The organism is Streptomyces sp. NPDC051322 (assembly GCF_040689485.1).
Lineage (GTDB): Bacteria > Actinomycetota > Actinomycetes > Streptomycetales > Streptomycetaceae > Streptomyces.
Window position 1 is genome coordinate 1 of the sequence record NZ_JBFBAK010000008.1, and the last position, 230,686, is coordinate 230,686.

Genomic DNA, 230,686 nt, shown 5'->3' on the forward strand with positions numbered 1-230,686 from the left:
CACGAGACGGCAGCCGCCTGATAGCCACACCCAGCACCCCTGGGTGACCCAACCCTACGAATGGCTCGATCAACCCGATCAAGACGGTAGAGCCGTCTGAGGCTGCGCCTCTTTTCTGTTGCCGCCCAACTCGTCCCGACCGCCCGCCGCCGACACCTGAGATTCGCACGCCACTGGCCCTGGGCCGACGTCATCACGGCCGCGATCGAGCGACTCGCCACCCTCCCGAACCCCGGCTGACCAGCATTCACCCGCCCTGACGAGCTTGCAACCCCCCGCCGGAGACGTGGAACCCGGCGCCCACCCGACGCGACAGCCGGGCCACCAGCGTGCCTACACGCCGTAACACCCGCCACAGCAAACGAAAGGGAGCCCGTCAGCTTGCTGACGGGCTCCAGCGAAAGATCGAGTTTAGAACCCAAGCTGTCCAGGGGCCTCGGTGTTCCCGGTTGTCCCGACAGCGACGCGCCGAGCGCCCATTGGTAGCTCGACCACCAAACGGCATCACCTGCGGCGATGCTCCAAGATCCCGTCCACACCTCGTCCACAGACCTCGACATACGGCCGCTTCGGGTGACATGCGGCTGCACATACGCGAAGACCCCGGCCTCAGCGTCTCCGCTGGTGACGGGGTCTTTGGGCACCTCATAAGGGTGCCCCCGGCAGGATTCGAACCTGCGCACACGGCTCCGGAGGCCGTTGCTCTATCCCCTGAGCTACGGGGGCGTTTCGGCGGGTGAGCGCCGATGGGTGAAACCCTACCAGCTCAGACGGGGTGGCCAGGAACAGGTATTTCCGGAGGGTGGGCGTCCGTTGTCGGGGTGTGGGGGCGGAAGTGGGCAAAACCGGGACGCGGTGGGGGCGGCGGTTCTACGCTCGTGGGTGTGCCGGGCGCGTTCGGTCGGGTGCTTGTTGTCGATGACAACAAGGTCATCCGGCAGCTGATCAGGGTCAATCTCGAGCTGGAGGGCTTCGAGGTCGTGACCGCCGCTGACGGTGCCGAGTGTCTGGACGTCGTGCACCAGGTGTCACCGGATGTGATCACTCTCGACGTGGTGATGCCCCGCCTGGACGGGCTGCGGACCGCGGCACGGCTGCGTTCCGATCCGCGGACTTGCCGGGTGCCGCTGGCGATCGTCAGCGCGTGTACGCAGCAGGAGGTGGAGAGTGGCCTGGCTTCCGGGGTCGACGACTTTCTCGCCAAGCCGTTCGAGCCGGCCGAGCTGGTGCTCCTGGTGCGGCGGCTGGTGCGGCTGAAGAGCTCGTCCGCGGCTGCGCGGGCCTGTCGGAACCCGGGCGAGTGCCGGTCCGCCGGGCGGGCGGAGAGTGCGCTCGGCTGACGGGGTTGCGCACCGGGTGGTGACCGTAGCGGCGGCCGGAGCGGTGCCCGTATGGCGAAACCGGTTCGCGGAGATGCCCCCCTTCTCCCATACGCTGGTCCCGTGACCCCCGCAGAGCTCTCCTGTACCGTCGCGCGCGCCGTGCGCCGCGCGGTGGATGAGGGTGCCCTCCGAGTGGCTGTTCCCGAGCGGGTCACGGTCGAGCGGCCCCGGCCGGGTGGGCACGGGGATTACGCCACCAATGCCGCCCTTCGGCTCGCCGGGCCTGCCGGGATGCCGCCCCGGGCGGTCGCCGAGGCGCTGCGGCAGCGGATCGCCGGTACGCGCGGGATCGAGCGGGTCGAGATCACCGGGCCGGGCTTTCTGAACTTCACGCTCGTTCCGGAGGGTGCCGGCGCCGTCGTGCGTGAGGTGCTCGAGCAGAGCGCGCGGTACGGGCGCGGTACCGGAACCGGCGGCGCGGCCCGGCCGGCGTACGTGCCCGCCCCCGCGCAGGTCGCGCGACTCGGTGCGGACGCCGCGCGTTGGGACGCGCTGCTCGGCGGCGGCGAGCGGTTGCTGGTGCGCCGGGAGGGCAACCCGCTCTTCCGGGTCCAGTACGCGTACGCCCGCAGTCGCGCATTGCTGCGCAACGCGGACGACCTCGGCTTCCGGGCGGCCTATGAGCACGGCGTCGAGCAGGAGGCGGCGGTGCCCGCGCTGGTCGCCGCGCTCGCCGACCACCCGGCGTTCGTCGAAGCCGTCGAAGCCGAAGCGGTCGAAGCCGCCCGGACCGATTCGGGAGCGGCCCGGCGCCTCGCCCGGCACCTGGTCGCGGTCGCTGACGCGTTCCTGGAGTTCCACGTCACCGTGCTGCCCGTCGGCGAGGAGAAACCCTCGGCCGCCCACCGTTCCCGGCTCGCTCTCGCCGAAGCCGCCGGGACGGTGCTCGCAGGCGGCCTGGCCCTCCTCGGCATCAGCGCACCCGAACACATCTGAGACGTCTGAGAGAGCGAAGAGATGAGCCGTTCCGCACACCCCGCCGGGCCCCGGCACGCCGATGTCTACACCGAGGGCCACTACGCCGCCCCGCCCGAGGACCTCAACTCCCTGGACGAGAAGGTCTGGGCCCGTACGGTCGGCCGTAACGAGGACGGGGTCGTCACCGTCGGCGGGATCGAAGTCACCCGGCTGGCCGAGGAGTTCGGCACCCCGGCGTTCTTCCTCGACGAGACCGACTTCCGTGCACGCTGCCGGGCCTGGGCCGACGCCTTCGGGCGGGACGCCGATGTGTTCTACGCCGGAAAGGCCTTCCTCTCGCGGGCCGTTGTGAAGTGGCTCCAGGAGGAGGGGCTCAACCTGGATGTCTGCTCCGGTGGCGAACTGTCCACCGCGCTGGACGCCGGCATGCCTCCCGAGCGGATCGCCTTTCACGGCAACAACAAGACCATCGAGGAGATCGAGCGGGCCGTCGAGGCGGGTGTCGGGCGGATCGTGCTCGACTCGTTCCAGGAGATCGTCCGGGTCGCCCACATCGCGCAGAGCCGGGGCAGGCGCCAGCGGGTGCAGATCCGCGTGACGGTCGGAGTCGAGGCGCACACCCACGAGTTCATCGCCACCGCGCACGAGGACCAGAAGTTCGGCATCCAGCTGGCCGATGGCCAGGCGGCCGAGGCCGTGCGCAGGGCGCTCAAGCTCGACGGGCTCGAACTCATCGGGATCCACTCGCACATCGGGTCGCAGATCTTCGACATGGCCGGCTTCGAGGTCTCCGCGCGGCGGGTGGTGCAACTGCTCGCCGAGATCCGCGACGAACACGGAGTCGAGCTCCCCGAGATCGACCTCGGCGGCGGTCTCGGCATCGCGTACACGTCGGATGACGACCCCCGGGAGCCGCACGAGATCGCCAAGGCGCTCGGCGAGATCGTCACCCGCGAGTGTGAGTCGGCCGGCCTGACCACCCCGCGCATCTCCGTCGAACCGGGGCGCGCCATCGTCGGACCCACCGCCTTCACGCTGTACGAGGTCGGCACCATCAAGCCGCTCGAGGGGCTGCGGACCTACGTCAGTGTCGACGGCGGGATGTCGGACAACATCCGTACCGCCCTCTACGACGCCGAGTACAGCGTGGCGCTGGTGTCGCGCATCTCGACCGCCGAGCCGATGCTGGTCCGGGTGGTGGGCAAGCACTGTGAGAGTGGCGACATCGTGGTGAAGGACGCGTTCCTGCCCACGGACCTCGCCCCGGGTGATCTGCTCGCCGTTCCGGCCACCGGCGCCTACTGCCGCGCCATGGCCAGCAACTACAACCACGCGCTGCGCCCGCCGGTTGTCGCCGTCAGGGACGGTGCGGCGCGGATGATCGTCCGGCGTGAGACGGAGGAAGATCTCCTGCGTCTCGATGTCGGTTAATGAAATAGTCGTCTCACGATCCGGACAGGGGATAGAAACTCCCGTCCGGTGAGTGAGACTGGTCCACACGATAGAAGTACGAGAAGTGAGGTCGGATGATGCGTACGCGTCCGCTGAAGGTGGCGCTGCTGGGCTGTGGAGTGGTCGGCTCCGAGGTGGCGCGCATCATGACGACGCACGCCGACGACCTCGCGGCCCGCATCGGGGCCCCCGTCGAGCTCGCCGGTGTGGCCGTCCGCCGCCCTTCCAAGGTCCGGGAGGGCATCGACCCCTCGCTCATCACCACCGACGCGATGGCCCTGGTCAAACGCGGCGACATCGACGTGGTGATCGAGGTCATCGGCGGGATCGAGCCCGCCAGGGCGCTGATCACCACCGCCTTCGAACACGGCGCCGGCGTGGTCTCCGCCAACAAGGCGCTGCTCGCCAAGGACGGCACGGCCCTGCACGGTGTGGCCGAGGAGCACGGCATGGACCTCTACTACGAGGCCGCCGTCGCCGGTGCGATCCCGCTGGTGCGCCCGCTGCGCGAGTCGCTCGCCGGCGACAAGGTGAACCGCATCCTGGGCATCGTCAACGGCACGACCAACTTCATCCTCGACAAGATGGACAGCACCGGCGCCGGATACTCCGAGGCGCTCGACGAGGCCACCGCACTCGGCTACGCGGAGGCCGACCCGACCGCCGACGTCGAAGGCTTCGACGCGGCCGCCAAGGCCGCGATCCTGGCCGGAATCGCCTTCCACACCCGGGTGCGACTCGACGACGTGCACCGCGAGGGCCTCACCGAGGTCACCGCGGCCGACATCGCCTCCGCGAAGCGCATGGGCTGCACCGTCAAGCTGCTGGCCATCTGCGAGCGCGCCGCCGACGGCAGGTCCGTCACCGCCCGCGTGCACCCCGCGATGATCCCGCTGAGCCATCCGCTGGCGTCCGTCCGCGAGGCGTACAACGCGGTCTTCGTCGAGGCCGAGGCCGCCGGACAGCTGATGTTCTACGGGCCCGGCGCCGGCGGTTCGCCGACCGCGTCCGCGGTCCTCGGTGACCTGGTCGCGGTCTGCCGCAACAAGCTGGGCGGGGCCACCGGCCCCGGCGAATCCGCGTACACCCGCCTGCCCGTCAGCCCGATGGGCGAGGTCATCACGCGGTACCACATCAGTCTCGACGTGGCCGACAAACCGGGTGTTCTCGCCCAGGTCGCTACGGTCTTCGCCGAGCAGGGCGTATCCATCGACACGGTGCGCCAGCAGAGCCGACAGGACGGAGACGGCGAGGCCTCCCTCGTCGTCGTCACCCACCGCGCGCCCGACGCCGCCCTTTCCGGGACCGTCGAGGCGCTGCGCAAGCTCGACACCGTGCGCGGTGTCGCCAGCATCATGCGTGTTGAAGGGGAGTAAGGACCCATGACCAGCCCCATGTCCAGCCAGGGCACCCACCAGTGGCGCGGCATCATCGAGGAGTACCGGCACCGCCTTCCGGTCACGGACGCCACGCCGGTCGTCACCCTCCGGGAGGGCGGTACGCCGCTCGTCCCCGCGCAGGTCCTTTCCGAGCGCACGGGCTGCGAGGTGCACCTCAAGGTCGAGGGCGCCAACCCCACCGGGTCGTTCAAGGACCGCGGCATGACCATGGCGATCAGCCATGCGAAGGAGGCGGGCGCACAGGCCGTCATCTGCGCCTCCACCGGAAACACCTCCGCTTCGGCCGCCGCCTACGCGGTGCGCGCCGGAATGGTCTGTGCCGTCCTGGTGCCGCAGGGCAAGATCGCCCTGGGCAAGATGGGCCAGGCGCTGGTGCACGGCGCCAAGATCCTCCAGGTCGACGGAAACTTCGACGACTGCCTGACGCTGGCCCGCTCGCTCTCGGACAACTACCCGGTGGCACTGGTCAATTCGGTCAATCCGTCCCGTATCGAGGGTCAGAAGACGGGAGCCTTCGAGATCGTCGACGCGCTCGGCGACGCTCCGGACATTCATGTGCTGCCGGTCGGCAACGCGGGCAACATCACCGCGTACTGGAAGGGTTACAAGGAGTACGCGGCGGACCACATGTCCACCCGTACGCCGCGGATGTGGGGCTTCCAGGCCTCCGGTTCGGCTCCGATCGTACGCGGTGAGATCGTCAAGGACCCGTCGACCATCGCGACGGCGATCCGGATCGGCAACCCGGCCTCCTGGCAGTACGCGCTGGCCGCCCGGGATGAATCGGATGGCTTCATCGACGAGGTGACCGACCGTCAGATCCTGCGCGCCTATCGCCTGTTGGCCTCGCAGGAGGGCGTCTTCGTGGAGCCGGCCTCGGCGGCTTCCGTCGCCGGTCTGCTGAAGGCCGCCGAAGAGGGCAAGGTCGACCCCGGCCAGAAGATCGTGTGCACGGTCACCGGCAACGGCCTCAAGGACCCGGACTGGGCCGTCGCGGGCGCCCCCCAGCCGGTCACCGTACCGGTGGACGCGGTCGCTGCGGCGGAACGCCTCGGGCTGGTCTAGCCCGATTTGGTTGAAAGAAGCACAGGTGGCGCGCGACACGCATCGTGCGCCTCCTGTGCGCCCTATGTCGCAGGAGAACCTTCCTTCGATAAGCTGTACTCAACCCACCCCGCCGAACTGGCTGCGGTGTTGTTGTCGTGACGACCCCCTAAGCTCGTAGGGTGGTCCGGCCCGGGCCCCGGGGGGCACACAGCCACGCCATCCGCAGTCACAGAATCCCGCAGCCACACATTTCCGCAGCCACACATTTCGCAGCCATAAATTTCGCAGTCGAAACAGGACTTGCAGTCTCACAAGGAGAGTCGTCAGAGCGATGGCCGGTCCCGCTTTCCGTGCCGCCGCCGTCCGGGTGCGCACGCCTGCCTCCAGCGCCAACCTCGGTCCGGGCTTCGATGCCTTCGGCCTGTCGCTGGGGCTGTACGACGACGTCGTCGTCCGGGTCGCCGACTCCGGTCTGCATGTCGACATCGCAGGTGAAGGCGGAGAGACGCTCCCGCGGGGCGAGAGCCATCTCCTCGTACGGTCCCTGCGCACCGCCTTCGACCTGCTCGGCGGGCAGCCGCGCGGCCTCGAGGTCGTCTGCGCCAACCGCATCCCGCACGGCCGCGGCCTCGGTTCCTCGTCCGCCGCGATCTGCGCCGGTATCGTCGCCGCTCGCGCGGTGACCATAGGCGGGGCCGACAAACTGGATGACGCGGCCCTTCTCGAACTTGCCACCGAGATCGAGGGGCACCCGGACAACGTCGCTGCCTGTCTGCTCGGGGGATTCACCCTCGCCTGGACCGACGGCGGAGCGGCCCGGGCCATCAGGATGGAACCCGCCGATTCCATCGTTCCGGTGGTTTTCGTCCCCAGCCGGCCGGTACTCACCGAGACCGCGCGGGGACTGCTGCCGCGGACCGTGCCGCATGTGGACGCCGCGGTCAACGCGGGCCGTGCGGCGCTGCTCGTCGAGGCCCTCACCAGGCGCCCCGAGCTGCTGTTCGCCGCCACCGAGGACCGAATCCACCAGGAGTACCGTGCACCGGCGATGCCGGAGAGCGTGACCCTGGTCAACCGACTGCGGGCGGACGGCGTGCCCGCGGTCATCTCCGGCGCGGGCCCCACGGTGCTCGCGCTGGTCGAGAACGGTGCGGCCGACAAGGTCGCACGGCTGGCCGGCGAAGGGTGGGCGGCCAACCGGCTGCCGCTCGACGCCTCGGGAGCGAGCGTTCTGCCACTGGGCACCTAGGGAGCGCCCGATTGCCGGTGAACGAGAGGGGGAATATTTGTTGGATCCGGTAGTGTTAACCTCAAGTCAGCACTCGACGTCCTTGCGACGCGGTGCTTCGTGTCCCCATCAGGGACCGCATTTTCTTCCGGGAGCCTCCCCGACTGCCTGAGCAGCCTGCCTGAGCAGTTTCGAGCACGCTCCGGAACCGGCCTCTGCCGGACCCCCAGCACGTTTTGCCTTCCGCCGTACCCGGCGGACCACCGCCCCGGACACGGTTCGAGATCCGAAGGACCACGAACCACAGCCGGACAGCACAACCGGTCGCCGCGCCAGACAGGCCGACGTCCGCTCCAGGGAAGGACCCTTCGTGAGCGACACCACCGATCTGATGGGCGTGACTGCCGACAACACTGTCGACGCCACGTCCGCCGCCGGTGCTGCCACCGGCAGTACCGCACGGCGCCGCCGCTCCGGCACCGGCCTCGACGGCATGGTCCTGGCCGAGCTGCAGCAGGTCGCGTCCGGCCTCGGCATCAGGGGCACCGCGCGTATGCGCAAGAGCCAGCTGATCGAGGTCATCAAGGAGGCGCAGGCCGGTTCTTCCGCGCCCAAGAGCGCCCCGGCCGCCGAGACCGCAGAGGCCAAGCCGAAGCGCCGCGCCACCTCCAAGGCCCGTACGGGCGATGCGCCCGCAGCTGCGGAGACCACCTCAGCGCAGCAGCAGATCGACATTCCCGGTCAGCCGGCGAGTGACGACCAGCCGGCCGGCGAGCGCCGTCGCCGTCGGGCCACCGCGCAGGCGGGCAGCCCCGAGACCGCACCCGCGGCTGAAGCCGCCAAGGCCGAGGCCAGGGCGGAGAGCCCCGCCGCCACCGCCACCGAGGTGAAGACCGAGGCCCCCGCCGAGGCCAAGGCCGAGACCGCCGCCGACACGGCCGAGGGCCGTCGCGGTGACCGCCAGGACCGCGGCCAGCGCCGTGACCGCGGAGACCGCCAGGACCGCGGAGACCGCCAGGACCGCGGCGACCGCCAGGAGCGCGGTGACCGCCAGGACCGCAGCGACCGCGGCGACCGCCAGGAGCGCGGCGAGCGCGGCAACCGTCGTGACCGCGGCGGCAAGGGCGGCGACGACCAGCAGGGCGGCGGCCAGCGCCAGCAGCGCCAGGGCAGCGGCCCGCGCGCCGACGAGAACGACGACGACTTCGACGGCGGTCGCCGCGGTCGCCGCGGCCGTTACCGCGACCGTCGTGGCCGTCGTGGCCGTGACGAGTTCGGCGAGGCGCCGCAGGTGGCGGACGACGATGTGCTGATCCCGGTCGCGGGCATCCTCGACATCCTGGACAACTACGCCTTCATCCGGACCTCCGGTTACCTGCCGGGCCCGAACGACGTCTACGTCTCGCTCGCCCAGGTCCGTAAGAACGGCCTGCGCAAGGGCGACCACGTCACCGGCGCCGTCCGGCAGCCCAAGGACGGCGAGCGCCGCGAGAAGTTCAACGCGCTGGTCCGCCTCGACTCGGCGAACGGTATGGCGGCCGAATCCGGCCGTGGCCGCCCCGAGTTCCAGAAGCTGACCCCGCTCTACCCGCAGGACCGGCTTCGCCTGGAGACCGACCCGGGCGTACTGACGACGCGGATCATCGATCTGGTCGCGCCGATCGGCAAGGGCCAGCGTGGTCTGATCGTGGCCCCGCCGAAGACCGGTAAGACCATGATCATGCAGGCCATCGCCAACGCGATCACGGTCAACAACCCCGAATGCCACCTGATGGTCGTCCTCGTGGACGAGCGTCCGGAGGAAGTCACCGACATGCAGCGGTCGGTGAAGGGCGAGGTCATCTCCTCGACCTTCGACCGCCCCGCCGAGGACCACACGACCGTCGCCGAGCTGGCCATCGAGCGCGCCAAGCGTCTCGTCGAGCTGGGTCACGACGTGGTCGTGCTGCTCGACTCGATCACCCGCCTGGGCCGTGCGTACAACCTGGCGGCCCCGGCCTCCGGGCGCATCCTCTCCGGTGGTGTCGACTCGACCGCCCTCTACCCGCCGAAGCGCTTCTTCGGTGCCGCGCGCAACATCGAGGACGGCGGCTCGCTGACCATCCTCGCCACCGCGCTGGTCGAGACCGGTTCGCGCATGGACGAGGTGATCTTCGAGGAGTTCAAGGGCACCGGCAACATGGAGCTCAAGCTCGACCGCAAGCTCGCCGACAAGCGCATCTTCCCCTCGGTGGACGTCGACCCGTCCGGTACCCGTAAGGAAGAGATCCTCCTCAACTCCGAGGAGCTGGCCATCGTTTGGAAGCTGCGCCGGGTGCTGCACGCGCTCGACTCGCAGCAGGCGATCGAGCTGCTGCTGGACAAGATGAAGAAGACCAAGTCGAACGCCGAGTTCCTGATGCAGATCGCGAAGACCACGCCTTCGCCGGGCAACGGCAACGACTGACCGTCCGCAGTAGAAACAGAAGCAGTAGCGGTAGCGGACCGGCCCGCCCCGTCACGGAAGTGAGGGGGCGGGCCGGTCTGCTGTGCGCGGGCACGTGCGGGGCAGACCGAGATCTTTGCCACACCCGTTTCTCCGGAACCGGTCGGTGCCGTCCCTGCGTCTCTGGATAAAACAGCAGGTCGGAGCCGCGTTCCGGCGAAGGCGACGGCGGTATCCGGCGACCCGGCTCCCGACCGGATCCACCTGACCCTGTGCAACGCTTTTCGGAATTGCGTCGTCACCCAAGTGACGGCCTGCATCACCGTGCCTCAACTTCACGGCAGGGGGCAGTCGGGACCACGAGAAGCTGGAGGACACATGGGCGAGCCGCAGAAGGGCAGCCGAATACGGGGCAGCGGCAAGCGCCGCCGAAAGGCCTCCGCACGCCGCAAGACGCTGGCCATCACCGCATGGGCGGCAGCAGGGGTCGTCGTCCTGGGTGGCGGCGGGCTCGGATTCCTCTACTTCAAGCTCGACGGCAACCTCAAGAGCGTCGACATCAACGCGCAGCTGGGCAAGGATCGCCCCCGCAACGTCGACAACGGCTCCATGGACATCCTGGTCCTCGGCTCCGACTCCCGGGCCGGCGCCAACTCCAAGTACGGCAAGGACGAGGGCGGTGCCCGCTCGGACACCGCGATGGTCGTCCACGTTTACCGGGGCCACAAGAAGGCCAGCGTCGTCTCCATACCGCGCGACACCCTGATCAACCGCCCCGACTGCACCGATTCCAAGGGCGGCACGGTCCCCGGTGCGCAGCAGGCCATGTTCAACACGGCGTACGAGAGTGGTGGTCCGGCCTGCGCGGTGAAGACCGTCGAGCAGATGTCCGGGATCCGCATGGACCACTACCTCGAGGTCGACTTCTCCGGGTTCCAGAAGCTCATCGACGATCTGGGCGGCGTACCGGTCACCACCAGCAAGGCGATCAACGACGACAAGAGCCACCTGAACCTCGCTGCCGGCAGCCATACGCTCAACGGCACGCAGGCGCTCGGACTCGTACGGACCAGGCACGGCGTCGGCGACGGCAGCGACCTCGGACGCATCCAGCTCCAGCAGGCCTTCATCAAGGCGCTGATCAACCGGGTCAAGCACGTGGGCGTTTTCACCAGTCCCAAGAAGCTGTACAACCTCGCCGACACCGCGACGAAGACGGTCACCACGGACTCCGGCATCAACTCGGTCAACAGCCTGATGAGCTTCGCGAACGGGCTGAAGGGCATCGGGGCGGGCTCCACCAAGATGGTGACGATGCCGGTGGAGTACGACCCGGCCGACCTCAACCGGGTGATCCCGCTGGAGGCGAAGGCCCGGCAGGTGTGGACCGCGCTCAAGCAGGACAAGCCGATCCCGGCCTCCGCGACCAAGGGTTCGGCGGGCGACCAGGGCGAAGCAGGCAAGGTGGTCACCAGTTCGTGACAGGACGTAGCCCGCTGTAGCCGGTGCGCGAAGCCCTCGGGGAAGCTCTCGGGAAGCCCTCGGGGAAGCCGCCGGTGAAGCAGGCAGGCCGGCCCGGAATAGACCGGGCCCGGTCACGGTTCTGGAGAGCGGCTGGAATTTTGAAGCACGGCCCGGTCCTGGCAGACTGGTCCGTCGGCCCCGGTTCACGTGTCGACAACTCCGTCCGCACGACCCGGCGCCCTCCCGAAACTAGGAGACACCTTGAAGCGCGAGATCCACCCCGAGTACTTCGAGACCCAGGTCAGCTGCACCTGCGGTGCCTCGTTCACCACGCACAGCACTCTCCCCGAAGGCGCCATCCGCGCCGAGGTCTGCTCCGAGTGCCACCCGTTCTACACCGGCAAGCAGAAGATCCTCGACACCGGTGGCCGGGTGGCCCGCTTCGAGGCCCGCTTCGGCAAGAAGGCTGCAGGCTCCGCCGCCAAGTAGCGAGCCACTGCGCCGGTCCTCGGTCGCTCCTTCCCGGAGCGACCGGACCGGCGCTTTGCCGTCCAGCAGCCCTTTGACGTACTTTCCCAAGCTCTCACTGAGCAGGGGAGACCCCACCCCAGGAGCCCCCGATGTTCGAGGCGGTCGAGGACCTGATCGGCGAGCACGCCGATCTCGAGAAGCAGCTCGCAGACCCGTCGGTGCACGCCGACCAGGCCAACGCGCGCAAGCTCAACAAGCGCTACGCCGAGCTCACCCCGATCGTCTCCACCTTCCGTTCCTGGAAGCAGACCGGCGACGACATCGAGACGGCCCGCGAACTCTCCGCCGACGATCCGGACTTCGCCGCCGAGGTGAAGGTGCTGGAGAAGCAGCGCGAGGAACTCACCGAGAAGCTGCGGCTGCTGCTCGTCCCGCGCGATCCCAGCGACGACAAGGACGTGCTGCTCGAGGTCAAGGCGGGCGCGGGCGGCGACGAATCGGCGCTGTTCGCCGGTGACCTGCTGCGGATGTACCTGCGGTATGCCGAGCGGGTCGGCTGGAAGACCGAGATCATCGATGCCACCGAGTCCGAACTGGGCGGCTACAAGGACGTCCAGGTCGCGGTGAAGACCAAGGGCGGCAACGGCGCCACCGAACCGGGCCAGGGCGTCTGGGCGCGGCTGAAGTACGAGGGCGGGGTGCACCGGGTGCAGCGGGTGCCGTCCACCGAGTCGCAGGGACGCATCCACACCTCGGCGGCCGGCGTGCTGGTGACGCCCGAGGCGGAGGAGGTCGACGTCGAGATCCATGCCAATGATCTCCGTATCGACGTCTACCGTTCGTCGGGCCCCGGCGGCCAGTCCGTCAACACCACTGACTCCGCGGTCCGCATCACGCACCTGCCGACCGGTGTGGTCGCCTCCTGCCAGAACGAGAAGAGCCAGCTCCAGAACAAGGAGCAGGCCATGCGGATCCTGCGCTCCCGGCTGCTCGCCGCCGCGCAGGAAGCGGCCGAGCAGGAAGCCTCCGACGTGCGCCGCAGCCAGGTCCGCACCGTCGACCGGTCCGAGAAGATCCGGACGTACAACTTCCCGGAAAACCGCATCTCGGACCACCGGGTCGGCTTCAAGGCGTACAACTTGGACCAGGTGCTCGACGGCGACCTGGACGCAGTGATCCAGGCGTGTGTGGACGCGGACTCCGCGGCCAAGCTCGCCGCCGCCCAGTAGTAGCCGGCCCGTACTGGAGATCCGCATGAACCTGCTGCTTGCCGAGGTGGCTCAGGCCACCCAGCGGCTGGCCGACGCCGGCGTGCCCTCGCCGCGCTTCGACGCGGAGGAGCTCGCCGCTTTCGTGCACGGCGTCAAGCGGGGCGAGCTGCACCACGTCAAGGACGCCGACTTCGACGCCCGTTACTGGGAGGCCATCGCCCGCCGGGAGGCCCGCGAGCCGCTCCAGCACATCACCGGGCGTGCCTTCTTCCGCTACCTGGAGCTCCAGGTCGGCCCCGGCGTCTTCGTGCCCCGCCCGGAGACCGAGTCGGTGGTCGGCTGGGCGATAGACGCGGTGCGTGCGATGGACGTGGTCGAGCCGCTGATCGTCGACCTCTGCACGGGCTCCGGCGCCATCGCGCTGGCCATGGCCCAGGAGGTGCCGCGCTCCCGGGTGCACGCGGTGGAGCTCTCCGACGACGCGCTGCGCTGGACCCGTAAGAACGCCGAGGGATCCAGGGTCACCGTCCACCAGGGCGACGCGCTCAGCGCCCTCCCCGAACTCGACGGCCAGGTGGACCTGGTCATCTCTAACCCGCCGTACATCCCGCTCACCGAGTGGGAGTACGTCGCCCCCGAGGCCCGTGACCACGACCCGGAGATGGCTCTCTTCTCCGGCGAGGACGGCCTCGACACGATCCGCGGCATCGAACGGACCGCGCACCGTCTGCTGGTGCCCGGTGGCGTCGTCGTCATCGAGCACGCGGACACCCAGGGCGGTCAGGTGCCATGGATCTTCACCGAGGAGCGTGGCTGGGCCGACGCGGCCGACCACCCCGATCTCAACAACCGGCCCCGTTTCGCGACCGCCCGCAAGGCGATGCCGTGACGGACGCAGTAGTGGTTCCACAGCAGGATTTTGTTCTCGAGGAGGCTCGCTAAATGGCACGGCGATACGACACCAACGACGCGACCGACCGCACCACCGGTCTGCGTGAAGCCGCCTCCGCTGTCCGCCGCGGCGAGCTTGTCGTGCTCCCGACGGACACTGTGTACGGCATCGGGGCCGACGCCTTCAGCACCGAAGGCGTCGTCGACCTGCTGGACGCCAAGGGGCGCGGCCGCAATATGCCCACCCCTGTCCTCATCGGCTCGCCGAACACCCTGCACGGCCTGGTCACCGACTTCTCCGAGCAGGCCTGGGAGCTCGTCGACGCCTTCTGGCCCGGCGCGCTCACCCTGGTCGCCAAGCACCAGCCGTCCCTGCAGTGGGACCTGGGGGACACCCGGGGCACGGTCGCCGTACGGATGCCGCTGCACCCGGTCGCCATCGAGCTGCTCACCGAGGTCGGACCGATGGCCGTCTCCAGCGCCAACCTGACGGGCCACCCGGCGCCGGAGGACTGCGACGCCGCCCAGGAAATGCTCGGGGACTCCGTCTCGGTGTATCTGGACGGCGGCCCGACCCCGGGCATCGTGCCGTCCTCGATCGTCGACGTCACCGGCACCGTCCCGGTCCTCCTGCGGGCGGGTGCGCTCTCGGCCGAGGAGCTGCGCAAGGTGGTACCCGACCTCGAGGTGGCCAATTGACAGCCCCTGAGGGGCGTGGCACACGTACGACCGCTTCCGGCGGCACGTTCAGGATCCTCCACGTCAGCACCGGCAACGTCTGCCGCTCGCCGATCACCGAGCGGCTGACCCGCCATGCCCTCGACGACCGCCTCGGCACCCGGTTGACCGGCGGCCTGATCGTGGAGAGCGCGGGAACCTGGGGACACGAGGGCGCGCCCATGGAGGCCAACGCGGCGACCGTGCTGGCGGACTACGGGGCGGATGCCGGCGGCTTCCTCGGCCGCGAGCTGCTCGACGACCACGTGATCCGGGCGGACCTGGTGCTGACCGCGACCCGGGACCACCGGGCCCAGGTCATCTCGATGGGGCACTCCGCGGGCCTGCGGACGTTCACGCTCAAGGAGTTCACCCGGCTGGTGCGCGCCATAGACCCCGCGACCCTGCCGGACCCGCTGGACGACGGCGTCGTGGAGCGGGCCCGGGCACTGGTGCGGGCTGCCGCGGCGCTGCGGGGGTGGTTGCTGGCGCCCACCGTCGAGGCGGACGAGGTGAACGATCCGTACGGGGCGCCGATCACCTTCTTCCGCTCGATCGGCGACGAGATCAATCAGGCGCTGGATCCGGTGGTGACGGCGCTCACGGGGGTGGCGGCAGGGAGGTGACTCGGGCTAGGGCTGATATGTGCCCGGCGGTGATGACCGAAGGGCCCGAAGGGGGCCAGTGGACAGCAGGCGGATTCCGCCCCCCGGTCATACATTGGTTCCGACGCCGAGGAGCCCATGATGCCGGTCACCACCACCTCACCCCACCCGCCCGGCCTCGATGACCTGCGCAGGCAGGATCCGGAGATGGCCGATGTCATCCTCGGTGAGGGGGAGCGGCAGGCGACCTCGCTGCAGCTGATCGCCGCCGAGAACTTCACCTCGCCGGCCGTGCTCGCGGCGCTCGGGTCGCCGCTGGCCAACAAGTACGCCGAGGGCTATCCGGGCGCCCGCTACCACGGCGGTTGCGAGCTGGTGGATGTCGCCGAGCGGATCGCCTGTGAGCGGGCCACAGGGCTCTTCGGAGCCGAGCACGCGAATGTGCAGGCCCACTCGGGATCTTCGGCCGTCCTGGCGGCGTACGCGGCCCTTCTGCGGCCGGGCGACGTGGTACTGGCGATGGATCTCGCGCACGGCGGGCATCTCACCCACGGTTCGCCGGCCAACTTCTCGGGGCGGTGGTTCGACTTCGTGGGGTACGGGGTGGACGCCGAGAGCGGGCTCATCGACTACGACCAGGTGCGGGCCCTCGCCCGCAAACACCGGCCCCGGGCGATCGTCTGCGGGTCGATCTCCTATCCGCGCCATCCGGACTACGCGCGGTTCCGGGCCATCGCCGACGAGACCGGCGCCTATCTGATCGCGGACGCCGCCCACCCCATGGGCCTGATCGCGGGAGGCGCCGCCCCCAGCCCGGTGCCGTACGCCGACGTCGTCTGCGCCACCACACACAAGGTGCTGCGCGGGCCGCGCGGCGGGCTGATCCTCTGCGGGGCGGAGCTCGCCGACCGTATCGACCGGGCAGTGTTCCCCTTCACCCAGGGCGGCGCCCAGATGCACACGGTCGCGGCGAAGGCCGTCGCCTTCGGTGAGGCGGCACGGCCGGACTTCGCGGCGTACGCCCATCAGGTGGTCGACAACGCCCGGGCGCTCGCCGGGGCGCTGGCCGATGAGGGGTTCGTCATCACCACCGGCGGCACCGACACCCATCTGATCGCCGCGGACCCGGCCGCGCTGGGCATCGACGGCCCGGCGGCCCGGGCCCGGCTGGCCGCCGCCGGAATCGTGCTGGACACCTGCCCGCTTCCGTACGGTGACGAGCGCGGCCTGCGGCTCGGTACGGCCGCTGTGACCACCCAGGGCATGGCAACGGCGCAGATGACCGAGATCGCCTCGCTGTGTACGGCGGCGCTGCGCGAGAAGCCGGGAACCCGTGAAGAAGTGCGGAATCTCGCCAGGAGATTCCCGCCGAATTCGGGTTAGACGGCTACCTGTGCAACCGTCCTGCCTACCCCTGTGTCCTTCACCGTATGCACTGCGACTCGGCTCCCCGTCTGCCGGACCGTCTAAGGTGTGGGGCTGAGATGGTCGGCTATATCTGTGGGGCAGCCCGTGCGTGAATACTTGCTGACGCTCTGCGTCACGGCCGCGGTGACGTATCTACTGACCGGGCCGGTGCGCAAGTTCGCCATCGTGGTCGGGGCGATGCCGGAGATCCGGGCACGCGACGTGCACCGGGAACCGACACCGCGGCTCGGTGGTATCGCCATGTTCGGCGGTCTGTGCGCGGGTCTGCTGGTCGCTGATCACCTGACGAACGTCGGCAGTGTCTTCACGATGTCCAACGAACCGCGCGCGCTGCTCTCCGGCGCCGGCCTGATCTGGGTCATCGGCGTGCTGGACGACAAGTTCGAGATCGACGCCCTGATCAAACTCGGCGGCCAGATGATCGCCGCGGGCGTGATGGTGATGCAGGGCCTGACGATTCTGTGGCTGCCCATCCCCGGCATCGGCACCGTCTCCCTGACCCCCTGGCAGGGCACGCTGCTGACCGTCGCCCTCGTGGTGATCACCATCAACGCGGTCAACTTCGTGGACGGTCTCGACGGTCTCGCGGCCGGCATGGTCTGCATCGCGGCCGCCGCGTTCTTCATGTACGCGTACCGGATCTGGTACGGCTACGGCATCGAGGCCGCCGCCCCGGCGACCCTGTTCGCGGCCGTGCTGATGGGCATGTGCCTGGGTTTCCTGCCGCACAACATGCATCCGGCCCGGATCTTCATGGGGGACTCCGGCTCGATGATGATCGGCCTGGTGCTCGCCGCCGGTGCGATCTCGGTGACCGGGCAGGTCGATCCCGACGCGATGAAGCTGAACTTCGGCGGTGTGCGTGATGCCACGCATGCGATGCTCCCCGTCTTCATCCCCCTGCTGATGCCGCTGACGATCATCGCGATCCCGTTCGCCGACCTGGTGCTCGCGATCGTCCGGCGCACCTGGCAGGGGCAGTCACCCTTCGCCGCCGACCGGGGGCACCTGCACCACCGGCTCCTGGAGATCGGCCACTCGCACAGCAGGGCGGTGCTGATCATGTACTTCTGGTCGGCCCTCTTCGCCTTCGGCACCCTCGCGTACTCGGTGCGTTCGGCGTCCACCTGGATCGTGCTGGCGGTCGTCGGGCTGAGTGCGGTGGGTCTGGCGCTGTTGCTGCTGCCGCGCTTCACCCCGCGTACTCCGCGCTGGGCGGAGGCTTTCGTACCGCCTCGCTACCGGCGGCTGCGGCACCGCGCTGCTGACGGGAACGAACCGGAAAAGCACACGGGTCGGCATAGCGATACCGAATCCGGCAATTCGGATAATTCCGACGAAGGCCATTCAAGTCGCGCAACTTCGTCATCTGTTACTTCTGCCACATCTGCCGACGAGGCAGGTAAAGCTCCCATTCCGGCTGGCGTCAACGGAGCGACCGCAATTGGCCGCCGTTCACATGCCCCGGAGCGACGCAAGGCCGGAACCACCCGGTGAGCATTTCGCTCAACGGCCGCCAATAGCAGGCAAACCGGCCCGGTTTCGTGCACAGACGCGCGCATTAACTCTCATGTGTGACGGGCGGCACACTTCCATGGTAAAGACCTCATCAAATAGTTTGTGATAGCGTTCACTACCACCGGTTGAAGCACCGAAAGACCTTGGTAGGACGGTCTTTCGGACCGAGGTGCAGATGTCTCCCGGCGCATCTCCCGGCGCTACTCTCTTGATCGACGTAAGACCATCGACGAGTCACCGTCAGTCACTACATGCATATCCACCCCCCAACTCCTGCTGGAGCTGTTCGCATGCCGTCCAACGACGCCCGGATTCTCCGGGGCTCGACGATCATCGCCGCCCCCATCGGCATCGTGGCCACCGTTGTCAGCGCACTCGTCGCCGGCGAGAAGGGCCTGATCGGCGGGCTGGTTGCGCTGGCCGTCGTCGGTGTCTTCTTCGTGGCCGGGTTCGCCGCCCTGATGCGTCTCACCCGGGACAAGCCCCAGGTGGCGATGACGGCCGGACTGCTGGTCTACGCCGTGCAGATCCTGCTCATCGGTGTCTTCGTCATCGTCTTCGGTCACACGACCCTGTTCAACGGCCGGGCCTTCGCCCTTACTTTGCTGGTCACCGCGCTCGCCTGGGTGGGAGGTCAGATTCGCCACAGCCTCACGAGCCGCATGCTCTATGTGGACCCTGAGCCCTCCGTCCCCGCCGAGGGAGCAGCGGGCCTGGCGAAGTCGGAGTCCTGATCATGTGGTGCCAGGGGGGACGGTGTAGGGGGCGCCTAAAGGGGGTTCGTCCCGATCTGCTATCGTCCGGAATCGCTTCCGGTGGGGGCCCCTCCCGCCCGACGGGTGGAGGAGGGCGCAGCCCTCACGACCGGCGGCGTACTCGGCCCGGCAGCTGTGCACACGGCGCGGAAACCGGGATGCCCGGTCCTCGGCGGATGCTTCCAGTGGACCGCGGCGGCACCGCCACACCACCACGTCCCCAGTGCCGACAAGCGGCCCCACCAGCCGCGCTGACACACAAGGTTGCCGTTACTTATGCGTCACGACGAAGGAGTCACGGGTGAGTGCCCAAACGCTGCTCGCTGAAAGCGGGTGCCACATCAATGCGGACTGTGGCTTCCCGGCGCCGGGCCTCCACTCGTTCGACTTCAAGCCGATCTTCAGTATCGGCAGCTTCGACTTCACCAAGCCGATGCTCCTCGCGATCATCTGCATGTTGCTCGTGGTCGGCTTCTTCTGGGCCGCGTTCAACAAGCCGAAGCTGGTCCCCGGGAAGCTTCAGCTCGTCGGCGAGATCGGCTACACCTTCGTGGCCCGCAGCATCGCGCGGGAAGTGATCGGCAAGAAGGGCGACAAGTACGTCCCCTTCCTCACGTCGATCTTCTTCTTCGTGTGGATCATGAACCTGATGTCCATCATCCCGGTGGCACAGTTCCCCTCCACGGCGCGGTTCGCCTACCCGGTGGTCCTGGCCCTCCTGGTGTGGGTCACCTACATGTTCCTGACGTTCAAGAAGCACGGCTTCGCCGGCGGCGTCAAGAACCTGGTGTGGCTCGACGGGATTCCCAAGCCCGTGGCGCCGCTCGTCGTGCTCCTGGAGTTCCTGCAGAACGTCATTCTGCGGCCGTTCACTCTCGCGGTCCGGCTGTGGGCCAACATGTTCGCGGGACACATGCTGATCGTCATGTTCAGCGTGGCCAGCTGGTACCTGCTGACCCCCTCGCTCATGTCCCTCGTCGCCGGCAGCTCGTTCGTGCTGGCGCTCCTCATGACTGCCCTGGAAGTACTGATCCAGTTCCTCCAGGCCTACATCTTCACGCTGCTTGCCTCCATCTACATCGGCGGAGCACTCGAAGAGGGTCACTGACCCGCCTGCCCGTCCCACTGCCCTTCCGCTGGGAATCCCCCCAACGGACCGCATCACATAGGAAGACCGGAAAATGTCTGCCGACCTTGTTAACCTCGCCGCTTCCACCGTCCCCGGCCGCATGGGCGCCATCGCCTATGGTCTCGCCGCGATCGGCCCCGGCATCGGCATCGGCGTCGTCTTCGGCCACTCCATCGAGGCCATGGCCCGCCAGCCCGAGGCCATGCCGATCATCCGCACCAACATGTTCCTGGGCTTCGCCCTCTGTGAGGTGCTGGCGCTGCTCGGTCTGGTCGTTCCCTTTGTCTTCAGCAAGTGATCTGAAGCCGACCGGTAGCCACATTCGACGAAAGGTTCAGACATGATGCTCTTCCTGGCGGAGGGGGGCTCCGAGAACCCGCTCATCCCCGAGACGGCGGAACTGATTGTCGGCCTGCTCTGCTTCTTCATCGTCTTCGGCTTCCTCGGAAAGAAGCTTCTGCCGAACATCCAGAAGACTCTGAACGAGCGGCAGGACGCGATCGAGGGCGGTCTGGAGCGGGCGGCCGAGGCTCAGGCCGAGGCGACCCAGACGCTCGAGCAGTACAAGGCCCAGCTCGCCGAGGCCAGGCACGAGGCCGCGCGCCTCCGCCAGGACGCGACCGAGCAGGGTGCCGCGATCATCGAGGAGATGCGCGCGGAAGGTCAGCGGCAGCGCGAGGAGATCGTCGCCGCCGGTCACGCCCAGATCGAGACGGACCGCAAGGCCACGGCCGCCGCGCTCCGTCAGGACGTGGGCAAGCTCGCCACCGAGCTGGCCGGAAAGCTCGTCGGCGAGTCCCTCGAGGACCACGCCCGGCAGAGCCGTACGGTCGACCGCTTCCTCGACGACCTCGAGGACAGCGCTTCGAAGGCCGAGGCCACGCGATGAACGGAGCGAGCCGCGAGGCGCTGGCCGCCGCACGCGGGCGTCTTGAGGCGCTGACCGACTCTCCGTCGGTCGACGCCACGCAGCTCGCGGACCAGCTGGCCGAGGTCACCGCGCTGCTCGACCGCGAGGTGACCCTGCGCCGGGTCCTCACCGAGCCGGCGCGCGAGGGCGAGGCCAAGGCCGAGCTGGTGGGACGGCTGCTGGCCGGACAGGTTGACGGCCCCGCCGTCGATCTGGTCGCCGGCATGGTCCGCTCCCGCTGGTCGAATTCGCGCGACCTGGTCGACTCGGTGGAGGAGCTCGCAGCCACCGCCGATCTGACCGCGGTACAGCAGGCCGGTGCACTCGACGACGTCGAGGACGAGCTCTTCCGGTTCGGCCGGATCGTCGAGTCCAGCACCGCGCTGCGCTCCGCGCTCACCGACCGTGCGGCCACCGTCACCGCCAAGCGGGAGCTGCTGCGCAGCCTGCTCGGCGGCCGGGCCAACGCGGTCACCGAGCGTCTGGTCGTGCGTCTTGTGACACACCCCAGGGGACGTAGCCTGGAAGCGGGTCTGCAGACCCTGTCCAGGCTCGCTGCCGCGCGCCGGGACCGTGTCGTCGCCGTAGTGACATCGGCGGTGCCGCTCACCGACGGGCAGAAGCAGCGCCTCGGCGCCGCGCTGGCCAAGCTGTACGGCCGCCAGATGCACCTGAACCTGGACGTGGACCCCGAGGTCCTCGGCGGGATCTCGGTGCGGGTCGGCGAAGAGGTCATCAACGGCACGATCGCCGAGCGTCTCGACGAGGCGTCCCGGCGACTGGCCGGCTGACGGCCGCACGCGGCACAAGCCGTACGCAGAACAAAGCAGAGAAGAACAGCGGCCCGGTTGGGCCGTGCAGAAATTGCAGAAGATTGCTGGGGGCCCGCGGCACAGCCGCTCAGGGAAACAGCCCCAGACCCCCAAAGACTTCGGGCCCAACAAGGAGAGCAGGGAACCCAGATGGCGGAGCTCACGATCCGGCCGGAGGAGATCCGGGACGCGCTGGAGAACTTTGTCCAGTCGTACAAGCCGGACGCGGCCTCGCGCGAGGAGGTCGGTACGGTCAGCGTGGCCGGCGACGGTATCGCCAAGATCGAGGGTCTTCCCTCGGCCATGGCGAACGAGCTGCTGAAGTTCGAGGACGGCACGCTCGGTCTTGCGCTGAACCTGGAAGAGCGCGAGATCGGTGCTGTTGTGCTCGGTGAGTTCAGCGGTATCGAGGAGGGCCAGCCGGTGCAGCGCACCGGTGAGGTGCTCTCGGTCGGTGTCGGCGAGGGCTACCTCGGCCGCGTTGTCGACCCGCTCGGCAACCCGATCGACGGCCTCGGCGAGATCGCAACGGACGGCCGCCGTGCGCTGGAGCTGCAGGCTCCGGGCGTCATGGTGCGTAAGTCGGTGCACGAGCCGATGCAGACCGGCTACAAGGCCGTCGACTCGATGGTGCCGATCGGCCGTGGCCAGCGTCAGCTGATCATCGGCGACCGCCAGACCGGCAAGACCGCCCTGGCCGTCGACACGATCATCAACCAGCGCGACAACTGGCGCTCGGGCGACGAGAAGAAGCAGGTCCGCTGCATCTACGTCGCCATCGGCCAGAAGGGCTCGACCATCGCGTCCGTACGCGGTGCGCTGGAAGAGGCGGGCGCCCTGGAGTACACGACGATCGTCGCCGCTCCGGCCTCCGACCCGGCCGGCTTCAAGTACCTGGCGCCGTACACCGGCTCGGCCATCGGTCAGCACTGGATGTACGCCGGCAAGCACGTCCTGATCATCTTCGACGACCTCTCGAAGCAGGCCGACGCCTACCGTGCCGTTTCCCTGCTGCTGCGCCGCCCGCCGGGCCGTGAGGCCTACCCGGGCGACGTCTTCTACCTGCACTCCCGTCTGCTGGAGCGCTGCGCGAAGCTCTCCGACGAGATGGGTGCCGGTTCGATGACCGGTCTGCCGATCGTCGAGACCAAGGCGAACGACGTGTCGGCGTTCATCCCGACCAACGTCATCTCCATCACCGACGGTCAGTGCTTCCTGGAGTCCGACCTGTTCAACGCCGGCCAGCGGCCCGCGCTGAACGTCGGTATCTCGGTCTCCCGTGTCGGTGGCTCCGCCCAGCACAAGGCCATGCGCCAGGTGTCCGGCCGGCTCCGCGTGGACCTCGCCCAGTACCGCGAGCTGGAGGCGTTCGCCGCCTTCGGTTCCGACCTGGACGCGGCCTCCAAGGCCTCGCTGGAGCGCGGTAAGCGCATGGTCGAGCTGCTGAAGCAGGGCCAGTACCAGCCGATGCCGGTCGAGGAGCAGGTCGTCTCCGTCTGGTCCGGCACCACCGGCAAGATGGACGACGTACCGGTCGAGGACATCCGCCGCTTCGAGGAAGAGCTGCTGGACCACCTGCGCCGCGAGCGCAAGGAGCTCCTCACCTCCATCCGCGAGGGCGCCAAGATGTCGGACGACACCGTGACCGCGATCGGTGACGCCGTCGCCGAGTTCAAGCGGCAGTTCGAGACCTCGGACGGCAAGCTCCTCGGCGAGGACGCGCCGGCCGTCAGCGTCTCCAAGTGACGACGGAAGGGACCTGACTCATGGGAGCCCAGCTCCGGGTCTACAAGCGTCGCATCCGATCCGTCACCGCGACCAAGAAGATCACCAAGGCGATGGAGATGATCGCCGCCTCGCGCATCGTCAAGGCGCAGCGCAAGGTGACGGCATCGATGCCGTACGCGACCGAGCTCACCCGTGCGGTGACCGCGGTGGCGACCGGCTCCAACGCCAAGCACGCGCTCACCACGGAGGCCGAGAACCCGGCCAGGGCCGCTGTTCTGCTCATCACGAGCGACCGCGGTCTGGCCGGCGGGTACTCCTCCAACGCCATCAAGGCGGCGGAGCGGCTCACCGAGCGGCTCCGCGGTGAGGGCAAGGAAGTCGACACCTACGTCGTCGGCCGCAAGGGCATCGCCTACTACGGCTTCCGCGAGCGCAAGGTCGTGGAGTCGTGGGGCGGTTTCACCGACAACCCGACGTACGCGGACGCCAAGAACGTCTCGGCGCCGCTGATCGAGGCGGTCCAGCTGGACACGGCCGAGGGCGGTCTGGACGAGCTCCACATCGTGTTCACCGAGTTCCAGTCGATGCTGACGCAGACGCCGGTCGAGAACCGACTGCTGCCGCTCAGCCTCGAGGAGTCCGCCGAGCCGTCGGAAGCGAAGGCCGAAGTGCTTCCGCTGTTCGAGTTCGAACCGTCGGCGGAGGGCGTTCTGGACGCACTGCTGCCGCGTTACGTCGAGAGTCGTGTCTACAACGCACTGCTGCAGTCGGCTGCTTCCGAGCACGCCGCCCGCCGCCGTGCGATGAAGTCGGCCACCGACAACGCCGGGGACCTCGTCAAGAGCCTCTCCCGGCTTGCCAATGCGGCCCGCCAGGCCGAAATCACCCAGGAAATCAGCGAGATCGTCGGTGGCTCAAGCGCCCTGGCCGACGCGACCGCGGGGAGTGACAAGTAATGACGACCACTGTTGAGACGGCCGCCGCCACGGGCCGCGTTGCCCGGGTCATCGGCCCGGTCGTCGACGTGGAGTTCCCCGTCGACGCGATGCCGGAGATCTACAACGCCCTGAAGGTCGAGGTCGCTGACCCGGCCGAGGACGGCAAGCTCAAGACGCTGACCCTCGAAGTCGCCCAGCACCTGGGTGACGGCGTGATCCGCGCGATCTCGATGCAGCCCACCGACGGCCTGGTCCGCCAGGCCCCGGTGACCGACACCGGAGCCGGCATCACGGTGCCGGTCGGCGACATCACCAAGGGCAAGGTGTTCAACACCCTCGGCGAGATCCTGAACCAGCCCGAGGCCGAGTCGCAGATCACCGAGCGCTGGCCGATCCACCGCAAGGCACCGGCCTTCGACCAGCTCGAGTCGAAGACCAAGATGTTCGAGACCGGCATCAAGGTCATCGACCTGCTCACCCCGTACGTCACCGGTGGAAAGATCGGTCTGTTCGGTGGTGCCGGCGTCGGCAAGACCGTGCTGATCCAGGAAATGATCTACCGCGTCGCCAACAACCACGACGGTGTGTCGGTGTTCGCGGGCGTCGGTGAGCGTACCCGTGAGGGCAACGACCTCATCGAGGAGATGGCCGAGTCCGGCGTCATCGACAAGACGGCGCTTGTCTTCGGTCAGATGGACGAGCCCCCGGGCACCCGTCTGCGCGTCGCCCTGGCCGGTCTGACCATGGCGGAGTACTTCCGCGATGTGCAGAAGCAGGACGTGCTCTTCTTCATCGACAACATCTTCCGTTACACCCAGGCCGGTTCCGAGGTGTCCACCCTGCTCGGCCGTATGCCGTCCGCGGTGGGTTACCAGCCGAACCTGGCTGACGAGATGGGTCTGCTGCAGGAGCGCATCACCTCGACCCGCGGTCACTCGATCACCTCGATGCAGGCGATCTACGTCCCCGCGGACGACCTGACCGACCCGGCGCCGGCGACCACCTTCGCCCACCTGGACGCGACGACCGTGCTGTCCCGTCCGATCTCGGAGAAGGGCATCTACCCGGCGGTCGACCCGCTGGACTCGACGTCCCGCATCCTGGACCCGCGCTACATCGCGAAGGACCACTACGACGCCGCGCTGCGCGTCAAGGGTGTTCTTCAGAAGTACAAGGACCTCCAGGACATCATCGCGATCCTCGGTATCGACGAGCTGGGCGAGGAGGACAAGCTCACCGTCCACCGTGCCCGTCGTGTCGAGCGCTTCCTGTCGCAGAACACCCACGTCGCCAAGCAGTTCACCGGCGTGGACGGTTCGGACGTACCGCTCGACGAGTCGATCACCGCGTTCAACGCGATCTGCGACGGCGACTACGACCACTTCCCCGAGCAGGCGTTCTTCATGTGCGGTGGCATCGAGGACCTCAAGGCCAACGCCAAGGAGCTCGGCGTCTCCTGACCCCGAGCAGCCTGTGTGAGTCATCAGACTCCCGGAGAGGGGCGGGTGTGTCCCGCCCCTCTCCGTACGCCCATTAGACTTTGAACCGACACCCGGCAGCAGTGCCGGGTGGTGACCCGAGGAGCCACCCTTGGCTGCTGAGCTGCACGTCGAGCTGGTCGCGGCGGACCGTAGTGTCTGGTCCGGCGAGGCGACCCTGGTTGTCGCGCGCACCACGTCCGGCGACATCGGCGTCATGGCCGGTCACCAGCCGCTGCTGGGTGTGCTGGAGTCGGGCCCGGTGACCATCCGGACGAGCGAGGGCGGGACCGTCGTTGCCGCGGTGCACGGCGGCTTCATCTCCTTCGCCGACAACAAGCTTTCGCTGCTCGCCGAGATTGCCGAGCTGGCGGACGAGATCGATGTCCAGCGCGCCGAGCGTGCGCTGGACCGTGCGAAATCGGACACGGACGCTGCCGCGGGGCGGCGTGCCGATGTGCGGCTTCGCGCAGTGGCGGGGCACTGACGCCTCCCACTGACAGGATGTGACCTCAGCCGCGGCCCGTCCGGAGCAATCCGGACCGGTCGCGGCTGAGGCGATGCAGAGCCAGTTCCGTCAACGGCATGAGGCGAGGAGGTCGGTGTAGATGATCCTCGCTCTGCTTGTGTGCGGTCTGGTCGTCGTACTGGTAGCGGTGGGGCTCTTCGTCTTCGGTCTGCGCCGGCGACTGATCCAGCGTTCCGGCGGCACTTTCGACTGCAGCGTGCGCTGGGACCTTCCGGAGAAACCGGACACCTCCGGCAAGGGCTGGGTCTACGGCGTCGCCCGCTACAGCGGGGACCGCGTCATGTGGTTCCGGGTCTTCTCCTACGCGCCGCGTCCGCGCCGCGTGCTGGAGCGCCAGGCGATCGAGGTCGTCTCCCGGCGCACACCGGAGGGCGAGGAGGAGCTGGCGCTGCTCTCCGACGCGATCGTGCTGGGCTGCTCGCACAAGGACGTCCGCCTCGAACTCGCGATGAGCGAGGACGCGCTGACCGGCTTCCTCGCCTGGCTCGAAGCAGCGCCCCCGGGCCAGAGGGTGAACGTCGCGTAGAGTCCGGCCGTGTTCAGCCCCTCCGGCGCTCGAGGAGCGGGGCCCGGGGCCGAGCCCCGGAAGGGCACCGCGCAGCGGCGGGCCCTACCGTTCGCCGCCGGGCACCCACAGCACGTCCCCCACTTCACGGTTCGCGCTGCGCGCCAGAATGAACAGCAGGTCGGAAAGCCGGTTCAGATACGTCGCGGTGAGCGCGTTCATGACCTCGCCGTGCACCTCGAGCGCTGCCCACGTCGACCGCTCGGCCCGCCGTACCACCGTGCACGCCTGGTGCAGCAGGGCGGCTCCGGGGGCCCCGCCGGGGAGGATGAAACTCCGCAGCTTCTCCAGGTCCTCGAGGAAGCGGTCGCAGTCCGCCTCGAGTTTGTCGATGTAGCCCTGCTCCACGCGCAGCGGCGGGTACTCCGGGTTCTCCACCACGGGGGTGCACAGGTCGGCACCGACGTCGAACAGGTCGTTCTGGATGCGGACCAGGACCTTCACCACCGGTTCGGGCAGCTGCCCGAGCGCGATCGCGGTGCCGATCGCCGCGTTGGCCTCGTTGGCGTCGGCATATGCGGAGATCCGCAGATCGGTCTTGGCGGTCCGGCTCATGTCGCCGAGCGCGGTGGTGCCCTTGTCGCCGGTACGGGTGTAGATGCGTGTCAGGTTGACCATGGGGTGAGCCTAAGGGCTGACCGGTCAGGCGCCTGCACGTCGGAAGACACGTGTGCCCACTGTCACGGACAGCAGCCCGAACGCGGCCGCCACCAGCACCCCGTACAGCATCGCGGTGCTCGCGTAGTCGCCCACGTAACCCGCCCGTACGGCGTCCACCAGATAGCGGAACGGGGTGAAATGCGAGAGCACGTTCAGCCATCCGGGCGCCAGCGCCATCGGCAGCATCAGCCCGGAGAGCAGCATCGAAGGCATGGTCACCGCGTTGATGACCGGGCCGAACTCGTGCGGCTTGGCGACCTTCATGGCCAGTGCGTACGAGAGTGAGGAGAGAGCGGCCGCCAGTACGCCTACGAAGGCGAAGCCGATCAGGACACCGCCGAGCGGCGCCCGCAGCCCCAGGATTAGAGCGGTCAGCACGAGCAGAACCGACTGGAAGACGAAGAGCGCGGCGTCCCGCAGCACCCGGCCGAGAAGCAGGGCGAGCCGGCTGACCGGGGTCGCCCGCATCCGCTCCACCACCCCCATCTGCTGCTCGATGATGATGGCGAAACCACTGAACGAGGCGCCGAACAACGCGAGCTGGAGCAGCAGTCCCGGAACGAGGATCTGCCAGGAGTCACCCTGCACGCCGAGCGGCAGGCCGGTGAGCAGCGGGCCGAAGAAGAGCAGGTAGAGCAGCGGCATCAGCACGCCGAAGAGGATCTGGAACTTGGAGCGCAGGGTCTGGCGGGCATAACGGCCGAAGACCAGCGCGGTGTCGGAGAGAAGGGCGTTGAAGGCGGACATCGAAGGCTCCTAGACGGCGATCGGGGTGGTGTCCACCGGCGTCGTGGTGCGGCCGGTGATGGCGAGGAACGCGTCCTGCAGGGGCGCGTCGATCGAGCCGGTGTGCTGGAGCTTGAGGGCGCTGGGTGTGCCGTCGGCCACCACCACTCCCTTGTCCACGACGACCAGCCGATCGGCGAGTGCGTCAGCCTCATCGAGGTAATGCGTGGTCAGGAAGACGGTGGTGCCGTACTCGTCGCGGAGCCCGCGTACCAGCTCCCAGAGATCGGCCCGGCTTCCCGGGTCGAGGCCGGTGGTCGGTTCGTCGAGGAACAGCACATCGGGACGGTGGGTGAGTCCCATCGCGACGTCCAGGCGCCGCCGCTGGCCGCCGGAGAGGGCGACGCATTTGCGGTCCAGCAGGCCGACCAGGCCCAGCTGCTGCGCCAACTCGTCGGCGCGCGCAGCGGCCTGCGCCTTTGTCAGGCGGTAGAGGCGGCCCTGGGTGACCAGCTCCTCGCGTACGGACATCTGGAGGTCGACGCCGCCCGACTGGGCGACGTAACCGATCCTGCGGCGCACGCCCGCCGGGTCGCGCACCAGGTCACAGCCCGCCACTGTGGCCTCGCCCGCAGTGGGCGGGAGGAGGGTGGTGAGCATCCGCAGGGTGGTGGTCTTGCCCGCACCGTTGGGGCCGAGGAAACCCAGGATCTCGCCCCTCCGCACGGTCAGATCGATGCCGCGCACCGCTTCCACCGGCCCTGCCTTCGCGGTGAAGGTCCGGGAGAGCCCGGCCGTGGTGATGATTGCCGCGTCTCGGTGTGTGACGTCTCGGGTTGCCATGACTCCAGAAAAACAGAGTCACTTAAATTTTGCAATCGACTTAAATTTTCACCCCCCTCCAAGGAACCGGCCTAGGATGGCGGCATGGCTGAGGGGCTCAGGGAGCGGAAGAAACGTCAGACCAGGCAGCGCATCTCCGACCTGGCCACCGGCCTGTTCCTGGACCGCGGCTTCGACGCGGTGACGGTCGCCGAGGTCGCCGAGGTCGCCGAGGTGTCGGTCAACACCGTGTACAACTACTTCCCCACCAAGGAAGACCTGTTCCTGGACCGCGGCAAAGGCGTGGTCGACCGGCTGTCGCGCTATGTACGCGCGCGGGACAAGGGGGAGTCGGCGGCCCGTGCGGTGCTGCGCGAGCTGCGCGACCAGGTCGAGGCCGTCTCGCCCACCGTCGGGCTGCTGGACGGCTACGACCGCTTCCTGAACGTCATCCACGGCGCGCACACGCTGCGCTCCCGCCTCTGGCACCTCCAGCAGGAGGCGCTCAGCAAGGTCGAGGAGACGCTGCGCGACGAGACCGGAGCGGCGGAGAGCGACACGCTGCCCACCCTGGTCGCCGGCCAGCTCTCCTGGATCCTGTCGACGCTGATGGCGTGGATCGGTGACGAGATGGTCGCGGGGGGCTCGAAGGAGGAGGTGTCCCGGAGAGCGCTGGATCTCCTCGACGACATCGAAGAGGTACTGGGCGGAAAAGTGCTCAACTACGCGGTGAAGGCCTGAGGATGACTCACCGGAGTGTGATGTCCGCCATGTGGGACGTGACGCGTATCTCTTAGCCGCCACAAGGGGCCCCGCGGCCGATAGCCTCCGCCCAGAGCCGTACTCAGGACGTTGTCGAAGGGGTGTCAATTGGCCAGGAAGCTCGCCGTCATCGGAGCCGGACTCATGGGTTCCGGAATCGCGCAGGTCTCGGCCCAGGCGGGCTGGGACGTCGTACTGCGGGATGTGACCGACGCGGCCGTGAGCCGGGGGACCGACGCGATCAAGGCCTCGTACGCCCGGTTCGTCGCCAAGGGCAAGCTGGCCGAGGCCGACGCGGACGCCGCACTGGCGCGGATCACCGCGACCACCGATCTGGACGCGGTGACCGACGCGGACATCGTGGTCGAAGCGGTTTTCGAGAAGCTCGAGGTCAAGCACGAGATCTTCCGTACGCTCGACAAGCTGGTACGGGAGGACACGGTTCTCGCCTCCAACACCTCTGCCATCCCGATCACCAAGATCGCGGCCGTGACGGAACACCCGGAGCGCGTCGTCGGTGCGCACTTCTTCTCGCCGGTGCCGATGATGCAACTCTGCGAGCTGGTCCGCGGCTACAAGACCAGCGACGAAACCCTGGCCACCACACGGGAGTTCGCCGAGTCGGTCGGCAAGACCTGCATCGTGGTCAACCGCGATGTGGCCGGCTTCGTCACCACCCGTCTCATCTCGGCGCTGGTGGTCGAGGCGGCCAAGCTGTACGAGTCTGGCGTGGCCACCGCCGAGGACATCGACATCGCCTGCAAGCTCGGCTTCGGCCATGCGATGGGACCGCTGGCGACCGCGGATCTGACGGGCGTCGACATCCTGCTGCACGCCACGAGCAATATCTACACGGAATCCCAGGACGAGAAGTTCGCACCCCCCGAGTTGATGCGCCGAATGGTCGACGCGGGTGACATTGGCCGTAAGAGCGGGCAGGGGTTCTACAAGCACTGAACCGAACAGGCTGCCCTGCGGTCACCCGGTGGTGTGAATTCGGTATCGGTTCGCTTACAGATGGCAACTTCTTTGCCTGCCGGGCAGTCAGTTGAGTGACATACGTGAAAGACGTGACAGAGGCCGAGCACTCTCGGGGAGCGCATATGCACATCAGGGGCGACCACGTCGAGCTGGTCGTCGGGGGCCGCCTCGACGTCCGCAGCGCGGCGGACGCCCGTACGGTCCTGCACTCGGCCGTCGACGACGGCGTCGGCGACCTGGTGCTCGACCTGACCGAGCTGGATTCGTGGGATGCCACGGGTCTCGGTGTGATCATGGGAGTGCACCGGCGGGCCGGCCGGTGCGGACGGCGTCTGGTGCTCCGGGGCGTGCCCCCGCAGATGCAGCGATTGCTCGTCGCCACCCGGCTGCACCGCATTCTGGCCATCGAGGGCGGAATTGCCGCGGAATCGCTGCCGCGAGTGTGACGAAATCGGGAGGATAGCGCGAACGGAACTCACCGTGCAATCCTCCCGAAGTGGTGACGTCCCGGGCACCCGGCTACCCCGTCTGGTCATCGATACCGACCAGGGTTTAAGGTTCGGTCGCCTGCTGCCTTGATTGACGAACCCATACGGTAGGCACCGGACCAGAAGCGACAGCGTGGTGTGCGAGGCCGGGAAGGCAAACCGCGCGCAATGCCATCTGGGGGACTTTCATCATGGACCCGATAAGCCGGGGACCGGAAGATTACGGCCATGCGGATGATCATTACGGTGAACGCGACGAAGGCCGGGGATCGGCACGGCCCCCGCGCGATCCGCTGACGCCCGACCTCGGGCAGCCGACAGCGCCGCGCGCCCGCACGGTGCGACTTGTCGCCGGTGACTTCGCGATCACCGTGAACCCGGTCGACGGCAGTGAGATAGAACACTGCCCGCCGGGTGAGCACCCCGCCGAGCCGCAGCGGCACAGCGCCGACGCCCGCGCGGACCTGCTGCGCGCCTCACGCCCGCCGGTGCCGCCGGGCCCCGCCGGTCCCGAGCTTCCCCTGCTGGAGCGGGACGAAGAGCGCGAGCGACTGGTACGTCTGCTGGCGCGCGGGCGATCCGTCCGGCTCACCGGGGCGCCGGGATCCGGGCGCACCGCGCTGCTCGACGCGGTGGCCCGTGACTGCGCGGACCTGGCACCCGACGGCGTCATCCGCCTGTCGGGCTACCACCGCACCGCCGCCGACCTGCTGCACAGCCTCTTCGCAGCGGTCTACGCGGCGCCGCTGCACCGGCCCGACAGGGAAGAGCTGCTCGGCCTCGTGCACCGGATCGGTGCAGTGGTGGTGCTGGACGACCTGGAGTTCGGCGGCGTAGCACTCGAGGAGCTGCTCGAAGCCACCCCCGAGTGCGCTTTCCTGATCGCGGTCGCCCCCGACGTCCCCGCGCCGCTCGCCGAGTCCCACCTCGACGAGGTCTTCCTGGCCGGCCTCGGCCGCAGCGCGTCGCTGGAACTCCTGGAGCGCGCCGCGGAACGGCCGCTCACGGAAGAGGAGGCGCACTGGGCCGGCGATCTGTGGTTCGAGTCGGAGGGGCTGCCGCTCCGCTTCGTCCAGGCGGCGGCGCTGCTGCGCGGACGTGATCTGCTGCGCGGCGACACAGACGTCCTCGGCGAGTCCGGTTACTTCGCGAAGCAGCCCGGCGACACCGCGTTCCCTGACTTCTCCGTGGAGACCCGTCCCGGCGAAGCCCTGTCGTCGGGAGCAGGACCGGCCGACGGAGCCCCGTCCGGTGAGGGGCCGTCCGCGGACCTGCCGGAGACGCCGCTGCCGACGCTCGGTGAGGGCGCAGCCCCTGCCGCCCTGCTCGCCGCCGGGCTGAGCGCATCGGCCCGGGCCACCCTGGCCTTCGCCGTCGCGCTCGGCGGAGAGGTGCCGCACCAGGCCCATCTTCCGGCCCTGGTGGGAGACACCCACGCGGACGCGGCATTGGGGGAGCTCGCCCAGTGCGGCCTGCTCTCACCGGCCGGTGCGCACTACCGGCTCGCCGCCGGTGTCGTACAGCAACTGCTCGCCGGTGGTTACGGCGAGGAGGCGATGACGCACGCGCAGACCGTCGCCCAGCACTACGCCTGGTGGGCCGGACATCCCTCGGTGGCAGCCGAACGGGCATCGGCGGAGGCCGACGCGGTACTCGCCGCGATGAGCGCGCTCATACCCGGCTCGGAGCCCGGCCACCCCAGCACAGCGGTCCTGCTGGCCCGCAGCGCGGCTCCGGCGTTCGCCGCGGGGCTGCAGTGGGGAGCATGGGAACGGGCTCTGCGGACCGGCCAGGAGGCGGCCAGGCTTTCCGGCGAAGTCGCCGAAGAGGCGTATTTCCACCACGAGCTGGGTGTTCTCGCGCTCTGCACCGGAAACACGGACCGGGCGCGTGCCGAACTCGAGGCGTCCATCGCGCTACGCGGGGCGCTGGCCGACAAGCACGGCACGGTCGCCGGGCGCAGGGCGCTCGCACTGATCGCGGACCGCTCGGGCAGCGCCTCCCTCGGCGGGATGGTGCCCGCCGTGGCCGGGGACCCCCCGGCCACCGGGCCTGACGACTCCACGCCGCCGAGCGGCGGCGCACTCGCGGCCGGTGCGGTCGTCTCGCTGCGGCCAACGCCGCACCGGGAGAACACCACGCTGGTCACCCAGCGCGTTCCGGCCGTCGGCTCCACCCTGCCGAACAAGCGCCGTACGGCGAGGTTCGGGGCCCGGCGCGATCTGGTCGCGGCCGGGGCGGGCGCCCTGCTCGCCGCGGTGCTCGGCACGGTCGTCACGCTCGGTGTCACGAGCAACAACGACCCGGGCGGAAACGGCAAGCAGGGCCAGTCCGTCAGCGAGGAGACCGGCGACGGCGGCCTCGACCCGCAAGAGCCGAGCGACACCTCATCGGGCGGTTCGGACCGTACGCCGGGCAACGGCGCCGCCGATCCTTCGAGCCCGGGCACCCCCGGGGCGAGCGACGGCGCGCAGCCGGGACAGAGCGGTGCAACCCCTTCGGCCAGCGCATCCAACTCGCCCGGTAGCGGCACGTCGTCGTCTCCCGGTGGGCATCAGTCCAGTCCGGGCAAGCCGTCGACGGGCCATACGCCGTCGTCCACGCCGTCGTCGCCCTCACCGTCCGACCCGTCGGATTCAGCTTCGCCTCCTCCGCCGCCGTCGAGCACTCCCACGGAGACCCCGTCGTCGTCCGCGACAGACTCGGGCTCCGGGGGGTCGCCGCCGGGTTCGCCGACCGCCTCCGACACGGCCGGCACACCGACGACCGGGCCCGCGAGCGAGCCCGCGAGCGAGTCCGCCACTGACCCGGCCGGCGAGCCCGCGAGCGAATCTGCCGGCGAGTCGGCCACCGACTCGCCGACGCAGAGCAGCAGCACGCCCGGTAGCGCCGATACACCGGACCCTGCTTCCCCCTCAGCACCCTGACCGCAGCCGACAGGCAGCGGCACCGCAGGGCAGCGAACACACCGCGGGCCCCGGCAGACCGAAGTCTGCCGGGGCCCGCCGTCGTGCACCCGCGCCGCGAACGCTCAGCGCTCAGAACAGCCGCAGCTTGTCGTCCTCGATACCGCGCATCGCGTCGTAGTCCAGCACCACGCAGTCGATCCCGCGGTCGGTCGCCAGCACCCGCGCCTGCGGTTTGATCTCCTGCGCCGCGAAGACGCCCTTGACCGGGGCGAGGTGGGGATCCCGGTTGAGCAGCTCCAGGTAGCGGGTGAGCTGTTCCACACCGTCGATGTCGCCACGCCTCTTCAGCTCCACGGCGACCGTACCGCTCGCCGCGTCGCGGCAGAGGATGTCCACCGGGCCGATCGCTGTCATGTATTCACGCCGAATAAGTGTGTAGCCGTCACCGAGGATTTCGATGCGGTCGGCGAGGAGTTCCTGCAGATGCGCCTCCACACCGTCCTTGATGAGGCCGGGATCCACGCCGAGCTCGTGCGCGGAGTCGTGCAGAACCTCCTCCATCGTGATGATGAGCTTCTCGCCCGCCTTGTTCACGACCGTCCACACGCCGGCGTCCTCGCCGTCGCCCTCCTTCAGAGTGCAGGGCGGCGACATCCAGTTGAGCGGCTTGTAGGCCCGGTCGTCCGCATGGATCGAGACGCTTCCGTCCGCCTTGACCAGGATCAGACGTGGCGCGGATGGCAGATGGGCGGTGAGGCGGCCCGCGTAGTCGACGGAGCAGCGGGCGATGACGAGACGCATGGTCGGCAACGCTACTCGACATCCCCTCGCGGACGCGATTCGCCCTCGAACGCACCTCGCGACCCGCCTCGAACGGCGCTCGGATCACCGATCGTTATTGGCCGGTTGTGTGCCCATTCTTCTGGTGCGGGCGGGGCAGCGCGCATACCGTGGAAGCAGGAGGTCGTCAGCCGCGTACTCTGCGTCGCCGTCCCCCTTCCCTGCCCGTAAGACCCCGCCCCGCGGGGTCGCGAGAGGAGAACTCATGTCGCTCGACGTCTCACCGGCCCTACTCGAACAGGCCGAGCGAGGCGAGGTTGACGAAGCGGACTTCGTCGACTGCGTCCGGACCTCCCTGCCCTATGCATGGGAGATGATCAGCTCTCTGGTGGCCCAGCTGAAGGTGGACGGCGGCGAGTTCGCCGACAACCAGACGCCTCCCCCCAATGAGCAGGCGCGCGGCCAGCTGCTGCGCGCACTTGCGAGTGACGCGATACGAGGAGCGCTGCAGCGGCATTTCGGGGTGCGTCTGGCATTCCAGAACTGCCACCGTGTGGCGGTCTTCCCGCTGGATTCCTCGGTGGATGAGCGGCTCGGCCGCTTCACCTCGATCAGGGGCCAGCTGTTGAATCAGTCTCCGGAGCTTCGGGACTGCTGACGCCCGCGCTGCCGCTCCGCACCGCGGGAGGTGTCATGGCTGCCGGAGCGGCAGTGCCCCGCTCATCTCACGAACCGCGCCAACGAGTTGAGCTGCCGAGTCGTGCCACCGAAACGGCCACCGCATCGGGCCGGCTACGACAGTTGCGGCAGTACCTCGGTCCCCAGCCGCCGTACGTTCTCCTCGGTGGCCGCCACATCGCCGGACCCTTCGACGAGCAGGGCGAACCGGGTGATGCCGGTGCGTTCCGCCGTCGCGGCGAGGCGGTCGGCGGCCAGGCGTGGCGGACCGACCGGGTGGATCGCACAGAGCGTCTCGGTGTACGCCACCGGGTCCCGCATGGTGCGGTGCTGCCCGTCGACGGTGACATGGGCGTCAAGTCCCTGTTTGAGCCATCCCGGCATCGCCTTGACCAGCGTCTCGGCCGCTCCGGCCCGGCGATCGGCGATCTGGGCCACGCCGGCTGCCACATGGCCGACCTCGTCGACGACCTCCGGCGGATGGCCGGCGGCGCGCGCGTGAGTCCGCCACAGGGCGGTCATCTCGGCCTTCTCCTCGTCGTCCGAGTGCATCCCGAGCAGCATCGGCAGCCCGCGCTCGGCGGCCAGCCGGACGCTCGCCGGCGAGGTGCACGCCACCACGACCTCCGGGCCCGGGAGTTCACCGCACCGCAACTCGTCGGGCCGCGGCACCACCGGCACTTCACGGAAGCTGAAGCGCTCGCCGGCCGCCGACACCCGCGGTTCGCTCAGCCAGCGCAGCAGCAGATCGAGTGCCTCGGGGAAGCCGCTTTCGTAGGCCGCCAGGCCCGCGCCGAAGACCTCCAGGTCCACCCAGGGGCCCCCGCGCCCCACTCCGAGGCTGAACCGCCCCTCGGAGATGATGTGCAGCAGCGCGGCCTGCTCGCCGAGCGTGACCGGGTGGGCCGTCGGCAGCACGCTCACCGCCGTACCGACGCGGATCCGCCGGGTGCGACCGAGCAGCAGCGCGGCCAGCGTCACCGCGGACGGGCAGACCCCGTACGGCACGAAATGGTGTTCGGCCAGCCAGACCGCATCGAGCCCGGACTCCTCCGCCACCTCCGCGGAACGCACCGCGCGGTGCAGTGCCTCCTCCTGTCCCTGTCCCGGGAACTGGGCTGCCAGTACAAATGCCCCAACGCGCATCGCCTTCTGCCTCCTTACGGCCGACGCGACTCTCCCCTTACCGGCAACAACGCCTGACACGTGCCAAGGGCACGGCGCTGAGCGAAGTTGTTGTGATTTTCCGGTTGGAGATCCACAAGGTTTCCAGCTCCGCGGGAAGCGCGGGACGAATTCCCCATTCGGCCCCCGTAGGCTGGGAGAAGCGAGAAACTGTCCGGTCAGCCCCGTGAGGTGTTACGTGTCCCCGCGCCGCAACCGCCCCCGCGGTGGTGAGAAGCCGAGCGAGCCCGCGAGCGGCGGTGCCGGAGCCGACCGCTTCGGTCTGCAGTCCACCGAGTTCTGGCAGGGCGAGGAATGGCTGGTCCGGATGGTCAACGGAGCGAGCGCGCGCGGCAAGCGCTACCGCTGCCCCGGGTGCGACCAGGAGATCCCGTCCGGGGTCCCGCATGTGGTGGCCTGGCCGGAGTACGGCGGCGTCGACGACCGCAGACACTGGCACAAGGCCTGCTGGAACGCGAAGGACCGCCGCACCTCCAAGGTGCAGCGGTCCCGCAACGCGCCCAGATACTGAGCTCCGACCGGCAAGTGGACGAGAGTCACACGTCCCGGTGGTTGAGGACCGCGAGCGCGCCCGCGTACACCGCCGCCGTCACACCGAGCAGGATCCACAGCGGGTCCCATCCGGTAGGTCCCGACGTGGAGACCGAGACGTCGTAGAACACGCTGAGCTGGCTGGGGATCGAGTACTCGAAGAGCTTCTGCTGCACGGTGTGCAGCGAGTCCGAGAACATGAACAGTGCCAGCACCAACGGCAGCAGTACCACCCCGAGCATCACGGTGATCGAGCCCGCGGAATGCCGGAGCAGTGAGCCGATGGCGAGCGAGAGCAGGCCCAGCAGCGCGACATAGAGGCTGACGCCGACAGTCGCGCGGAACCACTCGGCGGCGTCGGCCGCGTCGGCGTGCGCGTTCTTCAACAGGGCGTACTGGGCCACCGCGACCAGCACGGTCGTCACCAGCAGGATCACGAAGGAGAGCAGGAAGAAGACGATCGCCTTCGCGGTCAGTACCCGGCCCCGGCTGGGGCAGGCGGTCAGGGTGGTACGGATCATGCCCGTGCCGTACTCGGAGCTCACCGTCAGCACGCCCAGCGTGATCACGCACATCGAGCCGAGCAGCACACCGAAGAAGCCCATGCTGAGCACCGGGCTGCCGACCAGAGAGCTGTCGGACGACCTGAGTCCGATGGCGGTCAGCAGTCCGATCCCGACGACGAGCACGATCAGCACCCCGAGCGTCCACAGCGTGGAGCGGACCGTCCTGATCTTCGTCCACTCCGAGGCGATGGCATGCCCGAGGTGCGCGTCGGTGACCGGGATCGGCGAGACGTAGTACGAGGCCACCGCCGGCTGCTGGTGCGGCGGAGAGGCGGGCGCGGTCATCAGAGGTCCTTCTGTGCGGGAGCGGCGTACGGGTTCTGGCCGGGCGGCGGCGGGGCGAACCAGTTCTGCTGCGGGATCTCCGGAGGCATCGGCTGCCCCGTCGGGCCGGATGGCCGGCCCGGCTGCTCGAAACCGTGCAACCGGTCCGCCGTCGAGCGATAGTCGACCGCGCCCTGCGTCATCCGCATATAGGCCTCCTCGAGCGAGGCCTGGTGCGGGGAGAGCTCCCACAGCCGCACCCCCGACTCGTGTGCCAGATCACTGATCCGCGGCAGCGGCAGGCCGGTGATCCGCAGCGCGCCGTCGTGTTCGGGCATGACCTGGCCGCCGGCCTCGGTGAGCGCAGCGGTGAGTTTCTCGCGCTCCGGCGTCTCGGCGGTCCGGACGCGGGCGAAGTCCGCGGAGTTGTGCGAGATGAAGTCCTTGACGCTCATGTCCGAGAGCAGCTGGCCGCGGCCGATCACGATCAGATGGTCCGCGGTGAGGGCCATCTCGCTCATCAGATGGGAGGAGACGAACACGGTGCGGCCCTCGGACGCCAGCGTCTTCATCAGATTACGGACCCAGAGGATGCCCTCCGGATCGAGCCCGTTCACCGGCTCGTCGAAGAGCAGCACCTGGGGATCTCCGAGCAGCGCGGCGGCGATGCCCAGCCGCTGACCCATGCCGAGGGAGAATCCCTTGGAGCGTTTTCCGGCCACTTCCTGAAGGCCGACGACACCGAGCACCTCGTCGACCCGGCGGGCCGGAATACCGGACAACTGGGCCAGCGAGAGCAGATGACTGCGCGCGCTGCGGCCGCCGTGCACCGCCTTGGCGTCCAGCAGCGCGCCGACCTGACGGGGGGCGTTGGGCAGCTTGCGGAACGGGTGGCCGCCGATGGTGACCTGGCCGGAGGTCGGTTCGTCGAGCCCGAGGATCATCCGCATGGTGGTCGACTTCCCGGAGCCGTTGGGCCCCAGAAAGCCGGTCACGGTACCCGGGCGCACCTGGAAGGAAAGGTTGTACACGGCTGTCTTGGCGCCGTAGCGCTTCGTCAGGCCGATTGCCTCGATCATTCTCCAGCCCCATCGACGTCCACGTGTCGTCGGGGCACCGCCGTCGCACGGCCGATCGCCCCCGTATGTGTGAGGAGGATAACCAGCCCTTGACGGTTCCGTGGAATTCCGGCTGCGGCGGTTCGCACCGCCGCAGCCGCCCCGTACCCGCTAGGCGTCGCGCTTCTTGAGCAGGAAGTAACCGCCGATCAGCGCGGCCACCACCCACAACGCCATGATGCCGAGTCCGCCCCAGGGGCCGTAGGGGGCGTCGTCATTGGTGAACACCACCTGGGTGATCCGGCGGCCCGCCTGGTCGGGCAGATACTGGCCGACCTTCTTGGTGGCCGAGACGCTGCCCAGGATGTTGGAGACCAGAAAGAAGAACGGCATCAGAATGCCGAGCGACAGCATCGGACTGCGCAGCATCGAAGCGGCGCCCATCGAGAACGCCGCGATCAGCATCATGTAGAGCGCCGCACCGAACACCGCACGCAGCACACCGGGGTCCCCGATGTGCGAACGGTGGTCGCCGAGGAGCGCCTGACCGAGGAAGTACGTCAGAAAGCTCGTCACCAGACCGATCACGAAAGCCAGCAGGGTGGCCACGGCGATCTTGCTGAAATAGAAGGTGCCACGCTGTGGCACGGCCGCCAGCGATGTGCGGATCATTCCGGTGCTGTATTCGTTGGACACCACCAGGACGCCGAAGACGATCAATGCGAGCTCGCCGAGTCCCACCCCCGCGAAACTCACCGCGGTCGGGTCGAAGGTGAGCCGGTCGCCCCGGTCCAGATTGCCGAACTGGTTGTTGGACACCGCGCTGATCAGCGCGCCGAACGCCAACGTCACCACGAACGTGAGGGCCAGCGTCCACACCGTCGACTGCACCGAGCGGACCTTGGTCCACTCCGACCTCACCACCTGAGCTGTTGCCATGGTCAGGCCCCCTTCTGCGGGTTGACGCCCCAGGCCGGATGCTGTGGCCGGTCCGGGGTGACTCCGTCATGTGCGTGGTATTCCACCGATTCCGCGGTGAGCTGCATGAACGCCTCCTCCAGGGAGGCCTGCTGGGGACTCAGCTCGTGCAGGACGAGCCGGTGTTCGGCTGCCAGTTCACCGAGCTGAGCCGCTTCGGCGCCGTCCACTTCGAGCGAGCCGTCCCCCGCATCGACCGCGCGGAAACCGCCGCTCCGCAGCGCATCGAGCAGCTGCTCGCGCTGCGGGGAGCGCAGCCGCACGTACGACCGGGAGTTCTGCGCGATGAAGTCCGCCATCGAGGTGTCGGCCATCAGCCGTCCCTGGCCGATGACGACCAGATGGTCGGCGGTGAGCGCCATCTCGCTCATCAGGTGGGACGAGACGAAGATGGTGCGGCCCTGGGACGCCAGGGTCTTCATGAGGTTACGGATCCAGTGGATGCCCTCGGGGTCGAGGCCGTTCACCGGCTCGTCGAACATCAGGATCTCCGGGTCGCCGAGCAACGCGCCGGCGATACCCAGGCGTTGGCCCATGCCCAGCGAAAAACCCTTGGCGCGCTTCTTCGCCACCGCCGAGAGGCCCACGGTCTCCAGCACCTCGCCGACCCGGGACGTCGGGATGCCGTTGCTCTGCGCCAGGCAGAGCAGATGGTTGTACGCCGTGCGCCCGCCGTGCATGGCCTTGGCGTCGAGCAGAGCGCCGATGTACTTCAGCGGTTCCTTGAGATCGGCGTAGTGCTTGCCGTCGATCCGGACGTCGCCCCGCGTCGGGCTGTCCAGGCCGAGCACCATCCGCATGGTGGTGGACTTGCCGGCGCCGTTCGGCCCGAGAAAACCGGTCACGATGCCCGGCCGTACGGTGAAGGACAACTGGTCGACGGCGATTTTGTCGCCGTAGCGTTTGGTCAGCCCCGAAAGTTCGATCACTGCGTTCCGCCTCGTCGTATCGAATGTGTCGCCCCGGCCCCCTCGACCCCACCGGGTCGAGGCAGCATGAACATCACCCTAGGGCACGCCGAGCCCCCCGCCACTGCACATGACGGGGGGCTTGCGACGAACGGCGCCCGGGACCCGGACGCGGGCTCACGCAGCCTCGGGGGAGGGCAACGTGGGCTCAGCGGGTCTGCTGCGCGGGGACCCCGCGGGTAGCCGGCTCGTCGTCCGGGGTGCCGGCCGCGGCCACCGCGGCACCGGTCAGCGTGGCCAGCATCTCGCGGACGTTGGTCAGCTGGGCGTTGATCGAGTCGCGGCGGTTGGTGAGCGCCGCCAGCTCGCGCTCCGATTCGCTGCGGATCCGGTCGGCCTTGGCGTTCGCGTCCGCCACGATGTCCTCGGCCTGGCGCTGGGCGGTCTCCACCGTCTGGCGGGCCCGGCGCTCGGCGTCGGTGCGCAGCTTCTCCGCCTCCAGGCGGAGCTGCTCGGCGCGGTGCTCGATCTCGGCCAGTCGCTTCTCGGCCTTGGCCTGACGCGAAGCCAGATCGCGCTCCGACTGCTCGCGGCGCTTGGCCAGGTTCGTCTCGAAGTCCGCGGCGGCCTGAGCGGCCTTGGCGCGGGTCTCCTCGAAGAGGGCGTCCGCCTCCTCGCGCTTGGACTGCGCGTCCTTCTGGGCCTCGGAGCGCAGCGTGGACGCCTCGCCCTTGGCCTTCTCGACGATCCGGACGCCCTCGTCCTCCGCCTTGGACTTCCGCTCGGCCGCGAACGACTCGGCGTCGTTACGGACCTGCTGAGCGGCCGACTCGGCGAGCTCGCGGTGCTGCTCGGCCGCGCGGCGGGCCTCCTCACGGAGGTCCTTCGCCTCCTCCTCGGCGAGACGGAGGATCTTCTCGACGCGCGCGCCGAGACCGGCGTACGACGGCTCCGCGTCGTTGACCTGGGCCTGGGCGTTCTGAGTTTCGAGGTGGAGTTCCTCGATGCGCTTTTCCAGAGAGGTGATCCGTGCCAGGGCGCTGTCACGGTCGGCGACGAGCTTGGTAATGCGGTCATCCACCTGACCGCGGTCGTAACCACGCCGCACGAGCTCGAAGCCGAATGGGGAGGAAGTGTCGCTCATGGGGATCCTGTCGAATGAGACCGGTGAGGTGATAGGGGGAATCCTAGGTGCCGAAGCAGCGTGTCATCGAGCGGATGCCCGTTTGATCTGGAGAATGTCCAGCCTTTTGAGTGGCTAGCCCTCAGATGGCTTGCCACTCGAGCGAGTTCCCCCTGCCGCGGCACCCGCCTTGACGGCGCCCGCGCCGCCGGCCGCCGCCTTGCCGTTTCCGTTCGGCGCCTCAAAGGATTCCAACGCCTCAAGCACGTCCTGGACACGGGAGATCTCGGCCTGAATGTCCGCTCGACGGCGCATCAGCACGTCGTGTTCGTGGGTGGCTTCCTCGACGAGGTGGTCCGCCTCGCTCGCCGCCTCGCTCTTGAGCCGTTCCGCTTCCCGGACGAGTTCGGCCTTCTTCTGCTCGGCCTCCTTGAGCAGCGTCTCGGCGCGCTTGACCGCGGCGATACGGACCGATGCGGCCTCCGAAGCGGCGTCCGCCGCGATGTCCTTGGCCTGCTGCTCGGCCTCCGCCTTCTGTTCGGCCGCCGCCTTCAGCAGATTGTCCACCCGCTCGCCCGCCGACCTCAGCTGCTCGGCGCTCTCCCGGCGGGCCCGCTCGTGCAGCTCCTCGATCTCGGCGGTGACCCGCTCGCGCAGCTCCTCGGAACGCTCCCGGATCGCCGTGGCGTCCCGGCGCGCGCCGACCAGCAGCTCATCGGCGTCCGTACGCGACTTCTCGACCAGCGTGTTGCCCTCGACCGTGGCGTCGGCGGTGATCCGGTCGGCCTCCTTGCGTGCGGCCCCGACCATCCGGTCGGCCTGGGCCTCGGCCTCGGTGGCGGTGCGCAGCGCCTCCTCCTGGGCCTTCGCCATCAGCTGGTCCGCCTGTTCGGCGGCGTCGGCACGGCGCTTGGCCGCCACCTGACGGGCCTCGTCGAGCACCCGGTCGCACTCCGACTGGGCCTCGGCTCGCAGGTGTTCGGCGGCGGCCTCGGCATCCGTCCTGACGCGCTGGGCCTCCGCCCGGATCCGCTCGGCGGCCTGCTGGGCCGATCCCACGGTCTCGGCGGCCTCCGCACGCATCCGCTCCGACTCGCCGGTGGCCTCGGTGACCAGGCGGTCGGCCTGGCCCGCCGCCTCGGAACGGATGCGGTTGGCGTCCGTACGGGCCTCGGCGCGTGCCTTGGCCGCGTCCTGCTCCGCCGCGGCGACCGCGTCCGACGCCTCGGTCCGCATCTGCTGGGCGTACTCGGCGGCGGTGGCCCGCAGCTGCTCGGACTCGGTGATCGCCTCGGTGACCGTGCGCTCGGCGAGGGCCTTGGCGGCCTCGGCCTCCTCCTGGGCGACGCTCCTGATCCGGCTCGCGTCCTCGGAGGCCCGCTCCCGCTCGGCGTACGCATCGGAGCGGACCCGGTCCGCCTCCTCCTGCGCCTCCGTCTTCGTACGCTCCGCCACATGCTCGGCGGTCGAGCGCAGCCCGGCGATCTCCTGCTCGGCCTGGTCCTGCAGCCCGGCCACCGAATCCCGCACCTGCTGTGCGGTCTGCTCGGCCGCCGACACCAGTTCGCTCGCCCTGCGGTCCGCCTCCTCGACCAGCCGCGCCGCCTCGGCCTGCGCCTCCTCCACCCGCTTGCGGGCGGAGGCCAGCAGCTCCTCGCTCTGCTCGCGGGCCTGCGCGCGCTCCTGCTCGGCCTCGCCGCGGGCAGCGGTGAGCAGCTCCTCGGCCTCGCGGCGGCGCCGGTTGGCCTCCTCCTGGGCTGCCGCGAGCGCTTCCTGCGCCTCGTTGCCCAGCCGCTCGGCGGCCGTCGCCGCTTCCGCCCGGACCCGGTCGGCGCTGTCCTGCGCCTCGGACTTGAGGCGTTCGGCCTCCGCCGCCGCCTCACTGCGCAGCCGTACCGCGATGTTCTCGCCCTCGGCGCGGGCCTGCGACGCGTCGGCCGCCGCCTCGTCGCGCAGCCGCTCGGCCTCCTGCTCGGCCTGCGCCTGCAGAGCGCTGATCCGCTCGGCGGCCGCGGTCCGCAGCCGCTCGGTCTCCTCCGATGTCTCCCTGCGCAGCCGCTCGGCCTCACCGCGGGCCTCCGACAGCGCCGTATCGGCGCCGGCCAGCCGCTGCTCGGCTTCCGTGTGCAGCCGGTTCAGGTCCTCGGCGGCCTCGGCCCTGCGGCCCTCTATGCCGCGCTCGTTCTCCTCGCGGAGCTCGCGGGCGGCCTCCTCGGCCCTGGCGGTGGTCTGCTCGGCCTGCTCCTCCGCCTCGCCGCGCAGCCGCTCGGCTTCGGCGCGGGTGCGCTCCAGGGTCTCCTCGGCCTGTTTGCGCAGGGTGGTGGCGCGCTCGATCGCCTCGGCGCGTACCCGTTCGGACTCGGTGGTGGCGCCGGAGCGGACCTCGTCGGCGTCGGCCTTCGCCTTGGCCAGCAGCTCCTCGGCGGTCCGCGCCGCCTCCTCGATCTGCTGCAGCGCCTCCCGGCGGGCCTCGCCGCGGATCCGCTCGCCCTCGGCGACCGCGTCGGACCGCAGCTGCTCGGCCTCGCCGCGCAGCCTGCGCGCCTCCTCCTGCAGCTCGACCGTCTTGGCGCGGTACTCCTTGGTGTCGTCCTTCGCCGCGCCCTTGAGCTGCGCCGCGGATTCGGCGGCCTCATTGCTGAGCCGCTCCGCCTCCGCCTCCGCCTCGTGGCGGATCCGCTCGGCCTCGGCGGCGGCCGCCCCGGTGGTCGACTTGGCGTCCTCGGAAGCCTTGGTCAGTACCTCTTCGGCGGTCCTGGCCGCCTTGGCGAGCTGGGCCGCGGCGTCCTCGGCCGCGACCGTACGCGCCTTCTCGGCCGCCTCGGCGACCAGCCGGTCCGCCTTGGCCGTGGCGTCGGCGAGGGCCTGCTCGGCCTCCGCCTTCAGCACTTCGGCGTCCTTGGTGGCCTGGCCGACCAGGCGGGCGATCTCCGCCTTGGCCGTCCGGGTGCGCTGTTCATTGACCGAATCGGCGGATGCGAGCTGCTTGCTCGCGGAGTCCTTCGCCTCGGTGAGGACCTTCTCGGCTTCGGCGCGGGCCTCGCGCAGCGCGCGTTCCGCCTCCTGCACCCGCAGCTCGGCGGTGCGGCTGAGTTCGGCGGCCTGCTGACGCACCTGGTCGGACTCGGTGGTCGTGGCGGTGCGCAGCTCCTCCGCGTGGGAGGTGGCCTCCTGTGCCTGGGTGGCAGCGGCATTGAGCAGCCGTTCGGCCTCGGAGCGCGCCCGGCGCAGAATGGTGTCGGCCTCGGTACGGGCCGACTCCGCCTCCGAACCCAGCCGCTGGCGGGCCTCGTCGGCCAGCCGGACCGCCTCGGCGCGGGCGGCGGCCAGCGCCTGCTCGGCCTCCGCGCGGGTCTCGTCCATCAGCCTGCGGGCCTGGGCCTCGGTACGGGCCCGCAGCTGCTCGGCCCACGCCACGTTCTCGTTGACATGTGACTCGACGGTCTGCCGGCGCTCGGCGAGTTCCTGGTCGAGACGCTGACGACGGGTGACGGCCTCGCTGTGCAACTCGGCCTGGAGACGGGCCTGGTGCTCGGCGTGTTCCTGGAGGATGCGCTGCGTCTGCGCCCGGGCGTCGCGCAGTTCGCGCTCGGCGTCACTGCGCAGCTGGTCGGCCTGGATCTGCGCGTTCCGCAGCAACTGCTCGGCCTGGTAGCCGACATCGGCCGCGTCGTAGGCAGGACGGGACGCCAGATTGCGTCGCGCCTCGTGGAGCTTGGCGCGCAGCACCTCGACCTGGTAACCGAGGTCCTCGGCGTGCTGGACTGCCTTCTCCCGCTCGGTCTTCAGCCGGTCCATCTCGGCCTCGAACCGCGAGAGATGGTCGTCTTCAGCCCGGTGGCTCTCCTGGCGTTCGTAGCCCCGCACTGCGCGGTCCCATCCGTCCCCTGGTCGCAACACTCTTCCCGAACGAGCACCGCCTCGAAGACGGGCCCCCGGGGGAATGGTGTCAGATCATCGGCGAGGCATGGGTCACAGGCCCCGGATCCGGCCCCGGACCGGAGTTACCCACTCTACCGGCCCGGGTATCCAGAGGTCAGTGCTCCTTGGGAGCCGATGAATCCGGAGTGGACGCGGTGACCAGTTCCGTCAGGACGCCGTGGCAGTCCTTGGGATGCAGGAACGTGATGCGCGAGCCCATCGAACCGATGCGCGGCTGGTCGTACAGCACGCGTACCCCCTTGTCCCGGATGGATTCCGAGTCGGAGTCCACGTCCGCAGTGCCGAAGGCGATGTGATGCACGCCCTCGCCGTTCTTGGCCAGCCACTTGCCCACCGCGGAGTCCTCCCGGGTCGGCTCCAGCAACTGGAGATAGGAGGCACCGCCGTCGGACGTATCGTTGATCTTGAGCATGGCCTCCCGGACGCCCTGCTCCTCGTTGACTTCGGTGTGGGACACCTCGAAACCGTATGTCGCCCGGTAGAACTCGACAGTCGCGTCAAGGTCGAAGCAGGCAATCCCGATGTGGTCGATTCGCGTCAGCATGCCCCCAGTGCAGCGTGCCGACACACGGTTACGCAACGTGCGCGCGATCACATCGGCAGAGCGGTGACGAGCGGCGGACCGCTCAGTACATTCAGGTAAACCATCGTTCACTCCACCACCCACCCTCACTCGCACTCTCATCCAAGGGGCCGAGCCTCATGTCCGGAACGAACAACAGCAACACCTCCGTGATCGTCGCAGGAGCAAGGACCCCGATGGGCCGGCTCCTCGGCTCGCTGAAGTCCTTCTCCGGCGCCGACCTGGGCGCATTCGCCATCAAGGCGGCCCTGGACCGCGCCGGAATCGGCGGCGACCAGGTGCAGTACGTGATCATGGGCCAGGTGCTCCAGGCCGGGGCGGGGCAGCTCCCGGCACGCCAGGCCGCCGTCAAGGCGGGCATCCCCATGAACGTCCCGGCGCTCACCGTCAACAAGGTCTGTCTCTCCGGCCTGGACGCCATCGCGCTGGCCGACCAGCTGATCCGCGCGGGTGAGTTCGATGTGGTGGTGGCCGGCGGTCAGGAGTCCATGACCAACGCGCCGCACCTGCTGCCGAAGTCCCGCGAGGGCTACAAGTACGGCGCGATCGGGATGCTCGACTCGATGGCCCACGACGGGCTGACCGACTCCTTCGAGTCCATCCCGATGGGTGAGTCGACCGAGAAGCACAACACCCGCCTCGGCATCGACCGCGCCCCGCAGGACGAGTTCGCGGCCGCCTCGCACCAGCGGGCCGCCGCAGCGCAGAAGAACGGCCTCTTCGAGGCCGAGATCACGCCGGTGCAGATCCCGCAGCGCAAGGGTGAGCCGATCCTCTGCTCGCAGGACGAGGGCATCCGGGCGGAGACCACGGCCGAGTCCCTCGGCAAGCTGCGCCCGGCCTTCGCCAAGGACGGCACGATCACGGCCGGCACCTCCTCGCAGATCTCCGACGGTGCGGCGGCGGTCGTGGTGATGAGCAAGGCCAAGGCCGAGGAGCTGGGCCTGGACTGGATCGCCGAGATCGGCGCGCACGGCAATGTGGCGGGCCCCGACAACTCGCTGCAGTCCCAGCCCTCCAACGCCATCCGGCACGCGCTGGGCAAGGAGGGCCTGGACGTCGCCGAGCTGGACCTCATCGAGATCAACGAGGCTTTCGCTGCGGTCGCCGTGCAGTCAATGAAGGACCTCGGCGTTTCACCGGAAAAGGTGAATGTCAATGGCGGTGCCATCGCCCTCGGCCACCCCATCGGGATGTCCGGTGCCCGGATCGTCCTGCACCTCGCGCTCGAACTGAAGCGACGCGGCGGCGGTGTCGGTGCGGCCGCGCTGTGCGGTGGCGGCGGACAGGGCGACGCCCTGATCCTGCGCGTGCCCGGCAACTGATGACCGGCCGGCCTGCCGGCCGACCTGACCGAACACACCTGACTGACCGAACACACCTGACTGACCGAACACACCTGACTGACCGAACACACCTGACTGACCGAACGCACTGATCGGAGCCGTGAACGTGGACGTGGACGTCCCCACCCTGGTCGAGCAGGCCCGCGAGGGCCGGCCGCGAGCCGTCGCCCGGCTCATCTCGCTGGTGGAGGGGGCGTCTCCGCAGCTGCGCGAGGTGATGGCGCGGCTCGCTCCGCTGACCGGCGGTGCTTACGTCGTCGGTCTCACGGGTTCTCCCGGGGTCGGCAAGTCGACCTCGACATCGGCGCTGGTCTCCGCTTACCGGCGGGCCGGTAAGCGGGTCGGTGTGCTCGCCGTCGACCCGTCCTCCCCCTTTTCCGGGGGAGCGCTGCTCGGCGACCGGGTCCGGATGTCCGACCATGCGTCGGACCCCGGCGTCTACATCAGGTCGATGGCCACCCGAGGTCACCTCGGCGGCCTCGCCTGGGCCGCTCCGCAGGCCATCCGGGTCCTGGACGCGGCCGGCTGCGACATCGTGCTGGTCGAGACGGTCGGCGTCGGCCAGTCCGAGGTGGAGATCGCCTCGCAGGCCGACACTTCCGTCGTGCTGCTCGCCCCCGGCATGGGCGACGGTATCCAGGCCGCCAAGGCGGGGATCCTGGAGATCGGCGACGTCTACGTGGTCAATAAGGCCGACCGGGACGGCGCGGACGCGACCGCCCGGGAGCTCAACCACATGCTGGGCCTCGGGGAGTCCCGTACCCCGGGCGACTGGCGCCCGCCCATCGTCAAGACGGTCGCCGCCCGCGGCGAGGGCACCGACGAGGTCGTCGAGGCGCTGGAGAAGCACCGGGCGTGGATGGAGGAGCGCGGTGTGCTGTCCGAACGGCGTCGTGCGCGTGCGGCGCACGAGGTCGAGACGATCGCCGTCACCGCGCTCCGCGAGCGGATCGGTGATCTCCGGGGCGACCGGCGGCTCGGCGCGCTGGCCGAGCGGATCGTGGCCGGTGAGCTGGACCCGTACGCGGCGGCGGACGCCCTGGTGGAGGGTGTGACGGCGGGAGGCTGACCTCCTGGCCCTCCACCCGGGCGCACCGGGCCGGTTATCCCTGACGCCGCCCGCGCAGCTGTTCCGCGACCGGGGTCAGCGACTCGCGCAGAGCCGCCAGCGCCTCCGGCGAGAGCATGTCGATGAAGTGCTGGCGCACCGACGCCACATGGTGCGGTGCGGCCTTCTGCATGGTCTCGTCGCCGAGGTCGGTGAGGACGGCGAACAGCCCGCGGCGGTCGGACTCGCAGTTCTCCCTGCGGACCAGCTCGGCCTTCTCCATCCGGGTGATCTGGTGGGAGAGGCGGCTCTTGGACTGGAGGGTGGCGGCGGCGAGATCACTCATCCGCATGCGCTTCTCGTCCGCCTCCGACAGATTGACCAGAATCTCGTAGTCGTTCATGGTCAGGCCGAACGGTTGAAGATCCTTCTCCATCTGGTACGTGAGTAGCCTGTTGACGTCCAGGTAGGTGCGCCAGGCGCACTGCTCGGCGTCGCTCAGCCAGCGGGTGGCCGTCTCGGTCTGCATATGAGAATTCTACCTAAGAAGTTGAATATCGGACAAACCTGGGGGGTGAGCGCCGGCGGGTAGAGCCGGGGCTCAGGTGTTCGACGTTACACTCCGCAGGCTACCGCTCACAGGCCGAAGCGACGCTGAAGATCCGCAAGCTGGCCGGGAAGCCTCGGTGAGGCGCCGGATTGGCCGGAACCGGGCCCTTGACCACCGGGAACGCCGGGCTCCTGGGGCACCGCCGCCGACGGCTGCTCCGGCATCAGCACCTCCGTCGACTGCAGCAGCACCGTCCCGGCTCCCACGAACTCGAACTGGTGCTCCTCGCCGGACGTGCCTCCGAGTCCGGTGAGCGACCGGATGCCGCCCAGCACGCCCGTCAGGTACGCGTGGTCGTAGTGATGGCAGGGCGAAGGACAGTCCGCCCATCCCACCAGCGCCTGGGGATCCACCCTCATCGGCGGTTCCATGAAGACGACGGGCCCGTTGGAAGCAGCCACGAACTTGCCCGTCCCGATCAGCGTCAGGAAGCCCGGCACGATCGGCTGCTTCAGCGCCAGCGACGGCTCGAAGGCCAGCAGGTTCCCGGAGCGGATCGTGAGGTTGCCGTCCTCCAGGTCGTACGAGTTCACATCGAAGGCGCGGTCCGCGAGCAGCATCTTTCCCGAGCCCTCCGCCACCACCCAGTCCTGGACGTGCATCGGGGAGTGGAAACTGCTGCGCAGCAGATGATCGAACCGGCCGTGGCCGAAGCCGTCGTACTGGATCCGCCCGTAATAGGCGATCATCTTGCCCTTCTGCAGGAACCACTGGCCGCCGTTGAGCTCCACGCAGAAGGTGTACTTGTTGACGTTGTCGTTGGCCGGCAGCGTCATCGGGTCGAAGACCACGGGTCCGGTCACAGCTTCTCCTCCGAGGCCTGTACGTACACGGCGCCACTGCCCGACAGCTCCAGCTGGAACGCCTCGCCCGAGCCGCGCCCCACCATGTCGCGCCAGCCGAGCGCGGTGGAGAGCCTGTTGCGCACGTCCCCGTGGTGCGCGACGTATGCCTGCGGATCGACGTGCACGGGCCGCTGCGGGGTGATCGGCAGCTCCACCACCCCGCCGTGCGCCATCACCGCCACCGCGCCGTGGCCCTTCAGGGTGGTGGTGAAGAGTCCCTGGCCGGTGACCTGGCCGCGCACCATCCCCATGACCCCGCCCTGCGCGCCCATGAACATGGTGCCCTGCTGAAGGGTCCCGTCGAACGCCAGCAACCGGTCCGCCTCCACGTAGAGGGTGTCGCCGGCCAGCGAGATGACCTGGATGTGATGGCCGCCGTGCCCGAACATCACCGTGCCGTTGCCCTCAACCGTCATCAGCGGGGTCGCCTCGTTGGCCACCCGTCGTCCGATCATCGACATCATGCCGCCCTGACCGCCCTGGATGTTCGGCGTGAACGTGACCTCGCCCTTGTAGGCGAGCATCGCCCCGCGCTGACTGAACATCTTCTGCCCGGGCGCCACCACCGCCTCGACCATCTTCGAGTTGATCTCGTTGAACGGCATCAGACATCGCCCCCGACGGTGCTGCGTTCGCTGGGCTGGACGTACACGAGCCCGTCGCCCTCGAAGCGGATCTGGAAGGACTCGCCCGAGCCCTCGCCCATGAACGTCCGGAAACTGACGCCGGTCTGGAAGTGCTGCCGGAGGTTGCCGGTGTGCGCGATGTACGCACCGGGGTCGACCTGGAGCGGGTACCGGTCGCTCACCCGCAGCACCACCGCGGGCCCGTCCGACATGATCGCGGCCTGCCCCGATCCCTCGACCGTGGTGGTGAACAGTCCGTTGCCCTGGGAGGCGCCGCGCAGCCCGGTGAAGGTGGTGCCGGTGCGCAGCCCCGCGTCCGTGCACAGGAGATTGCTCGCTTCGACATGGAGCTTCTCGCCGTTCAGGGTGACGAGGTTTATCTCGGTCGCCCGGTCGGCGAAGTAACAGGTCCCTTCGCCCCGCACCTCCATCACGGTCATCTGCTCGCCGGTGAGCCGCCGGGTCACCATGCCGCGGAGACCCTCACCTCCGCCGGACATCTTCTTGAAGGTCATCCGGCCGTCATAAGCGATCATCGAGCCGTTCTTCGCTTTGACGGCGTCGCCTGTCAGGTCGACGGCGAGGACCTTGCTGCCTTGGAGTCGGAACTGAGCCACGGATCGAAGGTAACGGGCAGGAAGGGCTACGAACAGCGTGCCGGGGTCCGGTCTCCACCCTGAAGGACCCCTGAGAAGCGGGGCTGACACAATGGGGCAAGCTTGTGCGTACTTTCACAAGATCACGTACCCGCCGGACCACCCCCCGTCGCCCGCTGCCGAAGGTTTCCTCCGTGGACATCAAGACCGCATCCGCAATCCGCCGCCTCCGTCTGGTCTCCGCCCCCGAGGCGGTTTCGTTCCTGCTGCTGCTCGTCTGCTCCGTGCTCAAGCGGACGACGGACTTCAACGCGGTGCCGGTGATGGGCATGGTGCACGGCGTGCTCTTCGTGCTGTACGTGCTCTTCTGGGCGGACGCCTGGAACCGCACCAAGTGGTCCGCGAAGAGGGGCGTCCTCTACTTCGTGCTCTCGGTGCTGCCCACCGGCGGCTTCTTCGCCGAGCGCAAGCTGCGCCGCGAGGCCGAGGACGCGGTCATCGCCTCCCGCGCCCGCCGCGAGGGCGTGGTCACGTCGTGATCGTCGCCTTCTCGGTCTCCCCGCTCGGCGTCGGCGAGGACGTCGGCGAGTATGTCGCCGACGCGGTCCGCGTCGTACGGGAGTCGGGGCTCCCCAACCGCACGGACGCCATGTTCACCTCGATCGAGGGCGAGTGGGACGAGGTCATGGCGGTGGTCAAGCGCGCCGTCGCCGTGGTCGAGGAACGCTCGCCGCGTGTCTCGCTGGTACTCAAGGCGGACATCAGGCCGGGCGTCACGGACGGCCTGACGTCCAAGGTCGCGACCGTCGAGCGGCACCTCGCCGAATAGCCGGTCGGTCCGTCCCCGGAGACCGAGGGGCGAGACGGGGCTGACCGTCATATGACCGGCCGGTAGGGTCGACGCCGTGCCGAAGCCGCTCAGTCTTGCCTTCGATCCCATCGCGCGCGCCGACGAACTCTGGCAGCAGCGCTGGGGGCCCGTCCCCTCGATGGCCGCGATCACCTCCATCATGCGTGCGCACCAGATCCTGCTCGCGGAGGTGGACGCGATCGTCAAGCCGTACGGGCTGACCTTCGCCCGCTACGAGGCGCTGGTGCTGCTCACCTTCTCCAAGGCCGGCGAACTGCCGATGTCCAAGATCGGCGAGCGGCTGATGGTGCATCCCACCTCGGTGACGAACACCGTCGACCGGCTGGTGCGGTCCGGTCTGGTCGACAAGCGCCCCAATCCGAACGACGGGCGCGGCACGCTGGCCTCCATCACCGACAAGGGCCGTGAGGTGGTCGAGGCGGCCACCAAGGCCCTGATGGAGATGGACTTCGGGCTCGGCGCGTACGACGCTGAGGAGTGCGGCGAGATCTTCGCGATGCTCAGGCCGCTGCGGGTGGCCGCGGAGGATTTCGAGGAGCACTGACCACGGCTCCGGGTGGCGACCCGCCCGAAGATCGCCCCTTGCGTCCGGTTACGCTCGACTGCATGAAACGAAGCGTGCTGACCCGCTACCGGGTGATGGCCTACATCACCGGTGTGCTGCTGGTCCTGCTGACCCTCGGCGTCATCGCCAAGTACCTCCTGGACATCAACGGGGCGACCGGCTTCGTCAGCGTCGTCGGTATCGCGCACGGCTGGCTGTACGTGGTGTACCTGATCTTCGCCTTCGATCTGGGCTCCAAGGCCAAGTGGCCGGTGGCCAAGCAGATCTGGGTGCTGCTGGCCGGGACCATCCCGACGGCGGCCTTCTTCGTCGAGCGCAAGGTCTCCCGGGAGCTCGAGCCCCTGGTCGCGGACCCGGCCCCGGTCGCAGCCAAGGCGTAGTTCCGAGCCGCCCGCGCACCGCGTGGGCGGTCCCCCTTCGACAGATACTAGGACGTCCAAGTATCTTCGGTGGTATGGACGCTCACGCCATCGAAGAGGGCCGCCGACGCTGGCAGGCCAGGTACGACAAGGCCCGTAAGCGGGACGCCGATTTCTCCACGCTCTCCGGGGACCCGGTGGACCCGGTCTACGGGCCCCGGCCCGGCGACACGTACGAGGGATTCGAGCGGATCGGCTGGCCGGGTGAGTACCCGTACACCCGCGGTCTGTACCCCACCGGCTACCGAGGCCGCACGTGGACGATCCGGCAGTTCGCCGGCTTCGGGAACGCGCGGCAGACCAACGAGCGGTACAAGAAGATCCTGGCCAACGGGGGCGGCGGCCTGTCCGTCGCCTTCGACATGCCGACGCTGATGGGCCGCGACTCCGACGAGCCGAAGTCGCTGGGTGAGGTCGGTCACTGCGGGGTCGCCATCGACTCGGCCGCCGACATGGAGGTCCTCTTCCAGGACATCCCGCTCGGCGACGTCACCACGTCGATGACGATCAGCGGCCCGGCCGTGCCGGTCTTCTGCATGTACCTGGTGGCCGCCGAGCGCCAGGGCATCGACCCGGCCGTGCTCAACGGGACGCTCCAGACGGACATCTTCAAGGAGTACATCGCCCAGAAGGAGTGGCTCTTCCAGCCCGAGCCGCATCTGCGTCTCATCGGCGACCTGATGGAGCACTGCGCGGCCGCCATCCCCGCGTACAAGCCGCTCTCGGTCTCCGGTTACCACATCCGCGAAGCGGGCTCGACGGCCGCGCAGGAGCTCGCGTACACGCTGGCGGACGGCTTCGGTTACGTGGAGCTCGGCCTCTCCCGCGGCCTGGACGTGGACGTCTTCGCGCCGGGCCTGTCCTTCTTCTTCGACGCGCACGTCGACTTCTTCGAGGAGATCGCCAAGTTCCGCGCGGCCCGCCGGATCTGGGCCCGCTGGATGAAGGACGTGTACGGCGCGCGGAGCGACAAGGCGCAGTGGCTGCGCTTCCACACCCAGACGGCCGGTGTCTCGCTGACCGCGCAGCAGCCGTACAACAACGTGGTCCGTACGGCGGTCGAAGCGCTGGCCGCGGTGCTCGGCGGCACCAACTCCCTGCACACCAACGCGCTGGACGAGACCCTCGCCCTGCCGAGCGAGCAGGCGGCGGAGATCGCCCTGCGGACCCAGCAGGTGCTGATGGAGGAGACCGGCGTGGCCAACGTCGCGGACCCGCTGGGCGGTTCCTGGTACATCGAGCAGCTCACCGACCGCATCGAGGCCGACGCCGAGAAGATCTTCGACCAGATCAAGGAACGCGGCCTGCGGGCCCACCCGGACGGGCAGCACCCCATCGGACCGATGACCTCCGGCATCCTGCGGGGCATCGAGGACGGCTGGTTCACCGGAGAGATCGCCGAATCGGCTTTCCAGTACCAGCGTTCGGTCGAGAAGGGCGACAAGCGCGTCGTCGGCGTCAACTGCCACCACGGCTCGGTGACCGGCGATCTGGAGATCCTCCGGGTCAGCCACGAGGTGGAGCGCGACCAGGTACGCGACCTGACCACCCGCAGGGCCGCCCGCGACGAGACCCGCGTCCGCGCCACGCTCGACGTGATGCTGGCCGCCGCCCGGGGCGGCTCGAACATGATCGAGCCGATGCTGGACGCGGTAAGGGCGGAGGCCACGCTGGGCGAGATCTGCGGGGTGCTGCGCGAGGAGTGGGGCGTCTACACGGAGCCGCCCGGGTTCTGACGGGTCACCGGCCCGGGGGCGCCGGCCGCGATGCCGGCCGCCCCCGGCGGGATCGCCGGGTTCAGCCCCGTACACAGCAGCAAAGTGAAGTCCCGGGCCCAGGTGGCGTCGACCGGTTCGGCGCTGATCAGGGCGCGGTGCACCACCGCTCCGGCGACCACGTCGAAAATCAGGTCCGTCTGCCGGTCCGAGGCGTCCGGGTCGTCCTCGTAGGGGAGTTCGCCCCGGGCCTGGGCGCGTTCGCGGCCCAGGGTCACCAGTCGCTTCTGCCGGTCCACGATCGCCGAGCGGATCCGGCCCCGCAGCGCCTCGTCGCCGATCGACTCCGCGACCACCGCCATCAGCGCCGTCTTGGTCTCCGGCCGGGCGAGAAGCGCCGCGAACTGCAGCACCACGCCCTCGATGTCGTCCGTCAGGCTGCCCAGGTCCGGCAGGTCGAGTTCATCGAAGAGGACCGCGACCGCGTCCACCACGAGCTCGTTCTTGTTCGCCCAGCGCCGGTACAGAGTGGTCTTCGCCACCCCGGCGCGGGTCGCCACATCGCCCATGGTCAGCCTGGACCAGCCCAGCTCCACCAGCGCCGCCCGTGTCGCATCGAGGATCGCGGTATCGGCTTCCGCGCTGCGCGGGCGACCCGTCCGGGTGTGTTTGCTGAAGGACATGCCCGCGACCATACCCGTCGGTAATTCCGGCGCCGTGAGTCAGATCACGGAAACCGGGAAACGAAAACACGCGCGCCGATCGCGATCAACGAGTTACGCTACGAGTCGTAGCGTAAGGACCACGAACCACGCGACGACCACATGACGATCCACTGGCGCAGGGTGGGGACCCCGCGCCGCAACACGGTGAATCGGGCCGGCAGCTTTTCGGAACGAGCGGCGGAGGGGGGAGGATGTACGTATGCAGCCTAGGAACATGTCCATGAGCGGCGTCGTCGACCTCGCCGCAGTGAAGGCCGCCGGCGAGGCCCGGCAGAAGGCGGAGCAGGCGCGCGCCCAGGCCGCCGAGCAGGGCGGCCCCGCAGCCGTCTCCGCAGCGTCGCTGGTGATCGATGTAGAAGAAGCCGGCTTCGAGCGCGATGTCATCCAGCGCTCCGCCGAAGTCCCGGTCGTCATCGACTTCTGGGCGGAGTGGTGCGAGCCGTGCAAGCAGCTCAGCCCGCTGCTCGAGCGGCTCGCCGTCGACTACAACGGCCGCTTCGTTCTCGCCAAGATCGACGTCGATGCCAACCAGATGCTGATGCAGCAGTTCGGGATCCAGGGGATCCCCGCCGTGTTCGCCGTCGTCGCGGGCCAGGCGCTGCCGCTCTTCCAGGGCGCCGCGCCCGAGGCGCAGATCCGGCAGACCCTGGACCAGTTGATCCAGGTCGGCGAGGAGCGCTTCGGTCTCACCGGCATCGCCGTCGACCCGGACGCCGCGCCGCCGGCCGGCGACGAGGCACCCGCCGCGGCGCCGGCGGGCCCCTATGACGCCCTGCTCGAAGCGGCCGTACAGGCGCTGGATGCCAACGACTTCGGTGGTGCCATCCAGGCGTACAAGAATGTACTGGTCGACGATCCGGGCAATGAGGAGGCCAAACTCGGCCTGGCCCAGGCCGAGTTGCTGTCACGCGTGCAGAAGCTGGACCCGCAGCAGGTGCGCAAGGACGCGGCCGAGAAGCCGACGGATGTCCCGACCCAGCTCGCCGCGGCCGATCTCGACCTGGTCGGCGGCCATGTGGAGGATGCCTTCGGGCGTCTCGTCGAGACGGTGCAGCGCACTGCGAGTGACGATCGCGAGGCCGCCCGGGTGCATCTGCTGCACCTCTTCGAGGTGATCGGTTCGGAGGATCCGAGGGTCACCGCTGCGCGCTCCGCTCTCGCCCGAGTGCTGTTCTGAACACGCACGCTGCTCTGAACAGTGACTAAACGTGCGCCACTGATGAGTTGTGGCTGACGATTTGGCGACACAGCGACAACAGACAGCCGTACTTTGCCAAAACTTGGCAATTGCGGTTGTCTGTTACTCGCAGTAAGCGGAGCGAGGGATTCTGCCCGAATGTGGGCGGCTATCACCCCATGTGGCGACGGCGACGGCCGTACCCTGTGTGCCCGCTTGATATCCCCTGGTCGCGGTTCGGTTATCCGGCCGTTACTAGTCGGTAACGAGCCCCTTGTGTCGCAGCCGCGAATGCACGACGATCGGCCACGCTCGGTCCAATAACGCACCAGCGCGGCATCCGGTCGCGCGTGTAACTTCTTGGGTCCCCACCGAGCCGGTCGGCGGCAGCAATGCCGGCCGGGGACAGGGGGGTTCCTGCTACCCGGCGGGGCCTGTCCAGCGGTTACGCGAAGGCGTGGCCAGTGGTTGTCGCTCGGGGGTGATCGCCAGTGCATCGGTCGCGGTTCCCGCTTCTGATACGGGCGCTCTCCTTCCCGAGGACGTAGCACTTCTCCCATCCCAGGGCGGGCTCGACCCGATCCGGAGATGTACGTCCGAGAAGGAGGAAATTAGTGAGTTCCCAGATACGTGGCGGAACCAGATGGAAGCGGTTCGCGCTGGTCATGGTTCCGACCGTGGTCGCGACCGCAGCGGTGGGCGTGGGCCTGGCGCAGGGCGCGCTCGCCGCGTCGTTCAGCGTGTCCGGCCAGAGCTTCAAGGTCAGTGCGGACAAGCTGGTCGGTCAGGACTTCGTCCAGTACGGCAGCGTTGCCACCGGCAAGACCCTCGATGGCAAGGACGCCGCGCACGCGGTGGCGGTGTCGGGCTTCAGCAGCGCGACCATCAACAACATGTGCCAGTCGGTGGTCACTCCTGACCTGCCGTTCGGCCTTGGCAGCGTCACGCTGCAACTGCACGCCGGTACGGACGCCAAGAAGCCGGTCGAGGCGACCAACCTCTACCTCGATGTCGCCAGCCTCGACGCCGACGCGTCGTTCAAGAACATCGACATCGGTGTTGCGGCCGGCGACGCGGGCATCCAGAAGGGCACGGAGAAGAAGGTCAACCCCAACGGTTTCGCGCAGCGAGCCGAAGAGGCGACCCTGACTCACGTGAAGCAGACGGCGTGGGCGACCACCGCCGGTACCTTCAAGCTCAGCAATCTGAGCCTGAGGCTGCACTCGGGCGTCCAGGAGTGCTACTAAGCATGCCCGGGCAGCCGGGGGGAGCGCCACGGGCCCCCCGGCCGCCCGAACCTTTCTACCCCTCAGCAACACCGGTACCAGGGAGCTGTTTTCCATGAGCGCCGAGTCCACGGGTTCCCGCACCTTCACCTATTGGCGGCTTCGCTTCCACGACTGGCGGGGAAGCCGACCCTTCTGGGCGGGCCTGTTCACCCTGGCGGGCGGTGGACCGATCATTTACTTCCCGTACGCCAACATGCACCTCGGGAACATGACGATCGCCATGTCCACCACCGGGGGCGCCGGGTCGCTGATCATCGGCGCACTGCTCATCACGCTCGGTGTGACGATGTGGTTCCACAGCGTCGTCCGGGTGTTCGCGGGTATCGCGGCGATCCTGCTCGCGCTGATCTCCCTCCCGGTGTCCAACATCGGCGGTTTCATCCTCGGCTTCCTGCTCTCCGCGCTCGGTGGTGCACTCGCTCTCTCCTGGGCGCCTGCCAAGCCGGACAGGGCGCCGGCCGTGCCGACCGAGGGCGAACCCGAGGGCGTGTCCCCGCAGGGCGGGACGCCTGACGGGCCGGAGCGCGTGAGCGGCTTCGACGCGTTCCGGCCGGCGATCGTCCCCGGGCAGCAGCCGGCCGCGCACAACGACACGACAGTGGATGCCAACGGTGGGAGGCACCGTGCGGGGTGACGAATCGCAGCTGAGTACCACCGAAGGCGACGACCTCTCCGAGCGAAGAGGGGGGCGTCACGCGGCCCCCCGGAAGTCGTTGCTGACGAAGCTGCACATTCCCACCAGCAAGGCGATAGCCCTTGCTGCGATGCCCACCGCGGTGGTCGTCGGGATGGGGCTCACCCCTAAGCTGGCGATGGCCGACGACGGCGGAGACATTCCGTTCGCGGCCGGCCCCTGCGTCACGCGTTCCGACCAGCCGAGCGATTCGGCGAAGCCCTCGGAATCGCCGAGCCCGTCCGCCAGTGCGTCGAGTTCGTCGTCCGCCGACAAGGCGAAGACGGCCGACAAGTCGAAGGACGGGTCCGCGAGTACGTCGGACCAGCCGTCCCCGTCGGCGACCGGCAGCGCGGCCAAGAAGTCCACCGCCTCCTCGTCGGACCAGCCGTCCGCTTCGTCCACCCCGTCGCCGACCGCGACGAAGACGAAGAACCCGCTGGATCCGCTGGGTGTCGGCGACGCGCTCAGCAGCCTGCTCGGCGGCGGCTCGGACAAGGACACGGCCAGTCCGTCCCCGACTCCGTCGGCCTCCGCGTCGAGCGACGCGTCCAAGGCCTCCGACGACGCTTCCAAGACGGATGCGTCCAAGGCGGGCGACCAGACCGTCTCGAAGGTCACGGACAAGGTCAGCGCCGCTGCGAAGAAGACGGCGGACGAAACCGCCCAGAAGATTCGCGACGCCGCGGCCCAGGCCGGCAAGTCCGTCGAGGAACTGCCTGCGGACGCCAAGGGCCTGACTCCGAAGAAGGACACCGCGATACCGGACGGCGCCAAGCCGTCCTATCCGTGCCCGACCGCGGACCCCAAGGCGCTCGCCGCGGCCGACCTGGAGCAGGGCATCCCCGCTCTGCCGGACGAGGCATGGACGCTGAAGAGCTCGATGCTCACCCTCAGTGGTCTCGACTACAAGGGCATCGTCGAGGTCCGGACCGGCAGCGGAAAGATCAAGAAGGTTCTCAAGTTCACCTCGAAGTCGGTGGACATCAAGGACCTGCACCAGTTGACGGTCGGCCCGAACGGCTCGACCGGCAACGTCAAGGCGGCCACCGGCTCGACGTCCACGATCCGCAACGGCACGGTCACCATGTACACGGAGTCGCTGAAGGGCAACCTCTTCGGTCTCATCCCGATCACGTTCAGCCCCGAGACCCCGCCCCCCATCAACGTGCCGTTCGCCTTCTTCACGAACGTCACGGTGAAGCAGGCGGGCCAGTTCGGCGGCACCCTCACGGTCCCCGGACTCCAGAACTACTTCACCGGCGTCTGATCCGCCGTCCGAAGCACGTCCGGGAGCCGCGGAAACGACGGTGGCCCGCACCCCTCGACTCGGGGTGCGGGCCACCGTCATGACGGGCGGTCAGCCAGTCGGCGGGACTACGCGCTCTCGCCGCCCAGGTGGTGCACCCGGACCATGTTGGTGGTGCCGGGGACGCCGGGGGGCGAACCGGCGGTGATGACCATCTTGTCGCCGTCGCTGTAACGCTTGAGCTTCAGCAGTTCGGCGTCGACCAGATCGACCATCGCGTCGGTGTTGTCCACGTGCGGGACGACGTACGACTCGACGCCCCAGCTCAGCGCGAGCTGACAGCGGGTCGACTCGTCCGTGGTGAAGGCCAGGATCGGCTGGCAGGTGCGGTAGCGGGAGAGGCGTCGGGCGGTGTCACCGGACTGGGTGAAGGCGACCAGCGCCTTGGCGTTGAGGAAGTCCGCGATCTCACAGGCCGCGCGGGCCACCGAACCGCCCTGGGTGCGCGGCTTCTTGCCGGGGACCAGGGGCTGGAGGCCCTTGGAGAGCAGTTCCTCCTCGGCCGCCACGACGATCTTCGACATGGTTTTGACGGTCTCGACCGGGTAGGCCCCGACCGAGGACTCCGCGGAGAGCATGACCGCGTCGGCGCCGTCCAGGATGGCGTTGGCGACATCGGAGGCCTCGGCGCGCGTCGGGCGCGAGTTGGTGATCATCGACTCCATCATCTGGGTCGCGACGATCACCGGCTTGGCGTTGCGGCGGCAGAGCTCGATGAGGCGCTTCTGCACCATCGGGACCTTCTCGAGCGGGTACTCGACGGCCAGGTCGCCGCGGGCGACCATGACGCCGTCGAAGGCCGCGACGACGCCCTCCATGTTGGCGACGGCCTGCGGCTTCTCGACCTTGGCGATGACGGGGACCCGGCGGCCCTCCTCGTCCATGATCTTGTGGACGTCCCGCACGTCGCCGGCGTCGCGTACGAAGGAGAGCGCCACCAGGTCGCATCCCATCCGCAGCGCGAAGCGCAGGTCCTCGATGTCCTTCTCGGACAGGGCCGGGACGTTCACCGCAGCACCGGGCAGGTTGATGCCCTTGTGGTCGGAGATGACGCCGCCCTCGATGACGATGGTCCTGACCTGCGGACCCTCGACCGAGGTGACCTTGAGCTCGACGTTTCCGTCGTTGATCAGGATCGGGTCGCCCTTGGCCACATCCCCGGGCAGACCCTTGTAGGTGGTGCCGCAGATGGTCCGGTCACCGGCCACGTCGTCGGAGGTGATGGTGAACTCGTCACCGCGCACCAGCTCGACCGGGCCCTCGGCGAAGGTCTCGAGGCGGATCTTCGGGCCCTGCAGGTCGGCGAGCACACCCACCGCGTGACCGGAGGCCTCTGCGGCCTTCCGGACACGGTGGTACCGCTCCTCGTGCTCAGCGTGGGACCCATGGCTCATATTCAGACGGGCCACATTCATACCGGCCTCGATGAGCGTTTTCAGCTGCTCATAGGAGTCGACGGCTGGGCCCAGTGTGCAGACGATTTTGGAACGGCGCATGGGGCGGATCCTATCGGTTTGTTTCGCTGCGGAATATTCCGCCTGGTGGAAAGTACAAATGGGCGGGACGGCGCTCAGGTGTCAGCCGGAAACCAGTGCATGGACCTGTTGGGCGATTTCAAGTTCTTCGTCCGTCGGGACCACGGCGACCGCCACCCGGGAGCCGGCCGGGGAGATCAACCGGGCCTGGTCGGAACGTACGGCATTGAGCTCGGGATCCACTGCAGGACCAAGCTCCTCCAGTCCCGCGACGGCCGCTTCGCGCACCGGCGCCGAGTTCTCCCCGACGCCCGCGGTGAACGCCACGGCATCCACCCGGCCCAGCACGGCCGTATACGCGCCGATGTATTTCTTCAGCCGCTGGACGTATATGGCGAAAGCCAGCCGGGCCGACTCGTCGCCCTCGCCGATACGCCGCACGATCTCCCGCATGTCGTTGTCGCCGCACAGTCCGACCAGGCCGCTCTTCTTGTTGAGCAGCACGTCGATCTCGTCGATCGACATCCCGGCCACCCTGGCCAGATGGAAGATCACGGCCGGATCGGTGTCACCCGACCGCGTACCCATCACCAGACCTTCCAAGGGGGTGAGTCCCATCGAGGTGTCCACGCACACCCCGCCGGCCACCGCCGATGCCGAAGCCCCGTTGCCGAGGTGCAGCACGATGACGTTGACGTCCTGCGGGGCCTTGCCCAGCAGCGCCGCGGTCTTCCGGGAGACGTACGCGTGCGAGGTGCCGTGGAAGCCGTAACGGCGGATGCGGTGCGCGTCCGCGGTCTCCACGTCGATGGCGTAGCGGGCCGCGTACTCCGGCATCGTGGTGTGGAAGGCCGTGTCGAACACGGCGACCTGCGGCAGGTCGGGCCGCAGCTCCCGGGCCGTACGGATACCGATGATGTTGGCGGGGTTGTGCAGCGGGGCGACCGGCACCAGCCGTTCGATCTCCTTGAGCACCGCATCGTCCACCACGGTCGGGGCGGTGAACCGCAGCCCGCCGTGCACCACCCGGTGGCCGATCGCGGCCAGCTCGGGGGAGTCCAGACCGAGGCCGTCGGCGGCCAGCTCGGCGGCGACCGCCTTCAGGGCCGCCGTATGGTCGGCGATCGGCCCGTTCCGCTCACGCGCCTCGCCGCCGCTGAACAGCGGCGTGTGCTTGAACCGGGAGGTCTCCTCACCGATCCGCTCCACCAGGCCCACGGCGAGCCGGATGTTGTCCGCCATGTCGAGCAGCTGGTACTTCACCGAGGAGGACCCGGAGTTGAGTACCAGGATGCGGGTGGCGGTCATATGGAGCCCTCCTGGCCCTGGGCCTGGATCGCGGTGATCGCGACGGTGTTGACGATGTCCACGACGAGCGCGCCGCGCGAGAGGTCGTTGACCGGTTTGCGCAGCCCCTGCAGTACCGGACCGACGGCCACGGCACCGGCCGAACGCTGCACCGCCTTGTAGGTGTTGTTGCCGGTGTTGAGGTCGGGGAAGATCAGCACGCTGGCCTGACCGGCGACCTCGGAGTCCGGCATCTTGGTCGCCGCGACGGACGGCTCGACCGCCGCGTCGTACTGGATCGGCCCCTCGATCCGCAGATCCGGGCGGGCCGCCCGGACCAGCTCGGTGGCCTGGCGGACCTTGTCGACGTCCGCGCCGGAGCCCGAGGTCCCGGTGGAGTACGAGAGCATCGCGATCCGCGGCTGCACGCCGAACCGGGCCGCGGTGGCGGCCGCCTGGACGGCGATGTCCGCCAGCTGGTCCGCGTCGGGGTCCGGATTGACCGCGCAGTCGCCGTACACCAGCACCTTGTCGGCCAGGCACATGAAGAAGACGGACGACACGATCGAGGCTTCCGGCTTCGTCTTGATGATCTCGAAGGCGGGCCGGATGGTCGCCGCCGTGGAGTGCACCGCGCCGGACACCATGCCGTCGGCCAGCCCCTCCTGGACCATCAGTGTGCCGAAGTACGACACGTCGGCGACCACGTCGTAGGCCAACTCGACGGTGACGCCCTTGTGCTCCCGCAGTTTCGCGTACACCTCGGCGAACCGCTGCCGCAGCTCGGACGTCTCGGGGTCCACGATGTCGGCCTTCAACAGATCGACGCCCAGGTCGGCGGCCTTCTTGCGGATGGTGTCCACGTCGCCCAGCAGCGTCAGATCGCAGACGCCGCGGCGCAGCAGGACGTCCGCTGCCCGCAGCACCCGCTCCTCGGTGCCCTCGGGCAGCACCACGCGGCGGCGGTCGGCGCGCGCGGTCTCCAGGAGGTCGTGCGCGAACATCATCGGGGTGACCCGGCCGCTGCGTGCCACCGAGAGCCGGCTCAGCAGTTCCGCGGTGTCGACATGACGTTCGAAGAGGCCCAGCGCGGTCTCCGCCTTGCGTGGCGTGGCCGCGGTCATCCGGCCCTCCAGCGAGAAGAGTTCGCTCGCGGTGGGGAACGAACCCTCGGTCACCGCGACCACCGGAGTGCCCGGTGCCAGCCGGTCGGCGAGGGTGAGGATCTCCGGACCGGGACGCTCGTTCAGGGTCAGCAGCAGGCCGGCGATCGGCGGGGTCCCGGCACTGTGCGCGGCGAGCGAGCCCACCACCAGGTCGGCGCGGTCTCCCGGGGTCACCACCAGGCAGCCGGGCGTCAGCGCGTTGAGGAAGTTCGGCAGCATCGCGCCGCCGAAGACGAAGTCCAGGGCGTCCCTGGCCAGTCCCGAGTCGTCGCCGAGCAGCACCGTGCCGCCGAGCGCGCGGGTGATCTGGGCGACCGTCGGAGCTGCCAGGGCCGGCTCGTCGGGCAGTACCGAGCAGGCCACGGGGAGCTGCGTCCGCAGGCCTTCTGCGATGGCCGTGCGGTCCGCGGGGGCGACCCGGTTGGCGATCATGGTGATGACGTCGCAGCCGAGCACGTCGTAAGCGCGGTAGGCATTGCGCGTCTCGGCGCGTACGGACTCGGCGGTCTGGCCCTTGCCGCCGACCACCGGGATCACCGAAGCGCCGAATTCGTTGGCGAGCCGGGCGTTGAGCGCCAGCTCGTCGGGGAGCTGGGTGGCCGCGAAGTCGGTACCCAGGACGAGGACCACCTCGTACTCCCGCGCCACCTCGTGGAAGCAGCCGACCAGCCGGGAGACGAGTTCGTCGGTGCCCTGTTCGGCCTGCAGGGCCGCCGCCTCCCGGTAGTCCATCCCGTAGACCGACGCCGGGTCCTGGCTCAGCCGGTACCGCGATCTGAGCAGCTCGAACATCCGATCGGGCCCGTCGTGCACCAGGGGCCGGAACACGCCCACCCGGTCCACCTGGCGGGTCAGCAACTCCATGACCCCCAGCTCCACGACCTGGCGGCCGTCGCCGCGGTCGATCCCGGTCACGTACACGCTGCGCGTCACGCGTGCTCTCCGTCCCTACTCTTCCGGCCTTGCTCTTCCGGCCGCGCTCTTCCGGGGAATTCCGTGCGGGCGAGCCGGCCCCCACCAGCCCTTGAGGCCGGGCGCGCCTTCTTGACAGTACCCTCGGGCCTGGGTACGTCGCCTGTCCACGGAGTGGCGGGGAACGCGTCACTCCGACAGGCCGTGGAAGAATCGGAATGGCTCAGAGGTACCACTAGGAGCAGGAGACACAGCACGATGCGCATCGGAGTCCTCACCGCAGGCGGCGACTGCCCCGGCCTGAACGCAGTCATCCGTTCGGTCGTGCACCGTGCCGTGGCCGGCCACAACGACGAGATCATCGGTTTCGAGGACGGTTTCAAGGGCCTGCTCGACGGCCACTTCCGCCCCCTGGACCTCAACGAGGTCAGCGGCATCCTGGCCCGTGGCGGTACGATCCTCGGCTCCGCCCGCCTGGAACGCGACCGGCTGCGCGAGGCCGCCGAGAACTGCGCCGAACTCACCCGGCGCTACGGCATCGACGCGCTGATCCCCATCGGCGGCGAGGGCACGCTCACCGCCGCCCGGATGCTCTCCGACGCGGGCATGCCGGTGGTGGGCGTGCCGAAGACCATCGACAACGACATCTCGGGCACCGACCGCACCTTCGGCTTCGACACCGCGGTCGGCGTCGCGACCGAGGCGATCGACCGGCTGAAGACCACCGCCGAGTCGCACCAGCGGGTGATGGTCGTCGAGGTGATGGGCCGGCACGCCGGCTGGATCGCTCTGGAGTCCGGGATGGCCGGCGGCGCGCACGGGATCTGCCTGCCCGAGCGCCGATTCGAGGTCGACGACCTGGTCAAGATGGTCGAGGAACGCTTCGCCCGCCGCAAGCGCTTCGCGGTCATCTGCGTCGCTGAGGGCGCGCACCCCGCCGAGGGCTCGATGCCGTACGAGAAGGGCACCATCGACCAGTACGGCCACGAACGCTTCGCCGGCATCGGCACCCGGCTGGCCCTCGAACTGGAGAAGCGCCTGGGCAAGGAGGCCCGCCCGGTCATCCTCGGCCACGTCCAGCGCGGCGGCACCCCCACCGCGTACGACAGGGTGCTGGCGACCCGCTTCGGCTGGCACGCGGTGGAGGCGGTGCACCGCGGCGACTTCGGCAACATGACGGCGCTGCACGGCACGGACATCACGATGGTGCCGCTGGCTGACGCGGTGACGCATCTGAAGACGGTCGACGGCAGCCGGATGTTCGAGGCGGAGTCGGTCTTCTAGTGCTGTGACCGGCTGCACCGGACGGGTCCGCGACACTCCCGCGGAGCGGCCCGTCGTCGCTCCGGAAGAAGCGGTCTCGGCGCACCGTTTTTCCTTCGGAAAGCAAAAGTGCATCGAAATCAGCAAAAGTTCTTTCCTGTCCGGTGGTCCGATGTTACGGTCCCCGTGAAGTCGCGCTCCTGCCCTCCCGGGCCGTGGCGCGGACAGCTGCCGACGACGGCGGGAGGGGTGACGTGAGGCGTATGACAGCTCGTCCGGCCAACATGCACCAGGCGCGGTTGCTTCGTATTCTGCGAGACCTTGGACCGCAGTCCCGGGCCGCGCTCGGTGATCACGTCGACCTTTCGCGTTCGAAGCTGGCGGTGGAGACCGACCGTCTTCTGGAGACCGGACTCGTGGTTCAGGACGGTCTCGCCGCGTCGAGGGGCGGCCGGCGTTCACACAACATGCGCGTGGCACCCACGCTGCGTTTCCTCGGCGTGGACATCGGCGCCACCTCGGTGGACGTCGCGGTCACCAACGCCGAGCTGAAGGTCCTGGGCCACCTGACCCAGCCTCTGGACGTGCGTGAGGGCCCGGTCGCCGTCTTCGAGCAGGTGCTCGCCATGGCCGCCAAACTGCGTGACGCCGGCGCGGTCGAACATTACGACGGGGCCGGCATCGGTGTACCGGGCCCGGTGCGCTTCCCGGAAGGAGTGCCGGTCGCTCCACCGATCATGCCGGGCTGGGACGGTTTCCCCGTCCGGGAGGCGATGAGCCAGGAACTGGGCTGCCCGGTCCTGGTGGACAACGACGTGAATCTGATGGCGCTGGGCGAGCAGCACTCGGGGGTGGCCCGCAGCGCACGCGACTTCCTGTACGTCAAGATCGGTACGGGTATCGGTTGCGGGATCGTGGTGGGCGGCACCGTGCACCGTGGGGTCACCGGCAGTGCGGGCGACATCGGGCACATCCGGGTGGAGCCGGACGGCTTGCCCTGTGCCTGTGGCAACCGAGGCTGTCTGGAAGCGTACTTCGGGGGCAACGCCCTGGTGCGGGACGCCACAGCGGTCGCGGAGGAGGTCGGCCGTTCACCAGAACTGGCCGCCCGGTTGGCGGCGGCGGGCCGGCTCACGTCGGCCGATGTGGCCGCGGCAGCCGGGACCGGTGACGGTGCCGCGCTGGATCTGATCCGCCAGGGCGGTGCCCGCACCGGTCAGGTGATCGCCGGCCTGGTCAGTTTCTTCAATCCCGGGCTGGTGGTGATCGGAGGCGGACTCACCGGCCTGGGCCATACCCTGCTGGCGAGCATCCGCACCCAGGTCTACCAGCAGTCCCTACCGCTGGCGACCGGCAGCCTGCCGATCGTCCTCAGTGAACTCGGCTCCGCCGCCGGCGTGGTGGGCGCCACCCGAATGATCAGCGACCACGTCTTCTCACCTGCCTGACGCTTCATCAGGACGGTGCGGACGCGCGCCGTCGCACGGCACGATCCGAACGTTGGGGTCTCGCGCCCTTTGCGGGACTGCGCCTCGTACGACTCCGCACATCGGACTCGTACTTCTGACTCGCATTTCTGACGTGCACTTCTGACTCTGCACACCGCACGGCACCGTACGCCCGGAGTCCCTCTTCAGCGCCGACACGCGCGGCTGGTCCCTTCGGCATGCCCGCCGACGGACGAACTCCCGGGCACCACCGCATCGATGGCGGCGCAGCGAAGCACCGCCGCAGGACGAGGAGCCTCATGGACAGTCAGCACAGCGTAGCCCCGCTCGGGGTGGGCATGGTCGGGTACGCCTTCATGGGCGCCGCGCACTCTCAGGCATGGCGCACGGCAGGCCGGGTCTTCGACCTGCCGCTTCGTCCGGTCATGGCCGCCGTGTGCGGTCGGGATCCGGAGGGCGTCCGGCGGGCGGCGCAAGGCCACGGCTGGGCCGCAGCGGAGACCGACTGGCGGGCCCTGATCGCCCGGCCCGACGTGCAGTTGGTCGACATCTGCACCCCTGGCGCCAGCCACGCGGAGATCGCTGTCGCGGCTTTGGAGGCCGGCAAACACGTGCTCTGCGAGAAGCCGCTGGCCAACAACGTCGACGAGGCCGAGGCGATGGCGCAGGCGGCTGCCCGCGCCGCACAAGGCGGAATCCGCTCCATGGTCGGCTTCAACTACCGCCGTACGCCTGCCCTGGCGCTGGCCCGGCAACTGGTCGCCGAGGGGCGGCTCGGCGCACTGCGGCACGTACGCGCGCAGTACCTGCAGGACTGGATCGTCGATCCGGACTTTCCCCTGGTCTGGCGGCTGCAGCAGGAGCATGCCGGTTCGGGCGCGCTCGGCGATCTGGGGGCGCACATCGTGGACCTCGCCCAGTACCTGGCCGGAGAGCGGCTGACGGGGGTGACCGCACTCACCGAGACCTTCGTACGCTCCCGGCCGCTGCCCGTGACCGCCGGCGCCCTGGCAGGCAACTCGACAGCCGGCGTGCCACGTGGCGTGGTCACGGTGGACGACGCCGCGCTGTTCAACGGCCGCTTTGCGAGTGGCGCCGTGGCCTCCTTCGAAGCTACCCGGTTCGCGACGGGCCGCAAGAACGTCCTGCGGATCGAGCTCAACGGTGAACACGGCAGCCTCTCCTTCGACCTGGAACGACTGAATGAGTTGGAGTTCTACGACGCGAGCGAACCGGCTGAGGCCGCGGGCTTCCGCCGCATCCTGGTCACCGAGCCGAAACACCCGTACCTGGAGGCCTGGTGGCCGCCCGGGCACGTGCTCGGATACGAGCACACCTTCGTGCACCAGATCCGGGACCTGGTGCACGCGATCGCCGCGGGCCAGGACCCCCTGCCGTCCTTCGAGGACGGGCTGCAAGTGCAGCGCGTCATCGCCGCGGTCGAAAGCAGTGCCGCGACCGGCAGCGCCTGGACGTCCGTGCAACAGCCCGCTGTCGTCACGGAAGCGGCCCCGGCCTGACCCCCGGGCCGGGCTTCATCCCCGTCCCTACCGACCCGCGCAAGGAGCCGCCCCGTGCCCACCGACGCGCCGACCACCCATGACCTTCCCGCCATCCCCACCCTGCGGGCCTCCCTCGACGCCCGCGCTGCCCCGGTCGCCCGGGCCTGGCTGGACGCGGCCCTCACCGTCGTAAGACGTCCCGGCGGCGCGGCCGCCGGGACAAAATCGGAAACCCCTCCGTCCCTGGAACAGGCGCTGGCCGCCGCCGGGCGGGTGTGCGGCCGGGGTCCGCTGCCCGCTCCGTTGACCGAGTGGACCATTGACGACGCGACCCGTTGTCTGCTCCTCCACGAAGCGCGCGTCGATGCGGCCGGTGCCGAGCGCCTCTACCGGCGCGGGGATGCGGCCGAACGCCGTGCTGTGCTGCGGGCGCTGCCGTACCTTCCGGTGGGCGCGGACGCCGTGCCGCTGCTGGAGGACGCGCTGCGTACCAACGACACCCGCCTCATCGCCGCCGCCGTCGGTCCGTACGCCGCTCGCCACCTGGGCGGCCACGCCTGGCGGCACGCCGTCCTCAAATGCGTCTTCACCGGCGTTTCGGTGAGTGCGGTCGCCGGCCTTGCCGAGCGGGCCGATGCCGAACTCGGACGGATGCTCTGGGATTACGCGCGTGAGCGTACTGCCGCCGGGCGTGATGTTCCTGCGGACGTCGACCTGATTCTTGCCCTGCTGCCCGAGCGCTGATCGCCGCGGGTGCGCACAGCAATGAATTAGCGGCGCGGCACTTCGCGCACTCATCGGGGCCCGTGTTCCCTTATCCATGCCCCGGCCCAGGGAAATTTAACGCGCAGTCGAAAAACAGCGTCAATGGAAAGGCATACGCGGCTGCCGAAGAGGGTCGAAATAAGGAGGATCGGCGTAAGTGCGCTGGTCCGCTCTTTTCGACGCCCGAAATATGGTATCGGCCGCAATCCGCCCGCCGGACGGAGAGAAAACTACTGACGGGTCATCAATAAGCCTTCAGAAAAAGCTTTCTGACGGCATATTGACCCCACCGATGACCGTCACTAATTTGTTCGTCGGACTTACGAAAAAGAGTACGCCATGGCAAGTACCGCGTGGCGTGCTTATTTCCGAGGAGTCACCGTACCGAGACTGAGGGAAGCCGATGAGTGGCCCATTGCTGGAGATGCAAGGCGTCGTCAAGGAATTCCCGGGCGTCCGGGCCCTGGACGGCGTTGACCTCGATGTGGTCGCGGGGGAAGTGCACTGCCTGCTGGGTCAGAACGGCGCCGGCAAGTCGACGTTGATCAAAGTGCTGGCCGGTGCGCACCAGCCCGATGCCGGTCGCGTCGTCTGGCAGGGGGAGCCGATCACGCTGTCCGCGCCCACAGCGGCCACCCACCTCGGGATAGCAACCATTTACCAAGAACTCGACCTCGTCGACGGCCTGTCGGTGGCGGAGAACATCTACCTGGGTCACGAACAGGCCCGCCTCGGGTTCACCCAGCGGGGACAGATGCGCACGGCCGCCCGTGAGCTGCTCGGCCGCCTGGGGCACGCCGACATCCCGGTCACGTCCGAGGTGGGAAGTCTGTCCGCGGCCGGTAAGCAGGTCGTGAGCATGGCCCGCGCCCTCTCCCACGACGCCCGGCTGATCGTCATGGACGAACCGTCCGCCGTCCTGGCCCACAACGAGGTGGCGAACCTGTTCCGGGTCATCCGCGACCTGACCGCCGAGGGCGTCGCGGTGGTCTACATATCCCACCGGATGGAGGAGATCCGGGAGATCGGTGACCGGGTCACCGTGCTCAAGGAAGGCCGGACGGTCGCCGCCGGGCTGTCCGCCCGGACCACGCCGACCGCTGAGCTGGTAGCGCTCATGACGGGCCGCGACGTCGAGTACGCGTTTCCGCCGCGACCGGCTCGTGCGGACCCGGATGAGCGCCCGGTGCTGCTGGAGGTCGACGGGATCGGCCGGCCCGACGAGTTCCATGACGTGTCGTTCACCGTGCGCGCCGGTGAGATCGTCGGCCTGGCGGGCCTGGTGGGCTCCGGCCGTTCGGAAATCCTCGAGACGATCTACGGGGCGCGCAGGCCGGTCTCCGGCCACATACGGCTCGCGGGCTCGGCGTTGCGTCCCGGCAGCGTCAGCGCCGCGGTCCGGGCCGGAATCGGGCTCGCGCCGGAGGAACGCAAAAGCCAAGCGCTCTTCCTGTGGGACTCCATCGCCCGCAACGTGTCGATGTCCTCGCTGCGGCGGTTCGCTCGCGCCGGCTTCGTCGACGCCCGAGCCGAACTCACGGCGGCAACCGATGCCGTACGCCGACTGGACCTGAGGCCGACCGACGTCACTCGTGCCGTGCGCACGCTTTCCGGCGGCAACCAGCAGAAAGCCGTACTCGCACGGTGGCTGCTCACCGACTGCCGGCTCCTGCTGCTCGACGAGCCGACCCGTGGTGTGGACGTGGGAGCGCGGGCCGAGTTGTACGCACTCATCCGCGAGCTGGCCGACTCCGGTGTGGCGGTGCTCCTGGTGTCGAGCGAGGTCCCGGAAGTGCTCGGTATGGCAGATCGCGTCCTCGTCATACGCGAAGGGCGCGCGGTTCGCGAAGCCGACGCCCGGGACATCGACGAATCGCAAGTCCTCGACCTGGTGATGGAAGGAAGTTCGGTGTGAATGAGCAAACGCGGCCCCCCGCCGAGGCCGCCCCCACACAGGCGATCGCCGATCGATCGCCCGCCGAAGCGGTACAGCGGACGAACGATGCGCCCCGGAAGAGCACGCGCGGGGCGTCCGCGCTCGGCCGGGTGGGCCAGGTGCGCAACCTCGGCCTGTTCGCGGTGCTGATCATTCTGTGCGTCGTCGGCGCGGCGACGTCGAGCAACTTCGCGACGAGCCAGAACGTGGTGGTGATCCTCACCAGTGCCGCGGTCGTCGGCGTCATCACGGTCGGGCAGACGTTCGTCATCATCGGCGGCGGCATCGACCTGTCCGTCGGGGCCATCGTGGCGCTGGGGTCGGTGTGGTGCACCACGGTGGCCACCCAGTCCTTCGGACTCGGCGGCATGCTGTTGTGCGCCGTTCTCGTCGGCGGGGTGGTCGGGCTGGTCAACGGCCTGATCATCGCTTACGGGCGGGTAGTCGCCTTCATCACCACGATCGCGATGATGGCCAGCGCGCGCGGGCTGGCCGAACGCATCTCGGACCGGCAGTCGCAGTTGGTCACCGTCGAACCGTTCAACCGGATCGCGTCCATCAGATTCCTCGACGTACCGCTGCTGGTGTACATCCTGGCGGTGGTGGTGATCGCCGGCTGGGTGCTGCTCAACCGGACCACCTTCGGCCGCCGGACGTACGCGATCGGTGGCAACCCGGAGGCCGCGCGCCTCGCCGGCCTCGACGTGCGCCGTCACACCGCCCTGCTCTATGTGCTCTCGGGCGTCTGCTGCGGCATAGCCGCGGTCATGCTCACCGCGCGGACCACATCGGGCGCGAGCAACCTCGGCAATCTCTACGAACTCGACTCGATCGCGGCCGTCATCATCGGCGGCACGCTGCTCACCGGCGGTCGCGGCTCGCTGATCGGCTCGATTCTCGGCGTGCTGGTCTTCACGACGATCACCAACATCTTCGTGCTCAACAACCTGACGACCGACATCCAGCAGATCGCCAAGGGCGTGATCATCGTCGCCGCGGTGCTGATCCAGCGGCGCGGCCGGGCCGCGGCCACCTAGTACCGCTGCCGGCAAGCTCTGCCCCCCGCGCCACGCGGCGCACGTCATACGGCTCAATGGAAGGAACAGTGAGATGTCAGAGTCCGAACACACCACGGTGGGCCGCAGACGCTTCCTCGCCGGAGGCGCCGCGATCGGCAGCGGCGCGCTGCTGGCCGGCTGCACGAGCAACAAGGCCCCCGACACCGCCACCGCCGACGTCAAGTCCGCAGGTACGGCGGGCGCCGGCAACGACAAGCCGGGCAAGCAGGTGACCATCGGCTTCTCGGCCCCGGCAGCCGACCACGGCTGGATGTCGGCCATCACGAAGAACGCCAGAGCCCAGGCGGAGCAGTACACCGACGTGTCCATCGAAGCCGTGGAAGGCACCAACGACGTCAACGCGCAGATCAGTCAGGTGCAGACGCTCATCGGCAAGAAGGTTGACGTCCTGGTCATCCTGCCCTTCGACGGCAAGGCGTTGACGTCCGTCGGTCAGCAGGCGATGGATGCCGGCATCCCGGTGGTCAACGTCGACCGCGCCTTTGACACGCCGCTCGCCTACCGGACCTGGATCGGCGGCGACAACTACGGCATGGGTCTCAACGCCGGCCTGTACATCGGCAGGACGCTGAAGGCCAAGGGTGTCCACTCACCGGTGATCGGTGAGATCGCAGGTATCGACAACCTGGAACTCACCAAGCAGCGCAGTACGGGCTTCAAGACCGGCCTGGCCAAGTACGGCTTCTCCGTGGGGGTCCGGCAGGCGGCCGACTTCACCGCCGACTCCGGCCAGCAGGTCATGAGCAACGTACTCCAGGCGCGCTCGCACCTGGACGCGGTGTGGAATCACGACGACGACCAGGGGATCGGCGTGGAAGCCGCGATCAAGCAGGCCGGCCGCAGCGAGTTCTTCATGGTCGGCGGTGCCGGTTCCAAGCACGCGATGCAGGAGATCAAGACGGGCAGCTCGGTGCTCAAGGCCACGGTCGTCTACCCGTCGAACATGTCGGCCTCGGCGATCCGGATCGCGAGGCTGATCGCTCAGAAGAAGGCCATGGGCGACCTGGTCGGACAGGACTTGCCGTCCTCGATCACGTTGTTCTCCGCCATCGTCACCAAGGACAACGTCGACCAGTACCTGCCGGGTGCCTTCAGCTGACGTGACGTTCGAGCACGCCTTTCCTTTCCCCGGCCGCATGCCGGGACACCATCAAGGAGGCAGACCGCATGATCCGTACACGTATCGCAGCGCTCTTGTCGGTGGCCGCTCTGGCGCTGCCCCTGACAGCCGCCACCGCGCACGCCGGCACGCCGGCTTTCCGGGTGCTGGTCTTCACCAAGACCACGGGTTTCCGCCACGACTCGATACCGGACGGGGCAGCAGCGATCGAGAAGTTGGGCCAGGAGCACGGCTTCGCCGTCGATGTGACCGAGGATGCCACCCGGTTCAACGACGCCGACCTGGCCAAGTACCGGACGGTCGTGTTCCTGTCCACCACGGGTGATCCGCTGGACCAGCAGCCGGAGAAGGACGCCTTCCAGCGCTACATCGAGCACGGTGGTGGGTTCACCGGTATCCACGCTGCCGCCGACTCCGGCTACACGTGGGCGTGGTACAGGAACCTGGTCGGCGCGTACTTCCAGGATCACCCGGCGATTCAGCAGGCCACCGTGAACGTCATCGGTCAGGGCACCGCTGCGACCAGAGGACTGCCGAACCGCTGGAGCCGTACGGACGAGTGGTACAACTACCGCTCCAACCCCCGGCAGAACGTCCGGGTGCTGGCCACGGTGGATGAGAGCACCTACGACCCGATCGGCTACACCGGCGGATCGATGGGCGACGACCACCCCATTTCCTGGTGCCATCGCTACGACGGTGGGAAGGCCTTCTACACCGGCCTGGGGCACACATCGGAGAGCTACACCGAACCGGCCTTCCTGTCACACATTCTCGGCGGCATCGAGATGACCGCAGGTGTGGCGAAGTTCAACTGCGATCCCGCCGACACGGAGTGACCGGGTGGGGGAGGCCCCGGGCCGCCTCACCGCTCGCCCGCTCGGATTCCCACGGGGACAACATCGACGACAGGCACGCGAACAGCGGGGCACGGCGCGGACCAAGCCGAGCCGTGTCGTACGACGGAGGTGACGGACATGGATGAACACAGCAACCGTACGGGAGTCTGGCTGGTGGGCGGCCGCGGATCGGTGGCCACCACGGTGATCGCGGGCACCGCCGCGCTGCGGGCCGGCCTGGCCGGGCCGGTCGGGTGTGTCACCGAGCAGCCGGGATTCCCGGATGCGGGACTGCCACGGCCGGCCGATCTGGTCTTCGGCGGGCACGATCTCTCCTGCACGCCGTTGCCCAAACGGGCCGAGCAGCTGGTCGAGTCGGGGGTGCTGCCGCACGGACTGCCGGCTGCCGTCCACGACGACCTGGTCGCAGCCGACGCCGAGATACGCCCCGCCGTTCTGCCGGGGCGTGGTCACCGGCAGTCCGAGGCGGCCGAGGCAGTGGAGGCGGATATCGCCGCTTTCCGCGAACGGCACGGCCTCGCCCGGGTGGTCGTGGTCAACGTCTCCTCGACCGAACCTGTCGCCGAAGCGCACCCCGCCCACGCATCGGCCCGGGCGCTGCGCGCCGCGCTGGCCGACGGACAGGACGTACTGCCGTCCAGCTCGCTCTACGCCTACGCCGCGCTGTCCGCGGGATGTCCCTATGTCGACTTCACTCCTTCCACCGGCATGCGGATTCCGGCACTGGCCGAGTTGGCCGCTGCCGCGGGTCTGCCCTATGCGGGGAGCGACGGCAAGACCGGTGAGACGCTGCTGAAGGCCACGCTCGGGCCGATGTTCGCCTCGCGCGGCCTGGATGTGCGGGCCTGGTCCGGCACGAACCTGCTCGGTGGCGGCGACGGCGAGACCCTGGCCGATCCGGCGGCGATGGCCAGCAAGACCACGTCCAAGCAGCGCGTGCTGACCGAGACACTGGGGCACCCGGTCGAGGGCGACGTGCACATCGACAACGTGCCGTCGCTGGGCGACTGGAAGACGGCCTGGGATCATGTGGCCTTCGAGGGTTTCCTCGGCGTGCGGATGACCCTGCAGTTCACCTGGGCCGGCTGCGACTCGGCTCTGGCCGCCCCGTTGGTCCTCGACCTGGCCCGGCTGATGGCCCGGGCGCAGGAGCGAGGGGTCCGCGGACCCGTCGCCGAGCTGGCGTATTTCTTCAAGGACCCGGTCGGCGCCGAGGAACACGGTGTGATGCGCCAGTACGAGACGCTGCGCGCCTTCGCCGCCCGCCTCGGAGAGCACCGATGAGCGCCTCCGCGGCCGCGACGACCCGGGCGCTGCTGGAGCTGATACGCGCTCCGGCGGCACTCAGTGTGCCGGGGGACGTACTGGCCGGGGCGGCCGCCGCGCAGCGACCGCTCACCCGCTCCGTGGCCGGCCTCACCGCCTCCTCCGTCTGCCTGTACTGGGCCGGGATGGCCCTCAACGACTGGGCCGACCGTGAGCTCGACGCCGTCGAGCGACCGGAGCGGCCGATCCCGTCCGGCCGGGTGGGCCCGGCCGTCGCCCTGGGTGTCGCCGGCTCCCTGACCGCCGCATCGCTGGGTCTTGCCGTCGTCAGCGGGGGGCCCGGGGCGCTGGCGATCGCCGGGCCGCTGGCGGCCACCGTCTGGTATTACGACCTGCGCGCCAAGTCCGGCCCGGCGGGCCCGGCGGTGATGGCCGCGGCCCGTGGCCTCGACGTCCTGCTCGGTGCGGGAACCGGTCGGCTGCGCAGCGCGCTGCCGGCGGCGGCCACCGTGGCCGGGCACACGCTGGCCGTCACCGTGCTCAGCCGTACGGAGGTGACCGGCGCCGACTCCCGGCTGACCGGAACCATGGTGGCCGCCACCGGGGGAGTGGTGCTCGCAGCGGGGCGGGCCTCCGGAGCGGTCGGCCGGGGCGGGAACCGGTGGCATCGCTCGGCCGCCGCGAGTGCCCTCGCCGTGTACGGGACCACCGTCGGCCGCGCCCAACTGCGGGCGGTCGGCGACCCCACACCCCGGCAGGTGCGGCGCGCCGTCGGCGCGGGCATCCTCGGCCTGATCCCGCTGCAGGCCGCGCTCACCGCGGGTGCGGGCGCACTGCGGTCCGCGCTGCCGGTGGCCGCCGCCTTTCCGGTGGCCCGGGTGCTGTCCAGGCGGGTGTCACCGACATGAGAGACCCTTCCCCGGGCGCCACCGGCGGCGCGGGCCGTCCCAGTACCGCCGGCCCGAGCACGGCGAGCGTACCGGCGCTGCGCTACGGCTTCGGCACCAACGGCTTCGCCAACCACCGGCTCGGTGACGCGCTGGCAGTCATCGCCGACCTGGGCTACGACGGCGTGGCGCTCACCCTCGATCACCACCATCTCGATCCGTACGCCCCCGACCTGGCTGCCCGGGTGGCGAACCTGGGCCACCGGCTGGACGAACTCGGGCTGACCGTGATCGTGGAGACCGGCGCGCGCTATCTGCTCGACCCGTGGCACAAGCACGAACCCACCCTGCTCTCGACCGACGGCCGGCCGCGCCGGGTGGACTTCCTGCGCCGGGCGGTGGAGATCGGCGCAGGCCTCGGCGCGCAGGCGGTCTCGTTCTGGAGCGGTGTCAAACCGCCTGCGGTCCCCACCCGGACCGCCTGGGACCGGCTGGTCGACGGCTGCGCCGACGTGGTGGCGGCGGCGCAGGCGGCCGGCGTCGTCCTCGGTTTCGAACCCGAGCCGGGGATGCTGGTCGAGAATCTCGACGGCTACGAGCAACTCGCCGCCGCGCTCGGCCACCCGGACGCTTTCGGTCTGACCCTGGACATCGGCCACTGCCGCTGCCTGGAGCCGTACTCCGTGGCGGACTGCGTGCGCCGCAGCAAGGACCGACTGGTGAACGTGCAGATCGACGACATGCGCCGCGGCACGCACGAGCACCTGGAGTTCGGCAGCGGCGAAATCGACTTCCCGCCGGTCCTGGCCGCACTCGCCCAGGTCGGTTACACCGGGCTGGTCGCGGTGGAACTGCCCCGGCACAGCCACGACGCCCCGGGTGTGGCCCGCCGTTCACTGGACTTCCTGCGCTCGGCCGAGCACGGATCCCGCGGGGACACCGCGGACCCGGCGGCCGCACCCGGCGGCCCGTCCGCATCGGCCGACGACCATCCCAGCTCCGAGGAGGCTGCATGCGCATCTTCGACCCCCACATCCACATGACCTCGCGCACCACCGACGACTATCAGGCGATGTACGCCGCCGGGGTGCGCGCTCTGGTGGAGCCGGCGTTCTGGCTGGGGCAGCCGCGCACGTCGGTGGGCAGCTTTCTGGACTACTTCGACTCCCTCATCGGCTGGGAGCCGTTCCGCGCGGCCCAGTTCGGCATCAGCCACCACTGCACCATCGCGCTGAACCCGAAGGAGGCCAACGATCCGCGCTGCGCGGAGGTGCTGGAGCACCTGCCGCGGTACCTGGCCAAGGACGGTGTGGTCGCTGTCGGTGAGATCGGGTACGACTCGATGACGCCCGAGGAGGACGAGGCGTTCGCCGCCCAACTGCAGCTGGCGATCGCCCAAGGTCTGCCGGCACTCGTGCACACACCGCACCGGGACAAGGCGGCGGGAACCGGACGCACGCTGGACGTGGTGAGGGAATCCGGCATCGCCCCCGAACGGGTGGCCGTCGACCATCTCAACGAGCTGACCGCCGCCCAGGTGGCCGAGTCCGGCTGCTGGATGGGGTTTTCCATCTACCCCGACACGAAGATGGACGAGGAGCGCATGGTGCGCATCCTTCGGGAGTTCGGCACCGAGCGGGTCCTCGTCAACTCGGCTGCGGACTGGGGGCGCAGCGATCCGCTGAAGACCCGGAGAACCGCCGAGGCGATGCTCGCCGCCGGCTTCTCGTCCGACGATGTGGATCAGGTCCTGTGGCGCAACCCGGTCGCCTTCTACGCGCAGAGCGGCCGACTGGAACTCGACGCGCCCGCCCCGCTCGGCGCGGAGGCCGAACCCGTCCCGGCCGGCGCCACCTTCGCGGGCAACTCCGTGCTCCGCGGTATCCGTAAGGAGGCGTGACGTGCGGCTGCTTCATCCCGATGGCACCCCCGTCCATATCGCGTACTGCACCAACGTGCATCCGGCCGAGGACCTCGACGGTGTGCTGGCGCAGCTCGGCCGCTACGCCGAGCCGGTACGCGAGCGGCTCGGCGTGCCCGTCCTCGGCCTCGGACTGTGGCTCGCGCACGAAGCCGCCACCGCCCTCGCGGCAGACGCGTCCGCGGTGGGCAGGCTGCGTGCCGAACTGACGGCCCGGGGTTTGGAGGTGGTCACGCTCAACGGCTTCCCGTACCGAGGATTTCACGCTCCCGTCGTCAAACGCGCCGTCTACCGGCCCGACTGGAGTTCGCCCGACCGGGTGCGCTACACCCTCGACCTCGCCCGCATCCTGGCCGCCCTGCTGCCGGCCGACGTCGCGTACGGCAGCATCTCCACGGTGCCGCTGGGCTGGCGCACACCCTGGCCGTCAGGCCGCGCGGAGAGCGCCGCGCGCCGACTGGACGAACTCGCCGCGGGTCTGGCAGCCATCGCCGACGAGACGGGCCGTACGATCCGGGTCGCCCTGGAACCGGAACCGGGCTGTGTGGTGGAAACCACCGCACAAGCCGCCCACCACCTCTCCCACGTCGACACCGACCGCATCGGAGTCTGCCTGGACGCCTGCCACCTCGCGGTCGGTTTCGAGGAGCCGGCCGCCGCGCTCGCCCGCCTGGACGCGGCGGGCCTCGCGGTCGTGAAGACCCAGGCATCCTGCGCGCTGCAGGCCGACAATCCCTCGGACCCGGCGACGCGGGCGGCACTGACGGCGTTCACCGAGGAACGCTTCCTGCACCAGGTCCGCGAGCCCGGCGGTCCGGACGCGGCCGGGCCCCCGCAGGCGGTCGACGACCTGGACGAGGCGCTGGCCGGGCGGTTGCCCGGCCGGAACCCCTGGCGGGTCCACTTCCACGTGCCGCTGCACACCGACCCCGCTCCACCGCTGACCACCACCCGCCCGGTGCTCCGGGCCACGCTCGACGCACTCTTCGGCGGGCAGCGCGCCCGCACCGCGCATGTGGAGACCGAGACCTACACCTGGGGCGTCCTGCCGGCCGGCCGCCGGCCCCGGACCCCCGGCGCCCTCGCCGCCGGCATCGCCGCCGAACTGGCTTTCACCCGTGACCACCTGCTGGACCTCGGACTGAAGGAGACCACAGGATGAGTGCCGATCCCCTGCTCGTCATCGACGTGGTGGGACTGACCCCACGCCTGCTGGCCCACATGCCCCGACTGCGCGCGGTGGGCGACGCGGGCTTCACCTCCCGGCTCGACACCTCCTTTCCCGCAGTCACCTGCACGGTGCAGTCCACGCTGCTCACCGGGGAGCCGGCTACCGGGCACGGAATCGTCGGCAACGGCTGGTACTTCCGGGAGCTCGGCGAAGTCTTCCTGTGGCGCCAGCACAACGCACTGGTCGGCGGCGAAAAGCTCTGGGAGGCGGCCCGGCGGTCGCAGCCCGGGTACCGGGTCGCCAACATCTGCTGGTGGTACGCGATGGGAGCCGACGTCGACTTCACGGTCACTCCCCGCCCGGTCTACTACGCGGACGGCCGCAAGGAACCCGACTGCTACGCACATCCGCCGAGCCTGCACGCCGAACTCACCGGCAAACTCGGTACGTTTCCGCTGTTCACCTACTGGGGGCCGACGGCCTCGATCACCTCCTCCCGATGGATCGTCGACGCGACCCGCCACATGCTGGCCACCCATGCGCCCGACCTCACGCTCGCCTACGTCCCGCACCTCGACTACGACCTGCAGCGCTTCGGCCCGGACGACCCGCGCGCCTTCGCGGCGGCGGCCGAGGTGGACCGAGTCCTCGGCCCGCTCCTGGACGACGCCGCCGCCCGCGGAGTCACCGTCGTGGCGCTCTCGGAGTACGGCATCACCGGGGTTTCCCGGGCGGTGGACATCAACCGGGTACTGCGCCGCGCCGGGCTGCTGAACGTGTACACCCAGGACGGGATGGAATACCTGGACCCGTGGACCTCGGCCGCGTTCGCGGTCGCCGACCACCAGGTCGCGCACGTCTACGTCGCCGACCCCGCCGACACCGGCCGCGTCCGGGAACTGCTCTCCGGCACCGACGGCGTGGCGGAGGTTCTCGACGAGCACGGCAAGAAGGAGTACGGCATCGACCACGCCCGCGCCGGGGACCTGGTCGCGGTCGCCGACCCGGACGCCTGGTTCACCTACTACTACTGGCTCGACGACGCTCGGGCCCCGGACTTCGCCCAGCTCGTGGAGATCCACCGCAAGCCCGGCTACGACCCGGCCGAGTTGTTCATGGACCCCGAGGATCCGCGGGTCAAGCTGCGGGCCGCGGTGGCGCTGGCCCGCAAGAAACTCGGTATGCGCTACCGGATGAGTGTCGTCCCGCTGGACCCCGCGCCGGTGCGCGGCAGCCACGGCCGGCTGCCCGACCGCCCCGACGACGGACCGGTGTTGCTCTGCTCGCGTCCGGACGAGGCGCGCGAGCGCTACGACGCGACCGAGGTGAAGGACCTGCTGCTGCGTCTCGCCGGTCTGCCCGCGAGTACACCGGGTTCCCGCTGACCCACCCATCGCCATCGCCCTGTCATCGCACCACGTTTGGAGGACCTATGCCACGTCCGGTCACCCTGTTCACCGGCCAGTGGGCGGACCTGCCCTTCGAGGAGGTCTGCCGACTGGCGTCGAAGTGGGGGTACGACGGGTTGGAAATCGCCTGCTGGGGCGACCACTTCGAGGTCGACAAGGCTCTTGCGGACGACACCTACATACCGCGCAAGCAAGCCCTGCTGGAGAAGTACCGCCTGCGGTGCTGGACGCTCTCCTGCCACCTGACCGGCCAAGCTGTGTGCGACCACCCCATCGACGAGCGTCACCGGCGCATTCTGCCGGCCCGCCTCTGGGGTGACGGTCAGCCCGAAGGGGTACGCCGGCGCGCCGCTGAGGAGGTGAAGGACACGGCTCGCGCGGCTGCGGCCTTCGGAGTCAGGACAGTGGTGGGGTTCACCGGTTCCTCGATCTGGCACACGGTGGCGATGTTCCCGCCGGTGCCGCCGGAGATGATCGAACGCGGATACGCCGACTTCGCGGAGCGGTGGAACCCGATCCTCGACGTCTTCGACGAGGTCGGGGTGCGCTTCGCCCACGAAGTGCACCCCTCCGAGATCGCCTATGACTACTGGACGACGGTGCGCACGCTGGAGGCGATCGGGCACCGGGAGGCGTTCGGACTCAACTTCGATCCGTCCCACTTCGTCTGGCAGGATCTGGATCCGGTGGGCTTCCTGTGGGATTTCCGGGACCGGATCTACCACGTGGACTGCAAGGAGTCGGTCAAGCAGCTCAACGGGCGCAACGGACGGCTGGGTTCCCATCTGCCGTGGGCGGACCCGCGCCGCGGCTGGGACTTCGTCTCCACCGGCCATGGGGACGTCCCGTGGGAGGCCTGCTTCCGGATGCTCAACGCGATCGAGTACGACGGCCCGATCTCGGTCGAGTGGGAGGACGCGGGAATGGACCGCTTGGTGGGCGGTCCGGACGCGCTGGCCTTCGTCCGCGGGCTCACCGCCATCGAGCCGCCCCAGCAGGCGTTCGACGCCGCGTTCGGTACCGGCGACTGACACCCGCAGGACGCCGCGGCCATCGCCCGCCCGGCCGCTGAAACACCGTGACTCCCCAGGGTTCGCCACCCTGGGGAGTCTTTCCGTGTTCCCGGCGCCGGCCTCAGTCCATGGTGAGGGCGTCGAGGCTGAACAGGTCACCACTGCCACCGGTGAAGACCATGTACAGCTCGTGTGTCCCGCCCGGGTCCTTCACCGGTGCTGTCACCGTGGTGTAGGCGCCGGAGGTGGCGCCGACGGCGGCGGAGCCCAGCAGGGGACCGGTCGGTGAATCGGCGTGCACCTCGATGGTGCCCCCCGAGCCGGCAGAGGCAGCCCGGAAGTCGATGGCGCTCACGCCCTGAAGGTCGTACGGATCGAACTCGATCCAGTCACCGTTGTTGATGGAGGTGACCGCTTCCGCGCCCTGGGCATTGGCGTCCGCGCTGGTCTGGACGCCGGACTGGGAGCGGTAGAACTCAGCCTGCTTGGCCTTGGGCTGAAGAATGATCTGCGTCGTGCCGGTGAGGTCGGGCACCCCGGCGGTCGGCGAGGTGTCCGTGTAGGTGGCCGAGAAGATTCCGTAGAAGTTGTCGGCATCCGTGTGGCCCGCGGTGGTCATGTTGAACGTGCCGCTGCAGCCGGTCTCCTGCGAGAGGTTGTGGGAGTGCTCCTCGTGGCCCAAGGAGTAGTTCACCTGCACCTTGGAGCAGTCCACCGGGGTGCCGTCCGGGTCGGTCACATCGACCTTCCACGCGACCTGATCCCCGTCCTTGAAGGTCAGACCGTTCGGCGGGGAGGAGAACTTCAGGACCGGCGCCGTGTTCCCCACGGTGACGAGGACGGCCGCGACGCCTGTTCTGCCGCTCGGGTCGGTCACCGTGAGCTTGGCGTGGTACTGGCCGCCGGCGCTGTACGTGTAGGACGGTGTGGCACTCGTGGAGTCGACCGTGCCGTCGTTGTTGAAGTCCCACGCGTAGGTGAGCGCGTCCTTCTCCGGGTCGGTCGAGCCGGAGCCGTCGAACCCGACGGTCAGCGGGCTCTTGCCCGAGGTGACGTCCGTGGTGATGGCGGCGGTCGGTGCCTTGTTGCCGGGGGCGTACTCGATCTTGTAGAGGCCGGCGTCGAGCGAACCGCCGAACCAGGCGCTGCCGTAGTCGAGCACGTACAGGGAGCCGTCCGGGCCGAACTCGGTGTCGATCGGCTCGACGAGGTGGGCCCAGTCGCTACCGGTGGTCAGGGTGTCAATGGACTGGATGTCGCCCTTGCTGTCGGAGGTGATCGGCTTGATCCAGTGCTGGCTGAACTCGTAGGCGAAGAACTTGTCGTCGTAGCTCTGCGGGAACTTGACCTGCGAGTCCAGCTGCGCGTCGTAGTGGTACACCGGCCCGGCCATCGGCGCACCCTGGCCGCCCAGCTGGGGGAACTGCGGGTTACCGGCGTAGTGGTTCCAGATCCAGGCCGGCTGGGCCGGCGGCAGGTCGGTCAGGCCGGTGTTGTTGGGCGAGTTGTTCACCGGGTGCGCGCAGTCGAAGGGCTGCCCCGACTTGCCGGTGGCGAAGTCGTACTGGATGTAGGGCGTGTTGTCGCCGATGCAGTACGGCCAGCCGAAGTTGCCGGGCTTGGTGATCCGGTTGTACTCAACCGTGTTCTCCGGCCCGCGCAGTGGGTCGGGGCTGCCGGCGTCCGGCCCGTAGTCGGCCAGGTAGACCACGCCGGTCTTGTTGTCGATGGAGAACCGGAAGGGGTTGCGGAAGCCCATCGCGTAGATCTCGGGACGAGTCTTCGGGGTCCCCTTCGGGAACAGGTTCCCCTTCGGGACGCTGTAAGCGCCGTTGCCCTTGACCTTGATCCGCAGCAGCTTGCCGCGCAGGTCGTTGGTGTTCGCCGCCGCCCGCTGCTCGTCGTAGGTGGGGTTGCGACCCGAGCGCGAGTCGATGGGGCTGTAGCCGTCGGAGTCGAACGGGTTGGTGTCGCCGCCCGTGGCCAGCAGCAGATTGCCCTTGGCGTCGAAGTGCATGTCCCCGGCGACGTGGCAGCACTGACCGCGCTCCGTGGCCACCTGCATGATCTTCTGCTCGCTCGACAGGTCGAGCTTCCCGTTGCTGAACGTGAAGCGCGAAAGCTGGTTGTGCCCCTTGAAGGGAGCGAGCTCCGCCGCGGTGCCCCAGTCGGGGGCGTCGGTGGTGGGTGTGTCGAGCTTCGGCGCGTAGTACGCGTAAACCCAGTGGTTGCGCGTGAAGTTGGGGTCCAGCGCGATGGTCTGCAGACCGTCCTCGTCGTGCGTGTACACGTCGAGCTTCGCCGCGACGTTCGTGAGGCCGTCGAGCGTCGTGTCGTAGATGACGCCGTCGCGGGAGCTGTGCAGGACGCTGCCGTCGGGGAGCACGGCGAGCCCCATGGGCTCGCCGACCTGGTCGGGGCCCTTGGCGAGGGTTACCTGCTGGAAGTCTGCGGTGGCCGTGGCGGCTGCCGCCGCCGGTTCTGTGTGTGCCTGCGTCCGCGCGGACGCGGACGTCGGTCCCGCTATCGCCACCCCGACGCTGAGCATGGTGCCCAACGTGGCGGTGAGGAACCGGGTCAAAGGTATATGCACGTGCTGTCTGCCTCTCTGAAGGCCGTCCGGATCAGATGTCGGGGCGGCGGGTGGCGGACTATCGCTTGCGCTGTGCGGCGGACCGATGACTGCTCGAGCCCGGCGGCCGGCTGCTGGGCAGCAACCGGGGATCGCGCCGTGCGGGTGGCCGGGAGTGCGGCACCCGGGGAACGCGAGTGACTGCTCCGGCAGGTTCATGACGGAGCGTCGCAACTGTGGCGCGCTCCGAGGTCGCTGGCAAGGGCTACTGCTCAGTTCGAGCAACAATTACCTGGAAGTGGCCCTATCTTTTGGTCACTTGAGGATAAAGATGAGAAAACTCGGGCCGAACTATGGACAGCTCGGTCGGGCCCTTCTACTGTTTCGGCGCGACGAGGCTTACCTCGCGTGGAGAGGCGCCGCGTGCGGAGGCCGCACCGCCGACACCTCTGATCGTTGCTCCGGAGCGAAGGAGTGATCATGAGCAAGTTGCAACCGGACGGCTTTGCACGCTCGGCCCCGGTCGGCCCCGCTCAGCCCTGTGCGGCCGCCCAGAACCGCGGCACGATCCCCTCGAGGAACGCGCGCCCCTCGTCACCGGACCCCCCACCCGCCCCCCAGCTGAGCGTGGACACCATCTGCGCCTGGTAGTCGGAGTGCAGCTGCTCCAGGGCGCCCTCGATCTGCGGTCGGGGCAGCGGCACCAGCTTGGCCGTGGCGCGTACGTGGGCCTGCCAGCGGGTGGTCACCGCGCGGCGCAGGACGTCGGCCAGCTCGCCGTCGCGGCCGGTCGCCGTCAGAAATTCGGCCGGGGTCAGCGAGAGCGCTTCGGTGAGCGCCATCGACTGGCGCTCGTTGCCGCGCCAACGCCCCGACTCCTCCATCTTCAGGTAGGCGGGCACGTCCATGCCCACCTGCCGCGCCAGGTCCTCCGGCGCCAGACCGTGAGCGAGTCGGTGCTCACGCAGGGTCGTGGCGGCGACCAGGAGTTCGCCGGGGGAGCACCACAGCACACCGGCCAGTGCGGTCAGCTCACGGGCGGTCGGGGACTGCAGGCCGCGCTCCCAGGCGGCCACCAGGTCCGGTGTGGCCGGCAGGCCGTACTGGGCGCGGAGGCCGTAGGCGACATGGCCGGGAGCCATGCCGAGCGCTTCACGCAGACGGCGCGCGGCGGAGGCATCGAAGGGTGGGGTCTGGTGCACGGGCACAAGATAAGGGGGTTCGCCGTCCGGTGGATACCATTTGTTCACCCCGTCTCACGATGTGTCCACATCGTGAGGTCATCCCTTGACCGCCCCGCCCAGCGCGAAGCCGCCGCCGAGCCGGCGTGAGATCAGGACGTACAGCAGGACCACGGGCGTGGAGTAGATGATCGAGAAGGCGGCCAGTTCGCCGAACGCCACCTGTCCTCCCCGGTTGCCGAAGAAATTGTAGAGAGAGACCGATGCGGGCAGCTGGTCGGGGGTGAGCAGCAGCATGAAGGGGACGAAGAAGTTGCCCCACATCATGATGAAGCTGAAGATCGTCACGACCATCACGCCGGGCCCCATCAGCGGAAGCACGATCCGTCGCAGGGTCTGCAGACCGCTCGCGCCGTCCGTCCAGGCCGCTTCCTCCAGCACCATCGGGACGCCGTCCATGAAGTTCTTCATCAGCCAGATACCGAAGGGCAGTTGGGACGTGGCCAGGAACAGCGCGGTGCCGTACATCGTGTCGATGAGATCGGTCTGCACGAACAGGCCGTAGACCGGGACCATGATCGCGGTGATGGGCAGACAGGTGGTGAAGAGGACCGTCAGCAGGAACGGCCTGTTGAACCGCGACTTGTAGCGGGAGAGCGGGTACGCGGCGAGCGCTGCGGCGGCGACCGTCAGGGCGGTCGCGCCGCCGCACAGGATCAGGCTGTTGAGCATCGGCCGGAAGGTGATGTCCTCGGTGAGGATGTCCGAGTAGTTCGACAGGCCGGGGCTGTCCGGGATTCGCACCCGGAGCCCGGCGTGCGGGTCGACCGAGGAGAGGGCGAGCCACACCAGCGGCACCGCGAAAGCCGCGGCGACCACCAGCAGCGCGGCGTCGATGGCGAGGCGTTCGGTCGTTCGGCGGCGCATGGACACCTCACACCTCCGTCTTGAGCAGGCGCAGATAGACGACCGAGAAGAGCGAGCTGATCAGCAGCAGAAGCAGCGCGACGGCCGTTCCGTAGCCGATGAAGCTCTTGAGGAACGCCTGGTCGTACATGAACACCGGCAGGGTCTCGCTGCGATTGCCGGGGCCACCCCGGGTCATCGCCCAGATCAGCCCGAAGACCGACAGCGTCTGCAGGGTGTTGAGCATCAGGTTGGTGGCGATGGAGCGGCGGATCATGGGCAGGGTGATGTGCCAGAACCGCCGCAGACCTCCGGCGCCGTCGACTTCGGCCGACTCGGTGATGTCCTGGGGGATCTCATTGAGCGCGGCCGAGTAGATCAACATCGAGAAGGCCGTGCCGCGCCACACGTTGGCGAAGGAGACGGCGAGGATGGGCAGGGTGTAGAGCCAGTTCTGGGACGGCAGATGGAGCCAGTCCAGGATGACGTTCAGGGTGCCTTCGCGGCGGAAGAACGCGTACAGCAGGAAGGCGGCGACGATCTCCGGGAGCACCCACGCGGCGATCACGAAGACGCCGGTCGCGGTGCGCACGGGTTTGGAGGCGCGGCGCATCAGGGTGGCCAGGGCCAGACCCAGACTGTTCTGGCCGAGGATGGACGAGATCACGGTGAAGACGAGCGTGAGCCAGACGGCGTTACGGAACTCCGGATCGCTGAAGGCGCGCCGGAAGTTCGCGAGACCGACGAAGTCGGTCGACGACGAACCGGTCAACTGCATGTCGGTGAAGGCGATGTACACGCAGTAGCCGATGGGTCCGGCGAGGAAGATGAGCAGCAGGGCGACGGCGGGGGTGATCGGGAGCCAGCCCAGCGGGCCGCCCCGGCGCAGCGTGCTGGTCATTCCTTGTGGACGATCGCGTCGCCGACAGCGGTCTTCAACTGCTCGTCGTAGGTCTTCGCCGCCGCGTCCGGGTCGGCGTCACCGGTGGTGACGGCCTCCATCGCCTCGCCGATCGCGGACGAGACCTGCGGATAGGCGGGAAGCGCCGGCCGGTAGTGGGTGTACTTGACCAGGCTGGTGAAGAACTTCACCCCGGGACTGGATTTCTGGTAGTCCGGGTCTTTGGCGACATCGTCGCGGCACGCGATCTGGGCGCCCGCGATGGTGTACTTGACGGCGTTCTCCTTGGTCTGGAGCTGTTCGATCATCTTCCAGGCCAGGTCGGCGTTCTTCGACTTGGCCGGGATGGACCAGGTCCAGCCGCCGGACATGGAGACCTTGCCCGGTGCTTGGCCGTACTGGGTGGGCATCGCCGCCTGTCCCAGCGTCTTCGACCAGGCGGGCCAGGGGCTGCCTCCCGACGGCAGCCACTGCTGGCCGGCGAAGGAACCGTCGATGTCGATGGCCAGCTTGGACCGGGGCATCCAGTCGGTCTGCACGTTGGTCATGGCGTTCGGATCGAGCGCGTCGGACTTGTCGAGCCCGAGTTTCTCCGAGAAGACGGTGTCCACGAAGGCGAGCGAGTCCTTGAAGCCCTTGCTGCCCGCCACCCACTTGCGCTGCTTCGCGTCGTACAGCGGGTCGGAGCCCGTGCCGTACAGCAGCATTTCGAAGCCCTGCATGACCGCGGCCTCGCCGGGGCCCTTGCCGGTGTAGATGTTGAGCGGAACGGTGCCCGGGACCTTCTTCTTGATGGTGCGTGCGGCGTCGAGGATCTCGGCCCAGTTCTTCGGCTGCCAGTTCGCGGGCAGACCGGCCTTCTTGAAGATCTCCTTGTTGAACCAGATGCCACGGGTGTCGGTGCCGTCCGGGACGCCGTAGGTCTTCCCGTCCTGGGCTCTCGCGGCCGCCTTGGCGGTCGGTACGAAGTGCTGCCAAGTGGGCCAGGACTTCAGGTACTTGTCGATCGGCGCCAGATAGCCGCTCTTGATGTCGGAGTTGATCAGGAAGGTGTCCTCGTAGACCAGATCGGGAGCGGTCTTCGGGGAGCGCATCATCTGCTGGATCTTGGTGTAGTAGGCGTTCTCGTCCGCCTGGATGGGCAGGAGCTCGACCTTCTTGCCCGGGTTGGCCTTCTCGAATTCCTTCTTCACCGAGGCCAGGTAATTGTCCATGATGCGGACCTTGTTGCTGGTGGATCGTTCATAGGCGATCCGTACGGTGTCCGGGTCGCTGCCGGAACCACTGCCGCAGGCGGTGAGCGAACCCGCGGCGAGGACGGTGAATGCGGCGGCGAGGATCAGCGGGGCGGTGGGGCGCACGGGCACGACCTCCTCAGACGCGAACCGCGATCAGCGGCTGCCCGGCGAACGTAAGGCGGCCCCGATTCCAAGGTCAATCCCCGTGCATGACAACGTTGTAATCGGAGTGGTGGCTCGAATGGGTCGGGCGCGGTTCACCGGTGGCTCAGCCAGCGGTACTGCAGCTCCGGCCGCCCGATCTGCCCGTACTGCGGGCGGCGGACGGCCCGTCCGGTGGTGACCAGATGCTCCAGATAGCGCCGCGCGGTGATCCGCGAGATGCCGACCTCGGCGCCCGTCCCGGTCGCGGTGACTCCCTCGGTGGCCGCCCGCAGCGTACGGATCACCGCTTCCAGCGTCGGTGCGCTGAGCCCCTTGGGCAGTGCGGACGGCTCCGGCGAGCGCAGGGTGGCCAGCGCGCGGTCCACCTCGTCCTGTCCGCTCGCCTCGCCTGCCGCGGCACCGCGGAAATCGGCGTACCGGACGAGACGGTCGCGAAGGGTGGCGAAGGTGAAGGGCTTCAGTACGTACTGGACGACGCCGAGCGACACCCCTTCGCGGACCACCGCCAGATCACGGGCCGAGGTGACGGCGATGACATCGGCATGGTGTCCTGCGGTGCGCAGCGAGCGGACCAGCTGGAGGCCGTGGCCGTCCGGAAGGTGCAGATCGAGCAGCAGCAGATCGACCGGCGTGCGGTCCAGGACACGCACCGCCTCGGCCCGCGAGTACACCTTGGCGGCCACCGTGAATCCGGGGACCCGGCCCACATACAGCTCGTGGGCGTCCGCGGCGACCCTGTCGTCCTCGACGACCAGCACTCTGATCACGCCGTTGCCTCCTGCCGGATCGGGAGCCTGACGACGAACTCCGCGCCGGACACGGTGACCGTACCGCCACCGCGCTGTACGGCCTGTTTGACGAGGGCGAGTCCGAGACCGTGACCGGCGCTCTTCGTCGACCAGCCGAACCGGAAGACGTCCTCGGCCGCGTCGGCACCGACCCCGGGGCCGGTGTCCCGCACCTTGATGAGTAGTTCGCCGTCGGACGCCCGCACGGTGACGGTGACCCGGGCGCCGTCGCTGCCCTGCGCCGCGTCGACCGCGTTGTCGATGAGATTGCCCAGGATGGTGACGAGGTCGCGGGCGGGCAGCAGACCCTCGTCGATGACGCTGTCCTCGGCGAGCACCAGCTCGACGCCCCGCTCGTTCGCCTGCGCGGCCTTGCCGAGCAGCAGCGCGGCGAGCACCGGCTCGTCCACCGCGCCCACCACGTGGTCGGTGAGGGTCTGCGCGAGCTCCAGCTCGGCGGTGGCGAATTCCACGGCCTCCGACACCCGGTCCAGCTCGATCAGCGACACCACGGTGTGCAGCCGGTTGGCCGCCTCGTGGGCCTGGGCGCGCAGCGCCTGGGTGAAGCCGCGCTCGGAGTCCAGCTCCCCGGACAGCGCCTGGAGTTCCGTGTGGTCGCGCAGGGTGACCACGGTCCCGCGGTGCTCGCCGCTGGAGACCGGCCGGGTGTTGAGGACCACCACTCGCTCGGCGGTGAGGTGCACCTCGTCCACCCGCGGACCGTCGGCCAGCAGGGCGCCGGTGAGCGGGGCGGGCAGCCCGAGTTCGGCGGCGCTGCGGCCCACCGCGTTCTCGTCGAGGCCCAGGAGTTCCCGGCCGCCGTCGTTGAGCAGGACGACCCGGCGCCCGCTGTCCAGCATCAGCAGCCCCTCCCGCACGGCGTGCAGGGTGGCCTGGTGGTAGTCGTGCATCCGGCTCAGCTCTTCCGGGTTCATGCCGTGGGTGTGCCTGCGGAGCCTGGCATTGATGACGTAGGTGCCGAGGCCGCCGAGCGCGAGGGCCAGCGCGGCGAACCACAGCAACACGCTCACCTGCTGCTGGAGCTGGGCGTCGATCCGTTCGACGGTGATCCCCGCACTGACCAGACCGGTGATCCGGTGCTCGGCGTGGATGGGGGTCACGACCCGGGCGGACGGGCCGAGAGTGCCGGTGTAGGTCTCGCTGTACGTCGCACCCCGCAGCGCGGCCCCGATATGGCCAAGATAGTGCTCCCCGATCCGGGACGGGACCGGGTGGGTCCAGCGGATTCCGTGCGTGTCCATGATCGTCACGAAGGCCACCCCGCTGGACTGCTGCACCTTCACCGCGTAGGGCTGCAGCGTGGCCGTCGGGTCGGCGGCCAGGGTGGCCTGCTGCACGGAGGGCGAGAGTGCTACCGCCTGGGCGGTCGCCGTCGCCTGGCGCAGCGCCGCGGCCTGGGCCTGGCGCTGGTCCGAGACGTAGCTGAACACCGCGCATCCGGCCACCAGGACAGCCACCAGCACGACCTGCATCGCGAAGAGCTGGCCGGCGAGGCTGCGGGGCCGGGGTATCTGCATGGCTGAAAGTGTGCCCTGTGGTCATGGGGTGAACGAAATGAACTTAAGGGTGACCGGGGTCACAGGCTGTTGGATAGTCGCGGGGATCCACCGGTTTGTCAGGGACGTGGACCGGGGCGTGCAGCTGGAAGTGACGAGGAGGAAACGTGTCGGCAAAGAAGCGGGACCGTACGCATTACCTATATTTTGCCGTGATTGGTGCCGTCATACTCGGTATTGTGCTCGGTTTCGCGGCGCCGGGCGTGGCCGTTGAGTTCAAGCCGCTGGGTACCGGCTTCGTCAACCTGATCAAGATGATGATCTCGCCGATCATCTTCTGCTCGATCGTGCTGGGCGTCGGCTCGGTCCGTAAGGCGGCGAAGGTCGGTGCGGTCGGCGGACTGGCGCTCGGCTACTTCATGATCATGTCGACGGTGGCGCTCGCCATCGGCCTGGTGGTCGGAAACGTGCTGGAGCCGGGGTCCGGTCTGCACCTGACCGAGGCCGTACGGCACACGGGCGCGGCGCAGGCCGGCGGTGAGAGCGCGTCGACCGTGGACTTCCTGCTCGGCATCATCCCGACCACGATGGTCTCCGGCTTCACTTCCGGTCAGGTGCTCCAGACTCTGCTGATCGCGCTGCTCTGCGGATTCGCGCTGCAGGCGATCGGCCCGGTGGGCGCGCCGGTGCTGCGCGGCATCGAGCACATCCAGCGACTGGTGTTCCGTGTTCTCGCCATGATCATGTGGGCGGCCCCGATCGGTGCCTTCGGCGCGATGGCCGCGGTGGTCGGTGAGACGGGCGTGGACGCGCTCAAGTCGCTGGCCGTCATCATGATCGGCTTCTATGTGACCTGTGCTCTCTTCGTCTTCATCGTCCTCGGCACGCTGCTGCGACTGATCGCGAAGATGAACATCTTCAAGCTGTTCAAGTACCTCGGCCGCGAGTTCCTGCTGATCCTGTCCACCTCGTCGTCCGAGTCGGCGCTGGCCCGGCTGATCGCGAAGATGGAGCACCTGGGCGTGAGCCGCCCGGTGGCCGGCATCACGGTCCCGACGGGGTACTCGTTCAATCTCGACGGTACGGCGATCTACCTCACGATGGCGTCGCTCTTCGTCGCGAACGCGATGGACAAGCCGCTCAACATCGGTGCGCAGATCTCGCTGCTGCTGTTCATGATCGTCGCGTCGAAGGGTGCGGCGGGTGTGACCGGCGCCGGTCTGGCGACGTTGGCCGGTGGCCTGCAGTCGCACCGGCCGGAACTGGTCGACGGCGTCGGACTGATCGTCGGCATCGACCGCTTCATGAGCGAGGCGCGCGCGCTGACGAACTTCGCGGGCAACGCGGTCGCCACCGTGCTCGTCAGCACCTGGACCAAGGAGATCGACAAGCAACGGGCCACCGAGGTGCTGGCCGGGCGGATCCCCTTCGACGAGGCGACACTCATCGACGACGGTCACGGGTCCGCCGATGCCGTGCCGGAAGAGGTGCCGCCGCCGCGTACCGAGGAGAAGGAGCCGGTCGCTCAGGTCTGACACGTGAACACGCGGCTGCCGGGCCCGGGGGTACCTCAGAACTGAGGTACCCCCGGGCCCGGCACTCTTCGTGGTTCGTGGGGTCGGGGCGCCGGTCAGGCGGGGCTGCCGGGGCCGGTCCGGCAAGCGACGGCCGGTCCGGCGGTTGCCTTGACGCCGACGTCAAGGATTACCGTCGGGGCATGCGAATCGGCGAGCTGGCGGAGCGTGCGGGGACGACCACCCGCACCCTGCGGTATTACGAGTCCCGGGAGCTGCTGCCCGCCCGGCGGGCGGTGAACGGCTACCGGACCTACGACGAGGACGATCTGCGGCTGCTGCAGCAGATCAGGACCCTCCAGGACTTCGGGTTCGAACTGGAGGAGACCCGGCCCTTCGTGGAGTGTCTGCGGGCCGGGCATCCGGCGGGCGACGCGTGTCCGGCCTCGCTCGCCGTGTACCGCCGCAAGCTGTCCGAGCTCGATGCGCTGATCGGGCAGCTGCAGAGCGTCCGTTCCCAGGTGGGGGCGGAACTCGCGCGGGCCGAGGCGGAGTTGCCGGGTGGTCCGGAGCCGCGCTGCGAACTTTCCGAAGAATGGCCATGGGAGGACGACTCACGATGATTCACGCAGATGGCATCGACGCGGTGACGGATGCCGACTTCGCGCAAGAGGTGCTGGCGGCGGACCGCCCGGTCCTGGTCGAGTTCACCGCCGACTGGTGCGGTCCGTGCCGGCAGCTCGCGCCGGTGCTGAGCGCCGTCGCCGCCGAGGAGGCCGAGCGACTCAAGGTCGTGCAGCTGGATGTGGACAGCAACCCGGAGGTGATGATCCGGTACGGCGTCCTGTCGATGCCGACGCTGATGGTGTTCCGTGACGGGGAGCCGGTGAAGTCGATGGTCGGCGCCCGGCCGAAGCGGCGGCTGCTCCAGGAGCTCGAAGACGTGATCGGACGCTGAGCGGTCCGGTCGGTCGGCTGCGGGTCGGTACAAGAAATGCCCCGGACGAATTGACGTCCGGGGCATTTCCTCGCGTATATTGGGCACTTCATGTCTCTGCGCATGCGGAAACATGAAGAATCTTTATGAAGGCACTGTACCGCGTCAGGAGCTGAATTGTCAACAGAGGCCGAATTGGCAACCGAGGGGTTGCGCAATGAACAGCAATTCGTCTCACGGCTCTACGCGCGTCTGGACGAGCTCCGGGAGCGTGCGGAAGCCGCCGTACAAGGCTCGTATGCCCAAGTGGGCAATGGGCGCCAGGCCCGGGTGGAGCGCGATGTGCTCGTCGCCGAGCGGTCCGGGCTGCTCGACGCCCTGAATTCCGTGGAGTCCGGGCTGTGCTTCGGGCGTATCGATTTCACCGACGGAACCGAACACCACATCGGCCGTATCGGAATCCGTGAGGACAATGACGAACGCACCCCGCTGGTGATCGACTGGCGGGCCCGGATCGCCCGGCCCTTCTACCTCGCGACCGGCCATTCCCCGATGGGGCTGCGCCGTCGCAGGCACCTCACCACACACGGCCGCACCGTCACCGCGCTGCACGACGAGATCCTCGACCTCGCCGACACCGAGCGCACCGGCCACGAGGGCACGGACGCCGACGCCGTCCTGCTCGCCGCGCTGGACTCCGCGCGCACCGGGCGGATGCACGACATCGTGCAGACCATCCAGGCCGAACAGGACGAGATCATCCGGGCACCGCACCACGGCGTCCTGGTCGTCGAGGGCGGCCCGGGCACCGGTAAGACCGCGGTGGCGCTGCACCGTGCCGCGTACCTGCTCTATGCGTACCGCGAGCAGCTGGCCCGCCGTGCGGTGCTCATCGTCGGGCCGAACCCGGCCTTCCTGGGCTACATCGGCGAGGTGCTGCCCTCGCTCGGGGAGACCGGCGTACTGCTCGCCACGCCCGGTGAACTCTTCCCCGGCGTCGTGGCCGTCGGCACGGACACCCCCGAGGCCGCCGCCGTCAAGGGCCGGCCGGAGATGGCCGGGGCGCTGGCCGATTTCGTACGGGACCTCCAGCGGACGCCGGAGCTCGGCGCGGCCCTGGTGATCGCGCACGACGACGGGAACCTGCTGCTCGACTGGACCATCGCCGACGCGGCCCGCAGCGCTGCCCGGGCCACCGGGCTGCCGCACAACCTGGCACGCCCGCACTTCGCCTTCCACGTCATCGACGATCTGACCGCCCAACTGGCCGACCGGCTCGGCGCCGACCCCTACGGCGGACCCAACTTCCTGGGCCCCGACGACCTGGCCCAGCTGGGCAAGGCCATCGCTGCCAGCTCCGAAGTGCACGCGGCCATCGAGGAGTTGTGGCCGCAGCTCACCCCGCAGCAACTGGTGGCCGACTACCTGACCGACCCGGTCCACCTGCCCGAGGCCGACGCGGCGGCGATCCGGCGCAAGAGCGGCGACTGGACGACCGCGGATGTGCCGCTGCTCGACGAGGCGGCGGAACTGCTCGGCGACGACGATGCGGCGGCCCGCGCTGCCGCGGAAGCGGCCCGTCAGGAGCAGGTGGCGTTCGCGCAGGGCGTGCTGGACACCTCGCTCGGCTCGGAGTCGTACGAGTTCGAGGACGAGGAGTCCGAGGTACTGGCCGCGCACGACATCATCGACGCCGAGCGGATGGCCGAACGCCACGAGGAGACCGACCGGCGCAGCGCCGCCGAACGTGCCGCCGCCGACCGCACCTGGGCGTTCGGCCACATCATCGTGGACGAGGCGCAGGAACTGTCCCCCATGCTGTGGCGGCTGCTGATGCGCCGGTCCCCGACCCGCTCGATGACTCTGGTCGGCGACCCGGCCCAGACCGCCGAACCGGGCGGCTGCGGGGCCTGGGACGCGATCCTCGCGCCCTACGTCGGGGACCGGTACACGCATGTGCGGCTCGGGATCAACTACCGCACCCCGGTGGAGATCATGGACCGGGCGGCGGCGTTCCTCAAGGCCGGCGACCCGGCCTTCGAGCCGCCGAGTTCGGTCCGCTCCACCGGAGTGCAGCCCTGGACGCGCCGCACCGACGATCTGCCCGGCGCGGTCGCGGAAGCGGTCGCCGCCGCGGTGCAGGAGCAGGGCCGGCTCGCGGTCATCGCACCGCAGGAGCTCCATGCGGCGCTGCTGGCGCGCCTCCCGGATGCCGGGCACGGCCGTACCCCGGACCTGACCCGGCCGGTCGTACTGATCACCGCGCGCCAGGCGAAGGGCCTCGAGTTCGACACGGTGATCGTCGCGGAGCCGCAGCTGATCGTCGCCGGCTCGCCGCGGGGCACCAGCGATCTGTATGTGGCGCTGACCCGCGCCACCCAGCGGCTGGGCCTGGTGCACACCGGGGAACTGCCGGAAGGCCTGGCAGCGTAGCGAGGGGCCGGTTCAGCAGGGCAGCCAGGCCGGCCCGTCGAAATCGGCAGGCCCGTCGAAAACGTATGGGGGGATCACCGACCGGCGCCTGGCGGCGACCAGTTGGCGGCGGCCCGCCCGGGTGGGGCGGTGACCCAGACGGGAGAGCAGCCCCTGGGAGGTGAGACGGGTCCTTATCTCATTCACCTCGGGACTGCTCAGTACCGCGCTGCGCAGGGACGGCAGGGATCGGTTCCCGTCCGGGGGGCAGAGCGCGACGACGGCTCGTTCCAGCCGCTGGCGGGGCCGCACCGTCCCGGCGCGTACCCCGGTGCCGCTGATCTGGATGGCCTCGCGCTCACGCAGCGCGATGAGCGCGGCGTCCGCCACCCGCTGCGGACCGCCGGCCAGATAGGCGATGTCGTACATCCGTGTTTCCCCGTCCGTCCGGAGCGTCTCCCTGAGAGAAGTGCGCCTGAGAGAAGTGCGTCTGAGGGAAGTGTGGTCCGGCCGGGCGGGGGCCAACCCTTTCCGGCGGGTTTTCAGAGGGAGATTTGAGCCTTCCACCCGCCGGACGGCTGCTACACCGGCCGGAACCACACCGTCGCGAGCGGCGGCAGCGTCAGCTGGATACTCGCGGGACGGCCATGGGCCGGCACCGCTTCCGGTTTCAGCGGATCCGCGTTGCGGACGTCGCTGCCGCCGTAGAGCCCCATGTCCGTGTTGAGGACCTCGTGCCAGGCCGGGACGGACTCGGGCACTCCGAGGCGGCACTCGTGCCGGACCACCGGCGAGAAGTTGGAAACCACCAGCACCGGGGCGCCGTCGGCGTCGTAGCGCAGGAAGGAGAAGACGTTGTCCTCCGCCGCACCGCCGTCCACCCAGGAGAAGCCCCCCGGATCGGTGTCCCGCTGCCACAGCGCCGGGGTCGCGGCGTAGACCGTGTTGAGGTCACGCACCAGGTCGCGTACGCCCCGGTGGTCCTGGGCCGCCTCGTACGAAGGGTCGAGCAGCCACCAGTCCGGCCCGTGTGCCTCCGACCACTCGGCGCCCTGGGCGAACTCCTGCCCCATGAAAAGGAGTTGCTTGCCCGGGTGCGCCCACATGAAGCCCAGGTAGGCGCGGTGGGTGGCGCGCCGCTGCCACCAGTCGCCGGGGATCTTCGAGACCAGCGCCTGCTTGCCGTGCACCACCTCGTCGTGCGAAATCGGCAGCACGTAGTTCTCGCTGTACGCGTACACCATCGAGAAGGTCATCTCGTTGTGGTGGTACTTGCGGTGCACCGGCTCCTTGGTGATGTACTCCAGCGAGTCGTGCATCCACCCCATGTTCCACTTGAGTCCGAAACCCAGCCCGCCGAAGCCGCCCGCACCGACCTGGTCGGTGGCGCGGGTCACGCCCTCCCAGGCGGTCGATTCCTCGGCGATGGTCACCACACCGGGGTTGCGCCGGTACACCGTGGCGTTCATCTCCTGCAGGAAGCGCACGGCGTCCAGGTTCTCCCGGCCGCCGTACTCGTTCGGCGACCACTGGCCGTGCTCGCGGGAGTAGTCGAGGTAGAGCATCGAGGCGACCGCATCGACCCGCAGCCCGTCGATGTGGAACTCCTCGCACCAGTACGTGGCGTTGGCGACCAGGAAGTTGCGGACCTCGGTGCGCCCGTAGTCGAATTCCAGGGTGCCCCAGTCGGGGTGTTCGGCCCGGTTGGGGTCCGCGTGCTCGTACAGCGGGCGGCCGTCGAACTGCGCCAGCGCCCAGTCGTCCTTCGGGAAGTGGGCGGGGACCCAGTCCATCAGCACGCCGATGCCGGCCCGGTGCAGCGAGTCCACCAGATAACGGAAGTCGTCCGGGGTGCCCAGCCGCGCCGTCGGCGCGTAGAAACCGGTGACCTGATAACCCCAGGAGCCGCCGAAGGGGTGCTCGGAGACCGGCATCAGCTCCACATGCGTGAAGCCGAGGTCCTGCACATAGGCCGGCAGCTGGGTGGCGAGCTGGCGGTACGTCAGCCCCGGCCGCCAAGAGGCTAGGTGGACCTCGTACACGGAGAACGGCGCTCGGTGCACCGGCAGGTCGCCGCGGTGCGTCATCCACTGCTCGTCCCGCCAGGTGTGGTGGACGTCGGTCACGATGGACGCGGTGGCCGGCGGCACCTCGGTGCGCCGCGCCATCGGATCGGCGCGCAGGGTGTGGCTGCCGTCCGGGCGCATCAGGTCGAACTTGTAGAGCGCGCCCTCACCGATCCCCGGCACGAACAGCTCCCAGACGCCCGACGAGCCGAGCGACCGCATCGGATAGGCGGCGCCGTCCCAGTAGTTGAAGTCCCCGCTGACCCTGACGCCGCGTGCGTTCGGCGCCCACACGGTGAAGCGGGTGCCGGTCACACCCTGGGCCGTCATCGGCTGAGCGCCGAGCGCCTTCCACAGCTCCTCGTGGCGGCCTTCGCGGATCAGATGCAGATCGAGTTCGCCGAGGGTGGGCAGAAAACGGTACGGGTCCTGCACCTCGGTCGCTTCGCCTTCGTAGGCGACCAGCAGCGAGTAGTCGGGGATGGTGTCGATCGGCAGCAGCGCCGAGAAGAAGCCGTCGCCGTCGTCGTGGAGTTCGGTGCGCAGCCCGGCCGCGACCACGGCCACCGCCCGGGCGTACGGGCGGAGCACCCGCACCGCGACGCCGCCGGTCACCGGATGCGCGCCGAGGACCGCGTGCGGATCGTGATGACCACCGCTGAGCAGCCGCTCCCGGTCCTCGGCGGCCGCCTCCTGAACCGGCCGCATGCCGCCGCCGGGCTGGGACGGCAGTACGGCGGCGGGGGCCGGGACGGCGGACTCGGGCTGCGACGCCGACGCCGACCCGGGCTCGGGCTGTGACGCCGGCACGGGCTCGGGATCCGACACGGGCGCCGGCACGGCCTTGGTCCGGGCGGTGGACTGGGTACGGGAAGGGCGACGGGCGGTCACTGGGGCGGCCTCCTCGGCAGCTTCGGCGTGGCGGTGGGTGGGGCGGGGCTGGACCTGAAGGTGAAGGTGGTGGTGGAGGTGGCGGAGGGAGCCGATGGGGAGAAGGGCAGCGACAGCCGCTGGATCGCGGCCATCGGGACGGGCAGCCAGTCCGGCCTGTTCCTGGCCTCGTAGAGGACCTCGTACACCGCCTTGTCGGTCTCGTAGGCGCGCAGCAGTTCCGGCTCGTCGCGCGGGTCCGCGCCGGACACCGAGGCGTACCCCTCGCAGTACGCCTCCCGGCAGCGCGTCGCCCACTGGGGGGCCCAGGGACGGTGCGAGCGGGCTGCGTAGTCGAAAGAGCGCAGCATGCCCGCCACATCGCGGACCACCGGCTGCGGCCGGGTGCGCTCGGCGAGCGGACGGGCCGGCTCGCCCTCGAAGTCGATGACCGCCCACTCGCCGTCGCGGGCCCGCAGGCTCTGGCCGAGGTGGAGATCACCGTGGATGCGCTGCGCCGCCCAGGTGCGTCCGGCATGACCGAGCTCGGCGATCGCGTCGAAGGCGGTCCGCAACCCCGCTACGTAGGGGGTGAGTGCGGGTACCGCCTGGGCGGTCGCCTCGAGGCGCTCGGTCATCTCGGCCGCGAGGTGCTGTATCTGCTGCTTGCGCAGCACGGCGGTGGGCAGCGTGGCCGCCAGGGTGCCGTGCACCTCGGCGGTGGCGCGGCCCAGCGCGTGCGCCCCCGCGGTGAAGTCGTGCCCGTCGGCGAGGGCGTGCAGCGCCAGCTGCCAGCCGTCCTCGGACCCGTACAGAAAGGGCTGGAGCACACCCAGCGTGGCGGGTTCCGGCTCGGTCGTCTCGTACCAGGCGACCGGCGCGGGCACCCGGGCGCAGCCCGCCTGGGCGAGTGCGAGCGGCAGCTCCAGATCGGGATTGGAACCCGGGTGGACGCGGCGGAAGACCTTGAGGATGAACGTATCGCCATAGACCAGCGAGGTGTTGGACTGCTCGGCGCCGAGCGGGCGGGCGGCGAGGCCGGCCGGGATCTGCGCGGCGGGACTGCGGTCGAAGCGCAGCGGGCCCAGTTGTCCGGGCGTGCGCAGCCGTTCGAACAGCACCCCGGCCAGGTGCGGGTCGAGCAGCGCGTCGTACAGCACGAGTCCGGCCAGCGGGCCCTCCGGCGCGCGGCCGATCCGCGCGGCGGCCAGCCGGGGCGGCAGCGCGGCCCGTACCCCGATCAGCAGCTGGTAGCAGTCACCGGTGGGCCTGGCCCTGCCGGGAGAGTCCTGCTGGGCACGTACGAGCAGATGCAGCAGTCCGGGGGTCGCGCTCATCGGCAGCAGTTCGGTCGCCGCCATCAGCGTGAAGGCGGTGACGGCACGCCCCTTGCCGGCGAACCAGCGCTGCCGCGGCAGCCACTCGTGCAGCAGCGGAGCCAGTGAGTCGAGCAGGCCGGCCGGTCCGAGGGGCCCGGCAGCGAGGCGCGGGGTGTCCCGGGTGGATGCAGCCTTGGACATGGCATCGCGTCCTTTCCCGGGCACACCACACGATGCGCAGAGTGTCCCGGATTGCGTGGGTCGTCCCCCATGCTGAACGTATCGGGGGCGGGAATCCGGCTGTGCGGGACGGTGCGGGTGAGGATGGTCCAAATGGACGATGGTCCATTTGGACCTGGCTATGACTGATATGGGAGGAAGGGTGCCCAGCGTGGGGCGGCGGAAACCGCCCCACGGCCGATGGATCGTCAGCTGACGACCGTGTCCTTCCGCAGCCGGAACCAGTAGAAACCGTGACCCGCGAGTGTCAGCAGGTAGGGCAGTTCCCCGATGGCCGGGAAACGCACTCCGCCGATCAGCTCCACCGGATGACGCCCGGTGAAGTGCTTGAGTTCCAGCTCTGTCGGCTGCGCGAAACGCGAGAAGTTGTGCACGCACAGCACCAGGTCGTCGGCTTCGCCTCCCGATGAGGGCATCTCGCGGAGAAAGGCGAGCACCGCCGGGTTCGACGACGGCAGTTCGGTGTACGAGCCGAGGCCGAAGGCCGGATTCTGCTTGCGGATCTCGATCATCCGGCGGGTCCAGTGCAGCAGGGAGGCCGGCGAGGCCATCGAGGCCTCGACGTTGGTCACCTGATAGCCGTAGACCGGGTCCATGATCGTGGGCAGGTAGAGCCGCCCGGGATCGCAGGACGAGAAGCCGGCGTTGCGGTCCGGCGTCCACTGCATCGGGGTGCGGACGGCGTCCCGGTCGCCGAGCCAGATGTTGTCCCCCATGCCGATCTCGTCGCCGTAGTAGAGGATCGGCGAGCCGGGCAGCGAGAGCAGCAGCGCGGTGAACAGTTCGATCTGGTTGCGGTCGTTGTCGAGCAGCGGCGCCAGGCGCCGGCGGATGCCGATGTTGGCCCGCATCCGCGGGTCCTTGGCGTACTCCGCGTACATGTAGTCGCGCTCTTCGTCGGTGACCATTTCGAGCGTCAGCTCGTCATGGTTGCGCAGGAAGATGCCCCACTGGGCGTTCTTCGGGATGGCCGGTGTCTTGGCCAGGATTTCCGACACCGGATAGCGGGACTCTCTTCTGACCGCCATGAAGATGCGCGGCATCACCGGGAAGTGGAAGGCCATATGGCATTCGTCACCGCCCTTCTTGAAGTCGCCGAAGTAGTCGACGACATCCTCCGGCCACTGATTGGCCTCCGCGAGCAGCACGGTGTCCGGATAGCTCGCGTCGATCTCGGCCCGCACCCGTTTCATGAACGCGTGGGTCTGCGGAAGGTTCTCGCAGTTGGTGCCCTCGACCTGGTAGAGGTACGGCACCGCGTCCAGCCGGAAGCCGTCGATGCCCAGGTCGAGCCAGAAGCGCAGCGCCGAAATGATCTCCTCCTGCACCACCGGGTTCTCGTAGTTGAGATCCGGCTGGTGGGAGAAGAAACGATGCCAGAAGTACTGCTTGCGCACCGGGTCGAAGGTCCAGTTCGACGTCTCGGTGTCGACGAAGATGATCCGGGCGTCCGGGAACTGCTTGTCGTCGTCGGCCCAGATGTAGTAGTCGCCGTACGGCCCTTCCGGATCCTTCCTGGACTCCTGGAACCATTCGTGCTGATCGCTCGTGTGGTTCATGACGAAATCGATGATCACGCGCATGCCGCGCTGATGCGCGGCGTCCACGAACTCGACGAAGTCGGCGAGATCGCCGAACTCCGGCAGCACGGACGTGTAGTCCGCCACATCGTAACCACCGTCGCGCAACGGTGATTTGAAGAACGGCGGCAGCCAGAGGCAGTCGACGCCCAGCCACTGGAGGTAGTCCAGTTTGGCGGTGATGCCCTTGAGGTCGCCTACGCCGTCTCCATTGCTGTCCTGGAAGGAACGGACCAGGACCTCGTAGAACACCGCGCGTTTGAACCAGTCGGGATCGCGGTCCTTTACCGGGGTGTCTTCGAATTTGTCGTGGACGGGCTCATTGACGATCATGATGTGGGTGACCCTCCGATCGGCGGGGACGGTCGCAGGACCAGGAGGTGCGCGGGCGTACTGCCCGGCTCCAGACGCACATAGTTGGCCCTGCCCCAGTGGTAGGTCTCGCCGGTGAGCTCGTCGCGCACCGGGGCGGACTCATGCCATTCCAGGCCGAGTTCCGGCATGTTCAACGAGACCGTCGCCTCCTGGGTGTGGTGCGGATCGAGGTTCACGACCACCAGAACGGTGTTCGACCCCGTGGCGCCATCGACCGGCTCGGAACAGGACTTCGAGTACGCGATCACCGCATCGTTGTCGGTGTGGTGGAAGCGGATCGAACGGAGCTGACGCAGCGCGGGGTGGCGGCGGCGTGCCTCGTTGAGCGTGGTGATCAGCGGGGCGATGGTCCGGCCCTCGCGTTCGGCGGATTCCCAGTCCCGAGGCCGGAGTTGATATTTCTCCGAGTCCAGATAGTCCTCGCTGCCGGGCCGGGCTGCGGCGTTCTCGCACAGCTCGTAGCCGGCGTACATCCCCCAGGCCGGCGACATCGTCGCGGCGAGCACCGCGCGCACCTCGAAGGCCGGTCGGCCGCCGTCCTGAAGGTAACCGTGCAAGATGTCCGGGGTGTTCACGAAGAAGTTCGGCCGCATACAGGCGGCCGAGTCCTGGGCCAGCTCGGTGAGGTAATCGGTGAGCTCCTGCTTGGTGTTGCGCCAGGTGAAATACGTGTAGGACTGCTGGAAGCCGATCGCCCCGAGGGTGCGCATCATCGCGGGCCTGGTGAACGCCTCGGCCAGGAAGACGACGTCGGGGTCGGTGCGGTTGACGGTGGCGATGACCCGTTCCCAGAAGACCACCGGTTTGGTGTGCGGGTTGTCCACCCGGAAGATCCGTACGCCGTGGTCCATCCAGAAGCGCAGGATGCGCACGGTCTCGGCGACCAGCCCGTCCATGTCACGGTCGAAGGCGATCGGGTAGATGTCCTGGTACTTCTTGGGCGGGTTCTCCGCATAAGCGATGGAGCCGTCCGGCCGGTGGTGGAACCACTCGGGATGCTGCTCCACCCAGGGATGGTCGGGTGAGCACTGCAGCGCGAAGTCCAGGGCGATCTCCAGGCCGAGTTCACCGGCACGGCACACGAAGTCGTCGAAGTCCTCCAGGGTGCCGAGCTCGGGGTGGACCGCTTCGTGCCCGCCGTGGCGTGAGCCGATGGCCCAGGGCACTCCCACGTCGTCGGGCCCCGCGGTGAGCGCGTTGTTGGGGCCCTTGCGGTGGGTGGTGCCGATGGGGTGGATGGGCGGCAGATAGACCACGTCGAAGCCCATCGCGGCCACTGCGGACAACCGCTTCGCAGCCGTCCGGAAGGTCCCGCTGATGGGGGGCTTGCCCGCTTCGACGACGGCGCCCTCGGAGCGCGGGAAGAGTTCGTACCAGGCGCCGTAGAGCGCTCGTTCGCGCTCCACCTGCAACGGCAGGCGTTCCGATTCGCTCACCAGCTCGCGCAGTGGATAGCGGGCCAGTGCGGCGGTCACCTCCGGTGCCCGGGTGGCCGAGAGCCGTGCCTCGGCGGTGAGCCCGGCGTCCCGCAGCGCGGTGGCGGCCGCGAGGACGGCGGCGCGTCCTTTGCTCTTGGGTACGCCGTCCGCTGCCCGCTCGTACAGCTCGGCGCCCTCGGTGAGCACCGACTCGATGTCGAGGCCGGCCGGAATCTTGATCCCTGCGGCATGCTGCCAGCCGGCGATCGGGTCGGCCCAGGCCTCGACCGCATACGTCCAGCGGCCCTCGGCGTCCGGGGTGACGTCCGCGCCCCAGCGATCGGTGCCGGGGGCGAGTTCGCGCATCGGTGCCCAGGGGCCGGGCCTGCCGCGCGGATTGCGCAGCACCACATTGGCCGCGACGGCGGCGTGGCCCTCGCCGAAGACGGTCGCGGTGACCTGGAAGGTCTCACCTGGCACCGCTTTGGCGGGCCTGCGCCCGCCGTCGACGCGCGGCTGCACATCGAGTGCCGGAATGCGGCCGATCAGGTGATCGGTGGGCGGCCGCTTCGGTGGCCTCGGGGACTTGGGGAGTTGGGCCTTTTTCGGCTTGTCCGATGATGACTGGCGGGCTGCGGGCATGACCGCTCCTGTCCGCGTTCACTCAATTGGCGGGGGGCGCACTCAGACAAGTACCGGGGGAGCCTTCCCTCACACCTCGGGAGCGCAATCCGGCTCGTGAGTTAAGACCGAACTAAGTACTCGTACGTAATGTGCAAGGCAAGCATCGTCCGGGCCGTGCGCCGTGAACGACCCCCGGTCCGGCCGGGGCTGCGTCTGCGGGTTCACACCTTTGGCGGGATGACGGCTCTCCACTTGGCGTACCGGGCCCGGTGGCAGGACGCCCGCTCCGCCCCGGCCCGCACCGCTGGGACAGCTGATGTCTCCGTGTCGTACACGGGATTCCCCTCTCGGATGGGAGTTGCTTGTGGGCGCCACTGGGCAGCTTTGTCCGCCGGGCGAAGTACCACAAGGGTGCGTGAGGGGATGGAATTCGGCCATATCGCCCGGTGCAAAAGAGGGAGCGGGCGTCGCGGCTCTCCGCGCAGCCGGCGCCCACGAGACCCGGCCGGCCGGAGCAGCCCGGGGCAGGCGCCACCGGCGCACAGGCGGCGTCGCCGGGTGCGCGCTCGCGCCGTGGTTGCGGAGGACGCGGAAGGCTACCGTCGGGGGTGAAGCGCGGACGCACACCGCTGTGCGTCCCCTCGGATGTGCATCTCCCCTGCGAAGGTGGAACACGTGAAGGCCATTCGTCGATTCACCGTCCGCCCCGTCCTCCCCGAGCCGCTGCAGCCGCTGAGCGAGCTCGCCCGCAACCTCCGCTGGTCCTGGCACGCCGGAACCCGGGACCTCTTCAAGGCAGTCGACCCCGACGCCTGGCAGACCGCGGGCGGTGACCCCGTGCGGCTGCTCGGCGCGGTCCGCGCCGAGCGGCTGACCGAACTGGCGACCGACCAGTCCTTCCTGCACCGGATCGACGCCGCGGCCGGCGATCTGGACGCCTATCTGCACGGTGATCGGTGGTACCAGCAGCAGCCGGCCGGGCTGCCCGCCGCCATCGGCTACTTCTCACCCGAATTCGGCGTCACCGCCGCTCTCCCGCAGTACTCCGGCGGCCTGGGCATCCTGGCCGGCGACCACCTCAAGGCCGCGAGCGATCTGGGCGTACCGCTCATCGGCGTCGGACTGCTCTACCGGCACGGCTACTTCCGCCAGTCCCTGTCGCGGGACGGCTGGCAGCAGGAGCACTACCCGGTCCTCGACCCCGACGAACTGCCGCTGACCCTGTTACGCGAGCGGGACGGCTCACCGAGCCTGATCTCCCTCGCGCTGCCCGGCGGGCGCTCGCTCAGCGCGCACATCTGGCAGGCCCGGGTGGGCCGGGTGCCGCTGCTGATGCTCGACTCCGACGTGGAGGAGAACGAACCGCGCGAACGCGACGTCACCGACCGGCTGTACGGCGGCGGCAGCGAGCACCGGCTCCTCCAGGAGATGCTGCTCGGCATCGGCGGGGTGCGGGCGCTGCGCGCGTACTGCGGGCACACCGGGCACCCGGCCCCCGAGGTGTTCCACACCAACGAGGGACACGCCGGATTCCTCGGCCTCGAACGCATCCGTGAGCTGATGGACGACGGGCTGGACTTCGACTCGGGTCTCGAGGCGGTGCGGGCCGGCACGGTCTTCACCACCCACACCCCGGTCCCGGCCGGAATCGACCGTTTCGACCGGGAGCTGGTCGCCCATCATTTCGGGGACGACGGCGAGCTGCCGGGTGTCGACGCCCGAAGGGTGCTCCAGCTGGGCTCGGAGACCTATCCGGGAGGCGATTCCACTCTCTTCAACATGGCGGTGATGGGGCTGCGACTCGCCCAGCGCGCCAACGGGGTGTCCACCCTGCACGGCGCGGTCAGCCGCGCGATGTTCGCCGGACTGTGGCCGGGATTCGACGCCGAAGAGGTGCCGATCACCTCCATCACCAACGGTGTGCACGCCCCGACCTGGGTGGCGCCCGAGGTCTTCGCGCTCGGCGCCGGGCAGATCGGCGCCGAACGCACCGAGCACGCCCTGTCGGTGGGCGGCTCGGAGCGCTGGGACGGCGTCGCGGACATCCCCGACGCGGACATCTGGCAGCTTCGGCGCACCCTGCGCGAACAGTTGGTCACCGAGGTCCGAAGCCGTCTGCGGGCGTCCTGGCGCGAGCGCGGCGCCTCCGAAGCCGAGCTCGGCTGGATCGAGGGGGTCCTCGACCCGGACGTCCTGACCATCGGGTTCGCTCGTCGGGTGCCCTCGTACAAGCGCCTCACCCTGATGCTGCGGGATCGTGAGCGGCTGATGGAGCTGCTGCTCCATCCGACCCGGCCGATCCAGATCGTGGTCGCGGGCAAGGCACATCCGGCCGACGACGGTGGCAAGCGCCTGGTCCAGGAGCTCGTGCGGTTCGCCGATGATCCACGGGTGCGCCACCGCATCGTCTTCCTGCCGGACTACGGCATGCGGATGGCCGGGCGGCTCTACCCGGGCTGCGACGTCTGGCTCAACAACCCGCTGCGTCCGCTGGAGGCCTGCGGCACCTCCGGAATGAAGGCCGCGCTCAACGGCTGTCTCAACCTGTCGGTGCTGGACGGCTGGTGGGACGAGTGGTTCGAACCGGACTTCGGCTGGGCCATCCCGACCGCCGACGGCACCGGCCTGGACGAGGACCGGCGCGACGAACTCGAGTCCGCCGCGCTGTACGCACTCATCGAGGACCGGGTGGCACCGCGCTTCTACGACCGGAACGGTGGCGGACTGCCCGAGCGCTGGGTCGCCATGGTCCGCAGCACCCTGGTGAACCTGGGCCCGAAGGTGCTGGCCGGGCGGATGGTGCGCGAGTACGTGGAGCGGCTCTACGGGCCCGCGGCTCTCGCCCACCGGGGTCTGGGCTCCGAGACCGCGCGGGAGCTGGCCGCTTGGAAGGCGCGGGTGCGGGCCGCCTGGCCCGATGTGCACGTCGACCGGGTGGAGGCTCTCACGCCGACCGCGGCGGACGGCACCGCGGAGCTGGGTTCGACGCTGACGCTGCGGGTGCGGGTCGCGCTCGGTGATCTGCGGCCGGACGACGTGGAGGTGCAAGCGGTGTCCGGGCGGGTCGACGCGCAGGACCGGATCACCGACGCACAGACCTTCCCGCTGAAACCGGCCGGCGGCCCCGACCTGGATGCCAACTGGTCGTACGAGGGCCCACTGGCCCTCGACCGCACGGGTCCTTACGGCTACACGGTCCGCGTCCTGCCGACCCACCGGCTGCTCGCCACCGGCGCCGATCTGGGCCTGGTCACCCTGCCGACCGGGGCGACGGGGGAGGGCGCGGGGCTTCTGATGCGCTGACCGTACTGATGCGCCGACCTGCGGCGCTGACGCGAGGTCACCGGTGAGAAGCCGTCACAGACGCAGGCCCCGCCGGGCGCCGGGTTTTCGGCGCCGGACGGGGCCCGCCATGCGGGGAAGGTGTTGTTACTTGACGTTGATCCCGCTCCAGGCGGCGCCGACCGCCTTGTACTCGGTGCTGGTCGTGCCGTACAGGTCGCCGGCCGCCTTCAGGGTCGCCTGGCGGGCGGCCGCGTAGTTGGTCGTGGAGGTCATGTACGTCGACAGGGCCTTGTACCAGATCTGGACGGCCTTGTCCCGGCCGATGCCGGTGACCGTGGAGCCGTTCGAGGTGGGGGAGTCGTAGCTGACGCCGTTGATGGTCTTCTTGCCGCTGCCCTCGCTGAGCAGGTAGAAGAAGTGGTTGGCCGGGCCTGACGAGTAGTGCACGTCGAGGTTGCCCAGGCTCGACGACCAGTAGTCGGCGGAGCCGCCGTCCTTGCTGGGCTTGTCCATGTACCGCAGCGGCGTGCCGTCGCCGTTGATGTCGATCTTCTCGCCGATGAGGTAGTCGCCCGGGTCGGAGGCGTTGTTGGCGTAGAACTCGACGGCGGTGCCGAAGATGTCCGATGTCGCCTCGTTGAGACCGCCGGACTCGCCGGTGTAGTCGAGGTTGGCGGTGGCCGCAGTCAGGCCGTGCGACATCTCGTGGCCGGCCACGTCGATGGCGGTCAGCGGGTCGGCGTTGCCGGACCCGTCGCCGTAGGTCATGCAGAAGCAGCTGTCGTCCCAGAAGGCGTTGACGTAGCTGTTGCCGTAGTGGACGCGGCTGTACGAGGCCTTGCCGTCGCCGGCGATGCCGTTCCGCTTGAGGACGTTCTTGTAGAAGTCCCACGTCTCGGCCGCGCCGTAGTGCGCGTCCACGGCCGCGGTCTGGGCGTTCGACGCGGCGCCGTTGCCCCAGGTGTCGTCTGCGTCGGTGAACAGCGTGCCCTTGCCGGAGGTGCCGTGGTTCAGGTTGTACGTCTTGTGACCACCGCGGGCGGCGTCGTTCAGCTGGTACTGCGAACCGGACTTGGTGGTGCCGAGTGTGACCTTGCCGCTGTACTCGCTGTTGCCGGTGCCGGTCTTGACGGCCTGCCACTGGGAGAGCTTCTTGCCCGTTGCCGCGTCGGTGACGACATGCAGTTGGCTCGGGGTGCCGTCGTCCTGGAAGCCGCCGATGACGGTCTCGTAGGCGAGCGTCGGCTTGCCGGTGGCGGCCCAGATGACCTTGCGGGGAGCGTTGTCGGTGGCGGCCTTGTCGGCACCGGCCGACTTGGCCGCGGAGAGCGCCTTCTGCTGAGCGGCGGCCGGCTTCACGGCGGCGGTGGTGCTCGCGACCTTGATGGTGGCCTTCGTCGCCTTGGTGACGCCGCTGACCGAGCCGGACTTGGCGGTGTGCACGATCAGATCGCCACCGAGGACGGGGAGTCCGTCGTAGGTGCGCTCGTAGCGGGTGTGCGTGGTGCCGTTGGCGTCCTTGATGACGTCTCTGACGACCAGTTTCTCCTTGCTGCCCAGGCTGAGCTCACGCGCGGTGCCCGCGGTGTCGGCGGCTGCCGCCCGGAGCAGATCGGCGTGCTGGTTGCTGGAGAGCGCGAGGGCCTGCGCCCCGACGGTGGCGGTCGTGGGGGAAGCGCCGGCCGAGGTGGCGGAGAGAGTGCTGACGCCGGTGGCGAGCAGCGCTGCGACTGCTATGGAACCGGCTATGCGCTGGGACCGCGATATACGAGTCACTCGGGTTTCCCTTTCAGAGGTGGGGGGTTGGGGAGAAGCGGGTGACATGCTCTTGACATATGAAGTTGTTGACCGGTGCTGCTTGTTGGGTGTTCGCCCGGGACGGAGGTCGCCCCGGGCGGACACCTTCAAGGCGTGATCAGAACGTCAGCTTCCAGCTGTTGAGCTTTCCGCTGTCGTACCGGTAGACATCCTGGACCTTGAGCTTCCAGGTGCCGTTGGCCGTCTCGGTGGACGCGTTGACCGTGTACTGGGCCACCACGTTGTCTGCCGAGTCGGACGAACTGGAGTTCTTCAAGCGGTATGTTTTCCCACTCGGACCGACCAGGTCAATGACCAGATCGCCGCGGTATGTGTGGGTGATGTTCACATCCACCTTGAGGGTGGAGGGCGCCTTGCCCGTCACACCCGTGACCGAGAGGGGCGAGTTGACCGCCGCGCCGCCGTCCGGGATGGACAGCGGGGTGGTGGACTCGAACACCGTGCCCGAGCCCGGGTCGCCACCGCCGGACCGGGAACCGACGTTGATGGCCGCCCAGGCGTCCGCGACCGACTTGTACTCGGCGCTGCTCGCCCCGTACAGCTCACTGGCGACCGCCAGCGTTCCGGTACGGGCCGCCGCGTAGTTCGTCGTCGAGGTGAACTTCTCGGTGAGTGCCTTGTACCAGATCAACTGGGCCTTGTCCCGGCCAATGCCGGTGACGGGCAGTCCGTCCGAGGTGGGCGAGTCGTAGTCGACGCCGTTGATGGTCTTCTTGCCGCTGCCCTCGCTGAGCAGGTAGAAGAAGTGGTTGGCCGGGCCCGACGAGTAGTGCACGTCGAGGTTGCCGAGACCCGAGTACCAGGAGTCGGCGGAGCCACCGTCCTTGCTGGGTTTGTCCATGTACCGCAGCGGCGTGCCGTCGCCGTTGATGTCGATCTTCTCGCCGATGAGGTAGTCGCCCTTGTCGGTGGCGTTGTTGGCGTAGAACTCGACCGACGTGCCGAAGATGTCGGACGTCGCCTCGTTGAGGCCGCCGGACTCGCCGCTGTAGTCGAGGCCGGCGGTCGCGGCGGTGACCCCGTGCGACATCTCGTGGCCGGCCACGTCGAGCGCGGTGAGCGGGTCGGCGTTGCCGGAGCCGTCGCCGTAGGTCATGCAGAAGCAGCTGTCGTCCCAGAAGGCGTTGACGTAGCTGTTGCCGTAGTGGACCCGGGAGTACGCGGCCACGCCGTCGCCCGCGATGCCGGTGCGGCCGAAGACGTTCTTGTAGAAGTCCCAGGTCTCCGCCGCGCCGTAGTGGGCGTCCGCCGCGGCGGTCTCCGAGTTGGAGGCCAGACCGTTGCCCCACACGTCGTCGCTGCCCGAGTAGAGCGTGCCCTTGCCGGACGTGCCGTGGTTCAGGTTGTACGTCTTGTGGCCGCCGCGCGCCGAGTCGTTGAGCGTGTACGTCGACCCCGACTGGGTGGTACCGAGGGTGACCTGCCCGCTGTACTCGGTGTTGCCGACGCCGGTCTCGATGGCCTGCCGCTCGTACAGCTTCTTGCCGGTGGCGGCATCGGTGACGACGTGGAGTTCGCTCGGGGTGCCGTCGTCCTGGAAGCCGCCGACGACGGTCTCGTAGGCGAGCGTCGGCTTGCCCTGCGCCAGCCAGATCACCTTGCGGGGGGCCCGGTCCGCCGCCGTCTTCTTCGAACCCTGCACCGCGGCCGCCCTGAGGGCGGACTTCTCGGCGGTGGCCGGCGCCACCGATGCGGTGGTCCGCACATTCTTCAGTTGCGCCCGGGACGCCTTGGTGACGCCCTCGGTCCGCCCCGCCTTCGTCGCGTCGACGACCAGGTCGCCGCCGAGGACGGGAAGTCCGTCATAGGTGCGCTCGTACCGGGTGTGTGTGGTGCCGTCCTGGTCCTTGACGACGTCATGGACCTGGAGCTGCTCATGGGTGCTGAGGCCCAGTTCCTTCGCGGTGGCCGCCTTGGTGGCATTGGCCTCGCGTATCAACTCCGCACGCTGGGCGGGCGAGAGCTTTGCGGGTATCGCGCCGGTGTGCGTCCTGCCGACCGCCGGTGCGGCGGTGTTCTCGGGTGAGGCGGAGGCGGTGCCGGCCTGGACGCCTATGGCGAGCAGGGCCGCAGCGGCGATCAGGGCGCCGGTGGCGGTGGCACGACGATGCGTGGGTCTCACGCGAACTCCTTCTGCGAGTGGGGGACAGGGCGGCCTGGTGAGCCGTCCCGGCAGAGCAAGCACGTGCGAAGAACGGGGAGAGAGTGTCATCCGGGACGACCCACTGTCAGGAGCGCGTCAACAAGTTGACCGGAAATCGTCCGTTGGCCGGAAGGTCATGTTCGCTATGTGTGAAGTTTGCTGATGAGCACGGTGATCCCGTCCAGAATGCGCGACAGCCCGAACTGGAAGACGGTTTCGAGGTCGAACTCGAAGTCGTCGTGTTCGGTGAGCGAATTCAGCAACGGGTACGCGCCGGTAGCGGCCAGCGCCTCGAACTGTGTCTCGTTCCGAGCCATCCACTCGTCCACCGACATCCCGGTGTCCTGCCGCGCCTGCGCTTCCAGATCGCTCGCCATGGCCAGCCCCTGGATGTAACCGAACAGGCTGAGGTGAAGGTGCATCACCTGGTTCTTCGAGAGCCCGGTGCCCTCGCCCGCGCGCAGCATCCACTCCGTGTAGGCCATCGCGTTCGGCGCGGGCTCAGGACGGGTGATGGAGGCCATGGCGTGTGCCATCCACGGATGGCGGTTGTACGCGTCCCACATCCAGCGCGAACCGAGTTCGAACCGCTCGCGCCAGTCGGCCGGCTGCACCGAGGGCAAGGGCTGCTCGCCGCAGACCGCGTCCGACATCAGGCGTACGAGTTCCCCCTTGCCCTGCACGTGCCGGTACAACGCCATGGTGGAGAGCCCGAGTTCGGTGGCCACCCGCCGCATCGAGAGGACCGGCAGTCCCTCGGCATCGGCGAGCGCGACGGCGGTACGCACGATGCGCTCGCGGGTCAGCCCGGGCGCGGGTGAGCCGACCGGCGCGGGAGCGGCGACCACCGTCCCGACGCCGGGCACCGCCCGTACCAGGCCGTCCTGGCGCAGCGCCGCCAGCGCCTTGGTGGCGGTGGCCATGGCCACCCCCCACTCCCGCGTGATGGCGCGGGTGGAGGGCACCAGCTCGCCCGGCGAGAGCGTGCCGTCCGCGATCCGGCTGCGGAGTTCGGCGGCGATCCTGAGATAGGGCGGCTGGCTGCTCATCTGCGTCACTGTACTAGTGCACCTGCTGGCCTTGGGGCGCGAAAAGCCTTTCCTTGCGGGGCATATGCGAGCGCGCACTACGGTGCACTAGGTTGAAGTTTGCGGCGTACGCAGCCTGCTGCTTCGCTCCTGACATGACCTCAAACCCCGTCACAGCCGGCCGTCGGGAATGGACCGCCCTGGCGGTTCTGATACTGCCGCTGCTGCTCGTGTCGATGGACGTCTCCATCCTCTACTTCGCCCTTCCGTACATCAGCAGGGACCTCGAACCCAGCGCCACCCAGCAGTTGTGGATCCTCGACATGTACGGCTTCGTGCTCGCCGGACTGCTGATCACGATGGGCTCCTTGGGCGATCGCATCGGCCGGCGGAAGCTGGTGCTCGCTGGGGCCGGCGTGTTCGGTGCGGCGTCCGTCGCCGCCGCGTACGCGCACAGCGCCGACATGTTCATCGCGGTACGGGCGTTGCTCGGGGTCGGCGGTGCCGCGCTGATGCCGTCGACCCTCGCCCTGATCCGTAATCTCTTCCGCGACGAGAAGGAGCGCGGCAGGGCGGTCGCCCTGTGGACCGTGGTGATGACGGCCGGCATCTCATTGGGGCCGGTGGTCAGCGGGCTGCTCCTGGCGCACTTCTGGTGGGGATCGGTCTTCCTGATCAACCTGCCCGCGATGGCACTGCTGTTGATCCTCGGGCCACGGCTGCTCCCGGAGTTCCGGACGGCCGCCGAGGGCCGGTTCGACGTACTGAGCGCCCTTCTCTCGCTGGCCGCGCTGCTGCCCGTCATCCAGGGTGTCAAGGAACTCGCGGCCCACGGCTACGCACCGCTGCCCGCGCTCTCCATCACCATGGGCCTTGCCGTCGGTGTGGTCTTCGTCCGCCGGCAGCAGACCCTCGACCACCCGGTGATCGATCTCACGCTGCTGCGGCGCCGGGCCTTCGGTGGCTCGCTGCTCGCCAATCTGCTCGCCATGTTCGCGACCATCGGGTTCGCCGTCTTCTTCAGCCAGTACCTCCAGTCGGTGCTCGGGATGAGTGCGCTCCGGGCGGCTCTGTGGTCACTGGTCCCGATCGCCGGGGTGGCGGTGCTGGCTCCGACCGGTGCACTGCTCGCGGGGCGCTTCGACCGGGCGTACGTGATGGCAGGCGGCTTCGCCGTATCGGCGGCGGGATTCCTCTGGATCAGCCGGGTGCACCCCGGTTCCCAGCTGTGGGTCGCGCTGGTCGGCTCGGCGGTCTACGCCGGCGGCCTGGTCGCTGCCACCACGCTGGCCAACGAACTCGCCATCGGAGCGGCGCCACCCGAGCGCGCGGGCGCGGCGGCCGCCGTACTGGAGTCGGGGCAGGAGCTGGGAGGGGCGCTGGGTATGGCCATCCTGGGATCCATCGGCTCAGCGGTCTACCGCAGCGATATGGCGGGCGCCCCGGACGCGGCCCGCGAGACGCTGGGCGGCGCGACCGCGGTGGCTCGCGGCTCGCTGCTCACCCAGGCCCAGCACGCCTTCGTCCACGGCTTGGACTTCGCCGCGTTCGGAGCCGCAGTGGCGATGGCCGGTGCCGCCGTCCTCTCCGTCGTGCTGCTGCGCGGCGCCCGGACCACGGCTACTGAGGTCTCAGCCCACCACGCTCTCCCGCCAGGCCCGGTGCAGGCCGGCGAACTGTCCGGATCCGGAGATCAGCGTCTCGGGGGACCCGTCCTCGACGATCCGGCCGTCCGCCATGACCAGCACCCGGTCGGCGATCTCCACGGTGGAGAGCCGGTGCGCGATGACCACGGCGGTGCGTCCGCGCAGCACCGTGTCCATGGCACGCTGCACGGCCCGCTCGCCGGGGATGTCGAGTGAGCTGGTGGCCTCGTCGAGAATCAGCACGGCGGGGTCGGCGAGCAGGGCCCGGGCGAACGCCACCAACTGGCGCTGTCCGGCCGAGATCCGACCGCCCCGCTTGCGTACGTCGGTGTCGTAGCCCTCGGGCAGCGCGCTGATGAAGTCGTGCGCGCCGATCGCCTTCGCGGACTGCTCGATCTCCCCGCGGGTCGCTTCCGGGCGGCCGATGGCGATGTTCTCCGCGATCGTCCCGGAGAAGAGGAAGGCCTCCTGCGTCACCATCACCACCCCCCGCCGCAGTTCGGACACCTCCAGATCGCCCAGCGGCACACCGTCGAGGCGGACCGCGCCCTCGGTCGGATCGTAGAAACGGGCCAGCAACTTGGCGAGCGTCGACTTTCCCGCCCCGGTCGAGCCGACGACCGCCACGGTCTGGCCGGCCGGGATGGTGAGGTCGAAACGCGGCAGCACCTCGCCCCCGGTGCGGTAGGCGAAGCGCACACCGTCGAAGACCACTTCGCGGCCCGGGTGTTCGGACTCCAGCGGGGGCAGCGGCCGCGGGGTCTTCGGGGCGGGTACGGACGGCTGCTGCGCCAGCAGGCCCGCGATCTTCTCCAGCGAAGCGGCCGCCGACTGGTAGGAGTTGAGGAACATGCCGAGCCGGTCGATCGGGTCGTACAGGCGGCGCAGGTAGAGCACCGAGGCGGCCAGCACACCGAGCGCCAGATGGCCTTCGGCCACCCGGTAGGCGCCCCACAGGACGATGCAGGCGACCGAGGTGTTGGCCACGATGCGGGACCCGACGACATAACGGGCCATCTCCAGCATCCCGTCGCCGTTGACCCGCTCATGCCGGTGGTTGAGCCGCTCGAACTCCGTGTCGTTGGCGTCCTCCCGTCGGAACGCCCGGACCGGCCTGATGCCGTTCATCGTCTCCGCGAACTTCACGATGACGGCGGCGACCGCCGTGGAGCGCTGAGCGAAGACGACGGTGACGCGGCGGCGGTACCGGCGGATGAGCACATACAGCGGTACGAACGAGAACACCGCGACCGTGCCGAGGCCCAGGTCCAGATAGACCAGCATGGCGCAGATGTAGACGACCGAGAGCACCACGTTGATGAGCTCCTGCAGACCGTCGGAGAGCAGCTCGCGCAGTGACTCCACATCCGTGGTGGAGCGGGAGATGAGCCGGCCCGAGGTGTAGCGCTCGTGGAAGTCCACGCTCAGTGCCTGGGCATGGCGGAAGATCCGGCCGCGGAGGTCGAGCAGCGCGCCCTGGTTGACACGCGCCGAGACCTGCACGAAGGAGAACTGCAGCACCCCGGAGACCAGCGCGCAGCCGAGGTAGCCGGCCCCGATCGCGATCAGCGGCCCGTTGTCGTGGTGGCGGAAAGCGGGCACCCCGCGGTCGATGGCGTACGCGACGAGCAGCGGGCCGGCCTGGACCGCGGCCTGTTGGATCAGCATGAGGAGCGCGGAGACGATGACCAGAGTCCGGTGCGGTGCGAGGAGCGAGCGCAGCAGGGCGCCCCTCGCTCCGGGCGGGGCGGGCAGCTTGTCCTTGTCGAACGAGTCGTCACCGGACCCGTCGGACGGGGCTCCGGCAGGGAACCGGTCGGCGGTCGCCTCATCCCCGGGCGCGGCGCCGGGGCCGGCGCCGCCGGACTCCGGCTCGGGTTCGGGGACCGGTTGCCGGCCGTCGACGGTGGTGGTCATCGGGTCTCGTCCCCTTCGGCGCCGGACATCAGCCAGGCGTACTCGGCGTTGCTGCGCAGCAGTTCATGGTGGGTGCCGACGGCCGCGATCCGCCCTTCCGACAGCAGGGCGACACGGTCGGCGAGCAGCACGGTGGACGGCCGGTGCGCGATGACCAGTGCGGTGGTCTCCGCGAGCACCCGGCGCAGCGCCGCCTCGACCAGTGCCTCGGTGTGCACGTCGAGCGCGGACAGCGGATCGTCCAGCACCAGGAAACGGGGCCGGCCGACGACGGCACGGGCCAGCGCGAGTCGCTGACGCTGGCCGCCCGACAGGCTCAGCCCCTGCTCGCCGACCTGCGTCCCGGTGCCGAGCGGCAGATCGTGCACGAAGTCAGCCTGGGCGGTGGAGAGCGCCCGCAGCAGCGCATCCTCGTCGGCTTCCGCATCGCCCATCAGTACGTTCTCTCCGGCGCTCGCCGAGAAGAGGGTGGGCTCCTCGAAGGCCACCGACACCAGTTCGCGCAACTGTCGGCGCGGCATGGCGGTGATGTCCGCGCCGTCCAGGGTGATCCGGCCGCCGGTGCTCTCGTGCAGCCGCGGTACCAGCGAGGTGAGGGTGGTCTTGCCGGAACCGGTGGCTCCGACGAGGGCCAGCGTCTCGCCGGAACGGATGTGCAGATCGATCCCCGCGAGGACCGGCGGGGTGTCCGGGGCGGCGTCGGGGTACCGGAATTCGACGTCCTCGAAACGCAGCCCGCTGCCCTCGGCGGGGACCGCGGAGGGGCCCGGCTCGGCCGGCTCGGACTCCTCGGCCACGTCCAGCACCTCGAAGTAGCGCTGGGTGGCGGTAGCCGCATCCTGGCTGATGGCCAGCAGGAAGCCGATCGACTCCACCGGCCACCGCAGCGCCAGCGCCGTCGAGAGGAAGGCGACCAGGGTGCCCGCCGACAGATCCCCGTCGGCGACCTGGACGGTGCCCAGCACCAGCGCCGCGCCGATCGCCATTTCCGGAATCGTGGTGATCAGGGCCCAGATTCCCGCCAGCAGACGGGCCTTGACCAGCTCGGTGGCGCGCAGTTCCTCGGACAGTTCGCGGAACGCCAGGGCCTGGCTGCGGTGGCGGCCGAAGCCCTTGATGATGCGGATGCCGAGCACGCTCTCCTCGACGACCGTGGTGAGGTCACCGACCTGGTCCTGGGAGCGGCGGGCGACCCGGGAGTACTTCGTCTCGAAGATCTCGCACAGGATCACCAGGGGGACGACCGGAGCCAGCAGGACCAGACCGAGCGTCCACTGCTGGACCAGCAGAATGGCGAAGCCGACCACGATCGTCACCCCGTTGACCAGGAGGAACGTCAGCGGGAAGGCGAGGAACATGCGGAGCAGCATCAGGTCCGTGGTGCCGCGCGAGAGCAACTGCCCGGAGGGCCAGCGGTCGTGGAAAGCCACCGGGAGCCGCTGCAGGTGCCGGTAGAGATCGGCACGCATGGACGCTTCGACGCCGGCGAGCGGCCGGGCGACCAGCCAGCGCCGCAGACCGAAGAGCAGCGCTTCCGCGATACCGAGCCCGAACAGCATCAGCGCGCCGAGCTGGACCCCACCGGTGTCCCGGTCGGTGACCGGGCCGTCCACGATCCACTTCAGCACCAACGGGATGACCAGCCCGAGACAGGACGCCAGGATCGCGACGAACGCCGCGCCGGCCAGCCGTCTTCGGACCGGGAGCACGTACGGCCGCAGCCGCAGCAGGGAACGGACTCCGGACAGGTGCTTGGTCGCTGCAGGTGTTTCGGACATCGATGGCGAGCCTACGGTTCAGCACTGACAGTGCCCACTGACTTTTGCGGCAGCCCGGGCAACGGTCCTGATGGGGGAGGCGTGACACCCGCAGGTCGTAGCCGGGCATCAACCGATCGGCTGATGCCGGTTCGAGCGCGATGGCCGATGCCGTGCAGGGCCGCTTCCCGCGACTCTGTGAGCATGGCAATCATCGAAGTGGACGGACTGCGGAAGGCCTACGGCGGCAAACCCGCCGTGGACGGGGTGTCCTTCTCGGTCGAGGTGGGGGAGATCTTCGGGATTCTCGGGCCGAACGGCGCCGGGAAGACGACAACCGTCGAGTGCGTCGGCGGACTGCGGGTGCCCGACGACGGCACCGTGCGGGTGGCCGGATTCGATCCGGTCGCCGACCACGCACGGGTGGCGAAGATCCTCGGCGCGCAGCTCCAGGAGAGCGAGCTCCAGCCGAAGATCACCGTGCGCGAGGCTCTCGAGCTCTACTCATCCTTCTACCCGAACCCCGCCGACTGGCGGCAGCTCGTCGAGCGCCTCGGTCTGGCGGACCGGATCGGGGCGCGTTTCGCCAAGCTCTCCGGCGGCCAGAAGCAGCGGCTGTCCATCGCCCTGGCTCTGATCGGCAACCCGAAAGTGGTGGTGCTCGACGAGCTGACGACCGGGCTCGACCCGCGGGCCCGCCGGGACACCTGGCAGCTGATCGAGGAGGTGCGGGACGGCGGGGTGACGGTCCTGCTGGTCACCCACTTCATGGAGGAGGCGCAGCGCCTCTGCGACCGGCTCGCCGTGATCGACAAGGGCCGGGTCGCGGCCCTCGACACCCCGGCCGGCCTGGTCCGCCGGTCGTCGAGTTCGACGGTCATTTCCTTCACCCCCTCGCAGCCCTTGGCTGCCGGTGATCTCGAAGCGCTGCCCGGCGTCGTCTCCCGGCAGGAGCGGGACGGCGGGCTCGTCATCAACGGCACGGACGAGACCGTCAACGCGCTGCTCACCCTGCTGGCCAGGCATCACATCACGGCCCACCAACTCCGGGTGGCGGATGCCACGCTGGACGACGCGTTCCTCGATCTGACGGGAGCCACCGCATGACCACCATGACCGCCCCGGCCGGCGCACAGCGGAGGGCCGGCGCATCGGCCACCGTGCTGAGGACCGAGACCCGGCTCTTCCGCCGGGAGCCCGCCACCCTGTTCTGGGTGATGGTGTTCCCCACCGCGCTGCTGGTGATCCTCGGCTCCATCCCCTCCTTCCGGCAGCACGATCCCTCGCTCGGCGGCGAACGGCTGGTCGACGCCTACGTCCCGGTCGCCGTGCTGCTCACCATGATCATGGCCGGGCTGCAGGCGATGCCCCCGGTGATCACCGGTTACCGCGAGCGCGGCATCCTGCGCCGGATGTCCACCACCCCGGTCCGGCCGCACGCGCTGCTCGGCGCGCAGATGGGACTGCACGGCGCGGCCGCGCTGCTCTCCGCGCTGCTGTCGCTCGCCGTCGGACGCATCGTCTTCGCGGTACCGCTGCCGCGGCAGGCCTTCGGCTACGTACTCGCGTTGCTCCTGGCGATCCTGGCCGCGCTGGCCCTGGGGGCCCTGGTCTCCGCGGTGTCCCGCAACGCGAAGGTCGCCAACGCGATCGGCTCGGCGGTCTTCTTCCCGATGATGTTCTCGGCGGGCGTCTGGCTGCCGGTGCAGGCCATGCCCGATTCGCTCGCCCGCATCGTGGAGCTCACCCCGTTCGGCGCGGCGGCCAGGGCCCTCGACCAGGCCGCCGCCGGGAACTGGCCGGGCTGGGCCCACCTGGCGGTGCTCGCCGTGTGGGCCGTGCTCCTGTCGGCCGGCGCCAACCGCTGGTTCCGCTGGGAGTGAGGGCGGCTGTGCGCGGGTCCGGGCAGACTGGGTGCATGACATCGGACCCGCCCGGCGCCCGCTTCCCGGCGGCGGCCGGCCCCGTGCAGCAGTCGGGCCTGGAGAGGGCCGTCGGCGTGACGGAGGCCGCCGCTATGGGGATCGAGCAGCGCTGGGCGGCGTTCTTCCGATGGGGGCCGTACGCCCTTCTGCTGATCGCCACCCTGGTCGCCGTCTCGACCGTCCGTCTGATCGGCATGACGGTCGGCGAGATGTACGCGACCGGCGGCCTGGTCCTCGGAGCGATCGGCCTCCAGCTCTGGTGGGGCGCGGCGGGCACAACCCGCCCCGGCCCTTCCGTCGCCGGTACCGCCTACTACTTCCTGCGCTGGGCGGTCGCCTTCGCCCTGACCTGGCTGAATCCGTTCTTCGCCTTCTACGCGGCCGTCGGGTACTTCGGAGCCGAGCGGCTGCTGCCCCGCCGGCTGGTACGGATCGGCCTGCTGGCGAATGCGGTAACCATGGCGGGTTCCCAGTCGGGCGGGCTGCCGCCGCACGGGCCCGTCGGCTGGGTGGTTTTCGGAGCGGTGTTCGCGGTCAACGTCGCCCTGCTGACCGTGTTCAGTCATCTCGCCGCCCAGGAGGACGAGCGGGCCCGTGTGCAGGCCGCCACCATCATCGAACTGGGGCTCACCAACGACCGGCTGCAGGCCGCCCTCGACGAGAACGCCGCCCTGCACGCCCAGCTGCTCGTCCAGGCGCGGGAGGCGGGCGTCGCCGACGAGCGCCGGAGACTGGCCGCCGAGATCCACGACACCATCGCGCAGGGACTGACCGGCATCATCACCCAGCTCGAGGTGGTGTCGCTCGCCAACGGCCAGGACACCGCACGGGAGCATCTGGCCCGCGCGCAGGAGCTCGCCCGGCACAGCCTGGGCGAGGCCCGCCGCTCGGTGCAGAACCTCAGTCCCGTCGCCCTGGCCGACGACTCCCTCCCCGAAGCCGTGAAGAAGCTCGTCGACGAGTGGTCTGCGGCGGCGGGCGTGCCGGCGGAGCTCACCGTCACCGGCACCGTCGAACCGCTGCACGACGAGGTGGAGGCCACCCTGCTGCGCATCGCCCAGGAGGCGCTCGCCAACACCGCCCGGCACGCCGGGGCAGGCCGAGTCGGCGTCACCCTCTCCTTCATGGACGACGAAATGACCCTCGACGTCCGCGACGACGGCCGGGGCTTCGACCCGCACGCGGTGGCCCCGCGCAGTACCTCCGGCGGCTTCGGTCTGGGCGGGATGCGTGCGCGGGCCGAACGGATCGCGGGCACCGTGGTGGTCGAGTCGGAGCCGGGCTACGGCACAGCCGTGTCGGCTCGCGTACCTTTGGTGCGCCATCCCTTGGTGCGCCGTCCCTGAAGGAGGAGTCACGGGACCCGGATCCATCACGCTGCTGATCGTCGACGACCACCCGGTGGTCAGGGACGGTCTGCGCGGCATGTTCGCGGAGGCCCCCGGCTTCGAGGTGCTCGGCGAGGCTGCCGACGGTGTCCAGGGCGTCGAACTGGCCGAGCGGCTCGACCCCGACGTGGTCCTGATGGATCTGCGGATGCCCGGCGGCGGCGGTGTCGCGGCCATCGCGGAGCTCGCCCGCCGGGGCGCCCGTGCCAGGGTGCTGGTCCTGACGACGTACGACACGGACTCGGACACCCTGCCGGCCATCGAGGCCGGCGCCACCGGGTATCTGCTCAAGGACGCACCGCGGGACGAGCTCTTCACCGCGGTGCGGGCGGCCGCCGCCGGCCGCACGGTGCTCTCCCCGGCGGTCGCCTCCCGACTGGTCTCCCGGGTCCGAACCCCCGGGCCGGCCGGCCACGACGCGCTGAGCACCCGGGAGCGCGAGGTCCTCCTGCTGGTCTCCAAGGGCACATCCAACCGCGACATCGCCCGGGAGCTCTTCATCAGCGAGGCGACGGTCAAGACCCACCTCACCCACATCTACGGCAAGTTGGACGTCAAGGACCGCGCCGCCGCCGTCGCCGTTGCGTACGACCGCAAGATCCTCGGCTGAGCCCGTACCGCCCACGACCTGACACCGCCAACCGGCCTCGCGTCTGACTCAGCACCTGACCTTCAGCAACAGCACCGACCGCGCCGGCACGGTGAGCGGCGCGCCGCCGGGGTGCAGGGTGCCCGGCACCCGGCGCTGGTCCTCCAGGGAGGTGTCGACGAGGAGTTCGTAGGTGTCGGCCCAGGGCGCCCCCGGCAGGAGGAAACTCACCGGCCGCTCGCCCGCATGCAGAATCGTCAGAAAGCTGTCATCGGTCACCTTTTCGCCCCGGTCGTCCCGACCCGGGATGTCCCGTCCGGAGAGGTAGACGCCGAGGGTGGCCGTGGGCGTGTACCAGTCCCGCTCGGTCATCTCGCTGCCGTACGGGGTGAACCAGGCCAGGTCCCGCAGACCGTCCGTGGCCTGCGCCCGGCCGGAGAAGAAGGCGCGGCGGCGCAGCACCGGATGGGCGTGGCGCAGCGCGAGCAACCGGGAGGTGAGGTCGAGCAGCATCCGTGGCCCCGGCTCGTCGAGCAGCGACCAGTCGACCCAGCTGACCTCGTTGTCCTGGCAGTACGCGTTGTTGTTGCCGCCCTGGGTCCGCCCCATCTCGTCGCCGGCCACCAGCATCGGCACCCCCGTCGACATCAGCAGCGTGGTCAGCAGCGAGCGCAGTCGGCGCCGGCGCAGTGCGCCGATGTCCGGGTCGTCGGTCTCGCCTTCGGCGCCGGAGTTCCACGACCGGTTGTCGTCGGTGCCGTCCCGGTTGCCCTCGCCGTTGGCCTCGTTGTGCTTGTGGTCGTAGGAGACCAGGTCGCGCAGCGTGAAGCCGTCGTGTGCGGTGATGAAGTTGATGGAGGCCTGTGGACGGCGGCCGCCCCAGGCATAGAGATCGCTCGACCCGGAGAGCCGGTAGCCCAGATCGCGCACGTCGGGCAGTGCTCCCCGCCAGAAGTCGCGCACCGCGTCCCGGTAGCGGTCGTTCCACTCGGTCCACAGCGGCGGGAAGGACCCGACCTGGTATCCGCCGTTGCCCACGTCCCACGGCTCGGCGATCAGCTTCACCCGCCGCAGGACCGGGTCCTGCGCGATCACCGCCAGAAAGGGCGAGAGCATGTCGACGTCGTGGAAGGACCTGGCCAGGGCGGCCGCCAGATCGAAGCGGAAGCCGTCGACCCCCATCTCGGTGACCCAGTAGCGCAGCGAGTCGGTGATCAGCCGCAGCACCTGCGGCTGCACCACATGCAGGGTGTTGCCGCAGCCGGTGTAGTCCGCGTACCTGCGTGCGTCGTCCTGCAGCCGGTAGTAGCCGCGGTTGTCGACACCGCGCAGCGACAGTGTCGGGCCGAGCTCGCTCGCCTCCGCCGTGTGGTTGTAGACGACGTCCAGGATCACCTCGATACCGGCCGCGTGCAGGGACTGCACCATCCGCTTGAACTCGCCCACCTGTTGGCCGTTGGTGCCCGAAGCGGCGTAGCCGGCGTGCGGGGCGAAGTAGCCGACCGAGTTGTAGCCCCAGTAGTTCTTCAGCCCGCGCCGCAGCAGATGGTCCTCGTGCGCGAACTGGTGCACCGGCAGCAGTTCGACCGCGGTCACGCCGAGCCGTACGAGATGGCCGATCGCCGCCGGGTGCGCAAGACCGGCGTACGTACCCCGCAGCTCCTCCGGGATGCCCGGGTGCCGCTGGGTGAAGCCGCGCACATGGAGTTCGTAGATGACGGTGTCCGCCCAGGGCGTTTTGGGCCGGTGGTCGTCCTCCCAGGGATCGCCGGGCGCGTCGTCGTGCACCACCACTCCCTTGGGCACGTACGGGGCGGAATCCCGCTCGTCGCGTACGGTGTCCGCGACCTCCTGCTGCGGCCAGTCACGTACGTGCCCGTAGACGGCGGGAGGCAGTGAGAACTCGCCGTCCACGGCGCGTGCGTAGGGGTCGAGAAGCAGCTTGGCCGGGTTCCAGCGGGCCCCGGTCCACGGGTCCCAGCGTCCGCCGACCCGGTAGCCGTACCGTTGCCCCGGCTGCACGCCGGGCAGAAAGCCGTGCCAGATCTCGTGGGTCAGCTCGGTGAGTTCACAGCGGGTCTCCTGCCCGTCCTCGTCGAAGAGACAGAGCTCGACGGATTCCGCCCCGCCCGCCCACAGCGCGAAGTTGGTGCCCGCGACCCCGTCCGGCCCCACCCGGTAACGCGCCCCCAGCGGCGTCGGCGCGCCGGGCCACACGGGCCGGGGCGCCGGGGCGTCCACGCCGGTCGCCTGCTGCACCGCCGCCGGTATGGCGGGCCGTACGGAATCCTGCTCGGCTGCGCTCGACACCTGTCGGCCTCCTGCGGCTCATCGGGACCGGCGTCACGAGGGCGCACGGCCTCCGGGCCGCGGCTCCCCTCGTGCACCAGGCGTGAGGTCCTTCCCTCTGTTCTGCCCGCAACAGCCGTCGATCTCACGTTTCCCCGGAAGGGGGTGGTCGTTGAGCAGTATGTGAGGAAACTGGCAAAACGGACGGGTGCGTGCATCGCGGCCATGCTGGCATGGGCGGCTCTGGCGACCGGAGCGACCGGCTGCAGCTCCGGGACCGCGGGTGACAGCGCCAAGGCGGGATCGCCCGGACAGGTGATCCGGGTGGTCCCCGAGGACGGGACGAAGGACGTCGCCGCCGACCGGAACGTCGAGGTCGCCCTCCGCGCGGGCAGACTGGAGGGGGTCAGCGTCGTGGGAGTCACGAAAGGCCGCAAGCAGCGGCTCCCCGGGAGCATCTCGGACGACGGACTGCGCTGGAGATCGTCCGGTGGACGGCTGGTCGGCGGTGCCACCTACACCGTGGACGCCACGGCGACGGACGGCCACGGCCGGCGCGTGGCCCGGCGGACCGGCTTCACCACCCATGCCGTCAGGCCGAGCTTCATCGGCTACTTCACACCGGAGAACCGGTCCACGGTCGGCACCGGGATAATCGTGTCCTTCCGCTTCAACCGCCCCGTCGAGAGCCGCGAGCGCCGCGCGGCCGTGGAGCGCGCCATCAAGGTGACCGCCCGTCCGCCGGTGCCGGTCGTCGGCCACTGGTTCGGCGGGAGCCGGCTCGACTTCCGCCCGCGCGCCTACTGGAAACCCGGCACGGCGGTCACCGTCGCGATGCGGCTGCGCCATCTGAAGGTGGCACCGGGCGTGTACGGGACCCAGCAGAAGACCGTCGGGTTCACCGTGGGCCGCTCCCAGACGTCCCTGGTCGACGCGGAGGCACACACCCTGGTCGTGCACCGGGACGGGGTACTGCTGACCACGCTGCCGGTCACCGCGGGCGCCCCCGACCACACCACGTACAACGGGAAGATGGTGATCTCGGAGAAGTACCGGGTGACCCGGATGAACGGCAGCACGGTCGGTTTCGGTGGTGAGTACGACATCCCGGACGTCCCGCACGCGTTGCGGCTGACCCGTTCCGGCACGTTCCTGCACGGCAACTACTGGGCGCCGCCGGGCGTGTTCGGCGTCACGAACACCAGCCACGGCTGCGTCGGGCTGCGCGATGTGCGGGGCGGGAGTCCGCACTCCCCGGCCGGCTGGTTCTACGACCAGGCGCTGATCGGCGATGTGGTCGAGGTGGTCAATTCCCAGGACCGACAGGTCGCCCCCGACAACGGTCTCGGCGGCTGGAACCTCGACTGGGCCCGATGGCAGGCCGGTTCGGCGCTGGGCCACTGAGAAGTCGCTCAACCCGCCATGACCTGCGCGGGCGCCGTCGAGTTGGGACGGAACGGTGACATTTCAGGGGGACCCGTGGGCGCTTGTGGTGTGATTGTCTGGCGCAGGCGCGCGGAACTCGCGTGCGGGGGTACGTGCTTCGGCGGGGCCGGGCCGTGCGCGAGGGGAGACCACCATCTTGAACGGGCGACCGATACCGGGGACATCGGCCGGTGGGCGGCAGCGGAAGTACCGGCGGCGCGGCGGTTCCGGGCTGCTGGCGCTGCTCCTGGGGGCGATGCTGCTGCTGGTCAGCGCGTGCGGCGGTGGCAGCGGCGCGGAGAGCGGCAGTGGGGGCGAGGCGAAGCAGGGCTCGGGAAGGACGGCCGGGGATACCGCGGCCTCGGAGGCGGTGGTGACGGTCGCACCGAAGGACGGCGCGGAGTCGGTCGCCACCAGCGGGGCGCTGAAAGTGACCGCGGATCAGGGCAAGCTGACCGCGGTCACCGTCCAGGACGCCAAGGGCAACAAGGTCGACGGCCGCATCGCGCCGGGCGGACGCAGCTGGAAGCCGCTCCAGCACCTGCCCGCGGCGACGAGGTTCAAGGTGCACGCGGTCGCCAAGGACGCCAAGGGCCGTGAGTCGGCGAAGGACACGACCTTCACCACGCTGGTCCCGAAGAACACCTTCATCGGCCAGTACACGCCGGAGAACGGTTCCACCGTGGGGGTCGGCATGCCGGTCTCGATCCACTTCACCCGCGGCATCACGCACCCCGACGACGTCGAGAACGCGGTCAAGGTGACCGCCGACCCGCCGGTGCCGGTCGAGGGCCACTGGTTCGGCAACGACCGGCTGGACTTCCGGCCGGAGAAGTACTGGGCGGCCGGCACCAAGGTGACCGTGAAGCTGACGCTCGACGGGGTCGAGGGCCGGCCGGGGGTGTACGGCAAGCAGACCAAGACGGTGAAGTTCACGATCGGCCGGTCGATGGTCTCCACGGTGGACGCCGACGCGCACACCATGAAGGTCGTCAAGGACGGCAAGCGGATCAGGACCATCCCGATCAGTGCCGGCGCCCCGGCGACGACCACGTACAACGGCCAGATGGTCATCAGCGAGAAGTACGCGGTGACCCGGATGAACGGTGACACCGTCGGGTTCGGCGGCGAGTACGACATCAAGGACGTGCCGCACGCGATGCGCCTGTCCAACTCCGGGACGTTCGTGCACGGCAACTACTGGGCATCGACCGGCACCTTCGGCGCGGCCAACACCAGCCACGGCTGCATCGGCCTGCACGATGTGCGGGGCGGCTGGAGCAAGCAGACGCCGGCCGCCTGGTACTACAACCAGTCGATCATCGGCGATGTGCTGATCGTGAAGAACTCCCACGACAAGACCATCCAGCCGGACAACGGGCTCAACGGCTGGAACATGTCCTGGGCGGACTGGACCCGTTAACGGAAGTTAACCTGCTGTCATGACAGTCACTCTGGAAGTTTCCGAAGGCGTCGGCACCATCCGCCTGGACCGCCCCCCGTTGAACGCGCTGAACGTCGCCATCCAGGACCGGTTGCGGGAGCTGGCCGAAGAGGCGGCCCGCCGTGACGACGTGCGCGCCGTGGTGCTCTACGGCGGCGAGAAGGCGTTCGCGGCCGGTGCGGACATCAAGGAAATGCAGGCCATGGACCATGCGGCCATGGTCGTGCGCTCCCGGGGCCTGCAGGACTCCTTCACCGCGGTGGCCCGGATCCCCAAGCCGGTCGTCGCCGCGGTGACCGGATACGCGCTGGGCGGCGGCTGCGAACTGGCGCTCTGCGCGGACTTCCGGATCGCGGGCGAGAACGCCAAGCTCGGCCAGCCCGAGATCCTGCTGGGGCTGATCCCCGGAGCGGGTGGCACCCAGCGGCTCTCCCGGCTGGTCGGTCCGTCCCGGGCCAAGGACCTGATCTTCACCGGTCGTCAGGTCAAGGCGGCGGAGGCGCTGGCCATCGGTCTGGTCGACCGGGTCGTCCCGCCGGCCGAGGTGTACGAAGCGGCGCACGCCTGGGCCGCACGCCTCGCGCAGGGCCCGGCCATCGCGCTGCGCGCCGCCAAGGAATCCATCGACGGGGGACTGGAGACGGACCTCGACACCGGGCTCGCGATCGAACGCACCTGGTTCGCCGGTCTGTTCGCCACCGAGGACCGCGAAACGGGCATGCGCAGCTTCGTCGAGGAGGGCCCCGGCAAGGCCAAGTTCCGCTGAGCGATCACCGGTCGGGTGATTAGCTACGCCTTAAGACAGCCTTAAGGCGTAGCCGATCACCACGGTCGGTGATCACCTGCGGACAGGCCGTCGCTGCAGCTCAACCCGGGTGCGGTGGGGGCTGTACTGCCATAGGCATATGCCAACCCGCGGGAAATGCCCGCCGGATTCCCGGTCGTGGATTACCCGGGAATGGCCCCGGAAGGCGCCCCGGGCAGCCATGATGGAGGGCATGGCGGGTCTGGAGGGCGTGGAGCAACCGCGGCAGCGCGCTGACGCGAACACTTCGCGCTGGTTACCCATCGCCGAGGACGAACAAGGTCTGAAGGCGCTCGAGTTGTTCGGCAATCCGGCCGAGGGCGAGGTTCGTCTGCCGTCCCGCCCGGAGTCCGCGGCCACCGCGCGCCGGCTCGCTCAATGCGTTCTGCTCCGTCAGTGGGGGCTCTCCCCGCAGATCACCGAACATGCCGTACTGCTCGTCTCGGAACTCGTCGGCAACGCCGTCCGGCACACCGGCGCCCGCGTCTTCGGACTGCGCATGCTGCGCCGCCGTGGCTGGATCCGGATCGAGGTGCGCGATCCCTCCCGCGGGCTGCCGTGTCTGATGCCGGTTCGCCCGATGGACACCAGCGGCCGTGGCCTCTTCCTGGTGGACAAACTGGCCGACCGCTGGGGAGTGGACCTGCTGCCCCGCGGCAAGGACACCTGGTTCGAGATGCGCATCGCCGACCGCCAGCCTTCCTGAGAAGCTGTCGGCCGACCGGCAGCACGGCCACCGCACGGGCAAAAATGACCGGTCTGACACGTTCGTCATGTCAATCAGTATTTTTGTCGCTATTCGCCCCTTAAATGGTCGGGTGACTGAGATCGACCGCCGCAGCGCGCTGCGGGCAGGAGCGGGTGCGGCCATCGCCGGTGCTCTCGCCGCGGGCTGTTCGGGTGGCAGGCCCGCCGCCGCACCGCCGTCCGCCCCCGCGGCGCCCGACGTTCCGTCCGGAGCGGCGAAGTCCGCCGCCCCCCGGCCGGCACCCGCGCCCCGCGCGTTTGCCGGGCAGCCCGTGCAGATCGACCACGGCCCCCGCGACCGCCCCAGGGTGGCGCTCACCTTCCACGGTCAGGGCGACCCCGCCATCGCCACCTCCGTACTCACCGAGGCCGAGCGGGCCGGCGCCCGGGTGACCGTGCTCGCGGTCGGCACCTGGCTGGACGCATATCCGCGGATGGCCCGCCGGATCCTCGACGGCGGCCACGATCTCGGCAATCACACCCTGCACCACACCTCCATCTCGACGATGGGGGAACAACAGGCGTACGCCGAGATCACCGGCTGCGCCGACCGGCTGCGCAAGCTCACCGGCTCCATCGGCAGCTGGTTCCGCCCCTCCCGCACCCCGGACGCGACCCCGCTCGTCCGGCAACTCGCCGGCCGGGCCGGCTACCCGCACGTCCTCTCGTACGACGTCGACTCCCTCGACTACACCTCGCCCGGCGCCACTGCCGTCACCCGCAACGTCACCACCGCCGTGCGCAACGGATCCGTGGTCTCGCTGCACTTCGGCTACGCGGACACCGTTGCCGCGCTGCCTGCCCTGCTCGACGCCCTCGACCGCCGCGGGCTGCACGCGGTGACCACCACGGAGCTGCTGACCCCATGACCCCTCTCACCGCAATCACCGGGAAGCGCACCACGGTGCTGCTCGCCGCTGTCCTGCTCGCCGCTCTCTCCGCCTGCGGGTCGCCCGAGAAGAAGAGCGCCCCGCAGCACCCGACCACCGAGGCCGCCGCCCCGGCCGTCAAACAGAAGACGGCCCCCGCCGGACTGCCCGGCATGCCGCCGGTGCTCGACCCGAAGGACCTCTACACGGCCGACCGGCCGAACCAGCTCTCGCCGGTCGTCAAGGATTTCCCCTCCCTGGTCTACGTGCCGAACACCCAGTCCGACACGGTGACCGTGATCGATCCGAAGACCTACAAGGTCGTCCGCACCATCCCGGTCGGCGACCAGCCGCAGCACGTCGTCCCGTCATGGGACCTGAAGACGCTCTGGGTCAACGACGACAAGGGCAATTCGCTCACCCCCATCGACCCCGCCACCGGCAAGGCGGGCAAGCCCGTCGACGTCCACGACCCGTACAACCTCTACTTCACGCCCAACGGCAAGTACGCCATCGTCATGGCCTCGCTCGACCGCCAACTCGTCTTCCGCGACCCCCACACCATGAAGATCGCCAAGACGGTCCCGGTCAGCTGCTACGGCGTCAACCACGCTGACTTCTCCGCCGACGGCCGGTACTTCATCGTGTCCTGCGAGTTCTCCGGCGAGCTGCTCAAGGTCGACACCGAGAAGATGAAGGTCATCGGCCAGCAGAAGCTCCCGCTGGACGGTGCGATGCCGCAGGACGTGAAGATCTCGCCGGACGGCAAGACCTTCTACATCGCCGATATGAAGGCCAACGGCATGTGGGTGCTGAACGGGGACAAGTTCACCACCCCGAAGCTGCTGCCCACGGGCAAGGGCGCGCATGGTCTGTACATCAGCCGCGACTCCCGGGAGATGTACATCTCCAACCGGGAAGAGGGCACCATCTCGATCTTCGACTTCCCGAAGAACAAGCTCACCAAGAAATGGGTCCTGCCGCACGGCGGCAGCCCCGACATGGGCGGGGTCTCGGCCGACGGAAAGGTGCTCTGGCTCTCCGGCCGCTACGACTCCGAGGTGTACGCCATCGACACCGGCACCGGGAAGCAGATCGCCCGCATCCCGGTCGGCGACGGCCCGCACGGCCTCGCGGTGTACCCGCAGCCGGGGCGGTACTCGCTGGGCCACACCGGCATCTTCCGCTGACCGCCCGGCTCACCGCCATGACTCTCCACTAATCTGACCTCCGACTAATCTGACCTTCGTCAGACAAGCACCAAGAAGGGGTGGACCCAGTGGCGGACATCGAAGAGGCGCGTAAGGCGTTCGGACGTCTCGATGTGGACGGCGACGGCCGGATCACGGCGAGCGAGTACAAGAGCGTCATGGCGCAGCTCGGTGACTTCCATGTGACCGAGACGGTGGCCCAGTCCATCATCAAGTCCAAGGACGCTAACGGCGACGGCAAGCTCTCCTTCGACGAGTTCTGGGCCGCGCTCAACAAGTAGGCGTGCCGGTGGGCGCCGTACGAGCCGGATCGGCAGTACGGCGCCCAGCGAGCCGCAGGTTCGGTGTTGCCCGAACCGAGCCGCATCCGGAATACCTCGCCCGCCCCGGGGGTTGCCGCCGACGCGAGGACACGTCAGCACCCGGAGGGCAAGTCATGAAGATCGGCATCATCGGCGCCGGCCAGATCGGCGGCAATCTCACCCGGCGGCTCACCACCCTGGGACACCAGGTGTCGGTGGCCAACTCGCGCGGGCCGCAGACGCTGGGCGCACTTGCCGAGGAGACCGGCGCCACCCCGGTCACGGTCGCCGACGCGGCGCGCGGGGCGCAAGTCGTCGTGATCACCATTCCGCTGAAGGCCGTGCCCGAGCTCCCTTCCGGGCTGCTCGACGAGGCCGCCGACGGCGTCGCCGTGATCGACACCGGGAACTACTACCCGCAGCAGCGGGACGGCCGTATCGCCGCCATCGAGGACGGCCAGCCGGAGAGCGGCTGGACGGCCGAACAGATCGGCCGCCCGGTCATCAAGGCGTTCAACGGCATCTACGCCCACAACATCATCGACCAGCATCTCCCGCCCGGCGCCCCCGGCCGCTACGCCCTGCCGGTGGCCGGCGACGACGAGGCCGCCAAGCAGGTCGTACGGGACCTCATCGACGAGATCGGCTTCGACACGGTGGACGCCGGCGGCCTCGACGCGTCCTGGCGTCAGCAGCCCGGCACACCGGTGTACGGCCTTTCCGGCAGCGTGGACGACGTGCGCAAGGCCCTGGAAGCGGCCTCGCCGGAGCGAACGGCCGCCTGGCGGGCGTAACGAACCGGTGGCCGGCTCGGCCTACCCGACTTTGGCCCACTCGCGCAGCGCCGTCTTGCTGGCGAAGTCGGCCACGCTCTTGTCGAGCGGATGGTCGGTGTACTGGTGGAATCGCCACTTCGCCTTGATGCGGGGCTTTCCCGCAGTCACGTAGTCGGCGATCCAGAGCCCGTCACCCGCGTACGAGGTGGTGTCGACGTTCAGCCAGAAGTTGCGGTTCGCGTACAGCAGCACCCGGTGATGCGGTCGCAGCCGCTTGACCTCGCGGATGAAGCGGTCCTTCTCGGAGTTGCTCGCGTGAGTGCCCTCGCCGGTGCTCTCCCAGTCCACCGCGAGCAGGTCGGATCCCTGCTCCGGGGCTTTGCTGACGAAGTACTCGGCCTGGGTCGTGATGTTGCCCGGCCACAGAAAGTGGTAGAAGCCGACGACGCAACCGCCGTCCCGGGCATGCTTGGTCTGCGCGGTGAGCCGCGGATTGACGTAGGTGTGGCCCTCGGTGGCCTTGATGAAAACAAAGCTGACACCGTCGGTGTCGAACGACGACTGGTACGCACTCACATCGATGCCGTGCAGCATCGGCATCGCCTCCTCGCGGCTCGTGGGGGGACCTCGGTATCCCCTTACCCGTTCGGAAGGCAGAACCAGCACTCGAACGTGTTAACGGCCGACGTGCGGGGCTCGTTGCACCCCTCGGTGGTGACGACGAGCGACACGTCGTGCCTTCCGGAACCGAACGAGTTCGCCGGCGCGGCTTCCCACCGCCCGGTACGGGCCTCTCCCGTGACCACGTCCAACGCGGCCCGCTCGTCGACCCGTTGGACGTTGCGGTTCATCGGCGCCACCCCGTCCCACAACGCCAGGATCGCCGCCATCGCCCCCAAAGCCCCGGGGGCGCCCGGCAGATGACCCGTCATGGTCTTGGTGGCGGTGACCACAGACTCCGTACCGATGGTGGCGGTGATCGCTTCGGCCTCGGCCAGAGACGGCGCATGCCCCGGCCGCCCGGGGGCACACGCCTGTCGGAGATCACGGGTCGCGCAGGCTCGTGAGCAGACGTCCGATCTGGTGAATCGGGTCGGTCCTTGTCGGTCCGAGGGGCGAGTCCGCAATGCGACTGAGATCCAGTGATCCTCACAGACCGGGCTGGCGGCGGGTACGGCAGGGCCGGGGTTTCCGCTATCTCGACCGGCAGGGAGACCCGCTCCGCGACAGGGACCAGCTGGACCGCCTGCGGGCCCTCGCCATCCCGCCGGCCTGGACGGATGTCTGGATCTGCCCCTGGCCCAACGGTCACCTCCAGGCCGTCGGCACGGACGCCGCCGGACGACGGCAGTACCTCTACCACCCGGAGGCGCGGGCCCGCCAGGAGCAGGCCAAGCACGAGCGGGTCCGGGAGATCGCGGCCGCTCTGCCGGATCTCAGACTCCGGGTGGCCGTTCACCTGTCGGCGCGCGGACTCGGCAGGGACCGGGTACTGGCCTGCGCCGCCCGTCTGCTGGATCTGGGCTTCTTCCGGGTCGGCAACGAGAGCTACGCCCGCGACCACCACACCTACGGGTTGACGACGATGCGCCGGGATCACGCGCTCTGCCGACGGGGAGAGATCGAATTCTGCTACCCGGCCAAGGGCGGCAAGCAGCTGGTGCGCGCGGTGGTCGACGAGCAGGCGTACGAGACGGTGCGGGCGTTGCTGCGCCGGCGCGGTGGCGGCGATCAGCTCTTCGAGTACTGGGAGGGGCGCGCCTGGCACGAGGTGCGCAGCACCGAACTCAACGACTGTCTGCGCAGGCTCTCGGGCGTGGACATCACGGCCAAGGACTTCCGGACCTGGCACGCCACGGTGCTGGCGGCGGTGGGTCTGGCGGTGTCCGCCCCGGCGGCGGCGCGGTCCGGGACGGCCCGCCGCCGGGCCGTCGTCCGGGTGGTGCGGGAGGTGAGCGACTACCTGGGCAACACCCCGGCGGTCTGCCGCGCTTCGTACATCAACCCGCGTCTCTTCGAGCTCTTCGACGAGGGCCGCACCATCGCGGCGGACCTCGAACGCCTCGGCGAGGTGGCGAGGTACGGCAGCCCGGCGACCCAGGGCCCCGTCGAAGAGGCGGTACGGAGTCTGCTCGGGTGAGCCGCATCCGTACCGCCTTCTCGACGGGCCGCCGACCGGGAGTGCCCGGCTAGATCATTTCTCCCAGCTCATCTTCCTCGATCCGGGCTTCCCTGCGGGCCTCCGCGACATGCTCCTCCACCTCGGCCTGCGGTAGCTTCGACCGCAGAGCCAGCAGGTAGACGATCGCCGCGAGCGCCAGGTTGACCAGGAAGCCCCACCCGAGCCCGATGTAGCCCAGCCCGCCGTCGTAGTCGCCCACCCAGCTGATGATGGCCAGGCCGCCCAGCCACGGCACGACCCAGGTCGCGCCCGCTTTCCAGTCCATCTTCGGCGAGCGGCCCTTGTCGAGTGCCTCGAAGATCGCCAGGAAGACGAACCCGATGCAGATCGTCACGAACAGCTTCCAGTTGGTCTTCCAGCCGGCCCAGTAGACGATCAGATTCGCGGAGTACAGGGCGAGAAACGGAATGATGTCTCCGCCGGGCACTCGGAACGGTCGCTCCTGGTCCGGGATCTGGCGTCGCATGGCGGCCAGCACGAGCGGGCCCGCACCGAACGACAACACCGTCGCCGAGGTGATGAAACCGACCAGCTGCTGCCAGCTCGGGAAGGGCAGGAAGACGATCAGACCCAGCACGAACGTGACGAGCAGGCTCACCATCGGAGCCCCCCGCGATGTCGTCTTGGTGAGGCCCTCCGGCGCGTTCCGGTTCTGCCCCATCGCGTAGGAGATGCGCGCGGTGACCGTGGTGTAGATCAAGCCGGTGTCCGCGGGAGAGATCACCGCATCGACGTACAGGATGTAGGCCAGCCAGCCCAGCCCGATCGCGCTCGCGATCGCTGCCAGCGGGCCGAAGTCGTTCGCGAACGAGAGGCTGAGCCAGCCGCCCGAAGACTTCAGGTCATGACCCGGAACCGCACCGATGAAGGCGACCTCGAGAAGAATGTAGATCACCGCGGTGAGCAGCACCGAACCGATGATCGCGAACGGCACGTTCCGCTTCGGATTGCTCGTCTCGCCGGCCAGCTCCACGCCCTGCCGGAAGCCCAGGAAGGAGAACGTGATCCCCGCCGTGGAGATGGCGGTGAACACGCCCTTCGCCCCGCCCGGCGAGAACCCGCCGAAACTGGCGGTCGAGAAGTTGCTGCCGTGGAAGGCGGTGACGAAGAAGGCCGCGATCACCATGAGGATGACGCCCAGCTTCCACCACACCAGGACGTTGTTCACCCGGGCGAACCAGCGGATACCGAAGTAGTTCAGCGCCACGAAGCAGGCCATCGCGATGACCGCCACGAGGTATCCCAGCCCGGTGAGCGTGTGGGTACCGGTCGACGGATGGGAAACGGTGAAGTCCGCCCACTTGGTGGCGTACTGCAGAGCTCCCTCCACCTCGATGGGAGCCACGGTCGCCGCGGCGATCCAGGTGATCCAGCCCATGGTGTAGCTGGCGAACGATCCGAACGACAGGTGCGGGAACCGCACCACACCGCCGGACAGCGGGAACATCGTGCCCAGCTCCGCATAGCAGAGCCCGATGAGCAGAATCATCACCGCGGCGATCGCCCAGGAGAACACCGAGGCGGGCCCCGCCTCCCGGGCCGCGTTCAGCGCTCCGAACAGCCAGCCCGAGCCGATGATCGAGCCGACGCCCGCGAACAACAGGCTGATCCGGCCCATGTCCCGGCGCAGTCTGGGCTCTTCCGCAGGCTCTCCGGGAGGCCTGGAAATCGTTGTCATGAGACCAACCCCTGTCGTCTCTCTGCCCTAGCCTCCTGGGGGGCTTTCTTCTCTCGTGTTTTCACAGCCCACCCCTGCCCAGCAACGTGACTGTCATGTCAGGCGAAAGGTGAGGAGAAGCGCCGCCCGGCTGCTCGCGCGGCATGCTGGCTCCGGTCCTGCCCGGCTCCGGTCTGCCCGGCTCCGGTCCTGCGGAGCGTAGTACAAGCCGGAGTGGATCGGCAGGGGCGACGCGGACGCGGCTCAGTCCACTCGGACGGCTGCGCTGCAGGGGCCGGAGCTCGGGGAACGGACCCGAGCGGGCCAACTGCGGTTGCCGCGGCCGACGGGTGGCGGGAGCCTGACCCTTGGTTGAACGGGCGGCTCGCACCCGCGCTCCCGCAACCCCACGAACCACCCCAACGCCACCGCCCCCGGAGGGTGACCATGCCCAAGATGACCGAGTACAGCAATGGAACGCCGTGTTGGATCACTCTGTCGGCGCCCGATCTCAACGAAGCCAAGGATTTCTACGGGCAGGTGTTCGGCTGGGACTTCGACGACATGGGAGAGGAGTTCGGCCACTACCAGATCGCGAAGCGCCACGGGGAACCGGTCGCCGGGATCGGCCCGCACGTGTCCACATCTGGGGACCCCGCGTGGATGACGTTTCTGTCGACGGACGATCTGGACGCCATCGCGAAGAAGATCCCGGACGCGGGCGGTGCCGTGGTGACCGAGCCGATGGACGTCCCCGGCCAGGGCCGCATGGTGGTGGCCTCCGACGCCGCCGGCGCGCCCTTCGGGCTCTGGCAGGGCACCGGCATGCACGGCGCGGGGCTGGCCAACGAAACCGGCACGTTCGTCTGGAACGAGAACCTGTCCACCGACCCGGCCCGCGCCCGCGACTTCTATCAGCAGGTCTTCGGCTACGCCTACGAGAAGCCGGAGGGCATGGACACGTCCGAGATCGCCGAGTACCACATGGCCAAGGTTGACGGGCGGCCGGTCGGTGGCATCGGCTCGCAGCCCCGCATGCTCCCCCCGGGCACGCCGTCGTTCTGGAACACCTACTTCTGCGTCGACGACACCGACCAGTCGGTGGCCACGATCAGGCAGCAGGGCGGCGAGATCCTCGTGGAGCCGCAGGACGCGCCGTTCGGCCGGTTCGCTGTCGCCCGGGACAAGGGCGGAGCGAGCTTCGCCGTCGTGACCCCTCCGGCCGGCTGACGGGGCGGCCTTTCGGCGTTCAGGCCCGTACGTGGAGGGGCGCGGGCCGTTCATGCTCCGCGCTCCGCATGAGGAGGGGCCGCAGGGGACCGGTGCGGGTTGTCGTACTGTCCCAGTGCACAAGGGCTCCTTCTGCCACACCGGTTGGGGGCACATGAGTGCACGGGACAGACCGGGAGGCGGGCCAGGCGCATGGTGCGGAGCAACACGGGATCCGACGGTGAGCGGCAGGGGGAGCCTTCGCGCCGCCGGCTGTTCGCCCTGACCGGCAGCACCGCGCTGGCGGCGCTGGGGGCGGCGGGCTGCGGCTCGGGTGGGAGCAGCGCGAAGGGCGGCGGAAAGAGTTCCGCGTCCGGCTCATCTTCCGGATCCGACCCCGGCCCCGGTGCCGAGGGCCGGGTGATCGCGCCGCCCGCCACCGGTGTGCTGGCCGCCAACGTCAACCAGAACCTGGACCGGATCAACTTCGGTGAGTCGGCCGCCGTCTCAGGTACCTGGATCCGGGGCTTCTACGTCATGTCGGACGCCGGCCACGGGAACCCGGCGACTCAGCCCGGCCTCGCGAAGCTGCTCCGGGCCGCGGCGCGCGGCTACGGAACCGTCCTGGGTCTGAAGTTCCAGTACGCGAACGAGCCGATACCGGTGCCCGGCAGCCCGGCCATGCGGACCGCGCTCGCCCGGCTGGGCAGGGTACTGGCCGCGACCATGGGCAAGGTCGACATCCTGACCATCGGCAACGAGCCGTTCTTCGAGACGAGGGGGACGGACCGCAACACCTCTCGCATCAACACCTTCTACGAGACGCTCGCGCTGCACACCGCCCGGTACCGGCAGCAGCACTTCCCATCGGGCTGTCGGACGAAGATCTACATGGGTGCGCTCACCGGTCTGGACAAGCCCGCCGACCGGACAGCGCAGACACGGCGCTGGATGACCTTCACCGCCCGGACCCGCTCCATCGCCGGAGTGGACATCCACCCGCACGTGGCCGATCCCTCCGACGCGCAGAAGTACGTCGACTACGTGCTGCCTTGGCTCCGCCCCGACCAACGCTTCCTCGCCACGGAGTTCTCCCTGGTACTGCTCTGGAAGGCCCACCTGAGCGACTCGGTCGACCCGCACTTCGCGGCCGTCAACGGCCTCCGGCGCGGCACTCCTGTCTGGCAGGTCATCAGGGATGCCACCCGGCAGCCGTTCGGCGAGAAGAAGTGGAACGACTTCCTGCTCTCCTGCTCCTGGTACGCGGCCAACCGGAACTTCCTGACGGAGCAGATGCGGCGCTTCCGCAGTACCGGAAGGCTCGCCGTGGCCGGCTACGGCATCACCCAGGACGAGGCGGCAGCACGGGACTTCGGGCCGAACAGCCATCCCTGGGTGATCAACAGCCTGTTCTGCCCTTACACGTGTATGCCCGAGCCCAGCGGCCTGCCCGGGCGAAACACCACCTGGTGCGGCCAGTTCCGCTCCGCTCAGCACCGATGAAGACACCGGACCTGGCGCTGCCTACGGAGCCGTCCGACCTCACCATCTTCCGACCAGCCGGTCACCGACACCTGGAACGCCACCGCGCCGATCGGGGGTCACCCTGGACAGCACGACGGGTACGGTGACTGCGCGGTAAAACGACAACCGATCAGAATCGATCTGCCGCACGCTCTTGCAGCGGCGTTACGGCCGTGGCCAGGTGGCCGTATGTCAGGTGCTACTGGATGAGCGCACACGCAACTGGGGGAGGACGAAGAGCTGGTGCCTCGGGCCGTCGGGCCTGTCCAGCCTGCGCGACAGCAGCTCCACCGCGCACACGCCGACTTCGTGCTTGGCCGGCGCGACCGCGCTCAGCGGCGTGTCCGCGAGTGCTGCCACCTCGTCGTCGTAGGCCACGATCGCCACGTCGTCGGGGGCGGACAGTGAGCGTTCACGCAGGCGCCTGAGCAGCGTGAGTGCCTCGTTGTCAGGGTGGGCAACGACGGCATCGACCCGACGGTCAGCCGCAGCGTCGAGGAGCTGCTTGAACTGGCAGTCGTATTCGGGGCTTTCGGGGGGCCAGTTGCCGATGTCGAAGACGGAAGCCGGGCGGAGCACCTCGAGCCCCTCGGCCCGCACCGCCGCTTCGAACCCCTCGACGACCCGGGGCGCCGTCGGACTGGTCCCCCGTACCAGCAGCGCGATACGCTGCCGCCCAGCCTCGACCAGGTGCCGCACAGCCATGCGTGCGCCATGGACATGGTCGGAGACCACATGGTCGAGCGCCCCGGCCGTGCTGAAATCGGACCGCCGCTCCACCAGGACGGTGGGTACCGGCAGGCTTTCGTGCCAACCCTGCGGCTCGGACGGCACGATGAGGAGTCCTTCGACCCCGTCGGCGACCATCTGGTCGGCCTGCGTCCGCTCCACATCCGCACGGTAGTTGGAGATGTCCAGGATCAGCCGGATGTTGTGGGCCGCGGCGGCCTCGCGCGCACCCTTGATGACCTCGGGATAGTAGTAGGTCGCGGACGGGACGATCATGCCGACGGGGCGCTCTCGGCGCTCCCGGCTCCGTGCCTCGGGGCTCGGGCGGGCGTTGGCCGGTGCCGTCTCCGCCCAGCGCTCGGGAAATACGGCGCCACCGTGCACCCGGGCAACCAGCCCACGATCGGCCAGGCTCTCCACGTCGCGGCGGACGGTCACCGGGGAGACGCCGAGTTCAGCAGCGAAATCCGTGACCCTCAGGGCCCCGTCCTTTTGCAAGCGACGCAGAATCGCCTGATGCCTGTCCTCCGCGTGCACGCTGTACTCCCCTCGCAACGACACTCCTGTTCAGAGGCAGTCTAGCTGGGCGATAGATCGATTGTGTTCGTTTCCCTCTGTACGAACAAATTTTGGCTGTTCGTGCTCGAACCGTTGCCTGCTTTGCGACGTGCATGCTAGAAACCCAGCCCATCAGGCCAGCGTCGGCGGAACGGCGCGCTCCAGCCGAAAGGGCTGTCTCCCATGACCTCTGCCTTGCCACGCCGTGTGTTCCTTCAGCTGACGGGAGGCACCGCTCTGGCCGTCGGAATCGCGGCCGGCACCGCGCCGCCGGCCACAGCCACGGAGCCTGCCATCGGCTCATCCACCAACGACGCGGTCACCGGCGAGTTCGCCGCCCTGCGCACGAAGTGGCGCGATCTGATGCTTGGCACCGGGTTCAGCCCCACGGCCGAGCCCTTCAGGACACTGCTCGCCAACCTCGGTACGTCCGCACAGGAATTCCTGTCCACCATGGCCCCGGCGCAGGGCTCGCTGTGGCCGGATGCGGTCTGGGCGGACCCCGACCCGGACACGGACGCACAGTCGTACGGCTTCTCCGCGAACATGAATACCGGCTACACCCGGCTGAACACGATGGCCCAGGCGTGGGCGCAGCCCGGCACCGGGCTCACCGGAGACGCCACACTGCTCCAAGCAGTCCTGACCGGTCTCGACCACATCAACACCCAGGTGTTCAACGAGAACACCAAGCAATACGGCAACTGGTGGAACTTCCAGATCGGCGCGCCGCAGGCGCTGATGGACACCTGTGTGCTGCTCTACGACCACCTGACCGCCGACCGGATCGACCGCTACTGCCGGGCGGTCGACCACTTCATCCCGGATTCGGTGTTCGCCTCGTACACGGGCACCAGCACCGGCGCCAACCGTGTCGATCTGTGCCGGGGTGTCGTCGTGCGCGGCCTGGTGGGCGAGAATGCGGCGAAAGTCTCGCTGGCCGCGCAGTCCCTGGCCCCGGTCTTCCCCTATGTGACCTCCGGGGACGGTTTCTACGACGACGGCTCGTTCATCCAGCACACCTACGTGCCTTACATCGGTGGCTACGGAGCGGTCCTGCACGATGGCGTGGGCCGGCTGCTGGCGTTGCTGCGCGGATCGGCCTGGGAGCTGCACGACCCCAACACCCAGCTCTTCCTCGACACCGTCGACAAGGCCATCGCACCGTTCATTTACAACGGCCTGATGATGGACAACGTCTCCGCCCGTGGCATCAGCCGCGCAGGCACCTCCGACCACACCAGGGCGGTCGGGCTGCTCGCCTCCATCCTGTTGGTCGGCCAGGGCGCGAGTCCGGAGGAGAACACGCGGTGGCGCGCCATGGTCAAGGGGTGGATGCAGCGTGACTACTACGCCCCGCCGCTGAAGAGCCCCGGGCTGAGCCTGGTGCGGGCTTCCCTGCTGCAGTCTCTGCAGGACGACACATCCGTAAAGCCCGCCCCCGAGCCGGTCGCGCACCGCCTCTTCCACAACATGGACCGCGCCACCCACCGCCGTCGCGGCTGGGCCGCCTCCGTCTCCATGGCCTCCCGGCGCATCGCCTACTACGAGTTCGGCAACGGCGAGAACGCCCACGGCTACCACAGCGGCTCCGGCTGGCTGTCCTGGTGGGGCTCCGACCACGGCCTGGAACAGTACTCGGACGCCTTCTGGCCGACTGTCGACCCCTACCGCCTGCCCGGCATCACCGCATCACGCAAACCGCTCGCCGACGGTGAGGGCGGCAACTGGGGCGCCCGCCGTCCCGACGTCGCATGGGTGGGCGGCACCACTGACGGCGAATTCGGTGCCACCGGCCAGCACCTCAAAGGCCTGTCGTCCACCATGAGCGCCCGGAAGTCCTGGTTCTGGCTCGACGACTCGATCGTCTGCCTCGGCGCGGGCGTCACCGCCACCGACGGGTACGCCGTCGAAACCACCATCGACAACCGCGCCCTCGGCACCGCCGGCGCCCCCACGCTGACCGTGGACGGCCAGGTCCAGCCCACCCGGCAGGGTTGGAGCCGCACCTTCGACGACGCGAAGTGGGCGCATATCGCGGGCCACGCCGGTTACGTCTTCCTCGGCGGCGCTGCGGTCAGCGCGGTACGCGAGGAGCGCACGGGTACCTGGCACGACATCAACACCGGGGGGCCCACCACCCCGATCACCCGTCGCTACCTGACCCTCTACACCGACCACGGCATCGACCCCACCGACGCCGGATACGCCTACCTCATGCTGCCCGGCGCCAGCAAGAAGACCACGGCCCACCGCGTCGGCGAAATCCAGTCGCTGAAGATCATCGCCAACGGCAGCCGCCAGCAGGGCATTCGCGTTCCCAAGCTCGGCCTGACCGCAGTCAACTTCTGGGCCGCGGGTATGGTCGACACGGTCACAGCGAGTGCCCCCGCATCCGTCCTGATCCGCGAGAACCGGGACGGCACCGCGACCGTCGTCGTCTCCGACCCGTCCCGCCAGGCCACCAGCCTCGACATCACTTGGCACAAACAAGTCAGCGGAGTGATCTCCAAGCCCGCCACCGTCACTGCGGCGTCCACCGGATCCTCGCTGAAGCTCAGCTTCGGCGACCTCACCCGCACCGCCGGCGCCTGCCAAACGATCAAGGTCCGCCTCGGCTGACCCCCTGGACCGCGGGCGCGCCGGGACTGGGCGCGCCCGCTCACCCGGCAATCCCGGAGGAGACAATGCGACGAAGCATGGTTCCGTCAGCCCTGTGTGCCCTGCTTACAGTGCGGCGCGCGCTCCGCAAGACCGTCCTGGGCGCGGGGGCCACCGCGCTCGCCGTGATCCCGGCCCTGGCCTCACCCGCGTCCGCGGCCGGCTTCACGGTGTACACCAACGAACGAAACACCATCACGCCCGGACTGCGGCAGTACGGCGCCGTCAAGTCCACCGTCGTCTACGACGCCTTCAAGTTCACCTGCGACGCCCAGGGCTGCTACTCCAACGGCGGGGCCCTGCCCGCCAAAGCCACGTATGAGGCCACAGTCCAGGAGTACGTCAGCCAGTTCGGGGGCGACGCGTCCTCCCCGGTGGTGCTGGACTTCGAGAACATCGTGCTCACCGCCCTGTCCGGGCAGGCCGCCACCAACGCGTTCAATCTGTGGAAGCAGCTCATCACCTGGACCCACGAGGCGGTGCCCTCCGCCCCGGTCGGCATGTACGGCTACGACTGGTCCACCCAGAACAACAGTCTCATCAAGCAACTCCATCAGAACGGCCTGTTCGACTTCTTCGCACCCCGCGCATACTGGGACAGCGGCGAGACCCAGTCCAGCTGGTCCAGCCAGCTCGACCAGGCCATCGCCAATGACCACTCCCTCGCCCCCGGCCGGCCCGTCTACCCCTACATCAATCCCCAGCAGATCAACGGCGGCTACCTGTCCGGCAGCACCTGGTCCTACGTCATGAATCAGCTCAAGTCCAAGACCGAAGGCGCCGTGGTCTGGGAACCGTCGGCCTCCGACTCCTCCGCCTGCAACTGGGTCCTGCAGAACTCCTACGAGATGGGCGTCATCACCGGCACCTCCAGCAGCGGTCCGCTGACGGCCACCGCAACAGCCCCCAGCGGCAGCTGCGTTGTACCGCACGGGACGACCACCACGATCCCCGTCACGATCAAGAACACCTCCGGCTCCACCACGGCCGCCACCACCATGCAGAGCTTCACCGGAGCGCCCCAGGGCATCACGGGCACCTGGACGTACTGGAACGTCCCGTCGCTGGCACCGGGGGCGACCTGGACCACGGCCCTGATCCTGACGATCCCGTCGTCGGAGACCTGGAGCACCGCTCTGTTCCACCTTCGTACCGGGCTGAGCGACACCCGCTACGCCGTCATCGTCCAATGAGCCAACCAAGTCCAACGGACGAATGGACCGGCTGAGCGAGGAGATCCACCTGCAACGGGGAAACGTCCGGCACTTCGCCGTCGACGACTTCGCGCTGCGCCGCGGACATCACTACGCCGTCCCTGCGGGGAGGTCGTCCAGCCGGGCGGCCCGGCGAGAATCGACGGCTACCTGGCCGGATGTTTTATCGGCACCCGCACACTCCCGGGCTGCTGTTCCTCAGCACTCGATGATGTTCACCGCGAGCCCGCCCCGCGCGGTCTCCTTGTACTTGACCGACATGTCGGCGCCGGTCTCCTTCATGGTCTTGATGACCTTGTCCAGGGACACCTTGTGGCTGCCGTCGCCGCGCATCGCCATCCTGGCCGCGGTGACCGCCTTGACCGCGGCCATGCCGTTGCGCTCGATGCACGGGATCTGGACCAGGCCGCCGACCGGGTCACAGGTCAGGCCCAGGTTGTGTTCCATGCCGATCTCGGCGGCGTTCTCCACCTGCTCGGGGGAGCCGCCGAGTACCTCGGCCAGCGCGCCGGCCGCCATGGAGCAGGCGGAGCCGACTTCCCCCTGGCAGCCGACCTCGGCGCCCGAGATGGAGGCGTTCTCCTTGAAGAGCATGCCGATGGCGCCAGCGGAGAGCAGGAAACGGACCACGCCCTCCTCGTCGGCGCCGGGCACGAAGTTGATGTAGTAGTGCAGTACGGCGGGGATGATGCCGGCCGCGCCGTTGGTCGGGGCGGTGACGACGCGGCCGCCCGCGGCGTTCTCCTCGTTCACGGCCATCGCGTAGAGGGTGATCCACTCCATGGCCCGGGCCAGAGGTTCACCCTCGGCGCGCAGCTGGCGGGCCGAGTGGGCGGCGCGGCGGCGGACCTTGAGGCCACCGGGAAGTATGCCCTCACCGGACATGCCGCGCGAGACGCAGGACTGCATGACCGCCCAGATGTCGAGCAGCCCTTCGCGGATCTCGGCCTCGGTGCGCCAGGCCATTTCGTTCTCGAGCATCAGGGCGGAGATCGACAGGCCGGTCTCGCGGGTCAGCCGCAGCAGCTCGTCGCCGGTGCGGAAGGGGTGCTTCAGGACGGTGTCGTCGAGGACGATGCGGTCCTCGCCGACAGCGTCCTCGTCCACGACGAAGCCGCCGCCCACCGAGTAGTACGTCTTCTCCAGCAGCGGGGCGCCCTCGTGGTCGTGCGCGAAGACCGTCATGCCGTTGGCGTGGTACGGCAGCGCCTTGCGGCGGTGCAGGATCAGGTCAGCGTCGTAGTCGAAGGCGATGTCGTGCGCGCCCAGGAGATTGATGCGGCCGTCGCTGCGGATCGCGTCGATCCGCTGGTCGGCGTGTTCGACGTCCACCGTGCGGGGCGACTCGCCCTCCAGACCGAGGAGCACCGCCTTCGGGGTGCCGTGCCCGTGGCCGGTCGCGCCCAGCGAGCCGAAGAGTTCGGCGCGCACCGACGCGGTGTGGGCCAGCAGACCCTCGTTCTTCAGGCGGCGGGCGAACATCCGGGCGGCCCGCATGGGGCCGACCGTATGGGAGCTGGACGGGCCGATGCCGATCGAGAACAGGTCGAAGACCGAGATGGCCACGGGGAACTCCTAGCTGGTTGGTAGACGCCGTTGTCTGCCGGGGTGGTGCAGATGCGTGAGCGAAGTACACGGTGCGGGGCACCGCGCGCACGGTCCAGTGTGCGCGGTGCCCCGTGGTTCGAACAAAAACCGTACGAAAGCGTACGGAACTGCTATTTCAGGCCGGGGTACAGCGGGTGCTTCGCCGCCAGGGCGGTGACCCGGGCGGCCAGCGCTTCCCGGTCGTAGGACGGCTTGAGCGCGGCCGCGATGATGTCCGCGACCTCGGTGAAGTCCGCCGCCTGGAATCCGCGGGTGGCCAGGGCCGGCGTACCGATCCGCAGGCCCGATGTGACCATCGGCGGGCGGGGGTCGTTCGGGATGGCGTTGCGGTTGACCGTGATGCCGACCTCGTGGAGGCGGTCCTCGGCCTGCTGGCCGTCCAGCTCGGAGTTGCGCAGGTCGACGAGGACCAGGTGCACGTCCGTACCGCCGGAGAGCACCGAGACGCCGTGTTCGGTGACGTCGGCCTGCACCAGGCGCTCCGCCAGGATGCGGGCACCGTCCAGGGTGCGCTGCTGGCGGTCCTTGAAGTCGTCGGTCGCCGCGACCTTGAAGGAGACCGCCTTGGCCGCGATCACATGCTCCAGCGGGCCACCCTGCTGACCGGGGAAGACCGCGGAGTTGATCTTCTTGGCGAGCTCGGCGGTGGAGAGGATCACGCCACCGCGCGGGCCGCCGAGGGTCTTGTGCGTGGTGGTGGTGACGACGTGCGCGTGTGGGACCGGGGAGGGGTGCAGACCCGCGGCCACCAGGCCGGCGAAGTGCGCCATGTCGACCATCAGGTACGCGCCGACCTCGTCGGCGATCTTCCGGAACGCGGCGAAGTCCAGCTGCCGGGGGTAGGCGGACCAGCCGGCCACGATCAGTTTCGGCTGGGACTCCTTGGCGAGGCGGGCGACCTCGGCCATGTCGACCTCGCCGGTCTGCTCGTCGACGTGGTAGGCGACCACGTTGTAGAGCTTGCCGGAGAAGTTGATCTTCATGCCGTGGGTCAGGTGCCCGCCGTGTGCGAGGTTCAGGCCCATGATCGTGTCACCGGGCTTGAGCAGCGCGAACATGGCGGCGGCGTTGGCCTGGGCACCCGAGTGCGGCTGCACGTTCGCGTGCTCGGCGCCGAAGAGCGCCTTCACCCGGTCGATGGCGATCTGCTCGATGACATCGACGTGCTCGCAGCCGCCGTAGTAGCGGCGGCCGGGGTAGCCCTCGGCGTACTTGTTGGTGAGGACCGAGCCCTGGGCCTCCATGACGGCGACCGGAGCGAAGTTCTCCGAGGCGATCATTTCGAGGGTGGACTGCTGGCGGTCCAGCTCGGCGTCGACAGCGGCGGCGACGTCCGGGTCGAGCTCATGGAGGGAGGAGTTCAGAAGCGACATCAAAAGTCCCTAGTTGCCGGCGGAGAGAGCGTCGTACTCGTCGGCGGAGAGCAGATCGTCCGGCTCACCGGTGACGCGCACCTTGAACAGCCAACCGCCCTCGAAGGGGGCGGTGTTCACCAGCGACGGGTCGTCGATGACGTCCTGATTGACCTCGGTGATCTCACCGGAGACCGGTGCGTACAGGTCGCTGACCGACTTGGTCGACTCCAGCTCACCGCAGGTCTCGCCCGCGGTCACCGTGGAGCCGGCCTCAGGGAGCTGTGCGTAGACGACGTCGCCGAGCGCGTTGGCCGCGAACTCGGTGATGCCGACCGTCGAGACGCCGTCCTCGGCGCCCGACAGCCACTCGTGCTCCTTGCTGTAACGCAGCTGCTGGGGGTTGCTCATGACCTGATTCTCCCGGATGCGGTGGAGTGCTGATGAACGGATGTCTTGAGTGCTGAGATGAAGGCGGGACCCGGAGGGGTGTGCTGGGTCACTTCTGGCGCTTGTAGAAGGGGAGCGCCACGACCTCGTACGGCTCATGCGTACCGCGAATGTCCACGCCCACGCCGGAGGTGCCCGGCTCGGCGTGTGCCGCGTCGACGTAGGCCATGGCGATCGGCTTGCCGATGGTGGGCGAGGGGGCGCCCGATGTGACCTCGCCGATCACCCGGCCTTCGGCGACGACCGGATAGCCCGCCCGGGGGACCCGGCGGCCCTCGGCGATCAGGCCGACCAGCTTGCGCGGCGGGTTCGAGGACGCCCGCTCGGCGGCGGCCTCCAGGGCGGTGCGCCCGACGAAGTCGCCCTCCTTCTCGAACTTGACGACCCTGCCGAGACCGGCGTCGAAGGGCGTCAGCGCGGTGGTCAGCTCGTGCCCGTAGAGCGGCATGCCCGCCTCCAGGCGCAGCGTGTCGCGGCAGGAGAGACCACAGGGAACCAGACCCACCGGGGCGCCGGCCTCGGTCAGTGCCTGCCACACCTTCTCGGCGTCGGACGGGGCGACGAACAACTCGAAGCCGTCCTCGCCGGTGTAGCCGGTACGGGCGATCAGCGCGGGGACGCCGGCGACCGTGCCGGGCAGGCCGGCGTAGTACTTCAGTCCGTCCAGGTCGGCGTCGGTCACCGACTTCAGGATGCCGGGGGACTCCGGGCCCTGCACCGCGATCAGGGCATACGCGTCGCGGTCGTCCCGCACCTCGGCGTCGAAGCCCGACGAACGCTCCACCAGTGCGTCCAGCACGGTCTGCGCGTTGCCCGCATTGGCCACGACCAGGTATTCGCTTTCGGCCAGCCGGTAGACGATCAGGTCATCGAGGATCCCGCCGTCCTCCCGGCAGATCATCGTGTAGCGGGCCCGGCCCGCGCCGACGGTGCCGATGTTGCCGACCAGCGCGTGGTTCAGCAGATCCACGGCCTGCGCGCCGGTGATGGTGATCTCGCCCATGTGCGAGAGGTCGAAGAGTCCGGCGCGGGTCCGTACGGCGTTGTGCTCGTCGCGTTCACTGGCGTACCGCAGCGGCATGTCCCAGCCCGCGAAGTCGGTCATCGTGGCGCCCAGCGAACGGTGCAGGGCGTCGAGCGCTGTGTGGCGCGGGGTGGGGTCGGGGGTGGTGCTCATATGTGGGGCTCCCGGGGCATGACAGGCGAGGGTGATTCCTCCCCATCTGTCATCGGAACCTGAGAGGTTCGCCGGCGCCTGTTGAGAAGGCTCGGCTTGCACCTTGGGTGGGACCGCACGGCGGCGGCCCGCTTTTCAGATCTGCCTCGTCCGCGCGGTACGGGGCCTGAGAGATTACAAGGGAGGGACTTGCTCCTTCGGCGCCCCGGCAACTGACCGGGGACTCTCCCGCGCGGATTCGAACGGCCTGTATGGAGTTGGCGCGCACATCATCGCACGGCGGGTGCGACCGGCAAATCACTTGTCCCGCATTACCGTTTCTTTACACTTCTTGGGCAGGGGTTCACTGCGGGACGGGCGGCCTGACGGGGGACCCGACGGGCGTCCCTACGGGGGGAGCGGTCATGACGGGGCAGACACAGGGCGCGGTGACACCGTTGAGGAGTCCGGCTTTACCGGCCGGCGGGCCGGGCGCGTCGGCACGGGAGGCGATGGGCCGTCCGCCAGGGCCGGTGACAGCGCCCACCGTCCGCGATCTGCGGGACCGGGCCGGCCACAGCCCGTACGGCCTGCACTTCGCGCCGGGGGACGTGGTGGTTGTGTCCGGTCTGCCCGGCAGCGGCAAATCCACCCTGCTGAACCGGGCCGCCGCGGCCCACCGCATCGACTCGCAGGACGCACGGGAGCGCTGGGAGGTCCGGATGCCCCGCTTTCTGCCCTACTGGAGCTACCGACCGCTGGTGCGGATCGCGCATTACGCGGGGCTGTGGCGGGCGCTGCGCTCCGGCGAGAGCGTCGTCGTGCACGACTGCGGCACCCAGGCCTGGGTGCGCGGCCGGCTCGCCCGCGCGGCCCGGCGGCGCGGCTGCGCACTGCATCTGCTGCTGCTCGACGTGACGCCGGATGTGGCGCGGGCCGGACAGACCGAGCGGGGCCGGGGCGTCTCCGCGTACGCCTTCGCCAGGCACCGGCGGGCGATCGGCCGACTGGTGCGCGACGCGGAGAGCGAACGGCTGCCCGCCGGCTGCGGCTCGGCGGTGCTGCTCGACCGTGCGGCGGCGGGGGTGCTGAGCCGGATCGGTTTCGGAGACGGGCCCGGTGGCGCGGACGGGCCCGGTTACGCAGAAGGGCGGAACCACGACGGGGCGCCGGGTCGTTAGGGTCGTTCGGTACACGACAGGTAAGAAGGGGATATCTCGGTGGACATGGCATGGCCGGGCAATGAGCTCGAAGAGGTACTGACGGCCTCGGTCGGTAACCCCGCCGCGGGCGGCCGGCTGATCGAGGTGCTCGGGCGCAGCAGCCTCTGGGTGCCGCTGCCCAACGGCGGCAGCAACGACAGCCGTGCGCTCGACCTGCCCACCCTCGACCTGGACGGCGGCGCGTACGTGCCGGCCTTCAGTTCCGAGGCGGAGTTCCTGCGGTGCGTCGGCTCGCACCTCTCCTTCACCGTGGCGCCCGCCGTCGAGTTCGCCCGGGGTCTTCCACCGCAACTCGGCATAGCCGTGAACCCGGGCGGCGCGGTCGGTATGCCGCTTCCGCCGCCCGCCGTCGCCGAGCTCTGCCGGGCCGGGCGCACCTTGCTGGACGGGCCGGCGAGCGGCGGACGGGTGCGGCTCTTCGAACCGGACTGGCAGGAGGACCCGGTGGACTTCCTCTCGGTGGCCGCCGGCGAGTTCGAGCAGATCGGCGTGGTCCGTTCGGCCCGCAGGGCGCTCGCGTCGATCGAGGGCGGCGACCCGGTTCTCTTCGTGGGCGTCGAGTTCGCGACCTGGGACGGCGCGGGCCGGGACGCCCCGATGGACGCGCTCGGCCGGGCGCTCGGCCGGGTCGAGGTGCGCTGGCCGGTCAATCTCCTGCTGCTCGACGTGGCACAGGATCCGGTCGTCGACTGGATGCTGGAGAAGATACGGCCCTTCTACGTCAGGGACGCGCTGACGCCCTCCTAGTGGGTGCCCACGCCTCCGCCCGCCTAAGCTGGTGCAATGCACGGCACGACCGACCGGCGAGCGACTGGCCGACGGGGGAGCCTCCCAGCGACTGCTGGGGGAGGGCGGATCGACGAGGGGCGGGACAGCGAGTGAGTGCGTCGGGCACGGCGGAGGCCGGGCAGGTCGAGCACATGCTGCGACAGGTGACCCCCGGGCGCTACGACGCCTATGAGGCGTTGCTGCACGCGCTGGCCGACAGCCACCTCTGGATGCTGCTCTGGCACGGCCAGGCCGGGTCGGCCGACGCGCAGTACGGGAACATGGAAGTCGCCGGGCTCGGCTACGCCCCGTGTGTGACCTCCGCCCAGGAGCTGGCGGTCAGTGGCTGGAATCGTTCGCACGAGGTGATCACCGGGCGCGATCTGGCCCGCTCGCTCTACCCGGACCGCTGGGGCATCTGGTTGAACCCGCACGCACCCGGCGGTGGCGTCGGGATCCCGTGGACCGATCTGCGGCGGATCGCCACCGGACTCGACCGGATGCCGGCCGGTCCGCTGCGGCTGTCCGAACCCGCCATCGACATCCCGCAGTTCTACGCGCTGCTCGGCCAGAACGCCCACCGCACCCCCGCGGTCCGCTCGCTGCGCCGTGTCTGGGTACAGCCCGCCCTCGGCACCCCGTATCTGGCCATCGGCCTCGATCTTTACGACACCGGTCAGCAATCCGTCGACTCCGTACGGGCGATGATGCAGCAGTCGATCGCCGCGGTGCCCGACGGGCTCCCCGTGTCGACGGTCGCGATGTCCGACGAGTACGACCCGGTCGGAATGTGGCTGCGGGCCAACTCCCGCCCGTTTTACGACCGCGAGGCGCAGGTGGCCCCGTCGCCCGCCGCCGGCTACGGCTACCCGCCAGTAGGCTGACCACCGACCAAAGGGCCCATAGCGCCCGTTGGGGGTCATGTCCGGCCTGATTCGTTGAGCGGCGCACCAACCGCTCACGCGATCCGCCCGTCCGGATAACGGAGTGTCGCTGACCGCATCACGGTTGCGCAAACATTCACCGTGAGGTCTGGCGGGTGATCACAACGGCGATGAAGACTCCCCGCTAACGAGCATCGCCGTGCCTTCTGCACGACGCGTTCTACGAGCAACTTTCGAACTTCAGACGTCACATCAGCACAGTGGCATCACCCGATGCGCTTGATGCACTGCAGCCGCCACCGCGGCAGGTATGGGCCGGCCACCGCCGGCCGGGAGGGGTCAAAGGCACTGTGACCGCACCGATCGAGACCACCGGATCGACTGCCTCAGCGCAGCCGGAGGCAGTACTCACGGGGGCCGCGCAGAGCCAGATCGAGGGCCGCTCGCTCGGCCGGATCGCCTGGACGCGCTTCAAGCGGGACAAGGTCGCCATGGCCGGCGGGGTCGTCGTGATCCTGCTGATCCTGGTCGCCGCACTGTCCAAGCCGATCCAGGCGCTGTTCGGGCTCGACCCGGACGCCTTCCACCAGAGCCTCGTCGACCCGGCACTGCTGGCGCCCAAGGGCAGCTTCGGCGGTATCAGTTGGAGCCACCCGCTGGGCGTCGAACCGCAGACCGGCAGGGACATCCTGGCGCGCATCATCGAGGGCTCCTGGGTCTCGCTGGTGGTCGCCGCGGGTTCCACCCTTCTCTCCGTCGTCATCGGCGTCGTGATGGGTGTGGTGGCCGGCTTCTACGGCGGCTGGGTGGACAGCGGCATCAGCCGGCTGATGGACACCTTCCTGGCGTTCCCGTTGCTGCTCTTCGCGATCTCGATCTCGGCTTCCCTGCAGGGCCATGCGTTCGGCATGGACGGCCTCACGCTCCGGATCGCCGTACTGATCTTCGTCATCGGCTTCTTCAACTGGCCCTACATGGGCCGGATCGTCCGTGCGCAGACGCTGAGCCTGCGCGAGCGGGAGTTCGTGGAGGCATCCCGGTCACTGGGTGCGCGCGGTCCCTTCATTCTGTTCCGCGAGCTGCTTCCCAACCTGGTCGCGCCGATCCTCGTGTACTCGACGCTGCTGATTCCCACCAACATCCTCTTCGAGGCATCCCTGAGCTTCCTCGGCGTGGGCATCGCGCCGCCGCAGGCGTCCTGGGGCGGCATGCTGTCCGCCGCGGTCGACCTCTACCAGGTCGACGCGATGTTCATGGTCATTCCTGGCATGGCGATCTTCATCACCGTGCTGGCCTTCAATCTGCTGGGGGACGGACTGCGCGACGCACTCGACCCCCGTGGCAAGTAATCGCGGCCGTGCCGCACCGGACAACCGAGGGGGCTTTCCTCAGGATGAACAGCAGGAAGACGGCAGCGGCGATAGCCGCGACGGTAGCGTTGGGGCTCGCTGCCACCGCATGCGGCAGCAGCGACAGCGGCAGCGGCGGCAGCAGCAACGCCAAGGCCGACGCAGGCCTGACCAGCATCGTCAACAAGACCGACAAGAAGGGGGGGACGGTCACCTACGAGCACTCCAGTGGTCCCGACTCCCTCGACCCCGGTAACACGTACTACGGATGGGTGCAGGACTTCGCCCGCCTCTACGCGCGTTCTCTGGTCACGTTCAAGCCGGCCGCCGGCAAGGACGGCCTGACGATCGTGCCCGACCTGGCCACCGGTCTCGGCAAGGCCAGCCCGGACGCCAAGACCTGGACCTACAAGCTCCGCAAGGGCGTGAAGTTCGAGGACGGCACCGAGATCACCTCGAAGGACGTCAAGTACGCCATCGAGCGCAGCAACTTCGCGCCTGAGGCGCTGTCCAACGGGCCCACCTACTTCAAGGCGTACCTCGAGGGCGGCGACAAGTACAAGGGTCCCTACAAGGACAAGAACCCGGACGGGCTCAAGTCCATCGAGACCCCGGACGACTCGACGATCATCTTCCACCTGAACAAGCCGTTCGCGGACATGGACTACCTGGCGGCCTTCTCGCAGACGGCCCCCGTGCCGGCGAAGTCCGACAAGGGCGCCTCCTACGTCCAGCACATCGTGTCCTCGGGCCCGTACAAGTTCTCGGCCTACAGCGAGAGCCGCGGCGCGACGCTGGTCCGTAACCCGCAGTGGGACCCGAAGAGCGACCCGATCCGCAAGGCGCTGCCGGACAAGATCGTCCTGAAGTTCAACGTCAACGCCACCACGGTCGACGAGCACCTGCTCAACAACACGACCACGGCGGACATCGCGGGCACCGGTCTGCAGTCGAAGACACAGCCGAAGGTGCTGAGCAAGGCGTCGGAGAAGGCACACACCGACAACCCGTACGCCGGCGCCCTCCAGTACCTGGCGCTGAACGTCAACGTGAAGCCGTTCGACAACATCGAGTGCCGCAAGGCCGTGCAGTACGTCACGGACAAGGCCGGCATGGTCGACTCGATCGGCGGCAAGGTCAAGGGCGACCCGGCGACGACGGTGATCCCGCCGACCGTGGCCGGTTACAAGAAGTTCGACCTGTACCCGACCGCGGGCAACAAGGGCGACGTCGCGAAGGCCAAGGAGCACCTGGCCAAGTGCGGTCACCCGAAGGGCTTCAAGACCACGCTGACCGCGCGCTCCGACCGTCCCGACGAGGTCACCGCCGCCACCCAGCTGCAGCAGAGCCTGAAGAAGATCGGCATCACCGCCGACATCAAGACCTTCCCGGCGGACAAGTACTTCACCGACTTCGCCGGTGTCCCGGCCTGGGTCCACAAGAACAACGCCGGAATGATGATGATGGCGTGGGGTGCCGACTGGCCCACCGGCTACGGCTTCCTCGACCAGATCGTCGACGGCACGGCCATCAAGCCGTCCGGTGGCACGAACCTGATGGAGCTCAACGACAAGGCGATCAACGCCGAACTGATCAAGGGCATCGGGACCGTCGACACCAAGGCGCGCAACGCCATCTGGGGCGACGTCGACCAGAAGGTCATGGAGAACGCGTCCGTCGTGCCGCTCTACTACCGCAAGAACCTGCTCTACCGCCCGGACAACGCGGAGAACGTCACGGTCACCGACGCATACCTCGGTATGTACGACTACGTGCTGATGACCTCGTCCAACAAGTAACAACACCTGTTCAACGACAGCACCCCCTGAAAGGCAGGTGAAGGCGCCGGGTCGGACGGGCGTACCCCGTTCGACCGACCCGGCGCCGCACGGCTGTGGCTGCGTACATCATCCGACGCGTATTCGCCGCGGTGTTGCTGCTGCTGGTGGTCAGCGCAGTCACATTCGCGATCTTCTTCCTTGTTCCCCGTCTCGGCGGGCAGACGACCGACTCGATGGCCGCTCAGTACGTCGGTAAGAGTCCGGACCCGGATGTCATCGCCGCCGTCAAGCGGAACCTGGGGCTGGACCAGCCCCTGTATCTGCAGTACTGGCACTTCATCAAGGGCATCGTCGTCGGCGCCACCTACCACTTCGGGCCCGACCCGGCGGTGTGTCACGCGCCGTGCTTCGGCTACTCCTTTAAGACCCACTCGGCCATCTGGCCCGAGATCAAGCTGCGCATTCCGGTGACGCTGTCGCTGGCCGTCGGTGCGGCGGTCATCTGGGTCATCTCCGGTGTGGCCACCGGTGTCGTCTCGGCGCTCAAGCGCGGAACGGTCATCGACCGGCTGGCCATGGGCGTCGCCCTCGCCGGTGTCTCGCTGCCGATGTTCTTCACCGGCCTGGCCTCGCTCGCGCTGTTCAGCTTCCACTGGACCATCTGGGACAACCTGCAGTTCGTGAACTTCACCGACAACCCCGCCGAATGGGCCTGGAACCTGATCCTGCCCTGGTGCACGCTCGCGTTCCTGTACTCCGCCCTCTACGCCAGACTCACCCGAGCCGGGATGCTGGAGACCATGGGCGAGGACTACATCAGAACCGCCCGGGCCAAGGGTTTGCGGGAGCGCCAGGTGATCGTCAAGCACGGCCTGCGTGCCGCGCTGACCCCGCTGGTGACCATCTTCGGTATGGACTTCGCGCTGCTCATCGGTGGCGCCGTCATCACCGAGACGGTCTTCGGGTTCCAGGGCATGGGCGCCTACGCCATTCACGGCGTGACCACGGCCGACCTTCCCGTCGTGATGGGCGTGACCCTGGTCGCCGCCTTCTTCATCGTTCTCTGCAACCTGCTGGTGGACCTTGTGTACGCCGCGATCGACCCCCGGGTGAGGCTCTCATGAGCGACGTGCACAAGAAGGACCCGGCCGAGCCCGCGAGCACCGCTGCGGCCGCCGCGTCCGGCGACGAGAGGAGCTTCCTCTCGGTCCGGGACCTCCGCATCCACTTCGACACCGATGACGGTCTGGTCAAGTCGGTGGACGGCGTCAGCTTCGACCTGAAGGCCGGACAGACCCTCGGGATAGTCGGCGAGTCGGGCTCGGGCAAGTCGGTGACCTCCCTCGGCGTCATGGGCCTGCACACTTCCGACCGGGCCCGGATCTCCGGTGAGATCTGGCTCGACGGCGAGGAACTGATCGGCGCCGGCCCCGAGCGGGTGCGCAAGCTGCGCGGGCAGAAGATGGCGATGATCTTCCAGGATCCGCTGTCCGCCCTGCACCCGTACTACAGCATCGGCGCGCAGATCGTGGAGGCGTACCGGGTTCACAACCACGTGGACAAGAAGACCGCCCGAACCCGCGCCATCGACATGCTCGACCGGGTCGGCATCCCCGAACCCGCGCAGCGTTTCAACGACTACCCGCACCAGTTCTCCGGCGGTATGCGCCAGCGTGCGATGATCGCGATGGCCCTGGTCAACAACCCCGAGCTGCTCATCGCGGACGAGCCGACGACCGCGCTGGACGTGACCGTCCAGGCGCAGATCCTCGACCTCATCCGTGACCTGCAGAAGGAGTTCGGGTCGGCGGTCGTCATCATCACGCACGACCTCGGCGTGGTCGCCGAGATCGCGGACAACCTCCTGGTGATGTACGCGGGCCGGTGCATCGAACGAGGCAGCGCCGAGCAGGTCTTCTACCAGCCGCAGCACCCCTACACCTGGGGCCTGCTCGGTTCGATGCCACGTATCGACCGTGAACAGACCGAGCGTCTGGTGCCCGTCAAGGGCTCGCCGCCCAGCCTGATCAACGTCCCGTCCGGCTGCGCCTTCCATCCGCGCTGCCCGTACGCCGACGTCCCGAAGGACAACATCACCCGCACCGAGCGTCCGGAGCTGCGGCAGATCACGGACGGCCATGTCTCGGCGTGCCACATGACGCAGGCTCAGCGGGAAAAGATCTGGATTGAAGAGATTGCGCCGAAGCTGTGACTGATCAGAAGAAGCAGGATCCGCAGAAGGAAGCGCCGAAGGACCCGGCGGCCGAGCCGCTTCTCAAGGTCACCGACCTGGTCAAGCACTTCCCGATCACCAAGGGCGTGCTGAAGCGCAAGGTGGGTGCGGTCCAGGCGGTCGACGGACTGTCCTTCGACGTGTACCCGGGAGAGACGCTGGGCGTCGTCGGCGAGTCCGGCTGCGGCAAGTCGACGATGGGCCGGCTGATCACCCGGCTGCTGGAGCCGACCGGCGGCAAGGTCGAGTTCGAGGGCCGGGACATCACCCATCTCTCGGCGGGCAGGATGCGGCCGATGCGCCGTGACGTCCAGATGATCTTCCAGGACCCCTACGGCTCACTGAACCCCCGGCACACCGTCGGCGGCATCGTCGGCACCCCCTTCAGGCTGCAGGGCGTCGAGCCCGACGGCGGTGTCAAGAAGACCGTCCAGGGCCTCCTCGAGCTGGTCGGCCTCAACCCCGAGCACTACAACCGCTACCCGCACGAGTTCTCCGGCGGCCAGCGCCAGCGCATCGGCATCGCCCGCGCGCTTGCCCTGCGGCCCAAGCTCGTCGTCGCCGACGAGCCGGTGTCCGCACTGGACGTGTCGATCCAGGCGCAGGTGGTCAACCTGCTGGACGACCTGCAGAGCGAGCTCGGGCTGACCTATGTGATCATCGCGCACGACCTCTCGGTCATCCGCCACGTCTCGGACCGCATCGCGGTGATGTACCTCGGCAAGATCGTCGAGTTGGCCGACCGCAAGTCGCTCTACGAGTCGCCGATGCACCCGTACACCAAGGCGCTGCTCTCCGCGGTGCCGGTGCCCGATCCGCGGCGCAAGGGGGCCAAGAGCGACCGGATCCGGCTGGAGGGTGACGTCCCTTCGCCGATCTCGCCGCCGAGTGGTTGCCGCTTCCACACCCGCTGCTGGAAGGCCACGGAGGTCTGCGCGGTGCAGGAGCCGCCGCTGGTCGCGCTGGCGCCCGGGCACCAGGTGGCATGCCACCACCCGGAGAACGCGCCCGACCAGGTGCCCGGGCAGGAACGGCTGCCGAAGGCGAGGGAATCGGCCGAGGTCATCTCCACCGCCAAGGCGGACCCGGCGACGGACGCGGCACCGAAGGCGGCGAACGAGCCGGAGCCGGCCGAAGACGAGCCGGCCGAGCGGGAGACACCTGAGCAGGAGACACCTGAGCCGGGAATACCTGAGCCGGGGACACCTGGACAGGAGTCAACTGGGCAGTAGCCATGACAAGTTCGTAAAGTCATAGTGCACAGTCATGTACATGCCGCATCGGGAGAGTGCAGAGTCTGCGTGTCCGTACCCACGGCGCACGTATGAAGGGCAGACTCTTGTCACTCTCCCGTTCGGCACGTCTGGCCGCCCTCGCCACCGCGATGGCGTCCTTCTGTCTGATCGCAGCTGGTCCGGCGCCCTCACCGGGGTCTCCGGGGATCGGCGATCCGTACTTCCCCGAACTGGGCAATGGCGGTTTCGACGCCTTGCACTACGGCCTCGATGTCGCCTACAACCCGGACACCGACCGGCTCGACGGCCGTACCACCATCACGGCCCGCGCCACCCAGAACCTTTCGTCCTTCGACCTCGACCTGCAGAAGCTCACGGTCGCTTCGATCGAGGTGAACGGCCGGAACGCGAGCTTCACCCGCTCCGGTGACGAGATACGCATCACCCCCCGGGGATCCCTGGCCGAGGGCCGCACGTTCACCGTCACCGTGGTGTACGGCGGGGTGCCCCAGCCGCTCAACGGCCCCATCATCTTCGGCTCCGACTACGGCTGGATGAAGACGACGGACGGGGTGTTCGTCGCCTGCGAACCCAACGCCGCGTCCACCTGGTTCCCTTCCAGTGACCACCCCTCCGACAAGGCCGCCTTCGACATCACGATCACGGCGCCCAAGGGTCTGACCGGCGTCTCCAACGGCCGGTTGGTCTCCACCCGGACCCGGCACGGCTCGACCACCGCGCACTGGCGCGAGTCGAAGCAGATGGCCACCTACCTCGCCACCGCCTCCATCGGCAAGTTCGACGTGCAGACCGGCCGGACGCCCGGCGGGACCCCGATCTACGTGGCCATCGACCCGGTCCTCGCCGGCAGCAACGCCGTCGACGTGTACGCGGTGACGGCCGAGGCCACCGACTACTGGTCCAAGCTCTTCGGCCCTTACCCGTTCGAGGAGACGGGCGCGGTGGTCGACGACATGCCGGAGGCGGGCTTCTCGCTGGAGACCGAGTCCAAGCCCAGCTATTCGGCGGTGCGCAGCGAGTCGACGATCGTGCACGAACTCGCCCATCAGTGGTTCGGCGACTCGGTCTCCGTCGAGCAGTGGAAGAACATCTGGCTCAACGAGGGCTTCGCCACCTACGCGCAGTGGCTGTGGGACGAGCACCGGGGCACCCGCTCCGCGCACGACGCCTTCCTGGCCGGCTACAACGCCCGCCCCGGCACCTCCTCGTTCTGGCAGACGAAGGTCGCCGACCCGCAACGCGACACGATGTTCGCCTCGGCGGTCTACCAGCGCGGGGCGATGGCACTCCAGGCGCTCCGCGAGCGGATCGGCGACAAGGCGTTCTTCGAGCTGCTGCCGGCCTGGGCGAAAGCCCACCGCTACGGCAATGCCAACACCGAGGAGTTCACCGCGCTCGCCGAGAAGGTCTCCGGGCAGCAGCTGGGCGATCTCTTCGACACGTGGCTCTACACCACGGGCAAGCCAGCACTCTGACCGCTGGCGCCGTCGATGTCGGGAGCACCCGACAGGTAGAACTGTCGAGTGCTCCACGAACTCTTCAACGCATCGGTCCAGCACTCCCTGGACCTCGCCGGTATCTTCGTCTTCGCGATCTCCGGCGCGCTGCTCGCCGTACGGAAGAACTTCGACGTCTTCGGCATCGTGGTGTTCGCGGAGGTCACCTCGCTGGGCGGCGGCCTGTTCCGGGACATCGTCATCGGCGCGGTGCCGCCCGCCGCCTTCACCGACCTCGGCTACTTCATCACCCCGCTGTTCGCTGCGGCGCTGGTCTTCTTCCTGCATCCCGAGGTGGAGCGGATCCAGGTGGCGGTGAACGTCTTCGACGCGGCGGGTCTCGGGCTCTTCTGCGTGACGGGCACCACCAAGGCGTACGACTACGGTCTCGGGCTCACGGCGTCCGCCGTGCTGGGCCTCGCGACCGCCGTCGGCGGCGGGGTGCTGCGGGACGTGCTCGCCAACGAGACGCCTTCACTGGTGCGCTGGGACCGTGACCTCTATGCGGTGCCCGCCATGGTGGGCGCGGCCATGGTCGCTCTGTTCATCCGCTTCGACATGCTGAACGGCGCCACCATCGGCCTGGCCGCGCTGACCTGTATCGCTGTGCGGCTTCTGGCGATGCGCTTCCACTGGAGGGCGCCGCGGGCCTGGAACCGGCGTTCCTCGACCCTCTCTACCGACGAGTAACTTCTCGGTGTACGGTGCTTTCATGGCACAGGCAACCATCGGGGACAGCGAGTTCGACCGCGACACCGCAATCACCCGGCGTGCAGAAGGCGTCTACGAAGCGGAACTCTCCGCGGGCTGGACCATCTTCGGGGCGGTCAACGGCGGCTATCTGCTGGCCGTGGTCGGCCGCGCGCTCGGCGACGCGTTGCCGCACGGCGACCCGTTCTCGGTCTCGGCGCACTATCTGTCGGCGTCCGGCCCGGGCCCCGCGGTGATCCGCACCGAGACCGTGCGCAGCGGGCGCACCCTGGCCACCGGCCAGGCCTCGCTGGTGCAGACCGCCGACGACGGCACCGAGGTCGAACGGATCCGGGTGCTCGCGACCTACGGTGACCTGGACGCCCTCTCCGACGATGTGCGCACCACGGCGAAGCCGCCGGCCATCCCGCCGATCGAGCACTGCCTGGGTGCTGAGGACAGTCCGGTGCCGCCGGTGGCCGGCACCGCGGCCATCACCGAACGGCTACGGCTGAAGCTCGACCCGGCCACCTGCGGCTGGGCCGTCGGAGCGCCCTCCGGGAAGGGCGAGATGCGGGCCTGGTTCGAGCTCGCTGACCACCGCGACGCGGATCCGCTGTCGCTGCTCCTGGCGGTGGACGCGCTGCCGCCGACCGCCTTCGAGCTCGGCATCAAGGGCTGGGTGCCGACGGTGGAGCTGACCGTCCACGTCCGGTGCCGGCCGGCGCCGGGACCGCTCCGGGTGTCCATCACCACGCGGAATCTTGCCGGGGGGTTCCTGGAGGAGGACGCGGAGGTCTGGGACAGCGCGGACCGGCTGGTCGCCCAGTCCCGCCAACTGGCCCTGGCTCCTCGGGGGTAGCTGCCCCGGCGGCGGGCCCTTGCGGTCGTCCGGTGCCCGGGCCTGCTCAGTCCAGCCAGTGCCGTCGCCCCAGGCTGACCAGTCGCATCTGACGGCGGGCCGTGTCGCGGGCGCGTTCCGCCCGGCCGGGACCGGCCTCCTCCGCTTCGAGCAGCACGGACGCGGTCGTCACCATCTGATCCACATACAGGCTCGCCAGCATCAGCAGGTCGTCCTCACTCCAGCCCTCGGACTGCGGTTCGCGGGCGAACGCTGCCGCCACCTCCTCGGCGAACAGCCGCAGTTGGGTGCCTATGGCGTCCCGGACCGGCTGCACGCCGCCGTGTCGCTCGCGGGCGATGAAGCGGATATGAGCGGGGCGCGTCCGCACCAGGTCGGCGATGAGGTCGACGGTGGTGTCGATCCGGGTCGCGCTGTCGCCGTTGTCCGCGAGGGTCGACGCGATCAGGCCGTGCAGCGAGTCCAGGGCCTCCTCGACCAGTGCGACGCCGAGGTCGGCGGTGTCCCTGAAGTGCCGGTAGAAGGCCGTCGGGGCCACCCCGACGGCACGGGTCACCTCGCGCAGCCCCAGGCTGGAGAGACTCTGCTCCTCCAGTAGTCCGAGGGCCGAGTCCAGCAGGGCCCGGCGGGTCTTCTGTTTCTGGGCCTGGCGTATGCCGACGGTGTGACTCATGCCATTCAGTAAACAACCGTTCTCCGTCTGAGGGAAGCGTAGACTCGAAGTCAGTGAACAGTCGTACTCACAACTGTTCACTGAACCAGACGGAGCAACCGACCTTGAAAGGTAGGACAGTGATGATCGCTCTCGCCGCGCTTCTCCTTCTGTTCGGAGTCGTGCTGGGTGCCGTAGCCCACTTCCCCCTCTCCGTATCCCTCGTTGCCGCTGCCGTCATCGGCGGCTGGCTCGTCGCGTTCGCCGTCCGCGAGCGTCTCAGCAAGCTCAGCAAGTAAGGGAGCCGACCGCCATGGAAATCACCGCAACCGCAACCGCCCCGACGCGCACCGGTACTCGGGACGCCGACGGCATGTCCGTCGCCGCGTTCGTGCTCGGACTGCTCGGCCTGCTCGTGATGAACATCGTGCTCGGCCCGACCGCTATCGTGCTCGCCGCCGTTGCCCTCTGGCGCGGTACCGCCCGCCGGGGCCGCGCGCTGCTCGGCATGGCACTCGGCGTGGCCGACCTGGTGGTGCTGGCCGTGCTGCTCACCGCCGGTGGCGGCGTGATCTGGAACTTCGGCTGACGAACGGCCCGCGGGACCGCGCGGCGAAGAGGCCGCTCGCGGGCTCGTAGAATCGTGGTCACCATGGCTTATCTCGACCACGCTGCGACCACTCCGATGCTCCCGGAGGCGGTCGAGGCGATGACCGCCCAGCTCGCCGTCACCGGCAACGCCTCCTCGCTGCACGCCGCCGGACGACGGGCTCGGCGTACCGTCGAGGAAGCCCGGGAGGCCCTCGCCGAATCACTCGGCGCGCGCCCCAGCGAAATCGTCTTCACCGGCGGCGGCACCGAAGCGGACAACCTTGCGGTCAAGGGCCTCTACTGGGCCCGCCGAGCCGCCGACGCCCGCCGGATCCGGGTACTGGTCAGCCCCGTCGAGCACCATGCCGTGCTGGACGCCGTCGACTGGCTGGCCGAACACGAGGGTGCCGCGGTCGAATACCTGCCGGTCGACAGCTACGGCCGGGTGCGCCCCGACTCCCTGCGTGCAGCGATCGAGCGGGACCCGACCGATGTCGCCCTGGTCACCGTGATGTGGGCCAACAACGAGATCGGCACCATCCTGCCGGTCCGTGAACTCGCCGACGTGGCCGCGGAGTTCGACATCCCCCTGCATGCCGACGCGGTGCAGGCCTACGGCCAGGTCCCGGTGGACTTCGCCGCATCGGGTCTGGCCGCGATGACCGTCTCCGGCCACAAGATCGGCGGGCCGTACGGGGTGGGCGCCCTGCTGCTCGGCCGCCAGTACACCCCCGTACCCGTACTGCACGGTGGCGGCCAGGAACGCCATGTGCGCTCGGGAACGCTCGATGTGCCCGCCATCGCCTCGTTCGCCGTCGCGGGAGCACTGGCCGCCGAACGACGGGAGGAGTTCGCCCGAGACATCGGCGGTTTGCGCGACGAGCTGATCGCCGCCGTGCGCGCCGCGGTCCCCGAGGCGATCCTCGGCGGGGACCCGGTCGACCGGCTCCCCGCCAACGCCCACTTCACCTTCCCCGGCTGCGAGGGCGACTCGCTGCTGCTGCTTCTGGACGCCCAGGGGATCGAATGTTCTACGGGGTCCGCCTGTACGGCAGGGGTGGCCCAGCCCAGCCACGTACTCCTTGCCACCGGCACGGACCCGGACCTGGCGCGGGGCACGCTGCGGTTCTCACTGGGGCACACCTCGACCAAGGCCGATGTGGACGCGGTCGCCGAGGCGATCGGCCCGGCGGTCGCCCGAGCCCGCTCGGCGGGTCTCAGCTGACGCCCGGACCCGCACGGTCCCGGGCGGTCGCCCTGCGACACGGATCACCGCCGCGACGGCGGTGCTCACGCTGGCGAAGCCGCCCGCACCAGCCGCAGATAGTGCCCCCAGTCCCAGTACCGGCCCGGGTCGGTGTGGTCCGCCCCCGGTACTTCCGCATGCCCGATGATGTGCTTCCGGTCCACCGGAATCCCGTACCGCGCGCAGATCCCGGCCGTCAGCCGCGCCGATGACCGGTACATGGCGTCGGTGAACGAAGCGGGCACGTCCACCCACCCCTCGTGTTCGATGCCGATGCTGCGCTCGTTGTAGTCACGATTGCCCGCGTGGAACGCCACATCCAGCTCCCGGACGGTCTGCGCCACCTCTCCCTGCTTGCCGACCACATAGTGCGCGGACGCTCCGTGCGCCGGATCCCGGAACACCTTCAGTGCCACCGCGTAGCTGCCCTGGACGACGTGGACCACCACCCGGTCGATGGGATAGTCGTCCGGCCGGTCGGCCCGCCGGTAGTTGGCGGGTGATGCCGCTGCCCACCGCGCGCCGGCGAAGTCGACGGCGCCCTCCTCGCGGGGTTTCTCGTTCCCGGGCAGCCGCCACCAGACGTGTGCCAGCTCGCTCCTGGCCAGAGCGGCCGCACCGGCCGCCGCCCCCAGCCCGCCGACCAGCAGCGCCCGCCGGCCGACCCGCCGGTCCGTTTCCCTGCCCGTGCTCCCCATGTGATCGTCAACGCATACTCACGAGCTTCCGGTTCCCTCATGCCCTTACCCTGGTAGGGCTATGACTCAGACACCCCAGCGCCCCCTCCGCGTCCTCGCTGCCATGTCCGGGGGCGTGGACTCCGCAGTCGCCGCCGCCCGCGCCGCCGAAGCCGGGCACGATGTGACCGGTGTGCACCTGGCACTCTCCGCCAACCCGCAGTCCTTCCGCACCGGTGCACGCGGCTGTTGCACGATCGAGGACTCGCGGGACGCCCGCAGGGCCGCTGACGTCATCGGTATCCCCTTCTACATCTGGGACCTGGCCGAGCGTTTCCGCGAGGACGTGGTGGACGACTTCGTCGCGGAGTACGAGGCGGGGCGCACCCCCAACCCGTGTCTGCGCTGCAACGAGAAGATCAAGTTCGCGGCGCTGCTGGACAAGGCACTGGCGCTCGGGTTCGACGCGGTCTGCACCGGTCACTACGCCACCGTCCTGGTGAACGAGGAGGGCACGCGGGAGATGCACCGTGCCTCCGACATGGCCAAGGACCAGTCGTACGTCCTCGGCGTCCTCGACGAGCGCCAGCTCGCACACGCCATGTTCCCGCTCGGCGACACCCTCACCACCAAGGACGAGATCCGCGCCGAGGCCGAGCGCCGTGGCCTGGCCGTCGCCAAGAAGCCCGACAGCCATGACATCTGCTTCATCGCGGACGGCGACACCCAGGGGTTCCTCGCCTCCCGTCTCGGCGGCAAGGCGGAGGGCGACATCGTCGACCAGTCCGGTACGAAGGTGGGCAGCCACGACGGCGCCTTCGGCTTCACCATCGGCCAGCGCAAGGGCCTGCGCATCGGCCACCCGGCCCCGGACGGGAAGCCGCGCTACGTCCTCGACATCTCACCGGTGAACAACACGGTCACCGTCGGCCCCGTCGAGGCCCTGGACGTCACGTCGCTCACCGCGATCAAGCCCCGCTGGTGCGGCGACGCCCCGGCGGGCCCGGGAACGTACACCGCCCAGCTCCGCGCGCACGGCGGCGAGACGCCGGTCGCCGCAGAGCTGGTGGACGGCGAGCTGCATGTGAGCTTCGACGAGCCGGTCCGGGGCGTCGCCCCCGGTCAGGCGATCGTGCTCTACGACGGCACCCGTGTCGTCGGCTCTGCGACCATCGCGACCACCGAGCGGGTGGCCGCGACGGGGCCGCTTCAGACCACTTCGGTGTCGTAGAAGCAGAAGTGGTCCTTGATCTCGGCGACCTCCGGCTTCGGCTCGGGGTACGCCCAGACCAGGTCGGCCGCACCCGGCAGCGACCAGTACGAGGCGTCGCCCTTGAACGGGCAGTGGGTGTGGGTCTCGGAGGGGGTCAGCAGCTCGGTGCGTACGTCCGCCGGTGGGAGGTAGTACCGCACCGGCAGGCCGGTTTCGTGCAGCAGCAGGGGGCGCCGGCTCTCCGCCAGGGTTTGGCCCTCGCGGACAACCCGTACATGGTCGGTGCCCTGCTCGATGGTGATGCGGTGTCCAGTCGTCATGAGTGATTCAGCACCTGCGGTCCGGAACTTCTTCCCGCTGCGCTGGCCTCTACCGTGTACGCATGAACATCTGTGTCTTTCTCTCCGCTGCCGACCTCGACGAGCGCTACACCCGTCCCGCCCGCGATTTCGCCGAACTGCTCGGCAAGGGCGGCCACACCCTCGTCTGGGGCGGGTCCGAGAGCGGGCTGATGAAGGTCGTCGCGGACGGGGTGCAGATGGCGGGCGGGCGGCTCGTCGGGGTCTCGGTGGACTTTCTGGCCGCCAAGGCGCGTGCCGACGCCGATGAGATGGTGATCGCCGCCGATCTGGCCGAGCGCAAGGCGCTCCTGCTGGCCAAGGCCGATGCCGTGGTGATCATGGTCGGTGGCACCGGGACCCTCGACGAGGCCACCGACATCCTGGAGCTGAAGAAGCACGGAAGGACCACCAAGCCGGTGGTGCTGCTCAACACGGCGGGCTTCTACGACGGGCTCAAGCAGCAGTTCCAGCGGATGGAGGACGAGGGCTTCCTGCCGGTGCCCCTCACTGACCTGGTCTTCTTCGCCGAGGACGGGGTGGCGGCGCTGGCCTACCTGGAGGAGTCGCAGGGCGTGCAGTAATGCGACGATGGGGCCCATGGCTACTCATGTGATCACCGGTGCGGGTTCCGGCATCGGCGCGGCCGTCGCGCGCCGTCTCCACGAGCGCGGGGACGACCTCGTCATCGTGGCGCGCGATGCGGGACGCGCCAAGGAACTCGCCGGCCGGTACCCGGGGGCGGGCACGCTCGTCGCCGACCTGGCGAACCCGGACAGGATCTCCTGGGCCCTCGGCAAACAGTCGCTGCCCGAGCAGGTCGACTCGCTGCTGCACATCGCGGGCGTCGTCGACCTCTCGCCGGTCGCCGAACTCCGGCCCCCGACCTGGCACGCGCAGCTCAACACCAACCTGATCGCGCCCGCCGAACTGACCCGGCTGTTGCTGCCGCAGCTCCGGATGGACCGCGGCCAGGTGATCTTCGTGAACTCCGGCTCCGGGCTGAACGCGCACGCCGAGTGGGCCGCCTACGCCGCGTCCAAGCACGGCCTGAAGGCACTGGCCGACGCGCTTCGCCACGAGGAGCACGGAAACGGTGTGCGGGTGACCTCGGTGTATCCGGGGCGTACGGCCAGCCCGATGCAGGCCAAGGTCCACTCGCAGGAGGGCAAGGAGTACCGCCCGGAGGGCCTGATCGACCCGGAGTCGGTCGCCACCACGATCCTGATGGCGCTGGACCTGCCGCGCGACGCGGAGGTCAACGACCTGACCGTGCGGCCGGGGCGCTGAGGAACCTGCTTATTTTTCGGGGCGACTAATCGCTCAGTATGACCTGGTTGGCGAAATTGTTGATGAAGCCGATCCAAGCGACCATGACGATCCCGTCCCGCGCTTCGACGACCGCCATCTGGTCCGAGGCCAGGTCCTCCGCCTGGGCGTAGAGCGATGCGGGGAGCGGGGCCCGGTGCAGTTCGCGGCCGGTGCGCGCGTCCAGTACCAGGAGATACGCACCGGCGTGTGATCCATCCTTCCGGATGCCCATGGGGGTGCGGTACTCCGGTACGTACACCCGGCCGTCGGCGGTTCGCGGAACGCCGAACTCGAGCCCCTTGGCCGCCTTCCTGGTCCAGAGCGCTCTGCTGCTGTTGTCGCTCACCTGCCGCGCGGTGAGCGATCGGTACTCGTCGGAGCCGAGCAGCAGCGTGCCGTTGCCGGCGCTGCGCAGGCTCATGTCGTGGGAGAGCGGCGTCTCATGGGTCCGGAGCTCGGCACCCGAGACGTCGGTAGTGGCGAGCGTCCCGCCCACCATCAGCGTGGCCATCGTGTGGTCCCCGACGCGCCGGTAGCCTGCCGCATCCTCCTCGACGTGCCACCGGGAACGGCCGGTGGCACGGTCCACCCCGAACAGCACCTCCGGAGCCTGGGAGCAGTCGTTGGCGTCGACCGCTTCCACACCCTTCAGACTGACAAGGGCCCGTGGATCCCACGTCTTGCACCCCTGGGGCGGAGCGACCGACCAGAGCTTCTTCCCGGAGTCGGCCGACAGAGCGGTCAGGAAGTCGTCCTGACTTACGAACACGGTGCCGCCGCCCAGCCAGATGCGGTTGCCGCCGTTTCTCCTGCCCTCCGGGATCCTGGCGTGCCAGCTCGGCTTCCCGCTGCGCAGACTCACCGCGACGGCGAGTCCGTCGTCGTACCAGAGGAAGGCAGTGTCGGTGGAGATCCACTCCGATATCAGGGCGATGTCCTCCCGCCCGTAGTGCCAGAACGTCTTGCCCGTGTGAACGTTGTCCGCCGTGATGCCGTCGTCCTGCTCCTTGAAGAGCAGGCCACCGACGATTGCCACCGCGGACGTGTCCAGCCGGGCCGGCACACGGCCGGGCTGCTTGGGTGCTGTACTGCCGAGCGCCGCCGGGAAGTCGCCGTGCGCCCCGCTCATCTGCTCGTGGTAGCGGGTGAGGTAGGTGTACGTCTGCCAGCCGCCGACGGCGAGCGCGAGCACGACAAGGACGGTGGTCAGCTTGATCCACTTGGCCCGGAACCAGGCCGCCGTGGCGCGCGCCGACTCGGCAGGGGTGCGCCGGGGGACGACCCATTGCCGCTCCGACCGCGGCGGGACCTCGGCCTCCGCCTCGGTGTCGGCGGACTTCCATGTCCAGCCGTCCAGTTTGTCGTTCATGGTCTCCCCCGAGATGGTGATGTTCTACGAGATGCTAGACCCGGTCACTGACAGTGCCCGGGGCGGCCCTCGTCCGCCGGGGCCGGTACCTCGTACCCTTCGTGGGTGAGCGAGAAGAGCAAGTTCAGCTGGGGTCCGGCCACCGGAATCGGTTCGATGCCGGGCGGCGACGCGCGGGAGGCCGCCAAGACGGTGGTCGGGTCCTTCGAGGACTTTCCGTATCTGGCCGAGCTGCCCGCGCGCGGCCCGGGCGCCGACATGCTGGGGCGGACCATCGGGCTGCTCGTCGAGATGTACGCGCATGTGGAGCCCAGTGGCTGGCGCGTCAGCGACCGGCCGGGCCGCGACACCCGGCGGGGCCGCTCCTGGCTCGGCGAGGACCTGGACGCGCTGGAGGAGTTCACCCAGGGGTACGAGGGGCCGCTGAAGGTACAGGCGGTAGGACCATGGACGCTGGCCGCGGGGCTCGAACTGCGGGGCGGCGAGGCCGCGCTCGGGGATACCGGGGCGCGCCGGGACCTCGCGGAATCGCTTGCCGACGGGCTCCGCGGGCATCTCGCCGAGGTGCGCCGCCGGGTACCGGGCGCGCAGGTGGTGCTGCAACTGGACGAGCCGTCACTCGTGGCGGTGCTGCGCGGCCGGATCAGGACGGCGAGCGGCTACCGGACCCACCGGGCCGTCGACCGGCAGATCGTCGAGGACACTCTGCGGGATCTGGTCGCGGTCAGCGAGGGTCCGGTGATCGTGCACAGCTGCGCGCCCGACGTGCCGTTCGCACTGCTGCGGCGGACCGGAGCGGCCGGTGTCTCGTTCGATTTCGGACTTCTCACCGAGCGTGATGAGGAGGGCGTCGGTGAGGCGGTGGAGGGTGGCACCCAGCTCTTCGCCGGAATCGTGCCCGGCACTGACACCGCATTGTCAGACCCGGCCGGTAGCGTCATGGGTGTCAGGACGCTGTGGCGCAGGCTGGGGCTGAAACCGGAGACTCTTGCGGAGTCCCTGGTCCTCACCCCCTCGTGCGGGCTGGCGGGCGCTTCACCCGCCTACGCCCGGGCGGCGCTCGCCCACTGCGCCCGCGCGGCAAGATCGCTCGCGGACAACCCTGAGTGACGGGCCGGCCTGACTGACGGGGCTGAGTTGTATCAACGGGAGGACGAGACGGTGGCTGTCGAACAGCAAGGTGCTGCGCCCACGGAGGCACGGGAGAATCACGCCCAGCTGGCCGAGCAGATCGAGGAGCACCGCTTCCGGTACTACGTGAAGGACCAGCCGGTCGTCAGCGACGCCGAGTTCGACACTCTGCTGCGCTCGCTGCAGGCCCTGGAGGAGGAGTATCCCGAGCTGCGGACCCCGGACTCGCCGACCCAGAAGGTGGCCGGTGCCTACGAGACGGAGTTCACGTCGGTCCAGCACCGGGACAGGATGCTGTCGCTGGACAATGCCTTCGACGAAGAGGAGCTGTCCACCTGGGCCGAACGGCTCGCCCGTGACGTCGGTTCCGCCCCGTACCACTTCCTCTGCGAGCTCAAGGTGGACGGTCTCGCCGTCAACCTCACCTATGAGAACGGCCGGCTGACCCGTGCGGCCACCCGCGGCGACGGCCGCACCGGCGAGGACATCACCCCCAACGTGCTGACGATCGCGGGCATCCCGCACCGGCTGAAGGGCGAGAGGACCCCCGCACTCGTCGAGATCCGCGGCGAGGTGTACTTCCCGATGGAAGCCTTCGAGGGTCTCAACGCCCGGCTGGTGGAGGCCGGTGACAAACCCTTCGCCAACCCGCGCAACGCGGCGGCGGGTTCACTGCGGCAGAAGGACCCCAAGGTCACCGCCACCCGCCCGCTGCACATGGTGGTGCACGGCATCGGCGCCCGCGAGGGCTTCGACATCGACTGCCTGTCGCACGCCTATGAACTGCTGCACGAATGGGGCCTGCCGACCGCCAAGCACAACAAGGTCGTCGACGACCTGGCCGGCGCCCGGGAATTCATCGCCTACTTCGGCGAGAACCGGCACTCCGTGGAGCACGAGATCGACGGCGTCGTCATCAAGCTCGACGAGATCCCGCTCCAGGGGCGGCTCGGCTCCACCTCGCGGGCCCCGCGCTGGGCCATCGCCTGGAAGTACGCCCCCGAGGAGGTCAACACCAAGCTGGTGAACATCCGCGTCGGCGTGGGCCGTACCGGCAGAGTCACGCCGTACGCCCAGGTCGAACCGGTCACCGTGGCCGGCTCCGAGGTGGAATTCGCCACCCTGCACAACCAGGCCGTGGTGAAGGCCAAGGGTGTCCTGATCGGTGACACGGTGGTGCTGCGCAAGGCCGGAGATGTCATTCCGGAGATCCTCGGCCCGGTCGCCGATCTGCGGGACGGCAGCGAGCGGGAGTTCGTGATGCCGGCCGAATGCCCCGAATGCGGGACACCGCTGCGCCCGATGAAGGAGGGCGACATCGACCTGCGCTGTCCCAACTCCCGGTCGTGCCCCGCGCAGTTGCGCGAGCGGCTGTTCTATCTGGCGGGCCGCAAGTCGCTGGACATCGAGAACTTCGGCTATGTGGCCGCCGCCGCGCTCACCCAGCCGCTGGAGCCCGCCGAGCCACCGCTGCGGGACGAGAGCGATCTCTTCGACCTCACCATCGAGCAACTGCTTCCGATCAAGGCCTACGTGCTCGACCAGGACAGCGGGCTGCCCAAGCGGGACCCGAAGACCGGCGAGGAGAAGATCGCCACCGTCTTCGCCAACCAGCAGGGCGAACCGAGGAAGAACGCCCTCGCGATGCTGGACAACATCGCGGCGGCCAAGGAGCGGCCGCTCGCCCGGTTCATCACGGGCCTCTCGATCCGTCATGTGGGGCCGGTCGCGGCCGAGGCACTGGCTCGAGAATTCCGTTCGATCGAGCGGATCGAGCAGGCGACCGAGGAGGAACTGGCCGCCGTCGAGGGGGTCGGACCGACCATCGCCGCCTCGCTCACGCAGTGGTTCGAGGAGGAGTGGCACCGCGAGATCCTGCGCAAGTGGCGCGCCGCGGGGGTCCGGATGGAGGAGGAGGGCGGCGGCGAGGACCAAGGGCCGAGGCCGCTCGACGGGCTGACCGTGGTGGTCACCGGGACGCTGGAGCACCACACCAGGGATGGCGCGAAAGAAGCGCTGCAGAGCCTCGGAGCGAAGGTCACCGGTTCCGTTTCCAAGAAGACCGCCTTCGTCGTGGTGGGTGACAGCCCCGGTTCCAAGTACGACAAGGCGATGCAGCTGAAGGTCCCCGTGCTCAACGAAGAGGGCTTTGCCGTGCTGCTCGAGCAGGGACCGGACGCGGCTCGCGAAGTCGCGGTGCCACCGGCGGGGTAACCGGCCGGGCAACGGTCAAGTTCACCCGTACGGCGCATAGCAGATGGTTAGGGATGCCGGGGTCGCATTCGGGCAAGACCAGCAGAGCGCTGCCCGTGGGAGCTGTCCGCGGCCTACTGTTGAGGGGTGCGCCTGTCGTGCACGGCTGCGTGGTCTTTTCCAGTCGTGGTGGCATGACAAAGGCCATCGCGTGGCATGGGCACCGCCGGCTGTGAGAGGGACGGGCATGAAACCGACCGAGAGGGCTGCTGCGGGCTCAGGGATGCGCGGTTTCGCGCAGCTCGCCGCACAGTTGCCTGTCTTTCCCCTGGTGGTGGGCGCGGCCGCCGTCGTCCTGACGGGCGGGATGTACCACGCCCTGCAGGCGGGTAGCGCACTGTTTCCGAACGGCGGGACGGGCTGGGCCCTGGCCGTGCTCACCGGCATCATCGTGGGCCATCTGGTCGCGCTCGGCCGCGACCGCTGGTGGGGCGGCACCGGATCCGGCGCAGCTCTCACCCTCGCGGTACTGCTGCTCTACGGCTGGCTGCCCGCCGCTCTGGTCAGCCTGGCCGTGGTGGTACTGGTCGCAGGCGCCCGCAGCCATCGCTGGCGTCAGGGACTGCTGCACGGATCGTCCGACATCCTGGGCATCGGCGCCGCCGCGCTCGTGCTCGCCGCCTTCGGCGAGACGCCGAGTGTGCGCGACCCCTGGCAGCCACTCGACTGGGGGATCGGCGCAGCATGCGTCATCGTGCTGGCCGCCGCCGTCTATCTCGCGGTGTCCAGGCTGCTGCTCCACACCGCGCTCGCGCCGCATGGCGCCGGACTGCCGACGGTCTCCCGCCCTGCCCTGGCCAGACAGGGGCTGGTCGGCGTCGCCCTGCTCGGTATCGCCCCGCTGATCTGTGCGGTGGCGATGACGCTGCCGGTGCTGCTGCCGCTCTTCGCGGTACCCCTGATCGCGCTGGACTCCACCCTGTGGATCGCCAGGGCGCGGGCGGAGGAGCAGTTGCGCGATCCCCTCACCGGCCTGCCCAATCGCCAGTGGCTGCTGGAACGCACCTGGTCAGCCCTGGAGGACGCGGAGCAGGGCGGATTAAGATCCGCGCTGGTCCTGATCGACCTGGACCGGTTCCGCTCGGTCAATGACACGCTGGGCCATCTCGCGGGCGACCGGCTGCTGTTGCAGATTGCGGACCGGCTGCGGCTGGCGCTGCCGCGCGGAGCGGAGGCCGCGCGGCTGGGTGGTGACGAGTTCGCGGTGCTGCTGCCGGTGGCCGATTCGGCGACCAGTGTGATGCGGATCGCCCGCCACCTGGTGGCCGAGCTGGGCTCCCCGCTCGACCTCGACGGACTGACGCTGGTGCTCGAGGCGAGCGCCGGCGTCGCCGTCTTCCCCGACCATGCGCTGGACGCGGAGGGCCTGCTGCGCAGAGCCGACGTGGCGATGTACCAGGCCAAGCGCGACCGCACCGGCGTGGAGGTGTACGAGTACAAGCGCGACTCCAACACCCCCGACCGGCTCGGCCTGCTGGGCGACCTCAGGCGGGCACTCGACGCGGGCGACGTGGAGCTCCATTACCAGCCGAAGGTCAGGTTCGACGGTCAGGTCGCGGGGCTCGAGGCGCTCGTGCGCTGGGTTCATCCGGAGCGCGGCAGCGTCCCCCCGGACGAGTTCATCGCCATCGCCGAGTCGTCCGGGCTGATGCCCCACCTGACGGAGTACGTACTGGAGACGGCGCTCGCCCAGGTCGCGCTCTGGCGTGAGCAGGGACTCAAGGTTCCGGTCGCCGTCAACGTCTCGCCGCGTGATGTCCACACGCCGGGCTTCGCAGGCGCGGTGGCCGCGCGGCTCGCCCGGCACGGGGTACCCCCGGGAGCGCTGCAACTGGAGATAACCGAGCACGTCCTCCTCGAGGACCCGCAGCGAGCCGCCGACACACTGGCCGGCCTCACCGCACACGGGGTGAAGATGTCGCTGGACGACTTCGGCACCGGTTACTCCTCCCTGGTCCACCTGCGCCGGCTGCCGGTAAGCGAACTGAAGATCGATCGGTCGTTCGTGGCCCGGCTCGCCGTCGACAACGAGGACGCCGAGATCGTCCGGTGCACGATCGACCTGGCGCACTCCCTGGGACTGGTCGTGGTGGCCGAGGGTGTGGAGGACGACGAGACCTGGGAGTGCCTGCGCGACCTGCGCTGCGATGCGGTACAGGGCTGGCTGGTGGCCGCCGCGATGCCCCCGCAGGAGGCCACGGCATGGCTGTTGGCGCGCGGCTCGCAGGGGTGGCAGCGGCCTGCGCGCCGCAAGGAGCTCGGGCCGGGTCCGGCACCCGGGCAGGTCGTGCTGCACAGCCGGTCGGAGCCGCTCTCGTAACGCATGCCCCCGAAGCGGGAAGGGGCGGCTAGGGGAACGGGCTCGAGCCCCATAGGATTGGGGGCAAAATCCGCACACTCACCCCTGAGGATCGCTGCATGCCTGGCATTACGCGCGAGGAGGTCGCCCACCTCGCACGGCTGGCACGTCTGGAGCTGAAGGACGAAGAGCTCGACCACTTCGCCGGACAGCTCGACGACATTCTCGGCGCGGTCGCCCGCGTCTCCGAGGTCGCCGACCAAGACGTTCCGCCGACCTCCCACCCGCTGCCGCTGACGAATGTCATGCGCGCGGACGAGGTCCGTCCGTCGCTCACCCCGGAGCAGGCCCTCTCCGGCGCCCCCGCTCAGGAGCAGCAGCGTTTCAAGGTGCCGCAGATCCTGGGGGAGGACTAACCCATGTCGGACAGCAACATCATCAAGCTCACCGCTGCCGAGACCGCCGCCCGGATCGCATCCGGTGAGCTGACGGCCGTCGAGGTCGTCGAGGCCCATCTGGCCCGGATCGAAGCCGTCGACGAGAAGGTCCATGCCTTTCTGCACGTCGACCGCGAGGGAGCGCTCGCGCAGGCGCGCGCCGTCGACGCGAAGCGGGCGAAGGGCGAAAAGCTGGGGCCGCTGGCCGGAGTCCCGCTCGCCCTCAAGGACATCTTCACCACCGAGGGCGTCCCGACGACCGTCGGCTCGAAGATCCTCGAAGGCTGGCTCCCGCCGTACGACGCGACGCTCACCAAGCGCCTCAAGGCCGCCGACGTGGTGATCCTCGGCAAGACCAACATGGACGAGTTCGCCATGGGGTCGTCGACCGAGAACAGCGCCTACGGCCCCACCGGAAACCCGTGGGACCTCACCCGCATCCCCGGCGGCTCCGGTGGCGGATCGAGCGCCGCGCTCGCCTCGTACCAGGCGCCCCTGGCCATCGGTACGGACACCGGCGGCTCGATCCGGCAGCCCGCCGCCGTCACCGGCACCGTCGGCGTCAAGCCCACCTACGGCGCGGTCTCCCGCTACGGCATGGTGGCCTTCTCCTCCTCCCTCGACCAGGGCGGCCCCTGCGCCCGTACGGTCCTCGACACGGCCCTGCTGCACGAGGTCATCGCCGGGCACGACCCGCTCGACTCGACCTCCATCGACGCGCCGGTCCCGCCGGTCGTCGAAGCAGCCCGCAACGGTTCGGTCACCGGACTGCGCGTCGGCGTCGTCAAGCAGTTCCGCGGCGAGGGCTACCAGGCCGGCGTTCTCCAGCGCTTCGACGAGTCGGTCGAGCTGCTGAGGGGCCTCGGCGCCGAGATCGTGGAGCTCGACTGCCCGTCCTTCGACCTGGCGCTCTCCGCGTACTACCTGATCGCGCCGTCCGAGTGCAGTTCCAACCTGGCCCGCTTCGACGCCATGCGGTACGGGCTGCGGGTCGGCGACGACGGTACGAAGTCCGCCGAGGACGTCACCGCGCTCTCCCGCGAGGCGGGCTTCGGCAACGAGGTCAAGCGCCGCATCATCCTCGGTACCTACGCGCTCAGCTCCGGCTACTACGACGCGTACTACGGCAGTGCCCAGAAGGTCCGCACCCTCATCACCCAGGACTTCGAGAAGGCCTTCGAGCAGGTCGACGTGATCGTGTCGCCGACCACGCCCACCACCGCGTTCCCGATCGGCGAGCGTGCCGACGACCCGCTCGCGATGTACCTTGCGGACCTGTGCACCATTCCGACCAACCTGGCCGGCAACGCGGCCATGTCGCTGCCCTGCGGTCTGGCCCCGGAGGACGGTCTCCCGGTCGGTCTGCAGATCATCGCCCCCGCCCTGAAGGACGACCGGCTGTACAAGGTCGGAGCAGCCGTAGAGGCCGCCTTCGTGGAAAAGTGGGGACACCCGCTGCTTGAGGAGGCTCCGTCGTTGTGAGTGCGATGACCAAGAAGGCCAAGAACTTCAAGAAGTCCAAGTCCGGCATCTACCTGTCTCTCGGTACCACCGCCTTCGGCGCCCTCAGCGTCGCCAAGCAGGCGAAGCTCGCGCGCCAGGAGAACGACACGCTCCGGCTGATGGACGCCGCGGTATCGGCGGCGGCGATCGTCACCGGACTTGCGATCCTCTACCGCGAACTGAAGCGCCTGGGCGACGACGACGTCCTGCTGGGCTGAGAGGGAAAGTTTCAACGTGACCGTCACTGAACTTGCGTCGTACGAGGAAGCCCTCACGACGTACGACCCCGTCATGGGCCTCGAAGTCCATGTCGAGCTCGGCACCAGGACCAAGATGTTCTGCGGCTGCTCCACCGAGCTGGGTGCCGAGCCCAACTCGCAGACCTGCCCGACCTGCCTCGGCCTGCCGGGCTCGCTCCCCGTCGTCAACGCGATCGGTGTCGAGTCCGCCGTCAAGATCGGCCTCGCGCTGAACTGCGAGATCGCCGAGTGGTGCCGCTTCGCCCGGAAGAACTACTTCTATCCGGACATGCCGAAGAACTTCCAGACCTCCCAGTACGACGAACCGATCGCCTTCAACGGCTATCTGGACGTCCAGCTGGAGGACGGCGAGGTCTTCCGGGTGCACATCGAGCGCGCCCACATGGAGGAGGACACCGGTAAGTCGCTGCACGTCGGCGGCGCCACCGGCCGTATCCACGGTGCTTCGCACTCGCTGCTCGACTACAACCGTGCCGGTATCCCGCTCATCGAGATCGTCACCAAGCCGATCGAGGGTGCGGGCGAGCGAGCCCCCGAGGTCGCCAAGGCGTACGTCGCCGAGCTGCGGGAGCTCATCAAGGCACTCGGTGTCTCCGAGGCCCGGATGGAACAGGGCCAGATGCGCTGCGACGTGAACCTGTCGCTGCGTCTGCACGGTGTCGAGAAGCTCGGCACCCGCTCCGAGACGAAGAACGTCAACTCGCTGCGGTCGGTGGAGCGCGCCGCCCGCTTCGAGATCCAGCGCCATGCCGCGGTGCTGAACTCCGGCGGAACGATCGTGCAGGAGACCCGGCACTTCCACGAGGAGGACGGCTCCACCACGGCCGGCCGAATCAAGGACAACGCCGAGGACTACCGGTACTTCCCGGAGCCCGACCTGGTCCCCGTCGCGCCCGCGCGCGACTGGGTCGAGGAGCTGCGCGCCGGACTCCCCGAGATGCCGCGCGCGCGCCGCAACAGGCTGCGCGAGGAGTGGGGCGTCTCCGAGTTCGACATGCAGTCGATCCTCAACGCCGGTGCGATCGAACCGATCGTCGCCACGATCAAGGCCGGTGCCCCCGCCGACCAGGCCCGCAAGTGGTGGATGGGCGAACTGGCCCGCAACGCCAACGAGTCGGGCCGCGAGCTCGCCGCGCTGCCGATCACACCCGAGCAGGTCGCCCGGGTGTCCGCGCTCGTCGCGTCCGGGGACCTCAACGACAAGCTGGCCCGTCAGGTCATCGACGGCGTGCTCGCCGGTGAGGGCGGTCCTGACGAGGTCGTCGAGAAGCGCGGCCTGAAGGTCGTCTCCGACGACAGTGCGCTCGGCGCCGCCGTGGACGAGGCGATCGCCTCCAACGCGGCGATCGCCGACAAGATCCGCAGCGGGAAGGTGGCTGCGGCCGGGGCGCTGGTCGGAGCCGTCATGAAGGCCACCCGCGGTCAGGCGGACGCGGCGCGCGTCCGGGAGCTGATCCTGCAGAAGCTCAGCGCTGAGGGCTGACGTGAGGGGTTCACTGCGCGGGGCTCCGTCCCGGACCCCGCTCCTCGGACGCCGGAGTGGCTCGGTTTTTCAGCCGCTCCGGCGTCCGGGCCCCCGGCTGGAAGCTCGGAGCCACGGGAGAAGGTCCGCCGCAGCCGCGCCGCCCCTACCGGCCCGCCCCACCCCGGAGCACCCCCTGAACACCGCCCCCGCCGAGGTTCTCTCCGCAGCCCTGCTCCTCGGGGTCATCGCCTTCGCAGTCGCCCGCCCACGGGGCCGACCGGAAGCCGCTGCGGCAATCCCCGCAGCCGCGCTCGTGGTCGCGCTCGGTGCCCTCCCGCCCTCCGAGGCGTGGCAGCAGACCCGCACCCTGTTGCCGGTCGTCGGGTTCCTGGCGGCCGTGCTCATGCTCTCCCAGCTCTGCGCCGACGACGGACTGTTCGCCGCGGCGGGCGACTTCGTCGCGCGGTTCTGCGGCGGGCGGCCGGTCCGGCTGCTCGGTGGGGTGTTCGGTGTGGCCGCGGTCGTCACCGCCGTGCTCAGCCTGGACGCCACGGTGGTGCTGCTCACCCCGGTGATCTTCGCGACGGCCGCGCGGGTCGGCGCCCGCCCACGACCGCACGTGTACGCCTGCGCCCATCTCGCGAACTCCGCCTCGTTGTTGCTGCCGGTCTCCAACCTCACCAACCTGCTGGCGTTCGCCGCGAGCGGGCTGAGCTTCACCCGGTTCGCCGGGCTGATGGCGCTGCCCTGGCTGGCTGCCATCGCGGTCGAGTACGCGGTGTTCCGCCGTTTCTTCGCCGCCGATCTGGCCGCGGGCGCACACCCACCCGTGGAGGGGAGGCGGACCGCGCTGCCGAAGTTCACCGTGGGGGTGGTGGGGGTCACGCTGGCCGGTTTCGTCCTCACCTCGTTCGCGGGCGTCGAACCGGTCTGGGCCGCGCTCGCCGGGACACTGGTGCTGGGCGGCCGTGCGCTCCTGCGCAAACGGACCACGGTGACGGCCCTGGTGCGCGATGCCAACCCGTTGTTCTGCCTCTTCGTGCTGGCACTCGGCGTGGTGGTCAAGGCAGTCGTCGACAACGGGCTCGGGAACGGCATCGGGCAGCTGCTGCCGGGCGGTGGCTCGCTGCCGGCGCTTCTCGCGGTGGCCGCGGTGGCCGCCGTACTGGCCAACGCGATCAACAATCTGCCGGCGATCCTGGCGCTGCTGCCCGTCGTCGGGCCCGCTGGTCCGGGGCCGGTGCTCGCCGCGCTGATCGGCGTGAATCTGGGCCCCAACCTGACCTATGTCGGGTCGCTCGCCACCCTGCTGTGGCGCCGGATCATGAACGAGCACGGCAACGAGCCGGAGCTCGCCACGTTCTCCCGGATCGGCCTGCTGACCGTACCGGTGACGCTGGCCGTCTCCACGGTGGCGCTGTGGGGAGCCCTGTACGCCGGGTGAACCGGCGCCGGTCGGCGGGCCGTTCAGCGCGCCCGGAGGTCGGCGCGCAGTTGCTCCATCTCGCGTCGGTCCCGCTTGGTGGGCCGTCCCGCTCCCCGGTCGCGGACCGGGATGTCGACAGTGGCCTCGCGCGGCGGGGGCGGCGGGCTGTGGTCGGCGTAGCACTCCGCGGCGACCGGCGGGCCGACCCTCTTGCGTACCAGCCGGGACACCTCGACGATCCTTTCCCGGCCCGCGTGGAACAGCCGGACCTCGTCGCCCGTCTGCACCGCGTGAGCCGGCTTCACCCGCTCGCCGTTGAGCCGGGCGTGTCCCGCACGGCACGCCGCAGCGGCCTGCGAACGGGTCTTGGTGAGCCGCACCGACCAGATCCAGGTGTCGAGCCGTACGGTCCCCTCTTCTGCAGCCATGCCTCGACCCTACGGCCGCTCGTGCCGCTGTGACGAGGACCGCGGTGACGATGTGCCGCTGTGAGACGTACCGCTGTGACCAACCCCATGAAAGGGTCTATTGATCTCCAATTGATGTCATAGTGATGCGTCGCAGGCCATGTGCTCTTTACGGGCTATCCCCGGTAAAGGTCCACGAACCACCAGGGAGCAGTCCGTTGGCAGCCATCGCTCGCTGGTGTGTCAAGCACCGCCTCCTTGCCGTTCTCCTCTGGCTTGTCTCCCTGGCCGGCACCGCGACCGCTGCCGGCATCGCCGGATCCGCGTACACGAACAACTACGACGTGCCCGGGACCGAAGCGGGCCGGGCCGCCGACCTGCTCCACGAAGGCTTCCACGGCAAGGGCGGCGACACCGACACCATCGTCTGGCACACCGACCGCGGCAGCGTCCGCGCACCGGACGTCGAGCAGCGGATGACGCAGACCCTCAACCGGATCGACGACCTCCCGGGGATCGCCTCCGTCGGCGCGTCGCACATCAGCGAGAACGGGCACACTGCCTACGCCGCGATCACCTTCCGCGCGGAGACCGACGACATCCCGGTGGCCCAGGTCAAGGCCGTCGTCGACACCGCGAAGTCGGCGCAGGCTCGCGGGCTGCAGGTCGAACTCGGCGGCAGCGCGATCGCCCTGACCCAGACCACCAGCGCGCACACCAGCGAGATCGTCGGGGTGGCGGTGGCCGCCGCTGTGCTCTTCGTGGCGTTCGGCACCCTGGCCGCCAGCCTGCTGCCCATTGCCACCGCCCTGGTCAGCGTCGGTACGGCCTACGCGGGGATCGAGCTCCTCGGACACGCCATGACGGTCGCCGACTTCGCCCCGATGCTCGGCATGCTGATCGGGCTCGGCGTCGGGATCGACTACGCGCTGTTCATCGTGACCCGACACCGCAAGGGACTGCGCAGCGGGCTCTCGGTCACCGAAGCGGCCACGGAGGCGGTCCGCACCACCGGACGGGCGGTGGTGTTCGCCGGCGCGACCGTCTGCATCGCGCTCCTCGGCATGCTGATACTGCGACTGAGTTTCCTCAACGGTGTTGCCATCGCCGCGTCGCTGACAGTGATGCTGACGGTGGCCGCCTCGGTCACCATGCTGCCCGCTCTGCTGTCGTTCATCGGTACCCGGGCGCTGAGCCGCCGGGAGCGCCGGTCGCTCGCCGAACGCGGCCCGCAGCCGGAGCTGCCCACCGGTCCGGCCGCCCGCTGGTCGGCTTTCGTGGAACGGCACCCGAAGCTGCTCGGTTCGGTGGCCGCGACCATGATGCTGCTGCTCGCTCTGCCCACCTTCGGCCTCCACCTGGGCACGTCCGACCAGGGCAACGATGCGGCAGGCTCGACCACACGGCAGGCCTACGAGCTGCTTGCCAAGGGATTCGGGCCCGGCGCCAACGGTCCGCTCACCGTGGTGGCTCGGCTCGACGGTGCCGGCGATCGGCTCGCCCTCGACGCGCTCCCGGCGCAGTTGCGGGCCACCGCGGATGTGTCGTCGGTCAGTGCGATCACGTACAACGGCAGTGGCGACACGGCCGTCATCACCGTCGTACCCGACTCCGCACCGCAGTCGCAGAAGACCAGCGACCTCGTCGACCGGCTGCGCAGTGAAGTCCTGCCGCAGGCCGAGGACCGCACCACGCTCGACATTCACGTCGGCGGAGTCACTGCGGGCTACGACGACTTCGCCCGGGTCATCGTCGGGAAGCTGCCGCTCTTTATCGGCGTGGTCATCGGTTTCGGCTGCCTGCTCCTGCTGGTGGCCTTCCGGTCCGTCGGTATCCCGCTCAAGGCGGCAGGGATGAATGTGGCGGCCGTGGCCGCCGCCTTCGGAGTCGTGGTCGCCGTCTTCCAGTGGGGGTGGGGGAGCGAACTGCTCGGACTCGGCAGCGCCGGCCCGATCGAGCCCTTCCTCCCCGTCATCATGGTGTCGGTGCTCTTCGGGCTCTCCATGGACTATCAGGTGTTCCTGGTCAGCCGGATGTACGAGGAATGGCTCGAGACCGGGGACAACCGGCGGGCCGTACGTGTCGGCCTCGCCGAAACCAGCCGGGTGATCAACTCGGCGGCCGTCATCATGATCTCCGTCTTCCTCGCCTTCGTCCTCAGCGGCGACCGGGTCATCGCCATGTTCGGCATCGCACTCGCCGCAGCGGTCGGTCTCGACGCCTTCGTGCTGCGTACCCTGCTGGTCCCCGCCCTGATGCATCTGCTGGGCGGCGCCAACTGGTGGCTGCCCGGCTGGCTCGACCGCCGTCTGCCGCGCATCAGCATCGAGCCTCCGGTGCCCGCCGCCCATGCGAAGATCCCTGCACAGAATGCCGCCGTGCCGGAGGAGACGTATGTACGCGATATCGCTGGGTGACGGCGCGGAGCTGCGTCCGCTGGAGCCCTGGCAGGCTGAGGAGTACCTGGCACACATCGACCGCGGACGGGAGTACATCGGCCGGTACATCGCGATGGCCGACTTCTGCACCGACCTCGATTCGGCCCGCGCCTTCCTCCAGTCGTACGCGGAGAAGCAGGCCGCCGACACGGGCCGGATCTACGGCATCCGGCTGGACGACACCCTCGTCGGCGGGGTGCTCTTTCCGCGCTTCGACGCGGCCACCGGCGCCTGCGAGGTCGGCTGCTGGCTCGAGCCCGCGGGTACCGGCCGCGGCCTGGTCACCCGCGCCGTACGGGTGCTGATCGACTGGGCGGTGGACGCGCGGGGCATGCACCGCGTGGAGTGGCGGGCGGCCGCCGCGAACACCGGAAGCATCAGCGTCGCCCGCCGGCTCGGCATGACCCACGAGGGAACGCTGCGGGAGAGCTACCCGTACCGGGGGATACGGCACGACATGCAGGTCTGGGCGGTCCTGGCGCCCGAGTGGAAGGCGCACAGAAAGCATTAAGGGCGCTCTCAGAAAGCCCCCCTAGCGTGCGCCGTATGAACGCCACCACCAAGTCCGACACGACCGACGACTCCACCACCGACGCGGACACCGACATGAACGCGGACGCCGACATGAACGCGGACGAAGCGGCTGCCGAGGCAGCAGCCGAAGACGCGGAAGCGGAGGCGGACATCCACGGCGGCGACCGATCCGGGATCGGGGCGGGCGCGGCTGCCGTGGTCGCGGCAGCGCTCGGTTTCGTAGCCCTCAGCGGCAGCTGGATGGGCAAGGTGCTCTCCGAGCGCGAAACCCTGACCGGCCAGCTGAAACTGCCCCAGGGGGCTTCCACCTCCCAGCAGATCCACGAGGTCTACGGCGACTCCTGGCACACCACCGCCCTGATCAACGGCGGCTTCGCCCTGCTGGCCCTGATCGTCGGCCTGGTCGTGCTGGCGGTGCCGTACTTCGGCACGCCCGGCAGGACTCAGGCGGTCTGGGTACGCGCCGTCGCGTTGGGCGCCGTTGCCATCGCCGTCATCGGCCTGCTGATCTCCCTCGGCATGTACTTCGACCTGTTCGCTTCCCTGCCCAGCGCACCCGCCGCCGCGTCGACGGCGACGCAGTAGGGCCGACCGGGGGGGCCCTGGGCCGTACTCTTACGTCACCTCCAGCTGGAGGATCCGGTCGTCACCTGGGCCCGGGGTCCCGCGGGAATCCGTCTCGCTGGTGACCAGCCACAGCCTGTTTCCGCCTGCGGGGACCACTGTGCGAAGCCGTCCGTACTTGCCCTGCAGGAACGCCTGCGGCTTCGCGGACGGCTTGGCACCGTTCAGCGGGATCCGCCACAGGCGCTCACCACGGAGCGCAGCCATCCAGATCGAGCCCTCGGCATAGGCGATGCCGCTGGGAGAGGCCTCCGAGGTGCTCCACTGCTCCACCGGATCGACGAAGCCCGCCTTGCCCTGCTTGCCTTCCACGATGGGCCAGCCGTAGTTCTTGCCGGGCTTGATGAGATTCAGCTCGTCCCAGGTGTCCTGGCCGAATTCGTCGGCCCACAGACGGCCGTCCTTGTCCCAGGCCAGGCCCTGCACATTGCGATGCCCGTAGCTGTAGACGACGGAACCCGCCCACGGGTTGCCGTGGGCCGGCCGGCCGTCCGGCGTCATCCGGAGAATCTTTCCGCCCAGCGACTTCTTGTTCTGGGCCATGCCGCGCTCGCCGGTCTCACCCGTCCCCACGTAAAGCATCTTGTCGGGGCCGAAAGCGATCCGCCCGCCGTTGTGGATCGTGCCCTTGGGAATGCTCTTGAAAATGGTGTCGGGCGCCCCCAGCTGCCGCCCGGCGGGCTGCTTCTCGTCATAGAGCATCCGTGCTATCCGGTTGTCGGACGCGGTGGTGAAGTACGCATAGACCAGATGGTCCGTGCCGTACGACGGGGAGAGCGCGATCCCGAGCAGCCCGCCCTCACCGCCCGGAGCCACCCCGGCCACCTTCCCCAGCAGGGTCTTCCTGCCGTTCTTCGCGTCGATCCGGGTGATCGTCCCGGTGTCCCGGGAGGAGACCAGCAGATCGCCCTCGGGGAGCACCGCGACCCCCCAGGGGGAGGTGAGCCCGGTGGTCAGGGTAGAGACGACCTTCACCGAACCCTTGGCCGGCGGCACGTCGGGCGTCGGCGCTGCGGCTGCGGCCGAGGAGGAGCGCGCGCCCGGACTACGGGCGGCGGCAGACTGCCCCCCGCCGTCTCCTGAGGAGCACCCGGCCACCGATACCAGCACGGCTACGGCCAACACCGCTGTCACAGACGGACGTTTCACGGCCTTGTTCCCTTCGACGACGGCACAGCTACTTCTCTTACACCGCGGCTCCGCCGAAGGTTCCCACCCGGCTGTCCGGCCGGATCGTCACTGTCCGCACCGGGTCACTCCCACGAGCCCCGGGCGGGCGGCAGTTCAGCGATCTCCTTAAGATCCTGGGCCGTCATCACCAGATCCGCAGCGCGGGCGTTCTCCGTCGCCCATTTTTCCTGCTTCGCACCCGCCACCGGCACCACCTGAGGACCCCTGCTCAGCACCCAGGCCAGAGCCACCTGGGCGGGTGTCGCCCCGTGCCGCTCGGCGATCCGCCGGAGTCCCGCCACCACCGGTTGGTTGGCCGCCATCATCTCGGCCGTGAACCGGGGGTGTCTGGCTCGCATGTCATCGGGCTCGAAGCCCTGCCCCGGCGTGAGCGTGCCGGTGAGGAAGCCGTTGCCCAAGGGCATCGCGGCCAGGAATCCGATCCCGCGCGCCCGGCACCACGGCAGCAGTGTGTCCAGCGCCTCCGGCGACCATACGGACAGCTCGGCCTCCACCGCACTCACCGGGAACACCTGCTGGACCCGCTCCAGCTGCCGCACGGTCGCGTCGTGCAGCCGCGCGCCGGAGCGTCGTGACGCGCGCGCCCCCACCGCACAGAATCCCAGTGCCCGCACCTTGCCGGCGGACACCAGATCGGCCATCGCACCCCAGGTCTCCTCCACCGGTACCTCCGGGTCCGCGCGGTGCAACTGGTAGAGGTCGATCACATCCGTCTGCAGCCGTCGCAGTGATGCGTCACACGCCCTCCGTATGTAACCGGGCCGGCCGTTGGCGACGATGTGCTGCTCGCCCGCGAGCAGACCGCACTTGGTGGACAGGAAGGCTTCTGCCCGCCGTTCCTTCAGGACCCGCCCGAGCAGCAGCTCGTTCGTGAAGGGGCCGTACATGTCGGCCGTGTCGAGCAGGGTCGAGCCGGCGTCGAGGGCGGCGTGCACGGTACGCAGCGAACGTTCCCCCCGCTGCTGCGAGCCGGTGTACGCCCAGCTCATCGGCATGCAGCCGAGCCCGATCGCGCCCACTTCGAGCGCTGCCGCCCCGATTGTCCTGCGCTCCACCTGGCCGGATCCTCCCTCTTCGCGTCCCTCAAACTAACCTCCTGCTCATGACTGCTGATGTGTGGCTCCCCATCCCGCCCGACGAGATCGCCGGGCTCCCCGAAGGACCGCGTTACCTGTTCTGGGACGGCGGCGACGAGTACCCCGCCGACCCCGCGGACTGCGACTACTACGTGGTGCCCTACATGAAGGGCATGAAGGTCGCGTTGCGCCCACTCGCGGCGATGACGTCGCTGCGTGTCGTGCAGACCCTCTCCGCCGGAACCGACCACGTGCAGCCCGGACTTGACGACCTGCACCCGGGCGTGCAGCTCTGCAACGCCCGCGGAGTCCATGAGGCGTCGACCGCCGAACTGGCGCTGGCCCTGATTCTCGCCTCGCTGCGCGGCATCCCCGATTTCGTGGCGGGCCAGCAACAGGAGGAGTGGCGCTCCGGGTTCCGCCCCGCGCTCGCCGACCGGAACGTACTGATCGTCGGATACGGCTCGATCGGCTCCGCCATCGAGGACCGGCTCGTTCCGTTCGAGTGCGCGCGGGTGACACGCGTCGCGCGCTCGGCGCGCACAGCGGAGCGCGGGCCAGTGCACGCATTCACCGATCTGCCCGCACTGCTTTCGGACGCCGATGTGGTCGTCATCTCCACGCCGCTCACCGAGGATACGAAGGGCCTGGTGAGCACCGGATTCCTGGCCGGGATGAAGGATGGCGCGCTGTTGGTGAACGTCGCGCGCGGTGCCGTCGTCGACACCAAGGCGCTTCTCGTCGAACTCGAGTCCGGGCGGCTATGTGCGGCACTCGATGTCACCGACCCCGAACCGCTCCCGGCGGGGCACCCGTTGTGGCACGCTCCCGGCTGCCTCATCAGCCCTCATGTCGGTGGACCGACGTCCGCGTTCCTGCCGCGAGCCAAGCGACTGCTGTCCGCGCAACTCACCCGATTCGCCGCCGGAGAACCACTGGAGAACGTCGTCCTGACCACCGAATAGCCTGCACATCAGGGGCCTTTGCCCGCTTCTGGAGAACCGAACGTCGACCATCCACTGCCGTCACGCAGCGTAGAGAGGGTATGTCCCTGAGTGACGATACTGGTGTATCGTCCGGTTGGGGGCTGCGCCGCGCACGGTGACGGCGCGGGGATCATACAGATCTGGAGGGGGCGACGGACGATGTACGGCCAATGGACCGACCGACCGACGTGGCGGGGCCACCGACGACGACCTCGCCCCATGCCGGCCCATCACCTCGGCTCTCGCTGGGCGATGCTCCGGACGGCGACGCCTGGGAAGGACCGGTGAGTGCGCCGGGAGCGCTCCTCGCGCGGCAGTCGGTCTCCGGCAGCTCCTCGGGCCTGCTCTCCCAGCTGCTCCTCGCCGCAGTGTGCGGCGGCTATGCCGGCGCAGCGGCATTCGGCTGGGGGTCCGAGGAACTCGCCCTCATCATGGGCGACTTCGGCCTCAGCTTTGCCGCAGCGCTCGCCGCGGTCTCCTGCTTCTTCTACGCACGCACCCAGGAGAGCCTGTTCCGGACCGCCTGGCTGCTCTTCTCCCTGTCATCCGCAATGGCCGCCTGCGGAAACGCGGTCTGGGGTTGGTATGAGGTGGTGCTCCGGATCCCCGTCCCGAGCATCTCGCTCGCCGACATGTTCTTCCTCTGCTTCGCACCGCCCGCCATCATCGGGCTGCTCGTTCTCGCCAAGCGCCCGGTCACCCGGGCCGGCTGGATCTGTCTGGCGCTGGACTCCTGGCTCATCGGCGGGTCACTGCTCACGCTGGCCTGGAGCCTCGCTCTCGCGCACACCGCCCGACTGGAGGGCGGTGGCGAGAGTGTCGCCCGCGCCGCGCTCCCGCTCGCCTACCCGCTGCTGGACATCGTGCTGGTGTCCATGGTGCTCGCGCTGCACTTCCGCCGCTCGAGGACGAACCGCTCGGCCATCAACACCGCCATCGCCGGGCTCGCGCTGACCGTGCTTTCCGACGCCCTCTTCACCTCGCCCCTGCTGCGCGCCCACTACGAATCCGGCCGGCTGCTGGACGCCGGTTGGTTCGCGGGCTCGCTGCTCCTCGCCTACGCCCCGTGGGGTGCCCGGCTGGGAGCGGCCGGACCCGCCGCCGGTGCCACCGGTGTGGACGCCGAGCCCGCGGCAGGCGGCAGCAAGACGCCGAGCCGCCCGATCACCGGTTCACTGGCCGCGCTCACGCCGTATCTCGCCGCGGCCGTCTGCACCCTCGGCATCCTGCACAACGTGGTCTCCGGCCGCCGGGTGGACCGGGTGGTCGTCTTCACCGGATGCACGGTCGCCCTGGCGCTGGTGGTCCGCCAGGGCATCATGCTCCTCGACAACATCGCCCTCACCCACGAACTGGCGCAGAAGGAGAACCACTTCCGTTCCCTGGTCCAGGGGTCCAGCGATGTCATCATGATCGCCGCACCGACCGGAACGCTGCGCTACGTGAGCCCCGCCGCCGCGGGGGTCTACGGCCGGGACGCCGATGACCTCATCGGCTCCCAGCTCGCCTCGCTGATCCATCCGGACGACCTGGGACGCGTGGTTCACGAGGTGCGGCGTTTTCTGGCCGCATCGCCGGCTGCCGAGCCCACGACCCGGATCGAGTGCCGCTTCCGGTCGGGTGCCGGAGAGTGGCTCAATGTCGAGTCCACCGTCAAACGGCACCAGGGCGGCCTGATCTTCAACAGCCGGGATGTGACCGAGCGGGTCCGTCTCCAGGCGCAGCTGCAGCACAACGCCGAACACGACCCGCTCACTGATCTGCCCAACCGCGCGCTCTTCACCAGCCGGGTCCGCCAGGCGCTGGGCGGCCGCAGGGCCACCGATCAGGACACGGCCGTACTCTTCATCGACCTCGACGGTTTCAAGGCGGTGAACGACTCCATCGGCCACCAGGCAGGCGATGAGCTGCTGGTCCAGGCGGCCCGGCGGCTGAGGGAATCGGTCAGAGCCGGAGACACCGCGGCCCGGCTCGGCGGTGACGAGTTCGCGGCTCTCATCGTCGGCAGCGGCCGGCAGCACAAGCGGATCCGTGAGGATCAGGTGCACGAGATCGCCGACCGGCTGCGACTCCAGCTCTCCCAGCCCTACCGGATCGACGGCAGCGAGGTGCGCGTCGCGGCATCCATCGGGGTGGCGTTCGCCGAGGCGGGCATCTCCCCGAACGACCTCATGCGCAACGCGGACCTTGCCATGTACCGGGCGAAGGCCGCCGGAAAGAACCGCGTGGAGCTGTACGCCCCGCAGATGCGGGCCGAGGTGACCCGCCGGTCCGCGCTGACCGTCCGGCTGCGCGCCGCCCTGCACGACGGCGAATTCGCGCTGCTGCACCAGCCGGTGGTGCATCTGGCGACCGGTCGGATCGCCGCTGTCGCCGCCCATGCCCGCTGGCGCTCCTCGCAGGGAATCCTCTTTACGCCTGCCGAGTTCCTGCGGGTCCAGGAGGCGGGCAGCGCCGAGGAGAACGCCCGCACCACCGAGCTGGGCCGCTGGCTCTTGGAGGAGGCCGTGGAACAGGCCGCGGAGCGGCACAGAGCCGGACATCAGGTGCCGGTGGCGGTGCGGCTCTCGGCCCGCAGACTGCTCGACAAGTCGATGCCGCTCGGATCCGTCGAAGAGATCCTCACCCAGCACGCGCTGCCCTCCGGTGCTCTGATCATCGAGCTGGCCGACAGCGATCCATGGATCGCCTTCGAAGAGCTGGAACACCGGCTGATGGCCCTGCGCAGGCTCGGTGTACGGATCGTGCTGGACGGCTTCGGACGCGGCCACGCCGCGATAAGCAGCCTGCGCCGTCTCCCCGCCGACGTGCTCAGACTGGACCGCGGTCTGGTGGAGGGAGTGGTCGAATCGGCGCGGCTGCACAAAATCACCAGCGGGCTGCTGCGGATCGCCTGCGACCTCGGTATGCAGTCGGTCGCGGACGGGGTGGACGTACCCGAACAAGTGCTGGCTCTGCGCGCCATGGGATGTACCTACGGGCAGGGCATGGCTTTCTCCGGACCACTGGACGAGTACCGGCTGCGGCGTTCCCTGCACCGCTCGCAGCTCCCCCTTCCGGGGGGTGCCGCACGGCCGGCGCTGCTGGGCACCAGGTCATTCGCCGGCTCACATAATGAGACGCCAGTCCCACCCACTTGACAGTCACTACACGCTGGGGAGAGGGTCAATGCCATGCACACCCGAATTCTCGTACTTGGAAAGCGCGTCGGCTGAAGCAGAGCTCCTCACCAGCTCCGCTCCATCGCACCGACGCGCTCCCCTCGCTTGCCTCACGGCACGGGGGGTTTTTTGTTGCACCGGCACCACCCGAACACCGCTCAATTCCACGCAAAAACCCTCAGCTTCGAGAAGAGAATGCCGATGACCGAGCAGGCCACCGGGGCCCACCACCCGCAGCCGCGAGCCCGTAACGGCGGACCCTCGTCCGCAACCGTCGAGCACGTCACGGGCGCGCAGTCCCTCATCCGTTCTCTCGAGGAAGTCGGCGCCGACACGGTATTCGGTATTCCCGGTGGTGCGATTCTCCCGGCGTACGACCCGATGATGGATTCGAGCCGGGTGCGTCACATCCTGGTCCGGCACGAGCAGGGCGCGGGGCACGCGGCCACCGGTTATGCGCAGGCGACCGGGAAGGTCGGAGTGTGCATGGCGACGTCCGGTCCGGGTGCGACGAATCTGGTCACCCCGATCGCGGATGCGCACATGGACTCGGTGCCGCTGGTCGCGATCACCGGGCAGGTGGCCGCGGCTTCGATCGGTACGGACGCCTTCCAGGAGGCGGACATCTGCGGCATCACGATGCCGGTGACCAAGCACAACTGGCTGGTGACCGACGCGGACGATATTCCGCGGGTCATCTGCGAGGCGTTCCACGTCGCGTCGACGGGGCGTCCCGGTCCGGTGCTGGTGGACATCGCGAAGGACGCGCTGCAGGCGAAGACGACGTTCTCCTGGCCGCCGCAGATGGAGCTGCCGGGCTACCGGCCGGTGACCAAGCCGCACGCCAAGCAGATCCGGGAGGCCGCTCGGCTCATCACCCAGGCCAAGCGCCCGGTGCTGTACGTCGGCGGCGGGGTCATCAAGGCCGGCGCGACCACCGAGCTGAAGGTCCTGGCGGAGCTGACGGGGGCGCCGGTGACCACGACGCTGATGGCGCTGGGCGCCTTCCCCGACAGCCACCGTCAGCATGTGGGCATGCCCGGTATGCACGGCGCCGTCACCGCGGTGACGGCCTTGCAGAAGGCGGATCTGCTGATCGCGCTGGGTACCCGCTTCGACGACCGGGTGACCGGCAAGCTGGACAGCTTCGCGCCGCACGCCCGGGTCATCCACGCCGATGTCGACCCGGCGGAGATCGGCAAGAACCGTCAGGTGGATGTCCCGATCGTCGGCGACGCCCGGGAGGTCATCGCCGACCTGGTCCAGGCGGTTCAGGCCGAGCACACCGCGGGCACCGTGGGCGCCGCTGCCAAGGACCGTTATGCGGCCTGGTGGAAGGATCTCGACCGCTGGCGCGACACCTACCCGCTGGGGTACGACCTGCCCGAGGACGGCAGCCTCTCTCCGCAGCAGGTCATCGAGCGTATCGGGCAGGCCGCCGACGCCGACACGATCTTCGCAGCGGGGGTCGGGCAGCACCAGATGTGGGCCTCGCACTTCGTCCAGTACGAGCAGCCCGCGACCTGGCTGAACTCCGGCGGTGCCGGAACGATGGGCTACGCGGTGCCCGCCGCGATGGGCGCCAAGGCAGGCATGCCGGACCGGATGGTCTGGGCCATCGACGGCGACGGCTGTTTCCAGATGACCAACCAGGAACTGACCACCTGCGCGCTGAACAACATCCCGATCAAGGTCGCGATCATCAACAACGGTGCGCTCGGGATGGTCCGCCAGTGGCAGACCCTCTTCTACAACCAGCGCTACTCCAACACCGTGCTGCACTCGGGCCCCGGGGCCGACGGCATCGCGGTGGGCGGTAAGGGCAGCGGTGGGACCCGCATCCCGGACTTCGTGAAACTGTCCGAGGCGATGGGCTGTGTCGCCCTGCGGTGCGAGCGTCCGGAGGACCTCGACAAGGTCATCGCCGAGGCGAACGCGATCAACGACCGGCCCGTCGTCGTCGACTTCATCGTGCACGAGGACGCCATGGTCTGGCCGATGGTGGCCGCCGGCACGTCCAACGACGAGGTCATGGCCGCCCGCGGGATCCGCCCCGACTTCGGCGACAACGAAGAGAACTGAGAGCAGAGAGAGACCGACGACATGTCCACCAAGCACACGCTCTCCGTCCTGGTCGAGAACACGCCGGGCATTCTCGCCCGGATCGCCGCCCTGTTCTCCCGCCGCGGCTTCAACATCGACTCCCTTGCCGTGGGTGTCACCGAACATCCCGACATCTCCCGCATCACCATTGTGGTGAGTGTCGAGGACCTGCCCCTGGAGCAGGTGACGAAGCAGCTCAACAAGCTGGTCAACGTCCTGAAGATCGTCGAACTCGAGCCCGGCGCTGCGATCCAGCGCGAGCTCGTGCTGGTGAAGGTCCGCGCCGACAACGAGACCCGTTCCCAGATCGTCGAGATCGTCCAGCTGTTCCGCGCCAAGACCGTGGACGTGTCCCCGGAAGCCGTGACCATCGAGGCCACCGGGGGCGCCGACAAGCTGGAGGCGATGCTCAAGATGCTCGAGCAGTACGGCATCAAGGAGCTCGTTCAGTCCGGCTCGATCGCCATAGGCCGAGGCGCCCGGTCGATCACGGACCGCAGCCTGCGGGCGCTCGACCGCAGCGCCTGAGCGGCACCGGCACACCCCCTGCCGTTGCTCGCGTGGCGCTGCGACACCTGCTCGCATGTCGAGACCGAGAAACCTTCCCCTCCCCACCCGCCGTACGGTGGGCCGTAACACCTGCACACCAAGGAGATATCCCAGTGGCCGAGCTTTTCTACGACGACGATGCCGACCTGTCGATCATCCAGGGCCGCAAGGTCGCCGTCATCGGATACGGCAGCCAGGGCCACGCCCACGCGCTGTCGCTGCGTGACTCGGGTGTGGACGTCCGCGTCGGTCTCCACGAGGGCTCCAGGTCCAAGGCGAAGGCCGAGGAGCAGGGCCTGCGTGTGGTGACCCCGGCCCAGGCCTCCGCCGAGGCCGACGTGATCATGATCCTCGTCCCGGACCCGATCCAGGCCCAGGTCTACGAGGAGTCCATCAAGGACAACCTCAAGGACGGCGACGCGCTGTTCTTCGGCCATGGCCTGAACATCCGTTTCGACTTCATCAAGCCGCCGGCCAACGTCGACGTCTGCATGGTCGCCCCCAAGGGTCCGGGCCACCTGGTGCGCCGTCAGTACGAGGAGGGCCGCGGCGTTCCGTGCATCGTGGCCGTCGAGCAGGACCCCTCGGGCAACGGTCTGGCGCTGGCCCTTTCGTATGCGAAGGGCATCGGCGGCACCCGCGCCGGCGTCATCAAGACGACGTTCACCGAGGAGACCGAGACCGACCTCTTCGGTGAGCAGGCGGTGCTCTGTGGTGGTACGGCCGCGCTGGTGAAGGCGGGCTTCGAGACGCTGACCGAGGCCGGTTACCAGCCGGAGATCGCGTACTTCGAGTGCCTGCACGAGCTGAAGCTGATCGTCGACCTCATGTACGAGGGCGGCCTGGAGAAGATGCGCTGGTCGATCTCGGAGACCGCCGAGTGGGGCGACTACGTCAGCGGCCCGCGGATCATCACCGACCAGACCAAGGCCGAGATGAAGAAGATCCTCGGCGAGATCCAGGACGGCACGTTCGCCAAGAACTGGATGGACGAGTACCACGGCGGTCTGAAGAAGTACAACGAGTACAAGAAGGCCGACGAGGACCACCTGCTGGAGACCACCGGCAAGGAGCTCCGCAAGCTCATGAGCTGGGTCGCCAACGACGACGCGTAACGGCTGCGGACCCAGGGGGCTGCTCGAACGGAGCAGCCCCCTGGCGCCCGCTTGCCCCGCGTTGTCCGCCTCGTCCACCCACGGACGGGTGATCCTGCCGCTTCGGCGGATGGAGCACGGCGCAACGCCACTACACTGCTCAGAACATACGCGTCAGGCCCACAGCGTCGTGCGTCTTCCACGCGCCCAGACCCTCCGCCTGCGGCCGTCGGGACGGCCGTCCTCGCCCACTGCCCGAACGGCGTGGGAGGGGCTCCCATCGGACTTGTGAGGACTCACGTGAGCTCGAAACCTGTCGTACTCATCGCTGAAGAGCTTTCGCCCGCCACCGTCGACGCGCTGGGCCCGGACTTCGAGGTCCGGCACTGCAACGGCGCGGACCGCGCCGAGCTGCTGCCCGCCATCGCCGACGTGGACGCGATCCTGGTGCGCTCGGCGACCAAGGTCGACGCCGAGGCGATCGCCGCGGCCAGGAAGCTGAAGATCGTCGCCCGTGCCGGTGTCGGCCTGGACAACGTCGACGTCTCCGCCGCCACGAAGGCCGGCGTGATGGTGGTGAACGCCCCCACCTCCAACATCGTGACCGCCGCCGAGCTGGCCTGTGGTCTGCTGATCGGAACGGCGCGGAACATCCCGCAGGCCAACAGCGCCCTGAAGAACGGCGAGTGGAAGCGTTCCAAGTACACCGGCGTCGAGCTGAGCGAGAAGACGCTCGGTGTCGTCGGTCTCGGCCGTATCGGTGTCCTGGTCGCCCAGCGCATGTCGGCCTTCGGCATGAAGATCGTCGCGTACGACCCCTATGTACAGCCCGCCCGTGCCGCCCAGATGGGTGTCAAGCTGCTGACTCTCGACGAGCTGCTCGAGGTCGCCGACTTCATCACCGTCCACCTTCCCAAGACCCCCGAGACGATCGGCCTGATCGGCGACGAGGCGCTCCACAAGGTCCAGCCGCACGTCCGGATCGTCAACGCCGCGCGCGGCGGCATCGTCGACGAGGAGGCGCTGGCTTCCGCGCTCAAGGAGGGCCGGGTCGCCGGCGCGGGTCTGGACGTGTACTCGAAGGAGCCGTGCACCGACTCCCCGCTCTTCCAGTTCGACCAGGTCGTCTGCACCCCGCACCTCGGCGCTTCCACGGACGAGGCCCAGGAGAAGGCCGGCATCGCGGTCGCGAAGTCGGTACGCCTGGCGCTCGCCGGCGAGCTCGTGCCGGACGCGGTCAACGTCCAGGGCGGGGTCATCGCCGAGGACGTGCGCCCCGGGCTGCCGCTCGCCGAGAAGCTCGGCCGGATCTTCACCGCTCTCGCCGGTGAGGTTGCGGTACGGCTCGATGTCGAGGTGTACGGGGAGATCACCCAGCATGACGTCAAGGTGCTGGAACTCTCCGCGCTCAAGGGCGTCTTCGAGGATGTCGTCGACGAGACCGTGTCGTATGTCAACGCCCCGCTGTTCGCGCAGGAGCGCGGTGTCGAGGTCCGGCTGACGACCAGCTCGGAGTCCCCGGACCACCGCAATGTCGTCACGGTCCGCGGCACCCTCGCGGATGGCGAGGAGGTTTCGGTGTCCGGCACCCTGGCCGGGCCCAAGCACCTCCGGAAGATCGTCGCGGTCGGTGAGTACGACGTCGACGTCGCCCTCTCCGATCACATGGTCGTGCTCCGCTACACGGACCGCCCCGGTGTGGTCGGCGCGGTCGGCAAGATCCTCGGGGAGGCCGGTCTCAACATCGCCGGCATGCAGGTGTCCCGCGCCGATGTGGGCGGCGAGGCGCTGGTCGTTCTCACCGTCGACGACACCGTGCCCCCGGCTGTCCTGGCGGAGATCTCCGAGGAGATCGGCGCCGTGTCGGCCCGTTCGGTGGACCTGACCGACTGATCACGCCGAAACCGTACGTCAGCCGCGTACCCGGTGCGTAGACGATCGTCTTACACGAACGTCTGCATGCCGGGTACGCTGCTGTGATGGGACATCGTGAGGATCTGCTCGAAGGCGCCAAGCGCTGCCTCCTGGACAAGGGCTACGCCCGGACGACCGCCCGCGACATCGTCGCCGCTTCCGGCACCAACCTGGCCTCCATCGGCTATCACTACGGCTCCAAGGAAGCGCTGCTCAACCAGGCGTTCCTCGCGGTGACCGAGGAGTGGGGCGACGCGATCGGCGAGTCGTCCGGCGTCGAACCCTCCGCCTACGCCGACGCCTTCGAGCGCTTCGAAGCGGTCTGGGGTCAGGTCATCGGCACGTACGAGACCAGCCGCTCGCTCTGGAAGCTGCAACTCGAGGTCATCTCCCGCATCGACGAGGACCCGGAGCTGCGCAAGGCGATCGCCGGACCGCAGCAGGAGGGCCGCAAGGGACTCGCGGAGAACTTCCAGAGGCTCGACCCGGAGACCGATCCGGAGAAGGCTCGCACGGCCGGACTGGTCTACCAGGCGCTGCTCGCGGGCGTGATGATGCAGTGGCTGGTCGACCCGGAGACGGCTCCCTCCGCGCGGGACCTGACGGACGGCCTGCGGGTGATCCTGGAGAACGGCTCGCCCCGAGAGGACGGTTGAGCCCTGAGACGGCCGACGCTGCGGGGTCCGGTCTACAGCCGCGTCCCCTTCAGCGCCATGTGCAGCAGCAGCCGGTCCTCGCCCTCGTCGAGGTCGAGGCCGGTCAGCGCTTCGATGCGGGAGAGCCGGTAGTAGAGCGTCTGACGGTGGATGCCCAGGGCGGCCGCGGTGCGGCCCGCCTGACCGGCGCAGTCGAGGAACACCTCTGCGGTGCGCGCCAGTTCGGTGTGGGTGGCGGTCAGCAGATCCCGTACCACCGCATCGTGCGCCACCGACCGGGGGAGTGCGGTCAGCATCCGGTAAGGGCCGATGGACGCCCATTCGGCGATCGGGCCCAGCCCGGGCTGGGCCGCCGCCGCGCGGGCCGCCGCCGATGCCTCGAGCCAGGAGTCGGTCAGTCCGCTCAGGCCGCGGCGGGCGGTCGCGATACCCGCGGTGGCTCCGCCGCCCGCCATGTCGCGGAGCCTGGTGGCAGCGGTCAGCGCCGGGTCCAGGGCGTGCGCCGAGCGCAGCCGGATCAACGCGGCCACGGTGGGCACGGCGCCCACCCCGGAGCCGGAGCCGCTGACGGCGCCCGCGCCCGGGTCCGCATCGGAACCGGTGTCGCGGTCCGGCGCTCCCTCGGGGGTCCCGAGCGGCACCGTGCACAGGGCCGCGGTGGCCGCCACCGGCCGGGCCGGCGGATCCTCGTCCGGCCAGCGGGTCACACACACCAGCGCGTGCAGGCCGTCCGCGCTGGGGCCCAGAGCCGTACGCAGGGCGGCGATGGTCATATCGCGTTGCCAGCCCCGTTCGGCGGTGAGCACAGCACGGAATTCCCGGGACAGGTCCGCGCCCGCCTGTGCCTCGTCCGACAGCAGGTCGCCGATGCGGGCGGCCACTTCCATGGCTGCCGTCAGCTGACGGTCCGTGGGGCCGGGGTCGGTGTCGAGCAGCCAGACATAGCCGTACACGGTGGAGCGATGGCGGACCGGCAGACAGATCCTGCCCCGGTTCACCCCCGCGTCCGGGGTCGCCGGAATCCGGACCGGGCCCGTCGCACGGGTGATGCCGAAGTCCTCGAACCAGGCGCGGACCGCCGGGGTGGACCGCCTGGTCAGGATCGAGCGGGTGCGCACCGGGTCCATCGCGGTGTCGTCCTCGCTGTCGTGCGCGCCGAACGCGATCAGCCCGAAGTCCCGGTTCTCCAGGGTCGCCGGCGCGCCGAGGAGCGCGGAGATCTCGTCGACCAGTTCCTGGTAATCACCCTTCACCCCCTCATTCTCCCACCTCCTCAGACATCTGTCTGAGATCCAGGCCACGGATGCGTGACAGCTGTCGATGGCCGACGATCGGAGCAATCCTTAGATTTCACGGTGGTTCTCCGTGCCGCCCAGGCGGCCTGTCCTCACTCCCCGTGGAGGTGCCCCGTGCTGGGTCCCGTGCTTCTCGCCGCCGCGCGCAGCGACAGCATCCGCCGTGTCGTATCGGCCGCCCCCGTCACCAAGCCGGTGGTCACCCGCTTCATCGCCGGCGAGTCCGTCGGTGAGACGATGCCCGTCGTCCAGGAGATGGCCGACCGCGGCCTCGAGGTGACCCTCGATGTGCTGGGTGAGGACATCACCGACCCGGCGGAAGCGCTGCGTGCCCGGGACGCGTACCTCCGACTGGTGGATGCCCTGAAGCCGCTCGGACTCGGCGCGGGCGCTGAGATGTCGGTGAAGCTCTCCTCCTTCGGGCAGGCGCTGTCCGGCGGTCATGACCTGGCGCTGGCGAATGTACGGACGGTCGTCGAGGCCGCAGCCGAGATCGGCACCACGGTCACCCTCGACATGGAGGACCACACCACGGTGGACTCCACCCTGGCGATCCACACCGAGCTGCGCGAGACCTTCCCGCAGACCGGCGCGGTCGTGCAGTCGTACCTGTTCCGTACCGAGGACGACTGCCGCATCCTCGCCGCCGCGGGTTCGCGGGTACGGTTGGTGAAGGGCGCCTACAAGGAGCCCGCGACCGTGGCCTACCAGGACAAGGCCGAGGTCGACAAGGCGTACGTCCGCTGCTTGAAGATCCTGATGGCCGGCGAGGGCTATCCGATGATCGGGTCCCACGACCCGCGGATCATCGCCATCGGCCAGGAACTCGCCCGCCGGGCAGGCCGCAAGCTCGACGACTACGAGTTCCAGATGCTCTACGGCATTCGGGCCGAGGAGCACGACCGGCTGGCAGCCGAGGGCCACCGGATGCGTGTCTACATCGCCTACGGCACCGACTGGTACGGATACTTCATGCGCCGCCTCGCGGAGCGCCCGGCCAACCTCGCGTTCTTCCTGCGTTCGCTCGCCACGCGCGGCTGAACCACCCCTCAGATTAAGGAGATTCGGCAAATGATGGACGCTGTAACCCAGGTCCCCGCGCCGGTCAATGAGCCGGTTCACTCCTACGCCCCCGGCACCCCCGAGCGCGCGCGCCTGGAGGCCAAGCTCAAGGAGCTGGCCGAGAACCCCATCGACCTCACGATGACGATCAACGGTGAGAAGCGGATGGGCGGCGGCGAGACCTTCACCGTGGTCCAGCCGCACAACCACAAGTCCGTGATCGGCACCGGCGCCGCCGCCACGCGCGAGGACGCGCAGGACGCCATCGACGCCGCGCTGGCCGCCGCCCCCGCCTGGCGCGCGATGTCCTTCGACGACCGCGCCGCGATCATCCTGCGCGCCGCCGAACTGCTGTCCGGCCCCTGGCGCGAGACGCTGGCCGCTTCGACCATGCTGGGCCAGGGCAAGACCGCCCAGCAGGCCGAGATCGACTGCCCGTGCGAGCTCGTCGACTTCTGGCGGTTCAACGTCAAGTACGCCCGTGACCTGCTCGCCGAGCAGCCGGTGGCGAACGCCCAGGGTGTCTGGAACCGCCTCGACCACCGCCCGCTCGAGGGCTTCGTCTACGCGATCACCCCCTTCAACTTCAGCGCCATCGCGGCGAACCTGCCGACCGCCCCGGCCCTGATGGGCAATGTGGTCGTGTGGAAGCCGTCCCCGACGCAGACCCACGCGGCCGTCCTGCTGATGAAGCTGCTGGAGGAGGCCGGCCTGCCCAAGGGCGTCATCAACCTGGTGACCGGCGACGGCATCGCGGTCTCCGAGGTCGCACTGCACCACCGCGACCTGGCCGGTATCCACTTCACCGGCTCCACGCCCACCTTCCAGTACCTGTGGAAGACGGTCGGCGAGAACATCGGCAAGTACCGCACCTACCCGCGCCTGGTCGGCGAGACCGGCGGCAAGGACTTCGTGGTCGCGCACCCCAGCGCCGACCGCGCCGTGCTGAAGACCGCGCTGACCCGTGGCTCGTTCGAGTACCAGGGCCAGAAGTGCTCGGCGACCTCTCGTGCGTACATTCCGGCCTCGATCTGGAACAGCGGCTTCCGCGAGGAGTTCGCCGCCGAGGTCGACTGGATCACCATGGGTGACGTCACGGACCTGTCGCACTTCATGGGCGCCGTCATCGACGAGCGTTCCTTCGCGAAGAACAAGGCCGCGATCGACCGCGCCAAGTCCGACCCGAGCTGCACGATCATCGCGGGCGGTACCTACGACGACTCGGTCGGCTACTTCGTCCGCCCGACCGTCATCGAGTGCTCCGACCCGGCGAACGAGGTCTTCACCACCGAGTACTTCGGCCCGATCCTCGCCGTCCACGTCTACGAGGACGCCGAGTACGACGCGATGCTGGACCAGATGGAGTCGGTCTCCGACTACGCCCTGACCGGCTCGGTCATCGCGTCCGATCGGGCGGCAGCGGCGCACACGATGGACAAGCTCCGCTATGCGGCGGGCAACTTCTACATCAACGACAAGTCGACCGGCGCCGTGGTCGGCCAGCAGCCGTTCGGCGGCGGCCGTGGCTCCGGCACCAACGACAAGGCCGGCGCCCCGCAGAACCTCCAGCGCTGGACCCTGACCCGGTCCATCAAGGAGACCCTGGTCCCGGCGACCGAGTACACCTACCCGCACCAGGGCTGACAGCCGGCCGCACCAGGCCGACACCTGGCGCACCACGGCCCGTCCGCCGCGAAACCGCCCTCACCCGGCCCCCCGGGAGGGGGCGGTTTCGCGTCCGGACCCGGCGGAAACCTTTGGCCCGGAGGGGAACCGGTCCCGCACTCTGTACCGATGGAACAGCCCCGAGCCGCCGAGCCGGCCCACCGCATCCGCGCTCTCCACACCGACGCGACGATCACCGTGTACCAGGCGTACCCACCGGCCATCGGCCTTCCCGCAGCCCGCGAAGGACGCTTCCCCGCGGCCTGGAAGCGGGACCGGATGACCTGGATCAAGCCCTCGTTCCTGTGGATGATGTACCGCTGCGGCTGGGCGGCCAAAGAGGGCCAGGAAACGGTACTGGCTGTTGAGATCGACCGCGCGGGATTCGACTGGGCGCTGCGGCACGCCTGCCTCTCCTCCTACGACCGGCGGCTGCACCCCGACCAGGCCACCTGGAAGCAGGACCTGAAGCGCGCCCCGGCCCGAGTGCAGTGGGACCCGGAACGCGACCTGCGACTGCGGCCGCTTCCGCACCGCTCGTTGCAGCTCGGGCTCTCCGGCGAAGCGGCGCGGCGGTACGCGGACCAGTGGACGGTCGCGATCACCGATGTGACCCCGCTGGTGCACCGCATCCACGAGTCGGTCCGCGACGGCGACGAAGCGGCCGCCCGTGCACTGCTTCCGCAGGAACAGCCCTATCCGGCGACCGCCGAGCTCCTCACCGCGGTGCTGCCCGAGCGCATACCCGCCGGAGCCGCCCCGCACCGGCCGCGCTGAGCGCCCGCGGGTACGGTGGCCGCGATGGACAGGCCCGCACTTCCCTGGGACGTGGCCGCGCCGCTCGTGCGGGCCGCGCAGCGGGGCGACGCGTTTGCCATGCGCCGGCCGCACTGTCGGTGTCGTAACCACGCCGGGTCTGCTCCGACCAGCCGAAGCCCCGCAGATCGACACAGATCAACCGGTGATCGGCGGCGAGCAGCGGTACGAGCCTGTCCCAGGCGTACCAGTGCTGCGGGAAGCCGTGCAGCAGCACGACGGGGCGACCCGCGCCGAACTCCGCGATGTGCAGCCGGACATCGCCGGCCGTGACCCAACGGTGCACCGCGCCGTCGAGGGCGGGCATGGGACGTTCGCCGGTGGGGGAGGCAGCTGGAGTGGACGTGGATGGTGTGGACACAGGGATCCCTTCGCCGGATGCCGCGTTCGGTTGCGGCTTTCATCCGGCCAGGAGGCGCACCTTCCGCAGAAGGTTCCCTCGAGTTCTTCGCCGTAGGCCCGGCCCCGGTCGTGCTGTCCGAGAACCGTCCCGCAGCCCGGCGCGTCACTCCAAGCGGCCGCCGCAACACCTTCATGCACCCCGCCAGGCCATGCTCATGCAACCCACCCGCGCAACACGCTCAGGGGGAAGACCACCGTGGATCCCGCAACTCTCGCCGCCCGACTCGCTTCGAGTGTCGTCGTCCCCCTCGTCAAGAAGCTGTTCGTCCAGGAGGGCGCGGGCGCCGGTATCGTCGACCGTCCGGTCCGGATCTCCGGCCTGATCTCCTTCCGCGGCGAGAAGCGCACTCTCGACGAGCGGGATCTCGCCAAGCTCGGAGACACCCTGGTGGAGCGGGCGCTGCGGACCTGCGGACCGGCCGAACAACCCATCGCGCAGGACGAACGCATCGCCGTCGCGGAGGCCGTGGCCCGGACGCTGCACGCCCTGGGCAGTATCGACATCGACGATCTGCACGCGGTGCGCCTCGGCACCCGCGAGTTCGCCGCGCTGCTCTTCACCGCAGCCCCCGACGCGGACCGCGGGCTCTCGGCCGACGGAGCGCGGTTCCATGCGGCGCTGGTGGAGACCGCCTGCCTGCACATCCTGCACTTCTTCACCCAGCGGTCCACTTTCGTCTCCGCGACCCTCGTCGAGCAGACCCGCCAACTCGCCGAACTGAGCGCCCGGATGGACGCGCTGGCACGCCGCTTTCCCGGCCGGCCCTCCGAGGACGCCGCATTCGAGGAGCGATACGCGCGGGACATCATCGCCGGTCACAATCACCTCACCATCTACGGGATCGAACTGGCGCACTCCCCGGACAGCTGGCCGCTGGACACCGCCTACCTCAGCCTGCAGGCCGAATTCGGTGCGGTCGCCGACGACACCGACCCGCCCCAGCCGGCGCTCCCCGCCGAACTGGCGCTCGCCGGTCGCGACCGGGTCCTGCTGCGCGGCGTGGCGGGCTCCGGGAAGACCACGCTGGTGCAGTGGCTGGCCGTCGCGATCGCCCGCGACGCGCTCCCCGGGAAGCTGGACGGGCTACGCGGCCGGGTGCCCTTCGTGCTGCCCGTGCGACGGTTCGGAGCAGCCGGGTTCCCCGTACCCGACGAGTTCCTGTCGGCCGCCCGTTACCCGCGAGCGGGCTCCCAGCCGAGCGGCTGGGCCGACCGTGTCATGTCCGAAGGACGCGGGCTGCTGCTCGTCGACGGCATCGACGAGTCCTCCGAGGACGAACGCGAACAACTGCGCCACGGACTGCGCCGGCTCCTCGCGCTCTACCCGGGCAATGTCTGGCTGCTGACGTCCAGGCCGTCCGCCGTACGCGAGAACTGGCTGACCGCCGAGGGCTTCACCGAGCTGATGCTCTCGCCGCTCAGCCATGAAGGGGTCGCCGCGTTCATCCAGCGCTGGCACGCGGCCGCACGCGAGGGCGCCACCGATCTGGACCGGCTCGATCAGTACGAGCACACCCTGCTCGGCGCCGTCCGGATCAACCGGGATCTGGGCCGGCTGGCCACCAACCCGCTGATGTGCGGCCTGATCTGCGCCCTGCACCGGGACAGGCGCGGCTACCTGCCGCGCGGGCGTCGGGCGCTCTACGACGCGGCGCTGTCCATGCTCCTGGAACGGCGCGACCGCGAACGCGACATGCAGATCACGGACGGCATCGACCTCACCCAGGAACCAAAAGTCCAGCTGCTCCAGAAACTCGCCCACTGGATGCTGGTGAACGGCCGCTCCGAAATGGACCGCAAGGTCGCCGTCAGCACGCTCGCCCAGCATCTGCCCGCCATACCGAACGCGGCGGAGCAGGGCGGTCCCGACGACATCTACCGCCATCTGCTCAACCGCACCGGATTGCTGCGCGAGCCGGCCCCGGGCTCGGTGGACTTCGTGCACCGCACCTTCCAGGACTATCTGGCTGCCCGGGCGGCCGTCGAACGTCACGACTTCGACTTCCTGATCAACCACGCCCACCAGGACGAGTGGGAAGAGGTGATCAGGATGTCGGTCGCGCTGGCCAGGCCCGACGAATGCGCGTACCTGCTGGACGGCTTGCTCGCCGCCCGTAAGGGCGCCCGCCCGGTGGAATCCCAGCACCGCAAACTGCTGGCGGCAGCCAGCCTGGAACACGCCACCGAACTCGACCCCGCCGTACGCGCCCGAGTGCACCGCTACACCCGCGACCTGGTCCGCCCCACCACCCTCGAAGGGGCCCGCGCACTCGGCTGGATCGGGCCGATCGTGCTGGAGATGCTGCCCGACCCGACACATGTCTCCGACACCGAGGCGCACCGCCTCGCGGTCACCGCCACCTCGGTGGCCGACGACCGTGCGATCGAGTACCTCACCCGGATGCGGGACCGCCCATCGATGGCGGTCCGCTCCCAACTCGCCTACGCCTGGCGGCGTTACGACACCGAACGGTACGCCGACGAGATCATCGCCCACCTCGACGAGGACGCCCTGTACTTCCCCGTATCGAACGTGTCGGAACTGCACGCACTGCGCCGGCTCGGCGGACGGCCCCGCATGCAGATCTCCGGCATGTTCACCCCGAGCGAGCTCATCGACGGCATCGTCGCCGAACGGCTGACACATCTGTGGCTGGCCTACGACCTCGGGGGCAGCCTGGCGTGGCTGAGCGCCTTTCCGCAGCTCCGCACGGTCCGGGTGAGCAGCCGGGTGGTCGCTGCCTGCACGGGCGTCCCGGCGGGCATCGAGGTCGTCACCGTGTAGAGGACACGGTGTGGTCGTCACGCTGTGGTCATCGCCACCCAGGTGGAGGGGATGTGACGCACCGGTGCCCTTCCGGTGGCCGCGTGCAACCCTGCGCGGCGTTCACCGGTCAAAGAACCAGTACCACCACACCTGACCTACCAGCTCGGCCCACCTGCCCGACCCCACACGGGAGAACCGCCTTGCGTCACCGCACCAGCTCCTCGTCCGCCGTCGCGGCCGCCCTGCTCGCCGTAGCCCTCGCCCCCGTGACTCAGGCGCATGCCGATGAGCCACGCCCCGCCCTCGTGGTGTCCGAGCTGTCCAGCGAACCGTGGCAGCCGGGCACGCTCCGCGAGGACTCCCTCACCTTCACCAACCAGGGCACCGCCCCGACCGATGGCCTCACCATGCGGTTGCGTATCACCCGGGGCCTCGAGTTCCCGGAGCACGCCCCTGGTTGCACGTACGCCACCGAGGCCGGCCGGACCTCCGTGGCCGTATGCCACTTCGACAAGGACCTCCAGCCCGGGCAGACCTTCGTTACACCCGTCAACTTCAAGGTGCTGCCGAAGGCCCTGATGGAGAACGTGGAGTACGGCACCGGTTCGGAGGGCGGCGACCCGGACGCCGGCTCCTCTGCGATCAGTTACCGCTCGCTGGCCTTCACCGCGGACAACACCGCCGATCTGGCCGCCGTCGGCGACACCGCGACGGGCAAGCCCGGCGACAAGGTCACGGTCACGGCCGCTCTGCGGAACCGGGGCCCCGGCTGGGTCGACGACAACACCAGCGACGACCAGCCCGCGGTGATGGTCCACATCCCCAAGGGCACCACGGCCGTCGAGGTCCCCCACGACTGCCTGCCCTTCGCGATCGACGGCCCGAGTGGACCCTCCGCGCCGGGCAAGCGCACGTACGTCTGCTCGCCCCAGGACCACATCTTCGAGGTGGGTTCGCTCCACTCGTACAAGTTCGTCCTCGAGATCAAGGACGGCGCGAAGGACACGACGGGGGAGGTCAAGGCGACCTCGGTGTACGACATTCACCCGTCTTTCGACCAGAACCCCGCCAATGACAAGGCCCAGATCGCCATCCACGTGACCGGCACGGTCGCGGGGACGGGCTCCGGCTCCTCGTCGGGCTCCACCGGCACCGGCACGGGCGGCCTGCACGCCCAGTCCACCGGTCGCACGGGCACCACCGTCGCCACATCTTCCACCGTGTCCTCCATGTCCTCCACGTCCTCCACGACCGGCGGTGACGCCACCGGCACCATGGCGTCCACCGGCGCGGGCAATACCCCTCTGGTGGCCGGAATCGCGGCGGCCGCCGTCGCACTTGGTGGAGGTCTTGTGTTTGCTCTTCGCCGCCGCACCGCAGCGAAGGCCGACTAACCGCGCAGAATCCCGTGGTAAGTCCTCTTCGTCCACCCGGTCCGCCCTGGATCGCCCGCAACGCCCGTGTGGTCGCGGTTCTCCGGTGCGGGCCGGGCGTCGCCATGTGGCCTACGCCAAGAACGTTGGCACTGGCGAAACCCTGCGTGGGCCAGATAGCGTCCGTAAGTCTGAGAGTACGGTCCGTCACGCCACGGCGTCGACCGCTCGACGACTGCTCCACAACTTCAGGTACTTGAACACTGACTCAGGGGGAAGTGCATGCGCCCGGACGACGGCGGGGGAGATTTCCGCGGCATCAACCCGGACAGACTCGGTGATCTGATCAAGGTGATCAACACCAATTCCGGTGACGGTGCTTCTGCGGCGCAGTCGCGCATCAACAGCTGGTCGAGTCACGCACACAGGCTCCAGATGGACACCACCCGCCTGTCGAAGATGACCAAGCACCTCAACTGGGCGCACGACCAACTCCCTATGCTCCGCCGCCGCCACAGTCTGGCCATGGACGAGGAGAAGCGCGACAAGGAGATCGGTCTCGGCGGCGGCATGGTCTCCGCCGGCGCCGGCGACATCGGCAAGTACAAGACGCAGTCCGAAGCCCAGAAGGCCGCGAAGAAGGACGCGAAGGCCTACAAGGACGGGGACATGGACCTCGACGAGTACATGAAGAAGCTCGAGGCCAACCAGACCGACCCGGACTACTGCAAGGCCGCAATGGCCGAACTGGGCGACACGGCGCTCTACCGTCTGGAGGATGGCCCCGCGGTCTACGACCCCGACAACCCGGACGCCGGCATGTTCGTCCTGGCCAACACCGTGGCCACGGCCATGCGGGCCGGGACGACGTTCAAGGACGACCACGGCAACGAGGACCTGCAGCACCTGTCGCAGTTGGTCGGATATGCGGACTTTCCCACAGACGTCGTGGCGAACCTCGGCAAGCAGTGCCTGGCACCAGGCAACTACATGTACGGCGAGAAGGTCTGGGAGGCCATGGGTAACGACCCTGCGGCCGCCACCAAGTTCCTGCACGACAACATGGACGTCATCCCGGCCTGGATGAAGGACGACTCCGACCACCACGGCGGCCTCCCGGACTTCCAGGCGAAGGCGTTTGCCGGGGTCATCGCGGCGGGGACGCTGAACGGGATGGGCGCAGACGCGAATGTGGCGGCAGACAACACGACGAAGCTGATTCAGTATTACGCGAAGCACTCCGACGAGCATACGCATTCGGAGGTCCAGGCTGTCTTCGCGAAGGATATTGCTCACTACTTCCCCGACGTACAGGCATCGTTGACTGATCCAGGGTTTGACGACGGCAAGGGCCACCTTCTCGGTCTCGGTAAAGGTCATGTCACAGTCTCCTCGAGCGACTGGAAAGCATTTACCAGTGAAGCGATGCAGAATGCCGATGCCGGAGCCAAGCTTCTAGTATTCACAGCCCAGCAGGCTGATGAATTTTCTCGAAATAACCCGAATGATCCGGTAGCCACTCACGCTAGCGGTGTCATTGAGGGATTCTTCACTCAGGCTGCAAATAACGTATATCAGCAAATGGTGCACGATAAGAAAGAAGGGGCTGATGAGTGGAAGAGTAAATTCCAGGAGCAGGCGAATGCGGCAGCCGATACAGTGATCGATGTAGCCCTCGACCCGCAGGGAGCGGCCAAGACCGTTGCTGTCTCTGCAGTCAAGGATGTAATTCACCTTCTTACAGACGCTGCCTTGCCCGACGGTGACACGGATCCTCCGAAAGCACCCATGGGAGCTACCTGGGACGGAGATTGGCAACGTTCAGCCGGAGACGCATACGTACAAAATGGTGGGCACTTCAAGACGGTGAAAACGCCCGATGGTCTTGAATGGAATGGCGATCCCAAACATTATGCAAGCATGTACGACTGTCCTAACTTCCTAAATTCTGACGGGAGGCTCGAATTGTCCGGAAGTGATCAGCAACAGATGGCGCAGCGGCAAGCTTATAATGCCTGGTTGAAGGATCCAGCAGTAGGTGGATTGATCGCTGGAGACGGCACATTTACCGTACGCGATCTAGGTCGTCACGACGGCGAAGACATGGCGGGACCATCATGAGGCGCCGTTGTCTACCAGCGATCATTCTGCTGGCAACGTTGGTAAGCGCCTGCTCAACTGGAAGCAACGAAACCAGCGTTGCCGATGGGAAGAACCTCGCCAACAAGGCCCGGCAGACAACTGCGAAGACCTATTGGAAGCTTTACAGCTCGATCAATAGCGCGAAACCCGGCTCGAGCGCTGACGGCGTATTCACTGGGTGTGATGGCCACGAGCACGCGGTGGTTTATACGGTCAGGACTAACGTCTACCCGAAGGACCACAGCAGCAAAGAAGAGACTCAAGGACGCTTGGCGTCAGAGGTGGCTGCGGACCTCGCCCAGGTCGGGTGGCGACTTTCCCCGTCGGGCGGAGTTCATAGTTCTGCGATCAGAGGTGGTGTTAAGGCAGAATTGATGCCACCAAAATTCAGTGGCGCAACAGCGTCGATGGTACTTCAAGTGCAGAGTAAGTGCGTCGCCGTTGGTGCGGCAGCGGACGTGCTGGTGAAGAGCTATACCGGGAGTTCGGATATCTACAGAGGATCGCTGGCGTCCACAACACCAATTCCGAAAGGTTTCCCGGAATCGCATTCAACTGGCTGATGTGGCGGCTGCAGAACATCGATGGGCGAACCTAAGGAAACGAGTAGTCACTATAGATCGAAAGCTAACCTTGCCTGGCGAGTAATCTTTTTGCTCCGAATCCTCTCTACGGAGAGTTATAAGGAACGCAATGCTGTCCGGCATGTCGCCGTCTCGCTGGCGGATGCGGATGCGGGAGTGGGGGCAAGAAGGCATCTGGTAAAAAGAAAAAACGTTGTAGTAGATTCTGGGAGAGCCAAGCAAGAAGAGCGCGGGTGACGCCGAGGAACTCGTACGTGCGCTGAAGTAGTGGTGCTGCAGAACCGCGACAGTTGTATGAGGGGGTAGGAATGACTGATAAGTCCGAGAAGAAGGTGCCAAGCCCTGTCTGGCAAGAGTTGGACAAGCTCTACCAGGAGGTGTCCAAGGACATCGCCACCGTGGCCGACGCGCTCAAGACCGCCGACAAACAGATGGCCGGCGGCAAGGGCAACGTCTGGGTCGGCTCCAACGCCCGCAAATGGGGGAGCGATCTGCACGGAGCCAATACCGACCTGTCCAAGCAGGCACACGACTTCCTGTCAGATGTGAGGAGCCGGCGCGCCGCACAACCGAAGGAAGTCACGCAGGCCGTGGCGGACAGTGAGCGACGTTTCCTTGCAGGGCGGATGGGCTGACAGAGGTTCACTAGAAATGACGCGGCGCTGGTCACTCCTCACCCTGGCCCTGGTGCTGGCTTCGGCGGCCGGCGCCTGCGGCGATAGCACGGCGAGTTCCGGTGACGGCAAACAGAAAGCCGTACAGGCTCGTCGCACTGTGGCTGAAGAATACTGGAGGGTCCATAACTCGCTCGACGGCACCGTAGAGCGCTCAGACGGCTCCGGGGCGTTTGCGAAGCGTCCCAAGGATGCCAAGAATTCGGTGGCGTACACGATCGAGGATGAAATCGATGCGAGCGATCGCAAAGAGACACGGAATCACCTCGAGGCCAAGCTCGAAGCCGTCCTGAGTCGCAGAGACTGGAAGTTGCAGTCGCAGGGCAGCAACTCAGGGGTCGACTTCTATACCGCGCAGCGGGACGGTATGCATATGACGGTCAAACTGCAGGAGCGGGCAAAGGATGTGCCTGCGGGTGGGTTCCTCGCGGTGCGAGGAGAATGTGCAAATATCGGGCAGGCGCAGAAGGAAATGATTCGCGACTATGCCGGGTCTCTACGGGACATGTATCGATCGGACTCGGCATCATCCTCTCCAGTCCCCACAGGGTTCCCTAACCCAGACAAGCTATAGGTAGGTGCCCTTGAGTCCCAGGATGCCGCCGGGGAAATGATGAGAATTGCCGAGTCCGGTGCCTGGACGGACCCGGCCGTTGTGGCGATTATGCCGGTACTATCCCTTGATCTTGAAGAACCCTCGCTCTACCGGGAGTTATACGTGAACCGCAGTCGAGTCCTGCCCGTCGCCGTCTCGCTCACGGCGGTTGCTGCCCTCGTGTTGACGGGATGTGGAGGTGGAGACAAGAAGGCATCTGGGAACGACAAGATCGCGGGTGCGGATACCGGGAGCACCAAGAAGAGCGCGTCGCCGAGTAGTTCGGCCACGAGCAAGGCGCCGCACATCGACCGTCCAGAGATGAAGTTCCCGACAGACGTCAAGCTTGTATTCGCCAAGGCAGACTTGCAGAGCTCAGAGCGGGCCGCCGCTGCGAACGACGCGGACAATTTCGTGCGAGCCGTCAATTACGGGATCGTTAAGCAGGGCGCGTCAAACGCGGCATATAAGTTCTACTCCGAGTTTCAGAGCCCAGCTCAAGAATACGCCAAGGATCTTATCAAAAAGAACGTTGACGCGGGTTATACGCTCTCAGGAGTGCAGCGCTTTACGGGTGCCAAAGTAGAGGTGGTCAAAAGCGGGAAGTCGGCCGTCGTGTCCTTCTGCAGCGATTCTACCAAGTTCTACAGCAAAGAAGTAAGAACGCAGAAGGTGCACCGGACGCAGCCCAGCAGTAGGGACTACACTTCCTGGCAGATTCTCATGGTCGCCGCCGATGGTACAAAGGGCCTGTGGCGCGCCAAGCAGGCGCAGATCCAGGACGGGGCGAAGGAGTGCCAGCAGTGAAGTGGCTGCAGTCTCTGACGGTACTTGCCGCCTGCTCTGCACTGGTACTTATCAGCGGGGATCCAGCAGTTGCCGGCACTAATTTCGGCTATGGCAACGTCGGGGCGAGCAAGAAGGACGACACAATCGCCGCTGCTGTAGCGATCCACTACACATCGTCGGGAAACAGTGGCGGATCGGGAACCATAACCTCCGCAGATTCCAACTGGACACCGCCTGCTTGCTGGTATGCCCCCGAGTGGTCTGCCAGCGACTTTCAAAAATTCCGTCAGGGTGTCTACTTCTCGGCTGTGCATGACCCGGACTTGCCCAGTGACGTCCGAGGGGACATCTCGGACGAGAACCAGAACTACGCCAACGGCGATTACGACAACTACAATCTTGACAAAGAGAAGGAAGGAATGTGGTGGGGTCCGCAGCAGAACCCCAATGCATCGCTGGCGGATCAGTCGAAGTGCGATAAAGATCCATTCTGGGTAAAAAAGGGTGAAACGCCCGATGTTCCGCAGGCGGTCAAGCCAGAGACGCTTGCGGGACTCGCCTATGAACAGATCCACGTCCCAGGAACAAAAGTGACGTTGGCTCCGTCTGGCGCGAGCAAGGTGAATCTGCCCACCTGGGCGTGGCTCGACAAGGGCGATTTTCAACCCGTTTCGGTCACCGCTTCACTGGACGCCCCAGGGCTGCACATTGAGGCGACCACTGTTGCTAAGCCCGTGGCCCTGAGTATCAATCCTGGTACCAAGGACGCAGAACTTCTGCCCGCCTCCGGAAAATGCGTGCTCAACGACGACGGATCCATTGGGCAACCGTATGCAAGGGGGAAGGCGGACGAGACACCCCCTTGCGGCGTCATCTACCGGCGTTCTTCGGGGAACGGTACATTCGACCTCCGGGCTACTGCCACCTGGGAGATTACTTGGACGGGGACTGGTGGAGCCGGCGGTAGTCTGCCTGATGGGGAGTATGGCAATAACCAGGCTGTCACTGTTCAGGAAATCCAGGCAGTTAACCGTTGACTTTCCCATGACGCGCTGTGGTTCCTTCCTGTGCGCCATCGTGCTGAACCTCGTGCTACCAGGAGTCTTGTGGTGAACTGCCGTCGCGCATCATTTCCCGTAGCTGTCTCACTGGCGGTGACAGCTGCCTTCTTCCTCGCCGGATGTAGTAGTGGAGGGTCGGGGAGTGACAAGTCCGCGGGGACTGGTCCCGGGGACGCCAAGGGCAGCGCTTCGCGAAGCGACTCGAAAAGCAGCAAGGCGCGCAAGGTTGATCAGCCGAACGTGGATCTCCCGTCGGATGTCAGATTGACATTTGAGAAGGCTCCCGAATCGGACTTGAGAAAAGTTGCCGCCCTGAGTGGCGCCGAGAATTTCATCCGATCAATTGAGCACGGGATTGTCAAGCAGGATGCGGACGACAGTGCTTACAAGCTCTATTCAGAGTTCCGGAGCCCCGCGCAGCTGTACGCCCGCGATCAGATCCAGCAACACGTTGACGCCGGTTCGACTGTTACTGGCGAGCGGCGATATACGTCGCCGAAGGTCCATGTGGTGAACAAGAAGAATGCAGTCGTCACTTTCTGTAGTGATGGCTCCAAGTTCTACGGCAAGGACGTAAAGACCGGAAAGGTCACCAGGACCCGGAAGAGCGTGAAGGACTTCTACTTCTGGCGGATCGGCATGAATACCTCCGGAAACGCCAAGGGGCCGTGGCGGGCCAAGCGCATCGAGGTTCAGGGGGAGGCTACGCAGTGCATGTGAGGATCAGGAGCACGGAGACTTCATGCCGGCGACCGGGATGGCAGTAGCGGGGGCCCCGGAGAACCGCTGGGCAGTGCGTACGCTAACCCTTGAACTTATGTCGTCTATCGGGAGTTGCACGTGAACCGCAGTCGTGTTCTGCCTGTTGCCGTCTCCCTTACGGTTGCCGCCGCCCTTTTGTTGACCGGATGCGGAGGTGGAGACAGGAAGGGTTCAGGTAACGGCAAGCTCGTGGGAGCGGATACCGGTAGTGCCAAGAGGGGCGCTTCGCCGAGTAGTTCGGCCATGAGCAAGGTGCCGCACATTGACCGTCCGGACATGAAGTTCCCGGCGGATGTCGAGCTTGTTTTCGATGATGCAGGCGTCACAGATCCGGACCAAGCGGCAGCTCTTGGCGATGCGGAGAATTTCGTGCGGGCTGTCATCTACGGGATTGTTGAGCAGGACGCAGATGACGCGGTCTATAAATTTTACTCAGAATTCCAGAGCCCCGCGCAGAAGTATGCGAAGCAGCAGATCGATGCGAGCGTTGGTGCTGGATTGACAGTCACCGGTGTGAGCCGCTATACAGGCGCTAAAATTCAGTCGGTAAATGGCACGAAGGATGTTGTCGTAACTTTCTGTAGCAACGATTCGCGGTTTTACAGCAAGGAAACCGATAGCGGGAAAATTCGTAAGACAAAAATGAGTGTTCGTGATTATTCTTACTGGCAGATCGGTATGCACCCGAAAAAGGCTACCGATGGGCTGTGGCGAGCCAATGAAATCAAGGTTCAGGGCGACGCCGCGCGGTGCGTGGGCTGAGGCTCTTGTGGCACAAGATGCTGGGTAGCGCTGGCTCCGCATGGTTGTGGCAGCCACAACGGGAATCGACGGCACCGCCCGAAGCTCGGGGCGTGAGCTTCGAGTACCGGGATTGAGCGTCGAGCTTCGGGAGCCGAGGTACGGGCTTCGAGGTTCGAGATGCTTCTTTACCGGGTTGGTAGGTAAGGGGGTTGGGAAAACCTACCGGCCCAACCCACCGTCGTAACGGTGAGGAAATACGACTAACCGGGACCGGCTTGCGGCGCGCGGGCGCGGCTGTTTACGGTGCGAGCAACTGAACGACCCCGACGCGGTGTTAGGCGCACCAAGCCGGGGTCTGACCGCAAGATCGAAGAGAGAGCGATCCCGTGGCTGTCCAGAATTTTAGCGCTGCTCTGCGCGCCCCCGCATCACGGCCCGTACATCCGATGGCCGCTCCCGGCTACGGCAAGCGGTCGGCGCCCGACCAGGCTCCCCGCCGAGCTGATGACTTTCTGGCGCTACCGGAGCGTGAGCGGTACATCGCCGCCTTCCTCGACCGGCTTCCCGACGGCGCTTCGATGACGATCAAGGCCCTCGCCAAGCAACTCCCGTCCTACGGCCAGCAGGCGGTCAGCACGGCGCTCACCGCGCTGTCCGTTGCGGGGCACCTGCGTCGGGTGCGCTGTCTTGCCGAGACCGGCGAGCAGGTCCGCTGGGTGTCCCGGACGTTCTGGTCGCGGACCGCCCGGGACAACGAGTGGTGGTGTGCGTTCCTCGCCGCCCAGGAGGGGCGAGCCGCCGCCGATGTTGCGGTGCCCGCGTCGCCGCCGGCTGTCCCGGTTCTCGAAGAGGCAGAGGCCGGGGCACAGACGCCCGTGGCGCCGGCCGACTCTGTGCCCCCGGCCCCGTCGGCACCTGTCGCGGCGCGGCAGCTGGAGTCGGAGCCTCGCCCCTCGCCGGGATACCTGGCGCTGGTCCAACTCGGGTGCGTGGAGCCTCGCCTGGCCCTGTCGGCGGCCGACTGCGAGACCTTGGAGGGCCTCGCGATGGAGTGGCTGGCTCGCGGAGTGACCCCCGTGTACATCGTCCAGGTCCTCACCACTGGGCTGCCCGCCGAACCCATCAACTCGCCCCTCGGCTTCGTCCGCCGCCGCCTCAGGGAGAAGAAGCCGCCCTACCAGCCAACCGCCCCCACAGCAGGTACGGCCGGCGCCCGCCTCATGGTGGAGTGCACCAAGTGCGGCATCCCGGGCCGCCCGGAAGCTGTCCCGGATGGCTTGTGCCACGCCTGCCGCCCTGCGGCGCCCGGTGCCCGGCGGACGGTGACCGACGCCGACGCTGAGGCGGTGGCCGCACGGGAGGTGCACGCCCGGGTTGAAGCCCTCCGCGGCTTGGCGCACACCCCGTGAGGCCACAACCCGCGCCCGGGCCCGAACAGGTCGGGCACCCGAAGGGCCCGGCCCCGCCGAGCAATGGCTCAGAGCACCCCCGCGTCCCGTGCCGTCCAGGCCGACGGATACAGCGGGCGGTAGCCGAGCTCGTCGCGGATGCGGCGAGTCGACACGACTCCGTACCAGGGATCCGGGTCGGGGCGGCCCGCCGCGCCGTCCGGGACCGGGACACCGTTGAGCTGGTGGAGTTCGACGGCTGTCATCGGGGCGTCGTCCGCGATGTTGTACTTGCCGGTCGCGCCCGGCGCGTGCAGGAGCCGCAGCAGGCCCTGGGCGACATCCGCGTGGTGCACCATCGGCAGTCGTTGGTGGGCTGCCCAGTGGCCGGCCCACTGCAGCGCGTTCGCCAGGTGGGGGTCGCCCTCGCCGTACACGAAGGCCAACGCCCCGATCCGTACGTCGAGGCCTGTCTCGCCGCGCATCGCCAGCAGACCTGTCTCGGCCTCGGCCTTCGACTCGGCGTAGGCACCCCAGAGCGGCCCGCCGGGCAGCGGCGCGTCGTCCTCGGTCAGCGGGCGGCCACGCCCGGCACCGTAGACCAGGTTGGTGGATGCCTGCACGAAGCGGCTCACGCCGGCGACCACCGCGGCCCGACCCAGCGCGAGCGCCGCGTCCCGGTTGACCGCCCAGGCTTCCTCGTCCGGGACGCCGCGGAAGGCGGCCGCGATGTTCACCACCGCGTCGGCGCCGGACAGCGCCTTCCGTACGCTCTCCTCGTCGCGGAGTTCGCCGACCTCGATCTGCGCACCCAGCGCGGCGAACGGCGCACTCCGCTCCGCGTCCCGCACCAGCAACCGGACCGTGTCGCCGGGCGCGGTGCGCTGCAGCAGCCTCGGTACGAATCGCCGGCCGACCTGTCCTGTCGCACCCGTCACCAGAGTCAACATCATGCATTCCTCTCGTCGTCGTGCCACCAGCCTGCGGCGGTGGGGACGGCGCCGGGAGAGACGCCGTTATCCGGGGTCCAGCACTCCCTGGATACCTCGGCCGACCGGGCTCATGCTGGGGGTCATGGACCGCGAAGAGACCGCGCATTTCCTGCGCCGCTGCCGTGCCCGGCTGGAGCCCTCCGATGTGGGTCTCGCGGCGGGCGCCCGGCGCCGCACGCCGGGGCTGCGCCGCGAGGAGGTGGCACAGCTCGCCGGGATGTCGGTCGACTACTACACGCGGCTGGAACAGGCCCGCGGCTCTCGTCCCTCGCGGCAGATGCTGACCGCGCTGGCCCGCGCACTGCGACTGAGCGAGGACGAACGCGACCACCTCTTCCATCTGGCCGGGGAGGAGCCGCCGCGCGACACTCAGGGCCCCACCCAGCATGTGCGGCCGGGCCTGCTGATGGTGCTCGACCGGCTGTACGACGCCCCGGCCCAGGTCATCAGCGCCCGCGGCGAGGTGCTCGCGCAGAACGCCATGGCGGCGGCGCTGGTCGGGGTGGCCGAGCCGGGACGCAACATCATCCGGAACTACTTCCTGGACCCGGCCGGCCGGAACCTCTTTCCGCCCGAGGACCACGAAATGCACGCCAGGGCCCATGTGGCCCAACTGCGGGCGACACTGGCGGCGCGGCCGCAGGACCGTGAACTCCAGGAGATGGTCGCCGGACTCCGGGCGGACAGTGCGGAGTTCGCGGAGCTCTGGGAGCAGCACGAGGTGGCGGTGCGACGGGCCGCGGTGAAACGCTTCCGGCACCCGGTCGTCGGGCTGCTCGAGCTGGACTGCGAGGTGCTGATGGGCGCCGACCAGGGGCAGGTACTGGTCGTCCACTCGGCCAGGCCCGGCACCGAGGCACACGAACGGCTGCAGCTGCTCCGGGTACTGGGGCTCCAGGACCTCAGTCCGCGGGTTTCCTGACGGCCGGGCCGCGCGGGATCGGAGAACAGCTTCCGGGGGCCGCCGCTCATGATCGCGTCTCAGATAGTAGGAAGTCCGAGTAAATCTAGAGACAGGCTGGCCCACCTCGCTTAACTTGAAAGAAGCCGAACGTCTCGCTCGACCCAGCGATCGGCGGTCGTGAGCTGTGCCTCCAGGCAGGTAACCCCTGCGGCGCCCGCTCCCCGCCCCCTCCGGCGTATCGATATCCCCCTTGGTCTTCAAAGGAGTCGATCACCATGGCCGAGACGACTGTCCGCCGAGTCCGTCACGCCACCCGCGCTTCCCGTGCGGGCGAATCCGACCGCAAGAACGCAGCCGCGGCTCTCCAGCGCGCCCTCGACCGCCGTGACAACGGCGGCTCCACCGGTCACTAGCCTGACTGTCCGCATGGCGGACGGTGCGTGTCATTCCCTGGGACGCGCAGTAGGGTGCCGTCATGTCTCGCAGCCTCAATCTCGCAGTGATCCCCGGTGACGGTATCGGCCAGGAGGTCGTGGCCCAGGGCCTCAAGGTCCTGAACGCGATCCTCCCGCCCGATGTGAAGCTGGAGACCCGCCAGTACGACCTCGGCGCCCAGCGCTGGCACCGTACCGGCGAGACCCTCCCGGACGAGGAGCTGGAGTCGCTGAAGCAGCACGACGCGATTCTGCTCGGTGCGATCGGTGATCCCTCCGTGCCGTCGGGCGTCCTCGAGCGCGGTCTGCTGCTGAAGCTCCGCTTCGCCTTCGACCACTTCGTCAATCTGCGCCCGTCGAAGCTGTTCCCGAACACCGTCAGCCCGCTGGCCGGCAGCCCGGAGATCGACTTCGTCGTGGTCCGTGAGGGCACCGAAGGCCCCTACACGGGCAACGGCGGCAGCCTGCGTACCGGTACCCCGGCCGAGATCGCGACCGAGGTCAGCGTCAACACCGCATACGGTGTGGAGCGCGTGGTCCGCGACGCCTTCGCCCGGGCCCAGGCGCGGCCGCGCAAGAAGCTGACGCTGGTGCACAAGAACAACGTCCTGGTGTACGCGGGGCACATGTGGAAGAACATCTTCGACAAGGTCGCCCAGGAATTCCCGGACGTGACCACCGACTACCTGCACGTCGACGCCGCGACGATCTTCTTCGTCACGCAGCCCGAGCGGTTCGACGTGATCGTCACCGACAACCTCTTCGGTGACATTCTCACCGACCTCGCCGCTGCCGTGACCGGCGGCATCGGCCTGGCGGCCTCCGGCAACATCAACCCGACGGGTGACTTCCCGTCGATGTTCGAGCCGGTGCACGGCTCGGCGCCCGACATCGCGGGCACCGGCAAGGCCGACCCGACGGCCACGATTCTTTCCGTCGCCCTCCTCCTGCGTCACCTCGGCTACGAGACCGAGGCCGCCCGTATCGAGGACGCAGTCTCCGCCGACCTGGCCGAGCGCGACAACACCCCGCGAACCACCGACGAGATCGGCGACGCGCTCGCGGTACGAGTAGCGGGCTGACCCGTCGACTGACACCACACAGCCGTCGGGTCGCACACACACCCGGCGGCTGTGTTTTGCGGTCTCCGGGTGCGACCATCGACCCCCGGACCGCATTCACGCTTCATCCATGGCCTGCCACGCGCGATAATCGAACACGGGCCGCGGTGTGAAGGGAAGCTCGGACGTCCTAGTAATGGCGTGAGCGCGGTCCGTCACAACAACCGGTGAAGGACAGATCACTCATGACGACGCCCACGATCGAGCTCAAGCCCTCCTCGAACCCGCTGTCCGATGCGGAACGGGAGGCGATTCTGGCCAATCCAGGATTCGGCCGCCACTTCACCGACAACATGGTGACGATCAAGTGGACGGAGGGGCGCGGCTGGCACGACGCGCAGCTCGGCCCCTACGCACCGCTGTCCATCGACCCGGCGACGAACGTCCTGCACTACGGCCAGGAGATCTTCGAGGGTCTGAAGGCATATCGCCAGCCCGACGGTACCGTCGCCACCTTCCGCCCCGAGGCCAACGCCAAGCGTTTCCAGGCTTCCGCCCGGCGGCTGGCCATGGCCGAGCTGCCCGTCGAGACGTTCATCGCGGCGTGCGATGCGCTGGTTCAGCAGGACGAGGCATGGGTCCCCGCGCACGGCGGCGAGGAGTCGCTCTATCTGCGTCCGTTCATGATCGCGACCGAGGTCGGGCTCGGCGTGAAGCCGTCCAACGAGTACCTGTTCGTCGTGATCGCCTCCCCGGCCGGTGCGTACTTCGCGGGCGGGCTCAAGCCCGTCTCGATCTGGCTGTCCGAGAACCGGGTCCGCGCCGTCCCCGGCGGCGTGGGCGATGCCAAGACCGGCGGCAACTACGCCGCCTCGCTGCTCGCCCAGGCCGAGGCCGCCGCCGAGGGCTGCGACCAGGTGGCCTACCTCGACGCCCTGGAGCACAAGTGGGTCGAGGAGCTGGGCGGCATGAACCTGTACTTCGTGTACGGGAACAAGATCATCACGCCGGAGCTCACCGGTTCGCTGCTGGCCGGCATCACGCGTGACTCCCTGCTCTCGGTCGCCGCCGACCTCGGCTACGAGACGGAGGAGGGCCGGGTCTCCATCGACCAGTGGCGTCGCGACACGGAGAAGGGCACCCTCAGCGAGGTCTTCGCCTGCGGCACCGCCGCGGTCATCACGCCGGTCGGTACGGTCAAGTCCCGCGGGGGCGAGTGGCAGCAGGGAACCGGGGAGTCGGGCGAGGTGACGGTGCGGCTGCGTAAGGCGCTGCTCGACATTCAGCGCGGTGTGAGCGCGGACAAGCACGGGTGGATGCACCCGCTGGGCTGAGGCGTTCGGTGATGACGGGCGCCGGGTGGTGGGCACCCGGCGCCCTCCGGTCCCGTGGCTCACCGCGTGGGGAACACCGCTTCGACCCCCGTGGCCCACGCCATCAGTTCCTCGTCACGACCCGCCGCGGCAACGCACTGCACGCCCAGCGGGAGCCCGTTGGCGGCGAGGCCGGCCGGCACCGTCAGCGACGGCAGACCCGCGTTGCTCCAGGGCAGGCACATCACCGAGCTGCCGGTGGTGGCCAGCCCCCGGAGGGCCGGACCGGTGGCTGACGGGGTGATCCAGAGGTCGATCGAGGACATCGCCTCGTCGAGACGGTCGCGGAAGGCCACCCGTTCGCGCTGGGCGCGGGCGTACTCCAGGTCGCTGATGGATCGGCCCTCGGCGATCGCCCGCGCCGTCTCGGGGCGGTAGCGGTCGCCGTACTCCGCGAACCACTCGGCGTGCGTCCGGGCCACCTCGTAGCGGTTCATGGTGAAGAGCTGAGCCCTGATCCGTTCGAAGTCCGCCATGACCGGTACCGGCAGCACCGGGTAGCCCGCCGCCCGCAGCCGGTCCGCGTGGACGGCGAAAGCGGCCAGCGCCTCGGGCTCGGCGCACCGCAGATACGGGCCTTCGGGGATGCCGAGCACCGGGAGACGCGTCGGCGGTCGGAGCGGCCGCCAGGTGTCGCAGAGCGCCGCGACCGCCGGAGCGAGCCCGGCCACATCCGCGGCGAATACGCCGAGGGTGTCGAAACTCGGGGCGTTCGCGATCACCCCGTCGACCGGGATGCGCCCGTACGTCGGTTTGAAGGCGGCCACTCCGCAGTACGCGGCCGGACGGATCATCGAACCGACCGTCTGGGTGCCCACCGCCAGCGGGATCATCCCGGCGGCGACGGCAGCCGCCGACCCGCTGCTCGAGCCGCCGGGGGTGTGCTCCGGGTTGCGCGGGTTGCGGGTGGGACCCGGCGCCAGTACGGCGAACTCCGCAGTCACCGTCTTGCCGGCGACCACCGCCCCGGCGGCGCGCAGCCGGTCGACGACAGCGGCCTGCGGGCCGGCCAGCACGTCCGGCGGCAGCGACGAACCGGCCCTGGTGGGCAGGCCGTCGACGTGAATGATGTCCTTGATGCCGACCTGGACGCCGTACAGCGGAGGCCGGTCGGCGGGCACCGGCCAGCGGGCGGCGATCGCCTTGGTTTCGGCGGCCAGCCGCTCGGCGCGCCCGGGTTCGGATACGAATGCCTGTATGTCGCGGTCCATGGATCGGGACGCTATTGCATCGAGCGGCGCTACAGCTCGGCGAGCGCCTCGGAGGGGCTCTCGGCAGGGGTGCCGGTGCGTACCGTGCCCGCGGTCAGCGCCGCATAGGCCAGTCCGCCGACCAGGCCGGAGAAGATGAAGCTGCAGTCCACCCCGCCGGTGAGGTGCAGCAACGGGCCCTCGTAGAGCGGGGTGGACACCGCGGCGAGGCCGACCGCGGCCCCGATCGCCCAGGCCACCGCCGCTCGCACGTTCCAGCCGGCGCGGTACCAGTACATCCCGCCCCTGGCGCGGCGGTTGAAGACCTGGAGGGCATCGGGGTCGTACTCGCCACGGCAGCGGACATGGCCGATGACGGTGATGACCGCCCACGGAGTGCCGATGGCGGTGAGCAGGAGGACGAAGGACGTCATCGCCGACTGTGCGTCCCAGGCGAAGTGACCGGCGAAGACGAAGAGCGTGGCGACCGCCGCGACGACCATGGTGGCCCGTGCCCGGGTGGCGCGCGGCAGGATCGCGTCGAGGTCCAGGCCCATCGAGTACAGCATGAGACCCGCATTGCCGACCGAACCGGCCGAAGCGGCCAGCAGCAGGGGAACCAGGTACCAGGCGGGGGACGCGGCGACGAGCGGCCCGGCGTAGTCGACGGCCGAGCGGGCCGCGAGCGCGGTATAGGTACCGAACAACTGGGGGACCAGCAGGCCGAGTACGAGACCGACGCAGGTGGCCCGCAGCACCGAAGCCGTGCTGTGACGGCGGGGAGAGACGTAGCGGGTGTAGTCGCCGAGGAGGGTGATGAAGGCGATCGGACCGCTCAGCCCGGCGGCGACGGCGGACAGCAGCCAGGTGGGCCAGAACGAGCCGAGCAGATACGGGGTGTGCGGCGCGGCGGCGGTGGTGAAGTCGGGGGCGTACGCGAAGAGGCCGAGGACCAGCAGCAGCGTCATGGCGACGGCCAGTGCCTTGCTGAGCCGCAGCAGTATCCGGTAGCCGTACACCGCGCCGGTGACCGTGAGGGCCGCGAGCAGGGCGTAGACGACGGAGTGGATCCAGCCGTTGTCCGGCAGGCCGGTGAGCCGGGCGAGTGTCCCGATCATCACATCGCCACCGATCCACAGGGTCAGCGCGGTGTACCCGAGCGAGAGCAGCAGACCCACGATCGAGCCGATGAGCCGGCCGCGTACGCCGAACTGGGCGCCGCTGGAGGTGGAGAGATTGGTCCCGGTGCGCAGCGAGACCAGGGCGAGCGGGGCGGTCAGCAGGGTGCCGACGATCGTACCGGCGACCACCGAGGTGACGGAGGGCCACAGACCGAGGCCGAAGGACACCGGGAGCCAGCCGAAGACGATCACCCCCAGACACAGGTTGGAGCCCAACAGGATGCTGATGAGGTCGCGGGGACCGCTGGTGCGTTCCTCGTCCGGGATGGTGTCGACTCCGCGCTGTTCGATCGGCATACGGCATGCCCTCCACTCGATGATTTGAGTGGCGCTCAATGTGCTGTATGCCATGGTCGGCTGTCAATGCTTTCGCTCACACGGATCGACGGTTAGAGTATTGCTCAAAGCGTTGCCGAAGGTGTCGCTCCGAACGAGGACGAGGTGGGTAGGGAGTGCGACTGACCCCGACCGAACGAGATCGGCTGCTGTTGTTCGGCGCGGCCGAGCTGGCCCGGGCGCGCCGGGCGCGTGGCCTCAAGCTCAACGTCCCGGAGGCGACCGCGCTGATAGCCGACACGGTCTGTGAGGCCGCCCGCGACGGGCGGCGGCTCGCCGAGGCGATCGAAGCGGCGCGCGCCGTGCTCGGTCCGGACGATGTGCTGCCCGGGGTCGCGGACGTGGTCACCGAGGTCCATGTCGAGGCGGTCTTCGACGACGGCTCCCGGCTGGCCGTGGTGGCCGACCCCATCGGCGGCGGATCCCTGGGCGCCGACGCGCCGGGGGCGGTACTGGCCGGTCCCGGGCACCCCGAGCTGGTTCCCGCGCTGACCGTGACCGTACGCAACACCGCTCCCGTGCCGGTCAGCGTCACCTCGCACTTCCACTTCTTCGAGGCGAATCCGCGGCTGGACTTCGACCGGGCAGCCGGTTACGGAATGCGGCTGTGCGTACCGGCGGGGTCATCCGTGCGGTTCGGCCCGGGCGAGAGCGCCGAGGTCGGTCTCGTCCCGATCGGTGGCGACCGGATAGCGATCGGCTTCGCGGGCCTGGTCGACGGGCCGCTCGACGCGCCGGGCGCGAAGGAAGAGGCCATGCGGCGCGCCGCGGCCTGCGGATACCTGGGGGCGGACCGAGGAGCTGACCGATGAGTGAATACGCAGCCGTGCACGGCCCGCGGGCGGGCGACCGGGTCCGTCTGGGCGACTCGGGGCTGACCGTCCGGGTCGAGTCCGACGCGCAGAAGCCGGGCGACGAGTTCCTGGCCGGATTCGGCAAGACCGCCCGCGACGGACTGCACCTCAAGGCGGCGGCGGTCCGCGACACCTGCGACGTGGTGATCAGCAACGTGCTGCTGATGGACGCCGTGCAGGGCATCCGCAAGGTGTCCATCGGCATCCGGGAGGGCCGCATCTCGGCCATCGGCAGGGCCGGCAACCCGGACACCCTCGACGGGGTCGACGTGGTCGTCGGGACCGGCACCTCGATCGTCTCCGGTGAGGGACTGATCGCCACCGCCGGCGCCGTGGACACCCACGTCCACCTGCTCTCGCCGCGCATCATGGAGGCCTCGCTGGCCTCCGGCGTCACCACGATCATCGGCCAGGAGTTCGGTCCGGTGTGGGGCGTCGGCGTCAACTCGCCCTGGGCGCTGCGCCACGCCTTCAACGCGTTCGACGCCTGGCCGGTCAACATCGGCTTCCTGGCGCGCGGTTCGTCGTCCGACCCGGCCCCGCTGGTGGAAGCGCTCGCCGAGGGCGGCGCGTCCGGGTTCAAGGTGCACGAGGACATGGGCGCGCACACCCGGGCGCTGGACACCGCGCTGCGGGTGGCCGAGGAGCACGACGTACAGGTGGCCCTGCACAGCGACGGGCTCAACGAATGCCTGTCGGTCGAGGACACCCTGCGGGTACTGGAAGGCCGGACGATCCACGCCTTCCACATCGAGGGCTGCGGCGGCGGACACGTGCCCAACGTCCTCAAGATGGCCGGCATACCGAACGTCATCGGCTCGTCCACCAACCCGACGCTGCCGTTCGGCCGGGACGCGGTCGCCGAGCACTACGGGATGATCGTTTCCGTACACGACCTCAAGACCGACCTGCCCGGTGACGCGGCCATGGCCCGCGACCGGATCCGCGCAGGAACCATGGGCGCCGAGGACGTACTGCACGATCTGGGCGCCATCGGGATCACCTCATCGGACGCGCAGGGGATGGGCCGGGCGGGGGAGACGGTGCGCAGGACCTTCGCCATGGCCGGGAAGATGAAGACCGAGCGAGGCGCCGACGGCGACGACGACAACGCGCGGGTGCTGCGCTATCTGGCCAAGCTGACCATCAACCCCGCCATCGCCCACGGCCTGGCCCACGAGGTCGGCTCGGTCGAGGTCGGCAAGCTCGCCGACATCGTGCTGTGGCGGCCGGATTCCTTCGGCGCGAAACCGCAACTCGTCCTCAAGTCGGGCTTCCCGGCCTACGGGGTGACCGGCGATCCGAACGCCGCCACCGACACCTGCCAGCCGCTCGTCCTCGGCCCCCTGTTCGGGGCCCACGGAGCGACCGCGGCCGATCTGTCGGTTGCCTTCGTCGCGCAGGCCGCCCTGGACGCCGACCACGACCGGATGCCGACCCGGCGCCGGCGCGTCGCGGTGCGCGGCACGCGCGGCATCGGACCGGCGGACCTGCGCCTCAACTCCCGTACCGGCGCGGTGGATGTGAACCAGCGCACCGGGCTCGTCACGCTCGACGGGGAACCGCTGGAGTCACCGGCCGCGGAGTCCGTCTCGCTCAACCGCCTCTACTTCTTGTAAAAGCACAGTCCGTGAGAACCGTCAGCCTTCCGGTACGCCCCCATCAGCAGCCCCGAGGACCTCACCATGTTCCGTATGCCCCCCGAGTGGGCCCCGCACGAACGCACCTGGATGGCCTGGCCGGGCCCCAACCCCACCTTCGACGACGCGGTCGGCCTGGCCGAGGCGCGCCGGGCCTGGGCGGCCGTGGCGCGCGCCGTCCGCCGCTTCGAACCGGTGACGATGGTGGTGGGGGTCGGCGAATCGGCCGGCGCCCGCGCCCTGCTCGGCGCCGGCATCGAACTGGTCGAGCGCGAACTCGACGACGCCTGGATGCGCGACATCGGCCCGACCTTCCTCACCGACGGCACCGAACTCGCCGCGGTGGACTGGACGTTCAACGGCTGGGGCGCGCAGGAATGGGCCCGCTGGGAACACGACGCGAAGATCGGCGCCGCCGTCAGCGACCTGGCCGGCGCCCGCACCTTCACCTCGGAGCTGGTCAACGAGGGCGGCGCCATCCACGTCGACGGCGAGGGTACGGTGCTGCTCACCGACACCGTCCAGCTCGGCCCGGAGCGCAACCCGCACTGGACGCGCGAGCAGGTCGAGGCGGAGATCCACGCGCGGCTCGGCACCACCAGGGCGATCTGGCTGCCACGCGGACTCAGCGGTGACTACGGGGAGTTCGGGACCCGCGGTCATGTGGACATCGTCGCTGCGTTCGTCCGGCCCGGCGTGGTGGTCGCGCACACCCAGCCCGACCCGGCCCACCCCGACCACGAGATCTGCCGGCAGATCGTGGACCTGCTCAGGTCGGAGAAGGACGCGAAGGGACGCCCACTGGAGGTGGTGGAGGTGCCCGCGCCGACCGTCCTCGAGGTCGACGGGACATGGGCGGACTACTCCTACATCAACCACTACCTCTGCAACGGCGGCGTGGTGCTCTGCTCGTTCGACGATCCTCGGGACGACACGGCGGCCGAGATCTTCCGCGGCCTCTTCCCCGACCGGACGGTGGTGCAGGTGGACGCCCGTACGGTCTTCGCCGGCGGGGGCGGGATCCACTGCATCACGCAGCAGCAACCCGTGGTGCGCTGATGCCGGGCCGCCCCGGGCACCCCATATTCTGGGCCCCATGAACGAACCGGCGGCCCGCGCGCGCAAGAACGCCCCGCCCCGCGAGAGCGTGCTGGCCGCCGCCATGGCGAGCATCGCCGAGCGCGGCCTGGAAAAGCTCACCATGGCCGGGCTCGGCCGCGAGGTCGGGATGAGCAGCGGGCACCTCCTGTACTACTTCCGCACCAAGGACGAGCTGCTGCTGCAAACACTGGAGTGGAGCGAGGAGCAGCTCGGGATGGACCGCCGCTCGGCGCTCGCCCGGCAGGTCCCGGTCCGCGAGCGGCTGGACTCCTTCGTCGACCTCTACATTCCCGCCGGCCCCCGCGACCCGCACTGGTCGCTCTGGCTGGAGCTGTGGAACCGGGCACACGGCGTCGACGACGACACCCGGGCCAGGCTGCTCGACATCGAGCTGTCCTGGCACCGCGACCTGGTCGCCCTGCTGGTCGAGGGCGCGTCCCGCGGTGAACTGCGGGCCGTCGACGCGGAACGGTTCGCGACGCGGATACGTGCCCTGCTCGACGGCTTCAGTACCCATGTCGCGATGGCTCTGCCCGGCTCCGACCGGGAGCAAGTGCTGGCCCATGTCCGTGACTTCATCGACGAGGCGCTCGGCTGACGCCGAGCCGTGAACGCAACGCACGCAAGTACCCTTGATCGTAGCCATAGGGCCTCTTGTGGCGCGTCGGGCCGTTCCGTCACCGTGGACGACCATGGGACGAGAGCAGTGGAAGAAAATCTGGGTCGGCTCCGCCGGCAACATGGTCGAGTGGTTCGACTGGTTCGTGTATGCCACCTTCGCGGTGTATTTCGCTGACGCGTTCTTCCCGAAAGGGAACGAGACCGCGAACCTGATGAACACCATGGGCATCTTCGCCGTCGGCTTCTTCATGCGGCCGGTCGGCGGCTGGCTGCTCGGCCGTATCGGCGACCGCCGGGGCCGCAAGGCCGCGCTGACCCTCACGGTCACCCTGATGTCGGCCTCCGCGATCCTGATCGCGATCGCGCCCACCTACCAGGTCGCGGGATACGGCGGCGTCGCCGTCCTGCTGGTCGCCAGGCTGCTCCAGGGACTGTCGGTCGGCGGCGAGTACGCGGCCAGCGCGACCTACCTCACCGAGGCCTCGGCCCCCGCGAAGCGGGGATTCGCCTCCAGCTTCCAGTACGTCTCGATGACCGCCGGCCAACTCGTGGGCCTGGGCCTGCAGATCACGCTGCAGCGCATCATGTCCGACGACGCGCTGCACAGTTGGGGCTGGCGGATCCCGTTCATCGTGGGGGCGGTCGGCGCCGGCATCGTCTTTTATCTGCGGCGCTCCATGCTGGAGACCGAGGTGTACGCGGAGTCCGGCGCCGCGGTGGACGAAAACCGCGGCACCCTCAAGGTGCTGTGGGCCCACCGGCGGGAGGCGTTCCTGGTGATGGCGCTGACCATGGGCGGCACGGTCGCGTACTACACGTACACCACCTACCTCACGAAGTTTCTCTCCTCCAGCGCCGGTATGGCCAAGCCGACCGCCTCGCTGGTGAGCTTCTGCGCGCTGTTCCTGTTCATGTGTCTCCAGCCGCTGGCCGGCATGCTCTCCGACCGGATCGGGCGGCGGCCGATGCTGATCACCTTCGCGGTGGGCTCGACGTTTCTGACCGTGCCGATCATGACGATGCTCAAGCACGCGGGGACCTTCTGGCCGGCCCTCGGCCTGGCGATCCTCGCGTTGGTCATCGTCACCGGATACACGTCGATCAACGCGTGCGTGAAGGCCGAACTGTTCCCGACGGGGATCCGGGCGCTGGGGGTCGCGCTGCCGTATGCCCTCGCCAACGCGCTCTTCGGCGGTACGGCGGAGTACGTGGCGCTGTGGTTCAAGAAGGCGGGGGTGGAGTCGGGGTTCTACTGGTACGTGGCGGGGTGCGCGGCGGTTTCGCTGGTGGTGTATCTCACGATGCGAGAGACGCGGGACATCGACCTGAACCGTGCGGAGCGGGTTCCGGGCACGGCACCCGCGCCGTCCCGCGCCCCGGCGTAGCTCACGCCCCTGCTCCCGGGGCCCCTCCCAGCGGTAGCCGGGGGAGATTGAGGACCGGGGTCCGGGGCTGAGCCCCGGATCCGGGCACCCCCCGACCGCATCGTGAGACCCCCTCCACCCCCCGCCCCCCATGTGGCAGACTGCCACCGTGTCCTCGTTCGCCATGATTATCGGCAGCAGGCGCGCCGGTCCGCAGTGACCGCTCCCGTATCACCATGTACGGCGCGGCCACCGTGCCCCAGACCCGCGCGCTAACCTCTCGCACCCGCGAGGGGTTTTTTCGTTTCCAGGCCCCACCTCGGCCAGGAGCGAGGTGCGCGCGAAGATGGGGGCAAGTGGAGCCAGACATTCCGGGATCCACCCACCCGACAGGAGCCAGATCAGCATGACCACAGACGACAAGGCCACGGACGACAGCTTCCATGTCTTCGACACCACGCTGCGCGACGGCGCTCAGCGCGAAGGCATCAACCTCACCGTCTCGGACAAGCTGACGATCGCCCGGCACCTGGACGACTTCGGCGTCGGGTTCATCGAGGGCGGCTGGCCGGGGGCGAACCCGCGGGACACCGAGTTCTTCGCCCGCGCCCAGCAGGAGATCGAATTCAAGCACGCGCAACTGGTCGCTTTCGGGGCCACCCGCCGGCCGAAGACCCGCGCCGAGGACGACCCCCAGGTCAAGGCGCTGCTGGACTCCGGCGCCGCGGTGATCACCCTGGTGGCCAAGTCCCACGACCGTCACGTAGAGCTGGCGCTGCGCACCACCCTCGAGGAGAACCTCGCCATGGTGCGGGACTCGGTCTCCTACCTGGTGGGGCAGGGCCGCCGGGTCTTCGTCGACTGCGAGCACTTCTTCGACGGTTACAAGGCGAACCCGGAGTACGCGAAGTCCGTGGTGCGGGCCGCTTCCGAGGCGGGCGCCGACGTGGTCATCCTCTGCGACACCAACGGCGGGATGCTCCCTGCCCAGATCCAGGCCGTGGTCGCCACCGTCCTCGCCGACACCGGTGCCCGGCTCGGCATGCATGCTCAGGACGACACCGGTTGCGCCGTGGCCAACACGCTTGCCGCGGTGGACGCGGGCGCTACCCACGTGCAGTGCACGGCGAACGGTTACGGCGAGCGCGTCGGCAATGCCAACCTCTTCCCGGTCGTGGCCGCCCTGCAGCTGAAGTACGGCAAGCAGGTCGTCCCGGCGGGCGCACTGGCCGAGATGACCCGGATCTCGCACGCCATCGCCGAGGTCGTGAACCTCACGCCCTCCACGCACCAGCCGTACGTGGGGGTGTCCGCCTTCGCGCACAAGGCCGGTCTGCACGCCTCCGCGATCAAGGTCGACCCCGACCTCTACCAGCACATCGACCCCGAGCAGGTCGGCAACACCATGCGGATGCTGGTCTCCGACATGGCGGGCCGCGCGTCCATCGAGCTCAAGGGCAAGGAACTGGGCATCGACCTGGGCGGTGACCGCGAGCTGGTCGGCCGGGTCGTCGAGCGGGTGAAGGAGCGGGAGCTCCAGGGCTACACCTACGAGGCCGCCGACGCGTCCTTCGAGCTGCTGCTCCGGGAGGAGGCCGAGGGCAGGGCCCGGCGCTACTTCCGTATTGAGTCGTGGCGCGCGATCGTCGAGGACCGCCCCGACGGTACGCATGCGAACGAGGCGACCGTGAAGCTGTGGGCGAAGAGCGAACGCATCGTGGCGACCGCGGAGGGCAACGGCCCGGTCAACGCGCTGGACCGGGCGCTGCGGGTCGGGCTGGAGCGGATCTATCCGCAGCTCGCGAAGCTGCAGCTGACCGACTACAAGGTTCGCATCCTGGAGGGCAAGCACGGCACGGACTCCACCACCCGGGTGCTGATCACCACGAGTGACGGCCAGGGCGAGTGGTCGACGGTGGGGGTCGCGGAGAACGTGATCGCCGCCTCCTGGCAGTCGCTGGAGGACGCGTACACCTACGGTCTGCTGCGGGCGGGTGTCGAACCGGCGGAGTAGGCCGTGAGCCGGTGGGTGGGGGCCGGGAGCGGGGGCGCGTCCCCCGGCCCCGGCCCTCAGCCCGTACGCCGGACCAGGTGAAGGTGGCGGAGGTCTTGCCCGCCGACGAGTAGATGGCTGTCCCGGTTGCGCCGGGCGCACCGCGTGAGTGAACCGCGGTTACGTGCTCGCGTCAAGGGCTGGGTGTTCACATCCTGAAGGAATGACGGCTCCTGCCTGCGCCGAACTCCGGTCCGGACCAATCTCGGTGTGAAGTATTGACGGCACTACGGGCGTGGGCTTTACTCACGCCTCAACGCCGGTACCGGTTCCGGAACCGGTACCGGACCTTCGTCCGCAGACCACCGCCGACCTCGTCGTGGAGGCCCGATGCGTGTCACCATCGCCGATGTCGCCCGTGAGGCCGGCGTCAGCAAGACGACCGTTTCACGGGTCATCAACACCAAGGGCGAGGTGGACGGTTCGACTGCCGCCCGGGTTCGGGAGGTGATCGCCCAGCTGGGTTACGTACCGAGCTCGGGGGCCGTCGG

General features: G+C 69.0%; 195 protein-coding genes, 1 tRNA gene, 3 pseudogenes and 1 riboswitch (1 of these 200 cut by a window edge). Of the genes and pseudogenes, 140 read left to right on the top strand and 59 right to left on the bottom strand.

Annotated features, from left to right (window positions below; genetic code table 11):
- Positions 1-93: 93 nt before the first annotated feature.
- Positions 94-240 (top strand): annotated as a pseudogene (locus tag AB0436_RS19320) (transposase); the annotation flags it as partial.
- A 414-nt stretch (positions 241-654) separates the two neighbouring features.
- On the opposite strand, the gene AB0436_RS19325 reads toward AB0436_RS19320, so the two are convergent.
- A tRNA-Arg gene (locus AB0436_RS19325) sits at positions 655-726 on the bottom strand.
- A gap of 109 nt (positions 727-835) precedes the next feature.
- Between AB0436_RS19325 and AB0436_RS19330 the strand changes: the two are divergent.
- The 25 genes and pseudogenes from AB0436_RS19330 to AB0436_RS19450 all read left to right on the top strand — a co-directional run.
- A pseudogene (locus AB0436_RS19330) lies at positions 836-1,250 on the top strand (response regulator); the annotation flags it as partial.
- Between the two features lie 192 nt (positions 1,251-1,442).
- A complete protein-coding gene (locus AB0436_RS19335) occupies positions 1,443-2,318 on the top strand; it encodes a DALR anticodon-binding domain-containing protein (protein ID WP_366469120.1) in 876 nt (291 codons plus the stop codon).
- A 21-nt stretch (positions 2,319-2,339) separates the two neighbouring features.
- A complete protein-coding gene (gene lysA / locus AB0436_RS19340) occupies positions 2,340-3,731 on the top strand; it encodes a diaminopimelate decarboxylase (protein ID WP_366469121.1) in 1,392 nt (463 codons plus the stop codon).
- A gap of 98 nt (positions 3,732-3,829) precedes the next feature.
- On the top strand, positions 3,830-5,128 hold the full coding sequence (locus AB0436_RS19345; RefSeq protein ID WP_366469425.1) for a homoserine dehydrogenase: 1,299 nt from the start codon (positions 3,830-3,832) through the stop codon (positions 5,126-5,128).
- A gap of 18 nt (positions 5,129-5,146) precedes the next feature.
- Entirely contained in the window at positions 5,147-6,217 is a 1,071-nt protein-coding gene (gene thrC, locus AB0436_RS19350; protein WP_366469426.1) for a threonine synthase, read from the top strand.
- A gap of 313 nt (positions 6,218-6,530) precedes the next feature.
- A complete protein-coding gene (thrB, locus tag AB0436_RS19355) occupies positions 6,531-7,448 on the top strand; it encodes a homoserine kinase (RefSeq protein ID WP_366469122.1) in 918 nt (305 codons plus the stop codon).
- Between the two features lie 349 nt (positions 7,449-7,797).
- A complete protein-coding gene (gene rho / locus AB0436_RS19360; protein ID WP_366469123.1) occupies positions 7,798-9,873 on the top strand; it encodes a transcription termination factor Rho in 2,076 nt (691 codons plus the stop codon).
- Positions 9,874-10,230: 357 nt separating this feature from the next.
- The gene (locus tag AB0436_RS19365) at positions 10,231-11,334 is read left to right on the top strand and encodes an LCP family protein (RefSeq protein ID WP_366469124.1); all 1,104 of its coding nucleotides are present in this window, start codon (positions 10,231-10,233) and stop codon (positions 11,332-11,334) included.
- A gap of 243 nt (positions 11,335-11,577) precedes the next feature.
- Entirely contained in the window at positions 11,578-11,805 is a 228-nt protein-coding gene (gene rpmE, locus AB0436_RS19370; protein WP_366469125.1) for a 50S ribosomal protein L31, read from the top strand.
- Between the two features lie 131 nt (positions 11,806-11,936).
- Entirely contained in the window at positions 11,937-13,016 is a 1,080-nt protein-coding gene (gene prfA / locus AB0436_RS19375; protein WP_366469126.1) for a peptide chain release factor 1, read from the top strand.
- A 25-nt stretch (positions 13,017-13,041) separates the two neighbouring features.
- A complete protein-coding gene (prmC, locus tag AB0436_RS19380) occupies positions 13,042-13,887 on the top strand; it encodes a peptide chain release factor N(5)-glutamine methyltransferase (protein WP_366469128.1) in 846 nt (281 codons plus the stop codon).
- Positions 13,888-13,940: 53 nt separating this feature from the next.
- Positions 13,941-14,588, top strand: coding sequence for an L-threonylcarbamoyladenylate synthase (locus AB0436_RS19385; protein ID WP_366469130.1), 648 nt, complete (start codon positions 13,941-13,943; stop codon positions 14,586-14,588).
- Positions 14,585-15,232 (top strand): protein-tyrosine-phosphatase, encoded by a 648-nt coding sequence (locus AB0436_RS19390; protein WP_366469131.1) that lies wholly within the window; start codon positions 14,585-14,587, stop codon positions 15,230-15,232. The genes AB0436_RS19385 and AB0436_RS19390 overlap by 4 nt, the downstream gene beginning before the upstream one ends.
- Positions 15,233-15,352: 120 nt before the next feature.
- Complete coding sequence (gene glyA / locus AB0436_RS19395) at positions 15,353-16,594, top strand: serine hydroxymethyltransferase (protein WP_366469132.1); 1,242 nt, start codon at positions 15,353-15,355, stop codon at positions 16,592-16,594.
- Between the two features lie 117 nt (positions 16,595-16,711).
- Positions 16,712-18,136, top strand: a complete 1,425-nt coding sequence (locus tag AB0436_RS19400) for an MraY family glycosyltransferase (RefSeq protein ID WP_366469133.1) — start codon at positions 16,712-16,714, stop codon at positions 18,134-18,136.
- A gap of 311 nt (positions 18,137-18,447) precedes the next feature.
- The gene (locus AB0436_RS19405) at positions 18,448-18,891 is read left to right on the top strand and encodes a hypothetical protein (protein WP_366469134.1); all 444 of its coding nucleotides are present in this window, start codon (positions 18,448-18,450) and stop codon (positions 18,889-18,891) included.
- Positions 18,892-19,213: 322 nt separating this feature from the next.
- Positions 19,214-20,020, top strand: coding sequence for a F0F1 ATP synthase subunit A (gene atpB / locus AB0436_RS19410; RefSeq protein ID WP_366469135.1), 807 nt, complete (start codon positions 19,214-19,216; stop codon positions 20,018-20,020).
- Between the two features lie 73 nt (positions 20,021-20,093).
- The gene (atpE, locus tag AB0436_RS19415; RefSeq protein ID WP_365849248.1) at positions 20,094-20,339 is read left to right on the top strand and encodes an ATP synthase F0 subunit C; all 246 of its coding nucleotides are present in this window, start codon (positions 20,094-20,096) and stop codon (positions 20,337-20,339) included.
- A 45-nt stretch (positions 20,340-20,384) separates the two neighbouring features.
- Positions 20,385-20,930, top strand: a complete 546-nt coding sequence (locus AB0436_RS19420) for a F0F1 ATP synthase subunit B (protein ID WP_366469427.1) — start codon at positions 20,385-20,387, stop codon at positions 20,928-20,930.
- Complete coding sequence (locus tag AB0436_RS19425) at positions 20,927-21,742, top strand: F0F1 ATP synthase subunit delta (protein WP_366469136.1); 816 nt, start codon at positions 20,927-20,929, stop codon at positions 21,740-21,742. The genes AB0436_RS19420 and AB0436_RS19425 overlap by 4 nt, the downstream gene beginning before the upstream one ends.
- Positions 21,743-21,913: 171 nt before the next feature.
- A complete protein-coding gene (gene atpA / locus AB0436_RS19430; protein WP_366469137.1) occupies positions 21,914-23,509 on the top strand; it encodes a F0F1 ATP synthase subunit alpha in 1,596 nt (531 codons plus the stop codon).
- Between the two features lie 20 nt (positions 23,510-23,529).
- Positions 23,530-24,447: a F0F1 ATP synthase subunit gamma gene (locus tag AB0436_RS19435; RefSeq protein WP_366469138.1), complete on the top strand. Its 918-nt coding sequence runs from the start codon at positions 23,530-23,532 to the stop codon at positions 24,445-24,447.
- Complete coding sequence (atpD, locus tag AB0436_RS19440; protein ID WP_366469139.1) at positions 24,447-25,889, top strand: F0F1 ATP synthase subunit beta; 1,443 nt, start codon at positions 24,447-24,449, stop codon at positions 25,887-25,889. The genes AB0436_RS19435 and atpD overlap by 1 nt, the downstream gene beginning before the upstream one ends.
- 130 nt (positions 25,890-26,019) lie before the next feature.
- Entirely contained in the window at positions 26,020-26,394 is a 375-nt protein-coding gene (locus tag AB0436_RS19445; RefSeq protein ID WP_366469140.1) for a F0F1 ATP synthase subunit epsilon, read from the top strand.
- Between the two features lie 121 nt (positions 26,395-26,515).
- On the top strand, positions 26,516-26,962 hold the full coding sequence (locus AB0436_RS19450) for a DUF2550 domain-containing protein (RefSeq protein WP_366469141.1): 447 nt from the start codon (positions 26,516-26,518) through the stop codon (positions 26,960-26,962).
- 84 nt (positions 26,963-27,046) lie between these two features.
- Here AB0436_RS19450 and AB0436_RS19455 read toward each other — a convergent pair whose 3' ends face one another.
- The 3 genes from AB0436_RS19455 to AB0436_RS19465 are packed head-to-tail and all read right to left on the bottom strand — an operon-like array spanning position 27,047 to position 29,230.
- Complete coding sequence (locus tag AB0436_RS19455) at positions 27,047-27,619, bottom strand: cob(I)yrinic acid a,c-diamide adenosyltransferase (protein WP_366469142.1); 573 nt, start codon at positions 27,617-27,619, stop codon at positions 27,047-27,049.
- A gap of 24 nt (positions 27,620-27,643) precedes the next feature.
- On the bottom strand, positions 27,644-28,408 hold the full coding sequence (locus AB0436_RS19460; protein ID WP_366469143.1) for an ABC transporter permease: 765 nt from the start codon (positions 28,406-28,408) through the stop codon (positions 27,644-27,646).
- 9 nt (positions 28,409-28,417) lie between these two features.
- On the bottom strand, positions 28,418-29,230 hold the full coding sequence (locus AB0436_RS19465; RefSeq protein WP_366469144.1) for an ATP-binding cassette domain-containing protein: 813 nt from the start codon (positions 29,228-29,230) through the stop codon (positions 28,418-28,420).
- An 84-nt stretch (positions 29,231-29,314) separates the two neighbouring features.
- Between AB0436_RS19465 and AB0436_RS19470 the strand changes: the two genes are divergently transcribed.
- The 4 genes from AB0436_RS19470 to AB0436_RS19485 all read left to right on the top strand — a co-directional run bounded on the left by AB0436_RS19470 (position 29,315) and on the right by AB0436_RS19485 (position 34,367).
- Entirely contained in the window at positions 29,315-29,950 is a 636-nt protein-coding gene (locus AB0436_RS19470; protein ID WP_366469145.1) for a TetR/AcrR family transcriptional regulator, read from the top strand.
- Between the two features lie 129 nt (positions 29,951-30,079).
- Entirely contained in the window at positions 30,080-30,928 is an 849-nt protein-coding gene (locus tag AB0436_RS19475) for a 3-hydroxyacyl-CoA dehydrogenase family protein (RefSeq protein WP_366469146.1), read from the top strand.
- 146 nt (positions 30,929-31,074) lie between these two features.
- Positions 31,075-31,398 carry an STAS domain-containing protein gene (locus AB0436_RS19480; RefSeq protein ID WP_366469147.1) on the top strand — a complete coding sequence of 108 codons (324 nt, stop codon included), beginning with the start codon at positions 31,075-31,077 and terminating at the stop codon, positions 31,396-31,398.
- 233 nt (positions 31,399-31,631) lie between these two features.
- Positions 31,632-34,367, top strand: a complete 2,736-nt coding sequence (locus AB0436_RS19485) for an ATP-binding protein (RefSeq protein ID WP_366469148.1) — start codon at positions 31,632-31,634, stop codon at positions 34,365-34,367.
- 111 nt (positions 34,368-34,478) lie between these two features.
- On the opposite strand, the gene nucS is transcribed toward AB0436_RS19485, so the two are convergent.
- On the bottom strand, positions 34,479-35,150 hold the full coding sequence (gene nucS, locus AB0436_RS19490; protein ID WP_366469149.1) for an endonuclease NucS: 672 nt from the start codon (positions 35,148-35,150) through the stop codon (positions 34,479-34,481).
- 244 nt (positions 35,151-35,394) lie between these two features.
- Between nucS and AB0436_RS19495 the strand changes: the two genes are divergently transcribed.
- The gene (locus tag AB0436_RS19495; RefSeq protein ID WP_365849228.1) at positions 35,395-35,787 is read left to right on the top strand and encodes an SCO5389 family protein; all 393 of its coding nucleotides are present in this window, start codon (positions 35,395-35,397) and stop codon (positions 35,785-35,787) included.
- Between the two features lie 134 nt (positions 35,788-35,921).
- Here AB0436_RS19495 and AB0436_RS19500 read toward each other — a convergent pair whose 3' ends face one another.
- A complete protein-coding gene (locus AB0436_RS19500; RefSeq protein WP_366469150.1) occupies positions 35,922-36,953 on the bottom strand; it encodes an LLM class flavin-dependent oxidoreductase in 1,032 nt (343 codons plus the stop codon).
- Between the two features lie 217 nt (positions 36,954-37,170).
- Between AB0436_RS19500 and AB0436_RS19505 the strand changes: the two genes are divergently transcribed.
- Positions 37,171-37,503 carry an ATP/GTP-binding protein gene (locus AB0436_RS19505; protein WP_366469151.1) on the top strand — a complete coding sequence of 111 codons (333 nt, stop codon included), beginning with the start codon at positions 37,171-37,173 and terminating at the stop codon, positions 37,501-37,503.
- A gap of 25 nt (positions 37,504-37,528) precedes the next feature.
- Here AB0436_RS19505 and AB0436_RS19510 read toward each other — a convergent pair whose 3' ends face one another.
- The 7 genes from AB0436_RS19510 to mce all read right to left on the bottom strand — a co-directional run bounded on the left by AB0436_RS19510 (position 37,529) and on the right by mce (position 46,906).
- Positions 37,529-38,374, bottom strand: coding sequence for an ABC transporter permease (locus tag AB0436_RS19510; protein WP_366469152.1), 846 nt, complete (start codon positions 38,372-38,374; stop codon positions 37,529-37,531).
- Positions 38,374-39,432 (bottom strand): ATP-binding cassette domain-containing protein, encoded by a 1,059-nt coding sequence (locus AB0436_RS19515; protein ID WP_366469153.1) that lies wholly within the window; start codon positions 39,430-39,432, stop codon positions 38,374-38,376. The genes AB0436_RS19510 and AB0436_RS19515 overlap by 1 nt, the downstream gene beginning before the upstream one ends.
- 150 nt (positions 39,433-39,582) lie before the next feature.
- Complete coding sequence (locus AB0436_RS19520; RefSeq protein ID WP_366469154.1) at positions 39,583-40,350, bottom strand: ABC transporter permease; 768 nt, start codon at positions 40,348-40,350, stop codon at positions 39,583-39,585.
- A gap of 2 nt (positions 40,351-40,352) precedes the next feature.
- Complete coding sequence (locus AB0436_RS19525) at positions 40,353-41,318, bottom strand: ABC transporter ATP-binding protein (protein WP_365849221.1); 966 nt, start codon at positions 41,316-41,318, stop codon at positions 40,353-40,355.
- Positions 41,319-41,505: 187 nt separating this feature from the next.
- On the bottom strand, positions 41,506-42,441 hold the full coding sequence (locus AB0436_RS19530; RefSeq protein WP_366469155.1) for a cellulose-binding protein: 936 nt from the start codon (positions 42,439-42,441) through the stop codon (positions 41,506-41,508).
- 114 nt (positions 42,442-42,555) lie between these two features.
- Complete coding sequence (gene scy / locus AB0436_RS19535; RefSeq protein ID WP_366469156.1) at positions 42,556-46,287, bottom strand: polarized growth protein Scy; 3,732 nt, start codon at positions 46,285-46,287, stop codon at positions 42,556-42,558.
- Positions 46,288-46,456: 169 nt separating this feature from the next.
- Positions 46,457-46,906: a methylmalonyl-CoA epimerase gene (gene mce, locus AB0436_RS19540; RefSeq protein ID WP_365849216.1), complete on the bottom strand. Its 450-nt coding sequence runs from the start codon at positions 46,904-46,906 to the stop codon at positions 46,457-46,459.
- Positions 46,907-47,064: 158 nt separating this feature from the next.
- On the opposite strand from mce, the gene AB0436_RS19545 reads away from it, so the two are divergent.
- Positions 47,065-48,270: an acetyl-CoA C-acetyltransferase gene (locus AB0436_RS19545; protein WP_366469157.1), complete on the top strand. Its 1,206-nt coding sequence runs from the start codon at positions 47,065-47,067 to the stop codon at positions 48,268-48,270.
- A 121-nt stretch (positions 48,271-48,391) separates the two neighbouring features.
- A complete protein-coding gene (gene meaB, locus AB0436_RS19550) occupies positions 48,392-49,360 on the top strand; it encodes a methylmalonyl Co-A mutase-associated GTPase MeaB (RefSeq protein WP_366469158.1) in 969 nt (322 codons plus the stop codon).
- 34 nt (positions 49,361-49,394) lie between these two features.
- On the opposite strand, the gene AB0436_RS19555 is transcribed toward meaB, so the two are convergent.
- The 4 genes from AB0436_RS19555 to AB0436_RS19570 all read right to left on the bottom strand — a co-directional run bounded on the left by AB0436_RS19555 (position 49,395) and on the right by AB0436_RS19570 (position 52,037).
- Positions 49,395-49,868, bottom strand: coding sequence for a MarR family transcriptional regulator (locus AB0436_RS19555; RefSeq protein WP_366469159.1), 474 nt, complete (start codon positions 49,866-49,868; stop codon positions 49,395-49,397).
- Between the two features lie 107 nt (positions 49,869-49,975).
- Complete coding sequence (locus tag AB0436_RS19560) at positions 49,976-50,752, bottom strand: AIM24 family protein (RefSeq protein WP_366469160.1); 777 nt, start codon at positions 50,750-50,752, stop codon at positions 49,976-49,978.
- Entirely contained in the window at positions 50,749-51,399 is a 651-nt protein-coding gene (locus AB0436_RS19565; protein WP_366469161.1) for an AIM24 family protein, read from the bottom strand. Before AB0436_RS19565 ends, AB0436_RS19560 begins: the two co-directional genes overlap by 4 nt.
- Positions 51,399-52,037 carry an AIM24 family protein gene (locus AB0436_RS19570; protein ID WP_366469162.1) on the bottom strand — a complete coding sequence of 213 codons (639 nt, stop codon included), beginning with the start codon at positions 52,035-52,037 and terminating at the stop codon, positions 51,399-51,401. The genes AB0436_RS19565 and AB0436_RS19570 overlap by 1 nt, the downstream gene beginning before the upstream one ends.
- Positions 52,038-52,210: 173 nt before the next feature.
- Here AB0436_RS19570 and AB0436_RS19575 point away from each other — a divergent pair, with 173 nt between their 5' ends.
- The 5 genes from AB0436_RS19575 to AB0436_RS19595 all read left to right on the top strand — a co-directional run bounded on the left by AB0436_RS19575 (position 52,211) and on the right by AB0436_RS19595 (position 55,607).
- Positions 52,211-52,555 carry a DUF3817 domain-containing protein gene (locus AB0436_RS19575; protein WP_366469163.1) on the top strand — a complete coding sequence of 115 codons (345 nt, stop codon included), beginning with the start codon at positions 52,211-52,213 and terminating at the stop codon, positions 52,553-52,555.
- Positions 52,552-52,845: an MTH1187 family thiamine-binding protein gene (locus AB0436_RS19580; protein ID WP_365849203.1), complete on the top strand. Its 294-nt coding sequence runs from the start codon at positions 52,552-52,554 to the stop codon at positions 52,843-52,845. The genes AB0436_RS19575 and AB0436_RS19580 overlap by 4 nt, the downstream gene beginning before the upstream one ends.
- A gap of 76 nt (positions 52,846-52,921) precedes the next feature.
- Positions 52,922-53,431 carry a MarR family transcriptional regulator gene (locus AB0436_RS19585; protein ID WP_366469164.1) on the top strand — a complete coding sequence of 170 codons (510 nt, stop codon included), beginning with the start codon at positions 52,922-52,924 and terminating at the stop codon, positions 53,429-53,431.
- A 62-nt stretch (positions 53,432-53,493) separates the two neighbouring features.
- Positions 53,494-53,832, top strand: a complete 339-nt coding sequence (locus AB0436_RS19590; RefSeq protein ID WP_366469165.1) for a DUF3817 domain-containing protein — start codon at positions 53,494-53,496, stop codon at positions 53,830-53,832.
- A 74-nt stretch (positions 53,833-53,906) separates the two neighbouring features.
- Positions 53,907-55,607, top strand: a complete 1,701-nt coding sequence (locus AB0436_RS19595) for a methylmalonyl-CoA mutase family protein (protein ID WP_366469166.1) — start codon at positions 53,907-53,909, stop codon at positions 55,605-55,607.
- Here the strand turns inward: AB0436_RS19595 and AB0436_RS19600 are convergent.
- Positions 55,583-56,269 (bottom strand): TetR/AcrR family transcriptional regulator, encoded by a 687-nt coding sequence (locus AB0436_RS19600; RefSeq protein ID WP_366469167.1) that lies wholly within the window; start codon positions 56,267-56,269, stop codon positions 55,583-55,585. The two genes, AB0436_RS19595 and AB0436_RS19600, sit on opposite strands and share 25 nt — an antisense overlap.
- A gap of 241 nt (positions 56,270-56,510) precedes the next feature.
- Here AB0436_RS19600 and AB0436_RS19605 point away from each other — a divergent pair, with 241 nt between their 5' ends.
- The 4 genes from AB0436_RS19605 to AB0436_RS19620 all read left to right on the top strand — a co-directional run bounded on the left by AB0436_RS19605 (position 56,511) and on the right by AB0436_RS19620 (position 60,720).
- Positions 56,511-57,488 (top strand): tetratricopeptide repeat protein, encoded by a 978-nt coding sequence (locus AB0436_RS19605; RefSeq protein WP_366469168.1) that lies wholly within the window; start codon positions 56,511-56,513, stop codon positions 57,486-57,488.
- A 614-nt stretch (positions 57,489-58,102) separates the two neighbouring features.
- Positions 58,103-58,735, top strand: coding sequence for a DUF6230 family protein (locus AB0436_RS19610; RefSeq protein ID WP_366469169.1), 633 nt, complete (start codon positions 58,103-58,105; stop codon positions 58,733-58,735).
- A gap of 94 nt (positions 58,736-58,829) precedes the next feature.
- The gene (locus tag AB0436_RS19615) at positions 58,830-59,411 is read left to right on the top strand and encodes a DUF6114 domain-containing protein (RefSeq protein ID WP_366469170.1); all 582 of its coding nucleotides are present in this window, start codon (positions 58,830-58,832) and stop codon (positions 59,409-59,411) included.
- Positions 59,401-60,720, top strand: coding sequence for a hypothetical protein (locus AB0436_RS19620; protein WP_366469171.1), 1,320 nt, complete (start codon positions 59,401-59,403; stop codon positions 60,718-60,720). Before AB0436_RS19615 ends, AB0436_RS19620 begins: the two co-directional genes overlap by 11 nt.
- A 107-nt stretch (positions 60,721-60,827) precedes the next feature.
- Here the strand turns inward: AB0436_RS19620 and pyk are convergent, their stop codons facing one another.
- The 3 genes from pyk to pta form a co-directional block, all read right to left on the bottom strand.
- On the bottom strand, positions 60,828-62,255 hold the full coding sequence (gene pyk / locus AB0436_RS19625) for a pyruvate kinase (protein WP_366469172.1): 1,428 nt from the start codon (positions 62,253-62,255) through the stop codon (positions 60,828-60,830).
- Between the two features lie 81 nt (positions 62,256-62,336).
- Positions 62,337-63,542 carry an acetate kinase gene (locus tag AB0436_RS19630; protein ID WP_366469173.1) on the bottom strand — a complete coding sequence of 402 codons (1,206 nt, stop codon included), beginning with the start codon at positions 63,540-63,542 and terminating at the stop codon, positions 62,337-62,339.
- Positions 63,539-65,620 carry a phosphate acetyltransferase gene (gene pta, locus AB0436_RS19635; RefSeq protein ID WP_366469174.1) on the bottom strand — a complete coding sequence of 694 codons (2,082 nt, stop codon included), beginning with the start codon at positions 65,618-65,620 and terminating at the stop codon, positions 63,539-63,541. The genes AB0436_RS19630 and pta overlap by 4 nt, the downstream gene beginning before the upstream one ends.
- 237 nt (positions 65,621-65,857) lie before the next feature.
- Here pta and AB0436_RS19640 point away from each other — a divergent pair, with 237 nt between their 5' ends.
- The 15 genes from AB0436_RS19640 (at position 65,858) to AB0436_RS19710 (ending at position 83,257) form a co-directional block, all read left to right on the top strand.
- Positions 65,858-66,883 carry an ATP-dependent 6-phosphofructokinase gene (locus tag AB0436_RS19640; RefSeq protein ID WP_366469175.1) on the top strand — a complete coding sequence of 342 codons (1,026 nt, stop codon included), beginning with the start codon at positions 65,858-65,860 and terminating at the stop codon, positions 66,881-66,883.
- Positions 66,884-67,125: 242 nt separating this feature from the next.
- Positions 67,126-68,310 (top strand): ROK family transcriptional regulator, encoded by a 1,185-nt coding sequence (locus AB0436_RS19645; RefSeq protein ID WP_366469176.1) that lies wholly within the window; start codon positions 67,126-67,128, stop codon positions 68,308-68,310.
- A gap of 299 nt (positions 68,311-68,609) precedes the next feature.
- Positions 68,610-69,830, top strand: coding sequence for a Gfo/Idh/MocA family oxidoreductase (locus tag AB0436_RS19650; protein WP_366469177.1), 1,221 nt, complete (start codon positions 68,610-68,612; stop codon positions 69,828-69,830).
- 54 nt (positions 69,831-69,884) lie between these two features.
- Entirely contained in the window at positions 69,885-70,556 is a 672-nt protein-coding gene (locus tag AB0436_RS19655; protein ID WP_366469178.1) for an EboA domain-containing protein, read from the top strand.
- Between the two features lie 424 nt (positions 70,557-70,980).
- Positions 70,981-72,492: a sugar ABC transporter ATP-binding protein gene (locus tag AB0436_RS19660; protein WP_366469179.1), complete on the top strand. Its 1,512-nt coding sequence runs from the start codon at positions 70,981-70,983 to the stop codon at positions 72,490-72,492.
- Positions 72,489-73,550, top strand: a complete 1,062-nt coding sequence (locus AB0436_RS19665; RefSeq protein WP_366469180.1) for an ABC transporter permease — start codon at positions 72,489-72,491, stop codon at positions 73,548-73,550. The genes AB0436_RS19660 and AB0436_RS19665 overlap by 4 nt, the downstream gene beginning before the upstream one ends.
- A 73-nt stretch (positions 73,551-73,623) precedes the next feature.
- Positions 73,624-74,691: a substrate-binding domain-containing protein gene (locus tag AB0436_RS19670; RefSeq protein WP_366469181.1), complete on the top strand. Its 1,068-nt coding sequence runs from the start codon at positions 73,624-73,626 to the stop codon at positions 74,689-74,691.
- Positions 74,692-74,759: 68 nt separating this feature from the next.
- Positions 74,760-75,551 carry a ThuA domain-containing protein gene (locus AB0436_RS19675; RefSeq protein ID WP_366469182.1) on the top strand — a complete coding sequence of 264 codons (792 nt, stop codon included), beginning with the start codon at positions 74,760-74,762 and terminating at the stop codon, positions 75,549-75,551.
- Positions 75,552-75,689: 138 nt separating this feature from the next.
- Positions 75,690-76,856: an inositol-3-phosphate synthase gene (locus AB0436_RS19680; protein WP_366469183.1), complete on the top strand. Its 1,167-nt coding sequence runs from the start codon at positions 75,690-75,692 to the stop codon at positions 76,854-76,856.
- Positions 76,853-77,746: an SCO3242 family prenyltransferase gene (locus tag AB0436_RS19685; RefSeq protein ID WP_366469184.1), complete on the top strand. Its 894-nt coding sequence runs from the start codon at positions 76,853-76,855 to the stop codon at positions 77,744-77,746. Before AB0436_RS19680 ends, AB0436_RS19685 begins: the two co-directional genes overlap by 4 nt.
- Positions 77,743-78,768 carry a sugar phosphate isomerase/epimerase family protein gene (locus tag AB0436_RS19690; RefSeq protein ID WP_366469185.1) on the top strand — a complete coding sequence of 342 codons (1,026 nt, stop codon included), beginning with the start codon at positions 77,743-77,745 and terminating at the stop codon, positions 78,766-78,768. Before AB0436_RS19685 ends, AB0436_RS19690 begins: the two co-directional genes overlap by 4 nt.
- The gene (locus tag AB0436_RS19695; protein ID WP_366469186.1) at positions 78,738-79,625 is read left to right on the top strand and encodes a TatD family hydrolase; all 888 of its coding nucleotides are present in this window, start codon (positions 78,738-78,740) and stop codon (positions 79,623-79,625) included. The genes AB0436_RS19690 and AB0436_RS19695 overlap by 31 nt, the downstream gene beginning before the upstream one ends.
- Before the next feature lies 1 nt (position 79,626).
- Entirely contained in the window at positions 79,627-80,808 is a 1,182-nt protein-coding gene (eboE, locus tag AB0436_RS19700; protein WP_366469187.1) for a metabolite traffic protein EboE, read from the top strand.
- The gene (locus AB0436_RS19705) at positions 80,805-82,202 is read left to right on the top strand and encodes a nucleotide pyrophosphatase/phosphodiesterase family protein (RefSeq protein WP_366469188.1); all 1,398 of its coding nucleotides are present in this window, start codon (positions 80,805-80,807) and stop codon (positions 82,200-82,202) included. The genes eboE and AB0436_RS19705 overlap by 4 nt, the downstream gene beginning before the upstream one ends.
- Positions 82,203-82,249: 47 nt before the next feature.
- On the top strand, positions 82,250-83,257 hold the full coding sequence (locus AB0436_RS19710; RefSeq protein WP_366469189.1) for a sugar phosphate isomerase/epimerase family protein: 1,008 nt from the start codon (positions 82,250-82,252) through the stop codon (positions 83,255-83,257).
- Positions 83,258-83,360: 103 nt separating this feature from the next.
- Here AB0436_RS19710 and AB0436_RS19715 read toward each other — a convergent pair whose 3' ends face one another.
- From AB0436_RS19715 to AB0436_RS19745, 7 genes are all read right to left on the bottom strand, one after another.
- Positions 83,361-85,787 carry a PQQ-dependent sugar dehydrogenase gene (locus AB0436_RS19715; protein WP_366469190.1) on the bottom strand — a complete coding sequence of 809 codons (2,427 nt, stop codon included), beginning with the start codon at positions 85,785-85,787 and terminating at the stop codon, positions 83,361-83,363.
- 557 nt (positions 85,788-86,344) lie between these two features.
- Positions 86,345-87,013, bottom strand: coding sequence for a helix-turn-helix transcriptional regulator (locus AB0436_RS19720; RefSeq protein ID WP_366469191.1), 669 nt, complete (start codon positions 87,011-87,013; stop codon positions 86,345-86,347).
- 78 nt (positions 87,014-87,091) lie between these two features.
- Positions 87,092-87,919: a carbohydrate ABC transporter permease gene (locus AB0436_RS19725; RefSeq protein WP_366469192.1), complete on the bottom strand. Its 828-nt coding sequence runs from the start codon at positions 87,917-87,919 to the stop codon at positions 87,092-87,094.
- 7 nt (positions 87,920-87,926) lie between these two features.
- Entirely contained in the window at positions 87,927-88,799 is an 873-nt protein-coding gene (locus tag AB0436_RS19730) for a sugar ABC transporter permease (protein ID WP_366469193.1), read from the bottom strand.
- Complete coding sequence (locus AB0436_RS19735; protein ID WP_366469194.1) at positions 88,796-90,160, bottom strand: extracellular solute-binding protein; 1,365 nt, start codon at positions 90,158-90,160, stop codon at positions 88,796-88,798. The genes AB0436_RS19730 and AB0436_RS19735 overlap by 4 nt, the downstream gene beginning before the upstream one ends.
- 134 nt (positions 90,161-90,294) lie before the next feature.
- Positions 90,295-90,969, bottom strand: coding sequence for a response regulator (locus AB0436_RS19740; RefSeq protein ID WP_365849164.1), 675 nt, complete (start codon positions 90,967-90,969; stop codon positions 90,295-90,297).
- Positions 90,966-92,528 carry an ATP-binding protein gene (locus tag AB0436_RS19745; RefSeq protein ID WP_366469195.1) on the bottom strand — a complete coding sequence of 521 codons (1,563 nt, stop codon included), beginning with the start codon at positions 92,526-92,528 and terminating at the stop codon, positions 90,966-90,968. The genes AB0436_RS19740 and AB0436_RS19745 overlap by 4 nt, the downstream gene beginning before the upstream one ends.
- Positions 92,529-92,674: 146 nt before the next feature.
- Between AB0436_RS19745 and AB0436_RS19750 the strand changes: the two genes are divergently transcribed.
- The 4 genes from AB0436_RS19750 (at position 92,675) to AB0436_RS19765 (ending at position 97,391) form a co-directional block, all read left to right on the top strand.
- On the top strand, positions 92,675-94,042 hold the full coding sequence (locus tag AB0436_RS19750; protein ID WP_366469196.1) for a cation:dicarboxylase symporter family transporter: 1,368 nt from the start codon (positions 92,675-92,677) through the stop codon (positions 94,040-94,042).
- Between the two features lie 182 nt (positions 94,043-94,224).
- Entirely contained in the window at positions 94,225-94,644 is a 420-nt protein-coding gene (locus tag AB0436_RS19755; protein ID WP_366469197.1) for a MerR family transcriptional regulator, read from the top strand.
- Complete coding sequence (gene trxA / locus AB0436_RS19760; RefSeq protein WP_366469198.1) at positions 94,641-94,979, top strand: thioredoxin; 339 nt, start codon at positions 94,641-94,643, stop codon at positions 94,977-94,979. The genes AB0436_RS19755 and trxA overlap by 4 nt, the downstream gene beginning before the upstream one ends.
- Positions 94,980-95,153: 174 nt before the next feature.
- Positions 95,154-97,391, top strand: coding sequence for an ATP-binding domain-containing protein (locus AB0436_RS19765; RefSeq protein ID WP_366469428.1), 2,238 nt, complete (start codon positions 95,154-95,156; stop codon positions 97,389-97,391).
- A gap of 12 nt (positions 97,392-97,403) precedes the next feature.
- On the opposite strand, the gene AB0436_RS19770 is transcribed toward AB0436_RS19765, so the two are convergent.
- The 5 genes from AB0436_RS19770 to AB0436_RS19790 all read right to left on the bottom strand — a co-directional run bounded on the left by AB0436_RS19770 (position 97,404) and on the right by AB0436_RS19790 (position 105,787).
- Positions 97,404-97,970, bottom strand: coding sequence for a TIGR04222 domain-containing membrane protein (locus AB0436_RS19770; RefSeq protein WP_366469199.1), 567 nt, complete (start codon positions 97,968-97,970; stop codon positions 97,404-97,406).
- Positions 97,952-100,327 (bottom strand): 1,4-alpha-glucan branching enzyme, encoded by a 2,376-nt coding sequence (glgB, locus tag AB0436_RS19775; protein ID WP_366469200.1) that lies wholly within the window; start codon positions 100,325-100,327, stop codon positions 97,952-97,954. Before glgB ends, AB0436_RS19770 begins: the two co-directional genes overlap by 19 nt.
- Entirely contained in the window at positions 100,324-101,826 is a 1,503-nt protein-coding gene (locus tag AB0436_RS19780; RefSeq protein WP_366469201.1) for a maltokinase, read from the bottom strand. The genes glgB and AB0436_RS19780 overlap by 4 nt, the downstream gene beginning before the upstream one ends.
- A gap of 227 nt (positions 101,827-102,053) precedes the next feature.
- Positions 102,054-103,778 carry a maltose alpha-D-glucosyltransferase gene (gene treS / locus AB0436_RS19785; RefSeq protein WP_366469202.1) on the bottom strand — a complete coding sequence of 575 codons (1,725 nt, stop codon included), beginning with the start codon at positions 103,776-103,778 and terminating at the stop codon, positions 102,054-102,056.
- Positions 103,775-105,787, bottom strand: a complete 2,013-nt coding sequence (locus AB0436_RS19790; protein ID WP_366469429.1) for an alpha-1,4-glucan--maltose-1-phosphate maltosyltransferase — start codon at positions 105,785-105,787, stop codon at positions 103,775-103,777. Before AB0436_RS19790 ends, treS begins: the two co-directional genes overlap by 4 nt.
- Positions 105,788-106,537: 750 nt before the next feature.
- On the opposite strand from AB0436_RS19790, the gene glgP reads away from it, so the two are divergent.
- Positions 106,538-109,165: an alpha-glucan family phosphorylase gene (gene glgP, locus AB0436_RS19795; protein WP_366469203.1), complete on the top strand. Its 2,628-nt coding sequence runs from the start codon at positions 106,538-106,540 to the stop codon at positions 109,163-109,165.
- A 126-nt stretch (positions 109,166-109,291) separates the two neighbouring features.
- Here glgP and AB0436_RS19800 read toward each other — a convergent pair whose 3' ends face one another.
- From AB0436_RS19800 to AB0436_RS19810, 3 genes are all read right to left on the bottom strand, one after another.
- Positions 109,292-110,971, bottom strand: coding sequence for a M4 family metallopeptidase (locus AB0436_RS19800; protein ID WP_366469204.1), 1,680 nt, complete (start codon positions 110,969-110,971; stop codon positions 109,292-109,294).
- A 91-nt stretch (positions 110,972-111,062) separates the two neighbouring features.
- Positions 111,063-113,087 (bottom strand): M4 family metallopeptidase, encoded by a 2,025-nt coding sequence (locus AB0436_RS19805; RefSeq protein ID WP_366469205.1) that lies wholly within the window; start codon positions 113,085-113,087, stop codon positions 111,063-111,065.
- A gap of 164 nt (positions 113,088-113,251) precedes the next feature.
- Positions 113,252-114,157: a TetR/AcrR family transcriptional regulator C-terminal domain-containing protein gene (locus tag AB0436_RS19810; RefSeq protein ID WP_366469206.1), complete on the bottom strand. Its 906-nt coding sequence runs from the start codon at positions 114,155-114,157 to the stop codon at positions 113,252-113,254.
- Positions 114,158-114,291: 134 nt separating this feature from the next.
- On the opposite strand from AB0436_RS19810, the pseudogene AB0436_RS19815 reads away from it, so the two are divergent.
- Positions 114,292-115,746: pseudogene (locus AB0436_RS19815) on the top strand (MFS transporter); the annotation flags it as partial.
- Positions 115,747-115,767: 21 nt separating this feature from the next.
- Here AB0436_RS19815 and AB0436_RS19820 read toward each other — a convergent pair.
- Entirely contained in the window at positions 115,768-117,699 is a 1,932-nt protein-coding gene (locus AB0436_RS19820) for an ABC transporter ATP-binding protein (protein WP_366469207.1), read from the bottom strand.
- Complete coding sequence (locus AB0436_RS19825; RefSeq protein ID WP_366469208.1) at positions 117,696-119,477, bottom strand: ABC transporter ATP-binding protein; 1,782 nt, start codon at positions 119,475-119,477, stop codon at positions 117,696-117,698. Before AB0436_RS19825 ends, AB0436_RS19820 begins: the two co-directional genes overlap by 4 nt.
- Before the next feature lie 183 nt (positions 119,478-119,660).
- Between AB0436_RS19825 and AB0436_RS19830 the strand changes: the two genes are divergently transcribed.
- From AB0436_RS19830 to AB0436_RS19845, 4 genes are all read left to right on the top strand, one after another.
- Positions 119,661-120,563, top strand: a complete 903-nt coding sequence (locus AB0436_RS19830; protein ID WP_366469209.1) for an ABC transporter ATP-binding protein — start codon at positions 119,661-119,663, stop codon at positions 120,561-120,563.
- Positions 120,560-121,339: an ABC transporter permease gene (locus AB0436_RS19835; RefSeq protein ID WP_366469210.1), complete on the top strand. Its 780-nt coding sequence runs from the start codon at positions 120,560-120,562 to the stop codon at positions 121,337-121,339. Before AB0436_RS19830 ends, AB0436_RS19835 begins: the two co-directional genes overlap by 4 nt.
- A 134-nt stretch (positions 121,340-121,473) precedes the next feature.
- On the top strand, positions 121,474-122,727 hold the full coding sequence (locus AB0436_RS19840; protein WP_366469431.1) for a sensor histidine kinase: 1,254 nt from the start codon (positions 121,474-121,476) through the stop codon (positions 122,725-122,727).
- Positions 122,705-123,379, top strand: coding sequence for a response regulator transcription factor (locus AB0436_RS19845; protein ID WP_366469432.1), 675 nt, complete (start codon positions 122,705-122,707; stop codon positions 123,377-123,379). Before AB0436_RS19840 ends, AB0436_RS19845 begins: the two co-directional genes overlap by 23 nt.
- Before the next feature lie 48 nt (positions 123,380-123,427).
- Here the strand turns inward: AB0436_RS19845 and glgX are convergent, their stop codons facing one another.
- Positions 123,428-125,668, bottom strand: coding sequence for a glycogen debranching protein GlgX (gene glgX / locus AB0436_RS19850; protein WP_366469211.1), 2,241 nt, complete (start codon positions 125,666-125,668; stop codon positions 123,428-123,430).
- Between the two features lie 204 nt (positions 125,669-125,872).
- On the opposite strand from glgX, the gene AB0436_RS19855 reads away from it, so the two are divergent.
- The 8 genes from AB0436_RS19855 to AB0436_RS19890 all read left to right on the top strand — a co-directional run bounded on the left by AB0436_RS19855 (position 125,873) and on the right by AB0436_RS19890 (position 133,244).
- Positions 125,873-127,051, top strand: a complete 1,179-nt coding sequence (locus AB0436_RS19855; RefSeq protein WP_366469213.1) for an Ig-like domain-containing protein — start codon at positions 125,873-125,875, stop codon at positions 127,049-127,051.
- Positions 127,052-127,229: 178 nt separating this feature from the next.
- The gene (locus tag AB0436_RS19860) at positions 127,230-128,495 is read left to right on the top strand and encodes an Ig-like domain-containing protein (RefSeq protein ID WP_366469214.1); all 1,266 of its coding nucleotides are present in this window, start codon (positions 127,230-127,232) and stop codon (positions 128,493-128,495) included.
- A 19-nt stretch (positions 128,496-128,514) separates the two neighbouring features.
- Positions 128,515-129,282: an enoyl-CoA hydratase-related protein gene (locus tag AB0436_RS19865; protein ID WP_366469216.1), complete on the top strand. Its 768-nt coding sequence runs from the start codon at positions 128,515-128,517 to the stop codon at positions 129,280-129,282.
- 220 nt (positions 129,283-129,502) lie between these two features.
- The gene (locus tag AB0436_RS19870; protein WP_366469217.1) at positions 129,503-130,027 is read left to right on the top strand and encodes an ATP-binding protein; all 525 of its coding nucleotides are present in this window, start codon (positions 129,503-129,505) and stop codon (positions 130,025-130,027) included.
- A gap of 67 nt (positions 130,028-130,094) precedes the next feature.
- Positions 130,095-130,937 carry a polysaccharide deacetylase family protein gene (locus tag AB0436_RS19875; protein ID WP_366469218.1) on the top strand — a complete coding sequence of 281 codons (843 nt, stop codon included), beginning with the start codon at positions 130,095-130,097 and terminating at the stop codon, positions 130,935-130,937.
- Positions 130,934-132,127: a YncE family protein gene (locus AB0436_RS19880; protein WP_366469219.1), complete on the top strand. Its 1,194-nt coding sequence runs from the start codon at positions 130,934-130,936 to the stop codon at positions 132,125-132,127. The genes AB0436_RS19875 and AB0436_RS19880 overlap by 4 nt, the downstream gene beginning before the upstream one ends.
- Positions 132,128-132,216: 89 nt before the next feature.
- Positions 132,217-132,429: an EF-hand domain-containing protein gene (locus tag AB0436_RS19885; protein ID WP_366469220.1), complete on the top strand. Its 213-nt coding sequence runs from the start codon at positions 132,217-132,219 to the stop codon at positions 132,427-132,429.
- An 8-nt stretch (positions 132,430-132,437) separates the two neighbouring features.
- Positions 132,438-133,244 (top strand): NAD(P)-binding domain-containing protein, encoded by an 807-nt coding sequence (locus AB0436_RS19890; protein WP_366469222.1) that lies wholly within the window; start codon positions 132,438-132,440, stop codon positions 133,242-133,244.
- A gap of 21 nt (positions 133,245-133,265) precedes the next feature.
- Here AB0436_RS19890 and AB0436_RS19895 read toward each other — a convergent pair whose 3' ends face one another.
- Positions 133,266-133,820, bottom strand: coding sequence for a glycoside hydrolase family 25 protein (locus AB0436_RS19895; protein ID WP_366469433.1), 555 nt, complete (start codon positions 133,818-133,820; stop codon positions 133,266-133,268).
- A 44-nt stretch (positions 133,821-133,864) separates the two neighbouring features.
- Positions 133,865-134,353, bottom strand: coding sequence for a hypothetical protein (locus AB0436_RS19900; protein ID WP_366469223.1), 489 nt, complete (start codon positions 134,351-134,353; stop codon positions 133,865-133,867).
- Here AB0436_RS19900 and AB0436_RS19905 point away from each other — a divergent pair.
- Positions 134,353-135,366, top strand: coding sequence for a DNA topoisomerase IB (locus AB0436_RS19905; protein WP_366469224.1), 1,014 nt, complete (start codon positions 134,353-134,355; stop codon positions 135,364-135,366). The genes AB0436_RS19900 and AB0436_RS19905 overlap by 1 nt on opposite strands.
- Before the next feature lie 49 nt (positions 135,367-135,415).
- On the opposite strand, the gene AB0436_RS19910 is transcribed toward AB0436_RS19905, so the two are convergent.
- Positions 135,416-137,086 (bottom strand): APC family permease, encoded by a 1,671-nt coding sequence (locus AB0436_RS19910; protein ID WP_366469225.1) that lies wholly within the window; start codon positions 137,084-137,086, stop codon positions 135,416-135,418.
- Between the two features lie 426 nt (positions 137,087-137,512).
- On the opposite strand from AB0436_RS19910, the gene AB0436_RS19915 reads away from it, so the two are divergent.
- Together AB0436_RS19915 and AB0436_RS19920 are read left to right on the top strand one after the other, a co-directional pair.
- Positions 137,513-138,295, top strand: coding sequence for a VOC family protein (locus AB0436_RS19915; protein ID WP_366469226.1), 783 nt, complete (start codon positions 137,513-137,515; stop codon positions 138,293-138,295).
- A 192-nt stretch (positions 138,296-138,487) separates the two neighbouring features.
- Positions 138,488-139,777 (top strand): hypothetical protein, encoded by a 1,290-nt coding sequence (locus tag AB0436_RS19920; protein ID WP_366469227.1) that lies wholly within the window; start codon positions 138,488-138,490, stop codon positions 139,775-139,777.
- A 213-nt stretch (positions 139,778-139,990) separates the two neighbouring features.
- On the opposite strand, the gene AB0436_RS19925 is transcribed toward AB0436_RS19920, so the two are convergent.
- Positions 139,991-141,088 carry a substrate-binding domain-containing protein gene (locus tag AB0436_RS19925; RefSeq protein ID WP_366469228.1) on the bottom strand — a complete coding sequence of 366 codons (1,098 nt, stop codon included), beginning with the start codon at positions 141,086-141,088 and terminating at the stop codon, positions 139,991-139,993.
- Positions 141,089-141,268: 180 nt separating this feature from the next.
- Here AB0436_RS19925 and AB0436_RS19930 point away from each other — a divergent pair, with 180 nt between their 5' ends.
- Both AB0436_RS19930 and AB0436_RS19935 read left to right on the top strand, forming a co-directional pair.
- The gene (locus AB0436_RS19930; RefSeq protein WP_366469229.1) at positions 141,269-143,707 is read left to right on the top strand and encodes a polysaccharide lyase 8 family protein; all 2,439 of its coding nucleotides are present in this window, start codon (positions 141,269-141,271) and stop codon (positions 143,705-143,707) included.
- A 110-nt stretch (positions 143,708-143,817) separates the two neighbouring features.
- Positions 143,818-144,939 carry a hypothetical protein gene (locus tag AB0436_RS19935; protein ID WP_366469230.1) on the top strand — a complete coding sequence of 374 codons (1,122 nt, stop codon included), beginning with the start codon at positions 143,818-143,820 and terminating at the stop codon, positions 144,937-144,939.
- A gap of 219 nt (positions 144,940-145,158) precedes the next feature.
- Here AB0436_RS19935 and AB0436_RS19940 read toward each other — a convergent pair whose 3' ends face one another.
- The 4 genes from AB0436_RS19940 to gcvT all read right to left on the bottom strand — a co-directional run bounded on the left by AB0436_RS19940 (position 145,159) and on the right by gcvT (position 149,547).
- Positions 145,159-146,526 carry an L-serine ammonia-lyase gene (locus AB0436_RS19940; RefSeq protein ID WP_366469231.1) on the bottom strand — a complete coding sequence of 456 codons (1,368 nt, stop codon included), beginning with the start codon at positions 146,524-146,526 and terminating at the stop codon, positions 145,159-145,161.
- Between the two features lie 152 nt (positions 146,527-146,678).
- Positions 146,679-147,941: a serine hydroxymethyltransferase gene (glyA, locus tag AB0436_RS19945; protein ID WP_366469232.1), complete on the bottom strand. Its 1,263-nt coding sequence runs from the start codon at positions 147,939-147,941 to the stop codon at positions 146,679-146,681.
- A gap of 9 nt (positions 147,942-147,950) precedes the next feature.
- Complete coding sequence (gene gcvH, locus AB0436_RS19950) at positions 147,951-148,331, bottom strand: glycine cleavage system protein GcvH (protein ID WP_365849114.1); 381 nt, start codon at positions 148,329-148,331, stop codon at positions 147,951-147,953.
- A gap of 88 nt (positions 148,332-148,419) precedes the next feature.
- On the bottom strand, positions 148,420-149,547 hold the full coding sequence (gcvT, locus tag AB0436_RS19955; RefSeq protein ID WP_366469233.1) for a glycine cleavage system aminomethyltransferase GcvT: 1,128 nt from the start codon (positions 149,545-149,547) through the stop codon (positions 148,420-148,422).
- A 145-nt stretch (positions 149,548-149,692) separates the two neighbouring features.
- Positions 149,693-149,788: riboswitch (glycine riboswitch) on the bottom strand.
- Positions 149,789-150,038: 250 nt separating this feature from the next.
- Between gcvT and AB0436_RS19960 the strand changes: the two genes are divergently transcribed.
- The 11 genes from AB0436_RS19960 to AB0436_RS20010 all read left to right on the top strand — a co-directional run bounded on the left by AB0436_RS19960 (position 150,039) and on the right by AB0436_RS20010 (position 162,068).
- On the top strand, positions 150,039-150,707 hold the full coding sequence (locus AB0436_RS19960; RefSeq protein ID WP_366469234.1) for an AAA family ATPase: 669 nt from the start codon (positions 150,039-150,041) through the stop codon (positions 150,705-150,707).
- Positions 150,708-150,752: 45 nt separating this feature from the next.
- Complete coding sequence (locus AB0436_RS19965) at positions 150,753-151,496, top strand: enhanced serine sensitivity protein SseB (RefSeq protein ID WP_366469235.1); 744 nt, start codon at positions 150,753-150,755, stop codon at positions 151,494-151,496.
- Between the two features lie 131 nt (positions 151,497-151,627).
- Positions 151,628-152,401 (top strand): enhanced serine sensitivity protein SseB C-terminal domain-containing protein, encoded by a 774-nt coding sequence (locus AB0436_RS19970; RefSeq protein WP_366469236.1) that lies wholly within the window; start codon positions 151,628-151,630, stop codon positions 152,399-152,401.
- Between the two features lie 350 nt (positions 152,402-152,751).
- Positions 152,752-153,750 (top strand): ABC transporter permease, encoded by a 999-nt coding sequence (locus AB0436_RS19975; protein WP_366469237.1) that lies wholly within the window; start codon positions 152,752-152,754, stop codon positions 153,748-153,750.
- A gap of 44 nt (positions 153,751-153,794) precedes the next feature.
- On the top strand, positions 153,795-155,549 hold the full coding sequence (locus AB0436_RS19980; RefSeq protein ID WP_366469238.1) for an ABC transporter substrate-binding protein: 1,755 nt from the start codon (positions 153,795-153,797) through the stop codon (positions 155,547-155,549).
- 95 nt (positions 155,550-155,644) lie between these two features.
- Positions 155,645-156,655 (top strand): ABC transporter permease, encoded by a 1,011-nt coding sequence (locus AB0436_RS19985; RefSeq protein WP_366469239.1) that lies wholly within the window; start codon positions 155,645-155,647, stop codon positions 156,653-156,655.
- Positions 156,652-157,743 carry an ABC transporter ATP-binding protein gene (locus AB0436_RS19990; protein WP_366469240.1) on the top strand — a complete coding sequence of 364 codons (1,092 nt, stop codon included), beginning with the start codon at positions 156,652-156,654 and terminating at the stop codon, positions 157,741-157,743. Before AB0436_RS19985 ends, AB0436_RS19990 begins: the two co-directional genes overlap by 4 nt.
- Positions 157,740-158,996 carry a dipeptide ABC transporter ATP-binding protein gene (locus AB0436_RS19995; protein WP_366469241.1) on the top strand — a complete coding sequence of 419 codons (1,257 nt, stop codon included), beginning with the start codon at positions 157,740-157,742 and terminating at the stop codon, positions 158,994-158,996. Before AB0436_RS19990 ends, AB0436_RS19995 begins: the two co-directional genes overlap by 4 nt.
- Before the next feature lie 107 nt (positions 158,997-159,103).
- A complete protein-coding gene (locus tag AB0436_RS20000; protein WP_366469242.1) occupies positions 159,104-160,495 on the top strand; it encodes a M1 family metallopeptidase in 1,392 nt (463 codons plus the stop codon).
- A 48-nt stretch (positions 160,496-160,543) separates the two neighbouring features.
- Positions 160,544-161,206, top strand: a complete 663-nt coding sequence (locus AB0436_RS20005; RefSeq protein WP_366469243.1) for a trimeric intracellular cation channel family protein — start codon at positions 160,544-160,546, stop codon at positions 161,204-161,206.
- Between the two features lie 22 nt (positions 161,207-161,228).
- Positions 161,229-162,068 (top strand): thioesterase family protein, encoded by an 840-nt coding sequence (locus tag AB0436_RS20010; protein ID WP_366469244.1) that lies wholly within the window; start codon positions 161,229-161,231, stop codon positions 162,066-162,068.
- 46 nt (positions 162,069-162,114) lie between these two features.
- Here the strand turns inward: AB0436_RS20010 and AB0436_RS20015 are convergent, their stop codons facing one another.
- Positions 162,115-162,741, bottom strand: a complete 627-nt coding sequence (locus AB0436_RS20015; RefSeq protein WP_366469245.1) for a TetR family transcriptional regulator — start codon at positions 162,739-162,741, stop codon at positions 162,115-162,117.
- A gap of 122 nt (positions 162,742-162,863) precedes the next feature.
- Between AB0436_RS20015 and AB0436_RS20020 the strand changes: the two genes are divergently transcribed.
- From AB0436_RS20020 to AB0436_RS20030, 3 genes are all read left to right on the top strand, one after another.
- On the top strand, positions 162,864-163,019 hold the full coding sequence (locus AB0436_RS20020) for a hypothetical protein (protein ID WP_366469246.1): 156 nt from the start codon (positions 162,864-162,866) through the stop codon (positions 163,017-163,019).
- A 14-nt stretch (positions 163,020-163,033) separates the two neighbouring features.
- A complete protein-coding gene (locus AB0436_RS20025; RefSeq protein ID WP_366469247.1) occupies positions 163,034-163,309 on the top strand; it encodes a DUF4190 domain-containing protein in 276 nt (91 codons plus the stop codon).
- 63 nt (positions 163,310-163,372) lie between these two features.
- The gene (locus AB0436_RS20030) at positions 163,373-164,536 is read left to right on the top strand and encodes a cysteine desulfurase family protein (RefSeq protein WP_366469248.1); all 1,164 of its coding nucleotides are present in this window, start codon (positions 163,373-163,375) and stop codon (positions 164,534-164,536) included.
- A gap of 65 nt (positions 164,537-164,601) precedes the next feature.
- On the opposite strand, the gene AB0436_RS20035 is transcribed toward AB0436_RS20030, so the two are convergent.
- Positions 164,602-165,255: an N-acetylmuramoyl-L-alanine amidase gene (locus tag AB0436_RS20035; RefSeq protein WP_366469249.1), complete on the bottom strand. Its 654-nt coding sequence runs from the start codon at positions 165,253-165,255 to the stop codon at positions 164,602-164,604.
- Positions 165,256-165,316: 61 nt separating this feature from the next.
- Between AB0436_RS20035 and mnmA the strand changes: the two genes are divergently transcribed.
- Complete coding sequence (gene mnmA / locus AB0436_RS20040) at positions 165,317-166,465, top strand: tRNA 2-thiouridine(34) synthase MnmA (protein WP_366469250.1); 1,149 nt, start codon at positions 165,317-165,319, stop codon at positions 166,463-166,465.
- On the opposite strand, the gene AB0436_RS20045 is transcribed toward mnmA, so the two are convergent.
- The gene (locus tag AB0436_RS20045; protein WP_366469251.1) at positions 166,444-166,767 is read right to left on the bottom strand and encodes a DUF427 domain-containing protein; all 324 of its coding nucleotides are present in this window, start codon (positions 166,765-166,767) and stop codon (positions 166,444-166,446) included. The genes mnmA and AB0436_RS20045 overlap by 22 nt on opposite strands.
- Before the next feature lie 62 nt (positions 166,768-166,829).
- On the opposite strand from AB0436_RS20045, the gene AB0436_RS20050 reads away from it, so the two are divergent.
- A complete protein-coding gene (locus AB0436_RS20050; RefSeq protein ID WP_366469252.1) occupies positions 166,830-167,369 on the top strand; it encodes a TIGR00730 family Rossman fold protein in 540 nt (179 codons plus the stop codon).
- Between the two features lie 16 nt (positions 167,370-167,385).
- Positions 167,386-168,075, top strand: a complete 690-nt coding sequence (locus AB0436_RS20055; RefSeq protein WP_366469253.1) for an SDR family oxidoreductase — start codon at positions 167,386-167,388, stop codon at positions 168,073-168,075.
- Between the two features lie 25 nt (positions 168,076-168,100).
- Here the strand turns inward: AB0436_RS20055 and AB0436_RS20060 are convergent, their stop codons facing one another.
- Positions 168,101-169,465 (bottom strand): PQQ-binding-like beta-propeller repeat protein, encoded by a 1,365-nt coding sequence (locus tag AB0436_RS20060; protein ID WP_366469254.1) that lies wholly within the window; start codon positions 169,463-169,465, stop codon positions 168,101-168,103.
- A gap of 105 nt (positions 169,466-169,570) precedes the next feature.
- On the opposite strand from AB0436_RS20060, the gene AB0436_RS20065 reads away from it, so the two are divergent.
- The 8 genes from AB0436_RS20065 (at position 169,571) to AB0436_RS20100 (ending at position 180,257) form a co-directional block, all read left to right on the top strand.
- Positions 169,571-170,575 (top strand): methionine synthase, encoded by a 1,005-nt coding sequence (locus AB0436_RS20065; RefSeq protein ID WP_366469255.1) that lies wholly within the window; start codon positions 169,571-169,573, stop codon positions 170,573-170,575.
- Between the two features lie 51 nt (positions 170,576-170,626).
- The gene (gene ligA / locus AB0436_RS20070) at positions 170,627-172,810 is read left to right on the top strand and encodes an NAD-dependent DNA ligase LigA (protein ID WP_366469256.1); all 2,184 of its coding nucleotides are present in this window, start codon (positions 170,627-170,629) and stop codon (positions 172,808-172,810) included.
- Between the two features lie 226 nt (positions 172,811-173,036).
- Positions 173,037-175,169, top strand: a complete 2,133-nt coding sequence (locus tag AB0436_RS20075) for a bifunctional diguanylate cyclase/phosphodiesterase (protein ID WP_366469257.1) — start codon at positions 173,037-173,039, stop codon at positions 175,167-175,169.
- A gap of 98 nt (positions 175,170-175,267) precedes the next feature.
- On the top strand, positions 175,268-175,564 hold the full coding sequence (gene gatC / locus AB0436_RS20080; RefSeq protein WP_282511819.1) for an Asp-tRNA(Asn)/Glu-tRNA(Gln) amidotransferase subunit GatC: 297 nt from the start codon (positions 175,268-175,270) through the stop codon (positions 175,562-175,564).
- A gap of 3 nt (positions 175,565-175,567) precedes the next feature.
- Positions 175,568-177,067, top strand: coding sequence for an Asp-tRNA(Asn)/Glu-tRNA(Gln) amidotransferase subunit GatA (gatA, locus tag AB0436_RS20085; protein ID WP_366469258.1), 1,500 nt, complete (start codon positions 175,568-175,570; stop codon positions 177,065-177,067).
- Positions 177,068-177,072: 5 nt separating this feature from the next.
- Entirely contained in the window at positions 177,073-177,306 is a 234-nt protein-coding gene (locus AB0436_RS20090; protein ID WP_365849849.1) for a hypothetical protein, read from the top strand.
- Positions 177,307-177,322: 16 nt separating this feature from the next.
- A complete protein-coding gene (gatB, locus tag AB0436_RS20095; protein ID WP_366469259.1) occupies positions 177,323-178,831 on the top strand; it encodes an Asp-tRNA(Asn)/Glu-tRNA(Gln) amidotransferase subunit GatB in 1,509 nt (502 codons plus the stop codon).
- Positions 178,832-179,006: 175 nt separating this feature from the next.
- Positions 179,007-180,257 carry an SLC13 family permease gene (locus AB0436_RS20100; protein ID WP_366469434.1) on the top strand — a complete coding sequence of 417 codons (1,251 nt, stop codon included), beginning with the start codon at positions 179,007-179,009 and terminating at the stop codon, positions 180,255-180,257.
- A 23-nt stretch (positions 180,258-180,280) separates the two neighbouring features.
- Here the strand turns inward: AB0436_RS20100 and AB0436_RS20105 are convergent, their stop codons facing one another.
- The gene (locus tag AB0436_RS20105) at positions 180,281-180,667 is read right to left on the bottom strand and encodes a S4 domain-containing protein (protein WP_366469260.1); all 387 of its coding nucleotides are present in this window, start codon (positions 180,665-180,667) and stop codon (positions 180,281-180,283) included.
- Positions 180,668-180,864: 197 nt separating this feature from the next.
- Between AB0436_RS20105 and AB0436_RS20110 the strand changes: the two genes are divergently transcribed.
- The 3 genes from AB0436_RS20110 to AB0436_RS20120 are packed head-to-tail and all read left to right on the top strand — an operon-like array spanning position 180,865 to position 184,203.
- Positions 180,865-183,063, top strand: a complete 2,199-nt coding sequence (locus AB0436_RS20110; protein ID WP_366469261.1) for an MMPL family transporter — start codon at positions 180,865-180,867, stop codon at positions 183,061-183,063.
- The gene (locus AB0436_RS20115) at positions 183,041-183,595 is read left to right on the top strand and encodes a GNAT family protein (protein ID WP_366469262.1); all 555 of its coding nucleotides are present in this window, start codon (positions 183,041-183,043) and stop codon (positions 183,593-183,595) included. The genes AB0436_RS20110 and AB0436_RS20115 overlap by 23 nt, the downstream gene beginning before the upstream one ends.
- Positions 183,596-183,630: 35 nt before the next feature.
- On the top strand, positions 183,631-184,203 hold the full coding sequence (locus AB0436_RS20120; protein WP_366469263.1) for a hypothetical protein: 573 nt from the start codon (positions 183,631-183,633) through the stop codon (positions 184,201-184,203).
- A 30-nt stretch (positions 184,204-184,233) separates the two neighbouring features.
- Here AB0436_RS20120 and AB0436_RS20125 read toward each other — a convergent pair whose 3' ends face one another.
- Together AB0436_RS20125 and AB0436_RS20130 are read right to left on the bottom strand one after the other, a co-directional pair.
- Positions 184,234-185,376: a PQQ-dependent sugar dehydrogenase gene (locus tag AB0436_RS20125; protein WP_366469435.1), complete on the bottom strand. Its 1,143-nt coding sequence runs from the start codon at positions 185,374-185,376 to the stop codon at positions 184,234-184,236.
- A 119-nt stretch (positions 185,377-185,495) separates the two neighbouring features.
- Positions 185,496-186,488 carry an aldo/keto reductase gene (locus AB0436_RS20130; RefSeq protein WP_366469264.1) on the bottom strand — a complete coding sequence of 331 codons (993 nt, stop codon included), beginning with the start codon at positions 186,486-186,488 and terminating at the stop codon, positions 185,496-185,498.
- A 47-nt stretch (positions 186,489-186,535) separates the two neighbouring features.
- Between AB0436_RS20130 and AB0436_RS20135 the strand changes: the two genes are divergently transcribed.
- The 7 genes from AB0436_RS20135 (at position 186,536) to AB0436_RS20165 (ending at position 196,972) form a co-directional block, all read left to right on the top strand.
- Complete coding sequence (locus AB0436_RS20135) at positions 186,536-187,474, top strand: 2-hydroxyacid dehydrogenase (RefSeq protein WP_366469265.1); 939 nt, start codon at positions 186,536-186,538, stop codon at positions 187,472-187,474.
- Between the two features lie 305 nt (positions 187,475-187,779).
- On the top strand, positions 187,780-190,635 hold the full coding sequence (locus tag AB0436_RS20140; RefSeq protein ID WP_366469436.1) for an EAL domain-containing protein: 2,856 nt from the start codon (positions 187,780-187,782) through the stop codon (positions 190,633-190,635).
- Between the two features lie 216 nt (positions 190,636-190,851).
- Positions 190,852-192,738 carry an acetolactate synthase large subunit gene (locus AB0436_RS20145; protein ID WP_366469266.1) on the top strand — a complete coding sequence of 629 codons (1,887 nt, stop codon included), beginning with the start codon at positions 190,852-190,854 and terminating at the stop codon, positions 192,736-192,738.
- Between the two features lie 21 nt (positions 192,739-192,759).
- Positions 192,760-193,287, top strand: coding sequence for an acetolactate synthase small subunit (gene ilvN, locus AB0436_RS20150; protein WP_365849054.1), 528 nt, complete (start codon positions 192,760-192,762; stop codon positions 193,285-193,287).
- Between the two features lie 134 nt (positions 193,288-193,421).
- Complete coding sequence (gene ilvC, locus AB0436_RS20155) at positions 193,422-194,423, top strand: ketol-acid reductoisomerase (protein WP_365849052.1); 1,002 nt, start codon at positions 193,422-193,424, stop codon at positions 194,421-194,423.
- Positions 194,424-194,702: 279 nt separating this feature from the next.
- Complete coding sequence (serA, locus tag AB0436_RS20160; protein WP_366469267.1) at positions 194,703-196,295, top strand: phosphoglycerate dehydrogenase; 1,593 nt, start codon at positions 194,703-194,705, stop codon at positions 196,293-196,295.
- An 86-nt stretch (positions 196,296-196,381) separates the two neighbouring features.
- A complete protein-coding gene (locus AB0436_RS20165) occupies positions 196,382-196,972 on the top strand; it encodes a TetR/AcrR family transcriptional regulator (RefSeq protein WP_366469268.1) in 591 nt (196 codons plus the stop codon).
- A 32-nt stretch (positions 196,973-197,004) separates the two neighbouring features.
- Here AB0436_RS20165 and AB0436_RS20170 read toward each other — a convergent pair whose 3' ends face one another.
- A complete protein-coding gene (locus tag AB0436_RS20170) occupies positions 197,005-198,225 on the bottom strand; it encodes a helix-turn-helix domain-containing protein (protein ID WP_366469269.1) in 1,221 nt (406 codons plus the stop codon).
- Positions 198,226-198,381: 156 nt separating this feature from the next.
- Here AB0436_RS20170 and AB0436_RS20175 point away from each other — a divergent pair, with 156 nt between their 5' ends.
- The 3 genes from AB0436_RS20175 (at position 198,382) to AB0436_RS20185 (ending at position 201,771) form a co-directional block, all read left to right on the top strand.
- The gene (locus AB0436_RS20175) at positions 198,382-199,308 is read left to right on the top strand and encodes a proline dehydrogenase family protein (RefSeq protein ID WP_366469270.1); all 927 of its coding nucleotides are present in this window, start codon (positions 198,382-198,384) and stop codon (positions 199,306-199,308) included.
- 33 nt (positions 199,309-199,341) lie between these two features.
- Positions 199,342-200,973, top strand: coding sequence for an L-glutamate gamma-semialdehyde dehydrogenase (pruA, locus tag AB0436_RS20180; RefSeq protein ID WP_366469437.1), 1,632 nt, complete (start codon positions 199,342-199,344; stop codon positions 200,971-200,973).
- Between the two features lie 150 nt (positions 200,974-201,123).
- Positions 201,124-201,771 carry a DUF4291 domain-containing protein gene (locus AB0436_RS20185; RefSeq protein WP_366469271.1) on the top strand — a complete coding sequence of 216 codons (648 nt, stop codon included), beginning with the start codon at positions 201,124-201,126 and terminating at the stop codon, positions 201,769-201,771.
- Here AB0436_RS20185 and AB0436_RS20190 read toward each other — a convergent pair.
- Positions 201,713-202,117, bottom strand: coding sequence for an alpha/beta fold hydrolase (locus AB0436_RS20190; protein WP_366469438.1), 405 nt, complete (start codon positions 202,115-202,117; stop codon positions 201,713-201,715). The genes AB0436_RS20185 and AB0436_RS20190 overlap by 59 nt on opposite strands.
- Before the next feature lie 291 nt (positions 202,118-202,408).
- Between AB0436_RS20190 and AB0436_RS20195 the strand changes: the two genes are divergently transcribed.
- The 10 genes from AB0436_RS20195 (at position 202,409) to AB0436_RS20240 (ending at position 215,112) form a co-directional block, all read left to right on the top strand.
- Entirely contained in the window at positions 202,409-204,997 is a 2,589-nt protein-coding gene (locus AB0436_RS20195) for an NACHT domain-containing protein (RefSeq protein WP_366469272.1), read from the top strand.
- A 182-nt stretch (positions 204,998-205,179) separates the two neighbouring features.
- Positions 205,180-206,373 (top strand): hypothetical protein, encoded by a 1,194-nt coding sequence (locus tag AB0436_RS20200; protein ID WP_366469273.1) that lies wholly within the window; start codon positions 205,180-205,182, stop codon positions 206,371-206,373.
- 261 nt (positions 206,374-206,634) lie between these two features.
- Positions 206,635-208,473, top strand: a complete 1,839-nt coding sequence (locus AB0436_RS20205) for a hypothetical protein (RefSeq protein ID WP_366469274.1) — start codon at positions 206,635-206,637, stop codon at positions 208,471-208,473.
- 913 nt (positions 208,474-209,386) lie between these two features.
- Positions 209,387-209,713 (top strand): hypothetical protein, encoded by a 327-nt coding sequence (locus tag AB0436_RS20210; RefSeq protein ID WP_366469275.1) that lies wholly within the window; start codon positions 209,387-209,389, stop codon positions 209,711-209,713.
- A 16-nt stretch (positions 209,714-209,729) separates the two neighbouring features.
- Complete coding sequence (locus AB0436_RS20215; RefSeq protein WP_366469276.1) at positions 209,730-210,326, top strand: hypothetical protein; 597 nt, start codon at positions 209,730-209,732, stop codon at positions 210,324-210,326.
- Positions 210,327-210,362: 36 nt separating this feature from the next.
- The gene (locus AB0436_RS20220) at positions 210,363-211,154 is read left to right on the top strand and encodes a hypothetical protein (protein WP_366469277.1); all 792 of its coding nucleotides are present in this window, start codon (positions 210,363-210,365) and stop codon (positions 211,152-211,154) included.
- Positions 211,151-212,173, top strand: a complete 1,023-nt coding sequence (locus AB0436_RS20225; RefSeq protein WP_366469278.1) for a hypothetical protein — start codon at positions 211,151-211,153, stop codon at positions 212,171-212,173. Before AB0436_RS20220 ends, AB0436_RS20225 begins: the two co-directional genes overlap by 4 nt.
- 72 nt (positions 212,174-212,245) lie before the next feature.
- Complete coding sequence (locus AB0436_RS20230; RefSeq protein ID WP_366469279.1) at positions 212,246-212,917, top strand: hypothetical protein; 672 nt, start codon at positions 212,246-212,248, stop codon at positions 212,915-212,917.
- A gap of 120 nt (positions 212,918-213,037) precedes the next feature.
- On the top strand, positions 213,038-213,721 hold the full coding sequence (locus AB0436_RS20235) for a hypothetical protein (protein WP_366469280.1): 684 nt from the start codon (positions 213,038-213,040) through the stop codon (positions 213,719-213,721).
- A gap of 368 nt (positions 213,722-214,089) precedes the next feature.
- Positions 214,090-215,112 carry a MarR family transcriptional regulator gene (locus tag AB0436_RS20240; protein ID WP_366469281.1) on the top strand — a complete coding sequence of 341 codons (1,023 nt, stop codon included), beginning with the start codon at positions 214,090-214,092 and terminating at the stop codon, positions 215,110-215,112.
- A 68-nt stretch (positions 215,113-215,180) separates the two neighbouring features.
- On the opposite strand, the gene AB0436_RS20245 is transcribed toward AB0436_RS20240, so the two are convergent.
- A complete protein-coding gene (locus AB0436_RS20245; protein WP_366469282.1) occupies positions 215,181-216,041 on the bottom strand; it encodes an NAD(P)-dependent oxidoreductase in 861 nt (286 codons plus the stop codon).
- 124 nt (positions 216,042-216,165) lie between these two features.
- Here AB0436_RS20245 and AB0436_RS20250 point away from each other — a divergent pair, with 124 nt between their 5' ends.
- The 4 genes from AB0436_RS20250 to AB0436_RS20265 all read left to right on the top strand — a co-directional run bounded on the left by AB0436_RS20250 (position 216,166) and on the right by AB0436_RS20265 (position 219,816).
- Entirely contained in the window at positions 216,166-217,005 is an 840-nt protein-coding gene (locus AB0436_RS20250; RefSeq protein ID WP_366469283.1) for a helix-turn-helix transcriptional regulator, read from the top strand.
- 257 nt (positions 217,006-217,262) lie between these two features.
- Positions 217,263-217,400, top strand: a complete 138-nt coding sequence (locus tag AB0436_RS20255) for a hypothetical protein (RefSeq protein WP_366469284.1) — start codon at positions 217,263-217,265, stop codon at positions 217,398-217,400.
- Positions 217,401-217,462: 62 nt separating this feature from the next.
- Positions 217,463-218,503, top strand: a complete 1,041-nt coding sequence (locus AB0436_RS20260; protein ID WP_366469285.1) for a 3-isopropylmalate dehydrogenase — start codon at positions 217,463-217,465, stop codon at positions 218,501-218,503.
- A gap of 224 nt (positions 218,504-218,727) precedes the next feature.
- Positions 218,728-219,816 (top strand): branched-chain amino acid aminotransferase, encoded by a 1,089-nt coding sequence (locus tag AB0436_RS20265; RefSeq protein WP_366469286.1) that lies wholly within the window; start codon positions 218,728-218,730, stop codon positions 219,814-219,816.
- A 59-nt stretch (positions 219,817-219,875) separates the two neighbouring features.
- Here the strand turns inward: AB0436_RS20265 and AB0436_RS20270 are convergent, their stop codons facing one another.
- Both AB0436_RS20270 and AB0436_RS20275 read right to left on the bottom strand, forming a co-directional pair.
- The gene (locus AB0436_RS20270; RefSeq protein ID WP_366469287.1) at positions 219,876-221,066 is read right to left on the bottom strand and encodes an amidase; all 1,191 of its coding nucleotides are present in this window, start codon (positions 221,064-221,066) and stop codon (positions 219,876-219,878) included.
- Between the two features lie 29 nt (positions 221,067-221,095).
- Positions 221,096-222,523 (bottom strand): cytosine permease, encoded by a 1,428-nt coding sequence (locus tag AB0436_RS20275; protein ID WP_366469288.1) that lies wholly within the window; start codon positions 222,521-222,523, stop codon positions 221,096-221,098.
- A gap of 155 nt (positions 222,524-222,678) precedes the next feature.
- On the opposite strand from AB0436_RS20275, the gene ureA reads away from it, so the two are divergent.
- The 7 genes from ureA to AB0436_RS20310 all read left to right on the top strand — a co-directional run.
- Positions 222,679-223,374, top strand: coding sequence for an urease subunit gamma (gene ureA / locus AB0436_RS20280; RefSeq protein ID WP_366469289.1), 696 nt, complete (start codon positions 222,679-222,681; stop codon positions 223,372-223,374).
- A complete protein-coding gene (locus tag AB0436_RS20285) occupies positions 223,371-225,035 on the top strand; it encodes an urease subunit alpha (protein WP_366469290.1) in 1,665 nt (554 codons plus the stop codon). The genes ureA and AB0436_RS20285 overlap by 4 nt, the downstream gene beginning before the upstream one ends.
- Before the next feature lie 66 nt (positions 225,036-225,101).
- Positions 225,102-226,115, top strand: a complete 1,014-nt coding sequence (locus tag AB0436_RS20290) for an agmatine deiminase family protein (RefSeq protein WP_366469291.1) — start codon at positions 225,102-225,104, stop codon at positions 226,113-226,115.
- A gap of 37 nt (positions 226,116-226,152) precedes the next feature.
- Entirely contained in the window at positions 226,153-226,755 is a 603-nt protein-coding gene (locus tag AB0436_RS20295; RefSeq protein ID WP_366469292.1) for a TetR/AcrR family transcriptional regulator, read from the top strand.
- 94 nt (positions 226,756-226,849) lie between these two features.
- Positions 226,850-228,163 (top strand): MFS transporter, encoded by a 1,314-nt coding sequence (locus tag AB0436_RS20300; protein WP_366469293.1) that lies wholly within the window; start codon positions 226,850-226,852, stop codon positions 228,161-228,163.
- Between the two features lie 385 nt (positions 228,164-228,548).
- A complete protein-coding gene (gene cimA / locus AB0436_RS20305; RefSeq protein WP_366469294.1) occupies positions 228,549-230,156 on the top strand; it encodes a citramalate synthase in 1,608 nt (535 codons plus the stop codon).
- A gap of 369 nt (positions 230,157-230,525) precedes the next feature.
- Positions 230,526-230,686, top strand: partial view of a LacI family DNA-binding transcriptional regulator gene (locus tag AB0436_RS20310; protein ID WP_366469295.1) — the 5' end (the start) only. Its footprint extends 814 nt past the window's final position; the window shows 161 of its 975 coding nt (coding positions 1-161); the start codon lies at positions 230,526-230,528; its stop codon lies beyond the right edge, outside the window.

Bases quoted from the DNA above. Each gene is read 5' to 3' on its own strand.
- lysA (WP_366469121.1), top strand. From the start codon at position 2,340: ATGAGCCGTTCCGCACACCCCGCCGGGCCCCGGCACGCCGATGTCTAC.
- AB0436_RS19345 (WP_366469425.1), top strand. From the start codon at position 3,830: ATGCGTACGCGTCCGCTGAAGGTGGCGCTGCTGGGCTGTGGAGTGGTC.
- thrC (WP_366469426.1), top strand. From the start codon at position 5,147: ATGTCCAGCCAGGGCACCCACCAGTGGCGCGGCATCATCGAGGAGTAC.
- thrB (WP_366469122.1), top strand. From the start codon at position 6,531: ATGGCCGGTCCCGCTTTCCGTGCCGCCGCCGTCCGGGTGCGCACGCCT.
- AB0436_RS19365 (WP_366469124.1), top strand. From the start codon at position 10,231: ATGGGCGAGCCGCAGAAGGGCAGCCGAATACGGGGCAGCGGCAAGCGC.
- prfA (WP_366469126.1), top strand. From the start codon at position 11,937: ATGTTCGAGGCGGTCGAGGACCTGATCGGCGAGCACGCCGATCTCGAG.
- prmC (WP_366469128.1), top strand. From the start codon at position 13,042: ATGAACCTGCTGCTTGCCGAGGTGGCTCAGGCCACCCAGCGGCTGGCC.
- AB0436_RS19385 (WP_366469130.1), top strand. From the start codon at position 13,941: ATGGCACGGCGATACGACACCAACGACGCGACCGACCGCACCACCGGT.
- glyA (WP_366469132.1), top strand. From the start codon at position 15,353: ATGCCGGTCACCACCACCTCACCCCACCCGCCCGGCCTCGATGACCTG.
- AB0436_RS19405 (WP_366469134.1), top strand. From the start codon at position 18,448: ATGCCGTCCAACGACGCCCGGATTCTCCGGGGCTCGACGATCATCGCC.
- atpE (WP_365849248.1), top strand. From the start codon at position 20,094: ATGTCTGCCGACCTTGTTAACCTCGCCGCTTCCACCGTCCCCGGCCGC.
- AB0436_RS19420 (WP_366469427.1), top strand. From the start codon at position 20,385: ATGCTCTTCCTGGCGGAGGGGGGCTCCGAGAACCCGCTCATCCCCGAG.
- AB0436_RS19425 (WP_366469136.1), top strand. From the start codon at position 20,927: ATGAACGGAGCGAGCCGCGAGGCGCTGGCCGCCGCACGCGGGCGTCTT.
- atpA (WP_366469137.1), top strand. From the start codon at position 21,914: ATGGCGGAGCTCACGATCCGGCCGGAGGAGATCCGGGACGCGCTGGAG.
- AB0436_RS19435 (WP_366469138.1), top strand. From the start codon at position 23,530: ATGGGAGCCCAGCTCCGGGTCTACAAGCGTCGCATCCGATCCGTCACC.
- atpD (WP_366469139.1), top strand. From the start codon at position 24,447: ATGACGACCACTGTTGAGACGGCCGCCGCCACGGGCCGCGTTGCCCGG.
- AB0436_RS19450 (WP_366469141.1), top strand. From the start codon at position 26,516: ATGATCCTCGCTCTGCTTGTGTGCGGTCTGGTCGTCGTACTGGTAGCG.
- AB0436_RS19455 (WP_366469142.1), bottom strand. From the start codon at position 27,619: ATGGTCAACCTGACACGCATCTACACCCGTACCGGCGACAAGGGCACC.
- AB0436_RS19460 (WP_366469143.1), bottom strand. From the start codon at position 28,408: ATGTCCGCCTTCAACGCCCTTCTCTCCGACACCGCGCTGGTCTTCGGC.
- AB0436_RS19465 (WP_366469144.1), bottom strand. From the start codon at position 29,230: ATGGCAACCCGAGACGTCACACACCGAGACGCGGCAATCATCACCACG.
- AB0436_RS19470 (WP_366469145.1), top strand. From the start codon at position 29,315: ATGGCTGAGGGGCTCAGGGAGCGGAAGAAACGTCAGACCAGGCAGCGC.
- AB0436_RS19480 (WP_366469147.1), top strand. From the start codon at position 31,075: ATGCACATCAGGGGCGACCACGTCGAGCTGGTCGTCGGGGGCCGCCTC.
- AB0436_RS19485 (WP_366469148.1), top strand. From the start codon at position 31,632: ATGGACCCGATAAGCCGGGGACCGGAAGATTACGGCCATGCGGATGAT.
- nucS (WP_366469149.1), bottom strand. From the start codon at position 35,150: ATGCGTCTCGTCATCGCCCGCTGCTCCGTCGACTACGCGGGCCGCCTC.
- AB0436_RS19495 (WP_365849228.1), top strand. From the start codon at position 35,395: ATGTCGCTCGACGTCTCACCGGCCCTACTCGAACAGGCCGAGCGAGGC.
- AB0436_RS19500 (WP_366469150.1), bottom strand. From the start codon at position 36,953: ATGCGCGTTGGGGCATTTGTACTGGCAGCCCAGTTCCCGGGACAGGGA.
- AB0436_RS19510 (WP_366469152.1), bottom strand. From the start codon at position 38,374: ATGACCGCGCCCGCCTCTCCGCCGCACCAGCAGCCGGCGGTGGCCTCG.
- AB0436_RS19515 (WP_366469153.1), bottom strand. From the start codon at position 39,432: ATGATCGAGGCAATCGGCCTGACGAAGCGCTACGGCGCCAAGACAGCC.
- AB0436_RS19520 (WP_366469154.1), bottom strand. From the start codon at position 40,350: ATGGCAACAGCTCAGGTGGTGAGGTCGGAGTGGACCAAGGTCCGCTCG.
- AB0436_RS19530 (WP_366469155.1), bottom strand. From the start codon at position 42,441: ATGAGCGACACTTCCTCCCCATTCGGCTTCGAGCTCGTGCGGCGTGGT.
- mce (WP_365849216.1), bottom strand. From the start codon at position 46,906: ATGCTGACGCGAATCGACCACATCGGGATTGCCTGCTTCGACCTTGAC.
- AB0436_RS19545 (WP_366469157.1), top strand. From the start codon at position 47,065: ATGTCCGGAACGAACAACAGCAACACCTCCGTGATCGTCGCAGGAGCA.
- AB0436_RS19555 (WP_366469159.1), bottom strand. From the start codon at position 49,868: ATGCAGACCGAGACGGCCACCCGCTGGCTGAGCGACGCCGAGCAGTGC.
- AB0436_RS19565 (WP_366469161.1), bottom strand. From the start codon at position 51,399: ATGCCGTTCAACGAGATCAACTCGAAGATGGTCGAGGCGGTGGTGGCG.
- AB0436_RS19590 (WP_366469165.1), top strand. From the start codon at position 53,494: ATGAAACGAAGCGTGCTGACCCGCTACCGGGTGATGGCCTACATCACC.
- AB0436_RS19595 (WP_366469166.1), top strand. From the start codon at position 53,907: ATGGACGCTCACGCCATCGAAGAGGGCCGCCGACGCTGGCAGGCCAGG.
- AB0436_RS19600 (WP_366469167.1), bottom strand. From the start codon at position 56,269: ATGTCCTTCAGCAAACACACCCGGACGGGTCGCCCGCGCAGCGCGGAA.
- AB0436_RS19605 (WP_366469168.1), top strand. From the start codon at position 56,511: ATGCAGCCTAGGAACATGTCCATGAGCGGCGTCGTCGACCTCGCCGCA.
- AB0436_RS19615 (WP_366469170.1), top strand. From the start codon at position 58,830: ATGAGCGCCGAGTCCACGGGTTCCCGCACCTTCACCTATTGGCGGCTT.
- pyk (WP_366469172.1), bottom strand. From the start codon at position 62,255: ATGCGCCGTTCCAAAATCGTCTGCACACTGGGCCCAGCCGTCGACTCC.
- AB0436_RS19630 (WP_366469173.1), bottom strand. From the start codon at position 63,542: ATGACCGCCACCCGCATCCTGGTACTCAACTCCGGGTCCTCCTCGGTG.
- AB0436_RS19640 (WP_366469175.1), top strand. From the start codon at position 65,858: ATGCGCATCGGAGTCCTCACCGCAGGCGGCGACTGCCCCGGCCTGAAC.
- AB0436_RS19645 (WP_366469176.1), top strand. From the start codon at position 67,126: ATGACAGCTCGTCCGGCCAACATGCACCAGGCGCGGTTGCTTCGTATT.
- AB0436_RS19650 (WP_366469177.1), top strand. From the start codon at position 68,610: ATGGACAGTCAGCACAGCGTAGCCCCGCTCGGGGTGGGCATGGTCGGG.
- AB0436_RS19660 (WP_366469179.1), top strand. From the start codon at position 70,981: ATGAGTGGCCCATTGCTGGAGATGCAAGGCGTCGTCAAGGAATTCCCG.
- AB0436_RS19670 (WP_366469181.1), top strand. From the start codon at position 73,624: ATGTCAGAGTCCGAACACACCACGGTGGGCCGCAGACGCTTCCTCGCC.
- AB0436_RS19675 (WP_366469182.1), top strand. From the start codon at position 74,760: ATGATCCGTACACGTATCGCAGCGCTCTTGTCGGTGGCCGCTCTGGCG.
- AB0436_RS19680 (WP_366469183.1), top strand. From the start codon at position 75,690: ATGGATGAACACAGCAACCGTACGGGAGTCTGGCTGGTGGGCGGCCGC.
- AB0436_RS19685 (WP_366469184.1), top strand. From the start codon at position 76,853: ATGAGCGCCTCCGCGGCCGCGACGACCCGGGCGCTGCTGGAGCTGATA.
- AB0436_RS19690 (WP_366469185.1), top strand. From the start codon at position 77,743: ATGAGAGACCCTTCCCCGGGCGCCACCGGCGGCGCGGGCCGTCCCAGT.
- AB0436_RS19695 (WP_366469186.1), top strand. From the start codon at position 78,738: ATGCGCATCTTCGACCCCCACATCCACATGACCTCGCGCACCACCGAC.
- AB0436_RS19705 (WP_366469188.1), top strand. From the start codon at position 80,805: ATGAGTGCCGATCCCCTGCTCGTCATCGACGTGGTGGGACTGACCCCA.
- AB0436_RS19710 (WP_366469189.1), top strand. From the start codon at position 82,250: ATGCCACGTCCGGTCACCCTGTTCACCGGCCAGTGGGCGGACCTGCCC.
- AB0436_RS19715 (WP_366469190.1), bottom strand. From the start codon at position 85,787: ATGCTCAGCGTCGGGGTGGCGATAGCGGGACCGACGTCCGCGTCCGCG.
- AB0436_RS19725 (WP_366469192.1), bottom strand. From the start codon at position 87,919: ATGCGCCGCCGAACGACCGAACGCCTCGCCATCGACGCCGCGCTGCTG.
- AB0436_RS19730 (WP_366469193.1), bottom strand. From the start codon at position 88,799: ATGACCAGCACGCTGCGCCGGGGCGGCCCGCTGGGCTGGCTCCCGATC.
- AB0436_RS19745 (WP_366469195.1), bottom strand. From the start codon at position 92,528: ATGCAGATACCCCGGCCCCGCAGCCTCGCCGGCCAGCTCTTCGCGATG.
- AB0436_RS19755 (WP_366469197.1), top strand. From the start codon at position 94,225: ATGCGAATCGGCGAGCTGGCGGAGCGTGCGGGGACGACCACCCGCACC.
- trxA (WP_366469198.1), top strand. From the start codon at position 94,641: ATGATTCACGCAGATGGCATCGACGCGGTGACGGATGCCGACTTCGCG.
- AB0436_RS19780 (WP_366469201.1), bottom strand. From the start codon at position 101,826: ATGTCCAAGGCTGCATCCACCCGGGACACCCCGCGCCTCGCTGCCGGG.
- treS (WP_366469202.1), bottom strand. From the start codon at position 103,778: ATGATCGTCAATGAGCCCGTCCACGACAAATTCGAAGACACCCCGGTA.
- AB0436_RS19800 (WP_366469204.1), bottom strand. From the start codon at position 110,971: ATGTCACCCGCTTCTCCCCAACCCCCCACCTCTGAAAGGGAAACCCGA.
- AB0436_RS19810 (WP_366469206.1), bottom strand. From the start codon at position 114,157: ATGAGCAGCCAGCCGCCCTATCTCAGGATCGCCGCCGAACTCCGCAGC.
- AB0436_RS19820 (WP_366469207.1), bottom strand. From the start codon at position 117,699: ATGACCACCACCGTCGACGGCCGGCAACCGGTCCCCGAACCCGAGCCG.
- AB0436_RS19825 (WP_366469208.1), bottom strand. From the start codon at position 119,477: ATGTCCGAAACACCTGCAGCGACCAAGCACCTGTCCGGAGTCCGTTCC.
- AB0436_RS19830 (WP_366469209.1), top strand. From the start codon at position 119,661: ATGGCAATCATCGAAGTGGACGGACTGCGGAAGGCCTACGGCGGCAAA.
- AB0436_RS19835 (WP_366469210.1), top strand. From the start codon at position 120,560: ATGACCACCATGACCGCCCCGGCCGGCGCACAGCGGAGGGCCGGCGCA.
- AB0436_RS19840 (WP_366469431.1), top strand. From the start codon at position 121,474: ATGGGGATCGAGCAGCGCTGGGCGGCGTTCTTCCGATGGGGGCCGTAC.
- AB0436_RS19855 (WP_366469213.1), top strand. From the start codon at position 125,873: ATGCTGGCATGGGCGGCTCTGGCGACCGGAGCGACCGGCTGCAGCTCC.
- AB0436_RS19865 (WP_366469216.1), top strand. From the start codon at position 128,515: ATGACAGTCACTCTGGAAGTTTCCGAAGGCGTCGGCACCATCCGCCTG.
- AB0436_RS19870 (WP_366469217.1), top strand. From the start codon at position 129,503: ATGATGGAGGGCATGGCGGGTCTGGAGGGCGTGGAGCAACCGCGGCAG.
- AB0436_RS19875 (WP_366469218.1), top strand. From the start codon at position 130,095: ATGTCAATCAGTATTTTTGTCGCTATTCGCCCCTTAAATGGTCGGGTG.
- AB0436_RS19880 (WP_366469219.1), top strand. From the start codon at position 130,934: ATGACCCCTCTCACCGCAATCACCGGGAAGCGCACCACGGTGCTGCTC.
- AB0436_RS19895 (WP_366469433.1), bottom strand. From the start codon at position 133,820: ATGCTGCACGGCATCGATGTGAGTGCGTACCAGTCGTCGTTCGACACC.
- AB0436_RS19905 (WP_366469224.1), top strand. From the start codon at position 134,353: ATGCGACTGAGATCCAGTGATCCTCACAGACCGGGCTGGCGGCGGGTA.
- AB0436_RS19910 (WP_366469225.1), bottom strand. From the start codon at position 137,086: ATGACAACGATTTCCAGGCCTCCCGGAGAGCCTGCGGAAGAGCCCAGA.
- AB0436_RS19915 (WP_366469226.1), top strand. From the start codon at position 137,513: ATGCCCAAGATGACCGAGTACAGCAATGGAACGCCGTGTTGGATCACT.
- AB0436_RS19920 (WP_366469227.1), top strand. From the start codon at position 138,488: ATGGTGCGGAGCAACACGGGATCCGACGGTGAGCGGCAGGGGGAGCCT.
- AB0436_RS19930 (WP_366469229.1), top strand. From the start codon at position 141,269: ATGACCTCTGCCTTGCCACGCCGTGTGTTCCTTCAGCTGACGGGAGGC.
- glyA (WP_366469232.1), bottom strand. From the start codon at position 147,941: ATGTCGCTTCTGAACTCCTCCCTCCATGAGCTCGACCCGGACGTCGCC.
- gcvH (WP_365849114.1), bottom strand. From the start codon at position 148,331: ATGAGCAACCCCCAGCAGCTGCGTTACAGCAAGGAGCACGAGTGGCTG.
- gcvT (WP_366469233.1), bottom strand. From the start codon at position 149,547: ATGAGCACCACCCCCGACCCCACCCCGCGCCACACAGCGCTCGACGCC.
- AB0436_RS19960 (WP_366469234.1), top strand. From the start codon at position 150,039: ATGGGCCGTCCGCCAGGGCCGGTGACAGCGCCCACCGTCCGCGATCTG.
- AB0436_RS19965 (WP_366469235.1), top strand. From the start codon at position 150,753: ATGGCATGGCCGGGCAATGAGCTCGAAGAGGTACTGACGGCCTCGGTC.
- AB0436_RS19980 (WP_366469238.1), top strand. From the start codon at position 153,795: ATGAACAGCAGGAAGACGGCAGCGGCGATAGCCGCGACGGTAGCGTTG.
- AB0436_RS19990 (WP_366469240.1), top strand. From the start codon at position 156,652: ATGAGCGACGTGCACAAGAAGGACCCGGCCGAGCCCGCGAGCACCGCT.
- AB0436_RS20010 (WP_366469244.1), top strand. From the start codon at position 161,229: ATGGCACAGGCAACCATCGGGGACAGCGAGTTCGACCGCGACACCGCA.
- AB0436_RS20015 (WP_366469245.1), bottom strand. From the start codon at position 162,741: ATGAGTCACACCGTCGGCATACGCCAGGCCCAGAAACAGAAGACCCGC.
- AB0436_RS20020 (WP_366469246.1), top strand. From the start codon at position 162,864: ATGATCGCTCTCGCCGCGCTTCTCCTTCTGTTCGGAGTCGTGCTGGGT.
- AB0436_RS20025 (WP_366469247.1), top strand. From the start codon at position 163,034: ATGGAAATCACCGCAACCGCAACCGCCCCGACGCGCACCGGTACTCGG.
- AB0436_RS20030 (WP_366469248.1), top strand. From the start codon at position 163,373: ATGGCTTATCTCGACCACGCTGCGACCACTCCGATGCTCCCGGAGGCG.
- AB0436_RS20035 (WP_366469249.1), bottom strand. From the start codon at position 165,255: ATGGGGAGCACGGGCAGGGAAACGGACCGGCGGGTCGGCCGGCGGGCG.
- mnmA (WP_366469250.1), top strand. From the start codon at position 165,317: ATGACTCAGACACCCCAGCGCCCCCTCCGCGTCCTCGCTGCCATGTCC.
- AB0436_RS20045 (WP_366469251.1), bottom strand. From the start codon at position 166,767: ATGACGACTGGACACCGCATCACCATCGAGCAGGGCACCGACCATGTA.
- AB0436_RS20050 (WP_366469252.1), top strand. From the start codon at position 166,830: ATGAACATCTGTGTCTTTCTCTCCGCTGCCGACCTCGACGAGCGCTAC.
- AB0436_RS20055 (WP_366469253.1), top strand. From the start codon at position 167,386: ATGGCTACTCATGTGATCACCGGTGCGGGTTCCGGCATCGGCGCGGCC.
- AB0436_RS20060 (WP_366469254.1), bottom strand. From the start codon at position 169,465: ATGAACGACAAACTGGACGGCTGGACATGGAAGTCCGCCGACACCGAG.
- AB0436_RS20075 (WP_366469257.1), top strand. From the start codon at position 173,037: ATGAAACCGACCGAGAGGGCTGCTGCGGGCTCAGGGATGCGCGGTTTC.
- gatC (WP_282511819.1), top strand. From the start codon at position 175,268: ATGCCTGGCATTACGCGCGAGGAGGTCGCCCACCTCGCACGGCTGGCA.
- gatA (WP_366469258.1), top strand. From the start codon at position 175,568: ATGTCGGACAGCAACATCATCAAGCTCACCGCTGCCGAGACCGCCGCC.
- AB0436_RS20090 (WP_365849849.1), top strand. From the start codon at position 177,073: ATGACCAAGAAGGCCAAGAACTTCAAGAAGTCCAAGTCCGGCATCTAC.
- AB0436_RS20105 (WP_366469260.1), bottom strand. From the start codon at position 180,667: ATGGCTGCAGAAGAGGGGACCGTACGGCTCGACACCTGGATCTGGTCG.
- AB0436_RS20115 (WP_366469262.1), top strand. From the start codon at position 183,041: ATGTACGCGATATCGCTGGGTGACGGCGCGGAGCTGCGTCCGCTGGAG.
- AB0436_RS20120 (WP_366469263.1), top strand. From the start codon at position 183,631: ATGAACGCCACCACCAAGTCCGACACGACCGACGACTCCACCACCGAC.
- AB0436_RS20135 (WP_366469265.1), top strand. From the start codon at position 186,536: ATGACTGCTGATGTGTGGCTCCCCATCCCGCCCGACGAGATCGCCGGG.
- AB0436_RS20145 (WP_366469266.1), top strand. From the start codon at position 190,852: ATGCCGATGACCGAGCAGGCCACCGGGGCCCACCACCCGCAGCCGCGA.
- ilvN (WP_365849054.1), top strand. From the start codon at position 192,760: ATGTCCACCAAGCACACGCTCTCCGTCCTGGTCGAGAACACGCCGGGC.
- AB0436_RS20165 (WP_366469268.1), top strand. From the start codon at position 196,382: ATGGGACATCGTGAGGATCTGCTCGAAGGCGCCAAGCGCTGCCTCCTG.
- pruA (WP_366469437.1), top strand. From the start codon at position 199,342: ATGGACGCTGTAACCCAGGTCCCCGCGCCGGTCAATGAGCCGGTTCAC.
- AB0436_RS20185 (WP_366469271.1), top strand. From the start codon at position 201,124: ATGGAACAGCCCCGAGCCGCCGAGCCGGCCCACCGCATCCGCGCTCTC.
- AB0436_RS20190 (WP_366469438.1), bottom strand. From the start codon at position 202,117: ATGCCCGCCCTCGACGGCGCGGTGCACCGTTGGGTCACGGCCGGCGAT.
- AB0436_RS20205 (WP_366469274.1), top strand. From the start codon at position 206,635: ATGCGCCCGGACGACGGCGGGGGAGATTTCCGCGGCATCAACCCGGAC.
- AB0436_RS20210 (WP_366469275.1), top strand. From the start codon at position 209,387: ATGACTGATAAGTCCGAGAAGAAGGTGCCAAGCCCTGTCTGGCAAGAG.
- AB0436_RS20215 (WP_366469276.1), top strand. From the start codon at position 209,730: ATGACGCGGCGCTGGTCACTCCTCACCCTGGCCCTGGTGCTGGCTTCG.
- AB0436_RS20220 (WP_366469277.1), top strand. From the start codon at position 210,363: ATGATGAGAATTGCCGAGTCCGGTGCCTGGACGGACCCGGCCGTTGTG.
- AB0436_RS20245 (WP_366469282.1), bottom strand. From the start codon at position 216,041: ATGTTGACTCTGGTGACGGGTGCGACAGGACAGGTCGGCCGGCGATTC.
- AB0436_RS20250 (WP_366469283.1), top strand. From the start codon at position 216,166: ATGGACCGCGAAGAGACCGCGCATTTCCTGCGCCGCTGCCGTGCCCGG.
- AB0436_RS20255 (WP_366469284.1), top strand. From the start codon at position 217,263: ATGGCCGAGACGACTGTCCGCCGAGTCCGTCACGCCACCCGCGCTTCC.
- AB0436_RS20260 (WP_366469285.1), top strand. From the start codon at position 217,463: ATGTCTCGCAGCCTCAATCTCGCAGTGATCCCCGGTGACGGTATCGGC.
- AB0436_RS20265 (WP_366469286.1), top strand. From the start codon at position 218,728: ATGACGACGCCCACGATCGAGCTCAAGCCCTCCTCGAACCCGCTGTCC.
- AB0436_RS20270 (WP_366469287.1), bottom strand. From the start codon at position 221,066: ATGGACCGCGACATACAGGCATTCGTATCCGAACCCGGGCGCGCCGAG.
- AB0436_RS20275 (WP_366469288.1), bottom strand. From the start codon at position 222,523: ATGCCGATCGAACAGCGCGGAGTCGACACCATCCCGGACGAGGAACGC.
- AB0436_RS20285 (WP_366469290.1), top strand. From the start codon at position 223,371: ATGAGTGAATACGCAGCCGTGCACGGCCCGCGGGCGGGCGACCGGGTC.
- AB0436_RS20290 (WP_366469291.1), top strand. From the start codon at position 225,102: ATGTTCCGTATGCCCCCCGAGTGGGCCCCGCACGAACGCACCTGGATG.
- AB0436_RS20295 (WP_366469292.1), top strand. From the start codon at position 226,153: ATGAACGAACCGGCGGCCCGCGCGCGCAAGAACGCCCCGCCCCGCGAG.
- AB0436_RS20300 (WP_366469293.1), top strand. From the start codon at position 226,850: ATGGGACGAGAGCAGTGGAAGAAAATCTGGGTCGGCTCCGCCGGCAAC.
- cimA (WP_366469294.1), top strand. From the start codon at position 228,549: ATGACCACAGACGACAAGGCCACGGACGACAGCTTCCATGTCTTCGAC.